The 230,686-nt window shown below is 36.3% G+C and carries 247 protein-coding genes, 2 tRNA genes, 1 other RNA gene, 2 pseudogenes and 1 riboswitch (2 of these 253 cut by a window edge); of the genes and pseudogenes, 63 read left to right on the forward strand and 189 right to left on the reverse strand.

Going from position 1 to position 230,686, the window contains the following annotated elements:
- From pepT to OZX56_RS04295, 5 genes are all read left to right on the forward strand, one after another.
- Window positions 1-410, forward strand: partial view of a peptidase T gene (pepT, locus tag OZX56_RS04275; protein WP_277140312.1) — the final stretch only. 826 nt of this gene lie to the left of the window's left edge; the window shows 410 of its 1,236 coding nt (coding positions 827-1,236); its start codon lies beyond the left edge, outside the window; the stop codon is at window positions 408-410.
- A gap of 311 nt (window positions 411-721) precedes the next feature.
- Window positions 722-1,084, forward strand: coding sequence for a GntR family transcriptional regulator (locus OZX56_RS04280; protein ID WP_277140350.1), 363 nt, complete (start codon window positions 722-724; stop codon window positions 1,082-1,084).
- A 2-nt stretch (window positions 1,085-1,086) separates the two neighbouring features.
- Window positions 1,087-1,788 (forward strand): ABC transporter ATP-binding protein, encoded by a 702-nt coding sequence (locus OZX56_RS04285; RefSeq protein WP_277140313.1) that lies wholly within the window; start codon window positions 1,087-1,089, stop codon window positions 1,786-1,788.
- A complete protein-coding gene (locus OZX56_RS04290) occupies window positions 1,785-2,606 on the forward strand; it encodes a hypothetical protein (RefSeq protein ID WP_277140314.1) in 822 nt (273 codons plus the stop codon). Before OZX56_RS04285 ends, OZX56_RS04290 begins: the two co-directional genes overlap by 4 nt.
- Window positions 2,607-2,622: 16 nt before the next feature.
- The gene (locus OZX56_RS04295) at window positions 2,623-3,447 is read left to right on the forward strand and encodes a hypothetical protein (protein ID WP_277140315.1); all 825 of its coding nucleotides are present in this window, start codon (window positions 2,623-2,625) and stop codon (window positions 3,445-3,447) included.
- Window positions 3,448-3,509: 62 nt separating this feature from the next.
- Here OZX56_RS04295 and OZX56_RS04300 read toward each other — a convergent pair whose 3' ends face one another.
- Both OZX56_RS04300 and lepB read right to left on the reverse strand, forming a co-directional pair.
- Window positions 3,510-3,701, reverse strand: a complete 192-nt coding sequence (locus OZX56_RS04300; protein ID WP_277126471.1) for an LBP_cg2779 family protein — start codon at window positions 3,699-3,701, stop codon at window positions 3,510-3,512.
- Window positions 3,702-3,765: 64 nt separating this feature from the next.
- A complete protein-coding gene (gene lepB / locus OZX56_RS04305; RefSeq protein WP_277126470.1) occupies window positions 3,766-4,344 on the reverse strand; it encodes a signal peptidase I in 579 nt (192 codons plus the stop codon).
- 83 nt (window positions 4,345-4,427) lie between these two features.
- Between lepB and OZX56_RS04310 the strand changes: the two genes are divergently transcribed.
- From OZX56_RS04310 to OZX56_RS04330, 5 genes are all read left to right on the forward strand, one after another.
- Entirely contained in the window at window positions 4,428-5,174 is a 747-nt protein-coding gene (locus OZX56_RS04310; protein ID WP_277140316.1) for an SAM-dependent methyltransferase, read from the forward strand.
- A complete protein-coding gene (locus tag OZX56_RS04315) occupies window positions 5,164-6,144 on the forward strand; it encodes a hypothetical protein (protein WP_277140317.1) in 981 nt (326 codons plus the stop codon). The genes OZX56_RS04310 and OZX56_RS04315 overlap by 11 nt, the downstream gene beginning before the upstream one ends.
- Window positions 6,125-7,525: an RsmB/NOP family class I SAM-dependent RNA methyltransferase gene (locus OZX56_RS04320; protein ID WP_277140318.1), complete on the forward strand. Its 1,401-nt coding sequence runs from the start codon at window positions 6,125-6,127 to the stop codon at window positions 7,523-7,525. Before OZX56_RS04315 ends, OZX56_RS04320 begins: the two co-directional genes overlap by 20 nt.
- A 1-nt stretch (window position 7,526) precedes the next feature.
- Complete coding sequence (locus tag OZX56_RS04325; RefSeq protein WP_277140319.1) at window positions 7,527-8,315, forward strand: Cof-type HAD-IIB family hydrolase; 789 nt, start codon at window positions 7,527-7,529, stop codon at window positions 8,313-8,315.
- 109 nt (window positions 8,316-8,424) lie between these two features.
- Window positions 8,425-9,627 (forward strand): MFS transporter, encoded by a 1,203-nt coding sequence (locus OZX56_RS04330; RefSeq protein ID WP_277140320.1) that lies wholly within the window; start codon window positions 8,425-8,427, stop codon window positions 9,625-9,627.
- Window positions 9,628-9,707: 80 nt separating this feature from the next.
- Here the strand turns inward: OZX56_RS04330 and fni are convergent, their stop codons facing one another.
- Genes fni through mvk form a run of 4 tightly spaced genes read right to left on the reverse strand, consistent with a single transcriptional unit; the run spans window position 9,708 to window position 13,725 of the window.
- The gene (gene fni, locus OZX56_RS04335; protein WP_277140321.1) at window positions 9,708-10,724 is read right to left on the reverse strand and encodes a type 2 isopentenyl-diphosphate Delta-isomerase; all 1,017 of its coding nucleotides are present in this window, start codon (window positions 10,722-10,724) and stop codon (window positions 9,708-9,710) included.
- A 10-nt stretch (window positions 10,725-10,734) separates the two neighbouring features.
- The gene (locus OZX56_RS04340) at window positions 10,735-11,817 is read right to left on the reverse strand and encodes a phosphomevalonate kinase (protein WP_277126458.1); all 1,083 of its coding nucleotides are present in this window, start codon (window positions 11,815-11,817) and stop codon (window positions 10,735-10,737) included.
- Window positions 11,818-11,854: 37 nt separating this feature from the next.
- Window positions 11,855-12,817 (reverse strand): diphosphomevalonate decarboxylase, encoded by a 963-nt coding sequence (gene mvaD, locus OZX56_RS04345; RefSeq protein WP_277140322.1) that lies wholly within the window; start codon window positions 12,815-12,817, stop codon window positions 11,855-11,857.
- Window positions 12,817-13,725, reverse strand: coding sequence for a mevalonate kinase (gene mvk / locus OZX56_RS04350; protein ID WP_277140323.1), 909 nt, complete (start codon window positions 13,723-13,725; stop codon window positions 12,817-12,819). Before mvk ends, mvaD begins: the two co-directional genes overlap by 1 nt.
- Window positions 13,726-13,798: 73 nt before the next feature.
- On the opposite strand from mvk, the gene OZX56_RS04355 reads away from it, so the two are divergent.
- From OZX56_RS04355 to nth, 7 genes are all read left to right on the forward strand, one after another.
- On the forward strand, window positions 13,799-17,269 hold the full coding sequence (locus tag OZX56_RS04355; RefSeq protein WP_277140324.1) for a PD-(D/E)XK nuclease family protein: 3,471 nt from the start codon (window positions 13,799-13,801) through the stop codon (window positions 17,267-17,269).
- Between the two features lies 1 nt (window position 17,270).
- Window positions 17,271-20,879 (forward strand): helicase-exonuclease AddAB subunit AddA, encoded by a 3,609-nt coding sequence (gene addA, locus OZX56_RS04360; protein WP_277140325.1) that lies wholly within the window; start codon window positions 17,271-17,273, stop codon window positions 20,877-20,879.
- 23 nt (window positions 20,880-20,902) lie between these two features.
- Complete coding sequence (locus OZX56_RS04365) at window positions 20,903-23,689, forward strand: helicase C-terminal domain-containing protein (RefSeq protein ID WP_277140326.1); 2,787 nt, start codon at window positions 20,903-20,905, stop codon at window positions 23,687-23,689.
- Window positions 23,682-24,164: a hypothetical protein gene (locus OZX56_RS04370; RefSeq protein WP_277140327.1), complete on the forward strand. Its 483-nt coding sequence runs from the start codon at window positions 23,682-23,684 to the stop codon at window positions 24,162-24,164. The genes OZX56_RS04365 and OZX56_RS04370 overlap by 8 nt, the downstream gene beginning before the upstream one ends.
- A 66-nt stretch (window positions 24,165-24,230) precedes the next feature.
- Window positions 24,231-25,529, forward strand: coding sequence for an asparagine--tRNA ligase (gene asnS, locus OZX56_RS04375; protein ID WP_277126451.1), 1,299 nt, complete (start codon window positions 24,231-24,233; stop codon window positions 25,527-25,529).
- A gap of 71 nt (window positions 25,530-25,600) precedes the next feature.
- Window positions 25,601-26,242 (forward strand): DnaD domain protein, encoded by a 642-nt coding sequence (locus tag OZX56_RS04380; protein WP_277140328.1) that lies wholly within the window; start codon window positions 25,601-25,603, stop codon window positions 26,240-26,242.
- The gene (gene nth / locus OZX56_RS04385) at window positions 26,242-26,874 is read left to right on the forward strand and encodes an endonuclease III (protein WP_277140329.1); all 633 of its coding nucleotides are present in this window, start codon (window positions 26,242-26,244) and stop codon (window positions 26,872-26,874) included. The genes OZX56_RS04380 and nth overlap by 1 nt, the downstream gene beginning before the upstream one ends.
- 54 nt (window positions 26,875-26,928) lie before the next feature.
- Here nth and OZX56_RS04390 read toward each other — a convergent pair whose 3' ends face one another.
- Complete coding sequence (locus tag OZX56_RS04390) at window positions 26,929-29,298, reverse strand: transglycosylase domain-containing protein (protein WP_277140330.1); 2,370 nt, start codon at window positions 29,296-29,298, stop codon at window positions 26,929-26,931.
- Window positions 29,288-29,917, reverse strand: coding sequence for a Holliday junction resolvase RecU (gene recU, locus OZX56_RS04395; protein WP_277126447.1), 630 nt, complete (start codon window positions 29,915-29,917; stop codon window positions 29,288-29,290). The genes OZX56_RS04390 and recU overlap by 11 nt, the downstream gene beginning before the upstream one ends.
- A 69-nt stretch (window positions 29,918-29,986) precedes the next feature.
- Between recU and OZX56_RS04400 the strand changes: the two genes are divergently transcribed.
- From OZX56_RS04400 to OZX56_RS04450, 11 genes are all read left to right on the forward strand, one after another.
- Window positions 29,987-30,556 carry a DUF1273 domain-containing protein gene (locus tag OZX56_RS04400; RefSeq protein ID WP_277139044.1) on the forward strand — a complete coding sequence of 190 codons (570 nt, stop codon included), beginning with the start codon at window positions 29,987-29,989 and terminating at the stop codon, window positions 30,554-30,556.
- Window positions 30,557-30,645: 89 nt separating this feature from the next.
- Complete coding sequence (locus tag OZX56_RS04405) at window positions 30,646-31,095, forward strand: DivIVA domain-containing protein (protein ID WP_277139046.1); 450 nt, start codon at window positions 30,646-30,648, stop codon at window positions 31,093-31,095.
- A 26-nt stretch (window positions 31,096-31,121) separates the two neighbouring features.
- Window positions 31,122-31,492, forward strand: an RNA gene (rnpB, locus tag OZX56_RS04410) — RNase P RNA component class B.
- Window positions 31,493-31,560: 68 nt separating this feature from the next.
- Window positions 31,561-32,685, forward strand: coding sequence for a class I SAM-dependent RNA methyltransferase (locus tag OZX56_RS04415; RefSeq protein WP_277139047.1), 1,125 nt, complete (start codon window positions 31,561-31,563; stop codon window positions 32,683-32,685).
- The gene (locus OZX56_RS04420) at window positions 32,682-33,899 is read left to right on the forward strand and encodes a metallophosphoesterase (protein ID WP_277139048.1); all 1,218 of its coding nucleotides are present in this window, start codon (window positions 32,682-32,684) and stop codon (window positions 33,897-33,899) included. The genes OZX56_RS04415 and OZX56_RS04420 overlap by 4 nt, the downstream gene beginning before the upstream one ends.
- 13 nt (window positions 33,900-33,912) lie before the next feature.
- The gene (locus OZX56_RS04425) at window positions 33,913-34,251 is read left to right on the forward strand and encodes an acyltransferase (protein ID WP_277139049.1); all 339 of its coding nucleotides are present in this window, start codon (window positions 33,913-33,915) and stop codon (window positions 34,249-34,251) included.
- 185 nt (window positions 34,252-34,436) lie between these two features.
- On the forward strand, window positions 34,437-36,113 hold the full coding sequence (locus OZX56_RS04430) for a formate--tetrahydrofolate ligase (RefSeq protein ID WP_277139050.1): 1,677 nt from the start codon (window positions 34,437-34,439) through the stop codon (window positions 36,111-36,113).
- An 8-nt stretch (window positions 36,114-36,121) separates the two neighbouring features.
- A complete protein-coding gene (gene lspA, locus OZX56_RS04435; protein WP_277139051.1) occupies window positions 36,122-36,589 on the forward strand; it encodes a signal peptidase II in 468 nt (155 codons plus the stop codon).
- The gene (locus OZX56_RS04440) at window positions 36,579-37,487 is read left to right on the forward strand and encodes an RluA family pseudouridine synthase (RefSeq protein ID WP_277139052.1); all 909 of its coding nucleotides are present in this window, start codon (window positions 36,579-36,581) and stop codon (window positions 37,485-37,487) included. The genes lspA and OZX56_RS04440 overlap by 11 nt, the downstream gene beginning before the upstream one ends.
- Before the next feature lie 4 nt (window positions 37,488-37,491).
- Entirely contained in the window at window positions 37,492-38,544 is a 1,053-nt protein-coding gene (locus tag OZX56_RS04445; RefSeq protein ID WP_277139053.1) for a carbamoyl phosphate synthase small subunit, read from the forward strand.
- 3 nt (window positions 38,545-38,547) lie between these two features.
- Entirely contained in the window at window positions 38,548-41,724 is a 3,177-nt protein-coding gene (locus OZX56_RS04450; RefSeq protein WP_277139054.1) for a carbamoyl phosphate synthase large subunit, read from the forward strand.
- Window positions 41,725-41,768: 44 nt separating this feature from the next.
- Here OZX56_RS04450 and OZX56_RS04455 read toward each other — a convergent pair whose 3' ends face one another.
- Window positions 41,769-43,457, reverse strand: coding sequence for an NFACT RNA binding domain-containing protein (locus OZX56_RS04455; RefSeq protein WP_277139055.1), 1,689 nt, complete (start codon window positions 43,455-43,457; stop codon window positions 41,769-41,771).
- Window positions 43,458-43,724: 267 nt separating this feature from the next.
- On the opposite strand from OZX56_RS04455, the gene OZX56_RS04460 reads away from it, so the two are divergent.
- The 3 genes from OZX56_RS04460 (at window position 43,725) to OZX56_RS04470 (ending at window position 45,783) form a co-directional block, all read left to right on the forward strand.
- On the forward strand, window positions 43,725-44,111 hold the full coding sequence (locus OZX56_RS04460; RefSeq protein WP_277126435.1) for a MarR family transcriptional regulator: 387 nt from the start codon (window positions 43,725-43,727) through the stop codon (window positions 44,109-44,111).
- A gap of 127 nt (window positions 44,112-44,238) precedes the next feature.
- Window positions 44,239-45,117 carry a DegV family protein gene (locus tag OZX56_RS04465; RefSeq protein WP_277139056.1) on the forward strand — a complete coding sequence of 293 codons (879 nt, stop codon included), beginning with the start codon at window positions 44,239-44,241 and terminating at the stop codon, window positions 45,115-45,117.
- A 42-nt stretch (window positions 45,118-45,159) separates the two neighbouring features.
- Complete coding sequence (locus OZX56_RS04470) at window positions 45,160-45,783, forward strand: NUDIX hydrolase N-terminal domain-containing protein (protein ID WP_277139057.1); 624 nt, start codon at window positions 45,160-45,162, stop codon at window positions 45,781-45,783.
- A gap of 29 nt (window positions 45,784-45,812) precedes the next feature.
- Here the strand turns inward: OZX56_RS04470 and xerS are convergent, their stop codons facing one another.
- Window positions 45,813-46,880 (reverse strand): tyrosine recombinase XerS, encoded by a 1,068-nt coding sequence (gene xerS, locus OZX56_RS04475; protein WP_277139058.1) that lies wholly within the window; start codon window positions 46,878-46,880, stop codon window positions 45,813-45,815.
- Window positions 46,881-47,978: 1,098 nt separating this feature from the next.
- On the opposite strand from xerS, the gene OZX56_RS04480 reads away from it, so the two are divergent.
- On the forward strand, window positions 47,979-48,338 hold the full coding sequence (locus OZX56_RS04480; protein WP_277126431.1) for a helix-turn-helix transcriptional regulator: 360 nt from the start codon (window positions 47,979-47,981) through the stop codon (window positions 48,336-48,338).
- A gap of 52 nt (window positions 48,339-48,390) precedes the next feature.
- On the opposite strand, the gene OZX56_RS04485 is transcribed toward OZX56_RS04480, so the two are convergent.
- The 4 genes from OZX56_RS04485 to parE all read right to left on the reverse strand — a co-directional run bounded on the left by OZX56_RS04485 (window position 48,391) and on the right by parE (window position 54,896).
- Window positions 48,391-49,320 carry a manganese-dependent inorganic pyrophosphatase gene (locus tag OZX56_RS04485; RefSeq protein WP_277139059.1) on the reverse strand — a complete coding sequence of 310 codons (930 nt, stop codon included), beginning with the start codon at window positions 49,318-49,320 and terminating at the stop codon, window positions 48,391-48,393.
- Between the two features lie 67 nt (window positions 49,321-49,387).
- A complete protein-coding gene (locus OZX56_RS04490) occupies window positions 49,388-50,323 on the reverse strand; it encodes a LysR family transcriptional regulator (protein WP_277139060.1) in 936 nt (311 codons plus the stop codon).
- A 151-nt stretch (window positions 50,324-50,474) separates the two neighbouring features.
- The gene (gene parC, locus OZX56_RS04495) at window positions 50,475-52,925 is read right to left on the reverse strand and encodes a DNA topoisomerase IV subunit A (RefSeq protein ID WP_277139061.1); all 2,451 of its coding nucleotides are present in this window, start codon (window positions 52,923-52,925) and stop codon (window positions 50,475-50,477) included.
- Window positions 52,926-52,940: 15 nt separating this feature from the next.
- Complete coding sequence (gene parE, locus OZX56_RS04500) at window positions 52,941-54,896, reverse strand: DNA topoisomerase IV subunit B (protein ID WP_277126428.1); 1,956 nt, start codon at window positions 54,894-54,896, stop codon at window positions 52,941-52,943.
- Window positions 54,897-54,991: 95 nt separating this feature from the next.
- On the opposite strand from parE, the gene plsY reads away from it, so the two are divergent.
- On the forward strand, window positions 54,992-55,624 hold the full coding sequence (gene plsY / locus OZX56_RS04505) for a glycerol-3-phosphate 1-O-acyltransferase PlsY (RefSeq protein ID WP_277126427.1): 633 nt from the start codon (window positions 54,992-54,994) through the stop codon (window positions 55,622-55,624).
- 115 nt (window positions 55,625-55,739) lie between these two features.
- Here plsY and OZX56_RS04510 read toward each other — a convergent pair whose 3' ends face one another.
- The 11 genes from OZX56_RS04510 to OZX56_RS04560 form a co-directional block, all read right to left on the reverse strand.
- The gene (locus OZX56_RS04510) at window positions 55,740-56,624 is read right to left on the reverse strand and encodes an aldose 1-epimerase family protein (RefSeq protein ID WP_277126425.1); all 885 of its coding nucleotides are present in this window, start codon (window positions 56,622-56,624) and stop codon (window positions 55,740-55,742) included.
- A gap of 21 nt (window positions 56,625-56,645) precedes the next feature.
- The gene (hslU, locus tag OZX56_RS04515; RefSeq protein WP_277126424.1) at window positions 56,646-58,055 is read right to left on the reverse strand and encodes an ATP-dependent protease ATPase subunit HslU; all 1,410 of its coding nucleotides are present in this window, start codon (window positions 58,053-58,055) and stop codon (window positions 56,646-56,648) included.
- A gap of 19 nt (window positions 58,056-58,074) precedes the next feature.
- On the reverse strand, window positions 58,075-58,599 hold the full coding sequence (gene hslV, locus OZX56_RS04520) for an HslU--HslV peptidase proteolytic subunit (RefSeq protein WP_277126423.1): 525 nt from the start codon (window positions 58,597-58,599) through the stop codon (window positions 58,075-58,077).
- Complete coding sequence (xerA, locus tag OZX56_RS04525; RefSeq protein WP_277139062.1) at window positions 58,599-59,525, reverse strand: site-specific tyrosine recombinase/integron integrase; 927 nt, start codon at window positions 59,523-59,525, stop codon at window positions 58,599-58,601. Before xerA ends, hslV begins: the two co-directional genes overlap by 1 nt.
- Window positions 59,518-60,843 (reverse strand): methylenetetrahydrofolate--tRNA-(uracil(54)-C(5))-methyltransferase (FADH(2)-oxidizing) TrmFO, encoded by a 1,326-nt coding sequence (trmFO, locus tag OZX56_RS04530; protein ID WP_277139063.1) that lies wholly within the window; start codon window positions 60,841-60,843, stop codon window positions 59,518-59,520. Before trmFO ends, xerA begins: the two co-directional genes overlap by 8 nt.
- 89 nt (window positions 60,844-60,932) lie before the next feature.
- Window positions 60,933-63,038: a type I DNA topoisomerase gene (topA, locus tag OZX56_RS04535; protein ID WP_277139064.1), complete on the reverse strand. Its 2,106-nt coding sequence runs from the start codon at window positions 63,036-63,038 to the stop codon at window positions 60,933-60,935.
- A gap of 79 nt (window positions 63,039-63,117) precedes the next feature.
- Window positions 63,118-63,954 (reverse strand): DNA-processing protein DprA, encoded by an 837-nt coding sequence (gene dprA, locus OZX56_RS04540; protein WP_277126419.1) that lies wholly within the window; start codon window positions 63,952-63,954, stop codon window positions 63,118-63,120.
- Between the two features lie 46 nt (window positions 63,955-64,000).
- Window positions 64,001-64,762 (reverse strand): ribonuclease HII, encoded by a 762-nt coding sequence (locus OZX56_RS04545; RefSeq protein ID WP_277139065.1) that lies wholly within the window; start codon window positions 64,760-64,762, stop codon window positions 64,001-64,003.
- Window positions 64,759-65,598: a ribosome biogenesis GTPase YlqF gene (ylqF, locus tag OZX56_RS04550; RefSeq protein ID WP_277126417.1), complete on the reverse strand. Its 840-nt coding sequence runs from the start codon at window positions 65,596-65,598 to the stop codon at window positions 64,759-64,761. Before ylqF ends, OZX56_RS04545 begins: the two co-directional genes overlap by 4 nt.
- 46 nt (window positions 65,599-65,644) lie before the next feature.
- The gene (locus OZX56_RS04555; protein WP_277126416.1) at window positions 65,645-65,875 is read right to left on the reverse strand and encodes a YozE family protein; all 231 of its coding nucleotides are present in this window, start codon (window positions 65,873-65,875) and stop codon (window positions 65,645-65,647) included.
- Between the two features lie 6 nt (window positions 65,876-65,881).
- Window positions 65,882-66,736 carry a DegV family protein gene (locus OZX56_RS04560; RefSeq protein ID WP_277126972.1) on the reverse strand — a complete coding sequence of 285 codons (855 nt, stop codon included), beginning with the start codon at window positions 66,734-66,736 and terminating at the stop codon, window positions 65,882-65,884.
- Between the two features lie 119 nt (window positions 66,737-66,855).
- Between OZX56_RS04560 and OZX56_RS04565 the strand changes: the two genes are divergently transcribed.
- Window positions 66,856-67,521, forward strand: coding sequence for a hemolysin III family protein (locus tag OZX56_RS04565; protein WP_277139066.1), 666 nt, complete (start codon window positions 66,856-66,858; stop codon window positions 67,519-67,521).
- 5 nt (window positions 67,522-67,526) lie between these two features.
- On the opposite strand, the gene OZX56_RS04570 is transcribed toward OZX56_RS04565, so the two are convergent.
- The 17 genes from OZX56_RS04570 to OZX56_RS04650 all read right to left on the reverse strand — a co-directional run bounded on the left by OZX56_RS04570 (window position 67,527) and on the right by OZX56_RS04650 (window position 85,908).
- Window positions 67,527-68,720 (reverse strand): CCA tRNA nucleotidyltransferase, encoded by a 1,194-nt coding sequence (locus OZX56_RS04570; RefSeq protein ID WP_277139067.1) that lies wholly within the window; start codon window positions 68,718-68,720, stop codon window positions 67,527-67,529.
- A gap of 148 nt (window positions 68,721-68,868) precedes the next feature.
- Complete coding sequence (locus OZX56_RS04575) at window positions 68,869-70,125, reverse strand: tetratricopeptide repeat protein (protein ID WP_277139068.1); 1,257 nt, start codon at window positions 70,123-70,125, stop codon at window positions 68,869-68,871.
- Window positions 70,126-70,211: 86 nt separating this feature from the next.
- On the reverse strand, window positions 70,212-70,487 hold the full coding sequence (locus tag OZX56_RS04580; RefSeq protein ID WP_277126412.1) for an HU family DNA-binding protein: 276 nt from the start codon (window positions 70,485-70,487) through the stop codon (window positions 70,212-70,214).
- A 186-nt stretch (window positions 70,488-70,673) separates the two neighbouring features.
- Entirely contained in the window at window positions 70,674-71,984 is a 1,311-nt protein-coding gene (der, locus tag OZX56_RS04585; protein WP_277126411.1) for a ribosome biogenesis GTPase Der, read from the reverse strand.
- 67 nt (window positions 71,985-72,051) lie between these two features.
- Window positions 72,052-73,257: a 30S ribosomal protein S1 gene (gene rpsA, locus OZX56_RS04590; protein ID WP_277126410.1), complete on the reverse strand. Its 1,206-nt coding sequence runs from the start codon at window positions 73,255-73,257 to the stop codon at window positions 72,052-72,054.
- Window positions 73,258-73,331: 74 nt separating this feature from the next.
- Window positions 73,332-74,003 carry a (d)CMP kinase gene (gene cmk, locus OZX56_RS04595; protein ID WP_277126971.1) on the reverse strand — a complete coding sequence of 224 codons (672 nt, stop codon included), beginning with the start codon at window positions 74,001-74,003 and terminating at the stop codon, window positions 73,332-73,334.
- A gap of 42 nt (window positions 74,004-74,045) precedes the next feature.
- A complete protein-coding gene (locus OZX56_RS04600; protein ID WP_277139069.1) occupies window positions 74,046-74,507 on the reverse strand; it encodes a LysM peptidoglycan-binding domain-containing protein in 462 nt (153 codons plus the stop codon).
- Window positions 74,508-74,632: 125 nt separating this feature from the next.
- A complete protein-coding gene (locus OZX56_RS04605; protein WP_277126408.1) occupies window positions 74,633-75,313 on the reverse strand; it encodes an ECF transporter S component in 681 nt (226 codons plus the stop codon).
- 88 nt (window positions 75,314-75,401) lie between these two features.
- Window positions 75,402-75,517: riboswitch (FMN riboswitch) on the reverse strand.
- Between the two features lie 28 nt (window positions 75,518-75,545).
- Entirely contained in the window at window positions 75,546-76,265 is a 720-nt protein-coding gene (locus tag OZX56_RS04610; protein ID WP_277139071.1) for a pseudouridine synthase, read from the reverse strand.
- Entirely contained in the window at window positions 76,266-76,874 is a 609-nt protein-coding gene (gene scpB / locus OZX56_RS04615; RefSeq protein ID WP_277126406.1) for an SMC-Scp complex subunit ScpB, read from the reverse strand. It abuts the gene before it with no gap.
- Entirely contained in the window at window positions 76,864-77,601 is a 738-nt protein-coding gene (locus tag OZX56_RS04620) for a segregation/condensation protein A (RefSeq protein ID WP_277139072.1), read from the reverse strand. The genes scpB and OZX56_RS04620 overlap by 11 nt, the downstream gene beginning before the upstream one ends.
- A complete protein-coding gene (locus OZX56_RS04625; RefSeq protein ID WP_277139073.1) occupies window positions 77,594-77,956 on the reverse strand; it encodes a reductase in 363 nt (120 codons plus the stop codon). Before OZX56_RS04625 ends, OZX56_RS04620 begins: the two co-directional genes overlap by 8 nt.
- Before the next feature lie 8 nt (window positions 77,957-77,964).
- Complete coding sequence (xerD, locus tag OZX56_RS04630; protein ID WP_277139074.1) at window positions 77,965-78,864, reverse strand: site-specific tyrosine recombinase XerD; 900 nt, start codon at window positions 78,862-78,864, stop codon at window positions 77,965-77,967.
- Window positions 78,857-79,744 (reverse strand): S1-like domain-containing RNA-binding protein, encoded by an 888-nt coding sequence (locus tag OZX56_RS04635; RefSeq protein WP_277139075.1) that lies wholly within the window; start codon window positions 79,742-79,744, stop codon window positions 78,857-78,859. The genes xerD and OZX56_RS04635 overlap by 8 nt, the downstream gene beginning before the upstream one ends.
- 110 nt (window positions 79,745-79,854) lie before the next feature.
- Window positions 79,855-81,624: a pyruvate kinase gene (gene pyk / locus OZX56_RS04640; protein ID WP_277139076.1), complete on the reverse strand. Its 1,770-nt coding sequence runs from the start codon at window positions 81,622-81,624 to the stop codon at window positions 79,855-79,857.
- Window positions 81,625-81,654: 30 nt separating this feature from the next.
- Window positions 81,655-82,614: a 6-phosphofructokinase gene (gene pfkA, locus OZX56_RS04645; RefSeq protein ID WP_277126400.1), complete on the reverse strand. Its 960-nt coding sequence runs from the start codon at window positions 82,612-82,614 to the stop codon at window positions 81,655-81,657.
- Between the two features lie 165 nt (window positions 82,615-82,779).
- A complete protein-coding gene (locus OZX56_RS04650) occupies window positions 82,780-85,908 on the reverse strand; it encodes a DNA polymerase III subunit alpha (protein WP_277139077.1) in 3,129 nt (1,042 codons plus the stop codon).
- A 106-nt stretch (window positions 85,909-86,014) separates the two neighbouring features.
- Here OZX56_RS04650 and OZX56_RS04655 point away from each other — a divergent pair, with 106 nt between their 5' ends.
- Window positions 86,015-86,221 carry a YjzD family protein gene (locus tag OZX56_RS04655; RefSeq protein ID WP_277126398.1) on the forward strand — a complete coding sequence of 69 codons (207 nt, stop codon included), beginning with the start codon at window positions 86,015-86,017 and terminating at the stop codon, window positions 86,219-86,221.
- Between the two features lie 37 nt (window positions 86,222-86,258).
- Here OZX56_RS04655 and OZX56_RS04660 read toward each other — a convergent pair whose 3' ends face one another.
- From OZX56_RS04660 to uvrC, 8 genes are all read right to left on the reverse strand, one after another.
- The gene (locus tag OZX56_RS04660) at window positions 86,259-87,806 is read right to left on the reverse strand and encodes a bifunctional UDP-sugar hydrolase/5'-nucleotidase (protein ID WP_277139078.1); all 1,548 of its coding nucleotides are present in this window, start codon (window positions 87,804-87,806) and stop codon (window positions 86,259-86,261) included.
- A 69-nt stretch (window positions 87,807-87,875) separates the two neighbouring features.
- Complete coding sequence (rpmF, locus tag OZX56_RS04665; RefSeq protein WP_277126396.1) at window positions 87,876-88,064, reverse strand: 50S ribosomal protein L32; 189 nt, start codon at window positions 88,062-88,064, stop codon at window positions 87,876-87,878.
- Between the two features lie 113 nt (window positions 88,065-88,177).
- Complete coding sequence (locus tag OZX56_RS04670; protein WP_277126395.1) at window positions 88,178-88,399, reverse strand: LapA family protein; 222 nt, start codon at window positions 88,397-88,399, stop codon at window positions 88,178-88,180.
- Window positions 88,400-88,409: 10 nt separating this feature from the next.
- Complete coding sequence (locus tag OZX56_RS04675; RefSeq protein WP_277139080.1) at window positions 88,410-89,204, reverse strand: SDR family oxidoreductase; 795 nt, start codon at window positions 89,202-89,204, stop codon at window positions 88,410-88,412.
- Window positions 89,204-90,139 carry a ribonuclease Z gene (rnz, locus tag OZX56_RS04680; RefSeq protein ID WP_277126393.1) on the reverse strand — a complete coding sequence of 312 codons (936 nt, stop codon included), beginning with the start codon at window positions 90,137-90,139 and terminating at the stop codon, window positions 89,204-89,206. The genes OZX56_RS04675 and rnz overlap by 1 nt, the downstream gene beginning before the upstream one ends.
- 14 nt (window positions 90,140-90,153) lie before the next feature.
- Complete coding sequence (locus OZX56_RS04685; RefSeq protein WP_277139081.1) at window positions 90,154-92,073, reverse strand: acyltransferase family protein; 1,920 nt, start codon at window positions 92,071-92,073, stop codon at window positions 90,154-90,156.
- A 30-nt stretch (window positions 92,074-92,103) separates the two neighbouring features.
- Window positions 92,104-93,408, reverse strand: a complete 1,305-nt coding sequence (gene obgE / locus OZX56_RS04690) for a GTPase ObgE (protein ID WP_277139082.1) — start codon at window positions 93,406-93,408, stop codon at window positions 92,104-92,106.
- An 85-nt stretch (window positions 93,409-93,493) separates the two neighbouring features.
- Window positions 93,494-95,296 (reverse strand): excinuclease ABC subunit UvrC, encoded by a 1,803-nt coding sequence (gene uvrC / locus OZX56_RS04695; protein ID WP_277126390.1) that lies wholly within the window; start codon window positions 95,294-95,296, stop codon window positions 93,494-93,496.
- A gap of 169 nt (window positions 95,297-95,465) precedes the next feature.
- On the opposite strand from uvrC, the gene OZX56_RS04700 reads away from it, so the two are divergent.
- Complete coding sequence (locus OZX56_RS04700; protein ID WP_277126389.1) at window positions 95,466-95,588, forward strand: SPJ_0845 family protein; 123 nt, start codon at window positions 95,466-95,468, stop codon at window positions 95,586-95,588.
- Between the two features lie 35 nt (window positions 95,589-95,623).
- Here OZX56_RS04700 and yihA read toward each other — a convergent pair whose 3' ends face one another.
- The 7 genes from yihA to rpsO all read right to left on the reverse strand — a co-directional run bounded on the left by yihA (window position 95,624) and on the right by rpsO (window position 103,483).
- Window positions 95,624-96,208, reverse strand: a complete 585-nt coding sequence (gene yihA, locus OZX56_RS04705) for a ribosome biogenesis GTP-binding protein YihA/YsxC (RefSeq protein WP_277126388.1) — start codon at window positions 96,206-96,208, stop codon at window positions 95,624-95,626.
- Window positions 96,198-97,478 (reverse strand): ATP-dependent Clp protease ATP-binding subunit ClpX, encoded by a 1,281-nt coding sequence (clpX, locus tag OZX56_RS04710; RefSeq protein ID WP_277139083.1) that lies wholly within the window; start codon window positions 97,476-97,478, stop codon window positions 96,198-96,200. Before clpX ends, yihA begins: the two co-directional genes overlap by 11 nt.
- Window positions 97,479-97,602: 124 nt before the next feature.
- A complete protein-coding gene (tig, locus tag OZX56_RS04715) occupies window positions 97,603-98,925 on the reverse strand; it encodes a trigger factor (protein WP_277126386.1) in 1,323 nt (440 codons plus the stop codon).
- A 144-nt stretch (window positions 98,926-99,069) separates the two neighbouring features.
- On the reverse strand, window positions 99,070-100,260 hold the full coding sequence (gene tuf / locus OZX56_RS04720) for an elongation factor Tu (protein WP_277126385.1): 1,191 nt from the start codon (window positions 100,258-100,260) through the stop codon (window positions 99,070-99,072).
- Window positions 100,261-100,445: 185 nt separating this feature from the next.
- Complete coding sequence (locus OZX56_RS04725) at window positions 100,446-101,279, reverse strand: tetratricopeptide repeat protein (RefSeq protein ID WP_277139084.1); 834 nt, start codon at window positions 101,277-101,279, stop codon at window positions 100,446-100,448.
- 2 nt (window positions 101,280-101,281) lie between these two features.
- A complete protein-coding gene (locus OZX56_RS04730) occupies window positions 101,282-103,063 on the reverse strand; it encodes a ribonuclease J (protein WP_277139085.1) in 1,782 nt (593 codons plus the stop codon).
- Between the two features lie 150 nt (window positions 103,064-103,213).
- Window positions 103,214-103,483 (reverse strand): 30S ribosomal protein S15, encoded by a 270-nt coding sequence (gene rpsO, locus OZX56_RS04735; protein ID WP_277126382.1) that lies wholly within the window; start codon window positions 103,481-103,483, stop codon window positions 103,214-103,216.
- Window positions 103,484-103,682: 199 nt separating this feature from the next.
- On the opposite strand from rpsO, the gene rpsT reads away from it, so the two are divergent.
- Window positions 103,683-103,934 carry a 30S ribosomal protein S20 gene (gene rpsT, locus OZX56_RS04740; protein ID WP_277126381.1) on the forward strand — a complete coding sequence of 84 codons (252 nt, stop codon included), beginning with the start codon at window positions 103,683-103,685 and terminating at the stop codon, window positions 103,932-103,934.
- 47 nt (window positions 103,935-103,981) lie between these two features.
- On the opposite strand, the gene holA is transcribed toward rpsT, so the two are convergent.
- The 9 genes from holA to typA all read right to left on the reverse strand — a co-directional run bounded on the left by holA (window position 103,982) and on the right by typA (window position 113,534).
- On the reverse strand, window positions 103,982-104,968 hold the full coding sequence (gene holA / locus OZX56_RS04745; protein WP_277139086.1) for a DNA polymerase III subunit delta: 987 nt from the start codon (window positions 104,966-104,968) through the stop codon (window positions 103,982-103,984).
- Window positions 104,965-107,253, reverse strand: coding sequence for a DNA internalization-related competence protein ComEC/Rec2 (locus OZX56_RS04750; protein WP_277140351.1), 2,289 nt, complete (start codon window positions 107,251-107,253; stop codon window positions 104,965-104,967). The genes holA and OZX56_RS04750 overlap by 4 nt, the downstream gene beginning before the upstream one ends.
- Window positions 107,222-107,947: a helix-hairpin-helix domain-containing protein gene (locus OZX56_RS04755; RefSeq protein ID WP_277139087.1), complete on the reverse strand. Its 726-nt coding sequence runs from the start codon at window positions 107,945-107,947 to the stop codon at window positions 107,222-107,224. Before OZX56_RS04755 ends, OZX56_RS04750 begins: the two co-directional genes overlap by 32 nt.
- A 58-nt stretch (window positions 107,948-108,005) precedes the next feature.
- Window positions 108,006-109,040 carry a SepM family pheromone-processing serine protease gene (locus tag OZX56_RS04760; RefSeq protein WP_277126378.1) on the reverse strand — a complete coding sequence of 345 codons (1,035 nt, stop codon included), beginning with the start codon at window positions 109,038-109,040 and terminating at the stop codon, window positions 108,006-108,008.
- On the reverse strand, window positions 109,027-109,527 hold the full coding sequence (coaD, locus tag OZX56_RS04765) for a pantetheine-phosphate adenylyltransferase (RefSeq protein WP_277126377.1): 501 nt from the start codon (window positions 109,525-109,527) through the stop codon (window positions 109,027-109,029). Before coaD ends, OZX56_RS04760 begins: the two co-directional genes overlap by 14 nt.
- Window positions 109,528-110,079: a 16S rRNA (guanine(966)-N(2))-methyltransferase RsmD gene (gene rsmD / locus OZX56_RS04770; RefSeq protein WP_277126376.1), complete on the reverse strand. Its 552-nt coding sequence runs from the start codon at window positions 110,077-110,079 to the stop codon at window positions 109,528-109,530.
- The gene (locus OZX56_RS04775) at window positions 110,076-110,420 is read right to left on the reverse strand and encodes a YlbG family protein (protein ID WP_277126375.1); all 345 of its coding nucleotides are present in this window, start codon (window positions 110,418-110,420) and stop codon (window positions 110,076-110,078) included. The genes rsmD and OZX56_RS04775 overlap by 4 nt, the downstream gene beginning before the upstream one ends.
- A complete protein-coding gene (locus tag OZX56_RS04780; protein WP_277126374.1) occupies window positions 110,410-111,597 on the reverse strand; it encodes an FtsW/RodA/SpoVE family cell cycle protein in 1,188 nt (395 codons plus the stop codon). The genes OZX56_RS04775 and OZX56_RS04780 overlap by 11 nt, the downstream gene beginning before the upstream one ends.
- A gap of 95 nt (window positions 111,598-111,692) precedes the next feature.
- Window positions 111,693-113,534: a translational GTPase TypA gene (gene typA / locus OZX56_RS04785; protein WP_277126373.1), complete on the reverse strand. Its 1,842-nt coding sequence runs from the start codon at window positions 113,532-113,534 to the stop codon at window positions 111,693-111,695.
- A 291-nt stretch (window positions 113,535-113,825) separates the two neighbouring features.
- Here typA and def point away from each other — a divergent pair, with 291 nt between their 5' ends.
- From def to OZX56_RS04805, 4 genes are all read left to right on the forward strand, one after another.
- Window positions 113,826-114,380, forward strand: coding sequence for a peptide deformylase (def, locus tag OZX56_RS04790; protein ID WP_277126372.1), 555 nt, complete (start codon window positions 113,826-113,828; stop codon window positions 114,378-114,380).
- Window positions 114,381-114,563: 183 nt separating this feature from the next.
- Window positions 114,564-114,788: a DNA-dependent RNA polymerase subunit epsilon gene (locus OZX56_RS04795; RefSeq protein ID WP_277126371.1), complete on the forward strand. Its 225-nt coding sequence runs from the start codon at window positions 114,564-114,566 to the stop codon at window positions 114,786-114,788.
- A 6-nt stretch (window positions 114,789-114,794) separates the two neighbouring features.
- The gene (locus tag OZX56_RS04800) at window positions 114,795-116,474 is read left to right on the forward strand and encodes a ribonuclease J (RefSeq protein WP_277126370.1); all 1,680 of its coding nucleotides are present in this window, start codon (window positions 114,795-114,797) and stop codon (window positions 116,472-116,474) included.
- Between the two features lie 50 nt (window positions 116,475-116,524).
- Window positions 116,525-117,460: a YegS/Rv2252/BmrU family lipid kinase gene (locus OZX56_RS04805; RefSeq protein WP_277139088.1), complete on the forward strand. Its 936-nt coding sequence runs from the start codon at window positions 116,525-116,527 to the stop codon at window positions 117,458-117,460.
- A gap of 45 nt (window positions 117,461-117,505) precedes the next feature.
- Here OZX56_RS04805 and OZX56_RS04810 read toward each other — a convergent pair whose 3' ends face one another.
- The 29 genes from OZX56_RS04810 to OZX56_RS04950 form a co-directional block, all read right to left on the reverse strand.
- Window positions 117,506-118,297, reverse strand: coding sequence for a hypothetical protein (locus OZX56_RS04810; RefSeq protein WP_277139089.1), 792 nt, complete (start codon window positions 118,295-118,297; stop codon window positions 117,506-117,508).
- 15 nt (window positions 118,298-118,312) lie between these two features.
- Window positions 118,313-119,020, reverse strand: coding sequence for an ABC transporter ATP-binding protein (locus OZX56_RS04815; RefSeq protein ID WP_277139091.1), 708 nt, complete (start codon window positions 119,018-119,020; stop codon window positions 118,313-118,315).
- A 109-nt stretch (window positions 119,021-119,129) separates the two neighbouring features.
- Window positions 119,130-119,519, reverse strand: a complete 390-nt coding sequence (locus OZX56_RS04820; RefSeq protein ID WP_277139092.1) for a DUF1828 domain-containing protein — start codon at window positions 119,517-119,519, stop codon at window positions 119,130-119,132.
- The gene (locus tag OZX56_RS04825; RefSeq protein WP_277139093.1) at window positions 119,509-121,881 is read right to left on the reverse strand and encodes an ATP-dependent RecD-like DNA helicase; all 2,373 of its coding nucleotides are present in this window, start codon (window positions 121,879-121,881) and stop codon (window positions 119,509-119,511) included. Before OZX56_RS04825 ends, OZX56_RS04820 begins: the two co-directional genes overlap by 11 nt.
- Window positions 121,874-122,524 (reverse strand): CDC27 family protein, encoded by a 651-nt coding sequence (locus OZX56_RS04830; RefSeq protein ID WP_277139094.1) that lies wholly within the window; start codon window positions 122,522-122,524, stop codon window positions 121,874-121,876. Before OZX56_RS04830 ends, OZX56_RS04825 begins: the two co-directional genes overlap by 8 nt.
- A complete protein-coding gene (locus tag OZX56_RS04835; RefSeq protein ID WP_277139095.1) occupies window positions 122,524-123,183 on the reverse strand; it encodes a histidine phosphatase family protein in 660 nt (219 codons plus the stop codon). Before OZX56_RS04835 ends, OZX56_RS04830 begins: the two co-directional genes overlap by 1 nt.
- A gap of 104 nt (window positions 123,184-123,287) precedes the next feature.
- Window positions 123,288-124,379, reverse strand: a complete 1,092-nt coding sequence (gene mnmA, locus OZX56_RS04840) for a tRNA 2-thiouridine(34) synthase MnmA (RefSeq protein ID WP_277140352.1) — start codon at window positions 124,377-124,379, stop codon at window positions 123,288-123,290.
- 36 nt (window positions 124,380-124,415) lie between these two features.
- On the reverse strand, window positions 124,416-124,757 hold the full coding sequence (locus OZX56_RS04845; protein WP_277126361.1) for a DUF1831 domain-containing protein: 342 nt from the start codon (window positions 124,755-124,757) through the stop codon (window positions 124,416-124,418).
- A 47-nt stretch (window positions 124,758-124,804) separates the two neighbouring features.
- Window positions 124,805-125,962: a cysteine desulfurase family protein gene (locus OZX56_RS04850; protein WP_277139096.1), complete on the reverse strand. Its 1,158-nt coding sequence runs from the start codon at window positions 125,960-125,962 to the stop codon at window positions 124,805-124,807.
- Window positions 125,940-126,659, reverse strand: a complete 720-nt coding sequence (locus tag OZX56_RS04855) for a 5'-methylthioadenosine/adenosylhomocysteine nucleosidase (protein WP_277139097.1) — start codon at window positions 126,657-126,659, stop codon at window positions 125,940-125,942. Before OZX56_RS04855 ends, OZX56_RS04850 begins: the two co-directional genes overlap by 23 nt.
- A gap of 18 nt (window positions 126,660-126,677) precedes the next feature.
- Window positions 126,678-126,992 (reverse strand): hypothetical protein, encoded by a 315-nt coding sequence (locus tag OZX56_RS04860; protein ID WP_277139098.1) that lies wholly within the window; start codon window positions 126,990-126,992, stop codon window positions 126,678-126,680.
- Entirely contained in the window at window positions 126,985-127,557 is a 573-nt protein-coding gene (locus tag OZX56_RS04865) for an NUDIX hydrolase (protein WP_277126357.1), read from the reverse strand. The genes OZX56_RS04860 and OZX56_RS04865 overlap by 8 nt, the downstream gene beginning before the upstream one ends.
- On the reverse strand, window positions 127,557-127,778 hold the full coding sequence (locus OZX56_RS04870; protein ID WP_277126356.1) for a cold shock domain-containing protein: 222 nt from the start codon (window positions 127,776-127,778) through the stop codon (window positions 127,557-127,559). The genes OZX56_RS04865 and OZX56_RS04870 overlap by 1 nt, the downstream gene beginning before the upstream one ends.
- The gene (gene ileS, locus OZX56_RS04875) at window positions 127,778-130,567 is read right to left on the reverse strand and encodes an isoleucine--tRNA ligase (protein WP_277139099.1); all 2,790 of its coding nucleotides are present in this window, start codon (window positions 130,565-130,567) and stop codon (window positions 127,778-127,780) included. Before ileS ends, OZX56_RS04870 begins: the two co-directional genes overlap by 1 nt.
- Before the next feature lie 223 nt (window positions 130,568-130,790).
- Window positions 130,791-131,531, reverse strand: a complete 741-nt coding sequence (locus OZX56_RS04880) for a DivIVA domain-containing protein (RefSeq protein ID WP_277140353.1) — start codon at window positions 131,529-131,531, stop codon at window positions 130,791-130,793.
- An 11-nt stretch (window positions 131,532-131,542) separates the two neighbouring features.
- Entirely contained in the window at window positions 131,543-132,343 is an 801-nt protein-coding gene (locus OZX56_RS04885; protein ID WP_277140354.1) for a YlmH/Sll1252 family protein, read from the reverse strand.
- Complete coding sequence (locus tag OZX56_RS04890; RefSeq protein ID WP_277139100.1) at window positions 132,343-132,645, reverse strand: YggT family protein; 303 nt, start codon at window positions 132,643-132,645, stop codon at window positions 132,343-132,345. Before OZX56_RS04890 ends, OZX56_RS04885 begins: the two co-directional genes overlap by 1 nt.
- On the reverse strand, window positions 132,645-133,088 hold the full coding sequence (locus OZX56_RS04895; RefSeq protein ID WP_277126353.1) for a cell division protein SepF: 444 nt from the start codon (window positions 133,086-133,088) through the stop codon (window positions 132,645-132,647). The genes OZX56_RS04890 and OZX56_RS04895 overlap by 1 nt, the downstream gene beginning before the upstream one ends.
- A 13-nt stretch (window positions 133,089-133,101) precedes the next feature.
- Window positions 133,102-134,448 (reverse strand): cell division protein FtsZ, encoded by a 1,347-nt coding sequence (ftsZ, locus tag OZX56_RS04900; RefSeq protein ID WP_277139101.1) that lies wholly within the window; start codon window positions 134,446-134,448, stop codon window positions 133,102-133,104.
- A 14-nt stretch (window positions 134,449-134,462) separates the two neighbouring features.
- Window positions 134,463-135,809: a cell division protein FtsA gene (ftsA, locus tag OZX56_RS04905; RefSeq protein WP_277126351.1), complete on the reverse strand. Its 1,347-nt coding sequence runs from the start codon at window positions 135,807-135,809 to the stop codon at window positions 134,463-134,465.
- Window positions 135,810-135,869: 60 nt separating this feature from the next.
- Window positions 135,870-136,724: an FtsQ-type POTRA domain-containing protein gene (locus OZX56_RS04910; RefSeq protein ID WP_277126350.1), complete on the reverse strand. Its 855-nt coding sequence runs from the start codon at window positions 136,722-136,724 to the stop codon at window positions 135,870-135,872.
- Between the two features lie 18 nt (window positions 136,725-136,742).
- Window positions 136,743-137,852 (reverse strand): undecaprenyldiphospho-muramoylpentapeptide beta-N-acetylglucosaminyltransferase, encoded by a 1,110-nt coding sequence (gene murG / locus OZX56_RS04915; protein ID WP_277139102.1) that lies wholly within the window; start codon window positions 137,850-137,852, stop codon window positions 136,743-136,745.
- 1 nt (window position 137,853) lies between these two features.
- Window positions 137,854-139,233, reverse strand: a complete 1,380-nt coding sequence (murD, locus tag OZX56_RS04920) for a UDP-N-acetylmuramoyl-L-alanine--D-glutamate ligase (protein ID WP_277139103.1) — start codon at window positions 139,231-139,233, stop codon at window positions 137,854-137,856.
- 10 nt (window positions 139,234-139,243) lie between these two features.
- Window positions 139,244-140,206, reverse strand: a complete 963-nt coding sequence (gene mraY / locus OZX56_RS04925; RefSeq protein WP_277139104.1) for a phospho-N-acetylmuramoyl-pentapeptide-transferase — start codon at window positions 140,204-140,206, stop codon at window positions 139,244-139,246.
- A gap of 6 nt (window positions 140,207-140,212) precedes the next feature.
- Window positions 140,213-142,369: a penicillin-binding transpeptidase domain-containing protein gene (locus OZX56_RS04930; protein WP_277139105.1), complete on the reverse strand. Its 2,157-nt coding sequence runs from the start codon at window positions 142,367-142,369 to the stop codon at window positions 140,213-140,215.
- Window positions 142,369-142,731 carry a cell division protein FtsL gene (gene ftsL, locus OZX56_RS04935; protein WP_277139106.1) on the reverse strand — a complete coding sequence of 121 codons (363 nt, stop codon included), beginning with the start codon at window positions 142,729-142,731 and terminating at the stop codon, window positions 142,369-142,371. The genes OZX56_RS04930 and ftsL overlap by 1 nt, the downstream gene beginning before the upstream one ends.
- Window positions 142,732-142,744: 13 nt before the next feature.
- Entirely contained in the window at window positions 142,745-143,692 is a 948-nt protein-coding gene (gene rsmH, locus OZX56_RS04940) for a 16S rRNA (cytosine(1402)-N(4))-methyltransferase RsmH (RefSeq protein ID WP_277139107.1), read from the reverse strand.
- A 2-nt stretch (window positions 143,693-143,694) separates the two neighbouring features.
- Window positions 143,695-144,126, reverse strand: coding sequence for a division/cell wall cluster transcriptional repressor MraZ (mraZ, locus tag OZX56_RS04945; protein ID WP_277126343.1), 432 nt, complete (start codon window positions 144,124-144,126; stop codon window positions 143,695-143,697).
- A 173-nt stretch (window positions 144,127-144,299) separates the two neighbouring features.
- Window positions 144,300-144,626, reverse strand: a complete 327-nt coding sequence (locus OZX56_RS04950) for a DUF3397 domain-containing protein (protein WP_277139108.1) — start codon at window positions 144,624-144,626, stop codon at window positions 144,300-144,302.
- A gap of 87 nt (window positions 144,627-144,713) precedes the next feature.
- Here OZX56_RS04950 and OZX56_RS04955 point away from each other — a divergent pair, with 87 nt between their 5' ends.
- The gene (locus OZX56_RS04955) at window positions 144,714-144,854 is read left to right on the forward strand and encodes a DUF4044 domain-containing protein (protein ID WP_277126341.1); all 141 of its coding nucleotides are present in this window, start codon (window positions 144,714-144,716) and stop codon (window positions 144,852-144,854) included.
- Between the two features lie 34 nt (window positions 144,855-144,888).
- On the opposite strand, the gene mreD is transcribed toward OZX56_RS04955, so the two are convergent.
- From mreD to ezrA, 10 genes are all read right to left on the reverse strand, one after another.
- On the reverse strand, window positions 144,889-145,419 hold the full coding sequence (mreD, locus tag OZX56_RS04960; RefSeq protein WP_277140355.1) for a rod shape-determining protein MreD: 531 nt from the start codon (window positions 145,417-145,419) through the stop codon (window positions 144,889-144,891).
- Window positions 145,419-146,270 carry a rod shape-determining protein MreC gene (mreC, locus tag OZX56_RS04965; protein ID WP_277139109.1) on the reverse strand — a complete coding sequence of 284 codons (852 nt, stop codon included), beginning with the start codon at window positions 146,268-146,270 and terminating at the stop codon, window positions 145,419-145,421. Before mreC ends, mreD begins: the two co-directional genes overlap by 1 nt.
- Before the next feature lie 48 nt (window positions 146,271-146,318).
- Window positions 146,319-147,323, reverse strand: coding sequence for a rod shape-determining protein (locus tag OZX56_RS04970; RefSeq protein ID WP_277126339.1), 1,005 nt, complete (start codon window positions 147,321-147,323; stop codon window positions 146,319-146,321).
- Window positions 147,324-147,484: 161 nt separating this feature from the next.
- On the reverse strand, window positions 147,485-148,108 hold the full coding sequence (gene radC, locus OZX56_RS04975) for a DNA repair protein RadC (RefSeq protein ID WP_277139110.1): 624 nt from the start codon (window positions 148,106-148,108) through the stop codon (window positions 147,485-147,487).
- A 39-nt stretch (window positions 148,109-148,147) separates the two neighbouring features.
- Complete coding sequence (locus OZX56_RS04980) at window positions 148,148-148,825, reverse strand: HAD family phosphatase (RefSeq protein ID WP_277139111.1); 678 nt, start codon at window positions 148,823-148,825, stop codon at window positions 148,148-148,150.
- Window positions 148,825-150,087, reverse strand: coding sequence for a folylpolyglutamate synthase/dihydrofolate synthase family protein (locus OZX56_RS04985; protein ID WP_277139112.1), 1,263 nt, complete (start codon window positions 150,085-150,087; stop codon window positions 148,825-148,827). The genes OZX56_RS04980 and OZX56_RS04985 overlap by 1 nt, the downstream gene beginning before the upstream one ends.
- A gap of 1 nt (window position 150,088) precedes the next feature.
- Window positions 150,089-152,728: a valine--tRNA ligase gene (locus tag OZX56_RS04990; RefSeq protein ID WP_277139114.1), complete on the reverse strand. Its 2,640-nt coding sequence runs from the start codon at window positions 152,726-152,728 to the stop codon at window positions 150,089-150,091.
- A gap of 274 nt (window positions 152,729-153,002) precedes the next feature.
- Window positions 153,003-154,220: a tRNA uracil 4-sulfurtransferase ThiI gene (gene thiI, locus OZX56_RS04995; protein ID WP_277139115.1), complete on the reverse strand. Its 1,218-nt coding sequence runs from the start codon at window positions 154,218-154,220 to the stop codon at window positions 153,003-153,005.
- A 4-nt stretch (window positions 154,221-154,224) separates the two neighbouring features.
- Window positions 154,225-155,382 carry a cysteine desulfurase family protein gene (locus OZX56_RS05000; RefSeq protein ID WP_277140356.1) on the reverse strand — a complete coding sequence of 386 codons (1,158 nt, stop codon included), beginning with the start codon at window positions 155,380-155,382 and terminating at the stop codon, window positions 154,225-154,227.
- A 140-nt stretch (window positions 155,383-155,522) separates the two neighbouring features.
- Window positions 155,523-157,238: a septation ring formation regulator EzrA gene (ezrA, locus tag OZX56_RS05005; RefSeq protein ID WP_277140357.1), complete on the reverse strand. Its 1,716-nt coding sequence runs from the start codon at window positions 157,236-157,238 to the stop codon at window positions 155,523-155,525.
- A gap of 329 nt (window positions 157,239-157,567) precedes the next feature.
- Here ezrA and rpsD point away from each other — a divergent pair, with 329 nt between their 5' ends.
- The 4 genes from rpsD to OZX56_RS05030 all read left to right on the forward strand — a co-directional run bounded on the left by rpsD (window position 157,568) and on the right by OZX56_RS05030 (window position 161,095).
- On the forward strand, window positions 157,568-158,179 hold the full coding sequence (gene rpsD / locus OZX56_RS05010) for a 30S ribosomal protein S4 (RefSeq protein ID WP_277126331.1): 612 nt from the start codon (window positions 157,568-157,570) through the stop codon (window positions 158,177-158,179).
- Window positions 158,180-158,245: 66 nt separating this feature from the next.
- A complete protein-coding gene (locus tag OZX56_RS05015) occupies window positions 158,246-158,716 on the forward strand; it encodes a YueI family protein (RefSeq protein ID WP_277126330.1) in 471 nt (156 codons plus the stop codon).
- A complete protein-coding gene (locus OZX56_RS05020; RefSeq protein WP_277139116.1) occupies window positions 158,716-160,023 on the forward strand; it encodes a replication-associated recombination protein A in 1,308 nt (435 codons plus the stop codon). The genes OZX56_RS05015 and OZX56_RS05020 overlap by 1 nt, the downstream gene beginning before the upstream one ends.
- Window positions 160,024-160,648: 625 nt before the next feature.
- Window positions 160,649-161,095 (forward strand): universal stress protein, encoded by a 447-nt coding sequence (locus OZX56_RS05030; RefSeq protein ID WP_277126966.1) that lies wholly within the window; start codon window positions 160,649-160,651, stop codon window positions 161,093-161,095.
- 44 nt (window positions 161,096-161,139) lie between these two features.
- Here the strand turns inward: OZX56_RS05030 and OZX56_RS05035 are convergent, their stop codons facing one another.
- The 18 genes from OZX56_RS05035 to OZX56_RS05120 all read right to left on the reverse strand — a co-directional run bounded on the left by OZX56_RS05035 (window position 161,140) and on the right by OZX56_RS05120 (window position 175,123).
- Window positions 161,140-162,333 carry an FtsW/RodA/SpoVE family cell cycle protein gene (locus OZX56_RS05035; protein WP_277126327.1) on the reverse strand — a complete coding sequence of 398 codons (1,194 nt, stop codon included), beginning with the start codon at window positions 162,331-162,333 and terminating at the stop codon, window positions 161,140-161,142.
- 16 nt (window positions 162,334-162,349) lie between these two features.
- The gene (locus OZX56_RS05040) at window positions 162,350-162,577 is read right to left on the reverse strand and encodes a DUF2969 domain-containing protein (protein ID WP_277126326.1); all 228 of its coding nucleotides are present in this window, start codon (window positions 162,575-162,577) and stop codon (window positions 162,350-162,352) included.
- 8 nt (window positions 162,578-162,585) lie between these two features.
- Window positions 162,586-162,879, reverse strand: a complete 294-nt coding sequence (gene yidD, locus OZX56_RS05045) for a membrane protein insertion efficiency factor YidD (protein WP_277126325.1) — start codon at window positions 162,877-162,879, stop codon at window positions 162,586-162,588.
- A 17-nt stretch (window positions 162,880-162,896) separates the two neighbouring features.
- Window positions 162,897-163,886, reverse strand: a complete 990-nt coding sequence (locus OZX56_RS05050; RefSeq protein WP_277126324.1) for a rod shape-determining protein — start codon at window positions 163,884-163,886, stop codon at window positions 162,897-162,899.
- 83 nt (window positions 163,887-163,969) lie between these two features.
- Window positions 163,970-164,200: a DUF1146 family protein gene (locus OZX56_RS05055; protein WP_277126323.1), complete on the reverse strand. Its 231-nt coding sequence runs from the start codon at window positions 164,198-164,200 to the stop codon at window positions 163,970-163,972.
- 66 nt (window positions 164,201-164,266) lie between these two features.
- Complete coding sequence (locus tag OZX56_RS05060) at window positions 164,267-164,710, reverse strand: F0F1 ATP synthase subunit epsilon (RefSeq protein ID WP_277126322.1); 444 nt, start codon at window positions 164,708-164,710, stop codon at window positions 164,267-164,269.
- A gap of 11 nt (window positions 164,711-164,721) precedes the next feature.
- On the reverse strand, window positions 164,722-166,161 hold the full coding sequence (gene atpD, locus OZX56_RS05065; protein WP_277126321.1) for a F0F1 ATP synthase subunit beta: 1,440 nt from the start codon (window positions 166,159-166,161) through the stop codon (window positions 164,722-164,724).
- Window positions 166,162-166,184: 23 nt separating this feature from the next.
- Window positions 166,185-167,147 carry a F0F1 ATP synthase subunit gamma gene (locus tag OZX56_RS05070; RefSeq protein ID WP_277126320.1) on the reverse strand — a complete coding sequence of 321 codons (963 nt, stop codon included), beginning with the start codon at window positions 167,145-167,147 and terminating at the stop codon, window positions 166,185-166,187.
- A gap of 10 nt (window positions 167,148-167,157) precedes the next feature.
- The gene (gene atpA / locus OZX56_RS05075) at window positions 167,158-168,669 is read right to left on the reverse strand and encodes a F0F1 ATP synthase subunit alpha (RefSeq protein WP_277126319.1); all 1,512 of its coding nucleotides are present in this window, start codon (window positions 168,667-168,669) and stop codon (window positions 167,158-167,160) included.
- A gap of 14 nt (window positions 168,670-168,683) precedes the next feature.
- Complete coding sequence (atpH, locus tag OZX56_RS05080) at window positions 168,684-169,232, reverse strand: ATP synthase F1 subunit delta (protein ID WP_277139119.1); 549 nt, start codon at window positions 169,230-169,232, stop codon at window positions 168,684-168,686.
- Window positions 169,232-169,741 carry a F0F1 ATP synthase subunit B gene (gene atpF, locus OZX56_RS05085; protein ID WP_277126317.1) on the reverse strand — a complete coding sequence of 170 codons (510 nt, stop codon included), beginning with the start codon at window positions 169,739-169,741 and terminating at the stop codon, window positions 169,232-169,234. Before atpF ends, atpH begins: the two co-directional genes overlap by 1 nt.
- Before the next feature lie 42 nt (window positions 169,742-169,783).
- The gene (gene atpE, locus OZX56_RS05090; protein ID WP_277126316.1) at window positions 169,784-170,005 is read right to left on the reverse strand and encodes a F0F1 ATP synthase subunit C; all 222 of its coding nucleotides are present in this window, start codon (window positions 170,003-170,005) and stop codon (window positions 169,784-169,786) included.
- An 18-nt stretch (window positions 170,006-170,023) separates the two neighbouring features.
- Window positions 170,024-170,737: a F0F1 ATP synthase subunit A gene (atpB, locus tag OZX56_RS05095; RefSeq protein WP_277139120.1), complete on the reverse strand. Its 714-nt coding sequence runs from the start codon at window positions 170,735-170,737 to the stop codon at window positions 170,024-170,026.
- A 117-nt stretch (window positions 170,738-170,854) separates the two neighbouring features.
- Complete coding sequence (gene upp / locus OZX56_RS05100; RefSeq protein ID WP_277126314.1) at window positions 170,855-171,484, reverse strand: uracil phosphoribosyltransferase; 630 nt, start codon at window positions 171,482-171,484, stop codon at window positions 170,855-170,857.
- Between the two features lie 87 nt (window positions 171,485-171,571).
- The gene (locus OZX56_RS05105) at window positions 171,572-172,576 is read right to left on the reverse strand and encodes an L-threonylcarbamoyladenylate synthase (protein WP_277139121.1); all 1,005 of its coding nucleotides are present in this window, start codon (window positions 172,574-172,576) and stop codon (window positions 171,572-171,574) included.
- Window positions 172,576-173,424: a peptide chain release factor N(5)-glutamine methyltransferase gene (gene prmC / locus OZX56_RS05110; protein WP_277139122.1), complete on the reverse strand. Its 849-nt coding sequence runs from the start codon at window positions 173,422-173,424 to the stop codon at window positions 172,576-172,578. The genes OZX56_RS05105 and prmC overlap by 1 nt, the downstream gene beginning before the upstream one ends.
- The gene (prfA, locus tag OZX56_RS05115; RefSeq protein WP_277126311.1) at window positions 173,417-174,505 is read right to left on the reverse strand and encodes a peptide chain release factor 1; all 1,089 of its coding nucleotides are present in this window, start codon (window positions 174,503-174,505) and stop codon (window positions 173,417-173,419) included. Before prfA ends, prmC begins: the two co-directional genes overlap by 8 nt.
- 6 nt (window positions 174,506-174,511) lie before the next feature.
- Window positions 174,512-175,123 (reverse strand): thymidine kinase, encoded by a 612-nt coding sequence (locus OZX56_RS05120; protein ID WP_277139123.1) that lies wholly within the window; start codon window positions 175,121-175,123, stop codon window positions 174,512-174,514.
- 154 nt (window positions 175,124-175,277) lie between these two features.
- Between OZX56_RS05120 and OZX56_RS05125 the strand changes: the two genes are divergently transcribed.
- Window positions 175,278-176,630: a Mur ligase family protein gene (locus OZX56_RS05125; RefSeq protein ID WP_277139124.1), complete on the forward strand. Its 1,353-nt coding sequence runs from the start codon at window positions 175,278-175,280 to the stop codon at window positions 176,628-176,630.
- 244 nt (window positions 176,631-176,874) lie between these two features.
- Here OZX56_RS05125 and OZX56_RS05130 read toward each other — a convergent pair whose 3' ends face one another.
- Together OZX56_RS05130 and OZX56_RS05135 are read right to left on the reverse strand one after the other, a co-directional pair.
- Window positions 176,875-177,147, reverse strand: coding sequence for a hypothetical protein (locus OZX56_RS05130; RefSeq protein WP_277139125.1), 273 nt, complete (start codon window positions 177,145-177,147; stop codon window positions 176,875-176,877).
- A gap of 234 nt (window positions 177,148-177,381) precedes the next feature.
- Window positions 177,382-178,724, reverse strand: a pseudogene (locus tag OZX56_RS05135) (transposase).
- A 1,283-nt stretch (window positions 178,725-180,007) separates the two neighbouring features.
- On the opposite strand from OZX56_RS05135, the gene OZX56_RS05140 reads away from it, so the two are divergent.
- The 3 genes from OZX56_RS05140 (at window position 180,008) to OZX56_RS05150 (ending at window position 181,924) form a co-directional block, all read left to right on the forward strand.
- Entirely contained in the window at window positions 180,008-180,505 is a 498-nt protein-coding gene (locus OZX56_RS05140; protein WP_277139127.1) for a hypothetical protein, read from the forward strand.
- Between the two features lie 127 nt (window positions 180,506-180,632).
- Window positions 180,633-181,667: a hypothetical protein gene (locus OZX56_RS05145; RefSeq protein ID WP_277139128.1), complete on the forward strand. Its 1,035-nt coding sequence runs from the start codon at window positions 180,633-180,635 to the stop codon at window positions 181,665-181,667.
- 11 nt (window positions 181,668-181,678) lie between these two features.
- Window positions 181,679-181,924 carry a hypothetical protein gene (locus OZX56_RS05150; RefSeq protein ID WP_277139129.1) on the forward strand — a complete coding sequence of 82 codons (246 nt, stop codon included), beginning with the start codon at window positions 181,679-181,681 and terminating at the stop codon, window positions 181,922-181,924.
- Between the two features lie 294 nt (window positions 181,925-182,218).
- Here OZX56_RS05150 and OZX56_RS05155 read toward each other — a convergent pair whose 3' ends face one another.
- The 44 genes and pseudogenes from OZX56_RS05155 to OZX56_RS05370 form a co-directional block, all read right to left on the reverse strand.
- Entirely contained in the window at window positions 182,219-183,226 is a 1,008-nt protein-coding gene (locus OZX56_RS05155; RefSeq protein ID WP_277139130.1) for a peptidoglycan recognition family protein, read from the reverse strand.
- The gene (locus tag OZX56_RS05160; protein ID WP_277139131.1) at window positions 183,216-183,599 is read right to left on the reverse strand and encodes a phage holin, LLH family; all 384 of its coding nucleotides are present in this window, start codon (window positions 183,597-183,599) and stop codon (window positions 183,216-183,218) included. Before OZX56_RS05160 ends, OZX56_RS05155 begins: the two co-directional genes overlap by 11 nt.
- 12 nt (window positions 183,600-183,611) lie before the next feature.
- Complete coding sequence (locus tag OZX56_RS05165; RefSeq protein WP_277139132.1) at window positions 183,612-183,974, reverse strand: hypothetical protein; 363 nt, start codon at window positions 183,972-183,974, stop codon at window positions 183,612-183,614.
- A 31-nt stretch (window positions 183,975-184,005) separates the two neighbouring features.
- A complete protein-coding gene (locus OZX56_RS05170) occupies window positions 184,006-184,272 on the reverse strand; it encodes a Txe/YoeB family addiction module toxin (RefSeq protein WP_277139133.1) in 267 nt (88 codons plus the stop codon).
- Window positions 184,265-184,528, reverse strand: a complete 264-nt coding sequence (locus OZX56_RS05175) for a type II toxin-antitoxin system prevent-host-death family antitoxin (RefSeq protein WP_277126135.1) — start codon at window positions 184,526-184,528, stop codon at window positions 184,265-184,267. Before OZX56_RS05175 ends, OZX56_RS05170 begins: the two co-directional genes overlap by 8 nt.
- Before the next feature lie 118 nt (window positions 184,529-184,646).
- On the reverse strand, window positions 184,647-184,769 hold the full coding sequence (locus tag OZX56_RS05180) for a hypothetical protein (RefSeq protein ID WP_277139134.1): 123 nt from the start codon (window positions 184,767-184,769) through the stop codon (window positions 184,647-184,649).
- 39 nt (window positions 184,770-184,808) lie between these two features.
- Window positions 184,809-187,256 (reverse strand): hypothetical protein, encoded by a 2,448-nt coding sequence (locus OZX56_RS05185; RefSeq protein ID WP_277139135.1) that lies wholly within the window; start codon window positions 187,254-187,256, stop codon window positions 184,809-184,811.
- A 12-nt stretch (window positions 187,257-187,268) separates the two neighbouring features.
- Complete coding sequence (locus OZX56_RS05190; protein ID WP_277139136.1) at window positions 187,269-187,823, reverse strand: putative phage tail protein; 555 nt, start codon at window positions 187,821-187,823, stop codon at window positions 187,269-187,271.
- Window positions 187,816-188,964 (reverse strand): baseplate J/gp47 family protein, encoded by a 1,149-nt coding sequence (locus OZX56_RS05195; RefSeq protein ID WP_277139137.1) that lies wholly within the window; start codon window positions 188,962-188,964, stop codon window positions 187,816-187,818. Before OZX56_RS05195 ends, OZX56_RS05190 begins: the two co-directional genes overlap by 8 nt.
- Entirely contained in the window at window positions 188,951-189,403 is a 453-nt protein-coding gene (locus OZX56_RS05200; protein ID WP_277139138.1) for a DUF2634 domain-containing protein, read from the reverse strand. Before OZX56_RS05200 ends, OZX56_RS05195 begins: the two co-directional genes overlap by 14 nt.
- A 14-nt stretch (window positions 189,404-189,417) precedes the next feature.
- A complete protein-coding gene (locus OZX56_RS05205) occupies window positions 189,418-189,798 on the reverse strand; it encodes a DUF2577 domain-containing protein (RefSeq protein ID WP_277139139.1) in 381 nt (126 codons plus the stop codon).
- Window positions 189,771-190,796 (reverse strand): late control protein D, encoded by a 1,026-nt coding sequence (locus OZX56_RS05210; RefSeq protein ID WP_277139140.1) that lies wholly within the window; start codon window positions 190,794-190,796, stop codon window positions 189,771-189,773. The genes OZX56_RS05205 and OZX56_RS05210 overlap by 28 nt, the downstream gene beginning before the upstream one ends.
- Window positions 190,793-191,536: a hypothetical protein gene (locus OZX56_RS05215; protein ID WP_277139141.1), complete on the reverse strand. Its 744-nt coding sequence runs from the start codon at window positions 191,534-191,536 to the stop codon at window positions 190,793-190,795. The genes OZX56_RS05210 and OZX56_RS05215 overlap by 4 nt, the downstream gene beginning before the upstream one ends.
- Window positions 191,537-191,548: 12 nt before the next feature.
- Window positions 191,549-194,785 (reverse strand): tape measure protein, encoded by a 3,237-nt coding sequence (locus OZX56_RS05220; protein ID WP_277139142.1) that lies wholly within the window; start codon window positions 194,783-194,785, stop codon window positions 191,549-191,551.
- Window positions 194,786-194,867: 82 nt separating this feature from the next.
- Window positions 194,868-195,152 (reverse strand): helix-turn-helix transcriptional regulator, encoded by a 285-nt coding sequence (locus OZX56_RS05225; protein WP_277139143.1) that lies wholly within the window; start codon window positions 195,150-195,152, stop codon window positions 194,868-194,870.
- A 1-nt stretch (window position 195,153) separates the two neighbouring features.
- On the reverse strand, window positions 195,154-195,516 hold the full coding sequence (locus OZX56_RS05230; protein WP_277139144.1) for a type II toxin-antitoxin system RelE/ParE family toxin: 363 nt from the start codon (window positions 195,514-195,516) through the stop codon (window positions 195,154-195,156).
- A gap of 236 nt (window positions 195,517-195,752) precedes the next feature.
- Window positions 195,753-196,172 carry a hypothetical protein gene (locus tag OZX56_RS05235; RefSeq protein ID WP_277139145.1) on the reverse strand — a complete coding sequence of 140 codons (420 nt, stop codon included), beginning with the start codon at window positions 196,170-196,172 and terminating at the stop codon, window positions 195,753-195,755.
- An 11-nt stretch (window positions 196,173-196,183) separates the two neighbouring features.
- Window positions 196,184-196,660: a phage tail tube protein gene (locus OZX56_RS05240; RefSeq protein ID WP_277126125.1), complete on the reverse strand. Its 477-nt coding sequence runs from the start codon at window positions 196,658-196,660 to the stop codon at window positions 196,184-196,186.
- A 13-nt stretch (window positions 196,661-196,673) separates the two neighbouring features.
- Entirely contained in the window at window positions 196,674-198,038 is a 1,365-nt protein-coding gene (locus OZX56_RS05245; protein WP_277139146.1) for a phage tail sheath family protein, read from the reverse strand.
- Window positions 198,039-198,224: a hypothetical protein gene (locus tag OZX56_RS05250; protein WP_277139147.1), complete on the reverse strand. Its 186-nt coding sequence runs from the start codon at window positions 198,222-198,224 to the stop codon at window positions 198,039-198,041.
- Complete coding sequence (locus OZX56_RS05255) at window positions 198,205-198,615, reverse strand: DUF6838 family protein (RefSeq protein ID WP_277139148.1); 411 nt, start codon at window positions 198,613-198,615, stop codon at window positions 198,205-198,207. Before OZX56_RS05255 ends, OZX56_RS05250 begins: the two co-directional genes overlap by 20 nt.
- Window positions 198,612-199,016, reverse strand: coding sequence for an HK97 gp10 family phage protein (locus OZX56_RS05260; RefSeq protein WP_277126121.1), 405 nt, complete (start codon window positions 199,014-199,016; stop codon window positions 198,612-198,614). Before OZX56_RS05260 ends, OZX56_RS05255 begins: the two co-directional genes overlap by 4 nt.
- A complete protein-coding gene (locus OZX56_RS05265; RefSeq protein WP_277139149.1) occupies window positions 199,013-199,375 on the reverse strand; it encodes a hypothetical protein in 363 nt (120 codons plus the stop codon). Before OZX56_RS05265 ends, OZX56_RS05260 begins: the two co-directional genes overlap by 4 nt.
- A complete protein-coding gene (locus OZX56_RS05270; protein WP_277139150.1) occupies window positions 199,375-199,764 on the reverse strand; it encodes a hypothetical protein in 390 nt (129 codons plus the stop codon). Before OZX56_RS05270 ends, OZX56_RS05265 begins: the two co-directional genes overlap by 1 nt.
- Before the next feature lie 2 nt (window positions 199,765-199,766).
- Entirely contained in the window at window positions 199,767-200,762 is a 996-nt protein-coding gene (locus OZX56_RS05275) for a capsid protein (RefSeq protein WP_277139151.1), read from the reverse strand.
- Window positions 200,749-201,312, reverse strand: a complete 564-nt coding sequence (locus OZX56_RS05280) for a phage scaffolding protein (RefSeq protein ID WP_277139152.1) — start codon at window positions 201,310-201,312, stop codon at window positions 200,749-200,751. Before OZX56_RS05280 ends, OZX56_RS05275 begins: the two co-directional genes overlap by 14 nt.
- 111 nt (window positions 201,313-201,423) lie before the next feature.
- A complete protein-coding gene (locus tag OZX56_RS05285; RefSeq protein ID WP_277139153.1) occupies window positions 201,424-201,753 on the reverse strand; it encodes a YjcQ family protein in 330 nt (109 codons plus the stop codon).
- Complete coding sequence (locus OZX56_RS05290; protein ID WP_277139154.1) at window positions 201,753-201,962, reverse strand: hypothetical protein; 210 nt, start codon at window positions 201,960-201,962, stop codon at window positions 201,753-201,755. Before OZX56_RS05290 ends, OZX56_RS05285 begins: the two co-directional genes overlap by 1 nt.
- A gap of 2 nt (window positions 201,963-201,964) precedes the next feature.
- On the reverse strand, window positions 201,965-203,371 hold the full coding sequence (locus OZX56_RS05295) for a minor capsid protein (RefSeq protein ID WP_277139155.1): 1,407 nt from the start codon (window positions 203,369-203,371) through the stop codon (window positions 201,965-201,967).
- Window positions 203,349-204,773 (reverse strand): phage portal protein, encoded by a 1,425-nt coding sequence (locus tag OZX56_RS05300; protein ID WP_277139156.1) that lies wholly within the window; start codon window positions 204,771-204,773, stop codon window positions 203,349-203,351. Before OZX56_RS05300 ends, OZX56_RS05295 begins: the two co-directional genes overlap by 23 nt.
- Window positions 204,764-206,014: a PBSX family phage terminase large subunit gene (locus OZX56_RS05305; protein ID WP_277139157.1), complete on the reverse strand. Its 1,251-nt coding sequence runs from the start codon at window positions 206,012-206,014 to the stop codon at window positions 204,764-204,766. The genes OZX56_RS05300 and OZX56_RS05305 overlap by 10 nt, the downstream gene beginning before the upstream one ends.
- Window positions 206,004-206,423 carry a terminase small subunit gene (locus tag OZX56_RS05310; protein WP_277139158.1) on the reverse strand — a complete coding sequence of 140 codons (420 nt, stop codon included), beginning with the start codon at window positions 206,421-206,423 and terminating at the stop codon, window positions 206,004-206,006. The genes OZX56_RS05305 and OZX56_RS05310 overlap by 11 nt, the downstream gene beginning before the upstream one ends.
- A 65-nt stretch (window positions 206,424-206,488) precedes the next feature.
- Window positions 206,489-206,866, reverse strand: coding sequence for a hypothetical protein (locus OZX56_RS05315; protein WP_277139159.1), 378 nt, complete (start codon window positions 206,864-206,866; stop codon window positions 206,489-206,491).
- A 153-nt stretch (window positions 206,867-207,019) separates the two neighbouring features.
- Window positions 207,020-208,368, reverse strand: a pseudogene (locus OZX56_RS05320) (transposase).
- A 129-nt stretch (window positions 208,369-208,497) separates the two neighbouring features.
- A complete protein-coding gene (locus tag OZX56_RS05325) occupies window positions 208,498-209,052 on the reverse strand; it encodes a DUF4145 domain-containing protein (protein ID WP_277139160.1) in 555 nt (184 codons plus the stop codon).
- Window positions 209,053-209,543: 491 nt separating this feature from the next.
- Complete coding sequence (locus tag OZX56_RS05330) at window positions 209,544-209,939, reverse strand: type II toxin-antitoxin system HicB family antitoxin (protein ID WP_277139161.1); 396 nt, start codon at window positions 209,937-209,939, stop codon at window positions 209,544-209,546.
- 40 nt (window positions 209,940-209,979) lie between these two features.
- Window positions 209,980-210,171 (reverse strand): type II toxin-antitoxin system HicA family toxin, encoded by a 192-nt coding sequence (locus OZX56_RS05335; protein WP_277139162.1) that lies wholly within the window; start codon window positions 210,169-210,171, stop codon window positions 209,980-209,982.
- 109 nt (window positions 210,172-210,280) lie between these two features.
- Window positions 210,281-210,469: a hypothetical protein gene (locus OZX56_RS05340; protein WP_277139163.1), complete on the reverse strand. Its 189-nt coding sequence runs from the start codon at window positions 210,467-210,469 to the stop codon at window positions 210,281-210,283.
- Complete coding sequence (locus tag OZX56_RS05345; RefSeq protein ID WP_277139164.1) at window positions 210,447-211,145, reverse strand: hypothetical protein; 699 nt, start codon at window positions 211,143-211,145, stop codon at window positions 210,447-210,449. Before OZX56_RS05345 ends, OZX56_RS05340 begins: the two co-directional genes overlap by 23 nt.
- Complete coding sequence (locus tag OZX56_RS05350; RefSeq protein ID WP_277139165.1) at window positions 211,114-211,416, reverse strand: hypothetical protein; 303 nt, start codon at window positions 211,414-211,416, stop codon at window positions 211,114-211,116. The genes OZX56_RS05345 and OZX56_RS05350 overlap by 32 nt, the downstream gene beginning before the upstream one ends.
- Before the next feature lie 5 nt (window positions 211,417-211,421).
- On the reverse strand, window positions 211,422-211,883 hold the full coding sequence (locus OZX56_RS05355) for a RusA family crossover junction endodeoxyribonuclease (protein WP_277139166.1): 462 nt from the start codon (window positions 211,881-211,883) through the stop codon (window positions 211,422-211,424).
- A 1-nt stretch (window position 211,884) separates the two neighbouring features.
- Window positions 211,885-212,361, reverse strand: a complete 477-nt coding sequence (locus OZX56_RS05360) for an ArpU family phage packaging/lysis transcriptional regulator (RefSeq protein ID WP_277139167.1) — start codon at window positions 212,359-212,361, stop codon at window positions 211,885-211,887.
- Between the two features lie 21 nt (window positions 212,362-212,382).
- The gene (locus OZX56_RS05365) at window positions 212,383-212,877 is read right to left on the reverse strand and encodes a hypothetical protein (RefSeq protein WP_277139168.1); all 495 of its coding nucleotides are present in this window, start codon (window positions 212,875-212,877) and stop codon (window positions 212,383-212,385) included.
- A 5-nt stretch (window positions 212,878-212,882) separates the two neighbouring features.
- Window positions 212,883-213,068: a helix-turn-helix transcriptional regulator gene (locus OZX56_RS05370; RefSeq protein ID WP_277139169.1), complete on the reverse strand. Its 186-nt coding sequence runs from the start codon at window positions 213,066-213,068 to the stop codon at window positions 212,883-212,885.
- A gap of 62 nt (window positions 213,069-213,130) precedes the next feature.
- On the opposite strand from OZX56_RS05370, the gene OZX56_RS05375 reads away from it, so the two are divergent.
- Window positions 213,131-214,036, forward strand: a complete 906-nt coding sequence (locus OZX56_RS05375) for a hypothetical protein (protein WP_277139170.1) — start codon at window positions 213,131-213,133, stop codon at window positions 214,034-214,036.
- 253 nt (window positions 214,037-214,289) lie between these two features.
- On the opposite strand, the gene OZX56_RS05380 is transcribed toward OZX56_RS05375, so the two are convergent.
- The 13 genes from OZX56_RS05380 to OZX56_RS05440 all read right to left on the reverse strand — a co-directional run bounded on the left by OZX56_RS05380 (window position 214,290) and on the right by OZX56_RS05440 (window position 219,366).
- Entirely contained in the window at window positions 214,290-214,484 is a 195-nt protein-coding gene (locus OZX56_RS05380) for a hypothetical protein (RefSeq protein ID WP_277139171.1), read from the reverse strand.
- Window positions 214,474-214,701, reverse strand: a complete 228-nt coding sequence (locus OZX56_RS05385; RefSeq protein ID WP_277139172.1) for a hypothetical protein — start codon at window positions 214,699-214,701, stop codon at window positions 214,474-214,476. Before OZX56_RS05385 ends, OZX56_RS05380 begins: the two co-directional genes overlap by 11 nt.
- A 13-nt stretch (window positions 214,702-214,714) precedes the next feature.
- Window positions 214,715-215,164 carry a single-stranded DNA-binding protein gene (gene ssb / locus OZX56_RS05390; RefSeq protein ID WP_277139173.1) on the reverse strand — a complete coding sequence of 150 codons (450 nt, stop codon included), beginning with the start codon at window positions 215,162-215,164 and terminating at the stop codon, window positions 214,715-214,717.
- A complete protein-coding gene (locus OZX56_RS05395; RefSeq protein ID WP_277139174.1) occupies window positions 215,161-215,385 on the reverse strand; it encodes a hypothetical protein in 225 nt (74 codons plus the stop codon). Before OZX56_RS05395 ends, ssb begins: the two co-directional genes overlap by 4 nt.
- A gap of 3 nt (window positions 215,386-215,388) precedes the next feature.
- Window positions 215,389-215,601 (reverse strand): hypothetical protein, encoded by a 213-nt coding sequence (locus tag OZX56_RS05400; protein ID WP_277139175.1) that lies wholly within the window; start codon window positions 215,599-215,601, stop codon window positions 215,389-215,391.
- A complete protein-coding gene (locus OZX56_RS05405) occupies window positions 215,591-216,514 on the reverse strand; it encodes a hypothetical protein (protein ID WP_277139176.1) in 924 nt (307 codons plus the stop codon). Before OZX56_RS05405 ends, OZX56_RS05400 begins: the two co-directional genes overlap by 11 nt.
- A 1-nt stretch (window position 216,515) precedes the next feature.
- Window positions 216,516-217,253: an ERF family protein gene (locus OZX56_RS05410; protein ID WP_277139177.1), complete on the reverse strand. Its 738-nt coding sequence runs from the start codon at window positions 217,251-217,253 to the stop codon at window positions 216,516-216,518.
- A gap of 11 nt (window positions 217,254-217,264) precedes the next feature.
- Entirely contained in the window at window positions 217,265-217,744 is a 480-nt protein-coding gene (locus tag OZX56_RS05415) for a siphovirus Gp157 family protein (RefSeq protein WP_277139178.1), read from the reverse strand.
- Entirely contained in the window at window positions 217,731-218,009 is a 279-nt protein-coding gene (locus OZX56_RS05420) for a hypothetical protein (protein WP_277126096.1), read from the reverse strand. Before OZX56_RS05420 ends, OZX56_RS05415 begins: the two co-directional genes overlap by 14 nt.
- Window positions 218,006-218,455 (reverse strand): hypothetical protein, encoded by a 450-nt coding sequence (locus tag OZX56_RS05425; protein ID WP_277139179.1) that lies wholly within the window; start codon window positions 218,453-218,455, stop codon window positions 218,006-218,008. Before OZX56_RS05425 ends, OZX56_RS05420 begins: the two co-directional genes overlap by 4 nt.
- Window positions 218,456-218,593: 138 nt before the next feature.
- On the reverse strand, window positions 218,594-218,821 hold the full coding sequence (locus tag OZX56_RS05430; RefSeq protein ID WP_277139180.1) for a hypothetical protein: 228 nt from the start codon (window positions 218,819-218,821) through the stop codon (window positions 218,594-218,596).
- A 13-nt stretch (window positions 218,822-218,834) separates the two neighbouring features.
- Window positions 218,835-219,134, reverse strand: coding sequence for a hypothetical protein (locus tag OZX56_RS05435; protein ID WP_348635951.1), 300 nt, complete (start codon window positions 219,132-219,134; stop codon window positions 218,835-218,837).
- Between the two features lie 34 nt (window positions 219,135-219,168).
- Window positions 219,169-219,366 (reverse strand): helix-turn-helix transcriptional regulator, encoded by a 198-nt coding sequence (locus OZX56_RS05440; protein WP_277139181.1) that lies wholly within the window; start codon window positions 219,364-219,366, stop codon window positions 219,169-219,171.
- A 75-nt stretch (window positions 219,367-219,441) separates the two neighbouring features.
- Here OZX56_RS05440 and OZX56_RS05445 point away from each other — a divergent pair, with 75 nt between their 5' ends.
- Window positions 219,442-219,666 (forward strand): DUF2188 domain-containing protein, encoded by a 225-nt coding sequence (locus OZX56_RS05445; RefSeq protein ID WP_277139182.1) that lies wholly within the window; start codon window positions 219,442-219,444, stop codon window positions 219,664-219,666.
- On the opposite strand, the gene OZX56_RS05450 is transcribed toward OZX56_RS05445, so the two are convergent.
- Window positions 219,667-219,792 (reverse strand): hypothetical protein, encoded by a 126-nt coding sequence (locus OZX56_RS05450; protein ID WP_277139183.1) that lies wholly within the window; start codon window positions 219,790-219,792, stop codon window positions 219,667-219,669. It abuts the gene before it with no gap.
- Window positions 219,793-219,866: 74 nt separating this feature from the next.
- On the opposite strand from OZX56_RS05450, the gene OZX56_RS05455 reads away from it, so the two are divergent.
- Complete coding sequence (locus OZX56_RS05455; protein WP_277139184.1) at window positions 219,867-220,562, forward strand: hypothetical protein; 696 nt, start codon at window positions 219,867-219,869, stop codon at window positions 220,560-220,562.
- Between the two features lie 218 nt (window positions 220,563-220,780).
- Here OZX56_RS05455 and OZX56_RS05460 read toward each other — a convergent pair whose 3' ends face one another.
- The 3 genes from OZX56_RS05460 to OZX56_RS05470 all read right to left on the reverse strand — a co-directional run bounded on the left by OZX56_RS05460 (window position 220,781) and on the right by OZX56_RS05470 (window position 223,476).
- A complete protein-coding gene (locus tag OZX56_RS05460) occupies window positions 220,781-221,524 on the reverse strand; it encodes a phage regulatory protein/antirepressor Ant (protein WP_277139185.1) in 744 nt (247 codons plus the stop codon).
- A 15-nt stretch (window positions 221,525-221,539) separates the two neighbouring features.
- Window positions 221,540-221,755: a helix-turn-helix transcriptional regulator gene (locus OZX56_RS05465; protein ID WP_277126088.1), complete on the reverse strand. Its 216-nt coding sequence runs from the start codon at window positions 221,753-221,755 to the stop codon at window positions 221,540-221,542.
- A 995-nt stretch (window positions 221,756-222,750) separates the two neighbouring features.
- Window positions 222,751-223,476: a phage antirepressor KilAC domain-containing protein gene (locus tag OZX56_RS05470; RefSeq protein WP_277126083.1), complete on the reverse strand. Its 726-nt coding sequence runs from the start codon at window positions 223,474-223,476 to the stop codon at window positions 222,751-222,753.
- Between the two features lie 57 nt (window positions 223,477-223,533).
- Here OZX56_RS05470 and OZX56_RS05475 point away from each other — a divergent pair, with 57 nt between their 5' ends.
- On the forward strand, window positions 223,534-223,692 hold the full coding sequence (locus OZX56_RS05475; RefSeq protein WP_277126082.1) for a hypothetical protein: 159 nt from the start codon (window positions 223,534-223,536) through the stop codon (window positions 223,690-223,692).
- Here the strand turns inward: OZX56_RS05475 and OZX56_RS05480 are convergent.
- Entirely contained in the window at window positions 223,689-223,826 is a 138-nt protein-coding gene (locus OZX56_RS05480) for a hypothetical protein (protein ID WP_277126081.1), read from the reverse strand. The genes OZX56_RS05475 and OZX56_RS05480 overlap by 4 nt on opposite strands.
- A gap of 255 nt (window positions 223,827-224,081) precedes the next feature.
- Here OZX56_RS05480 and OZX56_RS05485 point away from each other — a divergent pair, with 255 nt between their 5' ends.
- The 8 genes from OZX56_RS05485 to OZX56_RS05520 all read left to right on the forward strand — a co-directional run bounded on the left by OZX56_RS05485 (window position 224,082) and on the right by OZX56_RS05520 (window position 229,864).
- Window positions 224,082-224,432 (forward strand): helix-turn-helix transcriptional regulator, encoded by a 351-nt coding sequence (locus OZX56_RS05485; RefSeq protein WP_277139186.1) that lies wholly within the window; start codon window positions 224,082-224,084, stop codon window positions 224,430-224,432.
- A gap of 3 nt (window positions 224,433-224,435) precedes the next feature.
- Entirely contained in the window at window positions 224,436-225,065 is a 630-nt protein-coding gene (locus tag OZX56_RS05490; protein ID WP_277139187.1) for a hypothetical protein, read from the forward strand.
- Between the two features lie 19 nt (window positions 225,066-225,084).
- Window positions 225,085-225,522 (forward strand): hypothetical protein, encoded by a 438-nt coding sequence (locus tag OZX56_RS05495; RefSeq protein WP_277139188.1) that lies wholly within the window; start codon window positions 225,085-225,087, stop codon window positions 225,520-225,522.
- 12 nt (window positions 225,523-225,534) lie between these two features.
- Complete coding sequence (locus OZX56_RS05500) at window positions 225,535-226,050, forward strand: hypothetical protein (RefSeq protein ID WP_277139189.1); 516 nt, start codon at window positions 225,535-225,537, stop codon at window positions 226,048-226,050.
- Window positions 226,051-226,054: 4 nt separating this feature from the next.
- Complete coding sequence (locus tag OZX56_RS05505; RefSeq protein WP_277139190.1) at window positions 226,055-226,465, forward strand: hypothetical protein; 411 nt, start codon at window positions 226,055-226,057, stop codon at window positions 226,463-226,465.
- A gap of 85 nt (window positions 226,466-226,550) precedes the next feature.
- Window positions 226,551-227,255, forward strand: a complete 705-nt coding sequence (locus OZX56_RS05510) for a DUF3862 domain-containing protein (protein ID WP_277139191.1) — start codon at window positions 226,551-226,553, stop codon at window positions 227,253-227,255.
- A gap of 376 nt (window positions 227,256-227,631) precedes the next feature.
- On the forward strand, window positions 227,632-228,654 hold the full coding sequence (locus tag OZX56_RS05515) for an Abi family protein (RefSeq protein WP_277139192.1): 1,023 nt from the start codon (window positions 227,632-227,634) through the stop codon (window positions 228,652-228,654).
- Window positions 228,655-228,769: 115 nt separating this feature from the next.
- A complete protein-coding gene (locus tag OZX56_RS05520) occupies window positions 228,770-229,864 on the forward strand; it encodes a site-specific integrase (RefSeq protein ID WP_277139193.1) in 1,095 nt (364 codons plus the stop codon).
- 82 nt (window positions 229,865-229,946) lie between these two features.
- On the opposite strand, the gene OZX56_RS05525 is transcribed toward OZX56_RS05520, so the two are convergent.
- A tRNA-Gln gene (locus OZX56_RS05525) sits at window positions 229,947-230,018 on the reverse strand.
- A gap of 9 nt (window positions 230,019-230,027) precedes the next feature.
- Window positions 230,028-230,099 (reverse strand) — tRNA-Glu (locus tag OZX56_RS05530).
- A 98-nt stretch (window positions 230,100-230,197) separates the two neighbouring features.
- On the opposite strand from OZX56_RS05530, the gene OZX56_RS05535 reads away from it, so the two are divergent.
- On the forward strand, window positions 230,198-230,686 hold the beginning of the coding sequence (locus OZX56_RS05535) for a serine hydrolase domain-containing protein (protein ID WP_277139194.1). The gene runs 519 nt beyond the window's last position; only the first 489 of its 1,008 coding nucleotides appear in the window; the start codon lies at window positions 230,198-230,200; the stop codon falls past the right edge of the window.

The raw sequence follows: 230,686 nt of genomic DNA on the forward strand, positions 1-230,686 counted from the left end.
ATCATGCTCGTTTAGACTATATCATTCGGGATTTTGAACGTGAGGGATTAGAAGAGCGTAAAAACCTAGTTAAAGCGATTGTTGCACAAATGAACGAACAATTTGGTAGTGATCGCATCAAATTACAAATGAGCGACCAATATTATAATATGGCGGATGAATTGGCCAAACATATGGAAATTGTTGATTTAGCCCGTGAAGCCTATAAGAAACAGGGACTTGAAATTAATGAAGATCCAGTCAGAGGCGGAACTGATGGTTCGCAATTAACATATATGGGTTTGCCTTGTCCCAATTTATTTGCTGGAGAAGAAAACATGCACGGCCGATATGAATATACAGTTTTAGAATCAATGTACAAAGCGGTTGATGTGATGGTGACTATGGCTGAACTCAATGCTGCTAAATAGCCATAGTGAAACAAAATTGGTGTAAAAACTTAGCTTAATTAAAAGTTTATGTTGAATCAGATTACTGTTCTAGCAATAATAGTGATAAAATTTACAACTTACAAAAGTTATGCACACCTAGCCAAGTTAAACAAAAAGCTCATAAAATTCCTGATATTAACAGGATGTATGGGCTTTTTTAATTTGAAAAAGTTTCTAGTAGCGAAATGTGTAACATTTGAATATTTTTAAAAAATTTGCATACAGCATTCAAATAAGTTATTATTATATTGTACTAGGAAAATAATACACCAAGAATGGAAGGCGATCTAGTGAAATTTAAGGATAATATTCCAATTTATTTGCAAATCAAACAATATCTATACCGACAAATTATTATCGGTAAGTTAAAACCAGGCGCACGGATTCCGTCAGTGCGCAATCTAGCATTGCAACTGACTGTTAACGTTAATACTGTTCAAAGGGCCCTGCAACAGATGAATGATGAGGGAATTCTCTATACCAAGCGAGGTGAAGGCAACTTCGTGACTGAAGATACTGAATTACTGGCACAAACCGAGCAAAACTTACTTAACGCAGAATTAAAAAAGTTTGTCCAAAACATGAATGAGTTAGGGGTTGCTGATGAGCAGATTGGCTCAATTTTGGCTAAATATCTAGCAAAGGGAGAATAAACATGGAAGATATTTTAGAAATTAAAAATTTAACGTATAAAAAGAATCAAAAAACCATTCTCAAGGATGTTAATTTGACTTTGCAACCGGGTAAAATCGTTGCTTTATTAGGAGAAAACGGTGCTGGCAAAACAACGTTAATGCGAATTATTGCCACAATGGCTAAGAACTATCGGGGTGATGTAAGTATTATGGGGTATGAAGATGATGATGAAAAAAAGGCGCATCTCTCTTTTACCGATGGGTTAACTGGCTTTAGCGATACAACCAAGATTAAAGCAATAGTCAAATTTTATGAAGTAGTTTATCCTGACTTTGATAAAGAACAGTTTGAGCAGCTGCGTACTTTTATGAAATTGGACTTAGAAATGCATTTGAGCCAGCTGTCACGCGGTATGCGCGAAAAGCTAATTATCGCCTTAACTTTTGCCCGTAAAGCCGATTTATATTTACTTGACGAACCGTTTTCCGGAATTGATGCAATGGCTCGCAAGAAAATTATCAATTCAATTATTCTTTGGAAAGCTGACCAAGCTACGATTTTAATTTCTGATCATTTTGTAAATGAGATCGCCTCAATTCTTGATGAAATAGTTATTATCAAAGATAAAACGGTCTTCACTCATAAGTCGGCGGATGAAATTCGCTCGCAACATGAAAGTATTGAAGATTATTATGAAAAACTATATGAGGGAGAAGAATGATGTCAGCGTTCAATCGTTTATTTGCGGAATTGTTTAAGAAAAAAAGTCGTAAAGTACACTTATTAATTATCTTGCAACTAGTGTCGGCAATTGCGTTGACTGTCTTCATGTTAGTGATTGATTCTGGCTGGTTTTATGCTACTGACCCAAGTAAGTTTGGTGATGATTGGCTCACATTAACACTGTGCTTTTTTACCATTAGTTTTCTTTTTCTGCCAATTTATTTAATTATTTCTTGTTCAGAAACTGAAAAGCTTAATCGCAGTCAAACTTGGCGTTTAGCACCAGTTAGTGATGTCAGCTTTTATCTAGATAATACATTAAGTTCTTTTGTATCTTACATTTATCTTGGTATTTTGCAGCTCATTGGGACAGGCATTCTCTTCCTTGCCACCTTATTATTTAACCCTGAATTCTTAGCAGCTTTTAAGAAACTAATTCCTGAAATTCAGAATAATGCTTATCAATTTGTTCCATCAATTTATCGTTTTTTATGTATATTAGCTATGATTATTATACTAGGCTTGCTAGTTTATTTAGTAACTAACTTTTTGAATTTTGTTAGCCAAGCTGTCTTAGATTTTTTACCAGGAATATCCAGTAAGTTTTCAATTAATTTAATTCGGCTAATTTTGATTGTTGCTTTAATCTGGGCTTTGGCTAAAGCCTGGAACTTAATTTCTCCACTAACCTTTATGAATAACGTTGGTTTAGATGAATTTTTGGGTATTTTGCTATTATTCATAATTGATGTTGTTTTTTTAATGGTAAATACCTTTATCTTTAGTAAGTTTTTTGAAGCTAAACAAAATAAGTAGAGTGAGGAAGTAACTGATGTTTTTTAAATTATTTAGACAGTTCTTGCGAAAAAAGAGTCGCTCAGCTTATGGAATACTTGTAGTCGAACTAATTTCGGCAATTGTATTGGCAATGACTGGCTTTTTCAGTAAACATACTACTGTTAGTCAAAATCCCAATATTATTCATCACTTTCTACCATTGACATTGGTATCATATTTGGAATTAATTTTATTATTTGATGCAATTTACTTACTAGTGAATACTTGGCAAAATGAAAAGTATAGCTTTACACAGAGCTTGCGACTTGTTCCACTTAATGATACTAACATTTATCTTTGTAACATTTTAAGTTCTTTTACATCATTTATTTACTTTGTCATTTTACAAGGAGTAACCAGTTTGGGTTTATTTGGAATTTGCTATGGGTTTGATAGTAAGTTTAAATTTCAAGTAAGCCAACAATGGGCACATTTAAGGGTGACTGGCGCTTTAAGAGTGAATAGCGCAGATCTTACTGCGATTGCTGGCTTTGTCATTTTACTAATCTTGACTCTGGCAAGTTTTTATTTAATTACGAGTTTTATTAATTTTCTTAGTCATGCAATTACGGCTTTTCTGCCGAGAAATTCATATCGGCTAGTGCTTAATGTCACCAGGTTAGTCATATTAGTTGGGGTAATTTGGCTGTTAAGTAATATCTTTAATGCTTTTTCTAGTGTCTTTTTGCTTCAGGTTAATAAGATGACTACGATTACTTTTTGGCAGGAAGATTTGCGGATGGCAATTTGGGATTTAGCTATTGTGTTACTTAATTTGCTTTTAATTAACAGATTTGTTGAAGCTAAACAGAACAACTAAGTTTCAGCTAAACTAAAAGCCTTCAAGCTCAGACTTGAAGGCTTTTTTATGCAATAAATCAATTAATGGTTGGCCGCAAAGTAATCATAAAGTTGATTAATCTCTTCAGGAGTAAATTCTCCATCACCGGTTTTCATTGCGTGAATTTTTTCGACTGAAAGGTGGCTAGCAAAAGCTAGATCAGTATCACTAGCATGATGCTTTACCTGATAGTCAATAATTGCATCGGATAATTCTTGTAATTGCTGCTTCATGTTAATTCTCCTTTACAATTTTATTTTAGCGAAAAATTATTTAAATTCAAAGTAAAACAATTAATTAAAATGTTTGAATCTTATTGAATGGCCAGTATCTTACTACTACTTTAGCAACTAGTTCCTTGCGCTTAACTGGGCCAAAAATATGTGAATCCTTTGAGATGTCGCGATGATCACCCATTACCCAATAATAACCTTTAGGAACTTTATAGGTGAAGTTCGTTGTATAGGTGTGACCTGCATCATTGGCCGCTTTTTGATATTTGTTGTTTAAATAAGGTTCTGAGAAGCGCTTGCCATTAACATACATTTTGTCATTTTTAGAGACAATCTTATCACCAGGTAGACCAATGATTCGTTTAATATACAATGCGCCAGGAACGTCTTGGGCAGCTTTGGGGGCGAGTAAGACGACTACATCGTTACGTTTAGGTTCAAAATGTCGCACAGAAATTAAACGGTCGTTATTTTCAAAAGTCGGTTGCATTGATGGTCCTGAAACATTGTCATTTGATAACACAAAATTAAACAATAAGTAAAAGATCCCTAAGATAACAGCCATCATCACAACAACATCTAGAAGAAATTTACCTAGACTTTCTTCTTCGTCGTTGTTTTTATTTGTTACTTTTTTTGCCATAAAAAAATCTCCTTTATCATGTTATCTCTATTATAACTGAAATATTGCCAATTGAATGGTAAAATTAATGCAGGTAGATATGTATGACAAATTTTTTAAACAAAATTAACCAACTAGATGCAATGCTTGAGCAAAAAGAGGTACATGCGCAAGTTCAAGAACTTAATAAGATAGTTGCTACTGTTAAGCAACGAGCAATTTTGCCGGCAGCTCCGCGACCCTTAGGTTTTTTACCAGATGAATTAGCTGGTTTAAGCGAGCAGGGAGCACCAGCAGATCAATTAAAGATAATTAACCAACTGTTAAACAGTTTGCGCCAATTCTTATCAATCAATTATGGGCTGTGGTCACTGCCCAATAAAATAACAGCTACAGCAATTAAACAGCAATTGAATGTGCATTCGGCTTTAGAAATTATGGCAGGCAATGCGTGTTGGACCAAAGCACTAAGTGAGGCAGGTGTAACGACAGTTGCGACTGATTCTTTAGAATGGTCTAAGACATCGTCGACTGGCAGTCAGCCATTTAGTAAGGTGATACAATTAAATGCGCCAAATGCAATTAAGCAGTTTAATCGAGTCGATTTGATTCTGTGCTCTTGGGCGCCTAATTTTAATCAAGCAGATTTGGCGGCTGTTCGTGCATGGGAAAGGTATAATCCATCCGCTCATTTGCTTTTTATTGGCGAAAAAAACGGCGTCACTAATTCAAAGCAATTTTGGCAGAAGCAAAACTTTAATTCAACGCAAGAATTAAAGCTGATCAATCAAACCTTTCTAAGCTACGATTTTATTAATGAACAAATATTTGAGATAGAACATGAAATTTAAAAAAACAGGATTAATTATTATCATTTTTTTGTCTTTTTTAGGCATTGGCAGCATGCTGTCTAATATTCAATCGCGTGAAGCTGATCAATTGCTTGAAGCTTATGGTCTAAGCAATAATACAAGAACTATTAAAATCAATAATTCGCAAAGAGTTAGTGATTTAATCGATTATTTACAAAAGAAACATCCGCGAAGTGCAATCCAGGTTCATCTGGTTGAACAAGATAAGCAGTCAAATCAAACACTAGTTTGGGCTAATCATAATGTGGTTAGTTTACCAACTGAATCAGGGCGTTATTTTACACTCGATAACTTTAAAGGACAGGTTTCGTTTGCTGTTTTAGGGTTAAATTGCCCAATTGCAACTTTAAAAACACAGGGCAATCAATACGTTATCTTACACAAGCAATATTATTCAGTAATAGGCACTTTAAAGCACTATCGGCAAATGAAGCAAGATGGTTATTATTTAACAACAGGCTCAAATCAGCCAACTGGACAGTTTAAATTAAAAAACTATCAAATTATGATTGACAGTTCGCCTAAGGTTATCAAGCAAATTGCTAACCATTATCAAGTTAAGGCTAAAACACCAGTCTTTGTACGCAAACATCAAATTCACCAATTTTCAATTTTAAAAGAGTTAGTGGCGATTATGCTCTTTAGTTTGGCTGCTGCTTGTTGTAATTTATTACTAGCACTACTTGATTGGCAATTAGTTAAAAAGACAAGTCTATCAGGAAAACTCTTACGTAACTGGCTATTAAATCGTGGTATCAGAAATATGTTACTGGAATTATTGGTGACCTTGGCAGCAAACCTATTCCTTAATTGGCGAGCCTTTTATTCACGTCCGCTTGCTTTAGTTTGGCTACTTATGATTAGCTGGGTGTTTATTATTGCCATTTATGCCGTAAGTTTAGTTTATCTTTTAAGAAAGGACCAACATCGTGCGGGAATTACCAAGTAAGTTCGTTAGTAAATATCAAGCATTGCTGGGGAAAAACGACGCAGCAGCTTTATTTACTGCAATAGCAAGTCCCAGTAAAAAAGCCTTTCGGGTTAATCCTTTAAAAAGTACTGCAAAACAATTTACTGATTCGCAAGTGGTACCGGTACCAGGGATTACAGAAGCATACTATGGACAAGTTAGTGGTCAGGATCCTGAATGGATTAGCGGTCTAGTTTATTCACAAGAACCAGCGGCTATGTTTCCTGGTCAAATTGCTGATGTTAAAGCTGGAGAACGTGTGCTCGATCTGTGTGCTGCACCAGGTGGTAAGAGCTTATTCTTAGGCGAAAAATTACAAGATCAAGGATTATTGGTTGCTAATGAAATTTCAACAGCTAGAGCCAAAACCTTGCGGGAAAATATCGAGCGTTGGGGCTTAGTAAATGTATTAGTTACTAATGAGGGTCCGGCAAAATTAGCTAGCAAATTTACACACTTTTTTGATAAAATAGTGGTTGATGCCCCGTGCAGTGGGGAAGGTATGTTTCGCAAGAATTCAGCAGCAATGGACTATTGGTCACCGGAATATGTCTTAACTTGTCAAAAACGGCAACAAGAGATTTTGACTGCAGCAGTAAAAATGCTTAGGCCGGGTGGTCAACTAATATATTCTACGTGCACTTTTTCGCCGGAAGAAGACGAACAGGTTGTATCTTGGTTAGTTGAGCAATTTGATTTTAAGATTATGCCCCTTGAAATAGTTGCAGGTTCTCGGGCAGGTCGACCTGAGTGGGGTCAGCAATTACCAGACTTAGCGGGTACGTTACGGTTTTGGCCACAAGATAATTTAGGGGAAGGACAATATGTGGCCAAACTCAGGGCACCTCTGGTCGACGTTACGCCAACAACTGAAAATAAACCTAAAAAGCGCCAACACAAACATAAACCAACTGAATTGTCTAAAGGTGACAATAAGTTAGTAGCTGAGATACTTGAGCAATTCAATTTGCCAGTATGTTTGACTAATTGGCAAAATTTATGTCAGGTTAGCAATGATCACGTTTTTCTGCCAGCATACAAAGGCCAAAATTTAGGTTTAAAGATTTTAAAGAATGGTTTAGAATTAGGTGTTCTCAAGAAAAAGCGCTTCGAACCAGGCCAACAATTAGCCCAAGTGTTAAATGGGGTGCCTCAAGAGCGGGTAATTGACTTGAATCAAGATGAGTATGCCAGCTATTTACATGGAGAAACAATAGCAAGTAAGAGTAAATTACGTGGCTTTGTTTTGATTAGTTATCATGGATTAATTTTTAGTTTTGGCAAAATGACTGGTAATGGTATCTTAAAGAATTTTTATCCCAAAGGACTGCGAACGATTAAGAAAGGATATTTAAATTAACATGATTAAACTAATTGCAACAGATATGGATGGCACGTGGCTAACTGATGAGAAAACCTATGATGAAGAACTCTTTTTGCGGGAGTTCAAGATTATGCAAGAGCGTGATATTAAGTTTGTCGTTGCCAGTGGTAACCAATATGAAAATTTAGTTACTCGGTTTCCCCAAGTAGTCGATCAGCTGTATTTTATAGCTGAAAATGGCGCATTAGTTGCCAAAGGTAAGCAAGTTATTCATGTTGATAATCTTTCTACTACTGATTGGCAGACTTTACTAGGCTTAACACATGAATATGATGAAAAAGCAACGGTTTCTGGCTTATTAGGGGCTTATATATTAGCAAAAGATGGTCCAGAATATGCCAAAGAATTGGCTAAATATTATGAAAAATTAACGGTTGTTTCTGACTTTGACCATTTGGACGATAAAATCTTTAAAGTTACTTTTGATGTAGCAGCAGACAAATTGCCAGATATGCTTGTGGAACTAAAACAAAAGCATCCTGAATTAGGGTTTGTGGCTGGTTCTGCCGAGTCAATTGATATGTCGACTAAAGGAATGAATAAAGCGGTTGGGTTGGAATATTTGAGTAAAAAGCTGGGTATTAACCCTAAAGAGATGGTTGCTTTTGGTGATAGTGGCAATGATGTTGGGATGCTGAAATATGCTGGCAGGAGTTTTGCCACCAGTACGGCAATGGCTAGTGCTAAGCAGGCGGCTGATCAAATTATCGGTTCAAGCAATGATAGTGCTGTGCAAAAAGAAATTTGGAAATTATTAAAGGATTGATAGATTGTAAAGTAAAGAAGTCACTTGACTTTGTATAGAGTAAATTAGTTGAAAAGCTTCTTTTTTTGCAATCTTTGCCCAAGTCTGTAAGTAAAACTGGGTGGAGTAAATGAAGCAATATAAAAATATCTATTATTTGATAAATATTCTGTACAATGCAGGTGTAACGGTGTGGAGCGGCACCATCTATTTGTTTATGCATAAGGTTGGCTATCCATATGGCGAAATCAATTTATTTTTAGCCATCTTTTGGATAATAACTTTTGTTGCAGAAATCCCATCAGGCTACATTGCAGATCATTTTGGCTATCTGCACACCATTCAGTTTAGTGCGGTTATTAGAGCAGTAGGCTTATTGATCTTGATTATCCCGATTGCTAATATTCCTATATTAATAATAAGTGGCATTCTGACAGCCCTAGGTGATTCACTGCAGTCTGGAACTATGCAATCATGGATTGCCAATAAAGCAGCCGTAAATAATAAAAAGGCTGAACTAGGAGATATTTATTCAAATTATAATATAGTATCAACTCCAGTAAGTATGGCCGTTGGTTTTGTCGGTGCAAACGTGTTAGGAAATCTTAATTTGGCCTATCCGCTAATTGTGGGAGCTTTGCTTTTGGCAATAACTGCTATTGTACTGATCTTTTTACTGAAGTTTGATAGTCGTGATATAGGTGTAGCTAAAGCAGAGTTAAAAAAGTTTAACTTGATAAATGATGTTAAAAGTGTAATAAGTCAAGAATCGGGTACCTTTAAATTAATTTTATTGTTTTTGCCAATAGACTTTATTACCTATAGTCCATATACGCAGTGGCAATTATATTTTCAGCAGGGCAAAGAGGTCAAGACCGGTTTTATTTTAGTAGCAATCGATTTAGTTGGGATTTTAGGTTCGTTTATTTATAAAAGAATTAATCATAAAAAATTTAAGCAGCTCAATATCATTATATTTTCTGTTGTATTAGCAGCGATTACTATTTTGATTTCGGTATCATTGAAGCAGTTTTATTATTTTTCAGTGGCATTTTTCTTGCTCCATATCACATTCTATAATGTGCGATTATTAGCGCAAAATACCCTTTTGCAAACAAATATTAAGACAGAAGCAAGTCGGGCTACCATTATTTCTGTTGATAATGCTCTTGAAGCCGCAGTTTATTTAGTTATTTTAGCTATCAATAGTTACATTTCAGATCATTTTAATATCGGCGCTGCTTGGGTTGTTTTAACTCTAATCGGCATTGTTCTATTTGCGATTGCTTTGATTGTCTATAGAAATAATCGCTTAAAAGAAAGGCATAAATGATTAACTTCTGCATTAAAAATGTAATTCACATAAAAACCGCAAAGGAATAATTTCCCTTGCGGTTTTTGGATGATTAGTCTTCATAATAATTGCTCAATTAAACTTTTTAAAGGTAAGTCATAGTATTGCTTAAGTTCGGTCAAATGCTCAAGATCATGTTGGCCATAGATTGCCAGGAGATTGGCTAATTCTTCTTGCCAACCCTCAATCAGTTCTAACAAATATTGACTGCCGTGTTCCTGCATTGCTTGTAAGAATGTATTAGCAATTCCCACGTATTTTCCACCTAGGCAAAGTCCTTTAAAAATATCTAATGGGTTACGGATGCCACCGGAAACGATAAAGTCAGTCTCTTCGCGTGCTGCCATCATTGTGGCTATAACAGTCGGTAAGCCAATATCTGCTAAATAAGACACATCATGATTATTTCGAGCATTTTCAATTTGGGCAAAATTAGTACCACCACTACCAGCTAAATCAAACAAATTAAAGCCTGACTCCTTAAGTAGCCGAATGCTAGCCGCGTCTAGGCCAAAGCCAACTTCTTTAATAATAATTGGCACAGTTACCGTTTGTCTAATTTGTTTAAGATTGTCTAACCAGTAAAAATCACGGTCACCTTCAGGCATAGCAATTTCTTGAACAGTATTAAGATGAATTTGCAGTGCATCAGCAGCTAATTCGGTAACTATTTTTTGAGCATCATGTGGTTTGGTTAATGCATTAACGTTAACGATTATTACGCCATCAGGATTGGCTTCACGAGCTACGTAAAAACTAGCCAATTGATCTGGTTCTTTAACCAAGATACTCGCAGACCCAAGTGCCAAAGCGATTTTAGTTTTACCAGCGATTTGACCTAGAGTACGATTGATTGCTAGTGACTTAGGAGAACCACCCGTCATTGCGTTGATAAAAAAGGGAGCATTAACTGATTTTCCAAACATTGATGTCTTAATAGTAGCTAAGGCAGCTTTGCTTTCTGGTAAGGCAGGACGCAGAAGATGCATTTGATCAAAGCTATTTTTTTGTTTTGCATCAAAAAACTTTTGTGCTAAAGCTAAATGCTCTTCTTTGCGGTTAGATCTAATTGACATAGTTAATTCCTTAATGTACCAGTTTTACTTGATGTACATGAAAATTTAGTGGCAAGATTCCATTTTGACGCCAGGCAGCTTCTAGGGCATTCACATCAGTATCTGGATCGGCAATTACAATTCCGCAATCACCATTACCAGCACCGGAAGTTTTGGCTGCACCACCAAATTCTTCGGCAATATTAATTAATTTGGATAAACGTGGGATTTCAATGGCGATTTGCGTCATTTGTGCAAAATTTTGTAATAGTTGTCGATTAATCCGAATTTGTTGCTTGATTAAATTGATATTATTATGCTCAAAACCAGCAATCATTTGCAAAACACACTCACGTGAAGCAGTTAAGAAATGCTGATATTGGGTACTTACATCAGCTTTATTAGCGTTAGTTGCATCAACTAAACGAGAAGTAGATGCGGGTTGATGACTCCAACCGATCTTTAAATTTAGTCCTTGTGGTGGGGTCAATAATTGGATTTTTAGGCCAGGCCAAGCTTCGCTCAATACTGCGGATAACGATTTATGTGCCAGTTCTTCAGCCAACCAATCTCTATCAAAAGTTTGGTAAGCTAACCAACCCCCATAAACGCTAGCGGCAATATCTCCAGCTGAACCATTTTGCTGAACTGAATAGTGAGCAATTGCTGAAAGTTTGTAAACTAATTCATTGCTAAAGGAGACGCCATAAAATCGTAAAATTGCTTTAACTGTTGCTACTGTAACGGCTGCACTCGATCCTAGACCGTACTTTTTACCATCAGGTGAATCCAAGTCAGAATTAATGTGCAAATCATAGACTTCCATGTTAATGTTCTGCTCTAAGCAGAAGCTTTCGGTATATGAAATGGCAGCTAGAATATATTCAAATGGATTATCACGATTATCGATGACCATCTTAGCGCCACGTCTGACCCAATGGATCGAGTCTTGAGAGTATTGCTTAGAATGAATGGTTCCAGTAGTTGACTTGCTTTTAGTAATTGAAACCCGAATAAATTGATTAACCGCAACTAAAATAGCGGGACAGTCTTGTTCTAAGACGGCATATTCACCAGCGATATATAATTTTCCGGGTGCTTGTTCTGTTATCAAAAGAATTTAATCTCCTAATCCAATTTAACGATATTGATTAGTTGAGGCACGAAATACCAGTGCCAAAACTCGCATGTATTATCTTAACATTCTGGAATTCAGACATAAACCGGGATGTAATTTCTTTTACATTTCTTAATTGACAGAGCACTTTTACGTTAGGTCCAGCATCAATTGTGCAGTAACATTCAATGCCCGAATTACGCAATTGTTGAACTAGCTTAATTGCACGCAGAGTATTGGGTTCAAAATAGGTAAAACCAGGATTGGCAGATAGATTAATGGCGTGCATTTCCATTGCATTCAATTCTGCTTGTTGACCTAAGCTAGAAAAATCATTGGCTTTAATCGCGTTGATCATCGTATTTAGTTCTGCTTCATTACGAGCAAGCCACGGCTTAAAAAAAGGTGACGTCTGAGCTTGCTGCATTCCGGCAGTTGATGGCAAGTCTTTAGGCAATTGGTTGAGTTCAATTGCTAGCAACTGTAAATCCATTTTCGGTTTTTCGGTTAGGGCATAAGCGTAAGACGACTCATCGGTTGTACCTTTTTGCCAAATCGCAAAACCACCAAAAATTGAGCGACTAGCAGATCCAGAGCCAAGCCGTGCAAGCCGTGATAGTTCTGTTTGACTGACTTTAATGTGGTAATGCTCACAAAAAGCTCCGGCCAATGCCGCGAATGCGGAACTAGAAGAGGCTAAACCAGCCGCAGTAGGAACGTGATTGGTGGATTTAACTATTAAATTTCCGCTAACGCCGAATTTTGCTTGTAATTTTTTTATGTAGGTAAAGACACGCTGAGCACTGTTACCGGTTTGTTTGCTGCCGTTAAGATAGAACTCGTTGGTAGTAGAACTATTGGTAATCTGCGTATCAGTATAAAACTTATCTAAAGTCATTGATAAGCTAGACATTAATGGTAATCGTAATTGGCTATCAGCTTTACCCCAATACTTGATGAGCGCGATATTAGTATGAGCACGAATCGTTTTAGTCATTAAATTTCCTCGATCCAATAATTGGTAATTAAGCCTTGACTCTTTAAGGCGATTGTTTGGGCAATTGCGGAATTTGGGCAGAGAGCAATCACGATGCCTCCAAGTCCACTGCCAGATAGTTTAAAGCCTAATGCTTGAGAATTTAGCGCAATGGTATTTAGATTGTCGATTTTTTTGGTTGATAAATTAAAAGAATGCAAAATAGCCTGAGCCTCATTAAAGACTTGCCCTAACTTAGTTTGGTCCTGTCTAAGCCAAGCGACTTTGGCAACATCTGTTAATTGTCCTAATAGCTTTATATTATCTTGAGCTGTTTGGGACTTGTTAGTCTGCTGACGTACTTGGGTTACTGCTTGTTTAGTATTCCCCAGTTCACCTGTATCCATAATTAACAATGTAGCCTTAAGTTTAGCTGGCAGGGAATGCGCTCCAGTTTGCGGATTAAAAAAGATTGGCAAATCAGAATTAACGGTAGCAGCGTCAATACCTGAGGCTTTGCCGTGATTAATCATTTCTGCTTGGTTGGTGATAGCCATCACGTCTGACTCAGTTAAATTAAGTGTCAAATATTCTCCTAGAGCTTTCGTAGTGGCTAAGGCTACTGTTGCACTGGAACCCAATCCCCGTTCAATCGGGATCTCTCCGGTATAAGTAATCTTGACTGGTGGTTCCTTGATAGCCTTTGCTAGCAGCGTTTTAACCACAAACTTTAGGCCATTATATTCATCTGGTGCAGCAAAAAATGGCCCCTGATATTTCCCAGTTGATAACCAAACTTGTTTGCTAGGTTCAACGGTGGCTGTAATTTGTAGTGAGGTGATTGGCAGCGCTAAGGCGTTATAGCCATAGACTACGGAATGCTCACCAATCAGAATGACTTTGCCATGTGCTGAATAACTACATTTCATTTTATTTAAGATCCTTAATGTTAGAAAAAAACTACTACTCCTATGCTAAAATAATAGCTAAGGAGAAAAACAAATGATCAAGATGCTCGTTGGCCGCCAAACGGATGCCTTACAAGAAAAAATTCTGCAACTAGCAGTTGAAAACTATCAACGCCAGCCAGAACATGAAACTTTTATTATTGTTCCTAATCATATTAAGTTTACCACAGAAGTTAACGCGATAAATAAGCTAGCAGTAAGTCAAAATCAAACTGAGCAGTCAGTTAAAAATTTGCAGGTTTTATCGTTTTCCAGATTAGCTTGGTACTTTTTAAAGGATCACGCAATTCCTACTCAACTTGATGATGCCGCGGCGGCGATGCTAATCGCAAAAATTATTGAACAAAATCGCTCGCAGCTACATTTATTTAAAAACGTTAGTGTCAATTCCGGATTAGTGAAACAACTATATAATACGATCTTGCAGGTACAATCTGGTAATCTCGACTTGGATGAGATTGAGAATGATGATTTAGACTTAGAAACCAAAAATAAAATTGCGGATTTAAAAATTATTTATGACGCCTTTAACTTAGAAATTGCAGATAAATTTGCTACAAAAAATGAATTGCAATTACAGTTAAACGAATTCTTAGCTCAAAAAAAAGATCTTGCGCAAACTGATTTTTATTTTACTGATTTTTCTCACTTTTCCTTGCAAGAATGTTTAACGATTAAATTATTATTAATGCATGCTGGTAGTGTCACCTTAGCGTTTAAAACTAAGGTTGGCGAGCTTAATTCTCAAGCCGAACCTGGTAACTATGACTATGTTATCCAAAAAACGATTAGTCAATTGACTCACTTTATGCAGGAACGCCAGCTTGACTATCAAGTTGAAAAAACACCGATTGCACCTAAACAGAGTGAACGTGAACTCTTAAATGCTTATTGGACGCAAAGTATCACTAAGCCTGAAACCTTGAAACAGGTGCAATTAGTTAGAGCAGATTCACGTTATGCTGAGGCTTATTTTGTAGCACATACGATTTATCAGCAGGTGGCTTTGAGTAATTATCGTTATCGTGATTTTTTGGTCTTGGCACCTAATCTACAGGAATATGAAACGTACTTAACTCCAATATTACGGCAAAATGAAATTCCGTTTTTTAATGACTTACAACAAGAGATGAAGTATCATCCACTAGTAGTTTTGATTGAAAACATCGCGCAGTTATTGACCAAACCTTTGCAGACCCAAAATTTACTAGCTATTATGAAAACTCGCTTACTAATCCCTGAGACATACCAAACTGAAGAAGAATATGTGCATGATGTTGATGAACTGGAAAATTTTGTATTAGCTCACGGAATCAATCATGGGTTATGGAAACGTGACTTTACCGAATACGTTAAAGCAGAAGTAACTACACTTGATAAAAATCCTAGTGAAGTTGCTAAGCTTGAGCAACTTAAACAATATTTTGTTAAGCAAATTTCGACTTTGTTGGCTGATTTGCAAAAGCAAACTGACAGTCAAAAGGCCATTACCATTTTCTTTAATTTTTTAACCCAAAACGGTGTCGCAAAGAGGCTAGAAAAATGGCGGGCTGATGCTCAAGAGCAGGGTGACTTGCAACAAGCCGCGCAACCTGAGCAAGTTTGGGACTTACTAATTAAATTATTGCAAGATTATTTGTTAATCAATCCAGACAATTTTGTTACGGAAAGTTTTTTCTATGTCTTGACTAATGGCTTTAAAGAAGCAACTTTTTCACAAATACCGTCGACTTTAGACGCTGTTAATCTTTCTGAGATGGGGATGATCCAGACTAGCGGGTATAAGCAGGTATTCATTATTGGTGCTACTAGCAACAATTTACCAGCAATTCAAAATAATCCTGGCTTTTTAAATAAGGAAAATCTCGCCAAGTTAAGTGGAGCATTTAGTGAAGATGCTTATATAGAAGATCAGCAACAGCTAAACAACTTAGATCAAGATTATCAATTTGGTATTTCATTGGCATTAGCGCAAGATCGTGTTTATTTGTCATATCCAGTTATTAATGCCGCTAATGAAGAACTTACACCATCGGTTTATTATGAACGGTTGGAGAATGTAGCGCCAGCAGAGTTTAAGCAGCATAGCTTGCCACAGAGTAAACAAGATCTAGCTGCATTTATTACTAATCCGCAAGCTAGCCTAGGTTATTTAACCTATTTTAAGCAAGAACATGCTACAGATGCTGATGCAGCAGCCTTGATTGACTTAACTGCACTGTATCAACCTCAAAGAACTGAAATGGTTCTAACAGCGAGTCAATTTGACAATCAGCCTACGGATATAGGTCCAGAGTTAGCTACTAAGTTATATGGTACAGACCTGAATGCTTCAGTATCACAACTGGAAACTTTTTATGAAAATTCTTATGAATACTTTTTGAATTATGGTTTACACCTACATAAGCGTTTTGAAAATGAATTTGATGTAATTCAAGCTGGAAATTATTTTCATGAAACTTTTGATCGTTTAGTTAAGGAATTGGAACGGCAAAAACTTGATTTGGCAGATATTGGTGAGCTAGAGTTACAGCAGTTACTGGAATTAGTGCGGACAAAAATCAAAAACGAAGCCAAGTATCAACAATTAGCCCATGATCCATTTAATCAGTATTTATTTAAATGCTTGGACAGAACAACCAGTAATGTAGCAACTGGCTGGCGTAAGGCGCTTCAAAAAACGCCGCTTAGAGCCAACTATTCAGAGCTTAGCTTTGGTTTAGGAGAAAGGGTTACAGGACTTAGCTTTAATGTACCCAATGTTGTCGGTCAGCATCAAGTTAATTTGCGAGGCAAGATGGATCGCGTTGATTTAGCACCACTGGCTGATAAGAATGCTTTTTTAGCACAGGTAATTGATTATAAGTCATCGGCGAAAAAGTTTGATTTAGGATTATTTTACCAAGGAATTTCCTTGCAGATGATTTCCTATCTCGATGTTCTAGCACAAAATCAAGACTTTTTTGTGGGAGATAAGCCACTGTCTTTACTTGGAGCTTTTTACCAAACTGTAACTAGGAAAGTTGACCGCTTAAATAGTGATAATCTGATTACTCCTAGTCTTGAACTTAAGCAGGACAAACTAGTAGGCAAAGAAAATCTGAAATATACTGGGATAATTAACAATGATCCAGAACTATTGCTGCAGGCTGAACCATTATTATCTCAAACGGGTAATTCTTCAGATTTATATAAGGGTATTGCCGCCAACAAGAATGGTAGTTTTAGACTACCTAAAGATACTGCTTTCTCGCGCGAAGAAATCGAACTCCTGCTTAAATATGATGAGGAGTTAATTAAGGCTGCAGCTAGCCAAATCTTAACGGGAAAAATTAAACTCAACCCTTATCAAGTAGGTGAAAATAATAATGCATTAACATATTCGGATTATCGGGAAATTTTCTTTTTTGATAAAATGCTTGGTAATCAGTATCACCAAATTGATAGGCTAGACAAGAAAACGTTACTTGCTAAGATCCGCGAAGAATTAGGGGAGAGTGACTAAAATGCCTAAATATACTAAAAAGCAACAGCAGGCAATTGATGACCGTAATCTTGATATTCTAGTTTCAGCTTCAGCTGGTAGTGGTAAAACTTCGGTATTAACTAAGAGAGTACTAACAGAAGTGCTGGCTGGCACAGATATTGAACAACTATTAATTGTTACTTTTACTAAGGCTGCTGCCCAAGAAATGAAGAGTCGGATTAAACAAGGCTTAGAGCAAAGTCTAGCTTTTGCCACTGGCCCTGAGCAAAAACGATATTTGCATAAACAATTAAATCAAGTTGATACGGCTAATATCTCAACAATTGATGCTTTTTGCTTAGATGTGATTCACCGGTTTTATTACGTGATTGATCTTGATCCTAGTTTCAGCGTTTTGACTGACGAAACTCAGGCTGCTTTACTCAGAGAACGTGCTCTGCATGAAATTGAAGGCGAATATTTAGACGAAGCTGATCCAGACTTTATTGCTTTTTATGATAATTTTGCCGGTGACCGTGATGATCAAACTGCTCAAGATTTATTGTTAGACTTATATAATGTGGCGCTAACTAAGCCGGATTATCAGCAATGGTTAAAGCAGTTACCAAAACAATACCAGATAAGTGAAATAATACCGTCTAATTTATGGCAGCATAATATCAAGACACAAATAATTACCATGGTTGAAAATCTAGCAACTAAGATTGAACAGATATTAGGTACTAGTCAATTGACAACTAAGGAGTTAAGTAAGGTCAATGAGAGTTTCAACTTATTTGCGACTAATTTAAAAAACTTCTATCAAGCTGTAAAGCAAGATGATGATTACGATAAACAGCGTAGTCTATTGCGTAGTTGTGTATTCACAGGTAGTTATAGAAAATCAGCAAAATGGGATGAAGATTTACAAGCCAGTTATCAAGAATGTCAAGCTTTAAAAAAAGAAGCCAAAAATGTGATTTTTAAGCTATTTTCATCATTTTATGCTACAGATCAAAGTGATCAAGTAACTTTGCTAGCCAACGGTGAGCAGATTATGAGCGCAATTGTCCAAGCTGAACTTGCTTTAATTGATCGTTTCAATCAATTAAAGCGATCGGAAAATTTATTAGACTACAGCGATATGGAGCAACTAGCATATCAAATTTTGAGTAAGCAGACATCAGCATCCCAAATGGCCCGTGAATTTTATCAGCATAAATTTAAAGAAATTCTGGTCGATGAATATCAAGATATTAATCCCTTGCAGGAAAAACTATTACAGCTTATTAAACAAACTGGCCAGAATAATTTGTTTATGGTAGGGGATGTTAAACAATCAATTTACGGGTTTCGTCAAGCTGAACCAAGTTTGTTTTTGGAAAAATATCATGAGACTGCAAAAACAGAAAATCATGATCAGGAGCAGATTTTATTGGCAGATAATTTTCGGTCTACCAAACCAGTGATTAAACTAGTCAATCAAGTTTTCAGTCAGGTATTAAGTAGTGATTTTGGTGGAATCGATTATGCAAAAGAGGGCAATTTGATCTTTGGTGCACGATATTATCCTGACAATTTGCCTAGTGCCAGTGAAATTCTTTATTCTGATAATAGTGACAAGCGTAGTGACGAAGACGGCGAAGAAACTGATCCGACTGAAATTACGATGGTAATTGAACGAATTAAGCAACTAAAGCGTGAGCACTTTCAAGTTTATGATACCAATGGTGAAAAGCCTGAGCTTCGCCCATTTAAATATAGCGATATTGCCATTTTAACTAGAAGCCGTAGTAATAATTTAAAGATTATGCAGGCTTTTAATGAAAATGATATTCCGATCTTTGTGACTGATGCCAAAAATTATTTTCAGACGTTTGAGTTAACATTAATCATGAATTACCTGAAAATTATTGATAATCCAGATCAGGATATTCCATTGGTAACAGTTTTGCGTTCGCCGATCTTTAATTTTAAAGAACCAGATTTTGCTAAGATTAGAATTCATAGTAAAAATACGAGTTTTTATAATGCCTTGACAGCTTACGTTGTCGTTAGCGATGAACTGAGCCAGCGAGTTAAGTCCCTCTTAAATCAATTGGAGCAGCTGAGACAATTTGCAACTAATCACCGAATTTCAGAATTAATTTGGAGTATTTATGAGCAAACTAACCTATTAGAAATCATGACTGCTTTGCCTAATGGTGAGCAGCGTCGGGTTAATCTTGAATCATTGTATGAACGAGCAACTTCTTACGAAAGTGCTGGTTTTAAAGGGCTATATTCATTTATCAACTTTATTGAGCGGATGCGTCGCAGTCAGAAAGATTTAGCGCAGCCACTTTTAACCAAGGAAGCTGGAGATGCGGTTAGATTAATGACCGTTCATGGCTCGAAAGGGCTCGAGTTTCCGATTGTCTTTTATCTAGGATTACAACACAATTTTCAAAAAAACGATTTACAAGGAAACTATAATCTTGGACGTGATGCAGTTGGACTTACTATCCGGTGTCCGCAATATCGAGCTGATTCGCTAGTTAAAGTTGCTGTTAATTTTGAGCAGCAAAAGCAGTTGCTGGAAGAAGAAGCGCGAATTTTATACGTTGGTTTTACCAGGGCCAAACAAAAATTAATTCTAGTAGCTGATATTAAAGACTATGCTAAAAAGGTTTCTGTTTGGCAAAATCAAGAAAGTTTGTCTTTGACTGATAAGTTGGCTGCCAAAAATCCACTTGATCTAGTTGGTTCAATTTTGTGGGACAAAGCTACTATAGATAATACCCAACTATCTGAGATAACTAACGGCTTAGATCGCAGTGAGTCGCTACTATTTATCAGATATGAAAATAAACAACAAGCTAGTCCAAATTCAGCAATAATTCCGCAGCCAATACCTAAGACTAAATTACTGAATCAGACAACTAAAGCATTATATGATTTTTCCTATCCTTTTAAAGACGCGACTCAAACGACTGCCTATCAGGCTGTGTCTGAAATTAAGCGTGCTTTCAATGATCCAATTGAGACGGATCTTGCCAACGCGCACTATGTACCATCTAATAATCGTTATTTGCAGCCAATTGAAACTAAACCGAATTTTTTATATGCAACTAAATTTACGGGGGCTGAGATCGGCACGGCAACTCATCTAATTTTGCAATACTATGATTATCGTGGCGTTGGAGATGAGCAGCAACTTGCCAATGAAATTCAAACTTTAGTGGCTGAGCAGAAACTTAATCCGCAAATTGTGTCATCTTTGCAGCAAGACCAGATTAGCTGGTTTGTGCATAGCGATTTTGCTAAGCCATTTTGGCAGTTTCCTGATAAACTAAAACGAGAAGTTGACTTTGCCAGTTTACTGCCGGCTAATAGCTTATTTGCTAACTTTAGTGATCCAAGTGCCAAGATTTTAGTTCACGGAACAATTGATGGTTATTTTATCGGTGATAATGGTATTATCCTATTTGACTACAAGACCGATCACATCAATCAACAAAACCTACCACAAGTAATTGAACAACTCAAACAAAAATATGCTGGTCAATTACGGTTATACGAACGTGCACTTAATTCTTTTGCGCAAGCAAAAGTCACCCATAAATACTTGATTTTACTTGACGCCAAGAAAGTGGTAGAAGTTAAATAGAAAATATAAAGGGAGGCAGAAAGATGACCTCATTTACAAATGAAACTTTTGCTGTGGTTGATTTAGAAACTACTGGTACACAACGAGAAGCTGATAATCATATTATTCAATTTGGCTGTGCAATTGTTAAAAATCTCAAGGTAGTAAAGACTTACTCTTTTATGATTAACCCTCATCGTGAAATTCCACTAGCAATTCAAAATTTAACTCATATTCACAATGAAGATGTTGCCATACAAAAAGACTTTTCCTATTATGGACCTAAAATTCGTAAAATTTTGCAGGGAACCATTTTTGTAGCTCATAATGTTAATTTTGATTTACCCTTTTTAAATTATGAATTAGTTGAGCATGGTTTAGCGGAATTAACTAATCGGGCAATTGATACGGTTGAACTGGCCAAAATCGCTTTTCCGACTTTACCATCATACAAGTTAAGTGATCTAACTGCGCAGTTGCAGATTAAGCATCTGAATCCACATAAAGCAGACTCTGACGCATATGGCACTGCAATTTTGCTAATTAAGATTATCCATCGCTTATCAGAATTGCCTCAGGCGACTTTAAATACCCTTAGTTCGCTGTCACATGAACTGATTCGTGATACTTCTTGGATCTTTACTACCATTGCTGAAGATTCTCGTAAGCAAAAGCGCCCACTTGCTAAGCAACAGATGCAGGTACGTAATCTGGTTTTACAAAAGCAACGGTTATCTTTAGCAGCTGATAAACCAAGTGAAAATAGAACTTTTCCGGAAAGCGATCAGGATAAACGCAAACTGTTTGGCAATAAATTAAACTACCGTCAACCGCAAGTGGATTTAATTAATCGCATAAGACGTTTTGTAACAGATCCGACACAACGAGGTCTACTAGTTGAGGCACCTAATGGTACGGGTAAGACTTTTTCTTACCTGTTTGCTTATGCCTATAATTTGTATTCTAGTCGTAAGTTGGTGATTGCAACGCCAACTGAAGTTTTGCAAACACAAATTGTTACTCAAGAGATTCCCCAACTATTAGCCGTAACGGGGCTTGATTTAACAGCTGAAGTCGTTAAGTCAAGTAGTCACTATTTAGATTTAGACGGTTTTTATCAGAGTTTGTATCAAGGAAGTAGTAACAAATTAACTTTAATCTTACAAATGAGGATTTTGGTTTGGCTAACTGAAACTAAGACGGGAGATTTAGACGAGTTACAATTAACTAATTATCGAGCTCCATTATTTAGTCAAATTGCTCATCCAGGGGATGCACGTGTAGGTAGTAACTTTGCCAAGGTTGATTTTTGGAACTTAGCACGTGAGCGCCAAGAGCAAGCTGACATTTTAGTTACGAATCATGCCTACTTGGCAAATAACTACCATGATTCGATTTGGGGTCAAAATCCTTATCTGGTAATTGATGAGGCTCATCGCTTGCTGGATAATGTAATTACTTCTCGTAATGATTCATTTCAATTTGAATCGCTATGGGGTGTGCTGAGTCATTTACGCAATTTACTATATTACGCTGATGATAGTGTCCTCAATCAATATGCAAGTGATCGACAACTACAATTTTTATTAAAACAACTAGATCCTAAAATTTTAGCATTAATTGAGATAATTAATTCCTTACAAAAGATGCTGTATGCAAAAAGAGGTCAGGCAATTAACAAAAATCTTTTGGCTAATGGTCATCTGCTGTTAAGTTTTCAAGGTCCAGTTTTATTTGCTCAAAAGCAAAATTTTATAGCTAAACTTAGTGAGTTTCAACGAAAGTTAGAACAAGTTAGACAACAAACTAATCAGATTTTATTTAAATTATATCGAGAAAGTGATAATTCAAGTAATGATCGTGATGCGCTACTAAGTGAAATTACTGACCAAATTGATCGCCTAGATTTTTATGCGGAAAAAGGTTATCAATTAGCTGACTTATTAAATAACGATTCTCAGCTTGAGAGTGAGGGCTTTATTGTTTCGTTAACTAATCCGCAAGACGCTTTAAGTGTTAATTTAAATTGGCTTGCATTGGATGCTTCAACAGAGTTAACTAATATTTATGACCACTTTGACCATTTATTATTTGTAAGTGCAACCTTAACTAGCAATCATGACTTTAATTTTGAAATCAAGCAATTAGCATTAAGCGAGTTACATCCACAAAAGTATCTGGGTCACAGTACCTTTAATTTGCAGCAGCATTTAGAGGTTTTAGCAGTTAGTGATATGCCTGATTTTGCTAGCAGTGAGTATGATGAAGCTTTAGTCCAAATTTTAGAGCATGACTTAAGTAAAAAGAGTCGTGTTTTGGTTCTAATGACTAATTTATCGAAAATTAAGGATATTTTTAGCGCTATTTTGAATAGTCCGGAATTGCGTGACTTTGAAATTTTAGCTCAGGGAATTTCAGGTTCAAATAATCGAATTGCCAAAAGATTTGCAATTGCCAATAAGGCAATTATTATTGGAGCAGATAGTTTTTGGGAAGGCATTGATTTTCATCAATGTAGTATTGACTTGGTCATAGCTGCCAAATTACCGTTTGCTTCTCCTGATCAGCCTGAAGTAAAACTGCGGCAAAAACAGTTAGCAGATCGTGGATTGAACGTCTTCAAAGTAGATACGATGCCACGAGCACTAATTAGATTTAAGCAAGGAATTGGTCGGCTAATTCGCGGCGAAAAGGATCATGGCCAATTTTTGATTTTAGATTCACGAATTTGGCAACGTGATTATGGTAAGCAGTTTTTAAATGCCATTCCAGTTAGAACTCAAAAAATTAGTTTACAAAAATTAAAAGGTAAGTTAGACAATTATGATTAAAGATGATACAAGACAAACAATTAAATTCTGTGCTTGGTTGATAGTATTTTTGGTGCTAGCCTATGTGGTAGCAGTACTAATTTTTTATAAAGCTGGGCAACCTGAAGCAAATAATAATCACGCAACTTCCCAAATTGCTCTTAAAAAAACCCCTATAAAAGAAGTCCATGACTATTATCATTTAGACAGGGGAGTTAATAGCTATGCCGTTAAGGGAATAGGGAAAAAGCATCAAACTTATTATTTTGTTTATTTACCAGGTTCTAAAAAAGGCTATCTGCTTGCAGCTACTGAAGGGGTAAGTGAAACCAAAATCAAACGAGCTTATCAGGCAAAAAAGCCTGATAATCAGATTACTCAAATTAACTTAGGATGGTACAAGAACAGAGCAGTTTGGGAAGTTACCGCCAAAAGTAAAACTGGTAGCTATCGTTATCAATTATATGAATTTAAAAATGGTAGTTTAATATCTTAAGTCGCCAACTCGCTAAAATTTTGGTATCATTAACTTGATACAATAAGGAAAGTGGAATAAAAGTTTATGACAGAATTAATTTCAATTAAAGATAGTGCTAAATATGTTGATCAAGAAGTCGAAATGCATGTTTGGTTAACAGATAAACGCTCAAGTGGAAAAATTGTCTTTTTGCAATTACGTGATGGGACGGCCTTTTTCCAAGGAGTAATGCGTAAAAATGATGTTAGTGAAGAGGTTTTTGCAGCAGCTAAGTCATTGCATCAAGAGGCTAGTTTTTATATTAAGGGGACAATTCACCAAGACGAGCGATCTCATTTTGGTTATGAGATTCAAATCACCGACTTGAAGATTATTACCAATAATGAAGACTATCCGATTGGTAATAAAGAACACGGAGTTGATTTCTTATTAGATCATCGGCATTTGTGGCTACGTGGTAAGCGACCATTTGCCATTATGCGTATCCGTAATGCTATTTATAAGGCTACGGTTGATTTCTTTGAAAACGAAGGCTTTATTAAGTTTGATGCTCCAATTTTCATGCATTCGGCACCAGAAGGAACCACTGAATTATTCCATACTGAGTATTTTGGTGGTGACGCTTATTTGTCTCAATCTGGTCAATTATACGGTGAAGTTGGTGCAGAAGCATTTGGTAAAATTTTCACTTTTGGTCCAACCTTTAGAGCAGAAGAGTCTAAGACTAGACGTCATTTGACTGAATTTTGGATGATGGAGCCTGAAATGGCCTGGATGCACCAAGATGAGTCATTAGACTTACAAGAAAGATTTCTTTCATATGTTGTTAAGCAAGTTATTGAAAATTGTGAATATGAACTAGGAATTTTGGGTCGTGACATTGATAAGTTAGCTCCAGCAGCACAAGGAAATTACACCCGTTTATCCTATGATGATGCTGTTAAAATGTTGCAAGATGCTGGTCGTGACTTTAAATGGGGCGATGATTTTGGGTCGCCTGATGAAGCTTATATTTCTGAACAATTTGATCGACCATTTTTCATTGTTAATTATCCAACTGCAATTAAGCCGTTTTACATGAAGAAGAACCCTGATAAACCAGAAGAATATTTATGTGCAGATGTTTTAGCACCTGAAGGTTATGGCGAAATTATGGGTGGCTCTGAGCGCGAAAGTGATTATGACACTTTATGTGCTCAATTAGCAGAAGCTGGCTTAAATGAAAAAGATTATAGCTGGTATTTAGATTTACGTAAGTATGGTAGCGTACCACATTCAGGCTTTGGAATGGGCTTTGAACGTGTTATTGCTTGGATCTGTAAATTGGATCATGTAAGAGAAGCTATTCCATTTCCAAGAACAATTAATCGGATTGAGCCATAGATTTTAATCAAAGAATAAAACAAAAGTTGAACTAAGAGATTAGTTCAACTTTTTTAAAGGAGAAAATTAGATTGCATTATAACGACTTTCGCACTTTAGGTTTTACTACCTTACAAAATGGGTTAATTGCGTATTATTCACAACTAAATATTAGTGATGCAGAATTAATTTTAATCATCCAATTAGAAGCATTTAGTCAACGTGGAGACAATTTCCCAGCTGATGAGAAGTTAGCTGCCAATACTAATTTATCACCAGCAGAAGTGACCGGCTTGTTACAAAAATTAATTGACCAAAAATACTTAACGATTGATCAAATTACTGATAGCCAGGGTCGCATTGGAAATCGGTATAACCTGAACCCGTTGTACTTGAAACTAGACGATTATTTAGCTAAAAATGTTAATCGCCGCTCTGAACCTACTGCAGCAACAAATGAAGCTGCAGAGATTGACAATAGTCCACAAACTCAATTAGCAAGACAATTTGAAATTGAGTTTGGTCGCTATCTTAGCCCGTTAGAGCGCCAAGAGATTGCTTCTTGGTTAAATGAAGACCATTATCAACCAGAAATTATCAAGCTAGCGTTAAGAGAGGCAGTTTTAGCTCAAGCATATAGTCTAAAGTATGTTGATCGAGTTTTGCTCAACTGGCAAAGACATAATTTGAAAACCAGCGCAGAAGTCGAGAAGTTTTTACAAAGGAATCGCTAATGACTGAAGAAAAATTATTAAGCACAACTACAGCACGCAAAGTGTTGCGAACGATTAATCAGATGTATCCTGATGCGCAAAGTGAGTTAATTTGGGATAATAATTTTCATTTGCTCTGTGCGGTTCTGATGAGTGCACAGACAACCGATAAGATGGTCAATCGTGTCATGCCGAAATTTATTAAGGATTATCCTAACCCTCAAAAGTTGGCTGAAGCGTCAATAGCAGAAATTGAAAATCACATTGCGCAAATCGGACTTTATCGTTCTAAAGCCAAGCACCTAAAAGCAACGGCGCAAATATTAGTCGATCAATATGATAGCCAGGTTCCAAAAGATAAACAAATTTTGGTGACTTTACCTGGAGTTGGAGTTAAGACTGCTAATGTGGTCTTAGCAGATGGTTTTGGTATACCAGCTATTGCAGTTGATACACATGTCTCACGAATTGCTAAACGATTTAAGATTGTACCGCAGGATGCTAAACCATTTGAGATTGAACATCGATTAGAACAAATTCTGCCAGAGGACGAGTGGATTCATACCCATCACGCACTGATTTTATTTGGGAGATATTCAATGACTGCTCGAGATAAAAATGATCCTTACACTTATTTAAAAAGAGAAAATTAATTTATGGGAAAACAAAAAAACGACAACTTTGATGTTGCCGTTTTTTTGTTATGTTTAATGATGATCATGAGTATTATTTTCGTTATTGGTATTATTAGATTCGGGTCGATTATTATTCTGATTAGTTGAATTTGAATTAGGACGTGAATTGTTACCAGAATTAGAATGCTGTTGATCAGAAGATTGGTTTTGATCGCGATGATCATCATTATCATTATGTTGGTCAGAATGGCGTTGATTATGACTTGCTTGTGAGTTTGAACCATCTTGTCCAGCATTATTACGATTATTAGCATAATTGGCTTGCGTGTTAGTCGTCGAGGTAGTGTTATTAGAATTAACTTCCTCATCGTCTTCGTCATAGCCAGTATCATCTACTATACCAGCCGGTGCATGACCACGAACAAATAATTGCCATTGACCAGTGTTAGAAACTTCAGGCGGATTAGAGTTCTTAACGATACGTGCCCTAATAACTGAGTCAGGTTTCTCCCAATCAGTATTTTCTTTGTTTTGCATTAAATATGTCATCATGCTTTTATAAATTAATTGCGCAGATTGCTGACCAATACCAGAGATGGTTCCATCCTTGAGATTATCATAACCAGTCCAAACCCCCATTGAGTAGCTTTGCGTGTAACCTACAAACCAAGAATCCTTGGGTGTTGAAGCATATCCTGGATAACGAGCAAGATCTTGATCTGAATATTTAACTGAGCCAGTTTTGCCCGCTTGGTGCAGACCAGGTATTTTAGCACTAGTTCCAGAGCCAGTCTTAATAACTCCTTTAAGCATGTCGGTAATCATATAGGCAGTCGACTTTTTCATTACTCGAACACCTGCTGAATCATAATTTCGGGTTAAGCCATCAGGTGTTTCAATTTTAGACACAAATTGTGGCTTATGATAAACTCCCATTGCTGCAAAAGCACTAAATGCACCAGCCATTTGAGTACTAGAAGCATTGGCTCCAATTGCAACAGATAGACCAGAATGTTTAGGTACATCAATTCCTAGGTTACGAGCAAATTTAGATGCTTTTTTAATACCGACTTCTTGTAATGTCTTGACGGCTGGCACGTTACGGGATTGTTCTAATGCATGACGCATGGTCATTAGACCGTCATACTTGTTATCCCAGTCATAGAGTTGCACATTAGTACCAGGATAGTGGTACTTACTATCATCTAAAGTCTTGGCAGTTGACCAATTCAGATATTGAATTGCTGGACCATAATCTAGCACTGGCTTGATCGAAGATCCTGTCGAACGACTAGTTTGTACGGCACGGTTAAGCCCTAACTGAACAGACGAGGGGAGTTTGCGTCCACCTAAAATTGCAATCACATGGCCATTACTTGGATCGACAACAGTTGCCCCAATTTGCATTTTGTCACTGGTAAAAGGAACCTGTCCATTATTGGCTAAATCATGCAGTTTGTTTTGAGCAGCTTGGTTGATATTAACCGTAATTTTTAAATTGTCACGATATGGATCAAAGCCTTTTTCCTGAACTTCGGCAACCGTTTCTTTAATGTATGGATCATCAATTTTGCGTAAATCAGATTGCGCCTTTTGGCTATGATACTTTAGCCCTTTTTTAATACTTTGCTTTCTGGCTTGGTCATATTGCTTTTGAGTGATTTTTTTATTATCAAGCATGGCTTTTAAGACTATGTTACGCCGATATTTAGCGTATTTAGGATAAGTATATGGATTGTAGGCAGTGGGGCGATTCGGCATTCCTGCTAAGAGTGCTGTTTGAGCTAAGTCAAGCTGCCCGATTTTCTTACCATAATAGTAGTTTGCGGCAGTGCCAATACCGTAATTGCCATAATTCATATAGACCTTATTGATATAAAATTCTAATATTTGGTCGTGAGAATATTCTCGCTGAACGCGCATGGCTAACCATGCTTCTTGAGCTTTACGCCGCAAAGTACGTTGGGAGTCTTTAGTTGAAAAAACGGTTAACTTGACCAATTGTTGAGTAATAGTTGATCCTCCGGCAGAAATATCCTTGTTCTTAGCATTAGTCAGCATCGAACTGACGATTCTAATAGGATCAACACCTAACTTATCTTGATAAAATCGCTTATCTTCAACAGAAACAATCGCATCTTTTAATAAGCGTAATTGCGGATCATCCTTAACATAAATTCTTTTTTCAGAACCTAAAGATAATAAAAACTTGCCATCAGTCGTATAAAGTCCGGAAGAACCACCGCTTTCTAGCTGTGCCTGACTAATATTAGGCGCATCTTTAGCATAATAGGCAAAAAGACCTACTCCAGAAATTACTAATAATAAAACGGCTAGAAAAAACCATTTCAAAATTCTACGCCATAGTGGTTTAGGCTGCTTTTGACGGTATTCTTTACGTGATTGCCGTTGATTATTTGAATTATTATCATTACTTGTCATTGTTTGATTTCCTATCTGCAATAAAATGATCGACCGCAATTAGGTACGGTAGCGTAGGCTGAAATCCTGTTTTAATTTCAACTGATTGTTGCACAACTTCTGCTAAAGTTACTGAACTCTTATTTTTAGTCCACCAAGCCTTAATAATAAAATCGGCTGGTGTCACAAAATACCTCTTTAAGGAGGTAAAACCAATAATAGTAAAGCAAATTCCACGTTGTTTTAAACATTGATCCAAATGAACAACTTGGTGTTCATGAAAATTTTTCAACGGAAAATTAGTTTTGTTTTTAGTTTCTTTGGCTTCAAAGTCCAAATAATAACCTTGATAAACGCCATTATAATCTGTTGTAGACTCTTGACGAAAGTATGCTTCTTTAATTACTGCTCGTGAACGCTTAGGATAGTCGACTTTAACTATTTGGATTGGAGTCGGTTTTTTATGAACAATTGCGATTTCTTTTGTCCGATAATATTGATTGGACTCATTAATCATCTGTTCCAAAGTCATCCCGCGATCAGAAAAATTACTATTTTTGCGGTGCTGACTTCTTAAGTTAGTTTTTGCTATCTTAGAATCATGAAAAGCTGCTGAAAAGCCGCTAGGATATTTGACCATTATCTTCACTCCTGCTAGCATTATAACAATAAAGAAAAAGTTTTTGAATAAGGAGCTAGCTGTTTTATTATGCAACGACTGTGGGTCACGGGTTATCGTAATTACGAATTAAATACTTTTGGTGACAAAGATCCCAAGATAGCAGTAATTAAAGCTGTATTAAAAAAGCAGATGGTTAATTTACTTGAATGTGGACAACTTGATTGGGTAATTACCGGTGCTAATTTAGGTATCGAGCAATGGAGTTGCGAGGTTGCCTTGCAGTTGCGTAAGCAATATCCATTGAGAGTTTCAATTATTACTCCGTACGAAGACTTTGCTAAACGTTGGAATGAAAGTAATCAGGCTAAGCTCTTACAACTGCAGCAGCAAGTTGATTTTTTTGCTAGCACTTCTAGTCAGCCTTATCAAAATTCAGTTCAATTGCGGAATTATCAAAACTTTATGTTGCTTCATACTGATCGAGCCCTAATGATTTATGACCCAGAACAAGAAGGCAAGCCTAAATTTGATTATAGTTTAATCAAAAAGTACCAGGAAACCAAGCAATATCCGCTTGAATTAATCGATTTTTATGATTTACAAGATGCTGCTGAAGAATATCAAGCTGAACAATCAGAAAACAATTTTAATGAATAACTTAAAGTTTGTCTAAAGTTAACTTTTAGGTTTTAAGCAATTGCAGTTTTTGTTAAAATAGAGAGGAAAAATAAAGGAGTTGCAGCGTAATGGCGGATTTAAATGATATTAGTTTATCAACACAAGATATTCTCAAAAAGCAATTTAAAACCAAAGTAAAGGGCATTGATCCAGATGAAGTTGATGCTTTTTTGGATCAAATAATTGCTGATTATGATACTTTTGAACAGATTATTGAAGATCTTTATGGTCAAATTGGGAAACTACAAGGCGAATTGATGACTGACCAAAGAAAGACTCAAGACTTGCAGCAAAAAAATCAGGATCAATCAAGTAGACAACGACTTAACCAGTCCGAAGATGTAAGGACGTATATTCCAACCAGTAGGAACAGTTCTTCAAACTTTGCCTCTGCTAATAGTAAGCAAGAGCCACAGACTGAAAGGTCAACTAATATGGCTATTATTCAGCGAATTTCGACTCTTGAGCGCAAAGTCTATAATTTAGAACAATTAGTTTCAGGGTTACAAAAACAGTAAATTTTGCTATAATATGTATCGGTGTTAATTTTGAGTAGTCGCTGTTTGGCAAATTTGCTGAACTGAGGAAAGTCCACGCACACACAAGCTGCGATGCTTGTAGTGATCGTATTTAGCCCAACAAGCTAAAGAATGTTAAATTACGGCGGAAAAAGTGCTAAGTCTATTCAACGATATGCACGATTATCCTGAAAAGTGCCACAGTGACGGAGCAGTGATGGAAACATTACTGGTGGAACGAGGTAAACCCTGCGAGTGTGCAACCCAAATTTGGTAGGGGCGTCTCAACCTAGGGAATTGAACTAAAGGTTGGATTACTTTTTAATTAAAAGTAAAGATAGATGGCTGCTGAAAGCGGCTTGGCCAAGGCTGCTGGAACAGAACGTGGCTTATAAAAATTTACACAGGCAGCGTTGAGCTTTTCAAAGGGCTCAACGCTTTTTTAAAAATGAAAAGAGCTAAATTATGAAGCAATATCAACTTTATACCACAATGGGTGCTGGATTTGAAAGCGTAGTTGCCAAGGAACTAAATACTTTAGGTTATGAAACACGAACTGAAAACGGACGAGTGTTTTTTCAAGGCGGGCAAACAGATATCGTCAAAACTAACTTATGGCTTAGAACCGCCGATCGAGTTAAAATTTTACTCAAAGAGTTTAAAGCAACAGACTTTGATACACTATATAATGAAGTCTACGAACTCGATTGGGCTGCCTTGTTACCAGTAGATGCTAAGTTTCCAGTTCAAGGACGTTCCGTTAGATCAAAGCTTCACTCTGAACCTGGGATTCAATCAATTGTAAAAAAGGCGATTGTTAATAAGATGGCACAGCAATATCATCGTCGGGGTTTTTTGCCCGAAAGCGGTAATGAATATCCGCTTGATGTTCACTTGTACAAGGATACTGCTCGAATTTCCCTTGATACCACTGGTGCAAGTTTATTTAAGCGTGGCTATCGAATTGAACACGGTGGAGCGCCACTCAAAGAAAATTTTGCGGCTAGTTTGCTAAAATTAACCCCTTATGATGGTAGCCATCCTCTGATTGACCCAATGACAGGTTCTGGTACTTTAGCAATCGAAGCCGCGCTAATTGCTAAAAATATTGCACCTGGTACTTGGCGTAAATTTGCCTTTGATGGGTTTGACTGGTTTGATCCCAAATTACACGACGTAGCATTAGCAGAAGCCAAAAGTAAAGAAAAGGCGCTTGAATCACCAATTTTAGCTAGTGATATTGATCAGTCAATCTTAGAAATCGCCAAATTAAATGCTAATAATGCTGGTGTATTGCAGGATATTGATTTTAAACAAGTTGCTGTTAAAGACTTCACGACTGATTTGAAAAACGGTGTAATTATTGCTAATCCTCCATATGGTAAACGCTTAAAGGATAAAGAAAGTGTAGCTGAGCTTTATCACCAAATGGGAACAGTTTTTCAAAAGTATCCTGACTTTAGTCAATATTATTTAGTTGGAGATCCAGATTTTGAAAAAGAATTTGGCAAGCGTGCTACTAAAAAGCGTAAATTATTTAATGGTAATTTGCGTGTTGACTTTTATCAGTATTGGGCTAATAAAAAATGATTACAAATAATTTAAAGTCAGAATTTTGGATTCTGACTGATACTCATTTAATTGCGGATCAGCTCCATGATAATGGTGCTGCATTTAAGCGTATGCAGCAGACTAGTCAGGGCAAAGACTTAGTATATCAAGAAATTGCCTTAACTGCTTTTTGTAAAATGGCACAAGAAAAAAAGCCAGCAGCCATTATCGTAACTGGTGATTTGACATTTAACGGTGAACTCATTTCGGCTCAAAAATTTCAGGAAATCTTTAGTAAATTAACGCAGACTAAAGTTTTAGTTTTACCTGGTAATCATGATATTTTTGATGGTTGGGCTCGCGGATTTAAAGGGGAAAAGCAACTTTTTACTAAGCAGATCAGTCCTTATGATTGGCGAGAAATTTTTAAGCAATCTTACGCATGTGCTTTTAGTCAGGATCAAAATTCCTTGGCATACAGCGTTCAGCTTAATCCGCAATACTTGTTACTGATGCTTGACTCTAATATTTATGGTCAAAAAGATAGTGTTAAAGCACCAATCACAGAAGGTAGTATTAGCGAAGAGCAAATTATTTGGCTAAGAAAGCAGTTAGATTATGCACAAGAACATGATTTGCGACCATTATTATTCATGCATCACAATTTATACGTTCACAATCCTGCTGTTAATCAAGGTTTTGTGTTAAATAATGCAGCGCAACTTAGGCAGCTATGCGAAAAGTATCAAATTAAGATAGCATTTTCTGGTCATATTCATGCCCAAAATATTATTGGCCCGGTTGAAAAAACGCCGACTATTGAAGTTGTAACCTCAAGTTTTTGCTCTTACGATCAAGCATATGGTGTCGTAAAGCTCGATGATCAAGGTTTACTGTATCAACGAAAAATCTTTGATATGACTCCATATTTGACTGAAGCTGAATTGCAAAATCAAACTGTAGCAAACTTTCATGAATATTTAAAAAATATTCAATTAAAAAATCTTGCTGGTAATTCCAGTGAACAAGGTCCATTATCTCCACTAGAAAGACAAATTAAACAAACTTTTTTGGAGATAAATTATAATTATTTTACGGGTCATAACCATATTAGTTCAGCTGAGCTCAAAAAGTTGACTACTTCAACCGAATATCAAACTTTGATCCAACAAAAGCCGCAGCTGAATAAATATTTGAAATCATTATTTGATACTAGTGACCATAGTAATTTAATTGCTAAGATTATTTATTAAAAGGGATACTAAATTGAACAAAAAGCATTTTATTATTTTGGGACGAGTAGGCCTGATTTACTTTAGCTGGTTACTCGTTATGCTATTTATTAGTCTGATTTTGGTTTATGAAGCAACTAGAATGACCTTTATAATTGCTGCAATTTTAGGTCTGATTTTTATTTTGCTTTTGCTATACACCTATTTTACGTCATATTGGGATAATTCTTATTTTAAGCTTCCTTTTAAAAGCAAATCTACTATTACAAGTCAGCCAAAATTAATTCGTAGCTGGTTTGTATTAGAATTTTATCAATTTAAATTATCTGATTTAGAAAATTATTACTTATTGCGTTTTAATAAGCCGGAGTAGGCTCTGTGTATTAGACGAATGGTTTCAACCATTCGTTTTTTATTTTGATTGCGTTAATTCTTTGGCAAAGTTTGTTATAATGGAACTAATCTATGACAAAGGTGGGACCTAAATTCTAAAATGAAGCGAAATTGGACCAAAAGCACAATTTAAAATTTTTGAATTTATAGAAAGAGGCATGCGCAATGAAAACTGATATTCAAATTGCACAAGAAGCACATACTTTACCAATTAATGAAATAGCCGAAAAAGTCGGTTTAACTAAAGAAGATCTTGAGCCGTATGGCAATGACAAAGCTAAAATTAATTGGCAAGCAATCAAAAGAGTGCGCAATAATGGTCACTTGGGTAAATTGATTTTAGTAACTTCAATTTCACCAACTCCTGCTGGTGAAGGGAAATCTACTATGACAATTGGGTTAGGTGATGCAATCAATAACCAATTACACCAAAAAACTATGGTTGCCTTGCGTGAGCCTTCGATGGGTCCTGTATTTGGGCTAAAAGGTGGTGCAACTGGCGGTGGTCAGGCGCAGATTATTCCGATGGAAGATATTAATTTACATTTTACTGGTGATATGCACGCCTTAACTTCTGCCATTGATACTTTAGCTTCGCTGGTTGATAATTATATCTACCAAGATAATGAATTGGATATTGATCCAGAACGGATTATGTTAAAACGTGGTATAGATGTTAATGACCGTAGCTTGCGCCAAATTACTGTTGGACAAGGTTCCAAGTTTGACGGTGTCGAGCATCAATCAAGTTTTGCAATTACTGTTGCTAATGAACTAATGGCTATTTTATGCTTGGCAACGGATATTAATGATCTCAAACGGCGAATTGGTGATATGCTAGTTGGCTACACTCGAAATAATCAACCTGTTTATGTTAAAGAGTTAGGCTTTGAAGGTGCGATTGCTGCATTATTGTCTAATGCACTAAAGCCCAATTTAGTACAAACTATTGAACATACGCCAACTTTAGTACATGGTGGGCCATTTGCTAATATTGCTCATGGTGCTAACTCAGTTATGGCTACTAATTTGGCTTTACATTTGAGTGACTATACTTTAACTGAAGCTGGTTTTGGTAGTGATCTGGGTGGTCAAAAGTTCATGGATTTTGTTTCAGGAAAATTGGATAAGAAGCCAGATGCCAGTGTAGTAGTAGCAACTGTGCGTGCTTTGAAATATCAAGCTGAGGGCTCAACAGAACATTTAAATGAAGAAAATCTCACTGCTTTACGTAGCGGGTTTGAAAATTTAAATCGGCATATGAATAATATGCGTAATTACGGCGTACCAGTAATTGTTTTAATCAACCGATTTACGACCGATACACAAGAAGAACTTGACCTGTTACAAGATTTAATTAAAGAACAGGGAATTGATTCAAAAGTAGTTGATTATCATGAACAAGGTTCAGAGGGCGGCATTGAAGCAGCTCGAGCAGTTATTGAATTGGCCAACTCAAATAGCGCTGACTTACAAACAACCTATCAAGCTAATGATTCAGTTAAGACAAAAATTGAAAAAGTTGCTAAACAAATTTATCATGCAACTGCTGTTGAATATAGTGACCAAGCTGAAGCTGATATTAACGAATTAGAGAAGCTGGGTAAAGACCAGTTACCTGTCATTATTGCTAAGACACAATATTCTTTCACAGATAATCAAAAGTTGTTAGGAGCTCCTAAAGACTTTACTCTGCATGTTAAAGGAGCAAGCCTGAAGAATGGTGCGGGGTTTATTGTAATTACTACCGGACATGTTTTAGATATGCCAGGTTTACCCAAGCATCCTGCAGCTTTGGATATTGATGTGGATAATGATGGCAAAATTAGTGGGTTATTTTAAAGTTACTTATGCAATTTTTATATTTATTTATTTCGCTAATCATTATTATCGCTGATCAGGGACTTAAATCCCTAATTACTAGTCAATTTGCTGTAGGCGAAGTTCAGCAAATTATTCCTAATATCTTGTCATTTAATTATGTTCGGAATAACGGTGCGGCTTGGAATATTTTGACTGGACAGATGTGGTTATTTTACTTAATTAGTGCTGTAGCCATCTTGGTCTGCTTATATTATTTATTCAATAAGAACTATCGCAGCAAGCTTTTTGACTGGGGACTTGCACTTGTTTTAGGTGGAATTATTGGTAACTTGATTGATCGAATTCATTTACAATATGTGATTGATATGCTTCAGCTTGATTTTATTAATTTTAACATTTTTAACATTGCCGATTCAGCAATTACTATTGGTATTATTTTAGTATTTATTTACCTATTGTTTTTTGACGAGAGTGACAAAGTGAATGACAAATAAATATAAGCTGGTAGTGAAACAAGAACAGGGCCGGTTAGATTCCTTTATTGCAACCCAAATAACCGATCTTTCACGAACTAGGATTAAAGAATTAATTAAGGAAAAGTTGGTCTTGGTCAATGATCAGGTAGCTAAAGCTGCTTACCAAATTCAAAACCAAGATGTGATTGATGTTACTATTCCTGCATTGAAGCCACTTGAGCTAGAGCCTGAGGCAATTACACTAGACATTATTTATGAGGATAAAGATGTTATTGTAGTTAATAAGCCACAAGGAATGGTTGTTCATCCTGCAGCTGGTCATCATCATCACACTCTAGTAAATGCACTTTTATATCATACTAAAGAACTTGCGGCTAGTAATGAAGGCTTTAGACCTGGAATAGTTCATCGGATTGATAAGGACACTTCAGGATTATTGATGGTTGCCAAAAACACCCATTCACGGCAAAGTTTAGAAAAGCAGTTGGCACATAAAACGAATAAGCGTCAATATTTAGCAATCGTGCATGGTAATTTTACTGAAAAGACCGGTCTGATCGATGCACCAATTGGTCGTAATCAGTTTAATCGTAAAAAAATGGCGGTTGTTGATCAGGGTAAGGCAGCACGCACCCATTTTACTGTATTAGAGCAATTTGCCAATTATAGCTTGATAGCTTGCAGGCTAGAAACAGGCAGAACTCACCAAATTCGGGTACACCTAGCTTACATTGGGCATCCAGTAGCTGGTGATCCATTATATGGTCCTCATCATACCTTAAGTGGTCACGGACAATTTTTGCATGCGCAAGTTTTAGGATTTTACCAACCAAGTTCGGGTAAATGGTTAGAATTTAAGGCTGATCCGCCAGCAATTTTTAAGCAAAGATTGTCTGAATTAAGAAAAACAAAGTGACAAAATGAAACGATATTTAATTCTTGAAGATGGTAGTTCATATGCTGGTGAAGCAATTGGCGCATCAATTATTTCAACCGGAGAGTTAGCAATTCAAACAGGAAATTTTGGTTATCAAGAAGCTTTAACAGATCCGACTAATGCAGGTAAAATCTTGGTTTTTACTACACCGATGATTGGTGGTAATGGCATCAATGCAATTGATTATGAGAGCATCAATCCAAGTGTTAAAGGAATCATTGCTAATGATGTTGCTCTAAATATTTCTGATAGCGATAATTTTCAAGATTTAGATTCTTTTTTGCAAGAAAAAAAGATACCTGCAATTTATCATGTTGACACTCGGGCTTTAGTACACCGCTTGATTGCAAAAAACAGTCTTAAGGCTTCTATTATGGATACAGATGATGAGCATGCTTTTGATCAAATTAAGGCGCTGGTCCTTCCCAAAAATAAATCTGCTGCGGTTTCAACTAAGAATGCATATGCTGCACCAAATGTTGGTAAAACTGTAGCGGTTTTAGATTTGGGACTTAAGCATTCCTTATTACGCGAATTATCGCTAAGGCAAATTAATGTTACTGTATTACCTTGGAATGCCTCAGTAACCGATATTGAGAATCTGCGACCCGATGGAATTATTATTTCCAATGGACCTGGCAAAGTGGCTGAGGTCAAAACTGAGTTGACACCAATACTAACCTATTTTTATCGTCAACTGCCTATTTGGGGAGTTGGGTTAGGCTTTCTGGTATTAAGTGATTTTTTAAATTTTGAGTTAGCCGATTTATCCGAAGAGTATAATGGTACTAATTATCCTGTGATAGAACTGCATTCTCGAAAAATTTGGCAGGTAGCAGTAAACATCAAACAACTTATCTCACTTGATAGTAGTAAGGTGCTTGAACAACAATATTTGGAACTACATAGCAACTTGGTAGCTGGATTTAGTGATCAGCAGAATAAAGTTATTGCTACTGCGTTCAATGCAGAAGGTGCGCCTGGAAGTCGTGATGCTATTGAAATTTTTGATGATTTTATAAAGATGATGGTGTAAATTATGCCTTTAGAAAAGGATTTAGATAAAGTCCTAATCATTGGATCAGGTCCTACTTTAATTGGTAGTGTTGCTGAAACTGATATTCTAACTTTAGATGCGATAAATGCACTTTTAGAAGAGGATATTCAAGTCGTATTAGTAAATCCTAATCCAGCAACTATTTCGACAGACAAAAGAGCTGGAGTTACTGTTTACTTAGAACCAATGACATTAGCTTTCTTAAAAAGAATTATTCGAATGGAAGAACCAGACGCGATTCTTTCAGCTTATGGGTCAACTACCGCGCTCACGGCGACTAGACAGTTGCTTAATGATGGAATTTTGACGCAAATGCAGATCAGACTCTTATCATTAAATGAAGAGACTTTGCGGCTTACTTCTCATCAAAAAATGGCTGATTTTCTTGAACAACAGCAACTCCCCGTCAGTCACTATCAAGATTTAGTTAGTCTTGATACCGAAAATTTAGTAATTGAATTGTCTAATAACGTTACATTTCCTGCGCTATTGGTAAAAGAAGATCCTTATTTAGCTAGTGAAAAAATTGTATTCAAGACTGTGGAGACTCTAGTTGATTATCTAAATAGTGAACGCAAAAAAGGTGATTTTTCCTATCAAAATTATCGTTTGGTAGAAGATTTATCTGATTTTGGTGAAGTTATCGTTAATGTAATTCGTGATAAAAGCGGTAATGTTCTTTTTACCAATTTTGCTGATTCAATTGAAACTGTTGCAATTAATTCAGGTGATTCTGCATTAGTCATGCCTGCTTTAACCCTAAATAATGACCAAATTCAATTACTAAAGCAGATCGCGCAAAAGATTGCTGCTAAATTGGACATAGTTGGTATTTTAAATATTCACTTTGCCGTTAAACATGACGGCACAAAATTTACAGCAAAAGTTTTGACTATCAAACCACGATTGACCCGCAGTGCTATTTGGGCTCAAAGAACCAGCCTATATAGTGTTGGCTATGTTGTGTGTAAGGTTGCATTAGGCTATCACTTGAACGAAATCCTTGATCCTGTATCTGGACTAAATGCAGCAGTTGAACCTATTCAAGATCAGGTAGCAATCAGGTTGCCGTATTGGTCACTTACGCAAGCAGGAATCAATCACTATCATTTAGGCAAAAAAATGCAGGCTAGTGGCGAAGCACTTGGGGTTGGCCAGAATTTTGAAGCGGCATTTTTAAAGGCATTAGCATCCACTAGTAATTTAAAACTAGTGGTTACAATTTTTGAAACAGAAGTAATTAAAGATAATCAGGAAATTATTAACGATCTAGTGGAACCTGATGAATTACACCTAGTAAAACTGCTAGCCGCGATTGCAAGTGGGATAGAGTACCAAGAGTTGCAACAAGTGTTGCATCTACACCCAGTTTATTTTCAAAAATTTCAGCGAATTAGTCGCATTTGGACTGCTTTAACTAAAGGTAAACTAAGTGAGCCATTATTAGTCGCAGCGAAAAGAAGTGGCTTCAGTAATGAACTAATCGCTAAGTTAAGTGGTTTAAATCCAGCGCTAATTCAAGCAGCTTGTCAAAATGCGCAAATAACTTCTGCCTATTTACAAATTGATGGTTCAGCTGGTTTTTATTCTCCCAAAGTTCAAGCGTACTACAATGCTTTTGGTGTCCAAGACGAAGTTGACAGCCTCGCTGGGCAAAAAAAAGTATTGGTAATCGGTATGTTGCCGTCGCAAGTTTCTGTCACTAGTGAATTCGATTACATGATTAGTCATGCACTAGTAACTTTACATAATAATGGTTATGTAACCATTTTGCTTTCAAATAACGACGAATCTGTTGCCACTAGCTATCAAGCAGCAGATCGAGTTTATTTTGATCCAATTACTGTTGAACGGATTCTTGATATTTGTCATAAAGAGAATATTAAGGAAGTTTTATTACAGTTTTCAGGAAAGAAAGTCAATGCTTTAAATAAACGGTTAACCGAAAGTGGCATAACCATTCTTGGTACTAAGGGAGAAAATCCAAAAGATAAGATAGATTATGTTTTATCATCATTAAATGGACCTTTAAAGCAAACATCAGTTTTGACTACAACTGATAGTAGTCAAGTCGACCTGTTCATTCAGCAACATGAATTTCCCATTTTAATTGGCGGTTTCAACAATCAAGGAGTAAAACAAAAATCAGCTGTAGTTTACGATTCACCTGCATTGCAAAAATACTTGCAGGAGAATCATCTATCTAAAATTAGTTTATCGACTTTTATTGAAGGGCATAAATATGAAATAACTGCAATTTCAGACGGAACTGACGTGACAATACCAGGAATTATTGAACATTTAGAACAAACTGGGACTCATGCCTCTGATTCAATTGCAGTATTTAAACCGCAAAATTTATCAGCACGTAATCAAGCCAAACTAATTCAATACACCATTAAATTAGTTCAGCAAATAAATTTGCGTGGAATTTTTACCTTACACTTTTTAATAGTTAAGCAAGATATTTATTTGTTACAAATCAAACCTTATGCAGGACATAATATTGCCTTTTTATCGCAAGCGTTGGGACAGGATATTACTGACTGTGCAACTCAAGTCTTGACGGGACAAAATTTGCCATCACTAGGATATCCCAGTGGTTTGTGGAATTCTAACAATTTTATCCATGTTAAGATGCCTGTATTCTCATATGTAAATTACAATAGCGGCAACACCTTTGATTCTAAGATGAAATCCTCAGGGTCTGTGATGGGACGTGATACTAAATTAGCTAAGGCTTTATATAAGGGATATGAAGCTAGCGGGCTTACCATTCCTAGCTTTGGAACGATTTTTATCTCTGTGCGTGATAGTGATAAAAAACAAATGACCGGATTAGCACAACGCTTTTATCGGTTAGGTTTTAAAATCATTGCAACTGAGGGTACGGCTAATGCTTTTGCGGAAGCTGGAATGACAACTATGGTAGTTTCTAAAGTTCATGCGGATTCTAATAATTTATTAGAAAAAATCCGGCAACATAGAATAAAGATGGTAATTAACGTTCCTAGCTTTTCGGATATTGCCAGTGGTGACGCTATAAAGATTAGAGATGAGGCATTAAACACTCATATTCCAGTTTTTTCTAGTATTGAGACTACAGAATTAATTTTAAATGTCTTAGAATCACTAGCTTTAACTACACAACCAATTTAATTTTTTGCTTAAGCAAAAACCGAGGATATTCGTCCTCGGTTTTTTTAGTTAATTCTTCTACTTAAAACCTGTTCTTGTTCAGGAGTTACATCAATTGAATTCTGTCCAGTATAAATAACAAACCCGGGCTTAGCACCGTTAGGCTTTTTGACTCGTTTATCTTTAACATAATCAACCGTTACATGAGCTGAATCTTTTGCTTTAGAAAAATAAGCTGCAATCTCAGCTGCTTCAATAACATCTTGATCACTTATTTCATTTGCTTGTACAATTACATGTGAACCAGGAATATTTTTGACATGAAACCACCAATCTTGCTTATCAGCCTTTTTAAAAGTAAGCCAATCATTTTGATAATTGTTTTTACCAACTAAAACAGTTTTTCCAGAAGATAGTTGAAACTTATTAAGATTGCGTTCGGTCATTTTTTTGGCACGCTTTTGCTTAGGCTGTTTGCGGATGTAGCCTTGATTAGTTAGCTCATCAGTAATTTGATCGATATCTTGTGGCTCTGCATTGTCAATTGCTGTTTGAATTGACTCAAAGTAATTTAAATTAGTTTGCGCAATCTGAATCTGCTCTTTAACATGCTTAATTGAATCACGTAACTTTTTGTAACGCTTAAAATACTTTTGACCATTTCTAGCAGGGGAGAGAGCGGCATCTAACTTGATTTCAAGTAAATGACTATTATCATAATAATTCGGCAATTCGATTTTGGTCATTCCCGGTTTCACTTTCGATAAATTAGCATTTAAAATTTCGCCTCTAATGCGATAACCCTCAGAATTTTCAGCTTGATCAAGTTGCTTTTGCAGTTTAGCAATTTTCTTAGTTAACTTTTTTTGTTCATTTTTGATAATCCGCTCAATTTGGCGTGCTTTTTGCCTGACCCAATCCTGGTTAGCTTGATATTGGTAAAATTCATCAAGTGCATGATTTAGATCAGTATCATAACTCTCTTTAACTAAATCCAAATGATAGGGTAAATACGGAAAGATTTTCCGTTTATTTTGGCGTGTTTTTAGAATAAAGGCACCACTTTTATCAAATTGCTCAATAAAAGTGCGAAATGATGAATATGAATTGTTATCTTCTAAATATCCGATTAACTCATTGCGATCATCACGATCAAGTCCACTAATTTGGCCAGCAAATTCTTCAAAATTGCTATTTAAAGTCTTTTGCTTAAATTCAGTCTCTGAAAGGTCAAAACCGTTAATTCCAGGAGTAAGGGGAGGCAGCTCATATTTTGCTTTAGGTAACAACAGGCGCGCCCGATTTTCGTCCGGATTAACTCGCTTTAACAAGTCAATAATCTGCTTAGTTTGTTCATTATAGAGAATAACATTACTGTGACGTCCCATCAATTCAACAGATAAAATTAACTGGACTTGATCGCCAAGTTCGTTGTGGTTACTAAAACGAAAGTTCACAATGCGATCAACGCTTACTTGATCAATTGCTAACAGAATTGAGCCCTCTAAATACTTACGTAGCACCATTACAAAAGTTGGAGCTTTGTCTGGATTAGTAATCGTTTGGTTAGTTAAATAAAACCTTGGATTTTGTGCATTAGCAGAGAGCAATAATTGATAATTTTTACGTTCTTTTCTAAAAGTTAATACCAAATCTTGATTGAAAGGTTGGTAAATTTTTGCTAAACGACTGTTTACTAAAATTGGTCGTAAGTCTTTTAATAGGCTATGAATAAATAAGCCATCAAATGCCATAATATCACCTCAAAGTATGACTTCTATTATAGCAATTATTCATGAAGATGTATATTAGTTACAAATCTTAAAATAAGTTACTTATATAAATATATTAACATTTTTGATTTTAATGAAGAAATTATTGTAAAAAACTGGTATACTGTTGATATAGCTTAATGATCATCTATAAGTAATAACTATAAGATTAAATTAATAAGTGATTTAATGCGAAACGCTAATTCATAAATGTTTCACAAAATTGCTTTTGGGAGAAATTTTAAACATATGAATATTTTGGTTTTTAATACGATTGCAAACAATATCACAAGTGCCATTAAACAAAAGTGTGATCTGAACCTTTCACAAACTAGAATTTTGCTATATTTTGATCAACATCATAATCATGAACTAACAATTGGCAAGTTAGCTACTGAACTAGGAATTGCATTATCAACACTCAGTAGACAGCTGCATCAAAATCAAACAGAAACTTTAATAGCTATTGGTCACTCTGATAGAGATTCGAGTAAGCTGATTAGTCTAAATAAGCAAGGTTTGCAAAAAGTTAATGAATTAAAACAAGCCTTGGTTGAAATTGAAAATTCTCTATTCAGTAAATTAAGTAATCCAGAAACAGCTATGTTAGATGAAGTACTTACCAAGCTATTATAAATAAAGCAAATCTATATCTCCATTCACGCTAGCTAGCGCTTTGCTCTTGGTAACTCGAAACACTAGCCGTTGTATGCTATAATTCTTGTATCATATCAAGATTTTAAATGTGGAAGGTAAATTATAGATGAAGATTGCATTGGTTACGGATAGTACTAGTGGTATAACTGAGCAGGAAGCAGCGGAAAATCAAATTATTGTTGTTCCCATTCCAATTATTATTGGTAGTAAAGAATATTTAGAAGGCGTAGATATTACTTCTGAACAATTATTTGAACTACAACGTCAAGGAGCAGAATTTCCCAAGACTTCTCAACCTAGCATGGGTGAAATGATTTCACTGTTTAATAGACTGCATAGTGAAGGCTATGAAGCAATTATTGCGATTACATTATCAAGTGGAATTTCTGGCTTTTACCAGAATTTAACTAATATTGCGAAAAATAATCCAGAATATAATTTACACCCGTTTGATTCTAAAATGACGGTTCGTTTGCAAGGAGATTTAGTTTTAGCGGCTGCCAAGATGATTAAAAATAATGTTAAATTAGATTGCATTCTAGCTAATTTAGCTAAAATCGATGATACAATCGACGAATTATTTGTTGTCAATGATTTAAACAATCTAAGTCATGGTGGTCGGCTAAGTAATGCAGGTGCTTTTATTGGCTCAATGCTTAATATTAAACCATTGTTAACTTTTGAAGATGGAAATATTGTAGCTTTTGACAAAATCAGGTCTATTAAACGTGCTCTCACTAAAATCGAATCGTTGACTTTGAAAAAGATTAACGACTTACCATATAAAGATCAGCTAAAATTATTTGTTATTGACTCAAATGATGAAAGTCAAGCGCAAGAAGCTAAAAAGTTTCTGTTAAAGAATTTCCTAGGTAAAACAATTTCAGAAACTAAATTTAGTCCAGTAATTGCTACTCACTTGGGTGAAAAATCATTAGCAATTGGTTGGATGATTGATATTGATCAAATAGATTTAACTAAATAAAAGCAGCATATCAGAGCTGCTTTTTTCTGTGGGGGAATAACAATGATTAAAAAAGATGAGTTAATTAATTGGGCAGTTGAATTGCAAAGCATTGCTCAAAATGGCTTAGAATATGGTCATGATCGATTTGACTTAGAACGATATGAAAGAATTCGTGAGATTGCTAGTGAAATGATGACTGCTAAGTCTAATTTACCACTTGAGCAAGTAAAAAATTTATTTAGTAGTGAAGATGGCTATCAAACACCTAAATTAGGAACAAGAGCTGCAATTTTTAAAGACAAACAAATTTTATTAGTACGCGAAACTACAGATGGTAAATGGTCACTACCAGGCGGCTGGTGTGAACCCAATGTTTCTGTGGAAGCTAATTGTCTTAAAGAGGTTGAAGAAGAAGCAGGCAGAAAAGTTGTTGTAAAACGAGTCATTGCTTTACGTAATCACACACATAAAACACGTCAGGAACGAATTATTAACGTCTGCAATGTCTTTTTTCTGTGCCAGGAAGTTAAAGGAAATTTCGTTAAGAACACAGAAACAGATGACTGTCAGTATTTTGCCTTTAACGATTTACCTGAATTATCTGAAGAAAGAAATAGTAAACAAGAACTTGCCATGTGTTTTGCAGCTAATGAAGATGCAAACTGGCAAACGACATTTGAATAAATAAAAAAATGCTTGTTACAAGCATTTTTTTATTCTCCTTTATTAGAAGATATTTCATTTAGAGCAGCTCGCTGCTTTCCTTGGTCAACATGAGTGTATAAATCTGTTGCGGAAGTGCCTTTTTGCCCCAACTGCTGAGCAACTAATACCTGGTCCTTAGTGACACTGTATAATTCAGAAGCTAGCGTGTGACGTAATTTATGGGGGGTTAGAGGATGCCCAAAGCTAGCGGAGTATTTATTGACCATCTTTTCAATTGCATTAGTAGTGATGCGTTTTGTTTGATTATGCCAACGAGTTAGAAAAAAAGCATGTACATTTTTACTAGCAGAGTATCGCTTACGGCGTATTTTTTGATAACTGGTAAGATAGTCTAAAGTCCATTCAGCAATCGGTACACTGTCTCGTTGCCCTCCTTTACGAGTCACATCAAGGCTCGCTTGCTTAAAGTTCAAATCTGCTAAATTTACCCCAGCACATTCTGAAACTCTAATACCAGTTCCTAAAATTAAGGCAACAATGGCTAAATCTCGTTCCTTATTAATTTTAAAGGCGGGCAAAGCTTGTTTATTACAAACATGCTCGTATTTTTGCTCGATAAAATCTAAAAATTGATACTTTAATTCTCCAGTGTACATATGGGATTCCAAGACATGTGCCCGGTAATTCAACGTCTTAGTATTATTCAACGAGTCAATCTTTAGCATAACATTGCGTTCAAAGTATGGCTTTCCATGGTTATCGTCCGATGTAATAGTTAAATATTTGAAAAGGGAACGTAATGCATTAATCGAGCGGTTAATTGTAGTTGGAGAATTCAAGTGTCCCTGTTGGTTTTTAATATGACCTAAATATTCAATATAGAGCATAATGTCATTGCGCCTTAAGTTGGCCAATGTAGTAGTGGTTACTTGACGATTATTTTTGGCTGGGGAAATTCCCTGATTGCGCAACCAATCAAAAAAGCGACGAATTTCGGTTAAGTATTGATAAGTAGTGGTTAAAGAATGAGTAGTGCCAAAATTATATTCTTTAACAAAGTCGGGTAACCGAGTTAATTCGGCTTCAATTAAGTTTAAATATCTTTTGGTTTCCACGATAAATCTCCTTAAATATAGCGATCCGATAACATGGGTCAAGAGGGTAGGTTGACAGATTAATTTTTAAATCGATCATTAAAATTAATAACTTAGAATAGGAATAAGCGTCGTTTTGAAGTTTGATTAATAAAAAAGTATTCACTAGGAAAGAATAAGTTTTTTTATCTGCTATCATTAAAATTATAGTTTTAATGATAGCAGATAAAAAAAGCTCATGCAAGTCACTTATTTTCATAAGTTCTGTAAAAATCTATTATTGTTCATTACTATTAACTTACTAATTTTACCTTGTAATACCGTTTATTAATTTGCTAGCTTAAAACAAGCATTCATCACAGTAAGTAATGTTAACATTTCAAGATAAATTTAAATAATTATGATGCTTAAATAGTAAATATAAACGAACAATCTCTGAACTATGCGAGAGCTAACTTACTAATTTTAAATATAGCTAGCTCAACAAGCTTGGCATGATCTTAACGCTAAATTTAAAATTTAATGGTTTTAAACAACTGCGATCTCAATATGCTTTATTCTGAATATTTTTCAGAGTAACTTTACATAATATATATTATACGAAGTTGCAACGATGATAATTAAAGCACATCCTATTTCAGGTGTTGCCATTATTTTACATATATTTTACTTGCTTGCTAATTGATCAATGATGTTACATACTAGTACTAGCTAAAACTGATAGATTCTCATCAAAAAATTTATTTTTTACTAAAATAAATTTTCAGGATGCAATTTTAAGCGTTTTCTGTTAAAATTTATATAGGTACATTTAATGGGTAGAAATAATTATTGATTAAAATGTAACCTGCTTTTATAGCAAGTGATTACCCGCTTTAAATTAAAATCAATTAATTTTTGGCATTTCATTTTAAGTACACTTTTTATAAGTGCATTTTATTTGAATTATTTCGAAATTAACATAGAATATTATTTGGGGTATAAATTTAAAACATTTTATTTGATCTATTTCTTTTTGAGAATTAGTTGTTTTACTTATTATTTTTATTGTTTTATTCTACAATAATCTGTTATTATGGATATTATGGAATCATATTTTTGAAAGGGTTGATTTATTCCATGAGTATAAATTTAGGAAAAGAAATTTGCCGTCGTCGACGGGAACAAAAGTTAACACAAGAAGATCTTGCAGAACTAAGCGATTTGTCAGTTAACTTTATCTCACGTCTTGAGCGGACTAAGAATCAAAATATTAGTATTCAGAAATTGGATTCAATTGCTAGAGCTTTGAATACCACTACACCTGATATTATTATGAATGCTTACCGCTTTAAAGAAGTTAAGGCAGAAAATCATCAAGATAATACACCTGTGTTCATTAAAAAAGTTCTTAACGAACTAAGAAAAATGGAACCAGAAAAAGCTGAAAGAGTGTGCAAGGCTTTCATTATCTTAACTAAAGAAATTAATAAAGATTAATTTAAAACAAAAAAATAGCTAGTGGATTAATTCCCCTAGCTATTTTTTTGTTTTAATTAAAAGCTTCCGTTAAAGGCGGAACAACTTGCTTTTTACGTGAAACCACTCCAGGTAAACTAACTTCAGAATCAGTTATCTCACCAAAGGCACGCTCAAACAGCTGCACTGCTGCAGTTGAACCAGTTACCAAGGCTGTTGAATCAGAATCTAGCACATTAGTAATTAATAACATGAACAAATCGTAATTATTTGCTGCAGACTCTGCTTTCATGGCTTGTAAAAATTCTGCTTTACGTTCCATGGCTTCTGGTAGATCAACTACGTTAATTTGAGCAACTCGAACATTTTTACCATTAAGGGTAAAACTTTTAGCATCCAAATTGATTAAATCTTGTTCCGACTTATCAGCAATATTGGTCCCAGCTTTTAATTCTTCTAAACCATATTTTTGATAATCAACTTCAGCAATCTTAGCCAGTGCTTCAACAGCTTGATGATCATCCTTGGTCGTAGTTGGCGACTTAAGCAATAAAGTGTCAGAAATAATAGCTGATAACATTATTCCAGCAATATTTTTAGGAATTTCTATCCCATAATGTTGAAATAACTTCCAAACAATAGTACTAGTACAACCAACTGGTTGAGCCAGATAAAACAGTGGCAAGTTTGTTTTAAAATTCATGATTCGGTGATGGTCAACCACGTGTGTTACAGATACTTGGTCAATATCTGACACACTTTGTTGCGGTTCATTATGATCAACCAGCATCACTTTTTCTACTTCATTAGCTGCAGTTTGAATTACACGCGGTGCTTCAAAACCAAAATATTTTAGTGCAAAGGTAGTTTCATCATTAGGCTTTCCTAGAGCAACTGCTTCCGTATTAAATCCCCGCTGATTTTGCAAATATGAATATGCAATTGCTGTACCAATTGCGTCAGTATCAGGACTTTGATGTCCAAAAACTAATTCTTTTTCCATTCGTAAACTTCCTCATTTCTTCTAAATAACTTAATCTTACTACCTTATTATAGTTTAATTATAAAAATTATTCAGCTAAAAATTCTTTAAATGCCGTCAAGATATTATTAATTCTTGGTACATCCTTCTTACCTTTACGATATATCATTGAAACATCAAAATGCTTAATGCCTTTCAAAGGAACGGGCGTCAAATTAATTTCATCTTTATGGGCTTGATAATATGATTCACTTACAAATGTATCGTAATCAGTTTGTTCGGCTGTTGCGACTACTTGCTTAGTTGCTGAGAACACCAATGGTGCAAGCAAACTCTGATTAGAATTATTTTTATCACAAAACTTATCTAACATTACCCGTGTTAAATAGAAATCTTCAGGATACGTTACCCATTTTCTATTTTTAAATCGAGAAATTGGGTATGACTCACCTGCCTCAAGACTATCACGATGAGTTAAAATCGTTAAATCATCTTCATAAAGCTGCAGGTGCTCATACTGATGTTGCAATTCACCATGACTTTTTTTAGTACTATCAGGGAAGTACATAATTGCTAAATCAATCTGATTATTATCAAGGTTATACCACAAATCTTTACGACTATAATAAATCACACTAACCGTAATTTCAGGATTGGTTTGATTAAAGTTAACCAAAAATTGCTGCAAAAGATCAGAATTAATACCATCTAAAACACCAATGGTAATATTTCCTTTATCAGCTTGCGTAAATTCTTGAATATCACTTACGACTGAATTAATTGTTCCCAATAACTTAATTGCACCTGTCTGTAATTCTTTACCTGCTTCAGTCAGATAAAGCTTTTTTCCCATCTGACCAAACAAAGGTGTTCCAATTGAGCGTTCCAGCTTTTTAATTTGCTGTGTCAAAGCTGGCTGCGTGATGCCCAGAATTTGTGCAGCTTGCGTATAATTCATGGTATCAATTAGCTGTAAAAAATAATGTAGCGACTTCGTTGAAAGTATTGTATTTGGTTTAGGCATAAGTCTTTCCTTCTATTTTAACAATAATATTACTTTATTTATATGTTTATTATTAAACAAAAAATAGCCTATGTCAAAATATAACTCAAATAATCAGTAAACTCCTTTTACAATAGGATTACATAACACTAACATGAAACTGTACTTTTCACTATTCATTAGTAGGATTGCCTAGAAGCAAACACTTAGGAACCCCATCACTCATAGTATCAATAACAAACGATCCGTTAGAATATCGATCACTTATTGGATAAGTATTTGTATTTAATTTTATTTGTCGCTTACTACTTGTTGTTATTATTAAGGTATGATCTTGCCCATAGGAAGTGAGCGCAGCAATTCTGTGTGGTTTATTTTTAAGCTCACGCAACACCAAAACTCCCCGCTTTGCTCGCGAAACTTTATTAATCAGCTTAACTTTAAATTGTTTAAAGGAGCCACGCTGTGTAATTATACCAACTCTTAATAAATCTAGTTCTTCTGGTTTAGCTAACACATATGAAATAACATAATCATCATCTTTAAGATTTACTGATTTAACGCCTACTGCTTTAGCACCAGAAGTAGGAATTTCGCATATGTCATAGCGAACAGCGTATGCATCATGTGTGAAAAGAACGATTTCATCATTCGTATCTGGCCTGATTAAATCAACACGAAGAACCGTACTATCAGTATGCTTCATCTTCATTGCCATCATTGCTCGTGAGCGATACGTTCTAGTTGGTTGTAAATTAGCTAATTGTAGTTGCTTGATATATCCGTCACTTGTAGCCAGTAAAAAGTTGCAGTTTTGATCAAGTTGTTTAAATGAAAAGACCCTAATAATCTGTTCATCACTACTTAAACCAATTTCTTGCGATAAATGCTGACCTGTTTCCTTCCATTTTGTTTCAATTAATTCGTGTACTGGTCTGAAGATAACATTTCCACGATTGGTAAATAGGTATAAGTTCATTAAGGTTGACAAAGTTTTTTCGTAGATAATCTCATCGCCATCTGGTAGCCCATTATCACTATCATCGCTTGATTGCCAAGAGCGCAGCGATGAACGCTTCAAATAACCATCTCGACTAATTAAAACACGAACTTGCTCGTCTGAAACTAACGCTTTTTCATCTATTTGGATTTTAGCATTTTCCGATGAGATTTCTGTTTTACGCGGATTACCAAAAGCACGTTTAACTTCAGTTAATTCTTTAATTAACTGCTTTTCTAAAATTTGTGGATCGGCTAGTAGCTGTTGAAACTGGGCTACCTTTTTATCCAAATCAGCCTGTTCGGCAATTAAGGCATCTACATCAGTATTAGTTAATCGATATAATTGCAATGAAACAATTGCTTCTGCTTGTTTTGCTGTAAAACCAAATTTAACAGTTAAATTTTTCTTAGCATCAGTTTTATTTTTAGAAGCACGAATTAGGCTGATCACTTGATCCAAAATATCCATAGCATGAATTAGGCCTTGAATAATTTCTAACCGACTCTGAGCCTTATTTAAGTCAAATTTAGTGCGTTTAACCACAACATCTTTTTCATGTTCCAAATATGAACTAAGAATATGTTTTAGCCCTACTTGAACTGGAGTCATATGATCAATTGCAACCATATTGAAATTATAAGCAACTTGCAGTTCTGTATTCTTAAATAAGTAATTTAGAATGTTTTGGGCATCAGCATCCTTTTTTAGTTCAACTACAATTGATAGTCCATGTCTATCAGTTTCATCACGTACTTCAGCAATGCCGTCTATTTCTTTATTAAGACGAATCTCATCCATCTTTTTGACCATCAGAGCCTTATTGACATTAAATGGAATTTCAGTAATTACGATTTCTTGGCGATGACCGCGAATCTCTTGAATACTTGTCTTGGCCCTAACCTGAATTCTTCCACGTCCGGTTTCATATGCTTCTCGTAAGCCTTTTTGTCCCATGACAATAGCCCCAGTCGGAAAATCTGGTCCTTTAACATACTGCATAAGATCACTTAAACTGGCATCCGGATGCTTTAATAAGTAGATTGTTGCATCAATTACTTCAGATAAATTGTGAGGGGGAATTTCAGTTGCATAGCCAGCAGAAATCCCAGTTGAACCATTAACTAACAAATTAGGAAATCTTGCTGGCAATACAGTAGGCTCATACTCGGTATCATCAAAGTTAAGTACCATTTTGACGGTATCTTTATCAATATCTTGCAACAACATATTAGAAATTTTGCTTAGTCGTGACTCCGTATACCGCATTGCAGCAGGTCCATCGCCATCCATTGAGCCGTTATTACCATGCATTTCAACTAATGTCTCACGCATTTTCCAATCTTGTGACAAGTGAACTAATGCACCGTAGATTGAACTATCTCCATGAGGATGATAGTTACCCATAATATTACCGACAGCTTTAGCCGCCTTTTTAAATGCCTTATCGTAAGTATTATTATCCTGATACATTGCGTAAAGAATTCTTCTTTGCACTGGTTTTAAGCCATCACGAATATCCGGCAGCGCTCTTTCTTGAATGATATATTTAGAGTATCGTCCAAAGCGTTCCCCCATTACTTGCTCAAGGGGCATTTCACGAATACGTTCTTGTGTCGCCATTAATTAAAAACCTCTTTATTCATTTTCTTCCAAAATTGAAGCATTTTCGCCCATCGTGAACTTAACATTTTCTTCAATCCATTTTCTTCTTGCTGTGGCTTTGTCGCCCATTAAAGTAGTAACGCGTCTCTCGGCCAGTGCAGCATCATCAATTTTCACCCGAATTAACATTCTTGATTCAGGATTCATAGTTGTCTGCCATAACTGTTCAGCATTCATTTCACCTAGACCTTTGAAACGTTGCAAGGCATATCCGCGTCCCATTTCACGCTCATCCTTAGCTAGATCTTCATCAGTCCAAGAATACTTAACTTGAGCTTTTTTTCCGTGCCCTTTTTGTAAACGATAAAGTGGTGGTAAGGCAATATAAACTTTGCCCTCTTCAATCATTGGTCGCATATAACGATAAAAGAAAGTTAATAACAGAATTTGAATATGCGCTCCATCATCATCGGCATCAGTCATGATAATGACCTTGTCATAATTGGAATCTTCAGCTTTAAATTCAGTGCCAACACCTGCACCAATTGTATAAATCATGGTGTTGATTTCTTCGTTTTTAAAAATATCTTGTAATTTCGCCTTTTGAGTATTTAAGACTTTGCCACGTAACGGTAAAATTGCTTGAAATTTTCGGTCTCGTCCCTGTTTTGCAGATCCACCAGCTGAATCTCCTTCAACTAAGAATAGTTCATTCTTCTTAGGATTGCGCGATTGTGCAGGTGTTAACTTCCCAGATAAAACCTCTTTTTTACGACGCTTTTTGCCATTACGACTTTCATTGCGGGCTTTCTTAGCGGCTTCACGAGCATCGCGAGCGCGTTGAGCTTTTTTAACTAATTCCTGTGCAAGTTCACCATTTTCCATTAAGTAATAGGACATTTTTTCGTAAACTACTGCATCAACAATTGACCTTGCTTGTGGAGTTCCAAGTTTACCTTTAGTTTGACCTTCAAACTCTAGCAGTTCTTCAGGAATCTTTACCGATAAGACTGCACTTAAACCTTCGCGATAATCAGAACCATCGATATTTTTATCCTTTTTACTAAGCAAACCTTGTTTTTTAGCATAATCATTAAAAGCCTTAGTAAAACCACTGCGGGCGCCAATCTCATGAGTACCACCATCAGATGTACGCACATTGTTAACAAAAGAAACGAGGCTTTCTGAATAACTATCGCTATATTGACCACTGAATTCAATTTCTATTTCATCTTGTTTACCCGTAAAATAGAAAATATCACTCAAAGTGTCTTTGCCTTCATTTAAGTAGGCAACAAATGATTTGATTCCATCATCATACTTAAATTCATCATGATGATTAGGCTCACGTTCATCAGTTAAAACAAAGTGAACCCCCTTTAATAAAAAAGCTGATTCGCGAATACGCTCTTTAATCGTCTCATAATTAAATTTGATTGTTGAAAAGATAGTTTCATCAGGCTTAAAAGTAATTGTGGTTCCTGATTTATCTTTAGTTTTACCTAAACTCTTTAGGGTACCGATTGGCTGCCCGCCATTTGCAAATTCTTCCTCATAAGCTTTACCAGAGCGAACTACTCGTACTTTTAAATAGCTGGATAAGGCATTAACTACAGACGAGCCAACTCCATGTAAACCACCTGAGGTTTTATAATTTTGCTCAGTAAATTTACCTCCAGCATGCAGGACTGTTAAAATGACTTCAATTGTTGGTTTACCAGATTTATGCATTCCAGTTGGCATTCCGCGACCAAAGTCACGAACAGTCACACTATTATCCTGATGGATTGTTACATCAATTTCTTGCCCAAATCCAGCCATGGCCTCATCAACTGAATTATCGACAATTTCATAAACCAATTGATTTAAGCCATGAATATCTGTTGATCCGATATACATTCCAGGTCTTTTACGTACAGCTTCTAAGCCATGTAAAATTTGAATTGACGAATCGTCATAAAAATTTGTTTTTTTATTTGCTTTAACCAAATAAACTCCTCCAGTGGTAAATCATTTATTTTAATTACCCCAACTTAATCTTTTTTTGCTAAAATAGCTTTAGACACTTAGAGAGTAGGATATAAATGATAAATTTGAAATTAATACTGGTATTTATTCTAGCATACTTAATTGGGTCCTTCCCGACAGGAGTCATAATTGGGAAAATATTTTTTCACGAAGATATTCGTCAATACGGTTCTGGCAACATTGGTACCACAAACTCTTTTCGCGTTTTTGGACCACTAGCTGGTAGCGTTGTCCTAATTATTGATGTTTTAAAAGGCACACTTGCTACTAGTTTACCAAGAATATTGCACCTAAAAGCTCCTAAATATCTACTTCTAGTTTGTGGGGGCTTAGCTATTCTAGGACATACCTGCTCAGTCTTTCTTAAGTTTAAAGGAGGTAAAGCAGTGGCAACTAGTGCTGGAGTTTTCTTAGGGTACAATTTACAATTTTTCGGTGTATGTGCACTAATCTTTTTACCGTTAGTATTTATTACTTCTTACGTTAGTTTATCTAGCTTAATTGCGGTAATTTTGATCTTCATCGTAACATTTTTCTTCCATGACATTTTTCTTGAAATAGTCGTAGGAATTATTATGATTGTTTTGTTTACTCGGCATAAAGACAACATTAGTCGTTTACGAAATCATGAAGAAAATATTATTCCATTTGGCCTCTATTATTGGTATCGGAGACGCCACAATAAATAGTGCTAACAAAACATTTGTTCCCAGCTAACAAATATTATACTCTATTCGAACGATAGTTCGCAAGACTTTTTGAAAAAACAAAAGAGACACTCAAAGTGTCTCTTTTTATTTAATCTTAATCATGAAATGCCATGCTGAAACCCGCGGTAAAGTTACCGTTAGGTTCAAGGTGATTCATTCCATATTTAGTTGTTAATTCACCATCAGTATCAGCTCTATCCGCAATTCCCCACCAAGGCTCAATGCAGACAAAATCAGCTGTTTGAGGATATTGAGACCAAACTCCTACAAATGGAGCATCCCTTAACCAAACATTAACATGAAAATTACTAGTTTCTGTTCTTAATGTAAACTTGTTGTCGTGGCCTTTTAATTCAAAAATAAGAGCATCATTTTTAAATAGATGATCGCTTAAAGTAATCAAACTATCCGTTGGCGCCAGTGACCGCCTAGGCCAATCTAAATATGCTCCAGCAAGCGGTATCTGCACTCTAGAAACAGATGGTTGGCTGCTAAAATAATAATCCTGTTTGTTTAATGAATCATCGGTTGGTAAATTAAATCCAGGGTGTCCCCCAATCCCAAAAATCATTTCTTCATCAGTAGAATTATTAGTTACACTAAAATTCTCTTCTAGCAGATTATTGAGTAAATTATAATTAACTCGCAATTCAAACTTAAATGGATAAACTTTAAGAGTTGCAGCATTCTCTTTTAATAAAAAAGTGATGCTTTCAGCAGTTTGTTGCTCAACTACAAATTGAGAATCACGAGCAAAGCCATGCTGGTTGAGATGATAAGTCTTACCCTGATAAGTATACTGATTATCTTTTAGCTTACCAACAATTGGAAAAAGAATTGGAGCATGTCGACCCCAAACTTCAGGGTTAGCCTGCCAAATATATTCGTAACCGCTATGCTTACTTTTTACACTTTGTATTTCAGCCCCATGATCAGAAATAGTAACTTGTAAAATACTATTTTGAATAGTGTAATCCATGTTTAATTCATCGCCTTTACACTAAAGAATAAACTTGGCCAAGTCTTTGTTCATGATAATGTCATTGAGTTTGTCATCAACATAAGACTCGGTAATAGTAATTTCACCCATCGTCATATCAGGACCTTCATATAAGACATCTTCAAGTAACTTTTCTAAAATAGTTGCTAAACGTCTAGCACCAATATTATCAGTTCCTTGATTGACATCATATGCAATTTGAGCAATCTTATCAATTGCTTCTTGGGTAAAAATCAATTTGATTCCGTCTGCCTTTAATAGAGCAATGTATTGTTGTAAAAGTGAATTTGCTGGATCTTTAAGAATTCTTACAAAGTCATCTTTAGTCAACGCATTAAGTTCAACTCTAATTGGGAAACGACCTTGTAATTCTGGAATTAAATCACTTGGCTTAGTCTCGGCAAAAGCTCCAGCAGCAATGAAGAGAATATGATCAGTACTAACTGGACCATACTTGGTTTGTACAGTAGAGCCTTCAACAATTGGCAAAATGTCACGTTGAACACCCTCTCGTGAGACCTCACCAGAGTTCTTCTTATTACCTGAGGTAACTTTATCAATTTCATCAATAAAAATTATCCCATTGTTAGTTGTACGCTCAATCGCTTTTTGGTAAAGAGTATCATAATCAATTAGCTTACGGGACTCTTCTTGAATTAAGACTTCACGAGCATCGCGTACGCTAAGAGTTCGCTTTACTTTCTTCTTTGGTGTCAAGCTGCTTAGCATTGATCCCATGTCAATTCCCATTTGGCCCATCATATCACCCATTGGATTAACTTTAGGTGTTTGTTCGACCTCAATAGTGACTTCGCGCTCTTCTAATAAGCCTTTATCCAACTGTTCAGCTACCGTTAAACGCTCATTACGAATCTCATCAGTTACTTCTTCCTGATTATCTGTTTGCTGATGTTCATCTTCTTGATTGCCACCCATTAGTGCAGACATCATATTTTGCATTTCTTGCATTTGATTTTGATGTTTTTCGTGTTTAATTCCAGGAACTAATAACCGAACTAAAATTTTGTTAGCTTCTTTGGTTGCTTGAGTGCGTACATGGTCGAATTGATCCTTTTCCTCCATTCTTACTGCTTCATTAACCAAGTCACGTACCATTGATTCAACATCACGGCCGACATAGCCAACCTCAGTGAACTTGGTTGCTTCTACTTTTACAAATGGTGCATCCACAATCGCTGCTAAACGGCGGGCAATTTCTGTTTTACCAACACCAGTTGGCCCTGCCATTAGCATATTTTTAGGAGTTATATCCTCTTGCATCTTAGGCGATAGTTGCATTCGCCGATATCGATTATACAAAGCTACTGCCACTGCCTTTTTAGCTTCATCTTGTCCGATAATATATTCGTTTAACAAACTAACAATTTGTTTAGGCGTTTTGTTATCCATAGACTTTTTCTCCTAATACTTATAGTTCATCCGTCTTAATTTGATCATCTGTAAAGATATCAATTCCAGAAGCAATTTCAACTGCTTCATGAGCAATTTCACTCGCACTCATTTCACCTGCATGTCTAGTTAAAGCAATCGCAGCTGCTTGAGCAAAATTACCTCCGGAACCAATTGCCACTACATTTTCATCAGGTTCAAGCACTTCGCCATTTCCTGAGATCAATAATAAATCTTGCTCATTAAAAGCAATCAGCATAGCATCTAATTTTTGTAAAGTCGCATCTTTACGCCAAGCCTGTGCCATTTCAACGGCAGCTCTACGCAGATCTCCACTAAATGCTTCTAACTTATCTTCTAACATGTCTTGCAAGCTAACTGCATCAGCAACTCCGCCAGCAAACCCGATTACTACTCGGTCATGATAAATCCTTCTAATTTTTTTAGCAGTCGCCTTAGCAATTACTTTTTCGCCTAAGGTAACCTGTCCATCACCTGCTATTGCAGTATGGCCATTAAATTTTACTGAACAAATAGTTGTCATTACTTTGCCTCATCTTTCTTATTATTACGAGTAAAAAATCGCTCATAATTAGTTTGTAAATTTTGAGTAGTTACATGGGTATAGATCTGGGTAGTTGAAAGATTACTATGCCCTAGCAATTCCTGTACACTACGCAAATCAGCCCCATTATTTAGCATTGCGGTTGCAAACGAGTGCCGCAATTCATGGGGATGAACTTTTCCACTAACCCCTGCTTTATTAAACACTTTTTGCATAATATATTCAATTCCACGTGTCGTTAATTGCTTACCTCGATTATTTAAAAAAACGTAGTCACAGTCTTGAAACTGATGTAATAACTTAGAACGCGCATAGTGTAAATAATTGGTCAATGCTTGCTTAGTTGCTTCATCAAAAGCGGTATAACGATCTTTATTTCCTTTACCATGAACCAAAACTAAATTTAATTCCAAATCAATTTGAGCTAATTTTAATTCACTAACCTCACTTACCCGCATGCCAGTTGTATAAAACAATTCAAACATCGCTAGGTTACGCATAGTAAGAGGATCACTACCACTTAGTGTAGCGAATACTTGTTTAAGTTCAGGAGCATAGAAAAATTGTGGTAATTTTTTCTGCTTAGTATGAATGGTTAGTCCTTGAGTAGGATTAACCTTAATCAGTTTGCGCCTAGTTAAAAATCGATAAAACGACTTTAGACTTGATAACTTGCGTGCCTGAGTAGTTTGCGTTACCTGTTGCTCTGCGAGATTTTGTAAAAAAAGCTCAACATCCCGTTCAGTAATGGACTCCCAGGTTGTAAAACCGCCATTAGTCTGCAAAAATGACTTTGCCTCAAGCAAATCAGCTTGGTAAGACTCAATAGTCCTGGGGCTGTAATGCCGCTCATTTTGCAAGTAACTAACAAAACTGGATAATCCTTTATCTAGAGCATTATTCATTTTGGGTTAAGACTGCTTCATTGAACTGCGCTAAACTTGCTAGTGCTCGTTCACTAATCTTTTCATGGCGCTCACGTTTATTACGGATTTTTTTACCCTCAAGTCCTGGAATTAGGGCAAAACTTGCATTCATTGGCTGAAAATGCTTGCTACTAGTTGTTGTAACATAATTAGCCATTGAACCCAGAGCTGTATCTTTAGGAAAAGCAACTGTTAGTTCATTTTGTATGAGTCTAGCGGCATTAATACCAGCGACTAAACCACTTCCTGCACTTTCAACATAACCCTCTACTCCCGTCATTTGACCAGCAAAAAATAATCCTGGTCGTTTCTTTGCTTCATAACTTGCAGTTAGCACATCAGGAGAAGCCATATAAGTATTACGATGCATTTTACCATAGCGAACAAATCGAGCATGCTCTAATCCAGGAATCATCGAAAATACTCGTTTTTGTTCTGGATATCTAAGATGGGTCTGAAAACCAACAATATTGTACATTGATGCAGCTGCGTCATCTTGTCGTAGTTGCACCACCGCATATGGAATTTCACCTGTGTGAGGATTTTCCAAACCAACTGGTTTTAAAGGACCAAACAACATGGTCTTAGACCCACGTGCCGCCATAACTTCGATTGGCATACAACCTTCAAAAACATCTGCTTTTTCAAAGCCATGCATTTGTGCTGTTTCAGCATTTATTAATTCTCGTGTAAAAGCTTCATACTCAGCTTTAGTCATCGGACAATTAAGGTATGCAGCCTCTCCTCGATCATATCGCGACTTTTTGTAGACAATCTCAGTATTAATCGAGTCAGCTGCTACAATTGGGGCAGCCGCATCAAAGAAATGTAAACTGGTAGTCCCGGAAAATTGCTGAATTTGCTCTGCTAAACTATCACTAGTAAGTGGGCCAGTTGCGATAATAGTAATACCTGTTGGCGGTATTTGCGTGATTTCTTCATCATGAAAAGTTACGCTTGGTAATGAATGCAACTTTTCAGTTACATATGCACTAAACTTATCACGATCCACTGCCAAAGCACCTCCAGCTGGTACTTGAGTTGCATCAGCTGCTGTCAAAATTAGTGAATCAAGCTGGCGCATTTCTTCTTTTAGCAAGCCAACTGCATTGGAAAGTTGGTTTGAACGCATAGAGTTAGTGCAAACCAACTCTGCCAGATTTCCCGTTTTATGAGCAGGGGTCATCTTATTTGGTCGCATTTCATATAGGTCAACTTTAATTCCACGTTTGCCTAGCTGCCAAGTGGCCTCACTTCCGGCTAGTCCACCGCCAATTACTGTTACACTTTTAGGCATAAAAATTATTCCTTTACTATAAAATTATTTTTAAAGATAAGAATATCACCAAACCGTGAAGATTTGATGATATTAACATAAATTTAATTTTATTTTGCCATGGCTTCGTCCTTAGGTTCTTCTTTATAATCACCATTAGGACATTGAACGATTAAGCCTTTTTTGGTCTTTTTCTCAATTAAAAAGTGACCATCATTAGGGCACACTCTATTAATCGGCTTATCCCAAGAGACAAAGTCACATTCTGGATAACGGGAACAACCATAAAATTTCCGATTCCGTTTAGACTTCTTTTCAACGACATCCCCCTTGCCACATTTAGGACAAGTAACGCCAACCTTTTTAACAATTGCCTTAGTATTTCTACAATCGGGAAAACGTGAACAGGCATAGAATTTGCCATAACGGCCCATTTTAATCACCATTGGCGCGCCACAGATATCACAATTGAATCCTGCGGGCTCGTCTTTAATTTGGACTTTTTTAATATCAGCATCTGCCCGATCTAGTTCTTTTTTAAATGGATGATAATAATCATCAATTACTTTAACCCAATTTTTCTTACCTGCTTCCACACTATCAAGATCATTTTCTAGTTGGGCAGTAAAGTCAACACTAACAATATCTGGGAAGAACTTTTCGATTAAATCATCAACTATTTCTCCTAATTCCGTAGGAACAATTGCCTTGCCTTCGAGCTTAACATAGTATCGACGCTGGATAGTATCAATAGTTGGTGCATAAGTTGATGGTCGGCCAACCCCATTTTCTTCCAACGAGCGAACTAAGCTAGCCTCAGTATAACGGGCTGGTGGTAAAGTGAAATGTTGCTTATTATCTGACTTGTCTAACTTAACTAAATCACCTTCAGTTAAATCAGGCAGCTCAACATTTTTTTCTTGCTGATTATCATAGACCTTAGTAAATCCAGGAAACTTCATCTGTGAACCAGTTGTTCTAAAGATAACTCCATTTTGTTGAATATCTGCTCTAACAGTATCATAAACAGCTGGAGTCATTTCACTAGCTAAAAAACGTGACCAAATCAACTTATAAAGCCGGTATTGTTCAGTAGTCAATACAGATTTAAGAGACTCAGGAGTTCGATAAACACTAGTAGGTCTGATAGCTTCATGGGCATCTTGAGCGTCTTGCTTATTTTTAAAGTGTCTCTGACCCTTAGCAGCGTATTCCTGACCATATTTCTCATTTAAAAACTTGGATGCTTCCGCCTGTGCAACAGGTGAAGTCCGTTTAGAGTCAGTTCTCATATAGGTAATAAGTCCGACAGTTCCTTGTTTACCTAAACTAATTCCTTCATATAGCTGTTGAGCAATGCTCATTGTCCTACGAGTCCGATAGTTCAACCGTTTATTTGCTTCTTGTTGCAAAGTCGAGGTAGTAAAAGGTGCTGCTGGTTGCCGGCGGCGCTCACTTTTAACTACTTGGCTAACCTCAAAATATTGATCTTTAGTTATTTTGGCTAATACAGCTTGGACAGCATCATTGTTAGGTAGTTCTTGCTTCTTGCCATCAACTCCCCAAAACTGTGACTTGAATTGTTTACGACCTTTTTTAAATTCCGCTTCTATCGTCCAATATTCTTGAGGTTTAAAGTCTTTAATTTCTTTTTCGCGATCAATAACCAGCTTTAAAGCAACCGATTGTACCCGACCAGCACTTAGGCCTTTTTTAACTTTATCCCACAAAATAGGTGATAAAGAATAACCAACAATTCTATCTAAAATTCGGCGTGCTTGTTGAGCATCAACCGTATCCATATCGATTGCTCGGGGATGCTTAAAGCTATTCTTAACTGCATCTTTAGTAACTTCATTGAAAGTCACTCTATTTTTAGCAGTATCATCAAGATTCAAAGCATGAGCAACATGCCAAGCAATGGCTTCACCTTCACGATCGGGGTCAGAAGCCAAATAAACTTCTTTAGCTTTTTTTGCTTCAGCTTTTAATTCTTTGATCGTATCACCTTTACCTCGGATTGAAATATATTTCGGTTGATAATTGTTATCAAAATCTATTCCCATTTGCGATTTAGGTAAATCACGAATGTGACCCTTTGAAGCAATTACTCGATAATTACGACCTAAATATTTTTCAATTGTCTTGGCTTTAGCAGGTGACTCAACAATCACCAAAATTTTTTTATTCTTTTTTGGCTTTGATTTTGTAGGCATCAAAAGCCTCCTCATTAAATACTATTTTAAAAACACTAGATTGAGAATAGAATATTTTACAGCCACTTGTCAAATCTTTCTACAATTGTATTCCAAAATCAGTGATTGGCGTGGCGCCCACCTCGATCAACTTGTTAGGTCCAACTGACAATTCACTAGTGATAGGACCAGGAACAGCATAAACATCGCGATTTTCCTGTAAAGCTAGATTGGCAGTAATTAATGAACCTGACTTAGCTTTAGCTTCAGTAACAATTACGCCCTTAGCCAATCCCGCCAGAATCCGATTACGTTCTGGAAAACGAAATGGACGGGGTGGTGTATCAGGCAGATATTCACTTAAGATTAATCCTTCATGAGCAATTCGTTTTTGAACTCTTTGATTTTCCTGAGGATAGAAGTGATTAAGCCCATTACCAACAACCGCAATTGTCTGACCATGACTTTTAAGTGTTGCCTGATGTGCCATTACATCAACCCCTTTTGCTAGACCACTAGCAATTACAATATTTTGCTTAACTAATTGTGGAATTAAACTATCTAAAACCGATTGGCTATAGTTAGTTGCTAACCTAGCTCCGACAACAGTAAAAGTTTCAGCTTTTAACAAAGCCACATTTCCTTGTGCAAATAAGATTAAAGGCGGCTGATAAATCTGACGTAATTTTTCGGGATAGCTATCATCAAAAAAACTGATTACCTGACATTGCTGCTTAATTCGCTTAATTGTGTCATCTGCCTTTAAATCTCGATATGCGCTAATTGCTGCCGCTTTTAAACTGCTAGGCAAATCCATCTTCTCAATCATTGGAACATTGACTTCATCTTCGCCTAATTGACTGGCGATTTGTAACATCTTAACATAGCCAATGCCCTTTTGTAATTTTAAACGCAAAAGGAAATTTGTTGTTTTCATAAAAAAACCTCCTATTTACAATTACGTAAAAAGAAGGGATTCGATTTTAATCTTCAACAAAAAAATCACTTACAGGGGCAAAAGTTTTGCGGTGAATTGGAGTAGGTCCATACTTTTTAAGCGCAGCCAAATGTTTACTAGTGCCATACCCTGCATTATGGTCAAAATCATATTCAGGATAAATTTTGGCATAATCCGCCATTAACTTATCGCGGAAAACCTTCGCTACAATCGACGCTGCAGCAATCGAGTTTGACTTTGCATCACCCTTAATGAGTTCGACTTGAGGTATAGCAACTGGAACATTCATTGCATCAACTAACAAGCCATCAGGTTGACGATCAAGATTAGTAACTGCTTGTGCCATAGCTAATCTGTCTGCTTCATAAATATTAACTTCATCAATTACCTGGGCACGTTTTACTCCGATAGCAACGCTCACTGCTGTTTGTAAGATTTTAGGATAAAGCTCCAGGCGCTTGCTAGCACTTAATTTTTTGGAATCATTAACTTCAATTAAATCAAAATCAGCGTCAATTACCACTGCCGCAGTCACCACTGGGCCAGCCAAGGGACCACGACCAACTTCGTCTACACCAGCAACTACTTGGCCTTTGGCCCAAAAAGTTTTTTCATACCGAAACCTACTTAAAAAAGCGGCCTTTTTTTGTTGCAATTTTTCTTGGCGACGATAGTAACTCACTAGTAACTTTTGAACACCGCTTCTTGGATCATCAGCTAATGTTTGTAACTCAGTCTTACTAACTTGCTCAGTCATTAACAACTGCTTAATTTCATTTATAGTCATAGGCGGTCAAGGGTGATTCTACCTGCTTTGCCCTTACGCAGTCTTTGAAGTAAATATAGAGAAAAACGTTCATAATCATCGCGCATTCCATACATTTCTGTCATTGCTAAAAGCAAGTCAGTATCATTGATATTTTTAACTACTTCAGTGGATGAACGAGCAAACTTAACTAAATCGTTAAAATAGTACTTTCGCAAAAGTTGAACTAGGAACAGTGCCACATCATCTGCATGAAAAATACTATCTTTAATTGCTCCAAAAATAGCTAATTTGTACCCAACATCTTGATCGTCAAATTTTGGCCAAAGAATCCCGGGAGTATCTAAGATCTGAATATTAGTATTAGTCTTCAACCATGATTGGCCTTTAGTTACACCTGGTTTATTACCAACAGCTGCTACATTATGTCCAACCAAACGATTGATAATAGTTGATTTACCACAATTCGGTACACCAACCAAAGCAATTCTAATTACTGGATTCGACGCACCACGAGCTTCTAACTTTTGAACTTTTTTAGCAGCTAGCTTTTTTATCATGTGTACAATTGCCTGTACATTAGTATTATGCAGAGAATCCACTGCCATAACCAGTTTGTCCTTACCAGCTAATTTTTTCTGCCATTTTTTGGTCATAATCGGATCGGCCAAATCAGCTTTATTTAAAATAATCAAATGCGGCTTGTCTGCGACTAATTGTTCAATCATTGGATTTCTAGACGATTGCGGAATACGAGCATCCAGCACCTCAACTAACACATCAATTAACCCAAGTTTTTCCTCGAGCTGATTGCGCGCTTTATTCATATGTCCTGGATACCACTGAATTGTTGCCATTTTTTTGCCTTCTTTAACACTAAAAAAGCCCTAAAAAGAGCTACTCCTAATATGCCATTTTATCTTGATAATTTTGATAAGCTCGGTCAAAAATACTCATACTGGATAAGTAACCAGCATTTAACTCTAAATAATTGGACAGCTTATCATAATCTTGTTCCTGCTTAGGAAAAGTCTGATCATTTTGGGCATTATTTGCAAATTGTGCAATTTCATCATTAGAATCCGCATCCCGTTGTGTCATCAAAAACCGATAAAAACTTTCTCGATAAGCCAAATTTATTTACTCCGTATAATATAAAATTGCATAGGCACCCATTCCAGCATGTGTAGCAATAATTGGACTCGTTTCGCGCAATAAAACATCAATATTTTGATTGATTTCTCTAATCTTTTGTGCGAATTTTTTTAGTTCTTCAGGAGCACCACCATCCGCTACATAGGAAATACCTACTTCTTTGATTTTTTCTTTATTTGCGGCAATATCTGCTAAAATTCGATTATTGAAATTTAACGAAAACTTCTTGCCTCGTCCTTTTTTAGCCACTTTAAGCTGTCCATCGGGCATTTGCAATTCAATTCTAATATTTAGCATCCCAGCAACTTTACCAGCAAGTGGGCCCAACCTACCACCTTTGACTATGTTTTCTAAATTAACAATCATCATCTGTAAACGTTGGGTTTTCTGCATCTTTTGTAGATGTGTCAAAATTTGAGCTACAGATTTGCCAGCAGCAGCATCTTTTGCCGCAGCTAAAACTTGGAATCCTTCCATTCGATCCGTTAATTGTGAATCAACTAAATGGACCAATTCCTTTTTCTCACAAAGAGCTACTGCTTGCTTAGCAGCGTCAATTGTTCCACTTAAAGCTTTAGCTAAAAAGATTCCAATCACTTGACTACCGTCAGCAGTAAGTTCATTAATTGTGTCTACTAATCGACCAATCGATGGCTGACTAGTTTTCGGTAGTTCATTAGCAGTTTTCATCTTCTGAACAAATTCCTGCCTAGTAATTTCAACTCCATCTAAATAGGTCTCATTATCAATCGTTACCGATAAAGGCACCACTGTAATATTAAATTTTTTTATTTCCTCCGGTGTCAACTGCACGGAAGAATCGGTCATGATTTTTATCATCTCTGACAACGTGTTCGCCCTCAATTCTAAATTGCAATAACTTTATGCTAAAATATAAATTATATAGGTCATTATAGCAAAAAAAACTTAAAAATAAGAAATTGATTGGATCTTTTAGGATGAATTTACGGAAAATTTGGCAAGAACCACAAACTCAGTCAAAATACTACTACCTGCTAGACAATATTTTTAGTGCAATTACTCATGGCATTGGTTGTCTTTTAGCAATTGCTGGCTTAATCTTTTTAATCATTAAAGCCGCAGCAAGTGGCAGTATCCTTCGGATAGTAACTTTTACTATTTATGGAGTATGTTTGGTCTTACTGTATCTCTTCTCGACACTATTTCACAGTCTAATTTTTACTAGAGCACGCAATGTTTTCCAAATTTTTGACCATTCATCAATTTTTTTATTAATTGCTGGTACTTATACTCCGTACTCTTTAGTTGCTATCGGCGGAATTTGGGGTCAAGTATTATTCTGCTTGATCTGGTTACTTACGATTTTTGGAATTATTTATTATATCTTTAATCGCGGTAAACACACCATTTTAGATACTATTTTGTATATCGCAATGGGCTGGTTAATTATCCTTTCAGGTCCATATCTTTACGTTCGCCTTGGCTTAGTTGGCTTTTGGCTATTAGTTAGTGGCGGAATTGCCTACACTTTTGGCGCTATCTTATATACCATGAGAGGAATTCCCTACATTCACGTCATCTGGCATCTATTCGTTATGCTAGGTTCAAGCTTAATGTATTTCTCAATTTTATTCTTTGTTTAATTCAGTTAACCAGCTAAATATTCTTTTACAGCTTCTTCACTATTTTCTAGTTTTCCAGCAACTACCATTTTTTTGATCTCAGTTAATAGTTGTCCTAATCTAGGTCCCGGCTCGATTCCTGTTTTAATTAAAAAAAGGCCATCAACAGCTAGTTCAGCTGAAGTTTTGATTGGTAAAGCTAAATAGCGATCGACTAGAATCTCAGAATTAATTGGTTGTCCGAGAATACGTGCTACGTCGATAGTGCTAAATAAAATGTCCTGACCTGCTTCAAATAATTCAAAATCAGTTGGTGGCCGTTGCGAAATTATATCAAATAACGCTACAATTTGTTCGACCATAGCTGTCATGGCATTAGAATTTTTCCAAGCACGCATAAACTGCTTAATTTGGTCATCCTGCAACTTAAGCAAAATAATTATTATTGCCCAAAAACTCTGTTCATTGCTAGGATTAAATTCCAAACTTGAATAAATTTTCAATAACTCTTTGTGTCCAGCAAATCCAGGCACTTCTTCGCTTAGATTTGTATCTAAAAAAATTCGAAAGGCTTCTGCAGAAGACTTACCTGTCCCCAACTTAACAAATTCATCCCGAATACGCTCAATCGAAATTTGACTTAAAAGTTGATGATGATCAGCAATCGCCTGCTCAGTCTGTGGTTCAAGTTGAAACTTCAGTTGACTCATAAACCGCACTGCTCGCATCATCCGCAATGCATCTTCATTAAATCTTTGTTCAGGATTACCAACTGCTTTAATCAGACACTTATGCAAATCACCCAAGCCATCAAATAAATCAATAACTTCGCCATGTCTATTCATTGCTAAAGCATTAATGGTAAAATCACGTCGCTTAAGATCTTCACTTAGATTTTGCACAAAAGTAACATGATCAGGTCGTCGATAATCTTGATAACCTGATTCTGTCCTAAAAGTGGTTATTTCATAGCTTTGCCCATGATATAAAACAGTTACTGTGCCATGTTTGATACCAGTATCAATTGATCTAGAAAAAAGCTCCTTGACCTCTTCAGGATAAGCACTGGTAGCAATATCAATGTCATGGATCTGACGTTTTAAAAGTAAGTCACGCACAGATCCGCCGACAAAATAGGCTTCGAACCCAGCTTGTTCCAGTTTTTCTAGTACCGGTACTGCTACCGTAAAAATTTCTGGTAAATTATCTATTTTCATCATTTAATTAATCAACCCATTGATTATATTTATTTTTAATTAAGTAGCTTTATGGTTTTGTAGCAAAATTTTTGCTTACAACTTAACTTCACTAATGATTATATCGCTTTTAAAGACAGAACTCGACAATTTCTTAATAGGAATTTAGAACTTAAACCGTTAATCTGTTGTATAAATCCTGCATTTCTGTATCAGTAGGAGCAAGCTTCAAGTAACTTTCTAGCAATTGAATAGTGACCTCCGTTGAATTTGCTTCAGTTACAAAAAATTCAATCATTTGTCGTAAAAAAGTCGCATTTTGTTTAAATTCAGGATAAGCAAGCAAGAACTCACTTTTGGCCTGATCACTATTATCCAGCCGCTCATAAGATAAAGCCATATTCCAATGAATTTGTGGTTCTAGATCATCCTCAGCCATTTTAGCAAATAATTTGAGGTTTTCTTCATCACGTCGCTGATGTAAATATAAATTTGATAATTGCAACAGTAGGTCATCATTTTCTGGAGCGACTTTTAAGCCACGCTTCAGTAAATCTTCTGCTGTTGCCAGATCATCAATTTTAGTGGCTGCTCTGGCTCCTTGTGAATACAAAATCGGATCATATTCATTATAAGTCAAGCCAGTTTGCGCTGTTTGTAAAACTTGCTGATAGTCATTTAAGTGTTCGTAAGCTGTAGCCAACAATTGATAAGCATTCACATAATCTGGACTTTGCCCAATTACATCTTTTAAGTATGAAATTGCTTGATCATCTTTTTTAAGTACTAGCATAACTAAGGCCGCCTGATATTTGCTGTCAATATCAATAATATCGCCACTATGCTTTTCAATTACATCAGCTGCTGCTTCATAATTGCCAAGCTTAGCTAAGGTTTGAAACAATCGATTATTCAAATTTACTTCACTAAAAGTTTCTTGCCGCTCTAGTAGATCCTGATATCGACTTAGAGCTTGCTCATAATTGCCACTCAGATAGTCTAGCTCGGCTAAGCCAAATTTTATTGTATCTTCTTCAGGTGCAATCTTTAATGCCTTCATGAGCTTATTACGAGCCGTTTCGAGCAAGCCATTAGTTTGATAGTAATCAGCCTGCACTAACAAGCTCTCTAAGTATGCATCAGAATCTTCTGGTACATCATAAAGCAGAGTAAGACCGTCATCCTCTTGGCCATCATTTAATAAAATTTCAGCTAAATATACTTTAAATAAGTCTTCTCGGGGAAATTTAGCAATCAAGCTTCGATAAATCTCTTTAGATAAATCAGTCAAACCTAAACCCGTCAAGTTTTCAGCTAACGAAGCTAAAACTTCTGGTTCATCATTGTCCAATGCCTTCTTAAGTAGGACCTTTTCTTGTGAAAAATCTTGTTTCTCAATTGTTGATAGTAATTGTTCTGAATAACTCATCGTTAGTTTCTCCATTTATATTTTTAGATTAAAACTAAAAAAACGACAGCACCAGCCATCGTTTCTCTAGTAAAAAAACTATTAAATTATTTAACAGCTTCTTTCAAAGCCTTGCCCGGTTTAAATGCGGGAACGACACTAGCTGGGATTTCAATTTCATCACCAGTTTGTGGGTTACGACCTTTACGAGCTGCACGTTGCCGTACTTCAAAAGTTCCAAAACCAATTAATTGGACTTTTTCACCTTTAGCCAAATCATCTTGAATTGAACTAAAAATAGCGTCAACAGCAGTAGCAGCATCTTTCTTAGTTAATTTAGTTTTTGAAGCTACTTCAGAAACTAATTCTGCCTTATTTGCCATCTGGAAATTCACCTCCCAAAATTTAAACTCCAACTTGAAGTTTAACAGCTTTCTCCTCCAATGACGAGGAATGAAGAATAATGATTTTTATTCACCAGTCTTCCTTCACTCAAAATAGCACAAAAGCCTTGTCACAACAAGTTATTTTATCAAAAAATGTGTTTTTTAGCATTTCAATGGCCGAAGTTATTTTCGTTTACGGGCAATTATCTTAATTGGAGTACCCCTAAAGTCAAAATTTTCTCTTAATTGATTAATTAAAAATCGGCGATACGAAAAGTGCATCAATTCGGGATCATTAACGAACACCACAAAAGTTGGTGGATTAGTAGCCACTTGAGTCATATAATACACCCTTAGCCGTTTGCCCTTGACCATTGGAGTTGGGACTAGCTTACTAGCTTCTAGCAATAAATCGTTTAAAACACTAGATTGAATGCGTTGATTTTGATTATGATATACCTGCTTTACAACTTGCGGAATCTGCTCTAAATTTTGTCCAGTTTTAGCAGAAACAAAGATTATTGAAGCATAATCCAAATATTGAAACTCTTGACGAATAGTCTGTTCAAAGTCTTTACCACTATTACTGTTTTTCTTAGGTAGATCCCATTTATTAACAATGATTACCATTCCGCGACCAGCATCATGAGCATACCCTGCCACATGCTTATCTTGCTCGCGAATACCACTACTGGCGTCTAAGACTAGACAAACCACGTCTGAGTGCTCAATGGCTCCCATTGCGCGCATTACAGAATACTTCTCAGTCTTTTCATAAACTTTACCGCGGCGTCTAATTCCTGCAGTATCAACAATGCGATACTTAGTACCGTCTGCACCGACAAAAGGTGTATCGACAGCATCACGTGTTGTTCCTTCTTCATCGTTAACAATCACTCGCTTTTCACCGACCAAACGATTAACGATCGAAGATTTACCAACATTAGGGCGACCGATAATACTAAATGAAATCTGCTCGTCATTCTTTTTGGCCAAATCTTTAGGAAGTTCACTAACAACGCGATCAAGTAAATCACCAATCCCTGTCCCATGACTACTGGAAATTGGCACGGGATCTCCTAAACCTAAACTGTAAAAATCATAGATATCAGCACGTTGTTCTGGATTGTCAGCCTTGTTAACTGCCAAGATAACTGGCTTATCAGTTTGATATAACAGATGGGCAATACGTTCATCTAAATCAGTTAAATGATTAGCTACACTGGTTATCATAATAATCACATCAGCTTCATCGATTGCAATTTCTGCTTGCGCACGAATCTCATCTTCAATTCGACCGTTTTCCCAAGTAATACCACCTGTATCAATTAAATCAAACTTGTGCCCCATCCATTCTGCTTGCGCATAATTACGATCACGGGTAACTCCTGGCTTGTCTTCAACAATAGCTAAGCGTTCATTAATAATCCGGTTGAAAAGAGTTGATTTACCAACATTAGGTTGTCCAACAATCGCAACTACTGGTAAAACCATATTTTTCAGCCTCCTCTAATAAAAATAAAAAAGTCGGCTTCACAAAAGTCGACTTTTTTATCTAAGTTTAACGACGATCTTTTAGTTGATCACCAATCAGATCACCCAAAGCAAAGCCATTATCATCATTATTCATGTATTTCTTGTTAACAGAACTTCTGTTGTAAGAACCGTGTGAATGTGAGCCCTCATTATCAGAGCCTTTAGAATCAGCTGCCTTCATTGAAAGTGAGATCCGACGTTCGTTTGGATCAATGTTCAAAACCTTAACCTTAACAGTTTGGCCGATTTCTAAAACATCACTAGGCTTATCAACATGCTTATATGAAATTTCAGAAACATGAACTAAGCCTTGAATACCATCGGCAACTTCGACAAAGGCACCAAAGTTAGTTAGTGACTTAACTTCACCCTCGAAAATGTCACCTTCATGTAATTCAGCCGTTGCTTGTTCAAACGGAGAAGGTTCAGTTTGCTTAATTGAAAGGGAGATACGATGTCTGTCATCATCAATACCAATAACTTTAACTTTAACATCTTGACCAGCTTTTAAGACATCACTAGGCTTATCAACATGCTTATATGAAATTTCGGAAATGTGGACTAAACCATCTACACCACCAACGTCAACAAATGCACCGAAGTTAGTCAAACGAGAAACTTTACCTTCAACGACATCACCAACAACTAGTTGTGATGCAACATTATCAAAGGCTTCTTCACGTTCTTCTTCAATTAAATCCTTATGAGAAAGAATTAACCGATTCTTGCTTGGATCGATTTCAGTAATCTTAAGTTTCATTGTTTTACCAATGTATGGCTTAAGATCTGAAACGTAACGGTTAGAAATCAATGAAGCTGGTAAAAATCCTCTAGTACCAACATCAACTAATAAACCACCACGAACTGATGAAGTTACAGTACCTTCAATAGCATTTCCTGCTTCAAAGTCCTTTTGTAACTCATCGTAAGCTTCTCTTTCTTTCAAGCGGGTAACTGAAAAGAAGAATTCACCATTTTCCTTGTCACCACCAGCTTTTCTCAAAACTAAAGCTTTGAATTTATCTCCTGGCTTAACAAGTTCACGTAAATCGGCATTGCGATCTGAAGTGTATTCACGACGAGGAACGACACCTTCAACACCGGCGTTTTCTACCCCAACATCGATCTGACCATCTTCAACGTCTAATACTTCGACATCGACAATATCTCCGACCTCAACTCCTTGCATTTGCTTCAATGCATCTAAAAATTGATTACTGTTTTCTGACATTATTTACCTCCCAATATCATAAATCTAATTCTAAATGAAACTGAGATATTTTTCTACTGTTTTAACCCTTTTTTTTAGTTTTTTTTGAATTTTTTTATTTTGGACAAAATTTCAGTGACAACTTGGTCAATTGTCATCCTAGTTGTATCGATTTCAATTGCATCCTGGGCTTTTTTTAATGGTGAAATAGCCCGATGTGAATCCTTATAATCTCTCATTGAAATATCTTGTTCAATTTCAGCAACTGTTCGTTCGGTCTTGATGCCTCGCTGTTTAAAGTCAAGCATTCTTCTTTGAGCACGCGATTTGGCTGATGCTACTAAAAATATTTTAACTTCAGCATTAGGTAAAACAGTGGTACCAATATCGCGACCATCCATGATTACATCGGTTTTGCCAGCTAATTGTCTTTGCAAAGCTACCATTTTAGTTCGAACTCCAGCTAAAGCAGATACTTGTGAGACATTAGCCGAAATTTCAGGCGTTCTAATTTCTTGCGAGACATCTTGACCACTTACATAGACCTTCTGCACGCTATTTTCTGCTCTTAATTCAATTTTTTCATGGTCAAGAGCAGTTAAAATTGCTGCTTCATCACCATAATCAAGCTGATGCTTTCTCGCAATCAGCGTGCAGGCGCGATACATTGCTCCAGTATCAATATAAATAAAACCTAATTTTTGCGCAATAATTTTTGCGACCGTACTTTTGCCAGCTGAAGCTGGGCCATCAATTGCTATCTGCATCCCAATCAAAAAGGGACATAAAGTCCCTAACCTTTCTTTAAATTACCTTAACGTCAAATTTTGTCCCTCATCAACTTGCGCATCAATGCTTAAGTTATTGAGCTCAGCCAATTTACCAACAGTTGTATTAAACTTATCCGCAATACTAGTTAAAGTTTCACCACTCTTCACCACGTATTGTTTAGGAGTAGTCACTGTCTTAGTTTTAGGCTGTTGATTCTCAGTTTTATCAACTTTAAGCTTCTTAGTTGCTCTTTTAGCAGTAGTTGCTGTTGATTTTTTAGTCCTAGAGCTTTTATGCTTAGAAGTTCGCAGCTCAACAGCCTGTTCTGCCGGTTTAGAGTTAGTAGCCAATTGATGAACAATAGGCACAAGAGCAGCACAGATAATTAACAAAATTGCCAGCATTGCTAACCAGCCTTTTGCGCTTGAATGCTGCGCATCAACACGCTTATCAGTTGGTCGTTGATAGTATTTATATGGTTTATCTTGTGTCTGCTTCATCGAAAAATACCTCCATTTATCACTAACCCGTTTCATTTTAGCATATTTAATCTAAAAATTGGACAAAAAATCGGTCATTTTCATGACCGATTAGCAAGAATATTACCTTTTTAATTTTAAGCTATTTATTTTAGGTTAAAACGCTTTTGCACAAATGGTTTTAAATTACGTAAGACTGTTTCAAATAACAAATAAACTGCAATTCCGTTGATTGAACCTTTTAACAAATTAAATGGAACAATAATGCCAAAAATATAAGTACTCATTGATGGAAGATGAAGTAATTGACCTAAATATACTTTTTCCGTAAAACTTAGTAATCCTGAATAACTACTAATAGCTGGCGGATTAGGAATTGATGTAACTGCATACATTGGTGTTAAAACTAGCGCATTCAGAGTTGCCAGAACAATAGTCATGGCGATGATACCCAAAATAATCCCAACAAGTGGTTTCAGATGTCGTTTCCCCATATTTTGTTCTTCTTTAGAAATGTTTTTAGTGACAAAATAAAACGGTAAAGCAAATGATAATGTGGCAAATAATGAGGCTAACTGACCAACAATACTTGGCAGGGCAATTCCCTTATAAATCAAATGAATTGCCATTCTAATTATTGCAATAAAGATACCTGGGCCCGCACCAAATAAGAAGGTTCCAATGGTAATAACAACGTCAGAGAAATCAAACTTTAAAAAACTAGCAATCGGCAGCGGAAACGCCAACTGCATCACTACAAAAGCAATTGTCCCAATCAAAACATAAGCAATAATATTAGCTAAACTGCTTGAATTTTTTCTTTTCAAAAAATTACCTCCAAAAAAGTCTGCTGCTTCTAGCAACAGACTTAATAAAAGTAAATGATTCAATTCTTCATCGTAAACCTTTAGTTTAGTCTGTCTTCTTTCATCTAGACTCTAACTATCGGTATCTTAATCGATTCCACCACAATACGTGGGTCGTGGACTCACACCACCGGTCGGGACTTACACCCTGCCATGAAGACAACAAACTTATATTCAAATTCTGTATAACATACTAATCTACATGCTTTAATCTGTCAACTTCAGCATGTGATAATTCACGATATTTACCAGAAACCAATGAATCTAAAGTCAAAAAAGCGTACTTCTCGCGCGAAAGTTTATCTACTTGATGATTAACTGCCTTAAACATCCGTTTAACTTGGTGATAATGTCCCTCATGAATCGTTAATTGCACAATTTGCATATTCTTCTTTTTATCGCTGCGGATAATTTTAACCTTAGCTGGCGCGCTTTTGTGTTGATCAAATTTTACACCATGAGTCAACTGCGCAATCTCTTCTGGCAACAAATGACCAGTAATTTTAGCAACATAAACTTTAGCAACATTGTTACGCGGATGCATCAATAAGTTAGCTAATTCACCATCATTAGTCATTAACAATAATCCTGAAGTGTCGTAATCTAGTCTACCAATTGGATATAAACGATAAGGAACGTTTTTAAAATAATCTACTACCGTTTTTCTACCTTTATCATCATTAGCGGTAGACACGACACCGCGCGGTTTATAAAAAAGATATGTGTGCAAACTTTCGCGCTCAATCGGTTCCCCATCAACAGCAATATTACTAAAAGTATCAACTTTAGTTCCTAGCTTAGTAACTGGCTCACCATCAACAGTCACTCGGCCTGCGACAATCATTTTCTCCGCTTTTCGTCTTGAAGCAATTCCCGCTTCAGCAATTACCTTTTGTAAACGTTGTAAAACCATCTATTCTCCTTGTTTTTTAGTCTCAGCTAATTTCTGATCCATTTGTCCTTTAGCAGCAAATAAATCCATTTGTCCTTCAGCATCAATGCTATCATCTTCAAAATCTTCAATTAATGGTAAATCAGCTAAACTTTGGTAGCCAAAATATTGTAAAAAGTAATCACTAGTTACATACAAATTTGGATGACCAGGTGCTTCCTTTTTGCCATCAGTCTTAATTAAATCACGCCAAATTAATGTTTGCAAAGCACCTGATGAATTAACACCCCGGATTTCATCAATCTCAATCCGCGTGATTGGCTGCTTGTAAGCGACAATCGATAAAATTTCTAAAGCAGATTGACTGAGCGACTTAGTAAGATCTTTTTGAAAATAATTTGTCACAATCTTACTTACTTCGGGTCTAGTTGTTAACTTATACTGATGATTAAGCTGCAATAACTGTAGTCCTGAGTCTTGATCTTGCTGCAAATTGGCTGCTAACTTACTAGTTAATTCACGTAATGCTGGTTGTTCTATTTGCAATAATTCACCTAAATTATCACTAGCTATGCCATTATCACCTGCAAGGTATAGTAATGCTTCTAATTCTGCCAATTTACTCGTCATTCGCATCAATTCTTTCTAATTCAAGATCACCAAACGTGCGCGTCTGACTCACTTTTACTTTTTGGTTTTTACATAATTCTAGCATAGCTAAAAATAAGCCAATCACATCAGATAAGCTATGCAATTGTTTACTACACCAAAAAAAGCTAACTTTCTGATATTTGACAAGGTTACTTTCTAACAGCTCTATCATAGCAGTAATTGGCGTCTGTTCTACGTTAACTGAGGCGATATCTGGCTGCCGCAATTTTAATCTTTGCCAAACAACACTAAAGGTATTAGCAAGTTGGGATGAAGTAATCTGTCCCAAAGGCAATGGTTGCACACTTTTGGTCTGCGGTACACTCTCTTCTTTAGCAACCACAACAGGTACTGACTCATTACGCTGCTTAAAATAAACTGATATTTTTTTAAAAACTGAATATTGGACCAATTGCTGGACTAACTCGTCACGTGGATCTTCGACTGGCTCATCTTCATTAACAAAATCATTTTGAGGCAATAAAGACTGGGATTTGATTCTCAATAGAGTCGAGGACATTACAAAATATTCTCCAGCAATTTGCAAATTTAACTGCTTCATTTCTTGTAGATATGCAAGATATTGACTCGTTATTTTGGCAATGGGGATATCATAAATATCAATCTTTTGACGATTAATTAAATGAAGCAGCAAGTCAAGTGGCCCTTCAAAATTTGGTAATTCTAAAGTTAAGTTATCACTCATAGTTATTATTTGTTTTTAGATATTTAGTTAGATACGCATACTCTGGTACTGCAGTTATTTTCTTCGTTGGATTATTTGCTGCCAACTCACGAATTGCTTGTGCTTGATATTTTTCTAGACGAAAATCAGGGGCAAACGAAATATAACGAACAATAACAAAATTTTGATCAAATTGTGTACCAAGCACTCCAATAAAATTAGCACTTTCATAACGGAACAAATACAACTGAAATTCAGTACTAGTTTTGTTTAAATTTATTTCATCTTTTAAATTGGCCAAGTTTTTGAAATCAGATAAATAAGATAACAATCCCATGGCTACCTTTTCTTGATCATTCTTACATTCAATCAGCATTTAATCACCTAAACTCGTGGATGTGTCTTCGCATAAACTTGTAAAATATGCTTTTGCGATAAATTCGTATAAATTTGTGTCGTACTGATATCTGAATGTCCCAAGATTTCCTGAACAATTCGTAAATCAGCACCGTTTTCTAGCAGATGGGTGGCAAATGTGTGTCGTAATGTATGCGGAGTGACATCTTTTTTAATGCCTGCTAACTGGCAATAGCGCTTGATAATTTGCCAAACTGCCTGCCTAGACAACGATCCACCGCGATTATTAAGAAAAATAAAATCACTATTTTTACCAACTTTTAACACTAATGGATCACGAACTTTTTGCTGATAACTTTTTATCCAAGAAATTGCCACGCCGCTAATTGGGATCAAGCGCTCCTTAGAGCCTTTACCAAAAACTTTCAATAGTTTTAAATCTTCATGCAAATCATCAAACTTGAGGTTAATTAATTCACTAACCCTAATCCCAGTCGCATACAAAGTTTCCAGTAAAGCCCGATCGCGTAAGCCTAACTTTCGTGTAGTATCTGGTTGTTGCAATAATTGTGTCACTTCTGCCACACTCAACGCGACCGGCAAACGCTGTTCTTTTTTTGGCGGATCAATTTCTAACATAGGGTTGATTTTTTGAATATTTTGACGTGCTAACCATTGATAAAATTTACGTAAACTTGAAATCATGCGACTAATTGAACTAGTTGCTTTATTCAAATCACGCTGTTGCGCCAAAAAAGCGTCAATATCAACAGCTTTAGTTGGCCAAGATGACAAATTTTCTTTTTTCAAAAAAGCCAAAAACTCAGTTAGATCCTGTCTATAGGCAGATATTGTATTAGCACTAAGGCCTCGCTCAAGTTGCACGTAGCGCAAATAATCTTCAACCTGTTCCTGTAACTTATTCATGTTCATTATCTTCTGGATCATTAATTAAACTGATCGTGCCAGCCGTTTTATCTTCCGCAATATAATCTGCCTTTAATAGATGCCCTAAAGCTCTTTTAAAAGCAGATTTTGAAATGCCAAAGTAATTCTTGATTTCACTTGCAGCAGACTTATCGGAAAAAGGTAATGTCTTAGTTTGTTTACGTCGTAAACTCATTAAAATCATCTGAGCATCATCGTCAATCTCTTCAAAAGCTCGAGGTAAGCTGCTTAAATTTAATCTACCATATTGACTAGTTCCAATTACCCGACCTTTAAATTGTTGACCCACACGCAGCGGAGCTTCCATTTGAGAAGCATGTACAAAACCTAAGTAATATTGGCTCGTGATCACAAATGCGCCTACTTCACGACTAGAGTATACTGTAGCAAATACATCTTTATTTTTCATATCGGCCGGAAAATGTGCTGCTAACTGTTCAAAAATATTTTCATCAGCTAGCTCAGCCCAAATTCGATCTTTAGCATCAGTAACTAAGTGAACTAACAACTGATCATCTTTTTGCGGCCAATGAGTTTTATCAAATGGTAAATCATCACCAGATAAAACAACGTCTTTATCTGGTAAACCAATATCAATAAATACCCCTAATCCAAATTTAACATCTGTTACCTTGCCCCAACCATATTGGTCAGCTTGTACATGTGGTAAAAATTGCGTCATTTCACGATTATGCTGTTTATTATCATAAATAAAGCCACGAACTTCAGCACCAACTACAAGTTTTTCTTCTTGTGCAATCTCCTTACGTTTCAATTCATAAGTAATGCCCTCAATCTGGACAAAATAAGCATCCGTATTTTGATCAATTATTTTTCCAGTTGCAATCGTCCCTAGCATAATCATTCTCCTAATTTTACAGATTTCATCTTTACCTAAGTATAAAAGAAAACCATCCAAAATAAAATAGCCAGCATTGGGCTGACTACTTATTTTATTAACTTTTTTAATTACAGATTAGAAACTTCACCTTGGTAAATTGCACCACGACGAGCATCAACAGTAATCGTTGCAGCTTCAGCAATCTTTTCAGTTGCATCAGTTACACCAACTACAACTGGGATACCTAGTGATAAGCCCACAACAGCAGCGTGTGAAGTAAGTCCAGAAGCTTCAACTACCAAACCAGATGCCTTCTTAATTGCAGGCAAGTAATCTGGATCAGTCGTTTTGGCAACAAGAATATCGCCTTCTTTAACTTTACTGTTAGCTTCTTCGGCACTGTTAACTACTACAGTCTTACCAACAACTGAACCATTACCAACGCCTAAGCCTTGAGCCAACTTATTACCAACAATTTGTAACTTCATCAAGTTAGTGGTACCTGAATCGCCAACCGGCACACCTGCAACAACGATGACTAAATCACCATCTTTAACATAGCCATTTTCCTTAGCGACTTTTGTAGCTAATTCAAACATATCATCAGTTGATTCTGGCTTTTCAGTCAGCATTGGTTGAACACCCCAAGTAATCCCTAATGAATGCTGAATCTTTTCATCAAACGTTAAAGCTAAAATGTCAGCATTAGGACGATACTTAGAAATCATTCTTGCAGTATAACCTGAGTTAGTAGCTGTAATAATTGTCTTAACACCTAACTCTTGAGCGGTCCGAACTACTGATTCACCAATAGCTTCAGTAACGTTTGAACCTTGGTATTCTTCAAAGCGTTGCAATGCCAAAGTATTACGCTTCAACAGTTCTTGTTCAGTTCTTTCATCAATTTCAGCCATGGCACTAACAGCCTTAACTGGGTATAAGCCATTTGCTGATTCACCTGAAAGCATCGTAGCATCTGTACCATCAAGTACAGCATTAGCAACGTCAGAAACTTCGGCACGTGTTGGACGTGGATTTTCTTGCATTGAATCAAGCATTTGTGTAGCCGTGATTACTGGCTTGCCTAATGCATTGGCTTTCTTAATCAAGTCTTTTTGAACAAATGGCACATCGATAAATGGAATTTCCACACCCATGTCTCCACGAGCAACCATTAACCCATCTGAAACTTGCAAGATTTCGTCAGCGTTATCAATACCTTCTTGTGATTCGATCTTAGGATAAATCTTAACGTAATCACAACCAGCATCTTCACAAAGTTTCCGAATATCTAAAATATCCTGTGCTTTACGAGCAAATGAAGCAGTAATAAAGTTGATACCATGTTGCAAACCAAAGTTAATATCATCAGTATCTTTTTCAGTAATTCCTGGGAGACGCAGTTCAACGCCTGGCGCATTAACACCCTTCATAGAACCAATAACACCAGTATTTTGAGCTTCACAGACCAATTCTTTATTTTGATCATCTTTAGCAGTAATTAATAAGTCAACTAAACCATCATCAATTAAAACGTGACCGCCAACATGAGTATCATCATACAAACCTTCATAAGTAACATGAATCTTTTCTTTGTTACCTTTCTTGGAATCGTCCATTGAAACCCGAATCTCATCACCAGTGTTAATAGTGAATTTGCCACCTTCTTGTTCAGTAGTTCTAATTTCAGCACCCTTGGTATCAAGGTCGATGCCGAGAACTAATCCAGTCTCCTTTTCAACTTGGCGAACCATCTTCATTCTTGAAAGATGTTCTGCATGATCACCATGCGAAAAGTTAAACCGGAATACATTCGCACCAGCTTTTGCTAAAGCAGTAATAGTTTCAACATCATTGGAAGCTGGCCCTAACGTACTAACAATTTTAGTTTTCTTCATTATATAAAAATCTCCCCAAAAATCGACTAATTATTTAGTCATTTCTTCATTTATATCTAACAACGTCTCATCACTATGGTGCTTTTCATCAAATAAGTCAAGAATATCATGAGTATTCAACTTGCCATTCTCCATGCCGACAGCTAAACCGCCTTTACCATCAAGAAGTAACTTAACCGCATAATTTCCCATCTTAGTTGCATTGATCCGATCCGTTACAGTCGGCGAACCACCACGTTGCATGTGACCTAAGATACTAGCGCGCGCATCAAAATCACCGTACTTCAAAAGTTCATCCTTGAAGTCTTCGGCATTCATTACGCCTTCCGCTAATACGATAATACCATGATCCTTACCATCTGAAAAGCCGCGCTTCAAAGTCGTTGCAATTTCTTTAATATCGTATGCCCTTTCAGGAACAACAATGGCATCTGCACCACTTGCTAAGCCAACACGCATCGCGATATCACCACATCCACGACCCATAACATTAACAATAAAAACCCGGTGGTGACTACTTGCAGTATCCCGGATTTTATCAATTGCTTCCATCGCAGTTGTGCAGGCAGTATCTAGTCCAATAGTATAATCAGTACATGGAACGTCATTATCGATAGTTCCAGGCAAGCCAATTGAATTAATTCCCAGTCTAGTCAAAGCTAACGCGCCATGGTATGAACCGTCACCGCCAATTACGATTACTGTATCAATATCATGCTTCTTAAGTTGCTCTACTCCCTTTTCTTGCACCTCTTTTTGTGCAAATTCAGGATAGCGTGCACTATACAAAAAAGTGCCGCCTAAGTTAATTTTGTGGTCAACGTCTTCAGCAGTCAGTGGAACAAAGTCGCCAGCAACCAAGCCAGCAAAACCATAGCGAATACCAACAACCCCCAGTCCATGATGGATTGCGGTCTTCGTAACAGCTCTAACAGCCGCATTCATCCCTGGGGCATCGCCACCACTAGTTAAAATACCAATTCGTTTCATGAATTCACCTCATCAAGAATCTATTGTGTAATTTCTCACATCATTTAAATTTTACCATTATTTCAATTAAAAATCTCACCAAAATTAATAAATTTTATTGATTTAACGGCGTTTACAGTTGTTAGCGTTAACAAAAAATTATCGTTAACATTTGCGCAAAATTGTTTAGCTAGTAAAGTTAACCACTTTTAAATTAGTTAAGACGTACTGCTTTTTACTAGAATCATAGCGATCGCTTTGAACTTTGATCCCTAATAAATAAATTTGCCCTTCTTTAAGATTATTATGAACTTGGTCATAAACATTAGGAAAAATAACAACATCCTGTCTACTAGTCGAATCAGCAAAAATGCCAAATGCCATTGTTGCACCTTTTTTAGTGCGAATCAATTTCAATTTCATCAATTTGCCAACAGCTACGCCTGTATCAGTGACTTCAAAATCAGCTAACGACCGAGCATGAAATTTTTGCGCATATTTTTGTACTGCTATTAGCGGTGAAGTCATCGTTGAAAAGCCCAAGACTTCAATTTCCATCTCAGCTTTTTCAGTTTTAGTTGGTGCCTGAGCGGGTTTAAGCGGAATACCACCTAAACTTTCCGATAATGCCAAGTTTTGTCCAGTTAACTCAACATTTTCAATAATTTCCTGGCAATTGACTAGCAGTTCATTACGATTAGGATTTAGACTATCAAATAAACCTGACTTAATCATAATTTGTACCAATTTAGGTTTGACAAATTTAACATCGATTTGGCGCAAGAAGCTTTCAAAGGATTTAATGGTTTTATGCTTACGCAATGTAATTATTTGACTAAGTAAATCCTTGGGCAGTCCCTTAATTGCTCTTAAGCCAACCAAGATTTTGCCAGACTGCAGTTGATAGTTAAGTCCACTGCGGTTAATATCAGGTGGTAAAATTTTAACCCCTGTATTTTGCACCTGCATAATATAATCCTGACTTTTAGCGTGATTAGCCAAACTCGAGTTAAGCATCGCGGCATAAAACTCAGCTGGGTAGTGTAACTTAAGATACGCTAGCCAAAAGGCAATCTGAGTATACGCTACCGCATGTGATCGATTAAAGCCATAATTGGCAAACTGCTCAATATAACTATAAACTTGGGTAGCAACTTGCCGCGAATGCCCTTTTTGAATGGCTCCAGAAATAAACTTATCTTTTTCTTGCTCAATTACCATTTGGTTCTTTTTTGACATTGCTCGTCGCAAGAGATCAGCCTCACCTAAAGAAAAGCCAGCTAATACTTGGGCTGTTTCCATAACCTGCTCTTGGTAAACTAAAATACCATAAGTTGGAGCCAAAATTTCTTTTAAGCTTGGATCAGGATAAATAACTGGCTCCTGACCCTTTTTGCGCGCAATAAAAGTGGCGATATTCTGCATTGGACCTGGTCGATATAGCGCATTGACAGCCACTAAATCTTCAAAATTATCAGGATGTAATTCGCGTAAAACTTTCCTGATACCACTAGATTCAAATTGAAAGACTAACTCGGTATCACCATTTTGAAATGCTTTTAGCGTCTTAGGATCATCTAACGGAATCTGCTGCGGATCAATTTTTGCACCTTGCTGATTAATCATTGCTAAGGTATCCCCTAGAATAGTTAAGTTGCGTAATCCTAAAAAGTCAATCTTGAGCAAGCCAAGTGCTTCAACATATTTCTTAGTTTGTTGAGTTACCGGAATACCCAATTGTCCACTTTGTAAACCCGAAATCCCCGCAATTGAATCATCACTGAGTACCAATCCAGCCGCGTGAATAGAATAGTGGCGCGGGAGGCCCTCTAAATTAGCTGCAGTTTGATATAGCAACTTATTTTTAGGACTTGCACCGACTAATAACCGCATTTCAGCTGAATTTTGGTAAGCTGCTTTTAACGTGATTTTACCTTTAGCATATGGGACGCTTTGTGACCATTTACTTAATTCAGCTTCGCTTAAACCAAAAACACGACCCGTATCACGCAAGGCTTGTTTAGCAGCCAGTGTCCCAAAGGTCAGAATTTGGGCTGCATGATCCATCCCATACTTATTAAACATATACTTAATGACATCATCACGACGATTGTCAGGAATATCTAGGTCAATATCGGGCATTTCGTGGCGTGCAGGATTTAAAAAGCGCTCAAATAACAAATGATATTTCAGTGGATCAACCTCTGTAATCCTTAAGCTATATGAAACAAGAGATCCACAGGCTGAACCGCGACCCGGTCCTGTAGTGATGCCAACACGATGACAGTAATTGATAACATCCCAAACGATCAAAAAATAATCGTTAAATCCCATTTGGTCAATTACTTTAAGTTCATAATCAAGCTGCTTTTGATAATTAGCCGGCACTTTATGCCCACTAAAACGTCCTTTTAAGCCCTTTTGTGCCAAATAATCGAGGTATTCTTTAGAAGTGGTAAATTTATCCTGCTGATATTTTGGCAAAACAGGTGTTTGAAAAACTATCTTAGCATGACAATCTTCAGCAATCTGCCAAGTGGTGGCTAACGAATTATCGAGTTCCAAATTATGACAGCGTTCACTAAATTCCTGGGTATCTACCAAGGCATGTGAACCTGCCTGATGGGACATCTGTTCAACATCTGGTAGCTGCTGTCCATGCTTAATTGCTTGCAATGTATGTTTTAAAAACTGGTCTTGCGGCTTTAAATATTGATTATCTTCCACACAAACTGTCTGGATTTCAAACTGTTTAGCTAATGCTGCAACATAATTATAATAGGCCGTTTGACTTTTTTGCGCATAAACTCCTAAATAAAGATCGCTAGACGATGGAATTAGCCGCATTAATTTTCGAATTAAATTATTACCAAATTGTTCGTTTTGTGCTTGCAAATTGACTAATTCACTAGTTTGATTTGCTGGCACAATGAACACTAGATCGTTCAAATATTTAGTCAATTCGATTAGGGTTAAAACTTTGTCATTAGTGCCATTCTCCGTTAATAAGTTAATCGCACTCGACAAGCGTAAAAGATTGCGGTATCCCTCATCTGTTTTAGCTAACGCAATTAGGTCATATTGATGAGCGCTATCAATTAGACCATTCAAACGTAATTGCATCCCTAATAACGGCTTTATTCCAACTTCTTGTGCGACTTCATAAAAGTTAACTAAGCCATAAGTAATATTGATGTCAGTTAGCGCAATTGCTTCATAACCATACTTTTGGGCCATCACTAACAAATCTCGAATTTTAACTGGACTTTCGAGCAGTGTATAAGCACTAATATTTTGTAATGCAGCAATCTTCATCTTGCAGCCACCTTTCTACTTAAAAATAATTATAACAAAAACCAAAACTTTAGTTTGAAAACCTGCGCAAATTTTGTTAAAATTCTCCTATGAAAGAGGGATTGTTATGGGTCGTTATCTAGTTAGTATCTTCTGGAGCGAAATCTACATGTTAATTGTAGGCTTTATTGCTGCTCCATTAACTCAAAACGCTTTTAATTTAGGAGAAGCAGCCGTCTTAGGTGTAGTCTTCGGAATATTATTCGCGGCAATTATACCACCAATTACTAGCCATTCTGTTAAAGATGACAGTGAATATTCCAAGCTTAAATAAGTAAAAATCCATTAGCAGATAACTGCTAATGGATTTTTTAATAAAAACGATAATTGGTCTGATAATCAACTTTCACTTGTTGTTTAGTCAGAAATTCTTGAAACATTTGTACATAATCTTTATCCAGAACTTCTACTATTTTATCCATGCTATATACGGGATAAAAGCCACCACCCATTACCCGATAGTTATTGACAGCTAAATAATAGATTTGCTTATCAACGATTGGTTTCTTATTTAATGAAAATTCTGTTAACCTATTTCCAATTGGACGTGCAATATCAGCTTGATATTTGAGTGGATAAAACACGTCAAAGTTAAACAGTGCGTGACGCCATTTAGGAGCAAAGTCAACCTTGCCCCGCTCATCTTTAACCAAAAACGACAAGCTATACTCTACAATTTGTCGCAATTGAGAACCAGTTACAGCAATTTTGCACAATTGATTAGAAAATGGATAATTAAGTAAAATATCACGCATTGTGACCTGTTTACCAAATCCTGGTGCTGTTTCACTCATTACTGCAGTAGCTGAGATATCTGCTTCTGTAAAAGACAATTGCATTTGTTGCAGTAAATTAATGAATGGTGCGCCATGCAAACGTGCCTGATTGACATCACCAATTGGAGCAGCTTGATCTAATTGTGCAATTGGTTGATCTAGCCAATCCTGTGTTGCTGCGTCTAGTTTTGAACTTAGTGCAACAATCACAGGATCGGGTTTAAAATTTTCGGTTGAAATCAATTCAGTTTTCATGTGCTTAATAGTTTTAGTTGTATCATCAATTTCAATAATTACTTCAGCAACTGCTTCGCCCCGATAACCCGGTTGCACGATTGCTGTATTGTTGACAGTTAACGCTAATTGCTGATGCTGATGACCTGTTAATAACACATCTACTTCAGGAATTTTGGTTAAAATTTGATAACCTTCATTTTCTCCGGTATGCGGTTCCTGCTGCTTACCACTTACTGGGTCATCTTCAAATCCACCATGATAAATAACTGCTAAAACATCGACCTGCGGTCGCAAAAGTTTAGCATAACTTTTAACTTGCTCATAAGCTGAAACAAATTTTAAACCAGCAACATGATCTGCCGGTTCCCAATGAGGAACATATTGCGTAGTAATACCCAAAAGTCCAATTTTTATTCCCTGCTTTTCAATAATTTGATAAGGCTGGCCCATATGAGATATATCCTGCTGCATTGGTAGGATGTTGCTATTTAAAATCGGAGTATTAGTAGCTGTCAGATAATCTTTTAGATATCCTAATCCATAATTAAAGTCATGATTACCAAGACAGCGTGCATCATAGTCAAGAGCATTATAAGCAGCCGCATATTGCTTTAGCGCACTAGCTTGATTACTTGCATGAACGTATGCTGCCAAAGGAGAACCTTGCAAGCAATCTCCTGCATCGGTAACTATCACGTGATTAGCTCCATACTCAGCTCGCTTAGCTTTAACTACACTGCTCACCCGATCTAAGCCAAACCCAGCGTCATAATCAGTCTTATTTTGATAAGTAGAAGATAACAAATAGCCATGAATATCACTTGTATGCAAAAAAACTAGTTTCATTGTCTTACCTTTCTAAAAATTGTTTTTGGCCGCAAAAAAAGACACCAAACAAATTCGGTGTCTTATTAGTTAATTATTGCCATTTGCGTTGTCACTAACAACTTGACGACCCTTGTAATAACCTTTAGGTGAAACACGGTGACTCAAACGATATTCACCAGTAGTTGCATCATAATGCATTGCTGGAACAGTTAACTTGATATGGCCACGACGCGAACGTTTCTTTTGCTTAGAAGTATGTCTCTTAGGAACTGCCATTTACTTGATCTCCTTTATTGTAGATTTAAGTTTTAATAGCACCAGTTAAAGTGCCACTAAATTACCTCACGTGTTTTAATAATACTATTGTATCGTAAATAAATCAAGATTTATTAGTCATTCTTACGTTGATTATGTCGATTTGATCCCCAAAACCAACCAAATAAGACCCCTATTATCAACATAACTACCAATACAATAATTAAAGGTAATTTAAACTCAAACAATCCGAAGCTAATCGCTACTTTATTAGTATTGAGTACAACAAAAATTACTGCTAATAACAATAAAACTAAACTAGCGATTAACTTTATTTGTTGTTTTCTATCTTTCACTTTTAGGCCTCTACTTTCTGGATGCAAATTTTAATGATAATGCATCACCAATTTGCGGAAACAGATTATACAATTTAGCCATCACTGCTAAACTAATTGGTAAATTGAGTTCACGCTTATTGCTACCAAAGTAATGCACTACCTGCCAAGCAACGTCATCAGGATCAAGCATAAATTGTTGGACATTTTTAACATAATTACCACTCTTATCCGCGATATTAAAGAAATTAGTATAAACCGGACCCGGATTAACAGTCATTACCTTGATACCAAATGGTTTTAACTCTAATCTTAAAACATTAGAAAATTGAATAACAGCTGCTTTTGAGGCACTGTATGCAGCTGATTTTACCGTAGGAATTTTACCAGCAATTGATCCAAAGTTAATAATCTGACCTTGCTTTTGATCCATCATTACCCGACCAATTAGCCGTGTAAAGTACATTAAGCCAAGTACATTAACTTGAAACATTTCCGTAACTTCTCGACGCTCTGTTTCCATAAATTGTTCAAACTTACCAAAACCTGCACAGTTAACTAAGTAATCGACATGCTTAGTAACCTGAATGATTTTATTAAAAGTTGCATCAATTTCACTACTTTCACCAATATCAGTGGGAAAACTATAAGTTACTGCACCAGAAACTTCTTGGGCTTCTGCTGCAATTTGCTCTAGTTTAACCGCATTTCTGGCAATTAAAATTACGGTAGCGCCGCGTCCAGCTGTTTCTAAGGCAATTGAACGGCCAATACCACTTGAGGCACCAGTTACAACCACTACTTTATTTCTTAACGAATCGCTCATTATTTTTCACCTTTCATCGGAATCTCCACCCGATCAAAATCATTCGCTAATTTGGTATTAGCAAATACTTTCTTCGCTTGTTTTTCTAGATGATGAGCCTTAGCTCCTAAATATCTTGCTGAAATATGATCTAAGTATAGGCTCTTAACACCATTATCGCACGCAATTTTAGCCGCTTCAACTGCTGTGGAATGATAATAGGCATGTGCTAAATTAGCTTCATTACCTGCAAAAGTAGATTCATGAACTAACACATCAGCATTTTTAGCTAATTTAGCAATTGTTGGCGTTGCTCGAGTATCATATATAATCGTCACAATTCGCCCAGGCTTGTTAGGTCCCAAGAAATCATTGCCATCTAATATAGTTCCATCACTTAATGCTACCTGTTCACCATTTTTTAGTTTACCCAGTAAAGGACCGTTAGGAATATTATATTGTGCTAACTTTTCCATTAGCAATTCACCTTGATGCTCCTGCTCAACTACCCGAAAGCCAAAACTAGGCACTCTATGAGCTAGTTTTTCCGCATATACCTTGAAGCCTTTGCCTTCATAAATAAGACCACCCTGCTCAAGTTGTACAAATTTAATCGGATAAGATATCTTTGTTCGCGATACTCGTAATGCTGTACGCACAAATTGTTCTAATCCAGCAGGACCATAGATAGTTAAAGGGCCAACTTCTCCTTGAAATGACCTCGTTGCCAATAATCCAGGTAGGCCAAAAATATGGTCACCATGATTATGTGAAATGAAAATTTTAGTAATTTTGCGCATTCTAATATTAGTCCGTAAAATTTGATGCTGAGTAGCCTCTCCCACATCGAATAACCAAATCTCATTTATCTCATCAAGCATTTTTAAGGCAATGCTTGAGACATTGCGCTGCTTTGACGGCTGACCTGCCCCTGTACCTAGAAATTGTAATTCCATCTACTTTTCCTGTTCTAAAACTTTGCATGCTTAACTACTGTTTTAGCAATATAAGCACTATAATACTTGGATCCAATCGTTGTTGGATGTGTTCTATCTTGATAAAACCATTTTTCATGTGGCTTAGCATAAGCGTACCAATCAATTACAATTAGATTGTGATAGCGCTTAGCTGCTTTAGTTAGCAACTCATTTACTGGAGTTTGCCATGATCTAGTCGGAACATGGACATTGATCCAAAAAACTTGCTTTTTAGGTCCTAATTGTTTCATTATTTGGGCTAAATCTGTCATTGAAAATGGACCATTAGTTCCTAGTCCAATTAAAATGTTATTAGCTAAAACACCCTGCTTCTGATATTGATTAAGCAAACTACCTGCAATATTAACCTGACGTGAAACTGCCGCATCAATGATTGCCTTAGGCATCAATTGCTTTAAATCAGCACTGGATCCAGCCATGACTGAATCACCGATCGCAGTCAGCTGCACTTTTTGCAATAATTGCAAATCAACTTGCGATATCCCATATTTTCTAAAAGATCGGTTAACCGGTCTTTTTTTAGCAGTCTTTTTAGCTTTGTTGATTAATTTAGTTCTTTGACTAGGATGTTTTTTGGCTTTTTTAAGGTTAGCGATCAATGCTTGATTATCTTTGTTCTGTTTTTGACGATTAGTCTTAATTCTGCGCGCTAACTGTGATTTATTAAAGTCATCTGCTTTAACAGCTGGAGAAACACCAATCGCAATACTTCCAACTAAAAAAATAATCCCAGCAATTAAGATTTGACCTTTTATAACATAATTTTTGTTATGCAAGTCGAATGCTTTAACCAAGTATTGTTTAACCTTTGACCAGGTTATTTTGCCTAAAGGACGTTCAACTAAGCGATATGATAATTCACTTAGCACCAAAATTAGTACTACTTCGATCATCCTGTATAACAAAACATGATCGGCCATGTTCAAAACTTTATCTTCGAAAAAAATCATTACTGGAAATTGATAAAGATAGATACCATAGCTGCGTGAACCAAGCCAATTAAATATTGGATTAGTCAGCCACTTATTCCAATGGCTCCCTGGATGAGCAACAATACCAACTAGAACAACTGTAAAAATTGTAAATAACAGCATTCCACCATAATAGGGAAAGGCTGTTTCCGCATTCATACTAGAACTAAAAAACAATCCTAGCATTCCTAGCAACGCTACTAATCCAACTCCATCTAATAGAAGACTATCACTTGGCTTAACCGTATCCTTTAAATCTGCAATTGGCCAAACCACTGCTAACGCAGCACCTAAACCCAATGCAAAAAAACGCGTATCAGTACCATAATAGATCCGGTTGATATCAGTACCTGTATGATACATTATTGCCATCTCAAGTGCAGATGCAAGCGAGCCTACTAAAATAATCCAAAAGATCGGTTTTCTTTTTTTAACTAATTTGATCAGCAAGAAAATGATTATTGGCCATAAAAAATAAAATTGACCATTTATTGACATTGTCCAAAGATGAGTAAAAGGAGATTCATTGGTCGCAAATCGTTCAAAATAACTTTGACCATTTAAAATTTGCCAAAAGTTATAAACATTAAACAGATTGGTGACAACGACTTGCCCTAGTTTAGCTAATAGGTTTCGTTGAAACAGAATGATATAGGCTGCAGCAGTCCACAAAAGCGCAATTAGTGCAGGGTAAAGCTTTTTTAGTCGACCTAAATAAAAGGTCTTAATATCATAAAATCCTGTTTCTCGATAGGACTTGAGTATATGATCAGTCACTAAATAGCCGGTTAATGTAAAAAAAATCGGCACTCCCAGATAACCACCAACAAAAGTATTAGGGTCCAGGTGATATAAAATCACACCAATAACTGCCAATGCTCTAAGTCCAGAATATCCCGTAATAAACCGATTTTTTGTCATATTTTCAAACTTTTCTATTTTAACTATTTATTATTGTACAAATTCAAAGGTAAACGTACCGATAATCACATCATCACCATCGACAGCACCCTTTTGACGTAAAGCATCATCCACACCCAAATTCTTTAATTTACGTGCTAAGCGCATCACACCATCGTGGTAATCAAGATTAGTCCGCTCAACTAAACGTTCTAAACTTTCACCTTTTACTTCAAAAACATGCTCTTCTAACCTAGTAACAGTAAATTCATGTTTCTTAGGTGCTTCGTATTTATATTCTTTAACTTGGTCAACTGTTTGTTGCTGAACTACCGCTTGCTCATTTTCAACTTGATCGACAATAGTTGCAGTTGCCTGCATGAGAGTTTCAACACCTCGATGAGACACACTCGAAATTGCATAAACTGGTTCATCGATTCCAGCTTCAACCAAGTCATGCTTAAACTCAATTAATTTTTCTTGGGATCCGGCCAAATCCATTTGTGAAGCAACAATTAATTCCCTTTTATTTTGCAAACTTGCATCATAAGAAATTAATTCCTTGCGAATCGCTTGATAATCTGCAATCGCTTTGCGACCATTATTGGGATCCATTGAGACTAAATGTAAAATTACTTTAGTACGTTCAATATGACGCAAAAATTGAATTCCTAAACCAACACCTGTACTAGCACCTTCAATTAATCCAGGCAAATCGGCTAATGAGAAATCACGACCGTCAGGTAAAATGACCATCCCTAAGTTAGGAGTCAAAGTAGTAAAGGAATAGGCAGCTATTTTGGGTTTAGCCTTGGTTACTACTGACAACAATGTTGACTTACCAACAGAAGGAAAACCTACTAAACCAACATCTGCTAGCATTTTCAATTCTAGTCGCAGAACTCGATCTTCGCCTGGTTCCCCATTTTCGGCAATTTCAGGTGCAGTATTAACACTAGTAGCAAAATGGATATTACCGCGACCACCGCGACCACCGCGAGCAACTTCCAACTCTTGCTTATTTTCAGTTAAGTCTCCGATCTCTTCATTGGTATCAAAATCGTAAACAGTTGTACCTATTGGCACACGTAAATATAGATCCTTAGCACCACGCCCGTATTGAGACTTGATACGGCCATTCTCACCATTAGCTGCCTTAAATTTACGTCGATAGCGAAAGTCCATTAAGGTTCTTAAGCCGCTATCTGCAACAAAAATAATACTACCACCATGACCGCCATCGCCACCGGCTGGGCCTCCATTGGGAACATATTTTTCATGGCGGAAAGCAACCATACCGTCGCCACCTTTACCGGCTTGTACTTCAATCTTAGTTTGATCGACAAATGTGGGCATGTTATTTCTCCTCCGTCTTACCTAACTTAAATACTATACCACAAAAGAGGTCAACAATCGTGATAAAAATCATCTATCTCAAAAACTATAATGTTAATTTAATCGTCTGTGCTTGAGGTAAAGTTAAACCTGCTGAGCGTAATTCATCAATCGATGCTTCTTTGATTTTTTTAATTGAACCAAAATGACGCAACAATTTATTTCTACTTTTCGGACCAATTCCTTTAATTGAATCCAACTTGCTTGATAAAGAATTTTTGGCATGCGTCTTTCGATGAAAAGTGATCGCAAACCGGTGTACTTCATCCTGAATTCGAGTCATAAGATAGAATCCTTGAGATTTAGGATCCATAGGAATTAATTTTAAGGGAATACCATTAATTGGGTCACCAAATAACAAGTGATTAGTCCGGTGCTTATCATCTTTTACCATTCCAGCTACCGGAATATTGAGATTTAATTCATTATGAAGAACATCTTGGCAGGCTTCTACTTGAATCTGTCCTCCGTCCATCAAAATTAGGTCGGGCATCGCTTGGTGTTCACGCAATAAACGGCCATAGCGTCTACGTACTACTTCACGAGTATTTCGAACTTCATCTCCACCATTTTGGTGTTCTACTTCACCTTTTAATTTGTATTTACGATAAGCATTCTTTTCTGGTTCACCATCTTTAAAGACAACCAAAGCAGAAACGGGATCAACACCCTGAATGTGTGAATGATCGAAGCTCTCAATGATATGACCATATGGTAAGCCTAGAGCTTTAAAGATTTCTTGTTGAGCTCCTTTGGTTTTACGATTATCAAGTTCTAACAGCCGAAATTTGTCATCTAGTTTTAGCTTAGCGTTATCCTTAGCCATCTCAAGTAATGAGCGCTTTTGTCCTCGCTGTGGCGTTCTAACAGGAACATGTAAAACTTCAGACAAGGCCTCATTATCAATTCCTGTTGGCACTAATACTTCTTTGGGTAAAATGCGATTTTTTTGACCGTAGAATTGAACAATAAATGAACTAAAAGCATCTTCTGGATCATCTGTATTAGTTAAGGGATACATCCGTGTTTCTCTACGTAACAACTTTGCCTGCCTTAAGAAAAAAATCTGAATTGAAATCCAAGACTTGTCTACATAAAAATTAAAAATATCACGTTGAGTACTATCATTAGAAATGATTTTTTGTTTCTCAACTGTCTCTTCAATATACTTCAACTGGTCACGAATATCAGCTGCACGCTCAAATTCCAATTTTTCAGATGCCTTTAGCATTTTTTGGTTTAAATCATGCTTAACCCAGTCAATATCACCATTTAAAAAGCTTTTTATTTTTTTAATTTGTTTATCATATTCATCCTTAGGTACCGTCTTAAAACAAGCTCCTAAACATTGCCCCATATGATAATACAAACAAGGTCGTCCCTGCTTACCAGTGCACCGTCGCAAAGGAAATACTTTTTGAATAAATTTTAATGTTGCCTGTGCAGCGTAAACATTAGGATATGGTCCAAAATAATACCCACCATCCTTATGAACAATACTAGTAAGTTTAGTCTGCGGATCACGTTCATTAGTAATCTCAATATATGGATATCCTGTACCTTGTTTGAGCTGCACGTTATAGTATGGCTGATAGCGCTTAATAAGTGTAACTTCAAGTAAAAAAGCCTCCTTATCAGTTGAAACAGTAATGATATCGTAATCTCGAATTTCTTGAACTAATTCTGCCCTTCGACCATATTGTTTACTTTTAAAGTAAGATCGCACTCGGTTTTTAAGATTTTTTGACTTACCAACATATATAACTGTACCATTAATGTCTTTCATCAAATAACAACCAGGTTTGGCAGGTAAAAGCTTTAATTTGTTTTCTATTAATTCTGTTGCCAAAAAATCACTCCTTAAAATTGCCTTATTATTCTAGCACAAATTCGAGTTTTTACCCATTTATCAAAAATCACTTTACATAATTTTTATTATTTAAAGCAAATTAAAAAACTTACTACTAGTTATTAGCTTCTTTTTTTATTATAATGATAAAAACGAAAGGAAAATAAAAATGGGCTTAACTTTTAAAAAACAAGATGAATTAGAAAAATTATTTGATAAATTTGCAACCGTTCCTGAGGATAAAAAGAAAAAAATTAAACAGAAAAATAACCAAAATAAAAAAGACAATTAAAAACGGCTCTCACTTTTGAGAGCCATTTTTATTTTTTAAACTAAATCCTCAATCCAGTTACCCAATTCCTTAACGTGCAACTTATTAACTGCACTATAAGTAAGTACATTGACATTTTCGTATGACAGATCTAGCTTTTTATTTAAATTAGCCATAATTTTGTTAACTTGGCTTTTTTTTACCTTGTCAACTTTGGTACAGACAAGCAAAATTGGGAGGTTTAAGTATTGGACATAATTATACATAGTTACATCATCTTTAGTTGGCTCATGGCGTGAATCAACTAGTAAGATTAATCCCTTTAAATTCTCCCTGGTTTCAAGATAATCCTGAATCATCTCGCCGAACTGCTCACGCTGTGTTTGAGAGACTTTGGCATAGCCATAACCTGGTACATCAACTAAATAAAAAGCTTCATTAATGATATAAAAGTTAAGAGTTTGGGTTTTACCAGGTCTAGCAGATGTCCTAGCTAAATTTTTACGATTAAGTAACGAATTAATCAAGCTAGATTTGCCAACATTAGAGCGACCAGCAAGTGCGATTTCTGGTAAATTATCTTTTGGATACTGATCCTCGCGAACAGCACTAATCGCATAATCACTACTTTTAATGATCATTAGCACTTACCTGATCACTAGTTGCTGTTGTTCCATCAGTTGCCTTTTTCCGAATAACTCGTGGTTGTGCCTGTTCCGTGATAACCTTTTTAGTAACTTCAACCTCAGCAATATCTGATTGGCTAGGAATTTGATACATAATACTCATCATCGCATTTTCGATAATTGTTCTTAAACCTCGTGCTCCCATATCGCGTTCAATAGCTAGATCTGCAATCGCAGTGAGTGCTCCAGCAGTAAAGTTTAGCTTAACTTCATCGAAAGATAATAATTTCTGATATTGTTTAACTAGAGCATTTTTTGGTTCAGTTAGAATTCTAACTAAATCTTTACTATCAAGTTTATCTAGTGTAGCAATAATGGGAATTCGACCAATAAATTCAGGGATCATTCCAAATTTAACCAAATCACTAGTAGTTAAATGCTGTGTCCAAGAATCATCCTGTACCTTATCCAATTCATTTTCAGCACTAAAACCAATTATCTTTTTACCGAGACGTCCTTTAACAATTTGCTCAATTCCATCAAAGGCACCACCGACGATAAACAGAATATTAGTAGTATCAATTTGAATTAGTTCTTGTTGCGGATGTTTGCGACCACCTTGTGGTGGAACTGAAGCGACGGTTCCTTCTAATATCTTCAACAAAGATTGCTGAACACCTTCACCAGATACATCTCTAGTGATAGAAACATTTTCTGATTTTTTAGAAATTTTATCAATCTCATCAATATAAACTATTCCACGTTGTGCTCTTTCAATATCATAATCAGCATTTTGTAACAGTTTCAGCAAGATATTCTCAACATCTTCACCTACATAACCAGCTTCAGTTAGTGTTGTGGCATCAGCGATTGCAAATGGAACATCCAAAATACGTGCTAAAGTCTGTGCTAAATAGGTTTTTCCTGATCCAGTAGGTCCTATCAAAGCAATGTTAGATTTTTGTAATTCAATAGATGAATCAACGTCCATTTGGCTAATACGCTTGTAATGATTATACACGGCGACTGATAATACTTTCTTGGCACGCTCTTGCCCAACTACATATTGATCAAGCTGCTGCTTAATCTCCATTGGCTTTGGCAAATTTTGCATCTTTTTAAATGAATCTGACTTTAGTTCATCATCAATGATCTTTTTAGACAAACCGACACATTCATTACAAATATAAACACCATTACCAGCAATCATTTTTTTAACTTGATCTTGTGTCTTACCACAGAAAGAACATTTAATTTCTTCTTGATCAGTAAATTGTGTTGCCATACTATTCCTCCTAAAAACTCCATGTTTAAGAGTATCATAAAATCTGACAAGTAGACAAGTATCAGAATTATTTGCTTAAAAATAAAAAGGCAACTAAATAGTTGCCTCCTCACTAAAGATTTAATTAATCTTTGTCATCACTTTTTTCTTCTTTGATTTTTGATTTTGCGACTTGCTTAGCATTGTCAGCAACCAAATCAATTGCCTTACGAACGTTAATGTCATGTGAGAGCATTTCGTCTGTCAAAGTGCTACGAACAGTTTTTTCGTCCATATTGTATTCGCTAGCAAGATCCTTAATCTCTTGATCAAGTTCTTCTTGTGATGCTTGTAAATTTTCTTGCTTAACAATTGCTTCAAGAACCAGATTAGTCTTAACTCTTTGATCAGCGTCTTGACTAAATTGACTGCGTAATTGGTCTTCTGTAGTATTAGTAATCTTGTAATACATGTCAGGACTAATTCCTTGGCGTTGCATATTACCAAGATATTGGTTCATTTGAGTTGAAACATCTTCTTGAATCATTGCATCAGGAATTTCATCAATTGTAGCATTGGCAACTGCACCTTCAATGGCTGCTTGCTCAATTGCTTCTTTGGCTGCAGTTTCTTTTTGTTCTTTCAAGTTTTTCTTGATCTTATCTTTTAATGCATCAAGGGTTTCAACTGAATCATCAACATCTTTGGCAAATTCATCATCTAATTTTGGTAGTTGCTTAGATTTAACTTCATGCACCTTAGTTGCAAAGTGGGCTTCTTTACCAGCCAAGTCTTTAGCATTGTAATCTTCTGGGAAAGTTACTACTACGTCAACATCATCGTCAGCTTTATGACCAATAAGTTGATCTTCAAAACCAGGAATAAAAGTATTAGACCCAAGTTCAAGTGCATAGTCATCAGCTGCGCCACCATCAAAGGCTTCACCATCAATAGTACCCTTATAATCAATGGTTACTGTATCACCTTTAGCTGCTGCGTCTTTTTTAAGCACTAATTCAGCGTTCTTTTCACGGTCTTTTTCAAGTTCAGCATCAACGTCTTTAGCGTATACGCGTGTATTTTGCTTAGGAACTTCAATTCCCTTATAGTCACCTAATTTTACTTCTGGCTCAACAGATACAACTGCTTTCATCGTCCAGTCTTTGCCACTTTCCATTGACACAGGCAAAATTTGTGGTTGACCAACAGCAGAAATATCTGCTTCTTTAACTGCTGCAGAATATGCATCAGGTAAAACAATGTTTAAAGCATCTTCATATAGAGCTTCTTCGCCATAATATTGATTAAAAATAACTCGAGAAACGTGTCCCTTTCTAAAGCCAGGAACACGTAAGTTATTCTTTACTTTTTTGAAAGCTTGATCTAAACCACGTTCAATTTCAGCTTGAGAAATATCAAAAGTCAGTTCTCCAGCAGTCTTTCCAGTTTTATTCCATTTTACAGACATTAATTAAATACCTCCAATGTCAAGTTACTTTGCTTAGTTGCGTACTAAATTATCTTACATTAAACGCCCACAAAAAACAAATTTAGGCAAAAAAAGATGTACTTCTATGAAGAAGTACATCTCTTTAAACTGTTTTGTTAAAAACTAGTCAAGAATTTCAGTAACTTGACCAGCACCAACAGTACGACCACCTTCACGGATAGTGAACTTAGTACCTTTTTCAATGGCTGCTGGTTTAATCAAGTCAACAGTGAATTCAGTATTATCACCAGGCATAACCATTTCAGTACCTTCTGGTAATTCAATTTCACCAGTAATATCAGTAGTGTGGAAATAGAATTGTGGACGGTAATCTGAGAAGAATGGAGTGTGACGTCCGCCTTCGTCCTTCTTCAAAACGTAAACTTGACCCTTAAACTTGTTATGAGTTTGGATTGAGCCAGGTGCAGCCAATACTTGACCACGTTCGACTTGATCACGATCAATACCACGAAGCAATACACCAACATTATCGCCGGCTTCACCCAAGTCTAAAGTCTTGTGGAACATTTCCAAACCAGTAACAACTGATTTACGAACTTCTTCAACAATACCAACGATTTCTACTTCGTCACCGACTTTAACTTGACCACGATCGATACGACCAGAAGCAACAGTACCACGACCAGTGATAGTGAAGACATCTTCAACTGGCATTAAGAATGGCTTGTCAGTTTCACGTTCTGGAGTTGGAATGTATTCATCAACAGTATCCATTAACTTCATAATGACGTCTTGTTGTTCTTTATCGCCTTGTAAAGCCTTCAAAGCTGAACCGCGAAGTACTGGAATGTCATCACCAGGATAATCGTATTCAGTTAATAAGTCACGAACCTCCATTTCAACTAGATCTACTAGTTCTGGATCGTCAACTAAATCAATCTTGTTTAAGAAGACAACGATATGTTCAACACCAACTTGACGAGCAAGCAAGATGTGCTCACGAGTTTGTGGCATAGGACCATCAGTTGCAGCAACAACTAAGATGGCACCATCCATTTGAGCAGCACCAGTAATCATGTTCTTGATGTAGTCAGCGTGACCTGGAGCATCCATATGAGCGTAGTGACGCTTTTCAGTTTCGTACTCTACGTGAGCGGTATTAATAGTAATACCACGTTCTTTTTCTTCTGGAGCAGCATCAATTTCTGAATAATCTTCAGCTTTTGCCAATCCTTTTTCTGATAAAACTTTAGTAATAGCCGCAGTTAAAGTTGTCTTACCATGGTCAACGTGACCGATAGTACCAATGTTTACGTGTGGCTTCGTTCTAACGTAATGTTCTTTTTCTGCCATTAAAATGACCCTCCTGTAAATTTGCAAGAAGTCCGTTGAGTTAGTAACGGATAGTTCTCTGTTGAATATTGTACTACTTTCATCGGCAAATGCCTAGTATTTTAATGCATAGAGCCATGCCTAATGAAAACGTCCTTTGCTATTATACTAAATAGCATAAAAAAGTAAAGCCCTTTTGCCTAAATTTATTTGGGTAAATTTTGATAAATTTGGTCAAACAGTTGCTGATGTCCCCTACCGTCATGTTTTTCAAGATAAGATGCTAAATCACTTGCAAAACTATCTGGTTCGTCAATATATTTATGCAACTTTGGATAAAGGCTACCTAAAACCAAGTTTACTTCACCTAGTACAGATGGCAATTGATTGGGTCGATGATAATAACGAGAACCAATTGCCGAAACTACTTCTTGATAAATTGAGCCCTTTTCAAGTAGTTCAGTAGTTTGCGGTATAAATTCCTCTAAATTTCCCATTATTAACACTTTAATTGATTCAGTTACACCTAGGCGCACTAGATCCTCACATAGAGAAATGCGCACAGCAAACAGCAGTGACGGATCCAATAATAAACTTTGGGCAAAAGTTTTAAAATTGGTCAAATCTAATTTAAAGAGCTGTTCATAATCATACTGTGAAATTTGCTTTTTCTGTCTAAAATCTCGCATAATTTCCTGCTGAACTGTCTGATCGATAGCTGTAATTGAAATAGCTATTTTATCACTACTTAGATTTTGCAATTCGAGTGCCTCAATTACAAAATGATTCGCTTGCAAAACTTTGCGATACTCATCGAATAACGCACTATCTGTAAAAAGATCTGTCTCTTCTTTGATCAAAGCATATGCGGCATATGGTTCAGAGTCTTCAAGATACAGTTCACAAAGCTGCAATACAATTTTCTGTGTACGCTTGAGTTGCAAAGCCTGTTCCAAATAATCGATTGCTTGCTTAAATTCGCCTGCTGCTTCACTTTTTAGAGCTAATTTAAATAAATTTTCTTGACTTGGTGAAGGCATAATTAATCTTTCTTGACTATCTTCTGACCAGTACTATTCAGATCTACTGGATGATGAGAGTTACGTTGGTCACCATCAGGTTTATTATTGCGCCTTTGCATTGCACGATGACGATTTTGATTGACTTCCATTACTACAGGTAAAACCACTGGACGACGATTCGTCTTTTTGTACAAAAATCTCTCTAAATCATTACGTACATCTTGCTTAATCTCTGTCCAATCAAACTTCTTATGCTCAAAATTATTGTTAATTGTCTTTTTAATTAATTCAACACTATCATGCATCAGCTGATGATTAGCCTTAATATAGACAAAACCCCTACTAGTAACCTGTGGCTGCGCAACAATTTTCTTTTTACGCCGATCAATAGTTACCACAGCAATAAAAATTCCATCATCCGACAAGATTTCTCGGTCGCGTAAAACAATATTACCAACATCACCAATGCCTGAGCCATCAATCATTGTATCTTCGCCTGGCACAGGGTCAGTTAAGTACAGTTTTTGCTGCTTAAAGTCATAATTTAAGCAATCACCATTTTTGGTAATAAAAATATTTTCTGCTTTAATACCTGCCTTTTGCGCCAAGGTTTTATGAACTTCTAGTAATCGATATTCACCAATAACTGGAATTACGAATTTCGGCTTTAATGTGTCAATCAACAATTGCAAATCACGCCCGGTAGCATGTCCTGTCGTATGTTTTTGACGACCTAATTCAATTACTGTGCCCCCGGCACGATAAACTAAGTCACTTGTTTGAGCTACCATAGTTTCCACTGCATGTGATGGCGTAGTTGAAATAAAGACTAAGTCACCTTGATGAATAGAAATCATACTGTGACGCTTTTGGGCCATTTTCTGAAGCGAATTCAGTGGCTCTCCCATTTGGCCTGTTTCCAAGATGACTGTCTTATTTTCAGGAGTAGTTTTTAGATCTTTGACGCGCATCAATAGCCCTTTAGGGACATCCAAATACCCTAGTTCCATTGCTGTACGCACAATTTTAGCTACATCACGTCCTGTTAGCAGCACTCGCTTATTGGTTTTAGCTGCTGCATTAAGTACTTCTTGTATTCTAAGTAAATTCGAAGCCTTAGCTGCAACTATTACCCTGCCTTGTGCATTACGAAAAACATTGGTTACATAATCACCAATATCTTGCTCAGAGACATTAGGCGCGGTTGACTCAGCATTGGATGAATCACTCAGCAAGGCTAAAACGCCCTTTTGTGCTATTTCAGCCAAGCGATCTAAATCTGTGCGATACTTTGGTGCAGCAGTCGGATCAAACTTAAAATCACCAGTATATACCAACTCTCCAGCAGGAGTATGAACATCAATTCCTAAAGAATCTGGGATCGAATGCGTTGTATGGAAAAACGAAATATTCGCATGTTTAAAATCGATTTCCGTCTCTGCATCGATTATATGAAATAGACTATTTTTACAACGTTTATTTTCCCTTTTAACCGTAATTTTAGCCAGTTCGATTGTTAAGCGTGAGCCAAAAACAGGAATATCATACTTTCTCAAAATATATGGTAAAGCGCCAATTGAATCAGCATGTCCATGAGTTAAAAAGATGCCGACAACTTGATCTCCATATTGTTCAAAAAAATCTAGATCTGGTATTACCAAATCGATTCCAAACAAAGAACTATCAGGATACTTGAGTCCAGCATCAAGAACAAAAATTTCATCATTGACTTGCACAGCGAACATATCTTTTCCTTGTTCACGTACGCCGCTCAAAATCATTATCTTAACTTGATCAGCCATTTTATTTCCTTTTCTATTATTATTCAGTTTTTTATTTTATGGATCATTAGATCACAACGTAAAAAGTGTCTTTATTAATTTTAGCATAAAATGTAATATGACAAAAATAAAAAAGTCAGCTTCATGAGCTGACTCTCTTATTTTTATTAATTAACGACGTAAACCTAATTGCTTAATTAATTCACGGTAACGATTAATATCATTATCTTGTAAGTAACGAAGTAAGTTACGACGATGACCAATTTTCTTAAGTAAACCAACATAAGAGTGGTGATCATGTGAATGACTCTTCATATGATCAGTTAAGTTATTAATATCTGCGGTCAATAATGCAACTTGAACTTCTGTTGAACCAGTATCACCCTCGTGAGTAGCATACTTCTTAATGATTTCGTCTTTTTCGGTTTTTGAAATTGCCATGAAATTTTCACCTTTCACTAAAATAAATTGCCGTTAACAACGTTAAACGTCAGGTGTGAGCGTACAAACAGCGTTAACGGTTCACAACAATAGTATAATACAGATTATTTTTTAAAAAAGCAAGTATAATTACCTTGCATCTGCGTTTATTCTTCAGTATAATCATCTAAGTAGATTACGATTAATGGAGGTGAATCTTATGCCACAAATCAAATCAGCTATTAAGCGTGTTAAAACTCAAGATGCTGCTAAAAAGCGTAACGCTGCTCAAATGAACCAATTAAGAACTGCTGTCAAGAAGTTCAAGGTTGCTCAAGCAGCTGGTGCTGAAGACGCCTCCGAATTACATGTTGCTGCTGCTCGTGCTTTGGACAAGGCTGCTTCAAAAGGCCTTATTCATAAGAACAAGGCCAGCCGTGATAAGAGCCGTTTAGCTAAGTTAGCTAAATAATTTAATTATCAGCAAAAAAGACAAGAATCAAATGATTCTTGTCTTTTTTAGATATCTAAAATAAATAATTTTAAAAAGGTACTCTTCTGATACTGGCCGCTTTTATATTTGAAATCAAGCTCAATGGCTAACTTTAATAAATCTGCTACTTTCTCAACTGCTAATTGATACTGCAAAGCCAATTTCACTCGATAAGGATGAATTCCCAATTCTTTTACAATTTGGTTTTCATTTCTACCTCTTTTTTTCAAAAGTTTAACTACCAAGATAAGTTCTAATTGGTTTTCAAAAACTGCTAATACTTGAATCGGAGAGGTACCTTCACGTAATTGATTTTCTAATCGTTCAATTGCCTCTTGATAATTGTGTTCTAGCGCCGTTTCCAAAATTGCGAATACATTTTGTGCAAATGATAAATCAACATTTTGCGCAACTACTTCATCAGTGATTCTACCATCAACTGCCAGCATTTTTAGTTTATTATAATTCTCCAAAACTGTATCAAGTACCTGATCACTGCGTTCAAGCAGTAGCTGTAAGCCGGCAGACGATATTTGATAGCCTTCAGCCTTGATCAAATTCTTAATTATCGTCCCAATTTCGTAGCTTTTAACATTAGTTTCAATCACATTAAATTGTTTTAGCACCGTTTTTGTAAGTTTTTTGCGGCGATCAATTTTGCTATAAGAAGCAATTATAATAACCAAATCGTCTAATTGGTTCATTTTAGTAAAAATATCCTGTAAACGAACCAACTGCTTTTGCAGCTTTTTAGGTGACTTGGCAGTCAGAAAAAAAGGATTCTTAACGATGATCATTTTTTGCTGACTGAATAAACTAGATTCACTAAGATTTGCAATCAATTCTTCTATGCCGTCAACTGTACAGTCAATCGTTACCTTATCCAAGCCCGCAAATCTTTTTTCGTGGATAAATGAACGAGCAAGATAATCATTTAAGATACTATCTTCTCCTAACAGCAGTGTTTGAGGATTCTGATTATTAGAGTTTTTAAATAAAGAAAGTAAAGTCATTGATGATTCACCGATAGAAAGCTTTTAAATTTAGGCTTAACAAATTTGCCGTACGTCCAAGTAATCATACCACAGTCTTGTGTTGATGCCCACGGTATCTGTTGCTTTTTCAAAGTAGCAAGCGTTTCTGGATGCGGATGCCCAAACCGATTATTGCGACCTGCTGAAATAAACACCTTTTCTGGGTGTAACTTTTGCAAAAAATCTGGATTAGAAGCTGTTCTACTACCATGATGTCCTAATTTGAAATAATCAGCGTGAAGTTGATATTTAGTCATCAGTTCTGCTTCACCCGCTTGACCCAAATCACCCGTAAAAAGCCATCTTTTACCAGCTAAATTGAACGTTAAAGAAAGCGAATCTTCATTTTTTCCTGGGCCAGGTTCAAACGGATAAACTACCTGAAAATTAATTTGTGGTTCAATTACTTGCTTACCAGCTAATAGTTGTATTATTTGATTCTCATTGATTCTACCATTAATACGTTTTTGAAAAGAAGGATTATTAAGCAGTCCTTGTGCCATATACAATTTATCCACTTGGACTTGTTCGAGTATCGGACCAAGATCACCAACGTGATCACTATCTTGATGAGTTACAAAAATGCCGTTAATTCGCCCAATACCTTGAGCTTTAAGCAACGGAATAGTGATTTTATTAACCTGTGGGGTCAGTTTTTTACCAGAAAAATTCAGTTTTCCTCCGACATCAATCAGATACACACGACGTGGAAATGGGGTGGTAATCAAGATGCTATCCCCCTGACCCACATCAATTAGACTGACTTGACCAGTCAGGGGAAAATGAATCATTGCAAACAAAGTAATATAAAAGATACCTAAACTAACCGAAAGTCGCCTAATTATTTTATGTTTTTTCGTTTTATCGTTTAAATAAAGTAATAAAGCCAAACTTAAAACAAGTAAAACTAAACACTGCCACCAATTAATCTTACCAAAAGTTAGTAGTCCAACCTTAGTAGCAGAAATCTTGCCAATTATGATTTCACCATAATCCAAGATTAATGAGAACAGCTTTGAGATATCTGGCAATATCGCAAAAACAACCAAGTTAATGAAGGTTATTGGCATAACTATCCAGTTAAAATAAGGCACAATCAGTAAATTAAAAATAACAGTTAACAAGTTAAATTGAAAAAAATACAGTAGTAATAATGGCGTGAGCAACAAATTGAGGAACATTGACTGCTTAATATTAGTCATTTTATCAGTTGCAACTAAACCAAAAGTTAAAGTATAACTTAGAACTGCTCCTACTCCCATCATCAACCTGGGTTGAATTAATAAATGTAAAATACAGGTTAAACCAAGCAAATCATATTGTCTTATTTGCAACTTTTTAAACTTAAATAGTTGCCCCAATAAATAATTTAGACAAGCTCGTACAAAACCTGCCTGTCCATTACTAAGAAAAATTCCAATTAACAGAATCATTGTACAGCAAATAAAAGTTTCCTTTTCAGTTAATTTGAAATAAAAACAAATTGAGCTGATTACCAAAACATAAATGCCAACGTGTAATCCAGAAATACTGAGAATATGAATAACACCCAAGTTTCGATAGTTATCCAGAATTTGCTGGTTAGCTTGACTAGGATTTTCTCCTAAAATTAATTCATTACTAAAGAAGTCCAATATTTTAGGCATTTTACTAAAATACCGTTGTAGAGTATAGCGTAAATAATGAACATAATCTAATATGCCTCCACTATTAATTGTCAATTCGCAGCTTTTAAGTTTTACTTGTTGCCAAATATTTTTTCCAGCATAGTAACTTTTCAAGTTAAATTGTCCATAGTTAGTTGCCGGCATAATTGGCGAAACATCCCCAACTAGGTTAGTTAAGACAATTTGATGGCCTTGTTTAAGCTGTTCAGTTTGCTTATTTGTAATACTAGTAGAGACTAAAACTTGTCCTCCAGCAACTTTTCCTGTACCTGATAACCAATTATCCTCAACTTTTACTTGATCAGGATAAAGTTTAATACTAGCTTGATCGTTAATTATAAAGTCTGTCTTGTTTTGGTGCAACTTAACAAATAAGCTGCTAGTAATAAGTAAAAGTATTAACACCCAACCTAACCCACGATAATTATGCAAAATTAGGATTACCAGCCCAAATGCAAAAAGCAAACAAATTAAGACTGATAGCTTAGTTGCACATTGATAGACTAAAAAACTCAAATCAATTAATAATAATGCAGTCAATACCAAAAAGCCCGGACTAAGAATCTCAGACTTCCAGCTGATCTTTGAGTGCGGCAAAGGTTTTATCCCCAATTCCAGAAACTTCTTTTAAATCTTCTATCTTTTTAAATTGACCACTCTTTTCACGATACGCAATAATTTGTTCAGCTTTTTTTTCGCCAATTCCATTAAGCTTCTGTAAATCAGCGGCAGTTGCAGTATTAAGATTAATCTTACCGCTAGTTTTAGCTCCATCTGAAGTAGTCGTATCAGCTGAAGCAGATGTAGACGAGGTTTTAGTTCCATTAACTGATGAAATAATATCATCAGCTTTGATTTTCTCTCCACGATACGGAATATGGACTTTATCTTGATCTTGCAAAATCAGTGCGCGATTAACATGCTTAAGTTGCGCATTTTCTGCGGTACCACCAGCTGCCTCAATCAATTCTTGTAGACGTGCCCCTGTCTTTAATGTATAAACACCTTGCTTTTTTACAGCACCAGAAATATCGCAAGTTACTTCTGAATTAGTTTGAGTCTTAGTAGGTTCACTTTGCGTTTTTGCTGGTTCAGTATCGGAATCTTTGGTTGCTGCTTTATCATCAGCTGTAGTAGTTGAAGCAACTTCGTTAAAGTCACTAGTATTTTGCTGATTAGCATCACCAGCATTACCTACTTTAGTCCAAATAACGATTCCAGTAACTATCAAACCAGCAATAACATATTGTTTATGCGCTAAAATAAAATCTTTGATTTCTTCCAAGTTCACTTTACTCACCTCAATTATGACATACGAAAAAAGTCCAGAAAATTTTCTGGACTTTTACTTAATAATTAGTTTTCAAATATTTCACAGCATCATCAAACGTCGCAATAGGTACTACTTTCATCTTGGTTTTGATCTGCTTAGCTGTCTTTTTAGCTTCTAAATAATTACTAGCATTCTTTTTAACACCAGTAGTATCAGTTGGTGCAAAAAAGACTTCAGCACCTGCCTGATCGGCTGCTACCACCTTTTTATCAACTCCACCAATAATTCCAACTTTGCCAGTTGCTGTAATAGTTCCAGTTCCAGCAATTTTATGTCCCTTAGCCAAATTATGACCAGTAAATACCTGATAACTAGTAAGAGCAAACATCAAACCAGCAGAAGGTCCTCCAATCGCACCGGCATCAATATCTATCTTAGGATTAGTCTCTACTTTGACGCGTTCAACTAATTGAATACCGATTCCTGGTTGATTAGTACCTGCCACTTTAACAATTTTACCAGTAAAATTCCGCCTATGCTGATTACGTAAAACCGAAATATTTACTTGAGAACCAATTCTTTGATGTCTAAAATACTTCATCATTGCCTGCGTTGAATGAAATCGGTGACCATCAGCCCCCAAAATGGTATCCCCAATTTGCAACTTTTGCTTAAAACTAGAATTTTTTTGCACTTGCATCACATAAACTCCCTGATAATGAAGCTTAGGATTTAAATGAGCCTTTTTAGCAGCGCAATAAATGGCATTTTGTTGACTTGTTTCCATGTACCAATTCTGCAATTCCTCATATTGACTACTAGTAGAGCCACCTAACATTTCTTTAGCTGAAACACGAGTAGCAAATTTTTGCGTATAACTTAGCAGATATTGCAATACCGTAGCGGGCTTACTGGTTGAACTTACCGTAACTAAATAGTAATTATTAGGCTTGGGATCTTTACTTTTAACAAATTGGCTAGTATTGACTGCAGATCCAGGCATTTCAATGTAATAATTTGTTGGCCAACTTAAGCCAATCACTATTAATAGAAAAGTTACTATGACTAATAACCAATTTCGAATATGGTGTGAGCCTTTAGTCTTTTTCATTATTATCAGGTCCTAGCTTATCCTTTAAGGCGCTTGCCGCCATTTTAGGTAAAAAAGCGTCAATTTGACCACCAAATTGAGCCACTTCTTTGACAATACTCGAAGCAACAAAACTATTTTCTACTTTAGTAAACAACAAGGCAGTAGTAATTTCCGGAGCAATTTGTTTGTTAGTAGCAGCAATTTGCTGTTCATACAAAAAGTCTGAACTATTACGTACCCCGCGAACAATAACCGAAGCGGAAATTTCTCGAGCAACATCGACAGTTAAAGCATCGGGCTTCGATAAAACTGTTACATTGCCATAATCTTGAACTGCATCTTCAATCAGACTAACACGCTGATCAATTGAAAATAAATAATTTTTGCTCGTATTAGTCATTGCGACCACATAAACTTGAGCAAACAATTTACTAGCTTGTTTAATCACATCCACATGACCGTTAGTAATTGGGTCAAAACTGCCAGGAAATAGTGCAATTGCCATTTATGAATCCTTTCGATAAAAGTGAACTAAGGTTTTTCCTAAATGATGCTTCTTAGTTAAGGTAAAACCACTAACTTCTCCTAAACTGGTCTCATCATCTGTTTCAGCAACCACGATAGCCTGATCTGCTAACAAGTCAAGACTCAACATCTTTGCCATATCATGAACAATTTGTTGCTTAGCATAAGGCGGATCTAAAAAAATCAAATCAAATTGTTTACTAGCTTGTGCCAAATACTTAAGCGCTTGATTGCTGGACATCTTTTTAACTAAGAATCGATCTGGCTCTCTGGTTAAAGCAACATTTTTTCGAATAATTTCAATTGCAGCATAGTTAATATCAGTAATAACTGCATGGTCGCAACCTCTTGAAACAGCTTCTATCGCCAGTGCGCCACTACCACCATATAAGTCTAGTACCTCACCACCACTGAAAAATTGTCCTAAGCTATTAAACAGCGACTCTTTGACCTTGTCACTTGTAGGTCTAGTCTTTTGACTTTTTAAAGTGTATAAATTTCTTTTGGCAAACTTACCTGAAATAATTCTCATGAATATTGTTCCGTGTGTTCTGTATTTTTAGTTAACAACTTTTCTTCAGCAGCCTGAGCTAAATCAGTAATTTGCTGTTCAATATGGCTACTAGTTAAATCAACATTTTGTGTTTGGGCAAATTCTACTTTTTCTACAAAATCAAGCGAGTTAAGTGTCTGTACAGTTTGCTTAGCAAGTGCATAATCAACATACATAATGCAATAACATAATTTTTTTGAAAAATAGATTATATCGCCATAGTATCGCAATTTATACTGATTACCAGCCGAATTTAGATAAACAATTAACCCTTGCCTTTTTTGAATTGGCGTACCAGTTATGTCTTGATTAATACTCATTTGCTTTCACCTCTTCTTGTTTAACCCTTTCATTAGCTGCAATATTTAAAACTAGACCAATTGCCATAGATAAGACAATTAACGACGAACCACCATATGAAATAAATGGCAAGGTCACTCCTGTAATTGGCAATAAACCTAGAACTGCACCAATATTAAATAATGCTTGAGTGAAAATAATGGTAGCTACACCAAAACATACCAAAGCATTAAACTGTGAACTAGCGTGCAATCCCACTTCCATAATTTGCCAAATTAAATAAAATAGTAATCCGATTACGACTAATGCCCCCAAAACACCGATTTCTTCAGCAATAACTGCTAAGATAAAATCAGTATATGGCTCAGGTAAGTAACCGCGCTTTTGCATGCTATTACCAAGCCCTACACCAAACAAACCACCATTATGAATTGCATAGTATGAGTTAACTAGCTGTGCACCACCCTTTTGTTGTAATTCAAAGGGATGTAAAAATGACAAAAATCTTTGATACTGATAATGATCGTGTAAAAACTTTGGGTTCCACTGAATTACGATAAAGCTCAGTATGAAAACTCCAAGACCAATAGCAATAAGCCAAGTAAGTGCAGTTTTAGCAGGAACTCCAGATACCGAAAACATCACTATCACAATCATTGCCAAAATAGCAGCACCACCAAAATCCGGCTCTAGCACGACTAAAAAGATGACTACCATTGCCATCACTGCTGGCCTTGATAAATTTTGAATAATTTGTCCTTTGCGCAAACGCCCATCGTGACGATCTAAATAATAAGCTAGGTAAATGACTAAGGCCAATTTGGCAAGTTCAAGTGGCTGAATTTTAATAAAACCTAAATCTATCCAACCCGCAGCCCCATTGATTTCAGCCGCTTCACCCATAACCAACTTTCTAATTAGCAAAACGACTAATAAAAATACCGCCAAGCCAATACCAAGCGCAACGAATTTTTTATTTCTAAAAAGAGCTAACTTTAAAGCAAAAGTAGGCACAGCAAATAACAAAAGTGCTACTATTGCATAAATTGCTTGTCTAATACCGTATGTTGATGGTTTAAAATTATTGACTAATAAAATATCCGAACTGGCTGAATAAACCATGATGATTCCAAAAATAGTTAGTAACAGATAGGGAATTAAAATTTTATAGTCTAAATGGTGAAATTTTTCTCGCACAAGCAGATTTCTCCTTTAGCATAAACAATAAATATATTATAAAACAAAAAGAGCACCACTTCATCATGGCACTCTGATTAATTTAATAATTTTTATTATTTACGATTACGCTTCTTATCAGCCTTTTGACGCTCAGAAGTATTCAAAATCTTTTTACGCAAACGAATTGATTCAGGTGTTACTTCACAGTACTCATCATCATTCAAGAATTCGATCGCTTCTTCGAGAGTCATTGCTTTAGGAGTTCTAATGGCAGCTGCATGATCTTTACCAGCAGCACGCGTATTAGTTAAGTTCTTACCTTTAATTACGTTAACCGCAATATCACGATCACGAGAAGATTGACCAACAATCATCCCCTCATATACTTCAACACCAGCACCAATAAACAATTCACCACGCTGCTCAACCGTTTGCAATGAGTAAGTTGTCGACTTACCTTGACTAATTGCCACCAATGCACCGTTTTTACGTCCCGGTTCCCAGTTCTTAACTTCTGGTTTATAGGAATCAAAACTATGGTTCATAATTCCATAACCACCAGTTTGTGACATAAATTCATTGTTATAACCAATTAAACCACGTGAAGGTACTAAGAAATCTAGGCGAGTTTGACCATTGCCAGTTGATTCCATATTCTTCATTTCACCTTTTCTTTGTGAAAGAGAATCAATTACTGAACCAACGTATTCATCAGGAGTATCAATTTGGACAGCTTCAAATGGTTCACACATTTTACCATCTATTTCACGATAGATAACCTTAGGACGTGATAATTGTAATTCAAAGCCTTCACGCCGTAATTCTTCAACTAAAATTGACAAGTGTAGTTCACCACGGCCAGAAACTGTCCAAGCATTTAATTGATCAGTTGGTTCTACTTTTAATGAAACATCAGTCCGAGTTTGCCGAATTAAACGATCCTCTAACTTCTTAGGAGTTACCTTGTCACCTTCGCGTCCAGCAAACGGTGAATCACTAGCCACAAAGTCCATCTGCAAAGTTGGCGGATCGATCTTCAATAGCGGCAATGCTTCTGGATTTTCAGCTGAAGCAATCGTATCACCAACAAAAATATCGTCAATTCCGCTGATCGCAATAATATCACCAGCTTTAGCCTCTTTGATTTCATTTCGCTTTAATCCAAAGAACCCAAACAACTTGGTAACTCGGAAGTTCTTAGTTGAACCATCATGCTTCATCACGGTAATGTTATCGCCAACTTTAACTTGACCACGATAAATCCGGCCAACACCGATTCGGCCAACATAATCATCCCAATCAAGCATAGTGATTTGGAACTGCAAAGGTTGATCAGCATTATCAAGTGGGGCAGGAATAGATTTAATAATTGTGTCAAAAATTGGATCCATCGTCTCTTTTTGAGTGTCTAGATCGGCTTCATAAGAAGTTGTACCATTTAATGCAGAAGCATAAACAACTGGGAAGTCCAATTGCTCATCATTTGCACCTAACTCGATAAAAAGTTCTAATACTTCATCCATAACTTGCTTAGGACGTGCACCTGGGCGATCAATCTTGTTAACCACAACAATTGGCTTAACTCCAGCATCCAAAGCTTTTTTCAAAACGAAACGAGTCTGTGGCATGGTACCTTCATAAGCATCAACTAATAGCAATGCCCCATCAACCATGTGCATGATACGTTCAACTTCACCACCAAAGTCCGCATGTCCTGGGGTATCTAAAATATTGATCGTTGTATCACCATACTTAACCGCAGTATTCTTAGATAAAATAGTAATCCCGCGTTCACGTTCAATATCATTTGAATCCATTGCCCGATCTTCCAAAGCCATGTGCTCAGGAAGAGTGTCGGATTGTTTCAATAATTGGTTAACTAAAGTTGTCTTACCATGGTCAACGTGAGCAATAATTGCTATATTTCTAGTATCGTCTCTTCTTTTTTCTGACAAAAGTATTCCTCCTCCACTCCTCAATAAAAAAACTGTGACCTGGTCACAGTTTCGGCGGCACATTACTAATATGCTGATCGAAGTGTTTCTTATCTGTATATTTACGCTCATTGATTTTACCACCTATGTATATTTAGGTCAACAAATACGTAGAACTTAAAAAAATACAAGATCAATTTGGGCTAGAGCTTTTTCAAATTTAAAATTTAGTATAAAATAAAAGTTAGACGAGTAAGTTAACTTTATGGTAAAAATGTAAACTGTAAACTTTTAATGAAAGAGTGAATTTAATTGATTTTAATGAAGAATATTACCCGTGATGGTAATCCTGTGTTGCGCAAAGTTGCTGAGCCGCTAACTTTTCCGTTAAGCAGCCATTACCAAAAGCTAGCCGATGAGATGATGGAATATCTTGTTAATTCCCAAAATCCCGAGATTGCTAAAAAACACCAATTACGTGCTGGCGTGGGCCTAGCTGCTCCACAAGTTGGTGAAAGTGTTCAGATGGCTTCATTGCTTGTCCCAAATGATAAGAACGAAATTGTTTTTAAAGAGACCTTCGTTAATCCCGAAATTTTATCAGAATCTGTCCAGCAAGCCTGCTTAAGTGAAGGTGAAGGCTGTTTAAGTGTTGATCAAGAAATCGATGGCTATGTCCCACGACCTGATAGATTAAAAATCCATTATTACACCGTTGACGGTAAAGAAAAAACTATTCGCCTAAAGGACTATCCAGCCATTGTTGCCTCACATGAAATCGAACACTTACGTGGTCACCTATTTTATGATCGCATTAATCAACAAGATCCGTTTAAGTTAGCTGAAGATACAGTAGTTGTGTATTAAATTATTAAAATTAATACATTAATTGAACCGACAACTTAGTTTGGCGGTCTTTTTTAATTAAACGATTAGTCCATGTTTCTATACTTGAATTTATAAATATGGTAGAATTTTATTAGCTATTGGATATTTTAGTTAATATTCAAATTAAGAACGTTTAAATAACTGAATAAGGAGAATACAAATATGATCTACAAAGTTTTGTATCAAAAAGACAAGATTGTCAATCCTAGAAGAGAAGCCACTCAGACTCTTTATCTAGAAGCAGATAATCTAGTTACAGCAAGAACCTTGGTTGAGGACAATACCCCCTATAACATTGAACTCATTCAAGAATTGACCGGCAACTCACTAACATATGAAAAAGAGAACGCTAACTTTAAATTGACGTCCTTTGAAAGCAAGAAGTAATTATCTGTGCGTATTAAAAATAACGAAGTAGCTGTTTTTGCAATCGGGGGGTTGCATGAAATTGGCAAAAATATGTATTGTGTGCAGTACCAAGATGAGATTGTCATTATGGACTGCGGCATCAAGTTTCCTGAAGATGATCTATTAGGCATCAATTACGTTATCTCAGACTATTCATACCTAGTTAAGAATCGCAAGAAAATTAAGGCACTAGTCGTTAGCCACGGTCACGAAGACCATATCGGTGGTATTCCCTTCTTACTTGAAAAGATTCCTGAAATTCCGGTATATGCAACGCCATTTGCACTATCGCTTATTAAAGGTAAACTTGAAGAACACGGATTACTCAGAACGACCGAATTACATGAAGAACATGAAGATACCGTTTTAAAATTTAAAAAGTTATCTGTTGAATTTTTTAGAACTACTCACTCTATCCCTGATACTCTAGGTATTGCCGTCCATACTCCACTGGGTGCTGTAGTGTTTACTGGTGATTTTAAATTTGATTTAACTCCAGTAATGAATCAGCCTGCACCAGATTTTCAGAAAATGGCTAAGCTAGGTAGCGAAGGCGTTTTAGCATTATTATCTGACTCAACAAATGCTGAAGTCAGTCAGTTCACTAAATCTGAACGTTTTGTAGCTAAATCACTCCATGATATTATCACGGGAATTCATGGACGAATTATCTTTGCGACTTTCGCTTCTAATCTTTACCGAGTATCAACCGCTATTCAAGCAGCGATTGATACTGGTAGAAAAGTGGCTATTTTTGGTCGTAGCATGGAAAATGGTGTCCAAAACGGTATTGATCTGGGTTATCTAAATGTTCCCGAAGGATTAATTGTTGATGCCAACGAAATTAACCACACACCACCTGACCAAGTCATGATTCTGTGTACTGGTTCTCAAGGCGAGCCACTTGCCGCATTATCACGAATTGCCAATGGTACTCATCGGCAGATCAGTCTGCAACCAGATGATACAGTCATCTTTTCATCTAACCCAATTCCTGGGAATACGCTTAGCGTTAATCACCTCATTAATAAACTAATGGAAGGTGGCGCCAACGTAGTCCACGGTCGTGTTAATAACATTCATACTTCTGGTCACGGTGGTCAAGAAGAACTCAAAATGATGGTTCGCTTAACTCACCCGCAATATATGATTCCAGTCCATGGAGAATACAGGATGCAAGTAGTTCATACTGAATTGGCTCAAGCGGCTGGCGTTCCTGCTGATCACACTTTTGTCTTAGATAATGGTGAGGTCTTGTGTTTCGGTCCAGACGGATCCAGGATTGCTGGACGAATTCCTGCAGGTGATGTCTACGTTGACACTTCAGGAACTGCTGATGTTGGTAACGTCGTAGTCCATGATCGTCAGATTTTATCTGAGGATGGCTTAGTAGTAGCGGTAGCAACCGTTGATTACAAACATAAACGAGTATTGGCAGGACCTGATGTCCTAAGTCGTGGTTTTGTTTATATGCGCGAATCGACAGATTTGATTAGCCAAGCGCAAAAGCACATCTATCACATTATTAAAACTGAAATGGATAAAACCGATCATCCTAAAGATAGTGTTATTCGCAAGGCGATCGTAGAAAATCTCTCCGACTTTTTATATTCGCGAACCAAACGTAGACCAATGATTTTACCAATGATTGTTGAAAAGAAATAAATAAAAAGCCCAAGTGGGCTTTTTATTTTTAGTAAAGATAGATCAAAAATATGAAAATACATCTCTTAGTCAATGAGTCAGCTGGCAATGGCCATGCTAAAAAAATATTCGATCAAACCGTTTTACTCTTAATTGATCAAGATATTGCATTTAGCTTTGAAAAAAGCAACTATGCTGGCGAGTTAATTACATTAGCTGAAGCGTATGGCAACCTAACCCATTCTGATAATGAATATCTGATAGTTATTGGCGGCGATGGCTCACTTAATGAAGTCTTAAACGGCATTAAGCGATCAAGCCAACCCAATTTACCTTTTGCTTATTTACCAGCTGGTACTGGTAACGATTTTGGTCGAGCTGCAAACCTAACTAATCAGCCGAAAACTTTACTCAAGCAATTAAAAAAGCGGCCTACTCCCACCTTAATGGATTGCGGCGCTTTTAAAATAATTAATCGTTCACAGCAGACTTATTATTTTGCCAATAATTTAGGTATTGGGTTTGATGCTTATGTTAATCATTATAGCAACCATTCCAATTTAAAAAAGTTACTTAACACGCTTAAGCAAGGAAAATTAAGCTATATATCCTATATCTTGAAAGCGGTTAGTAAGCAGGATACATTTCAGGTAGATGTTCAAAGTAAGTCGCACAAACTACATTTTAATGATGCTTTTTTAGTAACTACAACTAATCATCCATACTTAGGCGGCGGTATTCCACTACTTCCTAGTGCATCTGTTACTAACCATCAGATCGCTACTGTCATTGTAGAAAAACGCAGTATCCCTAAGTTAATCAAACTGTTTATTAACCTACTCAAAGATGGTTCGCATATTAAAGATCCGCAATTTCATTATCTTGAAGCAAAAAAAATTACTATTAAAACTTATCAACCTGAATTTGGTCAAGTTGATGGTGAAGAAATTCATCCAAGAGCCTTTGAACTTGAGCTAACAGTTAATCACTTTAACTTATTAAAATGAACAAAACCGCTTTTCGCAGTTAGTGAAAAGCAGTCTTTGTTTGTCCTAAAAAGCTTCAAACGAGCCATTCTTTCGTTCTTTTTTAAAGAAGTAATTAAAAATAAAAATACCTATTATTAACCAGACTAGGTTGACGAGTAAATAGTTAACTATCTGCATCGTGAAAATTCTTTGTCCCAAAAATAACTTTCGGACTAATTCTATTCCTCCGACATACGGTACCAATTCTTGCCAAACGCTATAAACAGGAAGATAGACATTTGAAACCATTAATAAAATAGCTTGAAAAATAGTTGACCATTGTCCAAGCTGCTTGAAGCGCAGTGATCCAGCAGCAAAGATTAAACCCAAACCAAACATACCAACATTTGAAATTAACGACAAAATAAAGGTCAAAATTAAAAGCCAGATCATTTCCCCTAGAGAATATGACGTAACCAGACAAGTTCCTATACTAAGCACTATCAAGTAAAGCCAAGTAATAGCACTATCTGCCAAAGCTTGAATCAAATATAATAACCATAATGGGAAAACTGCTTGTACCTCGCTTTCTAAGATACCAGCCTTTTCATTACTTTCAATTGCCATAGCACAGCTCCCAAGCTGTGAAATTCCCAAACTCCAAAAGAGATAGCCGATTAAAATAATAAAAACCCCATTATTAGTATGATATAGCTTACCCATTTCGCTAGTATCAGAAAACAACATAATAGCAACCAGCGCACCAGCATAAATTAAAAATTGACTAAGGGTTGCTGGTAAATATCGTAAATTGCTTTTTAGTTCTAAATAAAGTTGTACCCAAAATAGTTGCCAGACTTTTTTAATTCTTCGCAAAGTTTATCTCCCTCATTAATCATACAATTCATGATACATGGCAATTAATTGCGACTCAGCTAACGGATGCGTAATTGTTTGTGCAATAGTTCCATTTTGCAAAAATATATAATAATCAGCCACTGCTGCTAACATATGTGTATCATGAGAAGAGATCACTTGCAGCTTTTTAGTCTTAGTCCTGAGTTGCTTAATAAGAGTAACTAATTCTGCTTGAGCAGAAATATCTAGACCATTTGAAGGCTCATCTAACAGTATTAGCTCCGTCTGCAGTGCGGCTGCCACCAAAATAGCTGCTTTTTTCTTTTGTCCAGTTGATAACTTTTCAAAGGTAGTAGATAAATTATTATTAAAGTTAAAAACTTCGGCTAACTGAATCAATTTTTCCCGAGTTTTATTCAAATTTTGACCTTTTAATGAAGCAAAATATAATTCATTTTCCAAAATAGTCAATTTATTGCGCAGTCCGCGTTCACCCGAAACAACAAAGGTGGTTTGTTTACTAGCCCAATTAGCATAACTTTGTCCTGTTTGATCAATACTAATCCTACCACTAGTTGCTGCCAATACTCCACTTAATAAGCGCAGCATCGTTGACTTACCAGCACCATTAGGACCAACTAGACCAATTACAGAAGACTTTTGAGATAAAGCTAAGTTTATGTCGTGCAAGATCAACTTTTTGCCATAGGTTTTGCTAACCTTATCAAAGATAATTGTCATTAAGTTAATCCTCCTAAATATTAATTATTTTTTATTAAAAATATAATTTAATTAAAGCACTTTTAGTTTATCTAAGCAATAAAAAAACAGTAGTAACTACTGCTTTGGTTTACCCTAAATATGAAATTGCCACTTGCAACTGTGCTAACTTCATAATTGAACTTGCAAGTTCAGACTTAGGTATTGTTATTGAAATCTCATTTGTTAATTCATCAAAGTCAAAGCCACTACCAAGTACTAGTTCCGTAGCAGTTTGGATTAATTCTTCATCACTAGCTCCTGGATCAAGCTTAAAAAGTAGACGTCCATCATCACTTACCTGATAAGCATTATCAAGCATTTTAATGAAACAATAAATTGTATCACCATAGGCATCAATTTCAGTAGTTGCCACTTCCAGTGTATCTTCACTAACTTGCGCAACCTTGGTATTATCAATTACCCAATCACTAATTGATTTTTGTACAGACTCACTATTAAGTATTGCTTTATTGTTCATAATTTCCTCTATCCCGTGTTGCCAGCCTAATTCCCTGCATCCCAATCATAGGATCAATTTGACCAGAATAAATCAATTGCGGTGTTAAAATCGTTTCTGCTACCTTATCTGAACTAGTTTCCTGTTCATCAGCTACTAAATCCCCAGTCACAGTTTGCTGATTCGCTTTTGCAAATTGCTTTTGCAATTTTTCAGTTAAGCCAGTTTTCCGATCGTTGCCTGAAGTATTCAGAGCCATTGTATAAGCACGTTGATCACCAATTAAAACCAAATTTTTTTCAGCTCTAGTTACCGCGGTATATAATAAATTGCGCTTAAGCATGATATAGTTTTGCATAGTCAAGTTTAAGATAACTAATGGAAATTCTGAGCCCTGTGCCTTATGAATTGTAATTGCGTAAGCTCGGGTTAAGTCAAACAAGTCTTTTTTACTAAAAGTAATTTCTCGTCCATCAAAATCAGCAATTAGACACTTCTTAGAACTTTTTTCATCAAGTGCTATCACCTTACCAATTTGGCCGTTATAGATATCCTTTTCAGGATTATTTTGTAATTGCAAAACGCGATCACCAATCCGAAATTGCTCATCGTGCACCTCTATATGTTTACTATTGGGTTTGGGCGGATTCATAATTTCTTGGATAATATTATTTAAATTAGTTACGCCACCTTCGCCATGATACATTGCTCCTAGAACCTGGATATCATCTTTTGCAAATCCTTTAGCTAGAGCTCGTTCAACAACTTGGCTAACTACATGACCAATTTCATGTGGTGGACAAGAGATAAAGGAATAATTTTGAGTTTTCTTGAATAAAGCTTCTTGGTTCTGACCTGCATTAATTTCATGTGCTAAGGTAATAATACTAGAATCATCACCCTGTCGGTGAATTTGCGTTAAAACCGTAGTCGGAAAAACTTCGGACTTAATTAAATCACTAAAGACATTTCCTGCACCAACTGAAGGCAACTGATCTTTATCACCAACAAAAACAATATGCTTAATTTGATTGATACTGTTAAGTAACTGTTTAAACAAAAACATATCAACCATCGACATTTCATCAATGATGAGAACTTCACCATTGAGTTCGTTCAAATCTACATCATTACTTGGCCCTATTCCCATTCCTAGTAACCGATGGATTGTCTTAGCGCTGATACCCGTAATTTCCTCCATTCTTTTAGCAGCCCGACCTGTTGGAGCCGCCAATAAAAACGGTGGATCACTGCTGTATAAGGCCGAATTGGGAATTTCAGCTAAATCGCGTAAACAGAGCAAAATGCCATTGACAATAGTGGTTTTTCCAGTACCAGGACCACCAGTTAAGATAGATAATGGCTCATTAACTGCATTTTTAATGGCAACCTTTTGGGTTTCATCATATTTTATGTGCAATTGTTTTTCCGCTTGAGTTATTGCTTTGTTTAAAGCCACTTCACTATATGGAGTGGTCTTTTGCTGGTGATCAGTAACCTGCTTCATCGTTAGTGCAATGTCATTCTCCGTTTCAAAAATACTTTGCAAGGCCGCATTTTCACCAGTAACTACTATCTTACCGGTCTGCTGAAGCTGATTCACACAAGTAGCAATAGAATCATATTCTGTGATATGCAATAGCTTGCTAGTGTCTGTCAGTAACTGAGCTAATTTAATATAAGTATTCCCAGCTTTGCTAACTTCATCAAGTAACACCTGATAAACTGCACCCTTAATCCGGTGTTCATCATCGGGTTTAAAACCGAGCTCCTGCCCCATTCGGTCAGCATTTTTAAACCCGTACCCAGTTACTTCAACAATTGGCCCATAAGGATCCGCTTGCAATTTTGTAAGGGTCTCACCATGATAAACTTGATATAGTTGCCCAGCAACTTTTTTATTCAGACCAAATTGCGCTAATTTTAAGACAATTTCTGAATAAGAATCCATTGCATTGACACCAGTTAGCAAACTATCCTTTTGCTTTTGAGTTAAAGATAGCGTCGCAATCTTAGCGGGCTGCTCCTTTAGAACCTTTAATGCATCAACACCCAATTCAGCAATAATCGTATTGGCAGCTTTTTTACCAATACCAGGAAACTGATCAGAACTTAAATATTTAGTTAAACTCCCCTCTTCATTAGGAAGAGCTTGCTCATAGCTTTCACAACGAAACTGCAAGCCAAACTTATTATGCACGATTAACTTACCTGTAAAATGATAAGTCGCACCTAGCTGAACCTCACCAAAATTACCAGTAACCTTGATTTCGTCTTCATCATATCCAGCTAATTTACCAACAATTAAAATATTAAGAATCTTATATAAATCTTGGTCAGCTTCAAATACAATTCCTGTTAGTTTACCAGTAAATTCAGTCATCTTGTTTGTCCTGATTATCAATGTTACTCAAAATTGCTGCATATTGCTCAAGCGCTTGCTCATAATATTTGGAATCTAATTCACGTGATTTAGCCAGATATTGCTTCGCCTGTTCCTTATCGGTAGCTAAAACCGTAATTCCTAGTAAGAAATTAACCTTAGCACTACGCTTATTATCTGAAATCTGGCAATAACTAGCTTCAGCTTGCTGCATTTCACCTAAATTCAACCAGATATCACCCAGTAATTCATTTACTCGTTCATCAATTTGCTTAATAGTTAAGGCATAAGCGAGTGCTTTTTGCGGCTGCCCTAGTTTCAAATAAACTAGCGCCTTTTGGTATAAAACCAAATCATCATTAGGAATTTGGTCAAGTAAGCCTAATGCTTTATCAAATTCACCTTGCATATAATAACACACAGCTAAATCATAATCTAAATCTTGCGGCTCTTTAACTAGTGACTTTGCTTGCTCCAACAATTGAGTAGCTTGAACAAAGCTGCCCTGTTCGAGTAAATAAGTTGCTAATTCCAAATAATTTTCCGTTTTTTGCGGGTTAACATCAATTTTAGTAATTAGTTGATGAACTTTTTGGTTAATTTTTTGCTTTTCAGCCTCAGTTTTTGCTTCTTTTTTAGTCATTATAATGAATCCGTTTCTGCTAATTTTCTTTCTAAAAAATCTGTTTCATTCCAAACTATGGTCTGAAAATTTTTACCTTGATCTTTTGTTTCCAAAATAGTCAGACTAGTATTACTTAAACTACCATTTTGCCTGACATTTTTTAAAGAAAAGCCCAGCAAGCCACCCATCATACCAGATAAAGCGGCGCCATGACTAATAGCAAGTACTTTGTCAGTTGCAGTTGGAAATTTTTGTGCGACATCATGAGCAAAACTCTTACCACGGTTAATTACTTCAGGATAATCTTCGCCGTCAATTGCTTTACCATCATAACATTCTGGATGATTCCATAAATCGTCAACTTGCTTAGGAAAGCGCTGCTTAGCCTGAGCAAAGTTAAGTCCCTCCATCTGCCCCAAATCAAATTCACGCAGTCGTTCATCAATTGTCACAGGCAGATCAATTCCTGCACTATTCGTAATTCCATTAGCAGTATCAATCGCCCGTTTTAGAGGACTAGAATAAACTCCAGCAAATTCCACTCCACGTAAATGTTGGCCTAACTTCTTAATATCTGTCAAACTTTGCTCTAATAGTGGTGAATCGCCATGCCCACCTTGAAAACGTCCCTCAAGATTCCACTCAGTTTTTCCATGCCGTACAAAATAAATCTGCATTGCTATGCCCTGCCTTTTCTTTTGGATTACTTATCTAGTTTATCATTTAATTTTGCTAAAAGAAAAAGAGAAAAGACAACAATTTATCTTTTCTCTATCATCATTTAAACTAACTGTAATTGCTGTTCATCTTGATACGCAGCATCAATATTGCCACCACCAAGACACTCTTCACCGCGATATAATACTAAAGCCTGGCCGGGCGTTACTGCACGTGCTGGCTCATCAAAGTAGACGGTTACGCTGTTACTTTGAGCATGGTACTCAGCAGTCACTGCCACATCTGGTTGGCGATAACGGAACTTAGCACTACAATGAATTTTAAAATCATGATCAGGTTGCCCAGCAAAAAATGACATTTCACTAGCTTCAAGCTTAGTTGCATATAACAATTCACTATCATAACCCTGTTCAACAATTAACTCGTTTTTGGTTAAATCTTTACCGACAACAAACCAGGGATCAGTTGATTCTTTAGTTGAGCCTAAACCTAATCCTGAACGCTGACCAATTGTATAATACATTAGTCCGGCATGTTCACCAACCACTTTTCCGGTTGGAGTAACCATTTTACCTGATTTAGCGGGCAAAAACTCTGTTAAAAACTTTCTAAAATTACGCTCACCGATAAAACAAATCCCGGTTGAATCCTTCTTCTTAGCCGTAGCTAAACCTGCCTTAATCGCAATTTCACGTACTTGCGGCTTAGTTAAATCTGCTAACGGGAAAATTACCTTATTAATCTGCTCTTGACTTAGTTGACTCAAAAAATAAGTTTGATCCTTATTGCCATCCTTAGGACGCATCATATGAGTAAGACCATTTTGATCAGTTACTGTTTTGGCGTAATGACCCATGGCAATATAATCTGCGTCTAAATTAAGTGCAAACTCTAAAAACGACTTAAATTTAATTTGGCTATTACACATAACATCAGGATTGGGAGTTCGACCTTTTTTATATTCACTTAAGAAATATTCGAAAACCCGATGCCAATATTCCTTTTCAAAATTAATTGAATAATAGGGAATGCCAATTTGATCGGCAACTTTTTTGACATCATCATAGTCTTCAGTTGCTGTACAAACACCAGCATCGTCGGTATCATCCCAGTTCTTCATAAAGACACCAATTACATCATAACCTTGCTGCTTAAGTAACAGCGCAGATACGGAAGAATCAACGCCGCCACTCATTCCAACAACAACTCTAGTCTTCTTTGCCAATTATCATCAATCCTTTACTGCCATAATAATGTTACGCTCTATTAAGTCTTTTAAAATATAATTTAAAAGATCCACAGTTTGTGCTAATTGTTGATTCTTAAAAATATTCACTTTCTTTAAGCCATTACGATCAGTAACCACCATGGTAAAGTGGGTCATTGCTTGATTAATCGTCATCTTAAGTTTAGTAGGCGCATCATAAGGTGAGTCATTATAAAGTGGATGTTCATAATTATAATTTCCCTTAGCAGTTTTTACAAAACCCGCATCAAGCAATGCATAGAGCTTTAAGTCTGGACTTAAGGTGAACTTACGTGTATCACCATTCAATATCACTGTATTTGCCATAATTTACCTCACTTACTAATAATAAGTTAACTTACTTAAGAATGCAACTATTTATTTTTCCATTGCGTTTTTTGAGCAATTTTCACTAATTCCAAAGCAAATGCTCGGATTTCTGCAACCGTATTATAGCGACCAAACGAAATTCTAATTGATTCATCAATTCTTGCCGACTTTTGACCAAAACAGGCCACTAATACATGTGACGGTTCAAGTGAACCCGCTGTACAAGCTGATCCGCCCGAAACGGCATAACCAGCTAAATCAAGATTAGCTTGTAAAATTGTGGTGGAAACACCATTAATTCGTAAGTTTAGAACATGGTGCGAAACATTCTTGCCGCGTCCACCATTGACTTGATAGCTAATTCTAGCTTCATCTAATTCATGCAAGATAATCTCCTGAAACTCGCTATATTTAGCCTGCAATTCCTGCTTATTAATCTTGCTAAGCTCATTTACTGCCTCGCCAAAACCAGCAATTCCAGGAACATTTTCCGTACCTGCACGCCGCTTAGTCTCTTGCTCACCACCATATATTAGTGATGGTAAGTTAATGCGAGCATTTTTATATAAAAAACCAAGAAATTTGGGGCCATTAATTTTATGAGCCGAAGTGGATAATAAATCAATCTGCATTTTCTGTACATCTAGATCAATATTACCTAATCCTTGCACCGCATCAACGTGAAAATAGGCATTACTATCAGCGACAATTTCGCCAATCTCTTGTAACGGGTTGATACTGCCAACTTCGTTATTAACGGCCATAATTGATACCAGAATCGTTTCTGGAGTTAAGGCAGCTTTTAAATCAGCAAGCGAAATATGCCCAGTTGCATCAACATCCAGATAAACTACATCAAAACCGTTTTTTTCTAATTGACGCAGCGGTTCTAACACAGACGGATGTTCAACTTTCGTAGTAATGATTCTGTGGCCAACTTCCCTTTGCATACGGGCGATTCCAAAAATTGCCGTATTATTGCTTTCTGACCCTCCCGAAGTAAAAATAATCTCGTTAGCTTGGGCATTGATTGCCTGACTAATTTGGCTGCGAGCTTGCTCAATGACTTTACGAGCAACGCGGCCTAATTCATAAGTACTAGATGCATTGCCAAAATTTTGCTTCATTTGCTCAGTAATTGTGTCAATTACTATGGGCGACATTGGTGTAGTTGCCGCATTATCCAAATAAACTTGCGTCATTTTTCATCATCTTCTTTAAATATTTACAAATTAATTTTGCTGCCTTGGCACCCACTTCTTGGGCAAAATGATCAAAGTCACCGTCAGCTTCTTGATCACCATTATCAGAAATCGCCCGCAAAGCAATTAACGGCGTTCTAAAATGGTCAACAACTTGTGCAAAAGCAGCCCCTTCCATCTCTACTCCTAAAGCATCAGGAAAATTGGTTTTAATTATCGCCTTTTGTTCATCCGAACCAATAAAGGAATCACCGGTCACAATTAAGCCAGTTTGTACTTTGATATTTTCTGCTTGCAAAAAGTCGGCAAAAGCTGTTTTTGCAGGAGACTCCAATCTAAATTCAGCAGGCTCACCCGGAATTTGTCCCTCAACATAATTTCCCGCAAGCGTATTATGTGCATCGTGATAGCTGAATGAGTCAGCCAGAATTAAATCTGACCGATGAACAAAAGTCTGCAATGAACCAGCAGTTCCAGTCATCAATACCAAATCAATTTTTATTTGGCTCAATAAACTAGTTAGGTTCATTGCAGCCTGGACTTTACCAATTCCACTCAGACCAATATAAATATCGTTTTTAGTACCAGAAAAGTGCTCGAACACACAAGATCCGAACACTTCCTTAGTACCTGAGTGAAAATATTTCTGATAATATGTTGCTTCAATTTCCATTGGAACAATAATCGCTATTTTCATCTTTATCCTCAAATTATTTTATAAATGAAACAATGCTAATAGTACCAAAACAATTAAAACCAAGACAATCAAAATAGCTTGATTCAATCTTCGCTTGAGTCGCAAACCTTTATCAGCTACGCCTTCTTTTTTGGAGGTAGTTGCTGGCGGCGTTTGCTTTTCTTGGCTAGTTCGCTTTTGCTGAGTGGTCTGGTCTGTTACTGGATCACGTTTAAAATCGGCATTTACATCAAGCTCTGCTTCATCATTAAAAGCTGACTTAATTTTATGCAAAACTTTTTTACTTTTTTGCTGCTTAACTTTTTTACGGTAATCTGAACGTTTCTCAGTCATTTTTTCCCTTTACATCTGTACCGGTCAACAGCATATTTTCCCAGAGACTCATCGCATACAATGTTTTTAGATCAACGATTTTCCCTTGCGCAAACAGCTGCTTTAGCTGCGCCAAATCATACCAATGACTAGTTAAAAACTCGTCGTCATCCAACGGACGTTTCTCAGCTAATTTAGTTAAAGTATCACAATAAAACAAATGCAGCTGCTCACTAGAAAAGCCAGGAGAAGAATAAAATTCAGTGATTTTTTCCCAATAATCTGCCCGGTAGCCGCCTTCCTCGTTTAATTCACGCTTCATCGCATCTAGTGGACTAGCATCCGTAGCGTCAACTAAACCAGCAGGAATTTCTAAAGTCAATTGCTTAATCGGTTCACGCCACTGCTCAACTAATAGCATTTTCTGCTGGTCATTAACAGCAAGAACAGCAGCGGCTGGTTGATGTTCAACCACTTCTCTTGTAGTAGTGACACCATTTGGCAAATTAACTGTCCTAACTGAAAGATCAACAATTCGCCCCTTAAAGATTTGTTTTGCAGAAATTTCTGTTTCTTTTAAGTCCATTATTCACTTTCCTGTGACTCAGCCAAATAAACATTGACACATTGTAAACCGTTTTTGCCTTGGGCAAGTTGGTATTTTACTTTTTGGCCAACTTGCAAACGCCGATAGCCGGCCTCTTTAATCGCAGTATAAAAGACAAAATAGGCCTTATGATTTTCTTGATCTTCAATAAATCCAAAACTACTGCCTTGGTCAAATTGCTTTACTGTACCTAGTCGCATTAATCTTCTAATCCTTCTTGAACTACTTCAGGATAATCTTCTTTAACAATTGTAGCACACCGTCCACAAAGCATTGGCAAACTTTGATCAACCCCAATATCAGATCTAACCATCCGACAACGTGGACAAACCTCACCAGTTGCTTTTTCAACCTTAATAGCTGCGTTTGGTAGTTTTTCTGCATCAGCTGGTGCATCACCATCAGCAATCGTTAATTTTGAAACAATCAGAATTTGTCTAAAGTTAGCATCTAAAGTATCAAGAACTGCCCTAGTTTCTTTAGTAGGATAAATAGTTACAGCTGCTTCAAATGATTTACCGATTAATTTTTGATCACGAGCCAGCTCCAAGGCTTTAAGAACATCATCACGCAGGTTCATAAACTGCTTCCAATTAGCCAAAACCTCATCATGATTAGCGTATTGCTCAACCTCTGGCATATCGGATAGTTGAATATAATCTTCTTTTTCTTTCAAGAATGACCAAATTTCTTCCATAGTATGTGGCAAAATTGGCGTCAGAATTTTCGCGATTTTAACTGTTGCATCATAGATAACTGTCTGCATTGAGCGTCTAGCCTGACCATCTTTACTCTCAATGTACAAAACATCTTTAGCAAAGTCCAAATAAAAGGCTGATAAGTCATTAGCAATAAAGGCAAAGACCTTCTTATAAACAGCATTAAAGTCGTATTTCTCATAATCAGCTAAACAACTCTCAACCAAGTCATTTAACCGAACTTCTAGATATTGATCAACAGGAGTGAGTTTTTCATATGCAACTCGATTCTTATTTGGATCAAAATCAGTCGTATTAGCCAGCATATAGCGGAAAGTATTTCTAATCTTACGGTAACTTTCAGATGTTTGTTGCAGAATCTCATTTGAAACAGCGACATCAGAAGTGGCATCAACTGAAGCTACCCACAAGCGAATAATTTCCGCACCCATTTTCTTAATTACATCATTAGGAGCAATTATGTTGCCTAGCGATTTCGACATCTTATGTCCTTTGTTATCTAGCACAAATCCTTGCGATAAAATTCCTTTGTAAGGTGCTTTGCCAGTAGTAGCAACTGAGGTAATCAGGCTAGAGTTAAACCAACCACGATATTGGTCACTACCTTCAAGATAAAGATCGGCTGGATAATGCAAACCAGGGCGATGATCCATAACGGACTTGTGAGAAGACCCAGAATCAAACCAGACATCTAAAATATCATTTTCCTTGGTAAACTTACCATTTGGCGAATGTTCAGAAGTAAAATCAGCCGGTAATAATTCTTCAACTGGATGAGTATACCATGCATTAGATCCCTCTTTAGCAAAAAGTTCCGCAACATGCTCAATGGTCTCTGGAGTAACAATTGCAGTGCCATCTTCAGCATAAAAAATTGGTAGTGGAACACCCCAAACTCGCTGACGAGAAATGACCCAGTCCCCGCGATCTTTAATCATATTATGTAAGCGTAATTTACCCCAAGAAGGCACAAAATCAACTTGATCAATTTGATCCAAGATTTGATCACGACACTTATCAATAGAGGCAAACCATTGAGTAGTAGCACGATAAATAACTGGTTTTTTAGTCCGCCAATCATGTGGATAAGAGTGCGTAAAGAAACTCAATTTTAGTAAATTACCAGATTTTTTTAATTTTTCACTAACCACTTTATTAGCATCATTGTAAAACATGCCAACTAGGTCTGGATCAGGAATTTCTTCAGTGAAGCAACCCTTATCATCCATTGGACTAAAGACAGGAAGACCGTACTTTTGAGCAACATTACAGTCATCCTCACCAAATCCAGACGCAGTATGAACTAATCCAGTACCGTCATCTGCGGTAACGTGCAAAGCATTCATTAGCAACGAATCTTGATCATATAACGGGTGCTTTGCTACCATTCGATCCATTTGCGTACCTTTGAGATGCTGCACAACTTGGTAGTCTGTCCAATCCAAGTCCTTTGCCACAGATTCCAAAGCGTCTGTACCAACTACATAACGCTTATCGCCAACTTTAACTACCGAGTAATCAAACTTTGGATTAACAGTAATTCCTTGATTTGATGGAATAGTCCACGGAGTTGTAGTCCAAATTAAAAAGTAAGTATCTTTTGCATCTAACAGACCTTTACCATCTTTAACTGGAAATGCAACATAAATTGAAGGTGATTTAATATCATGATATTCTACCTCTGCTTCTGCTAATGTTGATTCGCTTGATGGTGACCAATAAACTGGTCGTTTCCCCTTGTAAATATAGCCTTTTTCATACATTTTACCAAAAACACGAATTTCTTCTGCTTCATATTCTGGTTGCAAAGTAATATACGGATGATCCCAGTCGCCCATTACTCCTAAACGCTTGAAATCAGCCTTTTGCTTTTCAATTTCTTTTCTGGCATATTCTTCACAAAGTTTACGATATTCAGCACGACTCATCGTCTTACGATTAACACCTTGCTTGGCAAGCTGTTGCTCAATTGGTAGACCATGAGTATCCCAACCTGGTACATATGGTGCATAATAGCCGTTCATATTTTTGAAGCGAACAATAATATCCTTAGAAATTTTGTTCATTGCATGCCCCATATGAATATTACCATTAGCAAATGGAGGACCGTCATGCAGATCAAAACGTGGCTTACCCTCATTTAGTTTTAATCTTTGTTCATATAAGTTATTTTCTTCCCATTCTTTTTGCCATTGTACTTCGCGAACAGGTAGATTACCTCTCATTTTAAATTTTGTTTTGCCCAAGTTGAGCGTATCTTTTACTTTCATAATAAAATTCCTTTCTATACAAAAAACCTCGTCCTAAATTAGGGCGAGGTTCATTATCCGTGGTACCACCTAAATTGAGTTGCTACACTCCACTTAAATCTTGCGTATCGTGCAAAAGACGTAATAAACCTATCCTAAACAGCTGATCAACCATTAGGCTCTTATATTAGCCTCCCACCTTCGCTAATTCGCTGAATTGCCTGCAAGTTTTACTGTTAGTTTATTATTTATGATCTTTATAATCATCTGGAAAAACAATTGTTGGCTCAGAGCCATTGTTTGTAGGGGTGATTTCTGACTGACTAATTGTCTCATGATTTAGACTATCTCCAGCCAATGGCTGAGGCTCATCTAAGTCATCAAGATCATCAGCTTCATCAATATCCTCCTCACCAAAGTCTACTTCATCTTCATCTTCATTGTCAAGGTCTTCTTCATCATCGTCATCTGCTAAAGTGATTGGTTCAGAACCATCTGGTGGATAAAAACGCTCAGTATCAAAGTATTTATCTAAAGCCTTTTGCCATTTTTCATCATTTAAATTATCAATTGCAATCTGCAGTAAATCTTGAATATGACTACGATAACCGGATACTTCCTTTTTTAAACGTTCATAATCAGCCCTGATCGTTGCTTCTTGTTGACGCTGATAATTAGCATCAACTTTCGCCTGTTCAGTGGCCTCATTAATAATTTCCTGTGCTCGTTTTTGTGCTCCAACAATTGTCTGTTTAGCAGCTTGTTCATTTTGTTTAGCTGTATCCGCCTCGGCCTTTGCTTGCTCGGCTTGCTGGCGTGCATCTTTGACTTGTTGTTGTAAATTGACAACTTCATTTTTTAAATCAACCATTTGGTCCAAAGCATTACCATAATCTTCAACCACTTGATCCAAAAAACTATCAACTTCACGGCGATCATAGCCATTAAGCCCCCGCTTTTTAAAGTCTTGATTATGAATATCCATTGGCGTTATTTTTACTTGTTTTTCTTCGTTTGCCACAGTTTCAGCACCACCCTATATTTTCCTTTTTTGGTTGTAACAATATTGACAATTTCACTTCTACCAAAGTGTCTTAAACTGAAAATATCCGCTACTTTTACTATTATATTAGAATCTTGAACTACATGCCAATTTAATTTAACATTTCTCTGCGTAATTGCAGCTTTTACTTGGCCACGACTTTGATTACTGAGTCCAGCTAAAACTGCATCTAATCTCAATGATGCTACAATAATTGTAGCCTCGCGACTATCATCTTCTGGTATTAAAACATCTTTTTGATCAATTGGGAGAATTCTAACTTGATTGCGGCCAATACGTGTAATCTGTTCAGTAAAGAAATTTAGTAACGTAGTTTTTACAAAAAACTGCCACCTACCATTGCCATCAGTAATGATATCACCAAAAGTATCTACTTCAACTCCTGAATTAGCCAAACTACCTAAAATTGCACTATGATTTAACTTGGCAAACTTACTTGGATAATTAACTTCACAAGGAGTAACCAAAAAATCCTCTAAGGCTAGTTCTTGCCAATCTAAACTAATCCAAACACGCTTTTTTTCAGCATTTTGATAACCACCAAATTCTTGCACAACTAAATCCTTACCAACAACAGTTTTCAGGATATTTCTTTGACCAGGATCTAAAAAATCAGTCAGGATAGGCTGGTGACGATAGACTACCCTATTAAAAAAACCGACCATTTGATCGATAGTCGATTTTTCTTCAGGCTCAAAATATGCATAAAAACTACTTGCTTGTCTTTTCTCAATCATGAAAACAACCTAAACAAGATATTTACCAGCCAATTAATTGCATAATCTTGTACAAAATATAACAACAATAAGCCAATTAGAAAGGATAAATCTAACCCAGTTGAATAAGAAAAACGTTGAATTGGTCCTTTGCGAAAGATTCTTAAATATGGATCGATCAATTTATCAAACAATCTACCCACAGCAGAATCTCTTAGAAACGGTATCCAGCTCATAATTGCATCAAAAACCATAATAAGACTATACAGCCAAATAAGCCATTTTAGTGCATTTAAAATATAAAAGAATACCTGCCACATCAGCTTAAATTATCTTTCTTATCAACTAAATCGCTAATCTTGCCGTTGGTAACAAACTTTGGCGGTGTAGCTAAAAATATTTTATCACCAACTCGTTGAATTTCTCCACTTAGTGCATAAACAGTCCCAGTAATGAAGTCAACAATTCTTCTAGCAGAAGCATCATCCATTCGACTAAAATTAATGATCACAGCCTTATTATTTAACAAGTTTTGAGCAACATCTTTAGCATCTGAATAAACTCGCGGTTCATACAAGACTATCTTACTCTTAACCGAATCTGCACCTGACTTAATCGAAACAACTTTATCTCGATCTATCGCACCGAGTGGGACAGTATTTTCGGTTTCATTTTGTTGATCATCAATATAGTCTTCGCTATCATACATTTCTTCATCTTCATCAGAAATGCCGAAAAATTTACCTATTTTATTAAACGACATGTTTGCCTCCTAGTTAATTTTCACCGCGATGCTTAAAAAATGGAATATCATCTACATCGTCATCTTGTGCATTAGTCTCAATTTGTGAAATACTATTTTGATCATCAGTAGTAAATGAATTTATATCATCATTTTTGTCAAAATCAGTTGGTGAAACACGTCTAGGTTCACGGTTATCATCATTATCCAGACCCCAGACACTAGTAGGATCAACCATCGGCTTATGCTTAGGAGCTGGCTGAACTACAGTTGATTGATTTAATGGTTGTTCTGATTGAACATTCGGTTGTGATTCATGTGCAACTTCGTCTTGCTGAACATCATCAGCCACTTGAGCTGATACTGGCTGTGACTTAATTTGATGACTACGCCCTGGTAACTGCTTTGACGCTTCTTCTTCAGCATCAGGATTTATCCCCGTTGCAATTACAGTAACGACAACTTCATCACCTAAGTTAGGATTAATTGAAGTACCAAAAATGATATTTACATCGTCACCAGCAGCTTTAGAAACTATTTCAGAAGCATCCTGAGCCTCAAACAAAGTTAAATCAGGTCCACCAGTAATATTTAGTAACACCTGCTGAGCACCATCAATTGAAACCTCAAGTAATGGCGAAGAAATAGCTAGCTTGGTTGCCTCAACAGTTCTGTTCTCACCATTAGCGCGACCAATACCCATTAAGGCAGCTCCTTGATTAGCCATCACAGTCTTAACATCAGCAAAATCTAGGTTAACATAATCAGTTGACGTAATTAAATCCGAAATTCCTTGCACACCTTGTTTTAAAACATTATCGGCTTCTTTAAAAGCATCCATCATAGGAGTCTTTTTATCAACCATTTCAAGCAAGCGATTATTAGCAATGATTACTAGCGTATCAACATATTGTTTTAATTCCGCAATCCCTGATGCAGCATTCTTTGAACGCTTGGGTCCCTCAAAAGTAAATGGACGTGTAACAACGCCAACTGTCAAAGCACCAGTTTCTCGAGCAATTTTAGCAACAATTGGTGCAGCACCAGTCCCAGTTCCACCGCCCATACCAGCAGTAATAAAAATCATATCTGCACCTTTGAGTGCATCTTCAATTGTTTGTTCACTTTCTTCAGCAGCTTTTTGTCCAACTTCAGGATGAGACCCTGCGCCTAAACCTCTAGTTAGTTTTGGGCCTAATTGAATTTTATTTTCTGCTTTATTGCTATTAAGCGCCTGTACATCTGTATTAGCTGCAACGAAGGAAACCCCTTGAACGCCATCATCAATCATCCGATTAACTGCATTTCCTCCAGCACCACCAACACCTATCACTTTAATGACAGCATTTTTATTGTCATCTGAATCGAATGTAAAATCCATCTAATTAACCACCTTTAATCAAAGAACTTTTTAAAGAAGCTCTTTATGCCATTTTCACTTTTTTTATTGCTATTTTTGGGCCTGCTTTGCACAGCCTTCTGCCGTCTATTATATTCTTCTTTTGTATTGGTTTCACTAACATGAGTAGATCTTTTTAAATTTTTAGAATTATTTTCTGCTGGTGCAACTTGGACTTGATCTGTTATTTTCTTACCATAAATTGCATTGATTGCTAAAAAATCAATATCAGATAAATTATATGCATAATTAACAATACCGTATGCAGCCGAATATACTGGATTACGCATACCAATCTGATCTGGCTGATAGACACGAGTTTTTATGTTTAAGGAATTGGCAACTAAATCATCAATTCCTTGTAACAGGCTATTACCACCAGTAATTACAATTCCTCCAGGTAGTTTCAATGCATCATGCTTATCTAATCCCTTACCAATTCGCTCAATAATTTGCATCAGCCGGGCATTAATTATTTTACTAAGATAAACTTCGTCAATCATTTCCTGGCCATCTGCACCAACACTATTGACCGCAAACTTATCTTTAACCGAGGCCAAAGCCGGATCAGCATAGCCATAATCAAGTTTGATCTGCTCCGCATCCTTTTTAGAAGTACTTAGTACGCTAGAGATATCATTACTAATATCACTACCACCTTCTAAATCAATATTCGCATACTTAATCTGACCATCATGGATAACGGTTGCCGTCGCAACCCCACCACCTAATTCTAGAATAATCGAGCCGAATGTTCGTTCACTTTCATCAAGTGCGACACTAGCAATTGCCAACGGGATTGGCACAAAGAAGTTATTTTGATAACCAGCCCGTTCGATTGCCTTCTTAATATTATGTAGTGGGCCAGCTGGAGCGGTTAATAGTATCCCTTGAACAGCAAGCGAGTGCGCAATCATTTTTCGTGGATCGTCAACTTCAACTTTGCCATCAATTAAAAATCGTGTAGTCAAGAACGCAATTGGTTCACGTTCACTTTTACTTGCAGATTTAATTGCTGCTTGCAAAAGCCGACGAACATCACGATCACCTACTTCTTGTCCAACATCACTTACATTAATTAAATCGCTGGCTGTTTCTAACTGCAACATTCCAACTGGAATGCCAGTAACCACCCGATAAATATTTGAGTTGGTCTTCTTCGAAATTTCTTTTAAAGCTTGTCCAATTGCACTTGCTGTTTCATCAATATCAGTAATATTGCCATGTCGCATACCTTTATTAGGCACTGCCACTGCTCCAATTACCTTACCAGAATCAGCTACAACGGCTTTTACACTAGTAGTACCGATGTCTAGGCCCACTAGAAGATTCGTGTTATCCAAAATTAATCCCCCATCAACGCTCTCTAGGAAATTTTACCATAAAAAAATCATAAATTCAGCTTACGTTAAACCATAATTTTGCTTTTCTTTAACGGTAAGTGGGCGAGTAAATGCCCCTACTTCCAAATCAATCAAACTATTTTTCACGGTTTTTGTTTTAATTTTATTATAATAATGTATTTTATCTTTTAATGTTGCGATATTACCAACTACAACATTGCCATCTTTCATTAGAAAAATAACTTGTGATTTACGTCTAGTATTACCACTTAATAGTTTAACCTGAGATCTAAATTCATCAGGTAAACTATTAAATAGCTGCAAATCTTTTTTTAAAGAAAACTGCTTATTATAACCAACAAAGATTGGCTTGTCTTGATTTACCTTATTCCAAGGTAAAAGTTTGGTACCAAGTTTGCCGTGTGCTAGAATTTTACGGTATTTATTACCCGTTTTAATATAGCCGATTGGAGGATGTTCAGTTATTGCTAAGGTCAGACGATTAAGCTTATCTGCTTTAACTTCAACCCTTTGAATCTCTGTATATTTGTCCATTAAATTATTGCTTAACTGCTTTTGATTAAACAAACAATTGACCACTTTATCGCCTGCTTTAATTCCAGAAGTTTGAACAATTTCATTAGCTGGCAGATCGGCAACTCCCTGGATTTTTACTTGCTTAATTATAGCTAGCGGTGAAATATAATATCCTAATATAATTATCATCACCAAAGAAATAATAATAATCGATCCTAAACGTTTAACAATTGCTGAACGTCGCTCGTTACGCAACTTAGCAAGCGAATCTGAAGCCTTATGTTTAGTAGACTGCTTTTTGCTTTGACTAGTTTGGTGAGCTAAATAACGTGACAGTTTTTCTTTTGGATCTATTTTAGTAACCCGTCTCTTCGTCATATAGTCTCACCTTACTTTCTATTTATTTACCAACTCTTGCATTACTTTAATTACTTGATCTGATGCATCAGGTATCCCCAATGATTTTGAAGCTTTCCTCATATCATGAGCATACTTATCATCAAGCAAAATATGATCAATTGAAGAAATAAAATTGTTAGGATTCAGGTCGTCTTCAGGTATTACCAAAGCCGCCCCCGCTTTTTCTAAATCAATTGCATTTTTCATTTGATGATTATGCGTAACATTAGGACTAGGAATTAAAATTGCTGGAACTCCTAATGCCGTAAACTCTGCAATACTCGTTGCACCAGACCGCGAAACAACACAGGTCATCTCTGGCAATAAAGCAGGCATATCCTTAATATATGGAGTAACTTTTAACTGATCACCATAATCAACTCCAGCCAGCTTTTCTTTGACCTCGTCATAATAGTAAGTTCCTGTAGCCCAAATAATTTGATATGGCTTTTTACTTAGCTTGATAATTGATTGTAGCACAATTCGATTGATTGCTAGCGCGCCACGAGAACCGCCAAAAATTAACACAGTTGGTACCTTGGGATTAAGTTGCCATTGTTTATGTAAATCAATTTTAACTTCAGGTAATGCTAGAACTTGCTGGGAACGTGGATTACCTGTTTTAACTAACTTGTTTTTTTCAGAAAATTGCTTGGCAGCATCATCAAAACTATAACAAATCTTGTCTACATAATGACCTAAATATTTGTTAGCCAATCCCACTACAGAGTTAGATTCATGGATCATTGTCGGTATATGCATTTTAGCTGCTTCATAAACAACTGCAGCACTGACATATCCCCCAGTCCCAACTACAATATCTGGCTTGAAGTCATGTAAAATTTGCTTTGCCCGTTTAGTTGCTTTGATGAATAAACTAATAGTAGCAAAATTTTTAAGTAAATGCTTGCGATTAAACCCTTGAATTTCAATTGTTTCAAAATTAACCCCTGCACTAGGGACAATCTTAGCTTCGAGTCCTTTTTTAGTACCTACAAACAAGATTTCATCATTTGTGGCTAATTCACGCTGCTTTAAACGTTCGATAATCGCCATAATTGGATAAATATGGCCACCTGTGCCACCGCCAGTAAAAATAACTTTCATTTTAATTTGTCTTTAAATCCTCAATTAATTTTATAAAACAATCGCCACGTTCTTCAAAGGTTTTAAATTGATCCCATGAAGCACAGGCAGGAGAAAACAGTAATACATCACCAACACTAGAAAGTTCATATGCCTTAGGTACAGCAACTTGCAAGGTGTCTTCAATCTCAATTTGCTTAATTCCAGCCTTACGTGCCGCATCTGCCAGCAAATATCGTGTTTCTCCATAAAGTACAACAGCCTTAACGTGTTTTTTTAGTAATGGAACTAGTGCGTCGAAACTAAAACCTCGATCTAAACCTCCAGCAATCAAGATTTCAGGCTGATCAAAAGACGGAATCGCAACAGAAGCTGCTTCAATATTAGTGGACTTAGAATCATTATAAACTTTCCGACCTGCTAGCGTTGTCACATATTGCAATCGATGTTTAGCTCCAGTAAATGTCTTCAAAACACTACAAATATCTGAATTACTTGCGCCCAACAAATTCGCAATTGCAATCGCAACTAACGCATTTTGTTGGTTGTGTATACCAGGTAATCTCATTTCTGATATTGGCATAATTTTGCCAGTTTTACTTTGTAAATAACCATCAGCAATAAAATAATCAGCTTGGCTATCTTTTTCGGAAAAAGTTTGAATCTTCGCTTTAGTTATTTGTTGTTCTTGAGCAAAAATTTCTTTCTGATCATAATTGGCGATTAGATAATGCTCACTACTCTGAGTTTTAGTGACATTTAACTTGGCAGCTACATAGTTGGCAAAGGTCTTATGATAATCAAGATGGACATTATTATAAATATCGATAATTGCCGCTATTTTAGGATCAAGATCAGTTACTCCTAGTAGTTGAAAACTTGACATTTCAACTACTAAAACATCATCTTTGGTTACATGATTAACAACTTCAGAAATTGGCTTGCCAATGTTACCGACAGCGTATGCATGGTGTCCACTATCAGACAAGTGGCGCTCCAAAATCTGTTGAGTTAGCATTACTGTCGTAGTTTTACCATTTGATCCAGTAATACAGACATAGGGCGCATCGCTTACACTTAAAGCAACTTCTGGTTCTGTAATAATCGGAATTTGTAATTCCTGTGCCTTTTTTACCAACGGATTATCATAAGGAATTCCGGGGTTCTTTACCAAATAGTCAAATTGCTCCTGCGCTAACAATTCAAGTGGATGATACCCACTAATAATATGAACACCTTTTTGGGCTAGTTGCTGCGCCTGCTGATTATCATTTAGATCTGCCTGATCATTTAAAGTTAGCTTTGCACCGAGTTTCAGCAATAAATTACTTACTGCAAAACCACTTTTACCTAATCCTAACACTAAAATATTTTTATTTCGATATTTATTTAGTTGCTTCATTTGTTTCTGTTTAGCCCCAGATTACTATATATAAAAAACTACCGATTAAGCCAATTAACCAAAAGACTCCATCAACTTTCCATTCACTCCAACCAATCATTTCAAAATGATGATGAATTGGTGTCATTTTAAAAATTCTTTTCCCTGTAGTTTGAAACGAAATTACTTGTAAAATAACACTTGCGGTTTCACAAACAAATACAATGCCAATCAATAATAATGACCATGGTCGATTCAAGAGGATACTGACTACGGCCAATCCGCCTCCTAAAGCAAGTGAACCAGCATCACCCATAAAAATCTTAGCCGGTTTATGATTAAAAATAAAGAACGAAATTAATCCGCCAATCACACTCATACAAAAGAATAAAACAGCAGAATTGTGCTGCTTAATAGCTAAATAAGCATAAGTACCATATGCCAGAATCGATAGCCCAGTAGCTAGGCCATCTAGGCCATCCGAAAGATTGACCGCATTAGAAAATCCAACTAACCAAAATACAACAAAGGCAATAAATAAAATTACGCTGGTTACAGTTCCTACAAACGGAATAAATAGCTTAAACTTAAAGCCATCACTAGCGGCTAATCCTACTACTACTGCCGCAATTAAAATTTGCAGCAGCAACTTTTGCCATGCCCGCAAACCTAAATTACGCTTAAAAAAGAGCTTGATCGCATCATCAAGAAAGCCAATAACACCATAACCTAATAGACTAATTACTAAAATCCAAATACTTTTATTTAGCTCATGTTGCCACATTGCCACCCAAATAGTAGAAACAGCCGCTGCTAAAACAAAAACGACTCCTCCCATTGTTGGCGTACCTGACTTTTTTTGATGCCATTTAGGACCCTCATCGCGAATTTCCTGTCCTTCATGATGACTACGCATAAAAATAATCATCCAAGGTAAAATAAATCCTGTTAATACTAGTGAACTAACCAATGCAATAATACTATTAATGAGCATATAGTGCTACTCCTTTAATTCTATTTTTAATTTTGTTCCAGGCTTAATAGTCGCGCCAGGTTTAATACTCTGCTTTTGAACTACTCCACTGCCTTTTAAATCTAGCTTAATATCAGCCAATGTTGCAAACTGCTGCAAGTCGTTAAGTGTCCATCCATGCATCTCTGGACAAGTGATTTTTTTGGTTGTACGAACAAACAGCTTATTACCAACTTGCATTTTTTTATTTTCAGCCTGGGCAGTTATCTTATTTCCCCGTCCAAGCTTAACCAGTTTGAGCCCCAATTGACTAGCTTTTTGTTTTGCGCTTTGAAACGACATTTTAGTAAGATTAGGCACAGTAACTAATTTAGTAGTATCGTGCTCATTTTTTGACATTAAAATAGTACGATTCATTACTGGCTTAAAGATTGATGCCAAAATAGTTTCTGCTGGCTTCACCATCCGTCTTGGTTGTTTCATTGTGATATAAACACAATAACGTGGTTTTTTAGCCGGGGTAACTCCGACAACTGAGAAGATATAATTATTATCGCCCTTAAGATAACCTCCATGTGGATTCGCTATTTGTGCAGTACCTGTTTTAATAGCAATACTTTGATGATCCATTCGATAAGTTGCACCAGTCCCTATTCGCTTATTGAGAACCCGTTTCATATTTTTTAAGACAACTTGGGCAGTTTGCTTAGAATATACAGGATCTCCAACATCTTGAACTTGGTACGATTTAATTGTCTTACCACTAGCATCAGTTTCTTTTTCAACAAACTGCGGCTTCACCATTTGTCCTTCATTAGCCAAACTGCTAAAGGCCTGCATCATTTGCATAACATTAACATTAACTCCTTGACCAAAACTAGTTACTGCCTGATCAACTGGAGATTTAAAAGCTAGCAATCCTGATTGTTCACCAGGGAGAGTAACTCCAGTTTTTTGATTAATTCGAAACTTTTTCAAATATTTATGCCAGGTTTTCGCACCCATTTGTTGTTCAAGGTGTACGAACCCTGTATTACTAGATCTTGGAAAAGCTTGTGAAAAGGGAATACTACCCCAACCTGATGACTGCCAATCATGTATTACGGATCCTCCAACCGAAACCGAACCAGAATTGTAATACTGATTAGGATGGTAATTTCCACTATCAACAGCCGCAGATAAAGTTAAAACTTTAAAAACTGAACCAGGTTCAAAGGTATCCTGTACCAGAATATTACGATAGGATTTGTCCATTCCCTTTTTTGTCTGTGGATTAAAAGTAGGTCTTTGAGAAGCAGCTAAAATTTTACCAGTTTTCATGTCTTCAACTACTGCAGTCATAGAAACTGGATTATATGTTTGTTGCACATCTGAAAGACGATTTTCCAAATAGTCTTGTAATTGTGAATCAATCGTCAAATACAAGTCATTACCATTCTTAGGGGCACGATAAGATTGTGCATGATTCGGAGCTTGATAATTTGCCGCATCAACTGATGAAATTTGCGTACCATCTTTACCCGAAAGCAAGTCATTATACCATGCTTCTAATCCCATTGTACCAACTAAATTCTCAGTATTAGTCTTTTTATCATACTCTGGTTCAGCATAGCCAACTATGTGAGAAGCAAAATTACCATTGGGATACAACCTAGCTGGAGTCTCAAAAAACTTAATTCCTGGCAACTTCATCTTGACTATTTGATCACGCTGACGTTTAGTCAGTCCACTTCCAGCTGCACCAAACTGAACCTGGAAAGCTGAATGACTAGGATTCAGATATTGCAAAATTTTACTTGCAGATATAGGTAGTACAGTCGCTAATTTATCGGCTGTTTTAGATTTATTAACCACATATTCTGGTTTATTTTTATAATTTATTGAAGTTTTATCTAAGATCGCATAAACCGTATAAAGATGCGAGTCTTGTGCCACTGCTAATCCATTCCGATCATAGATCGTACCGCGAGATGCCTTTAAAACCTGATTCCGTTTATATAACTGTTCAGTTCTTTGACTCAAGTTTCTGCCATTAACGGTTTGTGAAATTCCTAAATATAAAAATCTTCCTACAAATACAAGAAAAACCAAAGCCGCAGCTACTTGGAGACATCTCCCCACTGTAAAACGGTAGCCGTGGGCTTTGGATTTTTGTGATCGCAAATTATTAATACTTTGTTTCATTAGTGAACATTCCTAATGTTTTTTTCAATTAAAGTTAGTCCTTTACTTCGAGCAATTTTGTTCATTCTTGCACTTGAAGTTAACTCACCGATTTCTTGGTGTAAATCACTAACTTTATTTTGCTCTTTAACAACTGTTTGCTGAACATTAGTCAGCTCATGTTGAGCTGACGTGGCTGAAACACTAGCTGAAACTAATGTAAACATTAGTCCTAATGTAATTAATGTTCCTAAAATTAGCAAGACTTTTTCAAAACCAGACCAAACAACGTGTTCTTGGTTAAGAGACACTCGTTGCTTAGCATTTGGTTTATCTTTTTCATTAAGGTTAAATGTAACTTTTCTTGCTAAATTATCAGCCATCGGCTTTTCCTCTTTACAACTTTTCCGCGATCCGTAACTTTGCACTGTGTGAGCGGTTATTGTTCTCTAATTCTTTAGTCGAAGCAACAATAGGTTTACGATTGATTAAACGAAGAGTAGGCTTCATGCTATCTGGTATCATTGGCATCCCACGTGGTACTTCAACTTCTGAATATTTTTTAAAAATCTTTTTTACTATTTTATCCTCATCAGACTGAAAAGTAATTACGCTAATTCTACCTTTAGGTTTTAGCAGCTTAATGGCTTCTTCAAGCGATTGCTCAAGAACCTCAAGCTCATGATTTACTGCAACGCGCAATGCCTGAAAAGTTTTCTTAGCCGGATGACCTCCGCTACGCCTAGCATATGCCGGAATTGCTTCTTTAATAACTTCCACTAACTCAAAAGTTGTTTCAATTGGTTTAGCTTGTCTTCTAATAACAATTTTACTGGCTATCTGACGAGAAAATTTTTCATCACCATATTTATACAAAATATTTGCTAACTCTTTTTGGCTTGAGTTGTTTACCAACTGGTAGGCATCAAGTGATTGCTGTTGATCCATTCTCATGTCTAATCGAGCATTGAAGCGGTATGAAAATCCCCGCGTTGCTTGATCAAACTGAGGAGAAGATACCCCAAGATCATAATATATTCCATCAATTCCATCAACATAGCCTAGCTTAACCAGGTTCATATTCAAATGGCTAAAATTGTCATGGACTAATTCTAATCTCGGTTTACTATTATTTGCCAATACATCCGCAAAGTTTAAACGAGCCGATTTTATTGCAAATTCATCTTGGTCAAAACCAATCAAAGTACCTGAATTAAGCTTGCTTAACAAATATTTTGCATGACCACCACCACCAAAGGTTGCATCAACATAAAGGCCATGGTCTTTTGGTTTTAAATTATCTATTGTTTCATGTAAAAGTACACTAGTGTGTTTGAATTCCATAGTTAAAGCTCAATATCATCCAAATCTTCTGCGATATTATCATAGTTTTCGTTAGCTTCATCGCTAAAGCTTTCCCAACGTTCACTTGACCAAATTTCTATTCGATCTGAAACGCCTACAATAACACATTCTTTTATTAAAGCCGCGTGTTTCTTCAAAGTTGTGGTCAGATTAACACGCCCCTGTTTATCGAATTCGCATTCCATCGCACCAGAATAAAACAATCGCGTAAAACTACGCGCATTTCTCTTAGTTAACGGAAGACGGGCTAGTTTAGATTCCATTTTTTGCCATTCTGCAATAGTATAACCAAAAATGCAACCCTCCATGCCACGAGTAAATACCATTTTTTCTCCAATCTCTTCACGCAAATGGGCAGGGATAATTAATCGCCCTTTGCTATCAAGATTGTGATGGTATTCACCCATGAACATGACCTAGCCCCCCTTCCAAAGAATAATTTACCACAATTCACCACTTTCTACCACATTTTTACCAAAAAACTTAAGTTATTTAATATTTTAACAAGCTTAAAAAAACAGCTTAGGATTAATATTAATCCTAAGCCATTTATAGCTAAAAATTTACTTTTAATAAGTGGGGGAAACTAAATCATTAAGAATAATAAACCGATATACCAAAAAATTGTGCACGCAGTCAAATAGTCCCACAATTGACGTAGTGTTTTTTGCAAAGAAATATTTTTGTACTTTATCGTTTCAGACACTGCAACTACAATTACTAAGATAAAGAAAAGCAAAAATCCATAGGGCAAAAATTCAGGTTTTCGCTCCTTTGTCGTAATCAAATGACAGGCAAAACAAAAAAATAATGGTAAAACATCATATCCCCGAAAAAGTGCCTTAGGAAAAGCTTTATTCAACATAAATGCTAAGGCCAAGCCAATTATTGGTGCCAAAAAAATCAAAAACATGATCATCCTCCTAAAGATCTATTTTACTACATAATTGAAAAAAACCATTAATAAGGATAAAATATTGTTCATGTAAGGAGGACAAACATGGCTAGAAGAAAAAAGAAGAAAAAATCTGGATTTCAAAAATTGACTATTTTTATGGCATGGCTAATGGCTTTTATTACACTAGCAGGTATCTTAGTTGCAGTTATCCCTGCACTAATTAACAACGGTACAATCGGCTAAAAAAGCGTGAGAACTAAATTCTCACGCTTTTTAATTAGCGATAATTATCTAAGTTAACCATGAAAGGATAACTTTGAGCTAACTTTGCCCAAATTGGATATGACAATAGCGTAAATATCAGTGACCAGCCTAAAGTTGGCAATATGCCAGCTAACATTGCTCTTATGGATACATTAATTAATCCTACAATATTCAAAACCAACCAACTATAGATATTCAAAACTGCTAAAGTTAACAAAACTACTAGTATTTTTACCCAGAAAACTTCTGGCAAAAACCGAGCCACCTTTTGTAAAAGCCAACAGCATAAAGGCAAGCCGACAGCATAAATTCCAATAAAACCCCAAAAATATAAGTCACTGATAATTCCAACTATAAGAGCTAACCAAATTTCTTTTTCATTGGTATCATCAAATAAGGCAATCAGCATTACTCCTATCGGTAATATTAAACATGCGCCGTTCCCAATAACCATAAATTGGTGTAAATAAAATGACAAGCTACCATCAAGCACTAAGGCAACATATAGTGCAAACGCTAGAACAAATCTGCGCAAAGAGTGTATCAATCTGCTACCTCCCGCTTAATTACAGTCACCACCGAAGGATCATTTAGTTCACCAGCCGGATTAATCTTAATTAGGTCAGACAAGCCAAAAGAATCACGAGTTGTGCTAGCAACTTTACCAACTAACAGTCCTTTAGGAGAATTGCCTCCCAATCCACTAGTATAAACTTTAGTACCTTTAACTAATTTCTTATTATCAAGAGCCTGGGTAAATGCTAGGTCATTATTGTTCATTACAGTAACAATTCCATGAATTTTTTTACCATCTGTAGCAGTTGCCTCGACAGCAAATCGATTAGCAGCCTTATCACTAGTGGTAATCAGTTCAACTTTAGCAGATGCAGCATCTACCTCAATTACACGCCCAATCAAACCACCTGCGCACATGACTGCCATATTTTTTCGAATACCAGCCGTTGTTCCCTTATTAATAACTAATAAATCAGTCCAACTAGTTGGTGTTCGCGAAATAACTGACGCATCAATCATTGTATAGTCAGTCAACGTTGCCTTTAATTTTAATGTTGCTTTTAATTGTTTATTTTCAGCTTCCAGACTTGAGTTTCGTGCCTTTGTTTGCTCTAGTTGTGTTACCTTACTCTTTAAATAATTATTTTCATTTTGTGTTTCTAATAAATCATGAACATTATTCAAACCATTAGATACTAAACTAACTGGCAAATCAACAATCCGAGTACCTACGCTAACTATATCGTTTCCTAAACTCTGAATAATTATTGGAGTATTACGTTTATTACGCAAATTAACACTAACACCCATAAAAGAGAGGATGATAATAATTACAATACAAACTGACAATAATTTTTTATTTTGTAGAAATTTCTTCATTTGGAATCGTTCCTAAAAAAGCTGGCAATAAATCTACCAGCTTCTATACTATTTATGACTTCTGCGGATTACATCAATGTTCTTCAAAGATTCGCCAGTTCCGACAGCAACACAATCTAGCGGATCTTGTGCAATAAAGACCGGTACCTTAGTTGCTTCAGAAATAACATCCGGTAAATTCTTAAGTAATGCACCACCACCAGTTAGTACAATTCCGTGATCAATTACATCAGCAGCAATTTCAGGAGAAGTTTGTTCCAGTGTTTCTTTGATTGCAATAATAATATCTTGGACTACATCCTGAATCGCTTCAGCAACGTCAACAGCTTTAACATCAACAGATTTTGGTAACCCAGTGACTAAGTCACGTCCACGAATGTTAACTGCTTCAATTCCCTTAGCTTTTTCAATTGAAGCAGAACCAATTTGCATTTTAATATCTTCAGCGGTTCGTTCACCAATTAACAAATTAAAATTAGAGTGAATATAATTAACAATCGCCGCATTAAATTTATCGCCAGCTTGTCGAATCGAGGTAGATGAAACTATCCCACCAAGCGAAATAGTTGCTACATCAGTAGTTCCACCACCAATATCAACTACCATTGAACCAGTAGGATCCATTACAGGTAACCCAGCACCAATTGCTGCAGCGAATGGTTCTTCAATTACATAAGCCTCGCGAGTACCAGCTACCCGTGCAGCATCAATTACAGCACGTTTTTCCACACCTGTTACTCCGGAAGGAACACAAATCATTGCAGACGGTTTTGAGGTTCCAACAGTTTTCTCGATGAAATATTTTAGCATAGCTGCTGTTGTGTCATAATCAGCAATTACCCCATCTTTCATTGGACGAATTGCAACGATGCTGGCAGGTGTTCGACCAATCATTTCTCTAGCCTCTGAACCAACCGCGATCACCTTGTTAGTCTGGGTATTTTTGGCAACGACTGATGGCTCTCTAAGAACAATCCCCTTACCTTCCATATAAACAAGGGTATTGGCAGTACCCAAATCAATACCAATATTTTTTGTTCCTAATCCAAACACGAAAATCTCTCCTTCATTATTGCAGTCTTTAATCTTCAATAATTATAGCATAAAGCACGTAGCAAAAAAATTTTCAGTTCAAGCTTAAGATGAATTTAAATTAATTCGAATCATTATGATAGTATTTTAGGTAGTTAATAATCAACAAAATTCTATCATTATTAAAAGACCTCATGCTCTCTTAAGCTTACATAATGACCCTTACCAACAATAAAATGATCAAGAAAATCGATCTGCAATAAATCAGCACCTTTTTGTAGCATCTTGGTTAATTTTAGATCGCTCTGTGAGGGAGCAACGTTGCCGCTTGGGTGATTATGGACAACGAATATTCCCGCACACGCATAAATCATCGCCCATCGAAAAATCTCACGTGGATGGACCACTGACTTATCTAAAGTACCCTTAAATAACTTCTTTTCAGCAATAATATGGTTACTGTTGTCAATATAGATTGCCCAAAGTTCCTCTTGTTTACGTCCTGCTAATTTATTAGCCAAATAAGTGCCTACCTCATTACTTGAAGTCAAAACCGATTCACGATCTGGGATCGCCAAACGCAAGCGCTCTAATACTTCCTCACTGAGAATTGCAAGCTGATCATTACATTTAGCGCTAGAAAGATATTGCAATAAATCATTAAAATCAGCAATTTGTAACTGCCGCAACTGGCTGATTAACTGACCAAAGTTACAAATCTCCACCTCTTCTAATTGTTTAACCAAATTATCTAGCAGCTCTATATCCGTATCTACCAAATAGTGCTTGGACTTGATGATATTCATCAAAATCACTCCCTTCACTATTTACATACGCAAAATCGTCTATATTTTTTGTAAAAATTCAAAAAAGTCATCGCAAATAAACACCGCATTTTTTTGATCTACTTCAGTCGCAGGCAATAAGTCGGGTACCATGACGCATTTAAGCCCCGCATTTTTAGCAGCAGCAAGGCCAGTTCCCGAATCTTCAAAAGCTAAGATATTTTCTTTAGGTACGTGCATTTTTTTAGCAGCCCATAAATAAATATCCGGAGCTGGTTTAGGTTTAAGCTGCTCACGTTTAACATCATCATAATTTAGATGAAACTTAAAGTAATTCCGAATTCCTGTTTGCCATAAGTCATATTCAATTACTGCTTCGTCATTGCTTGATACAACTGCCATAGGTAAGCCCAACTTTTGAAAAGTATCAAGTGCAGCTTGAACACCCGAACGCAGTTTTAGCTGCCCTTCTTGGCTCCATTGTTTAACTAATTCATTAGTGCGATCAATAAACTGCTGCTTCTGGTCTTGATTTTTAAAATATCGATGATAAAAATCCTGCATATCATTAGTAGTTGAACCTACTAATTTTAAATATGTATCATCTGGCATATTGAGTCCTGCTTCTTGTGCAGCTTGAATATTAGCCTGCCAGTATAAATTCTCCGAATTAATTAGCAAGCCATCCATATCAAATAGGATACCAGTAATCTCTTTGTCTATTCCTTTGACTCGCATTATTTACCTGCCTCCAATTGTAAAACATTGCCTACCAAATAAAAAGAACCCGTTACTAATAATATATCATGAGAAGTACTAACTCGTTTTAGCTTGTTATAGGCTTGTTGCCAATCTTCATGATAAGAATACTTCGCCTGGATTGACTTAGGAAAATCCTGTTTTTTTGCCGCGCGTGGATAATCAATTGTCGTTAATTCGACTTGATCAGTATCATTGAATAGTGAAAATACTGGACCAAGATCCTTATCTTTCATCATCATAATCAAAGTTCTAACTTGCCCATGACGCTTATTTTGTTCCTGATGCACAAACTCCAATAAATTGCTCATTGCTTGCAAATTATGAGCACCATCAAGGATGATTAGCGGATCATTTTGCAAAATTTGGTAACGACCGGGAATAACAGTTTGATTGATAGCTGCAACAATTTCTGCAGCAGTTAGTGGAATTTTTAATAAGTTAAAAGCTTGAACGGCAACTGCGATATCATAACTTTCTACTTCGGGCTTAATAAAAAATTCTAGCTTATGCTGTTTATCTTGATAAGATAATCTTTGATTAGAGTTAACTGTGAAGTCACGGCTCAATAGATAGCACGGAGCATGCATTTGATTAGCCTGCTGCTCAATAATTGGCAAGACACTAGTGGGAATATTGCCTAGGACAACTGGTCGATTAGCTTTAATTATTCCACTCTTTTCACGAGCAATATCTTCGATAGTTGGACCAATTAGTTTTTCATGATCTAGGCCGACAGTGGTAATTATGCTAACTTCTGGAATTATTACGTTAGTCTGATCTCGTCTGCCGCCAATTCCAACTTCAATTACAGCATAATCACACTTTACTTGAGCAAAAAAAGTAAAAGCCATGGCAACTTCATATTCAAAAGTAGACAAAGCAAAGTTACTTTCTTTACGGCTAATTTTGGATAGAGCTCTTTCAACTTGATTAGCAACTATTACAAGCTGGTCATCACTTATATTTTGGCCATTGACCTGCATTCGTTCGCCAAAGGCAAAGACATACGGTGAGACAAAAAGGCCAGTCTTTTGACCAGCCTTTTGTAACAAATTACTCAAATAGTAAGAAGTTGAGCCTTTACCATTGGTGCCCGTAACATGAATCGTCTTTATCTTATCTTGGGGATTATCTAAAACTGCTAGTACGCGCTTAATATATGATAAATCAGCTTTGTCATGCAATTTAGGTAATGTATATAAATAAGAAATTACAGCTTGAGCATTGGTAAAAATCACATTATTTACTCTCTTTCAATTCTTGAATCCGTTTTTGAACCCCAGCAAGTTGATTTTCATAATCAGCCTGTTTGGCCTTTTCTTTGTTAATTACCGCTTCCGGTGCATGAGCAACAAAACCTTCATTAGCAAGCTTTTTAGTCGCACGTGCTACTTCTTGCTGAAGACTAGCCTGTTCCTTTTCCATTCGCTTAATTTCATCATCAATATTAACTAATTCACTTAATGGAACAAAAATCTGTGCTCCAGAAACAACAGCAGTTTTAGCTAGTTTTGGTGCTGTAATTTCTGTAGCAATTTCTAAATGCTTTGGATGCAGAAAGTTTTTAACGTAGTTTTCGTTATCCGTCAAAATCCGTTCATTCTTCTGTTCTGAAAGTTGAATCTTAATATCAATTGCTGATGACATTGGCGCATTAACTTCCAAACGAATTTTTCGAACCGCTTTAATAATTTCAATTAAAAAGGCCATGTCTTCCCTAGCACTCTGATTTGCAAATTCTTTATGTGGCTCAGGATACTTAGCAACCATAATCGATTTCCCAGTATGCGGCATTGATAACCATAGTTTTTCAGTTACAAATGGCATGATTGGATGAAGCAAACGTAAAGTTTGATCAAGAATCCAAATTAGATTCTCTTGCTTTCTAGTTTTAAGTTCTGAATCATCGCTGTTTAAATCAACCTTAGCAATTTCAATATACCAATCACAGAAATCGTTCCAAATAAAGTTATATAATTCTCTGCCGGCTTCACCAAATTGATATTCATCAAATAGACGAATCACGTTAGCCACTGTTGTATTTAGACGATCAAAGATCCAACTATCTGCTAAGTCAAACTTACTTGTATCTGGCATTTTAGCTGGTTGAGCATTGTCTGGTAAGTTCATTATCACAAAACGCGCGGCATTCCAAATCTTATTGATAAAGTTCCAAGCAGCAGAAAGTTTCTTAGGATTATAACGAGTATCTTGACCAGGCGCAGTTCCGTTTAACAAAAACCATCTTAATGCATCAGCACCGTACTGATCAACTACATCCATCGGATCGACACCATTACCTAAAGATTTACTCATCTTACGGCCTTGCTCGTCACGAATTAATCCATGCAGAACTACATCTTTAAATGGTCTTTTATTGGTAAACTCTAAACTTTGGAACACCATTCTAGAAACCCAAAAGAAAATGATATCATAGCCAGTTACTAACGTATCAGTTGGGAAATACCGTTGAAAATCAGATGCTTCTTCATCTGGCCAGCCCATTGTTGAAAATGGCCACAATGCACTTGAAAACCAAGTGTCCAGCACATCTGGATCTTGATCCCAATTCTCGATATCTTTAGGTGCTTCTTCACCAACATACATTTCACCAGTTTCCTTGTGGTACCAAGCTGGAATGCGATGTCCCCACCACAATTGACGTGAAATTACCCAATCATGAACGTTTTCCATCCACTGATTAAATGTTTCTTCGAAGCGTTCCGGAACAAAATTAACCTTATCTTGAGTTTTTTGGTTAGCCAAAGCCTTTTCAGCTAATGGCTTCATTTTAACAAACCATTGCTTAGACAAACGCGGTTCAACCTGAACTCCTGAACGTTCAGAATGTCCAACTGAATGGACAATTGGATCGACCTTAATCAAATAGCCAGCTTCTTTTAAGTCAGCCACTAATTGCTCACGGCAGTCAAACCGATCCATTCCAGCATATTTGCCACATTCTTCGTTCATAGATCCGTCAGCATTCATAACATTAATCCGCTTTAGATTATGCCGATTACCAACAGCAAAATCATTGGGATCATGAGCTGGTGTAATTTTTACTAACCCAGAACCAAAGTCAGGATCAACATGCTGATCTTCAATAACTGGTAAATGACGACCAACTAATGGTAAAACTAACTCTTTACCAACTAAATCTTTGTAGCGTTCATCCCCTGGAGCAACAGCAACCGCGGTATCACCAAACATCGTTTCTGGACGAGTCGTAGCAATATCAACATATCCAGACCCATCAGCGAATGGATACTTAATATGATAAAAAGCACCTTCATCGTCCTGATGAATAACCTCTATATCACTCAAAGCAGTCTGCAGAGCTGGATCCCAGTTAATGATATATTCACCGCGATAAATTAAGCCTTCATTGTAAAGTTGCACAAATACTCTGCGGACTGCCTTAGATAAACCTTCATCAAGAGTAAAACGCTCACGAGAATAGTCAAGTGACAACCCCATCTTACCCCATTGGCCTTTGATGATATTGGCATATTCATCTTTCCAGTCCCAAACTTGCTTGACAAAGGCTTCTCGTCCCATTTCGTGACGATCCTTGCCCTGATCACGCAACTTTGCTTCAACTTTAGCTTGAGTTGCAATCCCAGCATGGTCCATTCCAGGCAAATATAAAGTATCATAACCTTGCATTCGCTTAAAACGAATTAAAGTATCTTGAATCGCAGTGTCCCAGGCATGCCCCAAATGTAATTTTCCCGTAACATTTGGTGGGGGAATAACAATCGAATATGGCTTGGCTTTTTTATCACCCGATGGTTTGAACAGCCCTTGATCAAGCCAATCTTGGTATCTTCCCTCTTCAACTTCTTTATGGTCATACTTTGCTGCTAAATCAGTCATAAGCTTTCCTCTTTTCTTTTAAACAAAAATCGTCCTAGAACATATCTGTCTAGGACGATTAAATTACCGCGGTACCACCTAAGTTAAGCAATAATTGCTTCTCTTAATAAGCGTGATAACGACATCTTGGCCGGATTAACTTACTACTAGTTCAGTCAATCAGCGTCAAAACCAAGCTACCAATTAATTTTCAGCCTTTCAGCATTCTGGCCTTTCTCTGTTAATAAAATTAATTCCTCTTGATTATTGCTTTGAGGGTATTATAGCACGACTTTTATAATAAAGCAGCATCTTCTTCAGCTTTATCTGCTAAAAACTTTTCATTTGGATGAATTGTTGTCACTTTAATTCCAGATAAAGCTCGCTCTATTAAGCCTTCAACATCAAGTCTTGCTTCAAATTCTCGTGCCTTATCAATTTTGGGCTTTGTCTTCGGTCTTGGTGGTGCAAAAATGGTGCAACAATCTTCAAATGGCTCAATTGATAGGTCAAAAGTACCAATTTCTTCAGCTAATTTAATAATTTCAGTCTTATCCATCGTTGCTACCGGTCGTACTACTGGTGTTGTGGTTACATCATTAATTGCCGCCATCGACTCTAGAGTTTGTGAAGCAACTTGACCAACAGACTCACCATTAAAAATTGCTAATTCATTTCTTTGAGCACGAATTCTATCAGCTAGCCGCAGCATAAACCGCCGCTGGACCGTCATTAAATATCCTTCTGGTAGTTTTTCTTTGATAGTCTCTTGGATTTCAGCAAACGGTACTGCAATAAAATTAATCCGTCCTGAATAATTAGCCAGGATACCCGTTAATTCTTTGGCTTTATTTAGTGCTTTTTGCGTTGTATATGGTGGACTGTAGAAATGGATCATTTCGATATCAACGCCTCGCTTTAATGCCAAATATGATGCCACCGGTGAATCAATCCCACCTGATAGCATCATCACGGCGCGACCTCCAGTTCCAACTGGCATCCCGCCTACACCATGCAATAATTGATTAGAAATATAAATAGCATCCTGGCGAACTTCAATTCTTAATGTTAAGTCGGGATGCTTCATTTCTACCTTTAAGTCTGCCATATGTTTAAATAAATAGTCACCAACCATGGTATTCAGTTCGTTAGTATCATAGGTAAAATGATGATCGCTACGCCTAGTATTTACTTTAAAAGTCATGCCTGGCTTAAAAGTTTCTTTCATCAATTCCAGAGAAGTTTCTTCAATTGCTTGCAGTGTTTTTTCTACCTTAATCGTTGGTGAATAAGTTTGGATACCAAACACCTTACGCAAACGTTGATCAACTTCACTAAAAGACGCTCCGTTAAGCACAATATGCATCCGATCATGACGAGGATGAATTTCAATTTCAGGAAAATCATGCAACACCTTGGTCACATTGCCTGCCAATCGGCCAATAAAGTCCTTACGATTCTTGCCTTTAGTTGACAGTTCACCATAACGAACCATAATTTCAGTATATTTCATTAATTCAATCTCCTAAATGATTAATTTGCGCAAAATGATTATAAATTTGTTCAAAAGTATGGATAAACTCTGTCGCTTCAGCCAAGGTATTACTCTCATCAAAACTTAGGCGAATTGCACTGGTTGCTAAATCATTATCAATATGCATAGCAGCTAAAGTACTGGCCTCATCACTTCGAGTTGAAGCACAAGCTGAAGTAGTTGAAGTGTAAATATCATAGTCTTCAAGTGTATGAACTAAAGTTTCTCCCCGAATTCCCTTTAAAGCAAAACAAAGAATATGCGGTGCAAAATCATCATTAAGCTCAGAAAAGATTTTCACTCCAGGTTTAGTTTGCAAATAATCACTAATTTTACTTTTAATTGCTAATTCTTGTTCAGCTTTAGCTTGTTCATCAGTTAACAACAAACGAATTGCCTTAGCCATTGCAGCAATAGCTGGTAAATTTTCAGTTCCAGAACGCAAGCCTTTTTCCTGACCACCACCATCTAGCAATGGACTCAACATTTTGCCAGTTTTTTTATATAAAATACCAATTCCGCGAGGAGCATGAAACTTATGTGCAGAAAAACTAGCTAGATCTACTCGCTCAGTAAATACCTGTGACCAGATATTTTTACCTAAAGCTTGAACGTTATCAACATGAAATTGAATTGTCGGATAATTAGTTAAAAGATCGCTAATGTCATCAATTGGCTGAATAGTTCCAATTTCATTATTAACTCCCATAATTGAAACCAAAGTAGTATCTGTATCAATCGCCTGACGTAAGTCGTTAACATTAACCCTACCATGGCGATCAACAGGCAATCTGGTGACCCGATAACCTAAATTTTCTAACGCATTAAAATCATTCATCACAGAAGCATGTTCAACGCTTGAAGTAATCAGGTGCTTACCAAATTCACGTTTTTGAATAGCTGTTCCCTTAATCGCAGTATTATTAGACTCAGTTCCACCAGATGTAAAGAAAACTTCTTCCTGCTTAACACCTAAGAGTTGGGCAATTTGCTGACGCGAACTAGTTAGCAATTGAGCCGCTCGGTCGCCCATTTGGTGTAAGCTTGACGGATTGCCCCAAATATCCCGTGCAACGGTGTTATACGTACTCAAAACTGTATCATCAATTTTTGTAGTAGCGCTATTATCAAAATAAATCACAGATTTACTTCCCTTCAAAAAGCCATAAATAGGCATTCGTTAACTTATAAATTGTAACTTAAATTAAACTTTCCAGCAAACAATATTTACCAATAAAAAACAGTTTTAGTATCAATTCTAAAACTGCTTAGTTTACTTGTTTAACTATTTTTACGTTCAGAATAATAAATATTTTCCAAACGTTGATATGACCCAGGCTCTACCTTTTCAATGGCCGTTGCAATTGTATCTAAAGCTTCTTTATAATTGAAGTCTTGACTATAAAGCTGCATCGCCTTTTGTTGAGCCTGTTTTACAGCATCATTACCAGAATATTTATTAGAATATTGGAGAGTTAACTCAACTAGATCAGCAGAATTAATAATGTCATCCGCTTCACGTTTTAAGCGCTCAACATCATCGGAAATTTGAATTAATTCTGTTGATATTTTTTCCATATTTATGCGAACCTGACTTAGTTCTTCAGCAACATGACCAACTTCATTAACTACTAAGGTATACATCTGAATAAAAGTATCTGGATTACCAGGTAAATTTTTACGTTCTAAGCGACGATATACTAACGAAATTTCCTGTTTAAATCGCTTAATTGAATCATTGGCAACATTCTCAGAATCATAAAGTCCCTCAACATCCTGCGCCATTTGCTTTTGCCGTTCGCTAATTGCGCGCAAACGATCAAGTAAGTCCAGCCAAGAATTTTTGATTTCAGAGTAAACGCCTTTGCCATCGGCAATATTTTGGGTATCAACCGTATATTGCCGATTCAAATCATTAACTTCTTGTTCTAGCTCACGACTTTCATCAAGTTCACCATGAGTTAATTCATAGCTTTCATCAATATGACGCAATTTTTCAACCAAATTTTTAGATTCAACTTGACCACGTGCTAGCAAACGCTGAATCTTATCCTGGTTTTCTTCGATAAATGGTTTGGCCTGATATTCCTTGGTTAAAAGATCATACAAATAATCAATTTTTTGTTTAATCTCCTGAATTTCATCAGCTAATTCAGATATCTTTAAATCAGCCAAAAATTCATTGGCCTGCGCTACCTGTTGCTGAATCTTCTTAATTTCTGCAAGCACATCAACTTTAGTGATGTAGAATTTCTCAGACATCATTAATTTATATGTATCAGATAACTCACTTAACTGTGCTTGAAACACACTATCAAGTTCGTGGCGACTTTGCTTTAGTTTCGGGAGCTTATCTTGCATATTATTTAAGGCAACTTTTATTTTAGATAAAATCCGTTTAGCTTCAACTTGATCACCCTGTGCGGTTAACCCCTTAGCTTCTGCAAAATCAGCTTCTAAAGCAGTTAATTCAGTTTCAATTTTATCTAAAGCAGCACCATAATCAAATGAGTCAGCTAAAACAGCTTTACGCATTTGCCGATAAAGTTTAAGTAGTGCCTCATATTGTAATTGATTTTCTCGATTAGATTCAAGTAGTTCAGTGAAAACTTCCTTAGTATTTTTGACGTCATCATAAGTTGGCTGCAGTATTTCTTGCGCTTGTTTGATATTTTTATGTGCTTTAAACAAATGATAATGGACATTTTGATCTGCAGCTTGCTCAAGTAACTGTTCAACTTGCGGAATTTTATTTTCAATTGCATCTTGATAACAATTTTGCCAAGTTGTTAGCGTTGTTAAACTTTCACCAGCAAGCTCCATCTTATTAAGGCGTTCAATATCCTGTTGCAAGTCCATCTTTTCAATTTTACTAATTAAATTGTCAAGCTCGATGATCTCACGCAATTGTCGCCGATTAACAATAACCATAAATGCCACAATAAGAATAATCATTAAAATTATAACTACGGTAACTATAGACTGGGTTGATGACATAATTTTTCCTCCGACATTTAGCTTAATTATACCAAATTTATGGTTAACTGTGAAAACAGTTTTAAATTTATCTTCAAGTAGGTGCCCGATAGTCACATTAAAGAAAGTTGATTCACTGAACTTGCTTTCATTGCTTAACACCGTTATAATAAAGTTCGTGTAAAATATTTGCAGCTTTAAGCGACAAGAACGTCACCATCTTAATACGTTTAGTGAACGAGTAACCTTCGGCTGCAACAGGCGAAAATGAAAATTAAGATGCACGAATGTTGAGCTTATGTGTAGTATTTTACTCCAAAAACTGTTATCAGAATTTATTGGAGGATTTTATGTCAAGATATACAGGTCCAAGTTGGAAACGTTCAAGAAGATTAGGTATCTCACTTTCAGGTACTGGCAAGGAAATTAGTCGTCGTAACTATGCTCCTGGTCAACATGGTCCAAATTCACGTGGTCGTTTATCAGAATATGGTGAACAATTACACGAAAAGCAAAAGTTGCGTTGGATGTATGGTTTGAATGAACGTCAATTTAGAACTTTGTTTGAACGCGCTGGTAAGATTCGTCAAGGTGAACACGGTGTTAACTTCATGATTTTACTTGAACGTCGTTTAGATAGCGTAGTTTATCGTCTAGGTTTAGCCACTACTAGAGAGCAAGCTAGACAATTAGTTAACCACGGTCATGTTACTGTTGATGGCAAGCGGGTTGACATTCCTTCTTATGAAGTTAAAGTTGGTCAGACTATTGGTTTAAGAGAAAGATCAAAGAACTTACAACAAGTTAAAGACGCTCTTGAAGCTGTAGTAAATCGTCCTTCATTTGTTTCATTTGATGACAATAAACTGGAAGGTACCTTTGTACGTTTACCAGAACGTGATGAATTGGAACCTGAAATTAATGAAGCTTTAGTTGTTGAATACTACAACAAGTTACTTTAATTTTTTATTTACGAAAACCTTTCCGTTGGGAGAGGTTTTTTTGTTACTAAGAAAGGAACTCTTGTAATGACCGAAGATTTAAACACCCGTGTTGAACACGCTGCTCAAGGTATTACACCGCAAACTAAACCAGATGAACGCAGAAGATTCTTAGGATCACTGCGCGAACGCGTATTAGTCAGAATGAATAATACCGAAGTAACTGACCCAAAATTGACTAGTCTTTTTTTAAATCATTTTGCCGATTACCAGGGCTACTCAATTCTAATTAACGGCAATTTAGATGATAATTTTTTAAATCAAGTCGAGGCACAGTGTGGCCGTTATGAGGTCCCTTTTACCTTAGTTAACAATGAAACTGCCCGCACTGGTAGTGAAGATACGGCAATCTTAGTAGTAGCCAAAACCGCAATCAATAAACCTAGAATTGAAGTTAATCAAGTTTATTCCCCTGAATTGCCTAAAGACCAGTTATCAAGCTCACAGCCAAAGAAAAAATCTGGCTTTTGGCATCGACTATTCCATGGAGATAATTAATGAAGCCTTTAGCTTATCGAATGCGACCGCAAAATCTCAACGAAGTAGTTGGCCAGCAACACCTAATTGGTCCAGGTAAAATTATTCGCCGAATGGTTGAAGCCAAGCTCCTTTCTTCAATGATTCTCTATGGGCCTCCAGGTATTGGCAAAACTAGTATTGCTAGCGCAATCGCAGGATCAACTAAGTATGCCTTTCGCAAATTAAATGCGGCCACTGACAGTAAAAAACAATTAGAGCAAGTAGCTGCTGAAGGCAAACTGAGTGGCACAGTAATTCTTTTACTTGATGAAATTCACCGTTTAGATAAAACTAAGCAAGATTTTCTATTACCTTTACTTGAATCTGGTCAGATCATTCTAATTGGTGCTACTACAGAAAATCCTTATATTTCAATTTCACCAGCAATTAGATCTCGATGTCAGATTTTCGAGCTTAAACCGTTAACAGAGTCAGATATCAGGCAGGCAATTCATCGCTGCCTATTAGATGAAAAAAACGGTTTAGGAGATTATCAAGTTACCTTAACCAATGATGCAGAAAAATTATTAATTCAAAAGGGCAACGGAGATTTACGCGCTACGCTCAATGGCTTGGAGCTTGCTGTCAGATCAACTAAACAGGAATTAATTGCCGCTGGTAAAACAGCTACTAATTTCAAGATTGACCAAAAGGCTATGTCAGATTCAATCCAGATGCGTAGTCAAAATTTTGACGCTACTGGAGATGGTCATTACGACTTAGTTTCAGCTTTTCAAAAGTCAATTCGCGGCTCAGATACAGATGCTGCACTCCACTATCTGGCTAGACTGATTGAATCCGGAGATTTAGTTGCAATTTGCCGTAGACTTAGCGTTATCGCCTATGAGGATATCGGTCTAGCAAACCCACCAGCTGCTCAGAGGGCTATTGTGGCAATTCAAGCTGCTCAATCATTAGGGTTACCTGAGGCTCGAATTCCTTTAGCAAATGCAGTAATTGAACTTTCTTTGTCTCCAAAGAGTAATAGTGCAATTAGTGCAATCGACGCGGCTTTAGCTGACGTTCAAAAAAATGATATTGGTGCCATTCCCAATGATCTAAAAGATGCTCATTATTCTGGTGCCAAAAAACTTGGACATGGTACAAATTATCTTTATCCTCATGACTACCCTAATGATTGGGTGTCCCAACAATATCTACCAGATAAATTACTTGGTAAAGATTATTTTAAGCCTAAGGGGAATTCTAAATTTGAAAAAGCTTTGAAACAACAGCATCATACTTTACAGAAAATGCAACAAGACGAACTTCATAAGCATGAATAACTGGACTTTCAATACCTTGACAAGTCTGACGAAATTGGATACTATATCAATTGATCTGAGTTGATCAACAGGCTTAAATGTATAAAGTTGACCGATCAAACTAAAGACGTGCGAGTTAGTAAATAACTACCGAATCGGAAGACTATCATTAGCATAGGATCCATATTCGCTGCGCTACTACTCAATTTTTGAACATTGCGGGTTCAACAAGCGTCATTATGCTATGTTTGGTCAATTCGGATTTTTTTAGAACTCAACATAGAACGGTCTAAGACCGTTCTTTTATTTTTTAAGGAGTTTTTATGATTATCAAAATTGTGATGGGAATTTTTTTATTACTGCTGCTATACCTTGCTTATTACCTTTGGCACAATCGCAATGGTCATTTTTTGATTTTTAACAGTCAAAATAATCCCTATTTTACTACAATAATGTCCTGGACTGCAGTATTGCTAGGCATCGAATGTATACTTGGCTTCATTTTGCTATTTCAAGCTAATAAGTACCTTAACTTCATCACTTTAATAATTAGTTCAATTACTGTTTTGACATTTAGTTTATTAATCAATCAAATAAATGAGTAATCTATAGAATATTTGGTAAAATAAAACTTAAGAGGTGTTTTATAATGAAACAATACCATCATGTTTTGGTTGCCATTGACGGATCTAAAGAAGCTGATTTAGCCTTTGAAAAGGCAATTGGAATAGTTAAAGATCGCAGCGATACCACTTTAGATATTTTACACGTAATCGATACTCGTTCATTTCAAAACGTTTCGAGTTTCGATTCGGAAATGGTTGAGCAGGTCTCAAGCGATGCCCAAGAAAAAATTAAGCATTACTATCACATAGCTCAAAAATACACTGCTAATGTGCATTACACAATTGAGTTTGGGTCACCCAAAACGATAATTGCGCATGACTTTTCACAAAAACATCAAATCGATTTAATTATACTTGGAGCCACCGGGCTTAATGCTGTTGAACGTTTATTAATTGGTAGTGTAACTAAATATGTTACTCAAGCAGCAGAATCCGATGTGCTAGTATGTCGCGGCAAAGAAAATTAATGTATATAAAAAGAGTTCATTTTATGATGAACTCTTTTTATATATTAAAAATCTCCAGCTTGACTAAACATGTAATCCTTATTATGGAATTTCATCGATAAAATCATGCCAATTCCCATCATATTCCCAATAAGCGCTGAACCACCTTGTGAGATAAATGGTAATGGTATACCTGTCAGTGGTAAAAGATCAATACTCATACCAATATTTTCAAAAACATGAAACAAGATCATCATAATTACACCAGTTGAAATGTAAGAATAGAAGGCATTTTTAGTTTCAAAAGTGATCTTGACCATTTGTACAATCAAATACAAATAAAGCAAAATCACAGCCACACTACCAATTAAGCCAAATGATTCACCAATAACAGAAAAAACCATATCTGAACCACGAACAGGTACATAAACATTTAAGTGACCAAAGCCATTTCCAAAGATCTGTCCTGAACCAATCGCTTGCATACTAAGCCACAGTTGATACGCTCCACTCGAAGTATCCGTTGATGGATTTAACCAGGCCATAATTCGTTTAAACTGATAAGGTTCAAAAAAATGACTCAAGATTTTTTGTCCACCAGGTGTAGTTACCATAAAAATAACTAATCCTGCCACAGCCACTACCAAAATAATCATTGGCGTAATTATTTTCCAGGAAATTCCTGAAACTAGAATCACACCACCAGCAATCGCAATAAATACCAGCAGAGTACCAAAGTCATTTTGTAATTTTAGTAAAATTGCAACTGGCAATAACCAGGCAAAGATTTTTCCTAATAACAGCCAATCATTTTTAATGGTATGCACTAATTTTTGATTATGATCATGCACAACTCGCGCTAACATTAAGATAAAAGCCGGTTTCATCACTTCTGAAGGTTGAAAAGAAATCGGTCCTAACTTAAACCAACTCTTAGCACCTGTATCGACAAATGCGCTTCGATTATAAAGAAATAATACTGCAATCAGCAATAAAATTCCTAAAGCATAAAAATATGGCGCTACACGTAGCAACTGTTCTGCATTAAACTGCATTACAAAGATAACAATTACAATTGAAATGAAATACCATAAGCCCTGCATCACTACTGCCTTAAGTGGGCTTCCCATATGGCTAGGATCATCTGCAGCAGCAAAATAGATTGAATATAATCCAATTAATGCAAAAGCAATTATCGGTAAAACAATATTCCAGGCAATACGATCAAATAAATTCGTTTTATTTTCTACTTTTACCATTAATTATCACTACTTATTATTTCTCATGCAAAACAAAGTATGAAAGCAAATCATTAATTACACTGTCCAAAGTTTTAGCATATAAAACATTACTAGTTTTACCAGTAACGGCCCGATAACGACCTTCGGTTTTTTCAATTACTCCGATCGCCTTTTTATTGGGAATAACTACTTCCCAAGTAGGTAATTGTTTGCCTTTTACTTCATTTATCTCAACATTAATATTTTCTGGTTTTTTTGACATTTTTGCTCCTATTTCACATCTGGATGAAACTTCTTTGCGATAATCTCATCTTCATATTTTTCTGGATGAGCATTACGAAAAATAGTAAATTTTTCAGGTACTGGGTCTACACCACCACGAACAAAAGGATTACATCGTAAAATACGACAGATTCCCATGATTAATCCCAAAAAGGCTCCATGCTTTTTTAGTGCAGTTATCATATAACTAGAGCATGTGGGATAATATCGACAGGTCTTAGGTAAAGCTGGCGAAATAATTTTTTGATAAATTTTAACTAGAAAAATTAGGCATTTACCCAAGTTAATCTCCTTCTTAATTAATGATGATTGTGCTTTTCAATATTTTTAAGTAACGTACCAGTACCAAGTGCAACTGCCTCTAATGGATGATCGGCCGTTAAAACTGGAACCTTCAAATAATATGAAATTAGTTTATCAATATTCTTAAGCAATGCACCACCACCTGTTAGCATGATACCACGATCAATAATATCAGCTGACAATTCTGGTGGCGTACTTTCCAAGACCTCTTTAGTTGAAGCAATAATATTCATTAAGCCGTCATGTAAAGCTTCTTGAATTTCTGGTGCTGAAACTGTTGCTTGTTTAGGTAAACCATCAACCATATCACGTCCGCGAACTGTAATCGTTTGCTCATCATCCGGATCAAATGCGCTACCAATTTCAATCTTGATTTGTTCAGCTGTTCGCGAACCAATTAATAAATTATGCTTATTCTTAATATATGAACTAATTGCCTGATTCATATGATCACCAGCATAACGCAATGACTTGCTCGTAACAATTTCACCCATTGATAACACTGCAATATCAGTTGTACCACCACCAATATCAATGACAATATTGCCTTGTGGTTTAAAAATATCAAGACCCGCTCCGACTGCAGCTACTTTAGGCTCAAAGTCAAGGTAGACCTTGCCACCACCAGATTTTTCAGCGGCCTGAATAATTGCTTTTTGCTCAATTGAAGTCACTCCGGTTGGTGCGCAAATTAGCGTGCTAGGTTTAGACATGAACCCCTTAACATTTAATTTTTCAATAAAATAAGATAACATTGCTTCAGTAATATCGAAGTCAGCAATTACACCATTCTTCAGTGGTCGGATAACACGAATATTACCGGGCGTACGACCAACCATTTTGTATGCTTCGGTCCCAACCGCTACCACTTTATTTGTACTAGTATTTACAGCAACAACGGATGGTTCATTTAATACTATTCCCTTGCCAGAAACATTTATTAATACGTTGGCTGTTCCTAAATCTATTCCTATATCTCTTGCCACAATAATCCTCCCTATACATTCAATCAATATTTTACCATAAAGCTATTATATCTGCCTTGCTAGTAACTAGTTTTTACTAACTCTTAAAAGAAGTTGCTTAATTGCAAAGAAGTATCCATTAAGGAAATAAAAAAATTACCAACTGTATATCCTAATGCAATTGCTAAAAAGATTACCAACAGCTGTGCTTCAAAGGTTTTACCTCTTTTAATTATTCTATCTATTCTAATACTTTTCATTATCTGAAAAGAAAGTGCAATCATAATCAAGTAAATTATAATGCTGATCAATGCATGTACGCCAAGTTGAAACATTTTATTTCTCACTTTTCTTTAGTAAATAAAAACGGATGCGCTTCTAGTACATCCGTTTTAAAAACTCTAATTACCAATATTTGAATTGTAAACACTAATTCTATTTACAGCTCTTCTTAATGCTACTTGAGCTCTTTCAAGTGAACGTTCATCATGCTTTTCTTTTGCTTCAGCCATTGTCTGCTCAGCTCGCTTCCTAGCAGCCTGTGCACGAGAAACATCAATATTACTTGACCTTTCAGCACTGTCAGCTATTACTGTAGCAGTATTATCAGAAAATTCACAATAGCCACCGCTAACTGCAATATGATCAACTACTTTATTCTGCTCACGACTTCTTTTTACCTTGATTTCACCAATTGATAGTGGTGTTAAAATCGGCAAGTGATTGTACATGATTGATCTTCGACCATCAATTGCATTCATCTCAATGATAGTGGAATGATGTGAATAAACTACACCATCAGGAGTTACAACATTTACCATAAAAAGTTTTTCTGGATCTGCCATTTGACATCACCCTACTTTTCTAACAATGCTTTAGCTTCAGGATCACTAGCAGTTACACCCATCTTTTGAGCATTTTTAACTACATCATCAATTGGCCCTGCACTACGGAAAGCATCTTCAGGTAAATCATCAAGATGTCCATCAAGAATCATCTTGAAACCTTTGATAGTATCCTTAATTGGAACATATGATCCTGGTAATCCAGTAAATTGTTCTGCAACAAAAAAGTTTTGTGATAAGAAAAATTGAATCTTTCTTGCACGACTAACCGTCAACTTTTCCTCATCAGACAATTCATCCATTCCTAAAACAGAAATTATATCCTGCAATTCATGGTAACGCTGTAAGATATGCTGAACATCAGTAGCCACTTGATAATGCTCTTTACCAACAATTTCAGGATCTAATGCACTAGAAGTTGATTCAAGTGGATCAACCGCTGGATAAATCCCTTGCTCAACTAGGCTTCGCTCCAAGTTAGTTGTCGCATCAAGGTGAGCAAATGTTGTAGCCGGAGCCGGATCAGTATAATCATCGGCTGGAACATAAACGGCTTGAATTGAAGTAATCGAACCCTTCTTAGTAGAAGTAATTCGTTCTTGCAATTGACCCATTTCTGTTGCTAAAGTTGGCTGATAACCAACAGCACTAGGCATCCGACCCAACAAAGCTGAAACTTCAGAACCAGCCTGAGTAAACCGAAAGATATTGTCAATAAAGAGCAAAACGTCTTGACCTTCAACATCTCTAAAGTACTCTGCTAGCGTCAAGCCAGTTAAAGCAACTCGCATTCTGGCACCAGGCGGCTCGTTCATTTGACCAAAGACCATAGCAGTCTTACTCAAAACCCCTGAAGCCTTCATTTCAAAGTAAAGATCATTACCTTCACGAGTTCTTTCGCCAACACCAGTAAACACGGAAATACCACCATGCTCTTGAGCAATATTATGAATTAACTCTTGAATAATTGTTGTTTTACCAACACCAGCACCACCGAATAATCCAACTTTTCCGCCTCGAACATAAGGCTCAAGCAAATCAATAACTTTGATCCCAGTTTCCAAAATTTCCTGACTAGTAGTTAGTTCATCAAACTTCGGAGCATCACGGTGAATACTATTACGTGGATGATCTTTTCCAAATTCCTTACCATTGTCGATGGGATTTCCTAAAACATTAAAAACACGTCCTAGGGTATCTTTACCGACTGGTATAGAAATAGGACCACCTGTATCCTCAACTTCCATTCCACGTCTGAGACCGTTAGTAGATTCCATGGCAATCGTTCTTAAGACGCCATCTCCAAGCTCTAGCGCAACTTCAAGGATAACAGACGTTTCCTTTGACACAAGCACGCGTAAAGCATTGTTTATATCAGGTAGGTTTTTATCAAGTGGAAATTTAACATCGACAACTGGGCCAATTACTTGAACAACTTTGCCTTCACTCAAAATATCTACCTCCTTTTCTCTAATTATTGCAAAGCATTAGCACCACTGACAATTTCAGTAATTTCAGTAGTAATTTCTGCTTGTCTTGCACGGTTTAGTTTAGTAGTTAAACCTGAAACCAACTCATCAACATTATCCGTCGCACTTTGCATTGCAGTCATTGAACTTGCATGCTCAGCTGTTTTAGCGTCCAAAATTGCACCGTAAATCGTAGAACGGGCATATTGGGGAACTAACGTAGACAAAACCGTATTGACGTTTGGCTTAATATCATATTCTAAATTCTTATGTTCTTCAGCTTCCTTAATACCAATATCAATATCGACAATTGGAAGCATTTTTTCAACTCTGAATGCAGAAGACAGGGTATTAATGTGGTGAGTATAACAAACATATAACTCATCATAGACCCCGTTTAAATACATTTTTATTGCAGTCGAAACAACCGGTGAAATTTCATCAAAAGTTGGTACATCGCTAATATCATCATTTTCATAAACTACATTGAGATTATTCTTTTTAAAGAAACTAGCACCAACAGAACCAACTGCTAAAATTTTAATATCTCGGTGAGCAGCCTTAGCATCCTCAGCTAAGCCCATCATATTTTTAATTACAGCACTATTATAAGAACCAACTAAGCCGCGATCACCAGTAATTACCAGGTAACCAGTTGACTTAACTTCTTTACGTTCCTGAACCATATCGGAAACAACACCTAAACCGAAAATATTTTCATAGTCGATTTTAGCAATACTGTCTTCATCAATACCGACATGCTCTTTGCGTAAATGATTGATTACTTGTGCACTCATTAGCCGTGATAAAGTTTGTCTGACATGTTCATTATAAACAGAATATCCTTCATCACGCTTTTCAGTCTGATTCAACTTTGAAGCAGAAACCATTCGCATGGCTTCCGTTATCTTACCAGTTTGCTTAACTGAAGCAATTTTTTTCTTCAACTCAAGTAAAGATGCAGGCATAATTTACCCCCTATTTGTTACTTGGTGAAAAGCTATCAGCAAATTTCTCAATTGCATCTTGCAATTTTTTCTCATCTGGTAAATCACCAGTATCACGAATTTGCTTTAATAAATCTGCATGTCCACTATCAAAGCTGTCATAAAGTTCTTTTTCAAACCTACCAATATCTTCAACAGGAACAGCATCAAGAAAGCCTTTGTTTAAAGCATATAAAATCACTACTTGTTTTTCTACAGGAATTGGATCATGTAATGGTTGCTTCAAAACCTCAACAACTCGCCGACCTCGATTTAATTTGGCCTGGGTTGTCTGATCTAAATCACTACCAAACTGTGAAAAACTCTCTAATTCATGATAAGCTGCCAAGTCTGTTCGCAATGTACCAGCGACTTTCTTCATAGCCTTGATTTGAGCATTACCACCAACACGAGAAACTGAATTACCAGCATCGATCGCTGGTCTTGTTCCGGCAAAGAATAGATCACTTTGTAAGAAAATTTGACCATCAGTAATTGAAATTACATTAGTGGGAATATACGCTGAAATATCTCCCGCTTCTGTCTGGATAAATGGTAAGGCGGTCATTGATCCACCGCCAAGATCATCGCTTAGTTTAGCACTACGTTCTAGTAAGCGTGAATGCAAATAGAAAACATCACCAGGATAAGCTTCACGACCAGGCGGACGACGAAGCAACAAGGAAAGTTCACGATAAGAAACTGCTTGCTTAGACAAATCATCAAAAACAATCAGCACATCCTTGCCATTGTACATAAATTCCTCGCCCATCGCTGTACCAGCATATGGCGCAATATACAACATTGGTGCTGGTTCACTAGGACCAGCCTCAACCACGATGGTATAATCCATCGCACCAAACCGCTTCAAAGTTTCAACTTGAGTTCTAACAGTTGATTCCTTTTGACCAATAAAAACATAAACGCAAATAACGTCTTGGCCCTTTTGATTCAAAATTGTATCAATGGCTAAACTAGTTTTACCAGTTTTACGGTCTCCGATAATTAATTCACGCTGACCACGACCAACTGGAACCAAAGCATCAATTGCTTTAATTCCTGTTTGTAATGGCTCATCAACTGATTGACGCTCCATTACACCCGGCGCTTGGGCTTCAATTGGACGAGTTTTATCTGTCTTAATCTCACCTAAGCCATCCACGGGTTGACCTAACGGATTAACGACACGACCAATCAATTCCTCACCAACTGGAACTCGCATAATTTCACCAGTTCGTTTAACCTGGTCACCTTCGCGAATATTATCAAAGTCCCCCAAAATAATGATCCCAACATCATTGGATTCAAGGTTTTGGGCAATACCATAAGAACCATTGTCAAACTTCAACAACTCATTAGCCAAAACATTGTTTAGTCCATGGGCACGGGCGATACCATCACCGATGTAGGTTACAACACCAACTTCTTCAATATCAAGTTTGTCATCATAATGTTCAAGTTGTTGCTTGATTAAAGAGCTAATTTCTTCTGCTTTAATGCTCAATGGTTTCACCTCTTTTAATCTTTATTAACTAACTGCGCATGAATCTTTTTTAGCTTATTTTTGACAGAACCGTTAATTACACGATCGCCAACTTGCAAAACTACCCCGCCAATAATGTCTTGGTTAACTTTATTTTCAAGCCGAACCTCTTTAAGACCATATTTTTGGGCATAACTTTTACTAAGAGCTTTTAATTGTGATTCATTGAGCTGCATTGCTGTTGTTACTGTACCAGATACAATCTGGCCTGCATCATCGTATAACTGTTTAAAATAAGTTATAATCTCAGGTAAATCAGCAAATCGATCATATTCTAATAAGAAATTCAAAAAGTTTTGAACTTCATCAGTTAGATCATGCTCGATAATTGCTAGTGACTTTTTCTTTTCATCACTATTAAAAATCGGGTCACTGAAAACATTTAAGATCTGCGGATTCTCATCAACAGCAACTGCTAGCTCCTGTAAATCTTCATATACAGTTTCCAACGCATTCATATCTTGTGCATATTCAAATAATGCAGTCCCATAACGCGCAGCTATCTCTTCTCTACTTAAGGCCATTATTCATTCAGCCCCTTAATAAATTGATCGACTAAATCTTTCTGGTCATCTGCAGACAAATTCTTGGCAATTACCTTTTCAGCAATTGCAACAGAAATATCCGCTACCTGAGTTTGTGCATCATTTAAAGCATCTGATTTTGCTTGTGCAGCATCAGTTTTAGCCTTTTCATGAATTGCAGCAGCATCATTATTTGCATCAGCAACAATTTTACTACTAGTCTTTTGTGCACTTGCCTTGGCATCAGAGAGAATTTGAGTTGCCTCTTGTCTTGAATTCTTCAAGGCAGCTTCACGTTCATTAGCTAAAACTTCAGCTTTTTTACGATTGCTTGCAGCAGAATCCAAATCACTAATTACCTTTTGACGTCTTTTTTCCATCATCTCAGAGACGGGTCCCCAAGCATAATGTTTAACTAACAAAAGTAAAATTGCAAAAACAATCAAATACCAAATGGTATTACCAAGATAAATATGATTAGAAGCTGCGAGTAAAGTTTGAAATTTCATTTACTGCCCTTCTCTCTTTTTTAATCTAAATTATTGTCTTAACTAAAAAAGAATCAGGAATGCAATAACAATTGCCAAAATTGGAACGGCTTCGATTAAACCAACACCGATAAACATGGTTGATCTTAAATCGCCAGAACTTTCTGGTTGACGAGCCATACATTCAATTGTCTTAGAAATAACTTTTCCGTTACCCCAAGAAGCAGCTAAAGCTGCAACACCAGCTACTAAAGCAGCAGCGATATATCTAAAAGCTTGTGACATATTTAAACCTCCAAAAAATTATTCTTTTGTAACTTTCTTACCTATATATACCATCGACAAAGTTACAAAAACATATGCCTGGATAGAGCCAATGAAGACAGAGAAACCTTGCCAGATCATTGCGAGTGGTGCCGACACAATTAAGGTTGGAATACCCATACTTGGTGCCAAACTGTTACCGATCAAAGTTAACAATACCTCTCCAGCAAAAATATTACCGAACAATCGCAATGATAAAGTTAAGAAGTTGGTAACCTCTTCGATCAGATTAATTGGAAGCATAAAGCTAACTGGTGCAGAGTAATTCTTAAAATATCCCTTAACACCAAACTTTTGCATTCCAAATGAAAATGATAAAAGCAAAGACATCATTGCAAATGCCATGGTTGTAACTGGATCTGCTGTTGGCGATTTAACTAGCGTAAAGTCGCCAACTTTGACTTCTAAGAACAAGCCTAGCATATTCATACACCAAATAAAAATAAACAAGACAAAAGCATAAAGCGATAAATGCTTTTGGGCAGCATTATCACTAACATTACCTTTAACAATATTATCGGTAAAATCTAGCAAATACTCCAAAGCGTTTTGCTTTTTATTTGGCTTCAATTCAACTTCTCGAGAAAGCCAAATACAAACAAATAATACAACTGCAGCCATCAGCGTTGAGCCAATAATCCCAGCAAGGTCAAAGTTTAAACCCATAAACTTGAAAACAAATGATTTCTCCATTACTTCGTGACCTCCCTTCTCGTGTTCGCTTTAGTGAACACTCATTTCATATTACCACCATTCAATAATTTTGTGCATATTTGTAAGCGAATTACATTATTTATTTGAATAAATAACTTATTTAGTCCCGAAAATACGGTCTCCTGCATCGCCTAATCCAGGGAAAATATAACCATTAGACAACAATTTCTCATCTTCAGCCGCGGTATAAATATCAACATCAGGATTTTCATCTTGAACAGCTTTAACGCCTTCTGGTGCAGCTACTAAAACTGCCAATCTAATATCTTTAACACCGCGTTTCTTTAAAGCACCAATCGCCATATTAGCAGAACCACCCGTTGCCAGCATCGGATCGACTACCAAACAAGCACGTTCAGCAACATCACTGGGCATCTTACAGAAATATTCATGTGGCTTCAAAGTTTCCTCATCCCGATACATGCCAATCACACCAACCTTAGCTGACGGGATCATTTCCATTACTCCATTTAACATCCCAATTCCTGCTCGCAAAATTGGTACAATGGTCATTTTTTTACCAGCGATTTCTTTTTGAGTCGTTTTGCCAATAGGCGTTTCAATTTCGACATCTTGCATTGGCAAATCTCTAGTAATCTCATAAGTCATCAAGCCACCGATTTCACCAACAATTCGCCGAAACTCGTTTGAACTTGTATCCTTGCGTCTAATAATAGTCAACTTGTGCTGAATCAAGGGATGATTCAAAACCGTAAATTTGCCCATAATTTCCTCCTGTATAAAAACAAATTACATTTAATAAGTATTCTAATCAAAAAAGCAAAGGGTTTAAAGTCCTTTGCCAAATTATTTTTATTTTGCCTGATAATGATGCCCAGCTGCTGCCTTATTTAACCGGTTCATATAAGCTAAACTAGCTTGAGTGCCATTAAAACCTTGAACATATATTTGTTTAATCTGTTCTTGATCATCAAAATAACGCAAGCCGTCAAATAGACTATGATCTGCAGAGATAAGGCTGTCTCCTAAACTAAACTTATTTGCAGCAGGTAAGTTTAGTTTATCTAAAACCGCATCCAATGCCATCACTCCAGTTTGCTCATTAAGATTAAGGTCACTAAAATCTTGAGCAGTATCAACCACGACCACAGGGGCACTGGGTGCATAATGGCGATACTTCATCCCCGGCGCTTTAGGGACAGCCTGGTCAGTCACCTTGCCAGTATTAATCAGTACCTCTTCGTCTAAAACAGAGCTTAATTGTTGCGGCGTTATTTCACCTGGACGTAAAACTACGGGATCTTTGACAGATAAATCAATAATGGTTGATTCAAGTCCTACCCGGGCAGGACCACCATCGATAATTCCAGCAATCTTACCATTAAGATCATGATAGACGTGTTCGGCAGTAGTGGGACTCGGTTTAGTTGAAGTATTAGCGGATGGCCCAACGATTGGAGCACCAAGCTTAGCAATTAAAGAAAGCGTTAACTCATCATCTGGACAACGAAACGCCACTGTCTCAAGTCCACCAGTGACTGCCTTAGGCAAGCTACCAGGTTTAACAAAGAGCAATAATGTTAGTGGTCCCGGCCAAAATTTTTTAATCAATTTGTGTGCTCGCTCAGGAATTTCTCTAGCATAATCAGCCATCATCATTTCATCTGCAACTGTCACAATTAACGGATTATCACTTGGTCGACCTTTAGCCGCATAAACGGATTTCACCGCTTGCTCATTAGTAGCTAAAGCTCCTAAGCCATAAACGGTCTCAGTTGGAAAAGCAACTAACTCACCCTTAGCTAGTAACGCCACTGCCTTATCAAGTTCTTCTTGTGAAAAAATCTTCGTTTCCATTATTTATTCCACCTTCCAGCCACCATCCGCGGCTTACCAGCTAGATCACTGTGAAATTCAATTGTAAAATCTGGTAACTTGCTAGCAAACAATTCTTGCAATTGCTGCTGTTCACTAAAACCAAATTCCAAGAAAAATTCACCATGGCTATTTAAATGTTCACGAACCTGCTGAGCAAATTTTTGATAGAATTCAAGACCATCTTTTCCGCCAAATAAAGCTTCCTTAGGTTCATTTTGCAAAACATTTTCATCCATTTGTGAAGTTTCACTTTCCTTGATGTATGGGGGATTTGAGATAATTTTATCAAATTTTTCTAAGCCAATTAAAACATTCGCCTTACGAACAGTTACGTCAAGGTCATAAGTTAGAAAGTTTTCTTCACAGGTTCTTAAAGCGGAATCAGTAACGTCAGAGGCAAATAAAGTTAACTCAGAAAGTCCACTCTTTTGTGCCTCATTAGCTAGTGCTACCGTGATACAACCTGAACCAGTTCCTAAATCCAGCACTTTATCACCAGTTTGCAATTTGGAAAGTGCTAGATTAACGAGTTCCTCAGTTTCAAACCGCGGAATTAAGACTCCACGCTGCACCATGATTTTATATCCGAAGAACCAAGCATAACCTAAAATGTATTGGGGAGAATTACCTTTAGCTAATTTTCGTAAATCTTTTTGTGCCTGCGCAATCTGGTCAGCAGTAAGTTGCATATCCTGCTTTAACTGAAATTCACTTGGAGTCAAATTTAAACGTTCTGCTAGTAGATAATCAACATCTTCTAATCGTGCTTCAGAGGCTGTTACTCTAGCCCAAGTTCGCAAATCCTTTAAGGTTTTTATGCTAGACATTTTGATCTGCCAACTCCTCTAACTGCTTAGTTTGATTATAAAGAATTAAAGCATCGACAACTTCATCCAATTCACCATTCATAATTCGGTCTAACTTGTTAAGCGTCAAACCAATCCGGTGGTCAGTCACGCGATTTTGCGGATAATTATAAGTCCTAATCCGTTCAGATCTATCACCGGTACCAACTGCCGTTTTCCGCTTAGCATCATATTGATCACGATTTTGACTTTCATAGTAGTCATACACCCGTGATTTTAAAATTTGCATCGCCTTTTCACGGTTCTGCTGCTGACTACGCTGATCTTGCATTGCTACCACAATACCAGTTGGCAAGTGCGTCAGCCGCACAGCACTGGAGGTCTTGTTAATATGCTGACCACCCGCACCGCTTGAGCGATAAACATCTACCCGAATGTCTTTAGGATCTAAGTCAATATCAACTTGTTCATATTCAGGCATCACAGCTACAGTTGAAGTCGAAGTGTGAACACGACCTTGAGACTCAGTTACAGGAACCCGCTGCACCCGGTGAGCGCCATTTTCATATTTTAATTTGGAATAAACTTTATCCCCGGTAATCATTACGGCGACCCGCTTGTAGCCACCAACTTCCGTTGGCTCACTATCAATTACAGAAACATTCCAATTTTGTCGTTCTGCGTACTTTTCATACATTCTAAGCAAATCAGCTGCAAATAACGAAGCTTCATCACCACCTGCAGCTCCCCGAATCTCCATAATGATATCTTTGTCATCATTAGGGTCCTTGGGTAACATCAAAATCTTGATTTGATCTTCTAATTCAGCAATTTCTTTTTCTAAATCACTGTTTTCTTCTTTGGCCATTGCTACTAAGTCAGCATCATTTTCCTTAGCGATAAATTCTTTATTATCAGAAATTGCCGCTTGATCTGCTTGATATTTTTTAAATCTTTCGACTACTTCGCGCAATTCTGCGGCTTCTTTGGAAACCTTCATATACCGCTTAGTGTCATTAATTACCTCTGGATCAGCCATTAGCTCTTCTAGCTCTTCATAATGAGCTACTAAGCCTTCAAGCTGTGCCATAACTTTATCCATACTCGTTTATACCTCTCTTGTCCTCGGCTGTTCTGGGTGAAAATAATGAAAACGACAAACTGGATAATAGCTTTCATCGCCACCAATTTGTACCTGCTCTCCTTCATAAACCGGTTTTCCGTTATGAATTCGTAAATTCATTGTAGCCTTACGACCACAATAATGGCAAATCGTCTTGATTTCATTAATTTTATCTGCAAAAATTAATAAATTCTTGCTACCTTCAAATAAATTATTCTGAAAATCATTCTTCAAGCCAAAGGTCATTACCGGAATCTTAAGTTCATCGACAATTTTAGCGCATTCCAAAACATGATGTCGCTGTAAAAATTGAGCTTCATCAATTAAGACACACGCAATTGCACCATCACCTTTGGCAATATCTTCGTTACTTAACTGCTTAATATAATCAAATAAGTTCATATGCTCAGTAATAGGAATAGCATCACGTCTGATTCCGACCCTTGAAGCAATTGTGCCAACACCACTACGATCATCTACATTACTAGTCATCAGGGCAATTTTTCGACCCTGAGCTTCATAATTATGTGCATCTTTGAGAATCTCAATTGTTTTGCCACTACTCATTGCGCCGTAGTGAAAAAATAATTGTGCCATAGTTTGCTCCTTTGTTTAAATTAAATTCACCTAACCTATCTAGTATAGATGAAAATTAAAATCTGTGCAGTTAAATCGTCGTTAAAAACTCGTTTTAAGTTATGCGCTATGCTATAGTTTATTATGATTTTAAAGTGAGGGATAAAGGATAAATATGAATTTAAAAGCAAACATTGCTAAAATCGCTGGCAAATCAAGTTACTGGTTCCTTCATAACGTACTTAAAGGTGGTACTAGTTTTCCAGGAAAGTTAGCAATGAAAATTGACCCAAATGTGTTAAATGCTCTAGCCAAGGACTATGAAATAATCATTGTTACAGGTACTAACGGTAAAACAATGACAACAGCCTTGATTGTAGCCGCGTTAAAACAGAAATATGGTGACGTTTTAACTAATTCGTCTGGTTCAAACATGCAGCAAGGAATTGTAACTGCCTTTTTAGCACACCAAAATAGCCAAGCTAAACGTAAAATTGCCGTTTTAGAAGTTGACGAAGCAAACGTAAAAATGGTTACTGAGCTAGTTCATCCTAGTTATTATGTTTTAACTAATATCTTTCGTGATCAAATGGATCGTTACGGCGAAATTTATACCACATATGACAAAATCACTGCTGGAATTAGACTAGCTCCTCAGGCAACAATTATTGCTAACGGTGATGCCAGTATCTTTTCCTCAGTTGACCTGCCTAATCCAAAAGTTTTTTATGGTTTTAACTTAGATAAAAGTCAGCAATCTCAAGATTTTAAAGCTCCGGTTAACACCGATGGCGTTTTATGCCCGCAATGCAATCAAGTAATCCATTTCCACGAGCGTATCTATGCTAATCTAGGTAATTTTTTCTGTCCTAATTGTGGCTATCAACGACCAAAGTTAAAATACAGTGTTACACAAATTCTTAACCAGACACCTGATAAGTTAGAATTTTTAATGGGACAAAAAGATTATACGATAAATATTGGTGGTACCTATAATATTTATAATGCATTAGCTGCCTATGCAGTAGCACGGGAATTTGATTTAAGTGATGAAGAAATCGCCCAATCTTTTGCTGCTAATAAGCGAGTTTTTGGTCGTCAAGAATTAATTAATTATGCAGACAAAAAGATTAATCTAATTTTAGTTAAAAATCCTGTCGGTCTAGACGAAGTCCTGCATATGCTTAATACTGAATCAGAAGCATATTCACTAGTGACATTGCTCAACGCTAATCATGCTGACGGAATTGACACATCTTGGATCTGGGATGGTCAATTTGAAGACTTGCAGCAAGATCAAATAAAAAAAGTGATTGTTGGTGGTGAACGGTATCAAGATATGCATTTTAGACTTGAGGTCGCCGGTTTTGATCCTAATAATATGGTTACCACGGCAAACAACGACGAAGTAATGACAGAGGTTGCCAAAGTTCCGACCAAAAAAGTCTATATTCTATCAACTTATACAGCCTTGCTGTCATTACGCAAAACAATGGCAGAAAAGAAAATTATTAAGGGCGGAATGTAAAAGTATCTGGGGAAATTAACTCTTCAAGCTTAAAAAGCTCAGTTTATTAGCTATAACTGGGCTTTTTGCTTGCGTTATTTTTTAACATTTAAGCAATCATAATTTAGTAATTGACTGCAAGAACTATAATTTAATATCTTGATATATTTGACTTTGAGTAGAAAAAAACACTCAGATAATTCTGAATGCTACATTCCAGGAATAATTCCTTTAATATCTTTTAGTGTTCGTTTAACTCGTTCCATCATTCTATCTTAGTTATCTTTGACCATGAGTCAGCCAATCGTTGACCGTCAATCTGATATTTCAATACTTCATCAGTATTGTTAAACTTTTTAACATTATCATCACTTGCTAATTCTCTTTTTGGTGAAAAATCCGTCTCATCTTGATCTGGCTCTAATAACCAATGCTTATTATTCAAGATAAACTCAATCTCATAACCTGTATCAATTAGATCCTTAAATTGCTCTAAACTCTTAATATCATTCATTTTCAATGCATCATCTTCAGCCATTAAACTGCCTCAGCGCTTATTATATCTTAAATACCAATTTCATTTTCAATGCTAGTACTAATAAAAATAAGTTCTGGTTCATAATCTTCTTTTTGCCATTCTTTAAAATAAATCTCCTCGTTATGTATTAGATCCGTGATAATTCAAGTTAATAGTTAACATCTGAAACTTGAAAGCAGTAAAACTAGCCAGATTCCTTATTGAGTCTGGCTTTTTTGGTTCTTAATTATATTTTCATGCGCTTCTCTGCAGCTGCTTTTGAATAAATCCTGGCAGTAATTTAATAAAATTATTTATTATCCGCTCGACTTCTGTGGTTATTTCTTCTTTAACTGCTTTTAGGGCACTTAGCAGGTAGACCAATGCTTCTTCAAACGCCAAATCCGGCAACGCATCATTCATTAAATAGAATAAATCTCCAATCGTTCGCTCATCAACTGCTTGTCTCTCTTGCCAAGCCAGCAAGTCATAAGTTAAGGCAGTAATTGCAAAATATCCGCACTGACCATCGTAACTTTGAATTTGTGATTTATCTAAAGCTAGGTATTGCTTAGCTGCTTTAAAGTAGGTTTCTATCTGCCATCTACGACCATAAAGCTGAATGACTTCTTTAGGTTGCAGCTGATATCTGGTGGTAGCCAAGACCAAGTACTTTCCCTTATTACCACGTTTAGTAACATATACTAGTCTGATAGGAAAACTATATCCTTGATACTCTGCCTCGACTACACAACTATAAAGATAGTCATCTTTGTCTTTCAGCTTTGAGCCAGCTAAGCGTTCATACAAACTTTTTACATCATAAAGGCGACCACGATAGCGGTAGTATACCTTCTTGCTCAACTTAAGCATCGAGACACTGTCTAATCCTAACTGCTTTAACTGCCAGAACATTTTTGGCGAGGCAAACCAGCTGTCAAACAGTACATAGTCTGCTGGTACACCTTCATTGATAGCTTGCTTAAGCAATTCAACCGTGACATCATTCATTTGCCTTTGGGCTTGGGTTCTTCTTCTGCCTGCAATAGAACGATTATCGGTTGTTTACTGCCAAGCAGATTTTGTTTTTTCTTGGTGGACATCAAAGCAAAATTAACTGGCAAAAAAGTATTGCCGTCACTCCAACCAACGGTCAAGCCACGAAAACCATTAATATATTTATGCTCATTATGATCGTAAACTTTGGCAAGTAATTCCGCTTTCTTAGAATAGGAACGTGCTAGCAAAGTATCATCTACAATCAAAGCTAGTCTTCTACGCTTGTCAATTACCGGTTTAAGTACCTTAATTAGTTTGGCAGCAGCTAAGCAAAGCAGTTTTTGCCAATTGATGCGGCCATCATTGAGGATATTTCTGCCAGTCTTAGAGGTAAATTCAGCTGGTTGGTCAAAACGATACAGTGATTTACGGGCAAAACGTGATTGGATTAGCCATTTAACTACCATCAGCAGGCTAACTAAAGAATGACGTCTAAAATTAACCTGTTTACTTAAGTCAGCTAGACCAATTAATTTTGTAAAAGATGAAATTAAGGAAGAAGTGTCCTTTTCTTGATTGAATTGCGGTATACTGTTCATAACGTAAGAACTCCTGTAACTTTAGTTTTGGTTATTTAAAGTATAACGCAGAGAGGGCTTGCGTTTTTATTTTTTAGGCAAAAAAGCTAGAAATCACGCTCTTTTGAGGTGATTTCTAGCTTTCAAGTTTCAGTTAACATCTCTAACGCACTATTTTAGTACCTCAGCTAATAAACACCTGCTATAATAAAAAGAGAGCAGTGGTATTGCCAACACGCTACCTTTGAATAACTATTTCATGAAATGATCCTCTGTTAGTAAAAATACTTTCAGAGGATTTTTTAATACCGTTGCGAATCGTTACGGTATTATTCGGTAAGGTTAACTTGAAGGGGTCGCAAATCGCGCCCCTGCAAAAAACTTAACACCCTAACAGTAGTAATTCCGAGAAATCCGAGTCCCTAAAAATGAAAAATACGACAAATCCGACCCCCTAAAAAAGAAAATCACTTTAAGACAATTCCAGAAGTTAAGATTTTTCTACCTTGTAAAATGCAAAAGATTGTATCGTAAATATCCGATGGCGGAATTAATTACTTTTAAATTGACACTTACAACCGAAAATTTTGCACCGATTTATATAATTTTGTACCTGTACAAACAAAAAAAGAAGCCCTTTTAAGCTCCTTAAGGTATCTAAGCTAATAGATAATTAAGTCTCTGAACACTTGATATTATAGCATTTTTCGGGTCACTTTTTTACGTTTAGACCAATTTTAGAATATTTTGATTAATCTACCTTTGCCAAAATGTTGTAACCGAATGTTGTAACCTAAGTACGTAATTTAGTGTAATTTCAAAAAATCGCAAAAACAAAAATGTCTTAAGTATCAACGCTTAAAGCTAGTTGAAACTAAGACAAATCATAATTATTGGGATATCCGGGCTCGAACCGAAGAAAACTAAGCATTTTTAAGAACTTTTAAGAACATAAAACGTTGATTTAACGGGAAATGCGTTTTTAAGAAACTATAAGAATTTTGTCTCTGATGGGCAAATTGATGGGCAAAAAGATAAGCTATGATCCCTTATATATCAGTATGGATGAAGGACAATAAAATTGATTAATTATATTTTTTAATCCACAAAAACGCCGCTCAGTTTAATGAACGGCGTTTGTAGTTCGACACCTAACTCCTAGGGCCCTTCGAACTTTATCAAAAAATATTAATTATATACCTTATGCAATCTTTTTTAATAATTATTAGGGCATATAATTATTAAATAAAAACTACTAGTTATATACTTAAGTTGTAAAGTTGTTTATTTTGGGGGGAATTATCATGGAAAAATTTGAAGAAATAAATAAAAATTTTGAAAAGAAAATTGTTAAAGCTAATGAAGATATTATAAATATACATTTTAAACCAGATAAATTCAACAAGGATAATAAATATTGTGTTGACAACCTCTGGAAGATTAGCGCAATTAACAATACAACTCATTCAAATTTGTTTGTTTTAAATAAAGCAGAAGTTTTAAATAATGATGATGAATTATTAGATATTAAATTTTCTAAAGTAAACACAATAAGTGGAAACGAGATTAAAAGATCAATTCTCGAAAACGACAATATTAATCAAGATTATTATGAAACATATATTATAAAAATATATGTATTAGATATAGAAACAAACAAAATCTATTGGAAATATTTTCCATTAAATTTTAAAATGACAAGTTCATATAATAATGAAGAAGCAAGCGATGAAACCCCTTTTAGTCATCTGGGTAATATAACACCAAATGGATACGAATCTAACAATGCTTTTTTTGGATAAATCTTATTTACATTTAAATTATTAACTTAGAAAGCCTACTACCGAGTGGGCTTTTTGATATTGAATTTTTATATAAATAAGTTCAATATATTTTATATAATTATTATTTTTTCGAGAGGTTAATTTTATGACTGATACAAATGATTCAAAAACTATGGAATTTAAAGGTGATATTTTGAATATTCCAGATGATACAAATTATTGGTTCGTTAGAGCTGGAAGTGGAGCTATTTATTATGATGATTTTTATATCAATAACTATATAGGTGAAGATTCAAACGGCTTAAATTTATATAATTTGTATTCTATTCCTACTTCATTAAAGTCTGCTAATAGTGCAATTTTGGAAAGATATAAAACACTTTTTCGTGAACATGATCTGAAATTATTTGATGAAAGAAATAAGGATCAAGAAAAAAACGTTGAGGTTTTACATCAAGAAAAAGTCACAGAAACTAGGAGAAGTACTAAACGGGCAAATAGGGTATTCTTATTTGTTGAACAAATGAAAATAGGCGACTTTATATTTGTCCCGTCTAATCATTCAAGTGAATTTTTGGTAGGAATTATAGTTTCAGATTGTTTTGATGGATATATAAAACATACAAAGCTGTTAGATATAGATGAAGATACAGATGATGAATATGGATATAAAATTTCTCCATATGAATTCAAAAGAAAAATATATTGGATCAAAGAATTATCTGAAAATGAATTTCCTAATGAGTTAGCTGGATATAGAAATGTACACCAAAGTATTACAAATATTACAGATAGTTCAGATTTATTAAACCCATGTATTAGTTCCCAATATTTTTATAAAAATAACTATTATATAAGAATAGGAGTAAATACAACAGAAAAAATTAGTAGTCTTGATTGGCTGACATTTCAAAATTTAATAAAAGACATTGTTGGAGAAAAAAAGCTTAATAACATTTTTCAAAAACAAAAAGTACAATCCCCAGGATTAATTATACTTTTTGGTGGAGGAGTCGCACTACTTTTTGTAATTATAGGAATATTATTTGGTACAACAGAAGTTGATATAAAAACAAAGCACGTATCAGTTAAAACAACTACTAAAGATCTCTTAAGTTATTTCACAAATAAAGATATAGAAAAAGAAATGAAAGAACAAGAACTTGAACAAAAAAAATAAAAACAGCAAAGATGTATGGGGAGCTTTCCTCAGACGAACAAAGATTCTTTAAAACAGAATTAGAAAGCAGAAAAAATGAAACAAAACAAAAAAGAGAAAAATTAATTGGTTCAAATTCTAAAACATTTAATGAAGATGTCGATTTTAGTAAAGTTGATAATGAAAAAATAAATTCGGTAACTAGAAGTTTAAAAGCAACTAATGAAGATATTGGTTCCTCAGTTCCAAACGAAACCCAAGAGGATATGTGGAATTAGTCATTGGTCGGATTTTGAAAAACAGCAAAAAAAGGCCTATAAAAAACAACAGAGTAAATACAAAATCTATATTAAAAATGGTGGAGAGCAATAACACAATAAGATAAATAATGGAAATATTAAATAAATATCCCCAAAAAACTTGAATTTTTTTCATGTCTATCTCTCCTTTCTGCTTTGTTATTAGATATATTAATTTTACATCAAAAAGATAGAATTCAATCAAAAAAAGGAAAATTTTATACCAAACGCAAAAAGCCCGCCCCAGAGATAATTCTCCAGAGCGGGCTTTATTTATAAAATTATATACGCATTATTACCAGTTACACAAACTTGCTTACCTTTATAACTATTTTCTAAAAATAAAAATCTACCATTTCGTCCTTTGAAACGGTAGATTTTGCCATATTCAAGTGAATAAGCTTTCTTGCTATTTGCTTTAGGCTCATATAAAGCATGAGTTCCCTTCTTAATAATTTTTACGCGACCACCAAGCTTACTATTAAATGCAATCGGATTACTCTTGGTGAAACCAGCTCGTCCATCGACGAATTGATCCTTACCCAATTTGAGCGCACCATTATTTTCAGTAATTACTTTCCAAGTTGAACTATTTGCTAGTGTTCGAATCGGCTTAGTTAGCGATTCATCACTATACAGATTACATCCTTTTTTATTAGTTACAACAAAGACACGAGCAACATCCCATTTCACTACTGGATGGACATCAACTGTAACTGACTTCTTAACTTCTTTTTTCTTTTCCTTTGGCTTTGAAGTTTTACTAAACCCATACTTTACATAATGAGCAAATTGACTCTTACTAATTCCGATTTTCGGTAAGTATTGGTAAGGATCAACATGGTTAGTATTCGAGTAACCATTTTTAACTACCCAATTATGCGTCTTAACACCTTTTTTAGAACTGGTATCAAGCTCTTTAGTAATTCCATACTTATCAGCCATTTGCCGAATTAATTCAATATAATTTTGGTAAGCTTTTATTGCCCGTTTTTTATCATCGAATTCACATAGCTCAATTTGTACTGGTGACATCGAGTTCGCTGGACTACCTGCTCCCCAAGCATCATAACCTGGCTCGCCTACTTGATAAATACTTTTGTCATCAACTATAAATTGTACATAAGTTTCTGCAGAATTAATCGTTGATTTCATATTATGTGCGACTGCCCATGCTTCACCATTAGGCGTAGCAGTGGAGTGAGCAATAATAAAATTTCTTGAGGCAATATGGCTAGAGCCTTCATTATTTGCTAAAGCATATTTTTTATTAATTTTCATCAAGAACTACCTCTTCATTCTCGTTTAAGATTCCTAACGTATCTGGTTCAGCGGCTGACTTATCTGCGTTCATCTTGGCCACTTCTTGTTCTGCGTAAGCTCGAATGGCAGCTTCAATAGTTGGATCTACCTTGATATTATGTGCAGCAAGCACACGGCTAACTTCATTGATAACTGCATCCATTTTCTTGGTGCCCTCGCCATCAGTCGTTTCAGCTTCATGTACAAATGCAGCCGCTAAATCGGGAATTTGGGCAACCCACTTATTCTTGATGGTGTGGTTTTGGCTATATAGCTTTACGCCTATATAAGCTATGATTGCCACCATTACTAATACCGCATAAATTAAATCAAAAATTTCTTTTGTACTCATAAAATTTCTCCTTTATTTTGTTGGAAGCTCCTTAGCTTCTTCATATAATTTCGTACCAAGTCCATTGCCGCCAAGACTGTGATAGACACCATATATCTGGTTCAATCTGATGAATTGCTCATCAGTTGAATAACCTTGCTTGATTATAGTATGAGCAAGACCGTCCAACTCAACGTGCAAGTCTTCAACTTCTCCAGCCTTTAATTGATTGACGGTTTCAACTATCTCAGGAATCTGTGCAAGCAATTGCTCATTAATTTTGACTTTGCGCTTATGACCTGACCACAGCCCGATAATAAACTGTACAATACCAGACTGCATGATGAAGTCCCAAAATTCTTGCAAAAATATAACACCTGCTTTCTTTCCAATCAAAAAAGCAATCTAGCTATTTTGCTAAATTGCTTTATTCGTAATGTGACCAACAGGATAAAATTTCAACCGTTTTATCCTCTTTATTAATTTTATAAACTACACGATGCTTGCCATTTAATCTTCTTGAATAATAATCTCGTCCTGACGGTTCCAATTTTTCAAAAGATTGAATTGGTGAATATGGATTAGTCTTTAAAGTCCGCTCAATCTCGATAAATCGTTCATGTAAGTTACTTTTAAGCAGCTTTTTTAAATCCTTTTTAGCAGCCGGTGTGATCTTAATCTGCCAACTATCCATCAATTTCAGCTATCATTTCATCTAAATCTACTGCTTCATCATCTTCATCATCACGTTTTATCGCATCCTGCAATTGTCCATTAGCCACCAAAGCCAAGGTTTCCTGCAATTCATCATATTCACGTTTACTGATTAAAACCGCACTCTTCTCATCAGTTGCTCCTGCAATAATTACTGGTTTAGCATCTCTATTTGCTTCATTAATTAAACCATATAAATTCGACCGTGCTTTAGTTGGTGTAACTATATCTGCCATGACAATACCTCAATTCATAATAATCAAGATAATTATAGCGTGCGCTTTTATGTACGTCAATTAAAAGCAATCTAGCTATTTTGCTAAATTGCTTTATTTAAATAAGTCTGCATATAAACTAATCATTCAACCACTTAAATCCTTCTTCTGGATCATCAAAATGGATATAATCACGACTATCAATTGAATGCTGTAATTCTACCGTTGGTTTAGCAGTTCTAGAATGTTCTTGACTTACCATTTAATCACCTCAATTCTTAATTAATTAAGCTAAATTACTTTATGGGTTTAGCCTAGACATTTGGGAGTTCAAGCTGTCTATTGAATATTGCATATTCTGAATTTTTGACGACATGTCATTAATCTTATTTGCAGCATTCGTAATTCTCTCATCAAGGTCAAAAGTCGCTTTATTAGCATAATTAGCAATTGACTTCACTGAGTCAAGATCTTTTTGCTCCGCTTTAGTTTTAACTGCAGCAGCAATTTTATTGTCAACTTCACTCCAAGTGTAATAATTATTCATATTAGGGATAGATATTCCAGATATTCTATTATCAGTATAACTTTTGGCACTACTTTCTGCTGAAACAGCACGATTTTTAGCTGCAGTGATATCACTACTTAAACTATTGTATTGACTAGAAGCTGCAGACTTAGTTTGATAAGTATTAGATAAATTATTGATTTTACTATCAGTATAATTATTAGCTTCCTTAACAATATCCTTAGAGTTAAGTAAATGTAGCATATCAGGTGGCGTATCTTTATCACGCCACTTAGCCAATTTTACATTTTTAACTTGTACATCGTATGCAGGAGAAAAGTTTTCGCTTAATACCTGCATCTTAACCGTACCTTCCGGTACTATTTTTGTATTTGTTACCGTACCAAATTTTTGATCTGGCTTAACAGCTCCTGTTGAAAGATAAGACCCACCACCTTCCAAATTTTTATTGTCTTTGTCATAAAACCAAAAATAAATATTTATATCGCCTTCACCTGTTGCATCATCAGGCCATTTAACATCAGCACTAATAGTATATTTAGATCCCACTTCAAAATTTTGGTAATAGCCCCATCCTTTTACTGTTTTATTTTTTGCGATTGTCGTGAACGAAGCAGATGTTCCTTCCAGTAAATTAGGTGCAAACATAGGCACAGTCATTGCTAAACTTCCTTGGTCATTTGGTAATACTTGTTTGCCACCATTTACTGAAGCAGACTTAGGCAACTTATCAACTCGAGATTTAAGATTATCAAAGTCAACGTTATTAGTCTTTTTAGCCAATTCCGTATCAGTCTGTGCTTTAGAATATGCCCCTGTATCACTAGCAGTAATATCTATATTTCCAGTAGTATCAGATGCTTTCTTATTGAATGTTTTAGGTAATTTGTCTACTTTATCATCCGTATACTGTTTTATATCTGCAGTATGTGGCAGCCAAGTCATATCTGGTGGCGTGTTAATATCTTGCCACTTAGCTAGCTTTGCTTCCTTGACCGGTACTGCACTTCCACTGATATGAGCTGTAATTTTGGTAACATTGGGGCTAGTAAAAATTACTGTAACACTAGAATACCCAGCTCGACCATCACTTATAGCATTACCTGAACTCATAGTGATAGCTTTGCTAGTGTTATCCAAATACCAAATTGAGACCTTGTCATCACCAGAGTTTCCTTTGGTGTTATCAATCCAAGCATTAAGCGTATACTTTTCACCAGTTTTTATTGACACACTTGTATCGGAAAGCAAGCCATTACCACCTATGGTTTGTAATTGATCACTAGTCCCAGTTAGTAAGTTAGGAGCAAAAACAGGGATCTGTACATCACCAGTTTGCCCATTAGCACTAGTTACTGGTATATCGACTTTTAAGTCTAAATTACCAGTTGCATCTGGTGAAATTTTTTCACTACCATTAATTGAGGCAGACTTTACTTTACCAACTTGTTTGATGTCATTTTCATAAGTAGCTTTATCTAGCTTTGTATCTAAGACCTTTTGATTATCAGTTTTGAACTTAGTAAATTCAGTCTTATCAAGCTTACCAGCTAAATCACTATTTACTTCATCTTTATTCGCTTTAGCCTTTAAAGCTATATTAAAGGTGTCTACATCAACTTTTGTTTTAGCCTGATCATCAGTGTATTTTTTGGCTTCTGTTACTGCATCACTGACTTGAGTTTTAACATCTGATTTATCAGCCTTTTTGTCTACTTCATTTTTTAAGCCACCTAAATCTTTTTTGGTTGCAACCCCATCTTCAGTAACGTTGACCGTAACATTACTGGTTTGGCCAACTACCACGTATACAGTCACATTAAACTGAAACATTGCCTTGTCGGTAAAGTCCGGCATACGTTCTGGGTCAATAGCCGTAGCAACAACATAAAGAAACTCCTTATCGGATCCCTCTTCTTTAGCATATAAACCAATCGTATTAATATTATAGCCATTTCTTAAGCCCTTGTTATTAAATTTCAGCAATGCACCAATCACAGTATCTTTATCTTGAGCTGAATCTGTAATATCAGCTATTTCACCGTACTGCATAATACTTGGCAATTCAGTTAATTCCTGCAGCTCAGTAATACTCTTATCAGATAAGTTTTCACTGCTAGTTGCACACTTAGTAATGCTGAACTTGGCTTTACCAGCATTGACTCGTCTTACTAGTTCAATTCCTGCATTAGTTAACACAGTCTTATTATATTTTGACATTAAATCACTTCCTTAATTAAGAAACTGAGATATATTTGCTTGTACCTCAGTTTCTACTTTTGCCGTTGTTCCCAATCCAACAAATAAATCATTGCCAATGATCGCTTGCTTTAGTGCGATTCTAATCTCATAAATCATATTAGCCGGTAAATAAACGTTCAAGATATATCTGATACTGTCAATTTGCTCATTGCCAATATCCGTACTATTGCCCTCTATAATTGCGTTTCGTTTAGCGTGGTCAATTGTAATATTAACAGGTAATTTTAATGTTCCAAATAATTCCTTTAAATATTTAATCGTAATTGGTCTTGGTGGCAATAGCCGCATCAGGACGTTATTCTGCCTAGTTTTTAAATCTTCACCTAAGGTCGGTTGAATGCCAACTTGATCTTCAAAAACAGCAATCCCCTTACTATCTGTTTGTGTTACAAATTGATTTAACAAGGCTCTAATTTGCCTATCTTCAAAATCGTTTAAGACCTGTCCATGTGCGTGCATAATTGCCTGCATTTCGTAGACATCTTGATAATATTCGGGTAAATATTCCATCAGGTTGTTACTCATTCAAAGTCACCTTCCCTAAAATTGGTAACTGCGATTCATCATTGTTAAAAACAAGTTGCACATCTTGGGCAGCTCCATTCAATGTCGGAATTGTAGCGTTAACCACACCTTCAATCTGCATGATCTGCGCTAAAATTTTTGAACGGTAAATTGTCATCGCATAGCCTCGTCCAGTTTTTGGATCAATCACATGCCAATCTGCTCGTAAGTTTTTAAAGTACTCTGATAATTTATCATTAATCTGTTGCTTAACTACATCTGCACCATGTTGTCCATCAATCTGAATATTAGTTGCAATATCAACTGGTAAGGCTGTTGGAGCAACTACTGTAACTTGATGGTCAATCGGTGCTATACCATATCCTTGAGCTTCAACATCAGATGGATCAACTAAGTTTTTCACCTTTTTGACCAGTTCTTTATTAGCTGGCATCAAATTGTTGTTCAAAATTACTAGTTTAACTGTTCCAGCTCCATTCCAAACTGGATAAACTTGTGTTGCACCGACTTCAGAGATTTTGTTAGTCATTGCTAGGTAATCTGATACATTACCACCATAAGCAATCCAATCATCTGAGCCAAGTAATCTTGCTCGTAAATGATCGTCAGTTTCTTCATCCCTAGCCGGCGCAATTATTTCTGTAATTTCTGCCCAAGATAATTCATCATTCGGCGTCACTGGTAAAATCTGCCCTAAATAGCCATTCGGCGTTGTGCCTGGATCATCAGCAGTCATAGCAACCGTTAAATCATCATAAATCTGTGTCACGGTATAAAAAATAGGCGTTTCACCAATCGAAGCGAATTGGTCGCCTATCTGTACGTTATTAATTGAGTTCCCGTCACTATCTGTTATTTTAGCCTTAACTTCTGTCTGTGTTGCTGCGTATCTTTCAGTTCCACGCTCTTGCGCTCGATAATCTAAGAATTCACCATCAGCTGTTTTTACATAAGTTTCCTTAATAATCGTAGCCATACGCAAATTTTCTTGTGCCATTACGAGCGCTGCTGGTGCGATTGCATCGTAAATTACTGAACCCTCACGCTTATCTATATCATCCGGCACTGCATCTAACATTTCATCAAGGTAGTAGTCTACATCATGTTCTTCAAATTCTTGTGCTAAGTCATCTGGTGTCACCTAGCTTCACCTCACTTTCTATTGGCACTTTGCCATATATTGTTGTGCAAGTACCTTTTACAAACAGTGTCGTACTATCTTGCTGCTGAATAGAATCAATAACCAAATCAGTGACTCGGTCATCGTCAAGTAGTGCTTCTTCTAGCATGCGCTGTATTTCAACGCGAGCATAAGAAAACGACTTGCCAAATAAATCTGGTAAGTCGTTGCCGTATTGGTCACTATAAATTGGATAAACAAAGCGCTCAGTGCGCAATATCTTATCGACTGCCTGCACCATAGCTGGTAGTTCATCAAACTTGCTACGAATTCTTCCATTTTTAACTTGAAAAGTTAGTGTTGGTTCATCTTCTTCAAGTTCTTCATCGTCATCATCAACTGTATCCAAATCAGGATCGAAAGCTAAATCTTCATCAATGATTAAGTCATCATCGTCCATTGACAGTACTCCCCTCATTCCAGTTCTAGTGGCTTCTTTGGTTCTCTTTCAAACAGATAGAACTGCTGACCGCCATCCATCCGAATCATCGTCACCTTATCATCTTTTTTAAGACTATTGTCTAGCTCGTACTTTACTTTTTCAGTAATAGTCGGTCGATTGCCCGATTCTTTACCGATTTGGTCATCATGAGCATATACCTTAGTCTTACCATTTAGTACGATTTTGCCGATATTTTTACCTAACACGATAAAATCGTCAGTTAAAATCATGTCATTAGCCAGTTGTACTTCTAATGGATCAACTGAGCTAACAGTACCATAGACAATATCGCTATATTCGCTGTCGCTGCCGCCACGCTCATGCATCATTCTCCAGAGTTGTTCGCCAGCCATGAGGCCACCTTCAGTTCTAATTGACAAGTATAGTCTGTGCCGAAATTATGCGTTGCTTTTAAAATGGCACAGTTCTTTATTGTTTTATATCCCTTAATCTTCACTTCAACACTATTACCAGCTACCAAATCCAAATTACCAATGCAATCAATCGTTAGCGACTTATTAGCTTTATTTTTTTGTTTAAGTGTGTTTTTGGCCTGCTTGACCATTTGAGCATGATTAGCCTTATTCTTCTTATTTTCGGTAATTTGCAGCTTACCCCAGCGACTAACCGTACTACCCTTTTTAGTCACAGACTTAAAGCTAGTCTTCTTAGGATCGTCGCTTTTAGCAGTAGCCGACTTTGATTTCGATTTTTTCTCATTCTTTTGGATTATCTTAACTACGTTTGCTGTATTATCAATATCTTTGGAATAAGTAAAACCAGTCATACCTGATTTATCACCAATAATAATTTTGAGTTTTTTCCTTGGCGCACGGTGTAATTCCAATTTAGAATAGTTAGCATAGATAAAATACATGTGATCTGTGGACTTAAGTGTCTTCTTAATTGCTGACTTGAGCATATCAAAATAGCTTTTGCCATCACATACTTCAGCAGCAACTTTATGCTTAGGCTTATCAACCACCTTATGACTGATACCTGCTCGTTTGCAGACATTATTGAAACGATCTGCTATTGTACCTGATTTCCACACAATGCTGTCTTGGGTCTTCAGATACCGACTTTTATCATAAGCAGTAATACTGACAGCCTTTTCATGTGTAAGTTTTGCTTTAAAAACATAGCCGTAAAACACCTTTTTGTGATCCCAATAAAACTTTACGATACTGCCAAGTGCTGGTAAATAAGTCTTGTCTTGGTAAACCAAATCAAAATCTAATTGGCCAGCTGAAAAATTGAGGTCAGTAATCCATTTTAAATTAGCTACGATATTCTTAACGTCATAGCCTTTCTTTTTATCTCGTGACCAAATTTGAAAAAATGTAATCATGCCTTCTTCACTTCACTTTTCTTAACCCAGCCGCGTGCACCACCAGAAGTCAGTGACACATGGATTGGGTATTTATGCCCGTTGGCAATATTGGTTACCTTACGCTTAGCATTTTTCTCGTATAAGCCTTTACCATGACCGTCAGAATCAGCATGCAATCGCCCATTGACAATTACTGTTGAGCCTATACCAATCTTTTTAGCAGGACTAGTACGCTTCTTTTTATGCGAAGACTTTTTGCTTTTTTTCTTCTTTTTCTTTTTGACTTTGGTATAGCTGGCTTTACGATATTCTTTTAGCTCAAGCGTATAAGCATATTCGCCGTCATACCCATCTTTAAAGCCTACTTCAAAACTGCCAATGGTCATTGTCTTACTAAGAGTAGTTGATGACACAACTAGCTGCAGATGACCCCGATCTTTTTCAATTTTCTTGAGCCACTTTATGTAATAGTCTGGCTCGTGAAAGTCGTCTGTTGTGACATAATGCTCCTCCTCTTTAGGAAAGGTACTTTCAATTTGTAAAGTGCTAAGTTTCAAAAAGCCTTGTTGATTAATTTCGCCTAGATTGACTACTGTCTGCGACTTATCATCAGATTCATACTTGACCATTAAATCAGCCGGATTAACCGGTAATTCAATGGTTTTATTGTCTTTATAATTCGTTAAATAAATCGTAAATTGGTCTTCTTCTAATTCATCTTTAGCTTTCTTTTTCACTTTACTGCTAATACTAGTCATTAATACACCTCCTTAAAGTTTCCGATTATCAATCTCAACCATTTTATTTTCAATTGCAGCAAGTACATCTTCGGCTGTTTGTTCAGGGTTATGTGAGCCCGTAATTTGAATTGCACCTTTTTCAATCGTAAGCACACGGCTATTGTCACTGCTACTATTCTGGGTTGAAATATTCTGACTACGCGCAAGGCTATCAGCTGTAATGGCACCTAAGCCTTTATAGTCGAGCCCAACTGAACCACTTGCACCACTATTAGCAGCGTTAATTAAGTTACCACCAGCAGTGGATACTAGACCTACCGTGTCCATCATACCCATTGCCATACCTTGACCGATAAAACCACCAACCTCAGCAAAAAGCTTAGATGGCGAGTGAATTTTAGCTTTGGCTCGAGCAGCCCGGTTAGCTTGAGCAACTAATGCATCAGCTGCAGCTGCAACAGCACCAATTTGCGATCGCATACCTGCCGCTAGTCCCGCACCAATCATAGAACCTGCGCTACGCATTGGACCTACACCAGTTCGAGCAATTGCTGCGGCACGACTTACTGCTTGCTGAACAGCAGCGCCCATTTTAGTACCACCAGCTCTTACTGCTGCAACAGCCTGATTCATTCCCGATCTAATTGCAGACACTACGCCTGCCATCGATGGCTTACCAACTTTAGGTGCGGCTATCTTGGCCAATTTAGGCATTTTAGGTGTAGGAATTGTTGGACGTGCTACTTTGACATGTAATGTCATAAGTTTTGGTCGCTTAGGTTGCGGTATGGTTGGTCTAGCTACTTTAACGTGTAATGGCTTGATTTTAGGTCGTTTTGGCTGTGGTATTTTAGGACGTGCTACTTTAACCTTTAGTGGCTTCACTTTAGAACTTTTTGGAGTTGGTACTTTAGGCGTTGCAACTTTCATTTTCATTGGCTTGGTACCAAATTTAGCCTGAGCTTTTTGCTGGGTTTCTGTTAGTGATGACGTATCTGCTTTAAATTTAGTTTTAACTGGTTTAGCACCAAATTTAGCCGCCATTCTTTGTTGCGTCTGATCAACTGATGAAGTGTCTGCTTTGACTTTCATCTTTGCTGGAACTTTCATTTTAGCAAGTGGGTTAGCGTCGAATTCATAACCAACTTTAACTTTTGCTTTACCTAGAGCCTGCTTATTACCAGCAATATTGTTCATGCTCATAACATTAGCATTGCTTTGAGCAATATTTGGCGCTTTTATATTATCAATATTAGCTTTAGCATTTTTAGCCTTACTACTTATTTGGTCAAAAACACTATTAATGGTAGCAGTTGCACCGTTATTAAATACGTCTCCGATACCAGCAAAGGATCTCTTCATGTTGTCAACGTCAGATTGCACATCTTTCATGGCATTCTTGGCATTGCTAAAACTCCAATTCCGAGTAACTAAGTCTCTAATTGCTTGTAGTGCAACATTACAGCCATCAGCAAACATTCTTAACATCGAAATTATTCCAGCTATAGCATCTATAGCCATTGTAATAGCGTCAACCAATAATCCAAAAAGCTGAACAGCCTTCATAATAGCTCCAGCTACGCCACTTGCGATTATTTTACCGAGTCCAGATAACATGTTACCGATTGGCGACAGCGCATTGCCTAGATTGCCTAATGCCTGCATAAATGGTGCAAAAATATTTCCAATATTATTAAAAATACCAGAAATGAAATTTCTAAAACCTAATAGATTATTTTGCCACGCATAAACCGCAGATATTATCACAACAGTGACGGCAGCAAGTGCTATTGCGATTGTACCAGCTATCGGTGCCATTGCTGCTGTTAGTGCTGTTCCCATAGTCTGCATACCTTCCAGCATCGCTTTTAAACCATTAAGAGCGCCGCTTATTGACATAATTGTATTAGCAATTCCTCCAAGTACTTTAAATCCAATTAAAGCTGCAACAAGTGCCTTGATTGCACTAGCAACATTATTTATTTGACCCGAATCCATTTGACCAATTTTACTTAGTCCAGCAACTACACCAGCAAGTACTAAGCCTTTGACGCCGCCTTTTAAGACAATAAAAGCTGCTCCTAATGCTTTTAGAGTACTTGGATCCATCTGTCCTATCGCTTGTGCAATTGCACTAATCGCATTAGCTGCACCTCTGACTGCACCACCAGCAAAACTGCCAAGCTGGGTAAAGAAATTGTTACCACCGCCTGCTGAAGCTTTGTTCATGACATTACCGATTGAATCTCCAAGTTCATGCAACATATCATTAACAGCCGATAAAGCTCCAGTTGACTTGAAGCCACTAAAAACGTCAGTTGAAATTGATTTAACCTTAACGATGATTTGTGAAAATGCATCAGCGATTTTAGGACCAGATGCCTTTATTTTGTTTGTTAGTTGATTCAGAGTATCGGTTAAACCAGCATCTACCAACGGCTTAAGTATGCCAGTTGCCAGCGCATTCTTTATACCGGTTTGTAAATTAGCAAAGCTTGTTTTTATTCCCTTTGTGGAATCAGCTGCAATTTGGGTAAGAGATTTTAATCCACCCCCTCCATGTTTATCTAAATCAATCAACTGATCTTCAAAACTTTTAACGGATATTTTTCCTTGAGATAGACCTTCTTTTAATGCTCCAGTAGTTATACTCATTTTTTTAGCTACGGCTTCAAGAGCTGGTCCCATATTGCTATTTATCATACTGTTCCAGGTTGTTCCATCAATTTTGCCATTAGCTAAAGATTGAGAGAGTTGTAACACAGCATTATTAACCATGGCTGAAGTTCCACCAAATCCTAGAATTCCGTCATTCATTGCCTTAAATATTTGCGTCGATTTATCTAAATTACCAGTCGATGCTGCCAATAGCTGTGTATTGCGCAGTGCAGAATCAATAGGAGTAGGTAACCCATTAACAGCTTGATCTAAACTTGAAATAGCTGATTGGGTACTCTTAGCAGAAAAACCCATGTTCTGAAATGACCTGCTGGCATTGTCAATAGTATCTAATCTATCAATTGCTCCAGCTAACGAACCGGTTATTGTTTGAATACCCTTATTAAGAGCGCCCCCTATAACAGTTCCACCAACCATTGACTTAAAAAAGCCATTTGATTGCTTAGTTGCATTGCCAAAGGTATTGCCGCCTAGTGAACTTTTCAGCTTTTCAAAACCACCCATACTTTTCTGCAATCCACCAGACAATCGATTCAGAGGACCACTAAAAGCGTCAACTATCTTTATCGTTGCCTCAATTGTACTCATTTCTTACCTCCTTCCTTTTTTAACAACAAAAAAACGATCTTAATAGATCGTCTTTCTCACACAATATTTTTTATAATAGGGATTAGGCAAAACTAATTTTAACCATTTTACCAAAGGCACTACCAATTTTTGACATGGTATCAATACTGGTATTAGCACCATTTTCAATTCTAGCAATAGTTGATTGCGGTACCCCTGCTTTGTCAGCTAATTCTTGCTGCGTCCAACCAAATTTATCACGTTCTTGACGAACAATAATCGCACTTTCTAACTTATTAGATTCAGCTTCATAAGCCTTTTTAAATTCAGGATTTTTTTCATACTTAGCAAAAATGTCATCTACATCTATAACAGCGTCTTTTCTCATACTACTTACCCTCCTTTTCATGCCAATACTCAGCTCTGATAACCTTGGCATGTTCAATCTCACGTTTAGGTGTCTTTTGCGTTTTTTTAGTAAACCCATGAGTTATCATATATTGATTATCCTCAACATGAAAATATACAGCCCTTTGAATATTAGAACTGACTTTAGAACGAATTTCATACAAATTCTTGTCTAACTTTTTAACCCATTCTAACCGAATAGCAATTTCTAAGCCGTGACTTTGAATTTTATCAATTTGCGCAGCTAGCTTTCCCTTATCCTTTTCAGACAGGCTAATAAAAAATTCTAAAAATTCATCATGTCCATTAGGACGAGTATAACTCTTAAATCTTGGCTTTTTCATGAGTTAATTATAGCACATATTGATATTTTAGAGATATAAGTAATACTTGAAGCTTTATGCCTTGCTCTCCCGTTTCATGTTCTCAACATCTTCTTTTTCATGTTCTTGTCTAATCTCGATTGATGCTTGAATTAGGATTTTTTCTCGATCACTCAATGAATCCCATTGCTTTGGTGTCCAGTGATACTCATTAAGCACATAATGGAATACCGCAAAATCACCAATCGAGTTTTCAATTAGTTTTTTGCTGTTTTCTTAACTTCCTCGGCATCTTCTTGTCCAATACCAGAAATCTTAATAACACGCTCGGACAATTCGTTGTATTCGCCAATCGTCAGCATTCTTTGCAGCAGTTTGGCTGCATCTCCATCAACCACACCATAGCTCTTCATCAAATCGGCATTGTGTAAGTCAGGTGACGTAACACTTGCTTCAACGATTAGGTCAGTAAACTTGTTTTGATCAGTTTGTGCCTCATACTGGTGTGTTTTAGAATTTAAAACTTGTCTGGTTGCTTGATTACGCAGCTTAGTGACATCATCTGCTAATAGCGACTTGATTTTGAACGGTGATTTAAACCGTTTAAATTTAACATTTTCCTTTTTAATCGGGTTTTCAACATTTTCCATTAAAAAATCTTTTACTGTTTCAGTCATTTCTATTCTCCTTAAGCTAAACTGCCATTAAACTCGTCGATTAAGTTAAATCCTTCAAACGAGAAATCGGACTTAACTTCCATAACACCATCGTCTGCCTTGAAATCGGCGATTGGAATTTCATCAAGATTTACATTGGTTAGTTGGATTACTTGCTTACCCCAATCGGTCGTCTTATCCTCAATCGCTAAAGTGATATCGAAATATAGATCACGACCATTCTCAATGTAAGGCATCGCTTGTTTAATCCAGTTTGAATTAATCAAGTACCCACTTAAACTACCGGTTCCTTCGATTGAAGTAGTCTTTTTGCGCTTCCAGTGTGTGCCGAGTGTTTGGATGTCTTCCTTTTTCTTTTCGAGTTTGGCGGTAAACTCCTTACACTCAATCATCTTATAAACTTGACCGTTGATAGTTAAAGTTACTGTTGCTTCTTTAGTCGAAATGGCATTTCTACCATTTAAAAAATCACTTGCTTCTAAAGCCATTTATTTTCCTCCTTTATCCTACGTTAATCGTGACGTATAGTTTTTCCATTGAGTCAACTGGCTTAACAGCTAAATCAACTACTACAGAATCACTATCAATTCCGGCTTCAACAGCTACATCAGTTGCACTGAAGTCTTGAATGATATTACTATCATTTAACCCTTGTAAATAGGTTACTCGATTAGCCTTGAATAGATCACGACCATTAGCATTGTTGCCCACTTTACCCAAGTATGACTTCTCAAAAGTCTCTTCGGTATCAGTTGCAATCTCGTCAAGCGTTCGCATTACTCTATTCTTACTAAAACTCTTATGCTTATCCTGAGTGAACTTAGTGAGTGAATTGACATCTTGCTCAATCACTACCCGTTGACCAGGACGTGTCGTAAAGACAATTTGACCTGCATCCAGTGCCTTGATCGTCTTGTCATTGTTTAATTTCGGATTAGCACTGATTGCATCTTCAACTTCGTAGTAAGTCAGTGAAGTAGCCGCATCAGCTGAACTGGACAGACCAGCAAAGTACGCTGACGCATCAGTTACTGACAAAGTTGTACCGTCGTTTAGCGTCAACCCGTTGGCAACCATCGAAATACCTTCATAGTTAACGTTATTGATACTTGAACTCGACGGAATTACGCCACGAATCTTCATGCCTTCACTATCACGTAGTCGTTTAACAGCACTAACTAATAATGAATGGATATTACTGTCTTCTGGATAACCAGCTGTAGTTACTACCGAATAATTTTCAGTTTCCATTACGTCAGACATCAAATCTTCAGTAGCTGCCGGTGAAGTCGTCCCGCCAGTTAGTTGATAACTAGCAGCTGCATTGATTGCATCTAGCTTAGCCTGTCCACCGTCTTCAGCGGTTAGAGTTACGCTGACGTAGTCATTGCTTAACAAATTACCAGCCGTTGTTGTAGTGACTGTTTGTTCATCAACAATTTCTGTGCCAAACAATGTTGTAATATTAACAATTGTCGTATTATTTGGATCCTTTTCTAAGCTAATAGAAATATCATTGCCCTTAGTTCCAGGATAACGTGCCACAAACTTCCAAGGTAGGGCTGGATCATTAAGACTAGCTCTTACTCCATCATTAGTATTTAAAAAGAGGACTGTTTCAGCCCCCTTTAGTACCTGTTTTAATGCTAATAATTTTGGATCATCAATTGTTGTGCCCAGTAATTCCTTAAAATTGCTGTCATTGTGCAACTCAATCACGCCTTTAGCACCCCAACCTAGTTGAGCATTGCTAAGTAACAGTGTTCTACCAAGACTTGATTCTGAAGCTGCCTGCGCTGTACTTTTTACATTAACGTAAGCACCTGGACGCCGTTTATTTTGCGTTTTCCATGTTCCACCTGCCATTTAAATACCTCCTTTGAATTTCTTAATAGCTGCTTGCAGTTCATCAACTGTATATGTTCTTTTATGGTCTAAAACCGTTGCTAGGATATCCTTATCAACTGTCCCAAAAAGATTGCTATTAAGAATTGCTTTTTTAGTAAATCTATTTTCTTTTCTAATTGGCTTTTTAGTCTTTAATTCCGCCATTTACTTCTACCTTTCTTTGTTTAATCGTGTCATCCTGTCCAATTGTCCAAGTCCAAACCTCAAATTTAACCTCTAAAACGGTATTTGCCGTATCAATTTCAAATTCACGGTTATGAATACTGGCAAAACCTGATAGTTGTGTAAAATTATCCAATAACTTATCTTCCACACGCTCCATATCAGCATTTGAGTGCTCTTTCTCTGGAAAATACACCACTTGATAGTGATATTTCCGATCTTGATTCTCAAATAATAGCGGAGCTGTCGCAGTCAATATTTTTTGAATAAAAAAAGACGGTTGCTCAAAGCTACTGTCTTGATTCTCTGTATAAATTACTGCATCTGGAAAAATACTGGCTATTTCATTTGCAATTCTCTCTGTTATGGTCATGGTCTTAATATTCTTTCAAACTCTTTTAGTGCAGGACTAACTAATTGTGGAAGTTGATGATTGATGCTTTCCGTTGCCTTCTTCATGAAAAATAATCCAGGCACCCAGCTACCGCCTCCTTGAGTTCTATGCCCATTTTCAACAAATGAAGCATATTCAGCATCATTTTTTAAATTAACTACGAAGCCACTACCATCATAGTGCATTCCGGTGTAAAACCAGGATCGCCTTAAGTGTCCAGTTTTGACAGGCGTAGTAGCTTTTAGCCTCTTCAAAGCTTCAAAAGCAATGTGAGTACCGCTATGTTCAACAGCTTTCTTTAGTTGCCCCATATCTACAGCACCTTTAATCTTTTCAGTGAAAGCTTTAAATTCAGCATCGTCAACTGTCCCTAGACTCATGCTTTTTCATCCCTCACCATCGCTAATTCTTGATGACTAGCATAACCAGTATAGCCTTTGCTGGCATATTTATACTGCACAACTTTGCCATTCACATCAGTAACGGCAATTCTGGCTCCTGCTGGAATATCAATGCCCGTTCTAATTAGTAATTCAGCATCATACTCATCAGTACCAAAAAACGATTGTGTACTGGCTTTTTGCGTTTTTAAGATAACTTTGCATGGCTCATCAGAAACAATCGTCACGGTCTCGCTATCGGTGATAGCGCCATGTTTAATCGTTCGCTTACCAGTTATTGTTGCCTTATCATGCCAAAGCAGTGGTGCTGCTCTGGTTAAATTGTCAAACACTGTCATTACTCTGGTAACCTCCTGTAGTGATTAAGAATTGCATGGTAGTCATCACTGATTGTATTAACAGTCAGCAAATCCTTGTAGATTTCGCTCGGCTGCTTAAACGTCACTGACACATCGCCTTCAGAAATGGATTCTACATTACTGTTGTCTCGCTGACTATTAAGCCAGCCGTGAGTTTCAAGTAACTGCACAGTCAAACTAACTATCGTACTACTCAATTCTTCCGGTAATTCGTCAATCGGCGTATTACAGTAATTTGCTACATCATTAATTGCTTTCTCAAGCGTAAACTTAACAATTACTTCGTAGTTTGGATTACTATCACTATTCGGTAGCAGTAGCCATACCTTAGCAAGTGTGTCCTCATAAGCAGGATAATCCATATTCATCCCTACTTACTTGACTTCTTCTTTGACGCTTTACCTGCCGGGGTATTTTGTTCCGGCTCAACATCTTGTACCTCTGGTGCAGGTGCAACAGTCGGTTTATCTGATACTACAAATTCAATTCCCGCAGTCTTTGTTTGTAATAACAGCACATCATTGTATGACTCTTCGTAATACAGGTAGTTGCCTGAATTAGCAGCACTCGGTTGGTCAAATCCAGAAAATGAATACTTCTCAGGTGCCAGTTGAATGCCGTTATAAATTAAGAACATGTCAATTTGCTTAGACGAATCGATTACCTTTGAGCCATCGCTAAAGTCAAATGCTGTTTGCATTAAATCAGCCGGAACAATTACAAGCTTGACAGAATCAATACTGTAAACTGTTCTTTGTGGATTATTAGCATCAATCGACATGCTTCGGTTCTTGGCCACTGCTCGTTTTAAAATGGCATTAATCTTTGGTGTGATATAAAGCACTCGATTTTGTGCTGGTACCCGAGCTTCATCAAAGTCCAACATCATAGTATCAAAGGCTTCAAGAATGTTATTTTCGTCTAGCGTCTCAGTATGAATGCCTTGACCACCATCTAATTCTTGCTTCTGACTAAATAACCGGCTAAACATGAATCTGTCTTGCTCAGGCATCTTTTGAGTCAAATTGAATTGCTTAGTAATGTTAGCAATTGATACTACATAATTTGTTTCATCAACATCAAGTGGATCAACTAGTGTTTGCCAATAACGCTCATTAGTTAGTTCATAGCTTTCCCAGTCGTTAGAATAATTGGTACTAAAGCCAGTAATCGTTCGCCGTTGTCTATCCTTTCGTCCACTTAAAATTGTAAGCTTCGGTAGTTTAATATGCTTTGCCCCATCAAATTTAATCATTGAGTTTGCTGGAGAATTCCACAAATCTCTTGAATATAAAACTCCATCTAAATTATAGAATGAGTCCTGAATTGCTTGCTGATACTGTTCAGCAAAATTAATTGTTGTCATTATTTACCAATCCTTTCGTAAAAATATTTGTCATAGTTTGAGCCTCGTTATCGCCAGTTGGATCACCATTCTTAGGCTCATAAGTTTGCTTACTACCTTCGTCAAATAGATAGGCATCGGACTTTTTGAGACTTTTAACCTGTTCATCTAAGCCAATTAGATTGCCTTGCTCATCAAATTTGATATCGTCCATATTGAGTAATGCTTTGGCTGCCTTAGCGTTACGTACTTTGCTTTGCGCTAACGACTGATTAATCGCATTAGATAATTTAGTCTGACTTAACTGCTCATTCAGTTTAGTTGTATCTTGCTTGTATTGAGCTTGTAAATCCTTTAACTGATCACTTAAGCCATCGTTATCTTTGACTTGCTTCTGTAGCTTTTTCAAATCTTTATCACGATTAGTAATTTGCTCAGTCAATGATTTGTTAGTTTCTTCAAGTTCAGTTGCCTTTGTCTTAGCAGCATTAATGTCTTCACCATTCATAGTCATGACTTTGTCAATAACGTCTTCGCTCAAACCTAAATCTTTTAAATTTTCTCTTTTCATTTCTGCTCCTTTAACATCTTTTTACGAGTTGACTTCTCAAAAGGGTATAAAAAATAAGCCTTTTTACGCCATGCTCAGGGCAAACAAAAAGCACTCAGATAATTCTGAATGCTACATTCCAGGAATAATTCCTTTAATATCTTTTAGTGTTCGTTTAACTCGTTCCATCATTGAATTGCTAAATAAGTATTCAATCCCTGTTGGAGTAATTTGCACATTGTTATACTTAATAGTTGTTCCTCCCAAAGCCTTTACTGGTGTAATGCCAGTAATATAATCTTGTTCAGACATATTAAGCAAAATATAGGTCCAATATTGTTGATTATATTGACTACCTATTTCATCTAATTCTTCATTAGAGATAATTTTACCTTGCTTTAGGTAATCATACAGCCGTTTAAGCAGCATGTACATAATTACAAAATAGTCATCTTTAGCCATTAAACTGCCTCTGCACTAACTACGTCAGATATCCAAATATCATCTGATTCACTTCCGCCCATAAACACAGTTTCAGGTTGATCGTCATCTTCATTTTCAATCTCACTAACAAATGTTTTCTTTTGAGTGCCATCTTTAAGAGTAAACAAAACTTCTCTGGCTCTAAATTTAGCTAAAATATCTGTAAAATTCATTTTATTTGGATCCATGATTAACCTCTGTTGCCTTCATCAGGAATAATTGGTGTAATATGCGCACCTTTTTTGCTATAGCTAATACGTCCCTTTTTAGTAGGGCGATGGACGCCTTTACTATCAACCCAGTAGCCAATATAATCATCAGCTTTAAAATATACTTGATGTTTATTAAATCTATTAATCCCATATTTCTCAAGCAACTCATTAGCTTCTTCAAACGAAACTGTTAATTCACTAACTGGTCGCTTACTGTTAGCACTATAGTTATCAAACTCTGGTGTTCCCTTTACATGCTTATTATACGCCTCGGCATTAAGTTCATTCCACTCATATTTACCATTTTTCTTTGGTTCCATACGAACAGCACGATTTTCAATCTTGATATCAGTATGATCAACATATTGCTTCTTCCAATCGTGAAAGCTCATGCTGCCGACCAACCTACCTTTACCTGTTTCAGGATCACGCATCCACCGTGTCTCTATGTCAGGTAAGTTCTCATCATAAGGCACTGTTGTGCAGCGACAATACGGATGGATCAGCGGATAATTCTCACCGTCAATTCTATCTTTAACATTAAAAATCTTGCCATCTAAATAGCCACACTCTTCGCAAGTATGCGACTCAAGCGTGGCCATGTATTCGTACTGTTCAATTTTGGAATCTTTGTAAAAAGTTGCAGTTGCCTCTTCGGCAACGTGTCCCATTTCTGTGATAACTAACCGGTGAATTTGCTTTCTTTGGATATCCACAAATCTGTCTTGTAGCATCTTAGTAACACGCTCAGGCGAATAGCCAAGCAATGTACCACGCAATAATACATCAGTCAGCTGGTTAGGCAAAACATCATGATAGTTCTTCCAAATCCTCTTAGAAAAATTGCTGCCTTGCCAAGGTTGATTAGCTATCTGCTTTAGTTGTGTTTCATTAAAATGTGTAAAATCAATACTAAAGCCGTTGTGTGAATCTTGCCAATTGTAATTTTGGTGGAGGTAAATATCTTGGAATTGATTAGCTAACGCATCTCCCATATTGTTAGACTCTTTGTTGGCAAACTTACCACATAATTCTTGTAGTTGCTCATTGATATTCTGCAAACGAGCAATTCTACTTTTAAAATACTCGTTATCTAATTCCTTATCAAAGCCACCTGCTTTAGCCTTTGTTTCGAATTCCTTAAGGGTCATCTGCCAATTAGTGGTGTTGATATGTGCAAGCAACTTTCTTGCAGCACCAACAGATATATCATTATTTGCCGCATAACGCTTCATAAATTTATCTGTTTCTTGCCGAATTTCGACAAACAAGCTTTTCATGCGACTACGCAATGCTGCTTCGTAATCGATAGCGTTGTCTAACTGACGTTGCTTTTCATCTAATTGACGTTGTTGCCAATATCTAAGCGTCTGTTTCTTCGTCATTATCGGCACCGTCTACTCGCTTATAGTCATCACCAGCATATTGATCATCATTGGCAATATCCTGCTTCTGGTCTTCCAACTCTTGTTGCCAATCTTCAACCAGCGGATTATTTCTAGCAATAGCTTCCTTACTTGTATAGTTAGCTAGCTGGGCAACAGTTTGTGCCTGCGTTAGATCATCTTCAACTTGTGTACGTGTCCATGTCTGTGTAATTTTACGTCCATCTGGATTAGATAAACCAAGATAGTTCATAACCGCTCGTACTAACTCAGTAATTGCATCTCTAAATTGCGTTTCAGTGTTAGCTGCCTTCATTTCTAGGTGTGAATACAGCATCTTAATGGCCACTCCACTTGCATTAGTTGATTCAAACTTGGCTGGATCAACACCTTGGCCATAAAGAAAGATATCTTCACGTGTGATTTTTAGCGCATCGTCTCTTGCTTCTGTCGGTATGTCAATTGTTAGCTTATCAACACCGGACTTATCGCCAGTCCCAATATTATCTAATTTAATGGCTTTATGCTGTTTCAGTTCATTTTCAAACTTGTCTACATCTTCACCACCATAGTTGGTCAACACCAGAATAACTTCTTGCACGTCGTCTAGGTCATTGATAAACCCGTTGTAAATATCATCATAGGCATCTATCAAACCCTTATATTTCATCAAATCAGGTTGCTGATACTTGTTTTTAGGAAACGCAATAAACGGTACTCGACCCATATCATGTTCATATACATTACTTTGCCCAGTCTCATAGCCTGCCGTCATATCAAAGCTAGTGAAGCAATTATATGGCTCAAGCTCATACTTATTAGCATTATCCTTTTCTCGATAAACTTGGCAAACCTTATCAGTCCAATATTCATGAACATTGAAGTATTCGCCTTTTTCTTCGTCAAACTGTCGATAGCTACGCAACACTGCAAGTAGCTTGCGATTAAGTTCAGTCGACCATATCGGAGTTATCTGACTTGGTTCAATTACGCCATATCTAAAATTACCGTCTTCATCAAGCCAATAGTGTAGCCATGCAATGCCCGCATTAGCAGCATCAATAACCAGCTGGTTGAGTGTGAGATTAAAGTTATCACCCAACACATCAGCTACTTTATTACTATCTGCCTGACTGCCCACATCAATCTGCGGAGCAACCGTAGCCACATAACCTGCTTCTTGATTAACCAGCAACTGATGGAAGTTTGAACTAACACGATTATCAGCATGCCTTAGTGGCTCGTCTTTACCATCCTTATTCGTTTGTGACTTACCACTGTTTTTATTAGTAATATCGTTTTGCGTCTTATAATAGCGTAGTGACTTTTCATATTCATTTTTAAATGACTCACGACTTTTTGAAGTACTTTTTATTAATTCTTGTATTGCTGTTATTTCCAAGGAACAAAACCTCCTTTCACCATTGCTCTTCTCATACCGTATCTAACTGCATCAATTGTATGATCGTCACCATCAGGATAATTCTCGATGAAGTTACCCATGCCATCTCTTTCATATTCATAGTCTTTAAATTCTCTTGCGGCATTTGGACATGTAACGGGGTCAATTACAATCTCTGCTAGTCCTTGCAGCCATTTATAAGTAAACTCACGGCTACCTTTACCTTTGGGCGCACCAACAACGTTAAGACCTAATCTGCGTAATTCAGCAATCGTATTCGGCTCTGCCGCATCCGCTGATATTAGTTCGTGTTCTACACCAGCATTCTTAATCTTTTCAGCTGCTTCATTGTTCATTAAACGGCGTTGATATATTTCATTAAAAATAAGTATTCGTCGCTTATTGGGTTCGTAGGCAATATCAACGTAAGCAGTTGGATCGTTGGTAAAACCAAAGTCCATACCGTGATAAATACTCTCAAAGTTGTCACGCTCTTGTTGAGTAATCTGACGGATAGTCAGGTTATCAAAGACCTCTGCACCTGTACCTGTGACTTCACCCAAATACTCATGCTGATAAGCTTTTTCGTTATCATGCTTCAACTGTTCAGCATCAGCAATAAACTCCTTACCAAGCCACTCTTGCGGCACTGAACGATAATCAGAAGAATGCACCAATGTATCAGAACGTAAACTTTGCTGCTCAGTTGCTTCATTAACCCAATTACGTTGACTAGCTGGCGGATTATAAGAACTGAACGTAACAATGCCTGAACCACCACGATTGAGTGATTGATTGATGTTACGGATTTCTTCCATGCCTTTGAAGTCTGAAATCTCTTCAAAATGTTTGAACTTCGTATAACCGCGCCTAAATTTCTGTGACTTAATCTTTTGCGGTTTGTCAGCACCCTTGAAACGAATTTGCTGTCCCGTTGGTAAGTAAGTCAGCTGCATCGGACTTGTACTGGAAGCCCAGTAATCAGCCACTCCTAGCTTATCTATTGCCCACAGGTATTGGTCAAATACCGAATCACGCAATGTTACGGCGACCTTTCTGATCACTACAGCATTAGCTTCGGGGTCTTGCATCATGCCCAAGATAATTACGAGTGAAACAAAAGAGGACTTGGTTGAACCACGTCCTCCTTTTAGCCAGTAGTTGGCATATTTATGATGTTTAACGTCTTGATAGACCGAATAAAAAGACGGTGCAATTAGCTTTGTCAGTCTAACCACCATCGTCTTCACCTGGTACATCATCAATAATCTGCACTGGGCTCACCAGCTTAGCATTCACGTCATGTTTCTCCGTCCACATCGCTGACCGTTTACCTAGCAATTCAGCAGCCTTAATCCTATCTTTTGCGCCAACTGCAACGCCTTTTGCAGTTGCCACATCTTCCTTTTGCTCGCCTCGCATCACAGATGATAAATACTCAAGTATTTCTTGTTGATCTGCAACTTTGCTATTAGATATTTCTTTCATACGCTTCTCCAAGTAATTTGCGATTTCAACTTTCTTCAGGTTTTCTTGTCCAATTGAGTAAGCTGTTCGTTTAGAATAACCTGCTTTAATCGCTGCCTCTGTAGCATTACCAGATTTAATGTACTCATCTGCAAATTTTCGTTGTTTTACTGTTAAGCTCAAGCATTACCACCTTCTTTCTGCATCAAAAAAGACGGATGGTTGGTCCGTCTTTGAGATTATATATTTTAATAATTTTCAGTTTCAGTATCTACAATGGTTCCACAAGCTGCACATCTATGACTGTATTTATGTACCCCCAATCTATCAATACCTTTTCTAGGCATTAAAGATAATTTTCTTTCCTTATTCCAACAACCAGGACAATATTTACGATCATCGCCTTTTTTGACTATAAAGCCATCATTGTCTATATCAATATCTTCCGGAATTTCTACTTTGCTTTTTAATTCATTAATTTGATTTTGCAATTCCAAATTTTCTTCACTAAGGGATATTAAATACTCTTGTAAATTTATAATTTGTTCATTTAAATTTTTATCATGATGATCCTTTGCAATCTTTTTAGTTTCATCTATTATTTTTATACCGTCAGATATTGACATAAAACTACCTCTCAATTCAAAAAAATACATTAATTTATATTTTTTACCGTTTATAATCACTATTAAATTTAAAATTAATTAACTGAAACTTGAAAGCAGTAAAACTAGCCAGATTCCTTATTGAGTCTGGCTTTTTTGGTTCTTAATTATATTTTAAACGCTTCTCTGCAGCTGCTTTTGAATAAATCCTGGCAGTAATTTAATAAAATTATTTATTATCCGCTCGACTTCTGTAGTTATTTCTTCTTTAACTGCTTTTAGGGCACTTAGCAGGTAGACCAATGCTTCTTCAAACGCCAAATCCGGCAACGCATCATTCATCAAATAGAATAAATCCCCAATTGTTCGCTCATCAACTGCTTGTCTCTCTTGCCAAGCCAGCAAGTCATAAGTTAAGGCGGTAATTGCAAAATATCCGCACTGACCATCGTAACTTTGAATTTGTGATTTATCTAAAGCTAGGTATTGCTTAGCTGCTTTAAAGTAGGTTTCTATCTGCCATCTACGACCATAAAGCTGAATGACTTCTTTAGGTTGCAGCTGATATCTGGTGGTAGCCAAGACCAAGTACTTTCCCTTATTACCACGTTTAGTAACATATACTAATCTGATAGGAAAACTATGTCCTTGATACTCTGCCTCGACTACACAACTATAAAGATAGTCATCTTTGGCTTTCAGCTTTGAGCCAGCTAAGCGTTCATACAAACTTTTACATCATAAAGGCGACCACGATAGCAGTAGTATACCTTCTTGCTCAACTTAAGCATCGAGACACTGTCTAATCCTAACTGCTTTAACTGCCAGAACATTTTGGGCGAGGCAAACCAGCTGTCAAACAGTACATAGTCTGCTGGTACACCTTCATTGATAGCTTGCTTAAGCAATTCAACCGTGACATCATTCATTTGCCTTTGGGCTTGGGTTCTTCTTCTGCCTGCAATAGAACGATTATCGGTTGTAGTGGCTTTACTGCCAAGCAGATTTTGTTTTCTCTTGGTGGACATCAAAGCAAAATTAACTGGCAAAAAAGTATTGCCGTCACTCCAACCAACGGTCAAGCCACGATAACCATTAACATATTTATGCTCATTATGATCGTAAACTTTGGCAAGTAATTCCGCTTTCTTAGAATAGGAACGTGCTAGCAAAGTATCATCTACAATCAAAGCTAGTCTTCTACGCTTGTCGATTACCGGTTTAAGTACCTTAATTAGTTTGGCAGCAGCTAAGCAAAGCAGTTTTTGCCAATTGATGCGGCCATCATTAAGGATATTTCTGCCAGTCTTAGAGGTAAATTCAGCTGGTTGGTCAAAACGATACAGTGATTTACGGGCAAAACGTGATTGGATTAGCCATTTAACTACCATCAGCAGGCTAACTAAAGAATGACGTCTAAAATTAACCTGTTTACTTAAGTCAGCTAGACCAATTAATTTTGTAAAAGATGAAATTAAGGAAGAAGTGTCCTTTTCTTGATTGAATTGCGGTATACTGTTCATAACGTAAGAACTCCTGTAACTTTAGTTTTGGTTATTTAAAGTATAACGCAGAGAGGGCTTGCGTTTTTATTTTTTAGGCAAAAAAGCTAGAAATCACGCTCTTTTGAGGTGATTTCTAGCTTTCAAGTTTCAGTTAATTAATAATAGCATTTGTACAAAATCTAAAATTTTTTGAGCATCATCTTTATTTTTTGATGTTTGATTATGAGTTGCAGAATTACCTTCTAACCTTATTTCATCAATCCATTCCTTACTCTTTTCAGGTACATATCCATTTTCAATTAAATAATCTATATATTTTACAAAAGATTGTCCATCTTTTGCTCCATAATAAACTGCTACATTGGCTAATATCTTTCTACAAATCAAGATTACACCAGTATATGCACCAACTCGATAAGAATTACGAGCTTCATCATAAATACTAGATACACTATCTGGTAAATTGATTATTTCTTCTCCATACGTAGTTCCTGGTACCAAAACTTCATCTTCTTTATAAGTTGGGCATCCGCAGATAGGACAAATATAAATTGCTACATCATTAGTTACCCCCACGCTATTTATTCTATATCCTTTATTAGTACCTGTATCGCTTCCACAATAACCACATGTATAACTGAAAGACGGTAACTCAACCAGGTCTGCCCAATCTTTTTGTTCAATATTATTATTCATACCCATTTTCATTCACCTCACTGCAATAATACAAAGTGTCTGGGAAATAACTCTGATTTTTAAAAATTAGGGTTAAAAGTGGCCGTTAAAATCGAATATTATTGCAAATGTTTTTAAGCTTTGTAACTTTTTCAGAGCATAATATGAACAAAAGATTGCATCAAAAAAGGAATGCTAGCTTTTTATTCTAACATTCCCTTTTGTGCTGAGTTTTTTCCCAGACACTTTTTGAGATGAATATATTTAGTTTACCGTCATCACGGACTACAGCAGCCATAGGAATCGAACCTATGTAAGAGACCATCGCTGCTGACCATTAATTATGTTAAGGAAATTGATGCATCGTATGATCAGGTATTTTCGTTTCCTAATCTTTCGACATTACCATAATATAACTTAATAACTCCACCTGTTCTCTACTAAATCTCCAGCTTTTCTCCATCAAACCTCTACCCAAATCAAAAAGTCACTATCCTTTTAAATAGTGGCTTATTCTTTTATTTTGCTAATAACTGCTTTTCTAACGCTTCTGTCAAAGTCTTTGAAAAGTTAATCTGTTGTTCTTTACCTAGTTCAACCAGATACTCTGGTACCGAAACAGTTTTACGAATAGTCTTTTCATTTAGCTTGCGATACTTATTCATATCAACTGAAGCAATTGTTTTAACTTCATTATCCGATACCTCAATTTCTTCAATAGGCGTTGGAGTAGGATACTTAGCTTCACTGACTAACATGGCACCAATCGCATCACTTGCCATATAAATCGCATCAGCCATATCTTCACCCTGTGTCCAAGTTCCTCCGGCAATGTCTGGAATCTCTACACTATAACCGCCTTGTTCTTCTGGATGCAAAATAATTGGATATGCTAAAATATTTTTATCTTTCATCGTAATCCACCTTTAATCAATATAGATACAACAAAGAGGGTCACTTTAACCCCGCTTGCTTCAATATGCCTTGTTCCATACCTTTTTTAAGTTCTTTAGCATGCATTGGTATGGGAACCGTCTTTTTGGTCTCTGGATTGTACATAATTATATGTGACGTTCCACGCTGACGTTTTTTAACAAAGCCATTAGCTTTTAAGAGTTTAAGCATTTCCTTTGGTGACATCGGCATATTGGTTGTACCTCCTTTCTTAGCTATGCATAATTATACGTATAGTTGTGCATGATGTCAATCCAAAAATATAGGGCACCTTAGTTTCTTTACTAAAGCGCCCATATCTCTATACCAATTTTGCTGGCACATACATCTGTAATAACCGTCGTGGCATGTATGTCACTATCACGGTCTTTTCATCTGCTATTTCCTCTACCTTTTTGATAAACAAATATTCGTCTGATAACAAAAAGTCATGCACATCTTGCTTTACTGCGTCAAAGCTATTGTCGTCATGAACCACTAACGTTTGCATGTTCTCCCTCCTTTACTACATCTAAATTAAATACTACTTTTTTAATATTATTCATCTTGGCCTCTATCTCATGGATCACCGAATTAATTTGCTCAATCTTAGTCTGCTTATCATCAAATACATCATGATGGGTACTGCCTGACTGCATCTTATATAATGCTGCTAGCTCAATATGTAAATCACATAATTCTTTGGCATACTTGCGACCGTCTTGATAATAACGATCAACGAATACTGATTGCACATAATTACTGTCAAAATCATCCAGTTTCAGTAACTTTTTCTTGATCGTTGCTGCTAAAGAATCATATACCTTAGTATCTTTGTTATATGACATAGGATAGCAAGTAAGACACTTTTTTCCATGAATTGAATAGACAATAATAATTTGTTTGCACTTTACCAGCAATGCATCATCACCCGACTGCTCAATCTCATCATAGTCTTTAAGCAGCTCTAACGCCCAACTCGTTACGTAATCATGATTCTTAGCACTATCATGTAAGTCTCTAACTCCAAATCGTTCATGTGCTCGCTCAATGAAGTGATCAGTTACACTCAAGCCATTAGTAAAATCATGTTCAACAATTTTAAACTTTTGCCTAGGCTTGGGTTTCTGAGTTATTAGCTCTGCTTTAAGTTGTTTAATCGTCCGATGTTTGCTCATGTTCATCATCGACCAATCCTAAGTTAGCTGATTCATTCAGGTCACTAGTATCATCAAATAACTCACCTTGCCCATCTGGAACTTCTCCAGTAGCCTCATCGTCAATTAATTCTTGCTGACTAGCTTCTAAGCCAAAGCTCAAACTACCGGCTTGTGATACCTCATTCAGCTCATCTAGCGATACATCTTCTGTATCAGCGGTAACTGTGATTGTTACTTCACCAGCTTGCGCTTTAAAATTCTTAATCTTACCGTTAAAATCTAAAGTTTTTCCTGCCATATTATTTACCTCTTCAACTCTGTTACTGTAACTTCCACTCTAGCGGGTTCACCATATAACTTAGTTGTCTTACCAGCTACCACCTGTTTGTCATCCAAATACAAGCCCTCAGCCTTAATTATTCGCTTACGTGTCGCCTTATCAGTTTCTGACACAGGATTCATACCATCAAGGACAACTTTTTCAATATTGTCCTTATCGGGCTTCTTAGTTGGTCGCTCTAATCCCGCTAAACAGCGTTCTTTTTGCTTCTTAGAAGTCGATTTAGGAATTGGAAAGAAAGCTTTTATGTCCACGATTACTGGGCAACTAATCATTTGTGCCTGCTCAATGGCTGCTCTGCGCACTTTTGCTTCATAATCTTTAGTGTCTTGAGGCGTATACATATGAACATGACCGCCAAGAATGGTTGCTCGTGGGCGTTGCTTGCCAAAGGGTTTTCCCATTACTGTAAATTTATACTGCACCCTACTGCTCCTTTTGATATATATGTAAATCTGGAATATGAGTACCAAAGCGAACTGCCCAAACTTCAATCCTATCGGCAAATTCGCATAAGGCTGCTTGCTTCTTGGCATAATAGGCTGCTTCAGACAATCCTAGCCTCTCTTGAACTTGCCAATTCTCTAATTCTTTGAGATAGACATCCTGTAAAATAGTCCGATTACGAACTCCACGTCCAACGTTCTCACGACAGTTCTTAATCGCTGTGATGATTGCCTTACATTTATTCTCGTAATCGATAATTTGGACCATCTTATACTCGGCACTATTGCCACCATGACTACTCACTCCAGTGGGGTCTAGTTGCGGACTGCTTAGATCAGCTTTATGCAGGCCAGCCTTATCTAAATAGTGGATAAAGTCTTTATTCAAGAAGTCACGAACCTTTTCAGCCGTCTTGTTTCTGTTGATATCAACTTGTTCTAAGCTATCAAACTCCACTACTAAAACCCCTTTATCTTGTTACTTAACAAAAATCATGTCGTCATTACCTTTAACCATGTAGCTATCACCTCGATCTAAGTCAAACCAATGATTATCAAAGCGATATAGCTTAAAACCTCGTTTAGCTAATGATTTCTCAGTAATTGCAAAATTACTCCTCACAGGTCCAAATGGCTTTACATTTGCTAATTCAGCCAAAAAGTAAGACTCACCATATGGATCAATCAACAAGTATTTAAACTTAGGTCTAATCAATAAACCTTGCTCTGCAATCACAGTATTAACCCTTTTAGAGGTAACTCCTAGTTCAAATTCAATTTCCCTTGAACTATAACCCAAGTCAACATAACGTGCGATATTCTTATCTGTTTTCACATGTGGATTTAAAGTAATTATTATCTGGTTCAGCTTTTGAACATCTGCTTTATCTGAATTTTTATTAATTCTGGTTACATGTTTGTACTTATCCTCTAATTCATGAAGTTCTATCCACGGAATTGCAGTTCTAGTCATTGCTTTCACCTCAATTCGTCTAAGCTGATACCCAAGGCATCAGCGATTTTACATGCTTTACTAAAACTGGGTTCTTGCCCAGCAAATTTATATTTTTTCAACGTTTCATAATTTACATTGGATTCCTTAGCTAGTCTTACTAAAGACCAATGTTTTTTATTTAAAATTATTTGTATTTTATCCCACAACATTATGTGTCTCTTTCGTGTATAATAATACATAAATCAATATATTGTATTTATGGAAGGGAAATATGAATAAAGAAAATAATCATAATCAAAATTTAGTTAATGCTTTTAACTACACTAAGCTCAATAATCATTTCTTAACTGCTAAGAGTATTTCACCATACAACTCTTGGAACAAGGAACTTACTAATTCTTTTAAAAGAACTCAAACAAGTTTATCTAAATCAAACCCATACTTAGAAGAATTACAATCACTTAAAAATCTTAATCCAAAACAATATATCCCAAATTATCCACTTAAAAATACTCTAAATAGCCTTAATAAGTTGTTACCATCATCAAATTATTCTTTTGCAACAGAATACGTTAGGCCAATGCAATTTTCTAAAAGCTCTTTAAGTTTATATAAAGCTAACGAAATAACTTCTTCAATCACCAAATGGGAATCAATATATAAAAATTCATTTAAAAGAACCAACTTAGCCTCTACTATCCCTAAAGATATATTTCAAACTACTTCAGTAGAAGAAATACAGTCTTTAGCAAATAATTTTCGTAATCAAGACTTTAGATTTCCTAACATGATTTCAGAAATACTTGATAAAACTGAGTCTTTATCCCAAGCTACCGACACCAATATTGATCAAGAAATAGAAAATTTTTATACAAAAGAAACAGATCATAATGATCAGACTGACATAGAAGAAGACATATTTCCGAGCTATTATTCTTTGGGTTTTGTAAAAGCTTTATTTTCTTTTTATAAATCTAATAAGGATACTCAATTTACGGCTAAAATATCTATAAAAGGGGAAATATTTACTTTTGCTGATTTTATACACTCTTACCCAAACATAATTCAAAATATTATGTACATTTGTTTATTAATGAACGATTTCATATTGGAACCCATGGAAAATGTTATGACCCTCATTAGTTTTATTAACTGGCTGTTAAGCATTTTCAATTAAGTCTTCTTGTCATCCTTTTTATAAAGATACAGCAGTAAAAGCCAGCATATTAGCATTGTTAGCAATATCAATACAGCAATAAATATTACAAAAATACTCATAAAAATATAATACTCACTAATTGCTATTTTTGAAGAAATGACTACTAGTCCACCACTTATCATATATATTATTGGCAGGATTATTTTTAGCTGTTGCTTAAATACAAGTTTCATAATTGTTATCCAATCAACTAAAAAGTTATTATTTTTCATTAGCCATGCATTACCTTCAACTCTCTGCCACACCATGGACAATATTTAACTTTGAATTCTAATTTCTGTTTAGCTTCATAATCCCAAACATTAAGAATGCCTAGCTCTTCATCTAGATAAAAATCACCTTTTCTACCTGAGATATCTTCTAAATCAAGTGCAGCCTGACAAAATGCACATCTATTATCTGTCATGCGGCACCTCCATTAGTGTCACACTCAAATTGACTGGTTGCATACCTTGGCAAACATAGTTAGCCGTTGTTTTATCAATTCGGCTACAAATTACCAATCCTTTGCTTAAATTGATTACATCAACAGCATAAGGCAAATTATGCTTGTTTTTATAGTTATATATAACGAAATAATCACCGCTATCATCTTTGAATGCTTCAAATTTTCTATTTTGCATTTAAGCACCTCCATTAAAATGGCAGATCATCATCCGAAATGTCAATTGTGTCACCCTTGCCGACAAATGGATCTGTCTCATTTTGATTGCTGTTATAGCCGTTATTGTTTTGTTGATAGCCACCTTGTTGTCTTTGATTGCTATCCTTTGGATCAAGTAGTGCAATCTGGTCTGCTACGATTTCAGTAACGTAAACTCGCTGGCCATTCTTATCGTCATAATTTCTAGTTTGAATGCGACCATCTACACCAATCATTGAACCTTTGTGGCAATATTGATTAATTATCTCCGCCGTTTTTTTCCAAGCAACACACTGGATAAAGTCAGCGTCACGTGAGCCATCTTTATTTTTAAAAGTTCGTTCAACCGCTAAAGTAAACGACAATACCGACAAACCTCTTTGTGTCGTTCTTAGTTCTGGGTCACGTGTTAGCCGTCCTACTAATACAGTTCTATTAATCAATAGAAGCCTCCCCTTTCTTTGGCATCTTTTGCTGTCTCAAATTGATATTCAAAGCCGCCTTCTTTAACAGCTTCTTCTAACGCTGCCAAGCGACATTTTCGTTTAACTTGCTTTGCTGACAATGTGGCAGGCAACTTAATTACCTTAGATTGATAGTCAAAACAGGTATCAGTTGCCCACCAAATAACATATTCTTTCATTCGCTTTTTATTCTTTACCATTTACTACATCTCCATCAAAGTGTCACTTACCTTAACTGGTACAGCACCCGCATCAAGCAAATCTTGTCTTGCTGTGTCAACACCAATGTACATGCCCGCTATTGCATGTTTGCTAAGATTGAAAGTGACGGCATCATAGTACTCGCCTTCGTTTTCAACTATCTCGTAGTAATCGCCGTCCTTACCCTTATAAGCTTCAATTTTCTTATTCTGCATTTTTATTCATTCCACTTTTTTCTTCTAAATTCTTGAAAAAGTCCTTTAACTTATCCGAATTAACCTCAGTTGTGGGCTTAGCCTTTTTATTACTCCAGTCAGTGCCATGTTCAATACGCTTAACTGGCCCCCAGCTCTTTCCGCTTGGCTTATCAGTATCTAATTCATCATCAAATCTGCCATTAAACCAAGTACTGCCATTCATTGGGTGATACCAATCAGAATTAAGTTTGACGTACTTTAAGTAATCAACTAGTTTATTTGCCAGATATTTGTAGGTATTAGCCTTCGATTTCTTTCGCCAAGACTTGTAGTGATTAAAAGCTTGCTGTTTTCCTTTTTTATTTGGATAGTGATCCCATAATTTTTCAAATTCACCTTTAACCTGCTGATTAAACTCTTGAGTTTTATTTTTTATGGATTCATCTTTCACATTGTGCATAACCTGCTTGTCAGGTTTGCACTGTATGTTTTTATTAGTTACTTCTTGATAATAGTTATTATTAATATTAGTTAGTGACCCATTTACCGTCCGACGGGTTTCTCCGTCGACGGTTGTTTGGCACTTTTTTGCTTGATTTTGTTCCATTTGACCGTCAACGGTTAAATGGGGTTGACGGTTGGGCTCATCTGTTAAAATCCACTCTTTTCCGCCAAACACTCCTTTATCAGTATGCTTATTATTTCTTTCAAGATAGCCAAATCTTTCTAGTTCAAGTAAACCACCTTGCAATGATTTTTTACCATCAGTAGCATGCCTTACTAGTTCGCTGACATAAAACTGCCAGTTATCAGCTTGACCCCAAAGATAAGCGAAAATTCCACGTGCTTTCCAACTCAACCTATCATCTGATATCAATCGTTGACTGATATTCACATAGTTATCTTTTTTACGTTTTAACAATTTAACCATGCTATGCACCACCCTTACTGTTTTCCAACCACTTCTTATAAAGTTGCTGCTTATAAATTTGGGCATAAGCTTGTTTACTTTCGCCACCTAAGCCATGTAAGGTAGCCTTACTTTCTTGATTGCCGGCTACCGCTTCTGAGACAACTTGTACTAGCTTTACTTCTCCGTGCTTATCAGTAATTGTGTAATCTAGCAATTCTTTATCAGTAAAGGTTTTAGTCGGTGGAGCTTGTTTCTTGGTTGCTGGTTGCTGGCGTTTAGTAGTTCGCTGTTGTTTTTGATAGCCACCACCTGGATTACTATCTTGTGCATCTGGATCTTCGTCTTTATCCGTAATATTAAATAGTTGCTTATAAAAATATTTTTGTGCACTTGTACAAGCCTTCTGTACGGCTTTCTCACCCGTATCTGCACCTGCACCTGGCATTGACCCTGTTAAAGTTTCAACTCCGTCAGTAATAGTAAATGTACCCAAAACATAAACGAAATTATTTACCCCTCGGTTCTTAGTTGGTTGTTGTTCCCGCTCAATAATTTCAAACTTAGGAATAATTGAAAATTGATTCTCAGAAACTACTCGTTGCACAGCTGCTTTAATCGCTGCTTCTGATTGAAAAGAATATCGTTGAAAGTTATTGTTACCGTCTTTGGCAATTGCTCCGATATCATGATTAGCCTTAGCAATCTTTTCAGCTAGTGGTACATAATCTTTAGGTTGCTCTTTAATTGATTCTGTCATGTGCTTGCCTCCTAGCTAATCGTTGTCTTTCGGTTAGGTTTCAAGTGTGCACCTGCTACTTCTTTGCCGTCTTTCAAGTCCTGATAAATCTTTTGGCGATCAATCTTGACGACTTCTTCTTTGATCTTGTACTCGGCTGGTAGCTTGTCACTATCCGAAACAATCGTTTTATCACGATAATTACGAGGTTTCAGAATATGATTCTTAGTCTGCAATTTCTTAATGTTTGCTTCGTCCAAAATACCAGTCATGTACTCTTGCAGATTATTTATTCTGTTTTCAGCAAAGTGTTTTTGATCAGTTAACTTTCTGATTTTATCTTTTAGAAAAGTAACTTCAGAGTTTGTTTTCTCAATAACAGCTGCTAGACTGTCTAGCTTTTCGTCACGTGTTAATTCCAGTGCATCAAGCGTGTCTTTCATCGCAACTGGATCAAGGTCATCCTTATCCATAATTTGTTTAATGGCATCGTTAATTTCAAAAAGCTTCATAGTTATCTCCTGCTTCCTTAATCATGTCTGGTATCTTACCAAGTTGGCTTAGTAGATTATTAGTTAGTGCTCTGTTGTGAAATTCAATAAAGCTCTGCTTAAATTGTTTGAATTCTATTGTGTTTTGGAGCGCTTGATAAGCCATTCTTACCTTTTGGTATGATTCCCCTTGTCCTTGTGGCAAAAGCTCTGTGAGCCTATTTTCAACATCTTCAGTAGCCTGCTGTTCAATCATTTCTGTTAAATCATCTTTAGTAATATTCATGACCTGTCCTCCTCAATTGGTTCGCTAAACTTAAGCCAGACTTTATGCCAATCATCATCCGAAATATTTGTGTGCTTTGAGTCAACTAAGTCAAAATAGGCGTCTCTAAATTCCGCAGCAATCAATGGTTCGGGACTATAGCCTGATCTGGAATAGTTACCAAAGAACCACTCTCCATCGAGTTTGAATAAAAAGCTTTCTCCAATTTTAAAAATGCGTTTTTCTTCAGCTAACTCACATTGTTCCCATAGCCAAGCTGCACCGCCCATTGCTTTTACAAGGTCAGCTTCACCCGGATTTACTAATTCTTGATTAACTATCTCCTTTAGCTGATCAAAAGTGAATGGCGTAGATGGTATATCCTCTCTAAATCCCCAAACATTACCTAACCGGTAATTCGCTAGATTCACACCATTTTTACTAAAAACTCGTCTCTCTTCGCTCATTGTGCTATACTCTCCTTGTATATATTTATATTGCATAGTCCACAATCTGTACCAGAGATTGCGGACTTTTTGTTTTCACCATAGCAGTTACTCGCAATAACTAAATTTTCTTCCAAATGCTTTTTATGTAGTTTTTCTTTAAAGCTCATCTTTCGTCGCTCCTTTCTTATCACGCTTCAGAAAATACAAAGCACTGATAAACAGCACTGCTGCAATCACCAATAGGATTGCTCCAACATCTTCGAACAATTGCGTTACACCGTTATTCCAGATGCAGTTCGCGTCATAAGCTGCAAACTCCACAACTGCCATGGCTAGTAGTCCAATCAGCGTTGTTGCCGCATAATCTTTATCTCGTTCAATCATTTAGATCACCTCCCTATTTAGCATTCCAATTAATTTCACTTCGGTGTTCCTCCATCCATTTGGCAGCTGGTTTTTCAAAAATTGTAAAGCCACGCCCAGGTCCAGGATGGATATCTTGGCACCAATCAGGTTCAAATTTATATAAAATATTCGCCTTAACCCAATCTTTGCCATGTGGCTTGCAATATTTCTTGGCAAACTCATCAATTCCAATTGTTTTTCCCATCAAACTATCTTCCGGAACCAAATGTAACTCTTTAGCGAATTCCATAAATTCAGCTTTGCGTTCCTCCTTAGTCACTGGAATCTGCATGTTTACTCACCTCCTTATCTTCAAAGCAATCAAATTATTCTCTTTTACCTCGTAATTCATCCAAACTGATGCCTAGTGCATCAGATATTTGACATGCTTTGCTAAATCCTGGATCTCTTTTACCAGATTTATATCTTACTAAGCTGTCATATTTAACACCGGATACGTCAGACAATGTTTTCAATGTCCAATGCCTTCTATTTAATTCTTTTTGTATTACTCTCCACAGCATCTTGTATGTTCCTTCTGTATTAAAATACAATATATATGGTATAATTAACCTTAATTTAGAAGAGAGGTGAATTATATGGGTAAAAATCAACATGTCGTTCCTAACCATAAGGGTGGTTGGAATGTTAAAGGCGAAGGCAATTCTAAGGCAACTGTTCATACACATACCAAAGCAGAAGCCAAAAATATTGCTCGCAAGATTTCAAATAATCAGAATTCCGAATTATTTATTCATGGTAAAGACGGTAAAATTCAGAGTCGTGATAGCCATGGACATGACCCATTTCCACCTAAAGGTTAATTAATTTTTGAAGCCGATTGTTTCAGATTCTTCATCTACATTCTCGTCAAAGTGTTCTTTGCTACTCGTAACAGCTTGGAGCACTTTTTTTATTTCTTCCAGATCCCCTTCAATCGTTAATTTCATTAAATTTCACTTCCTGTGTAAAAATATAAGTGCTAAAATTTACTAAAATATTTTTTTATAAAGGAGTAATACAATTGTCAACAATAATTGCCATAATGTCAGCTATATTCACTGGTGGTGGATTCTTAATTGCATTTTTAAGCTATATACTCAAAAAGCCAAAAATTGATTGTAAGTTAGATGACCAATTTGATTCATACTGGATTCATGGAAAAGATTTGAAGCTTCTCAATTCAGATAAAAGCCAAAAATCAGTGATTTGTGATTACGATGTAGCTGTATTATCACTACTAATAATTAATAAAAGATCTACACCAATATCTATAATTGGAATATACAAATTTGGCGAAGAAGATGATTTCTTGGATGAAAACATACATTTTAATAATCCAGTTCATACATTTCGACTCTTACACTCACAAATCTTAAATAGATCAGTAAAAAGTCATAAAGTAAAATTTCCACATAGACTCAACAGCTACGATGTTGTCAGAACCTCAGTATCATTTCTTGTTGGCGATTCAAATATTTATTACTCAGATCGAAAGTCTAATAATAAAAACTTAAAGATAAAATTTGCAATAAAAACTCCATATCGAACATTTTATTTTTTTAAAACAATCAATTATTTTGATGAATACATGAAAAATAAAAAATTAGGATCAATCGATAATCCAGCATTATATACGGAAGTTAAAAACATTAAGAAAGAAATTGATCATGATTATTCCAAAAAGAATAAAGCCAATAATGGTAGTGAAAAGAATTAATATTTTAAAAACATAGTTTTGTACTTTTCTTTGCTTTCTTAATTTATCCTGAATAAATACGTGCTTAAACCTATGGTGCCCAAAAACTTCATCAAGTGTTAAATTAGGGTTCATTTCTTTTAAAATTTCAGTCCCTCCTTCAACAATTTTATATGTCCTATCCCTTACAGGAGGGGATATTTTTTTGTTTTCTTTTTTAATCATTTTCCTTCTCCTCTCTACACCAATTCCATTTGCTCTAGCACTGGATGAATACCATCTTTAGCAAGCAAGTCATAAATGAACTTCTTGCCTTTTTGCGTCCACTTCAAGTTATTGTGAACGCCTTGCGCTTTTTTACCGTCCTTGGAATAAGAGTACGGCTCGTATTGCGTGTAACCTTTAGCATCATATTTGCGATACAACACCCACACTTTGCCTTGACGATAAATGACATGCCGCTTGTGCAGCTCAACATTCAGCTTCTTAGCCGTCATACCAAAATCCTTAGCAATCTCAGTTGTGGTCATTAATCCTGGATTTCGCATTTGGCTGTCGTAATAATCTGCTTTAGGCTTAGCTTTTAGATATGCCTTCTGCTCCTCAAGCCATTTCTCAGCTCGCTTTACGGGATCTTCAATCATGTAACTGTCAAGGTGACCAGCTTGAATTGCCTTAATCTCGCTCTCCATTTGATTAAAGGCATTAATGTACTTTAACTTGAATTCCATTGCTTTAGCACCTGTGTAGCCCATAGCTAACAATGTAAAGCCATCACGATTCATAAAATACATTTCTTTTAGACGACCGTAGCTGTCGCTATATGTTGACCTTTCGAACATGGGTCCAATTTTGGCCCCATCTTTTTTAATTATGTCTCTGACATCTCTTAACACTTTCTTGTGTTGCTTTCCAAATACTTCTGCAACTTGCAAGCTGCTTGTAATAGCTTGTTGATTTTGCATGATCACTAATTCTTGCATCTTGTTTCCTTCTTTCTAATATCTGTAATACAAGCCTAATTTTTCAGCAGCCTGTTTGCGAATCTCTTTAGAACGCGGACTCATATCACCATGAAGCGCACGATTAAGCTGCTGCGGTCCAGTTCCAATTGCTTTTGCTAACTCATATTGCTTCATATGATGCTTTTTTAAAGCAACAGTAAATTTAATCTCCATATCTTCAACGATATTTGATAATTCTTCTTCAACCATGATTTCACTTCCTTTCGGTTATTTCTTGACTACCAATCATATTTTTAGTTATAATAAAAGCGCTTCAACATATGACACATAAAGATGTTGGCATATTCCGTAAGGAGGTGATAACATCTTGTCACAATTTTTGGAGTAGTGTGTATTTCTGTAGGTTGAAAAATATGAGCTAATAAAAAAACTGTTACTGATATGATCAATGGTGACTGGTTATTGCCTGACTGATTTGATTTAGCATTTCTAGTAATTAGTGAAAGTAAATTAAGAGTAACTTTGCCTATATCTATCAGCTGCAAATACCTAATTGAAGTTTAGCGACTGATTTTGAGTACTTGTAACTGTTGATACAGGAAAACCCTTAGGAACTTTTAAAGTTAATTTCCATATAAGTAAATCGATGCTGATGCACCGCTGGAACAATAAGCAGTCAAATGATGCGGGCTTTGCAACCTAGAAATTTTTAAAAATATTGAAAATTTGTCCCTTAGCAAGGGGATATTTTTTTGCACTTTTTATCCTCCTTTCAGTATTTTTTTAATCAAGTTCTTGATGAAACACACTAAAATTGATAATATAAAAACAGGTTTTGAAAGGAGTTGTTCACTTTGAAAGACTTTTTGAGAGACCTGTTTTCTCGCGGATAACTGTTTAACCGTTAAGCTGGTGAGGACTTTAGCGTTAGTGTCTACGTTAAGACGCACAACCTTGTGGGAGATAAATTTATCTGTCGTGTAAATTTAACTCGATAGGATTTATTATTCGACGTAAAGGTAAATCCTTTAAAGCAAGACTACACATTAAAGTTAAGCAGCTGAACTAGGTACAGGCTTGGGCGACGATACCATCAAGTCCTAGTTGGTGTTTCAGGACGCACTTGAGAATAAAACAATTTCGCAGTCATAGCTTTCCTGAGAGCTATGATTTTTTTAATGCATTATATTTCCTTCTTTCTCAATGCAATAAACGGTATTTTTTTAATCAAGTTCTTGACTTATTTAGACCAGTTCCATTTGCTCACTACCCAATAGTTTGTTAATGAAATACTTCTGACCCTCACCAGTTACCATCGTTGTGTAAGTTACATAAGTGCTGCCGTCAGGATTGCTTGAAGCCTTTTCTCTGACTTTGAACCAACCATGATCAATTGCCCATTGAGTTGGCGTATTCCATAATCTGCCACGCTTTTTGATTAGATAACCATGCTCTCTCAACCAAGCAAACAATCTGTTCTGACCAATATTCACGCCATTACCACGTAAAATTTTTGCTAACTGTCCAATTAAAATAGTTGCTTTACTGGTAGATACTGCGTCTGCAAAAATTGCCTTTGGCTTCATCTTTTCGTTTTCAATTTTGAGATGATTGTTTTCGTCTTGCAGAATGGCGTAGCCTCGTTTGACAATTTCGGCTGGATCGTTCCATTTCTTTTCAACCTCAATTAGATATTTGCGATATTGCTTACCTTTCTCAGTTCGACTTAATAGGCAAAGTTGTTTTGCCATGTCGATTGTTAAAGCGTAGTCTAAAAGTGGCTTAGTACCACCGTTTGGCATGTCCGTAACTGTAGTTACAGTCGTAAAATCTACGTCTTCTTCGAAGTCTTTAAAATTCTGTTCAACCCATTTACTAAATCTTGTAGTTAAACCTAATCCTTTGTGCAAGTCCCTGGCACTAACCAATTGTTGGTCACCTTTGACCTGTACTTTTATTAATTCCTGCATTTAAATTCCTTCTTTCTTGTTATACTTAAATCATCTCAGTTAAAGGAGGTGACAATCATGGCTAAGGATAGAGATTTGTTAAAGCAAGCTATTAAGTTAACTTGCTCTCAAATAGAAGCAAATTCACGTACTACAAATGATGTAGTTTATAAAAAAGACATGATTAATTTGGTCAAAATGTATTACGATGAATTAGTCAACTTAGAAAGCAGTTAATATTCTTCTGTTCTTTCGGAAATCTTTTTTCCATCAACACCAGAATACAAATATTTTTTTCGCTCTCTTGTAATTTTTAAATTATGGAGAGCTTTTTCTATCTCTTCAGATGTCCCTGTAATTCTTATTTCCATTTGTCTCACCTCCTTAATGCAATAAACGGTATTTTTTTAATCAAGTTCTTGACTTATTTAGACAATCGGCTATACTAAGGCCATGACAAATAAGCAAATAAACGTTGCTATATCAATCTTCACTCGCCAAAGTAACTGAATTGATAGGCTGGTTTTTTCTTGCTCAATTACTTGATGAATTAAATATAAGATAATTATCTAAATAAGTCAAGCTAATTGTCTAAATTGTTTTTATAAATTTGGAGAAATGCTTTTATGACACTGTTTGATAACTTGAAAATTATGGCAAAAAATCATGGAATGAGTTTGCTACAAATTAACGAAAAAGCTGGTTTAGGTAAAAATGCAATTTACAAATGGAAAACTCAGCAGCCCTCTACAGAAAATCTGCAGAAGGTTGCCAGAGTGCTTCATACTTCCACCGACTACCTGCTTGGTAATACAGATGATCCCTCACCTGTGTCGAATAAGGACGAAAAGCCATTCCTTGATATCGGGGATGATGAAAGAATTTATTCTTATCGTGGAAAGCCGGTACCCAAAGAATACTTAGATGTTATCCGTGGTTTGATGGATTCTGACATCAGAAAAGGTAAAGGTAGATAAATTATGTTAAACAGAACCTATTCTTTACCATCAAAGACTTCTGTACAATTGCTTGATTTAGCTGAAAATGCAAAAGATTTAAAAATTGACAATACTCCTTTTAGAAAGTTAGCTCGTTCTATGCCATCTATGGAAGCCAAAGCAATTTTAAAGGGAGCAATAAAAACTATAGATCGTATGGAACCATCTATTTTAAGTGGGAAAGATTATGAGTTGACGACAAAGTTTTTGATTCCTATAAATGATAATATTTATAGGGCTACACTTACTATGAGTAAAAAAATCAGACTTTTACATAGAAATCCGATATTTGAAATAAGAAACACCATCAGTAACCTTGTATTGCTTCAAAACGGTGTACCTAAAAAAATCCCACCAGAATATTTAAGTGCAGAACGATTGCTAGCTTTCATTGATACAAGAGAAAATAAGTTAGAAAAAGAATACTTTATAGTTTCTGCTTTCAGTAAAGATGATAAGCTTAACTCTGATGCAAAATCACTCACTAATGAAGAAACTAAAAAAACAAGCAATATACATGATGATTATAATAAAAACAAGCACCTATGGTGGAATGACCCAAAACTAAAAGTTTTTCTTGAGCAGCATATTGATGAAAGCATACTACAATAAATATATTAGGAGAATTATTATGATAGAGCTACACGAAAAATATGGTAATTATTCAGAATTTCAGATATGCAGAAGATTATCCCTAGTGGGAACAAACTCAATCGATTCATACTCTTACGAAAACATAGAGCATGATACTGGACTAACTAAATATGAGATTATGCTGACATATTCTGGATATGAAGCTTCCGAAGATGCAACTATGAAAATTTATAATTGGCTATTAGAACACGATAAGGAATTTAAATTGTTTTTATATAAAAACAATGATCCTGCTTCATACAAAGAACTGCCTAGAACATTAATAAATGTAAAGAGCGACTGGAATATATACAAAACGATTCAAATTAACAATGGTAGTGAATCTCAGTTAGATTTTGACACATCAAATAAATATACAGAACCGTCAAAGAGAGACAATCAAGTTCAAACAGATATTCAAGTTCAATATGTATAAGGAGTTAAAAAAATGGAAAGCAAACTTTCTTTCAATTTGATCGATACAACTTTAAATGAAATATATTGTGGTGAGCTCAATGAAGCTAAAAAAGTAATCAAGAATATCAAAAAATTCGAAAACTTCAGTCTAACTTTGGATAAATTTTTTATTACTATCAATATAAGCAAACCCAAAAAAATAAAAGATTTGACTGAAGTTATAAGTTCTTACAATTCAGAAAATTACTCTGTTATTTGTAGCATTTCAGCTGCCTATACAGATTCTATGTCTAACTTCAGCATGGCAGCCACATTATCCTCACGAGTTGAATTAGTAAATAGTAGTTCTATGTCTATAAAAGATATCGAGGAGCTTATTAACAATCAGCGTGTTCCCTTTCTTCGACCTACTATAAGTAAACTAGTAAATATTTTTTCATTTTTATTAACTGAAAACACACGTATTAATTCTATTCCTGGAGCAAATGACCTGCTAAATTATATTGCCAAAGACAAGTCGGGAATAAAGTTTAAAGAAGAAAGTTAAAATTATGAACGAATTAATACATTATCTTTTAAACCTTGCATTCGATTGTGGTATTTCTTATTCCCTTGTTACTAAAGACAAATCGTATCAATCAATTTCATTGCCCGATCAAAGTTTTATGGTTATCAATTTGAATTGTTTCAATCACTACGAACTACCCTTTATTATAGGGCATGAGATTGGCCATATAATGAACGAAAATGATGGCAAGTTCAAATACACATATGGCAAAGTAATAACCTCTGAAGAACACGCTGCTGACCTGTATTCACTAAATACCATCTTCGATTATGCAACAAAACAGTATTCTTCCTATGAAGAACCCATACAATTCATGCAGCAATATGGAATACCCAACAGAATGTTTGATGACACTGTTGATTTATTTAGAAATAACAATGATTTATTATTTTGATTTTAAAGTAAGCGGATTATTTAATAGTTTATTTCGATTAATTTATAAAATAGTTCATTAATATTACTTAAAGGAGAATTATGTAATGAAAGAGAAAACCTCTAGCAAGCGCCCTTTTTACAAGCAAATTTGGTTTTGGATAATCATCGTTGTAGCCTTTACAGGATTATTGGGAGCTGTATTTATGGCTGGTAAAAATAGTAATGAGTCTACTAGTCACACTAAAACAGATCAAAAAAGTTATGACTCTTCCACTGAATCTAGTAATTTGGTTACTGATGATTATGGAGATCAAACTTCAAAGGATAACATAACGCTTCAAAAAATATATTATAAAATCAATGTAGGGGATCTCATGAAGGATGGCAAAGGTGGTTCAACATACACGTATGTTAAAAAATCGCTTCAATCTGGTCCATCAGAAACATCCTCTAATGAAATTTCTGGTGTTGAAACCAAAGTTGCCAAATGGGAATATGATGACATGACACTTAACTTCACTTTTGTTAATAATCGAGTAGTAAAAAGCTCTATAACTGATTTTCGTTGGGAAAGACCAGAAAATAGAATTACCCTCAAAGCTTATAAAAAGTTATCAGATAAAACATCCCCTGATTCCGTAACCAAAAAGTTTGGTTTACCTGATGAAGTGGAACAGTCTCAGACTCTTGGAATATATAAAACAATTTATAGTTGGTACACTGGCATACAAGGCAGTGAAGGCTCTAGTTTAGATTTAGAATTTACAGGTACCTTGCTTACAAATAAATCTGAAACAGGACTAAGTTAAATAATCACAACGCAAAAAATTTCCCGTGCGTAAGCACGGAGGAAAATAAAAATCGATTAATAGCTCGTCTGGAAAACTTAACTACTAATCGATTAAAAGTAATATTCTTTGATTTTTTTGAGCATATTATTTTTTATACTATCTTTAATATTAATACAAGATATTGTATTTTTAAAAATAAATTTGTTGATTTATCAACCTGCTAAGTTATAGTAGGCTGCTACATATTGTGATTGAAATTTAAAATCAATCTGTTATAATACAGACATAGATCAAGTTCAGAGGGCCCTAGGAGTTAGGTGCTGGACTAACAGAACCTCACATCTGTATTATTTTTACAGAATGTGGGGTTTTTGTTTTTTTGGAGGCTTTTTTAATGACTGACAATCCTAAACCGTTTACTACTCATAATCAACAACTAAAAATTCTCCGCAGCAGAGGTTTGATTGTCAAGCCTAGTGCGAATAGAGCTTTAGAAGAACATGGCTATTACTCTATTATCAATGGCTATAAGAAATTGTTTTTAGAAAAAGATTCAAATGGACGTCCTATCGATCCTGAAAGATATATCACCGGTTCAACTTTTGAAGAAATTAAAAGTTTATATGATTTTGATAGAGAGCTTCGCCAGATCTTATATGGTCCACTAATGGAATACGAAAGTAATCTTGGCGCAGAGTTGTCTTACAAATTTTCCAAACGTTATACTGAACCACATTCATATCTTGCTATGAACAACTTTTCAAGAAATGACGCCGATGCTTTTAATGTTGTTAAAACAATCAATTCTCTATCTTATGAGATACAAAAAAATACTAAGGGTGATAATGCAATTAGACATTACATAAACAAGTACGGTTATGTTCCATTATGGGTACTAGTAAATTTTATGACATTTGGAGAATTAAATTACTTTTATCAAAATTGTAGTGATAAACCTGATAGAGAGCATCATTTAATTGGATTAAAAACAGAAATTGCTAAAGACTTTGCATTAAAATATAAAAGAAATTATAAGCAAAACATACAAGTGCATCCATTATCAATAGAATCAATTAATACTTTAGTAAATCATTTTAGAAATTCAGTTGCACATAGTGAAATAACTTATAGGAAAATTGTTAAGAAAGGAGTTAATTTTTCTAGTATTTTAAGTGATTTACAAATACCACGTACTCTCAGACAGACAATTAGTCAGTCTAATCGTAATAGTAGCCAATGTGGAGTATTCGAATTAATAGTTTCACTCAAATTGGTTTTAAATAAAAGGCAGTATACCGTGTTAAAGAAAAATATTCAAAACTTAATTTCTAAATATCAAAATGAATTTCATTCGGTTAGCTTTACTGCTATTTTAAATGATATGCATTTCCCTAGAAACTATGACGAATTTTTATAAAATAAAAAAATCCCACAAGAGCCACATCGCCAAACATTACTCTTGTAGGATTAATCATCATCTGCGCTATTAGTGCGCTTAAAATTATTATAGCACAATTGGAGGTGCGTTTAAAATGCCAGTAAGAAAACGTGGCAAATCATGGTCAGCTAGAATAAACTGGCGTGATGCTAATGGTAAGCTTCATCAAATGGAAAAAGGCGGCTTTAAAACTAAAGTTGAAGCTGAACAATATGTAGTTAAACAGCAATACATGCATACACAAGGTGTAGACATTGAAGAAAATCCAGTCTTTGCTGATTACTTTCATGAATGGTGGATTACCTTTAAAAAACCGCATATCCGACATGAAACGCAAAAACGTTATATCACTAATGACAAAATTATTCACGACTACTTTAAAGATACTAGAATTAAAAAAATCAAACGAATTCATTGGCAGCAATTTATCAATGATGTTTGTAAGACACATTCAACCACAACAGTAAGGCTACTCAATCGCCAATTTAGAGCCTGTGTGAAGAATGCAATTGCAGATGGCATAATTACCCTAGACTTCACTCAAGGCGTCAATATCAATGGAAATGATGCAAATACGCGCAAACCTATCTTCTTATCCTATGCCGAGGCGCAAAAGCTATTAAAAACTGCGCTAGATGACAGAGAACCTGCTGTCCCCTCCACTTACATTATCATTGCAATTATTCTAACTGGTGCCCGTATTGGCGAAATTAGCGGACTAAAGTGGCACAACCTTAATATCAAAAAACATACTATTGCGATTCATCATTCTTACAACAGTGATATTAAAGAACTAGGGCCAACTAAAAACACCTCTTCTTATCGCACAATTCGAATTAACGCCAAACTGATTGAATTGCTAAAAGAAATCAAAACTGACGATCAGGACGGTTATATCTTTAAAGAAAAAGATACTGACCTGCCACCTGCTAATCGAACGGTTAATAGTAAATTGCAAGTAATTATGAAACACGCCAATTTAACTAAGAAAGATTTTACAATTCATAGTTTACGTCATGTGCATGTGGCTATACTTCATCACAAAAATGTTGATTGGATGGCTATCTCAAAAAGACTAGGTCACAAAAATTTATCAATGACATTAAATGTGTATGCTTATTACATTGATGAGGATAAAAGAAAAAGTGACAAAGAAATAGAAAAAAAGCTAGACGATTTATTCATCTAACTTTTTTTAATAACCCTGATGGGCATTTGTTGGGCAAATCAGTTTTTCAAAGCTCTCAAGCCTTGCTGTTAAGCCACCTATATTGGGATATCCGGGCTCGAACCGAAACATGCAGGAACCAGAAACCTGTGCCTTACCATTTGGCTATATCCCATTGATAAAATCACCCGTACGAGAATTGAACTCGTAACTCCACCTTGAGAGGGTGGCGTCTTAACCATTTGACCAACGGGCAAAATCAACATAAATTATTATGCTTGTAAAAAGTGTTCTTGTCAAGAGAAAATTCGCTATAATAAATAATAAAAACAATTTTGCAAAGGAAAACCTATTATGAGTAATTATTCAGCTACACAAACCTTAATTGAATCAATGGTTTCAGAGCGAATTGTCCCTGGAGTAAATTATGCTTTTATTGAAAATGAACAAAGCTTTACTTCTACAATTGGCTTTGCCAGTATTTATCCAACCGTAACACAACTCAGTCCTTTTGCTAAATACGATCTTGCTAGTTTAACTAAAGTACTAGCAACTGAAAATATTTTATTAAAATTATACGATCAAGGCAAAATTAACTTTTCAGAGCCGCTACATGATTTTATTCCTGAATTTAGTGATAAGCGAGTACGTCTATATCACTTATTAACTCACACCAGTGGTATCGCCGGTTGGATTCCTAATCGCGATCAACTTACTCATGATGACTTACTCGATTCAATTATTCACTTACCAGTAACTAGTGAATTTGAGCATAAAATGCGTTATTCGGATACTAACTTTATCTTACTTGGAATGGTTATTACCAAAATCTACGGTCAATCA

It is taken from the genome of Lactobacillus sp. ESL0684 (assembly GCF_029392675.1).
GTDB lineage: Bacteria > Bacillota > Bacilli > Lactobacillales > Lactobacillaceae > Lactobacillus.

What these genes read in the sequence shown, in the direction of transcription:
- OZX56_RS04285 (WP_277140313.1), top strand. Translation starts at nt 1,087, where the DNA reads ATGGAAGATATTTTAGAAATTAAAAATTTAACGTATAAAAAGAATCAA.
- OZX56_RS04290 (WP_277140314.1), top strand. Translation starts at nt 1,785, where the DNA reads ATGATGTCAGCGTTCAATCGTTTATTTGCGGAATTGTTTAAGAAAAAA.
- OZX56_RS04295 (WP_277140315.1), top strand. Translation starts at nt 2,623, where the DNA reads ATGTTTTTTAAATTATTTAGACAGTTCTTGCGAAAAAAGAGTCGCTCA.
- OZX56_RS04300 (WP_277126471.1), bottom strand. Translation starts at nt 3,701, where the DNA reads ATGAAGCAGCAATTACAAGAATTATCCGATGCAATTATTGACTATCAG.
- lepB (WP_277126470.1), bottom strand. Translation starts at nt 4,344, where the DNA reads ATGGCAAAAAAAGTAACAAATAAAAACAACGACGAAGAAGAAAGTCTA.
- OZX56_RS04310 (WP_277140316.1), top strand. Translation starts at nt 4,428, where the DNA reads ATGACAAATTTTTTAAACAAAATTAACCAACTAGATGCAATGCTTGAG.
- OZX56_RS04315 (WP_277140317.1), top strand. Translation starts at nt 5,164, where the DNA reads ATGAAATTTAAAAAAACAGGATTAATTATTATCATTTTTTTGTCTTTT.
- OZX56_RS04325 (WP_277140319.1), top strand. Translation starts at nt 7,527, where the DNA reads ATGATTAAACTAATTGCAACAGATATGGATGGCACGTGGCTAACTGAT.
- OZX56_RS04330 (WP_277140320.1), top strand. Translation starts at nt 8,425, where the DNA reads ATGAAGCAATATAAAAATATCTATTATTTGATAAATATTCTGTACAAT.
- fni (WP_277140321.1), bottom strand. Translation starts at nt 10,724, where the DNA reads ATGTCAATTAGATCTAACCGCAAAGAAGAGCATTTAGCTTTAGCACAA.
- mvaD (WP_277140322.1), bottom strand. Translation starts at nt 12,817, where the DNA reads ATGACTAAAACGATTCGTGCTCATACTAATATCGCGCTCATCAAGTAT.
- mvk (WP_277140323.1), bottom strand. Translation starts at nt 13,725, where the DNA reads ATGAAATGTAGTTATTCAGCACATGGCAAAGTCATTCTGATTGGTGAG.
- OZX56_RS04355 (WP_277140324.1), top strand. Translation starts at nt 13,799, where the DNA reads ATGATCAAGATGCTCGTTGGCCGCCAAACGGATGCCTTACAAGAAAAA.
- addA (WP_277140325.1), top strand. Translation starts at nt 17,271, where the DNA reads ATGCCTAAATATACTAAAAAGCAACAGCAGGCAATTGATGACCGTAAT.
- OZX56_RS04365 (WP_277140326.1), top strand. Translation starts at nt 20,903, where the DNA reads ATGACCTCATTTACAAATGAAACTTTTGCTGTGGTTGATTTAGAAACT.
- OZX56_RS04370 (WP_277140327.1), top strand. Translation starts at nt 23,682, where the DNA reads ATGATTAAAGATGATACAAGACAAACAATTAAATTCTGTGCTTGGTTG.
- asnS (WP_277126451.1), top strand. Translation starts at nt 24,231, where the DNA reads ATGACAGAATTAATTTCAATTAAAGATAGTGCTAAATATGTTGATCAA.
- nth (WP_277140329.1), top strand. Translation starts at nt 26,242, where the DNA reads ATGACTGAAGAAAAATTATTAAGCACAACTACAGCACGCAAAGTGTTG.
- OZX56_RS04390 (WP_277140330.1), bottom strand. Translation starts at nt 29,298, where the DNA reads ATGACAAGTAATGATAATAATTCAAATAATCAACGGCAATCACGTAAA.
- recU (WP_277126447.1), bottom strand. Translation starts at nt 29,917, where the DNA reads ATGGTCAAATATCCTAGCGGCTTTTCAGCAGCTTTTCATGATTCTAAG.
- OZX56_RS04400 (WP_277139044.1), top strand. Translation starts at nt 29,987, where the DNA reads ATGCAACGACTGTGGGTCACGGGTTATCGTAATTACGAATTAAATACT.
- OZX56_RS04405 (WP_277139046.1), top strand. Translation starts at nt 30,646, where the DNA reads ATGGCGGATTTAAATGATATTAGTTTATCAACACAAGATATTCTCAAA.
- OZX56_RS04415 (WP_277139047.1), top strand. Translation starts at nt 31,561, where the DNA reads ATGAAGCAATATCAACTTTATACCACAATGGGTGCTGGATTTGAAAGC.
- OZX56_RS04420 (WP_277139048.1), top strand. Translation starts at nt 32,682, where the DNA reads ATGATTACAAATAATTTAAAGTCAGAATTTTGGATTCTGACTGATACT.
- OZX56_RS04430 (WP_277139050.1), top strand. Translation starts at nt 34,437, where the DNA reads ATGAAAACTGATATTCAAATTGCACAAGAAGCACATACTTTACCAATT.
- lspA (WP_277139051.1), top strand. Translation starts at nt 36,122, where the DNA reads ATGCAATTTTTATATTTATTTATTTCGCTAATCATTATTATCGCTGAT.
- OZX56_RS04440 (WP_277139052.1), top strand. Translation starts at nt 36,579, where the DNA reads ATGACAAATAAATATAAGCTGGTAGTGAAACAAGAACAGGGCCGGTTA.
- OZX56_RS04445 (WP_277139053.1), top strand. Translation starts at nt 37,492, where the DNA reads ATGAAACGATATTTAATTCTTGAAGATGGTAGTTCATATGCTGGTGAA.
- OZX56_RS04450 (WP_277139054.1), top strand. Translation starts at nt 38,548, where the DNA reads ATGCCTTTAGAAAAGGATTTAGATAAAGTCCTAATCATTGGATCAGGT.
- OZX56_RS04455 (WP_277139055.1), bottom strand. Translation starts at nt 43,457, where the DNA reads ATGGCATTTGATGGCTTATTTATTCATAGCCTATTAAAAGACTTACGA.
- OZX56_RS04460 (WP_277126435.1), top strand. Translation starts at nt 43,725, where the DNA reads ATGAATATTTTGGTTTTTAATACGATTGCAAACAATATCACAAGTGCC.
- OZX56_RS04465 (WP_277139056.1), top strand. Translation starts at nt 44,239, where the DNA reads ATGAAGATTGCATTGGTTACGGATAGTACTAGTGGTATAACTGAGCAG.
- OZX56_RS04470 (WP_277139057.1), top strand. Translation starts at nt 45,160, where the DNA reads ATGATTAAAAAAGATGAGTTAATTAATTGGGCAGTTGAATTGCAAAGC.
- OZX56_RS04480 (WP_277126431.1), top strand. Translation starts at nt 47,979, where the DNA reads ATGAGTATAAATTTAGGAAAAGAAATTTGCCGTCGTCGACGGGAACAA.
- OZX56_RS04485 (WP_277139059.1), bottom strand. Translation starts at nt 49,320, where the DNA reads ATGGAAAAAGAATTAGTTTTTGGACATCAAAGTCCTGATACTGACGCA.
- OZX56_RS04490 (WP_277139060.1), bottom strand. Translation starts at nt 50,323, where the DNA reads ATGCCTAAACCAAATACAATACTTTCAACGAAGTCGCTACATTATTTT.
- parC (WP_277139061.1), bottom strand. Translation starts at nt 52,925, where the DNA reads ATGGCGACACAAGAACGTATTCGTGAAATGCCCCTTGAGCAAGTAATG.
- plsY (WP_277126427.1), top strand. Translation starts at nt 54,992, where the DNA reads ATGATAAATTTGAAATTAATACTGGTATTTATTCTAGCATACTTAATT.
- OZX56_RS04510 (WP_277126425.1), bottom strand. Translation starts at nt 56,624, where the DNA reads ATGGATTACACTATTCAAAATAGTATTTTACAAGTTACTATTTCTGAT.
- hslU (WP_277126424.1), bottom strand. Translation starts at nt 58,055, where the DNA reads ATGGATAACAAAACGCCTAAACAAATTGTTAGTTTGTTAAACGAATAT.
- hslV (WP_277126423.1), bottom strand. Translation starts at nt 58,599, where the DNA reads ATGACAACTATTTGTTCAGTAAAATTTAATGGCCATACTGCAATAGCA.
- xerA (WP_277139062.1), bottom strand. Translation starts at nt 59,525, where the DNA reads ATGAATAATGCTCTAGATAAAGGATTATCCAGTTTTGTTAGTTACTTG.
- trmFO (WP_277139063.1), bottom strand. Translation starts at nt 60,843, where the DNA reads ATGCCTAAAAGTGTAACAGTAATTGGCGGTGGACTAGCCGGAAGTGAG.
- topA (WP_277139064.1), bottom strand. Translation starts at nt 63,038, where the DNA reads ATGCCTACAAAATCAAAGCCAAAAAAGAATAAAAAAATTTTGGTGATT.
- dprA (WP_277126419.1), bottom strand. Translation starts at nt 63,954, where the DNA reads ATGAAAACAACAAATTTCCTTTTGCGTTTAAAATTACAAAAGGGCATT.
- OZX56_RS04545 (WP_277139065.1), bottom strand. Translation starts at nt 64,762, where the DNA reads ATGACTATAAATGAAATTAAGCAGTTGTTAATGACTGAGCAAGTTAGT.
- ylqF (WP_277126417.1), bottom strand. Translation starts at nt 65,598, where the DNA reads ATGGCAACAATTCAGTGGTATCCAGGACATATGAATAAAGCGCGCAAT.
- OZX56_RS04560 (WP_277126972.1), bottom strand. Translation starts at nt 66,736, where the DNA reads ATGATAAAAATCATGACCGATTCTTCCGTGCAGTTGACACCGGAGGAA.
- OZX56_RS04565 (WP_277139066.1), top strand. Translation starts at nt 66,856, where the DNA reads ATGAATTTACGGAAAATTTGGCAAGAACCACAAACTCAGTCAAAATAC.
- OZX56_RS04570 (WP_277139067.1), bottom strand. Translation starts at nt 68,720, where the DNA reads ATGATGAAAATAGATAATTTACCAGAAATTTTTACGGTAGCAGTACCG.
- OZX56_RS04575 (WP_277139068.1), bottom strand. Translation starts at nt 70,125, where the DNA reads ATGAGTTATTCAGAACAATTACTATCAACAATTGAGAAACAAGATTTT.
- OZX56_RS04580 (WP_277126412.1), bottom strand. Translation starts at nt 70,487, where the DNA reads ATGGCAAATAAGGCAGAATTAGTTTCTGAAGTAGCTTCAAAAACTAAA.
- der (WP_277126411.1), bottom strand. Translation starts at nt 71,984, where the DNA reads ATGGTTTTACCAGTAGTTGCGATTGTTGGACAACCTAATGTTGGTAAA.
- rpsA (WP_277126410.1), bottom strand. Translation starts at nt 73,257, where the DNA reads ATGTCAGAAAACAGTAATCAATTTTTAGATGCATTGAAGCAAATGCAA.
- cmk (WP_277126971.1), bottom strand. Translation starts at nt 74,003, where the DNA reads ATGCAGATAGCAATTGATGGCCCAGCTTCAGCTGGCAAAAGTACGGTC.
- OZX56_RS04600 (WP_277139069.1), bottom strand. Translation starts at nt 74,507, where the DNA reads ATGAAGCAGACACAAGATAAACCATATAAATACTATCAACGACCAACT.
- OZX56_RS04610 (WP_277139071.1), bottom strand. Translation starts at nt 76,265, where the DNA reads ATGGTTTTACAACGTTTACAAAAGGTAATTGCTGAAGCGGGAATTGCT.
- scpB (WP_277126406.1), bottom strand. Translation starts at nt 76,874, where the DNA reads ATGACGAGTAAATTGGCAGAATTAGAAGCATTACTATACCTTGCAGGT.
- OZX56_RS04620 (WP_277139072.1), bottom strand. Translation starts at nt 77,601, where the DNA reads ATGAGTGATAACTTAACTTTAGAATTACCAAATTTTGAAGGGCCACTT.
- OZX56_RS04625 (WP_277139073.1), bottom strand. Translation starts at nt 77,956, where the DNA reads ATGCTGATTGAATGTAAGAATGATCAAGAAAAGGTAGCCATGGGATTG.
- xerD (WP_277139074.1), bottom strand. Translation starts at nt 78,864, where the DNA reads ATGAATAAGTTACAGGAACAGGTTGAAGATTATTTGCGCTACGTGCAA.
- OZX56_RS04635 (WP_277139075.1), bottom strand. Translation starts at nt 79,744, where the DNA reads ATGCTAGGGACGATTGCAACTGGAAAAATAATTGATCAAAATACGGAT.
- pyk (WP_277139076.1), bottom strand. Translation starts at nt 81,624, where the DNA reads ATGAAGAAAACTAAAATTGTTAGTACGTTAGGGCCAGCTTCCAATGAT.
- pfkA (WP_277126400.1), bottom strand. Translation starts at nt 82,614, where the DNA reads ATGAAACGAATTGGTATTTTAACTAGTGGTGGCGATGCCCCAGGGATG.
- OZX56_RS04650 (WP_277139077.1), bottom strand. Translation starts at nt 85,908, where the DNA reads ATGAAGATTGCTGCATTACAAAATATTAGTGCTTATACACTGCTCGAA.
- OZX56_RS04655 (WP_277126398.1), top strand. Translation starts at nt 86,015, where the DNA reads ATGGGTCGTTATCTAGTTAGTATCTTCTGGAGCGAAATCTACATGTTA.
- OZX56_RS04660 (WP_277139078.1), bottom strand. Translation starts at nt 87,806, where the DNA reads ATGAAACTAGTTTTTTTGCATACAAGTGATATTCATGGCTATTTGTTA.
- rpmF (WP_277126396.1), bottom strand. Translation starts at nt 88,064, where the DNA reads ATGGCAGTTCCTAAGAGACATACTTCTAAGCAAAAGAAACGTTCGCGT.
- OZX56_RS04675 (WP_277139080.1), bottom strand. Translation starts at nt 89,204, where the DNA reads ATGAGCGATTCGTTAAGAAATAAAGTAGTGGTTGTAACTGGTGCCTCA.
- rnz (WP_277126393.1), bottom strand. Translation starts at nt 90,139, where the DNA reads ATGGAATTACAATTTCTAGGTACAGGGGCAGGTCAGCCGTCAAAGCAG.
- OZX56_RS04685 (WP_277139081.1), bottom strand. Translation starts at nt 92,073, where the DNA reads ATGACAAAAAATCGGTTTATTACGGGATATTCTGGACTTAGAGCATTG.
- obgE (WP_277139082.1), bottom strand. Translation starts at nt 93,408, where the DNA reads ATGCCCACATTTGTCGATCAAACTAAGATTGAAGTACAAGCCGGTAAA.
- OZX56_RS04700 (WP_277126389.1), top strand. Translation starts at nt 95,466, where the DNA reads ATGGGCTTAACTTTTAAAAAACAAGATGAATTAGAAAAATTATTTGAT.
- yihA (WP_277126388.1), bottom strand. Translation starts at nt 96,208, where the DNA reads ATGATCATTAAAAGTAGTGATTATGCGATTAGTGCTGTTCGCGAGGAT.
- clpX (WP_277139083.1), bottom strand. Translation starts at nt 97,478, where the DNA reads ATGGCAACACAATTTACTGATCAAGAAGAAATTAAATGTTCTTTCTGT.
- tig (WP_277126386.1), bottom strand. Translation starts at nt 98,925, where the DNA reads ATGTCTGTAAAATGGAATAAAACTGGAAAGACTGCTGGAGAACTGACT.
- tuf (WP_277126385.1), bottom strand. Translation starts at nt 100,260, where the DNA reads ATGGCAGAAAAAGAACATTACGTTAGAACGAAGCCACACGTAAACATT.
- OZX56_RS04725 (WP_277139084.1), bottom strand. Translation starts at nt 101,279, where the DNA reads ATGCCTTCACCAAGTCAAGAAAATTTATTTAAATTAGCTCTAAAAAGT.
- OZX56_RS04730 (WP_277139085.1), bottom strand. Translation starts at nt 103,063, where the DNA reads ATGGCTGATCAAGTTAAGATAATGATTTTGAGCGGCGTACGTGAACAA.
- rpsO (WP_277126382.1), bottom strand. Translation starts at nt 103,483, where the DNA reads ATGGCAATTTCAAAAACCGAAAAAGACGAAATCATTAAGAAGTATGCT.
- rpsT (WP_277126381.1), top strand. Translation starts at nt 103,683, where the DNA reads ATGCCACAAATCAAATCAGCTATTAAGCGTGTTAAAACTCAAGATGCT.
- holA (WP_277139086.1), bottom strand. Translation starts at nt 104,968, where the DNA reads ATGACTTTACTTTCTTTATTTAAAAACTCTAATAATCAGAATCCTCAA.
- OZX56_RS04760 (WP_277126378.1), bottom strand. Translation starts at nt 109,040, where the DNA reads ATGAAAAAGACTAAAGGCTCACACCATATTCGAAATTGGTTATTAGTC.
- coaD (WP_277126377.1), bottom strand. Translation starts at nt 109,527, where the DNA reads ATGGCAATTGCACTATTTCCTGGCAGTTTTGACCCAATTACTAACGGT.
- rsmD (WP_277126376.1), bottom strand. Translation starts at nt 110,079, where the DNA reads ATGAGAATTATTTCAGGTAAGTTTGCCAAAAGAAATTTATACACTTTA.
- OZX56_RS04775 (WP_277126375.1), bottom strand. Translation starts at nt 110,420, where the DNA reads ATGAGTATTAATCAAGACATAACTGGTACGCCAATTCAAAAAAGGCAA.
- OZX56_RS04795 (WP_277126371.1), top strand. Translation starts at nt 114,564, where the DNA reads ATGATCTACAAAGTTTTGTATCAAAAAGACAAGATTGTCAATCCTAGA.
- OZX56_RS04805 (WP_277139088.1), top strand. Translation starts at nt 116,525, where the DNA reads ATGAAAATACATCTCTTAGTCAATGAGTCAGCTGGCAATGGCCATGCT.
- OZX56_RS04815 (WP_277139091.1), bottom strand. Translation starts at nt 119,020, where the DNA reads ATGACAATTATCTTTGATAAGGTTAGCAAAACCTATGGCAAAAAGTTG.
- OZX56_RS04820 (WP_277139092.1), bottom strand. Translation starts at nt 119,519, where the DNA reads ATGAACAATAAAGCAATACTTAATAGTGAGTCTGTACAAAAATCAATT.
- OZX56_RS04825 (WP_277139093.1), bottom strand. Translation starts at nt 121,881, where the DNA reads ATGACTGAATTTACTGGTAAACTAACAGGAATTGTATTTGAAGCTGAC.
- OZX56_RS04830 (WP_277139094.1), bottom strand. Translation starts at nt 122,524, where the DNA reads ATGACTAAAAAAGAAGCAAAAACTGAGGCTGAAAAGCAAAAAATTAAC.
- OZX56_RS04835 (WP_277139095.1), bottom strand. Translation starts at nt 123,183, where the DNA reads ATGCAGATTTATTTTGTACGGCATGGAAAAACTGAGTGGAATCTTGAG.
- mnmA (WP_277140352.1), bottom strand. Translation starts at nt 124,379, where the DNA reads ATGAGTGGCGGCGTTGATTCTTCCGTATCTGCGCTGTTACTTAAGCAG.
- OZX56_RS04845 (WP_277126361.1), bottom strand. Translation starts at nt 124,757, where the DNA reads ATGGCAAATACAGTGATATTGAATGGTGATACACGTAAGTTCACCTTA.
- OZX56_RS04850 (WP_277139096.1), bottom strand. Translation starts at nt 125,962, where the DNA reads ATGACGCAAGTTTATTTGGATAATGCGGCAACTACACCAATGTCGCCC.
- OZX56_RS04855 (WP_277139097.1), bottom strand. Translation starts at nt 126,659, where the DNA reads ATGAAAATAGCGATTATTGTTCCAATGGAAATTGAAGCAACATATTAT.
- OZX56_RS04860 (WP_277139098.1), bottom strand. Translation starts at nt 126,992, where the DNA reads ATGACTGAGAAACGTTCAGATTACCGTAAAAAAGTTAAGCAGCAAAAA.
- OZX56_RS04865 (WP_277126357.1), bottom strand. Translation starts at nt 127,557, where the DNA reads ATGGACTTAAAAGAAACAGAAATTTCTGCAAAACAAATCTTTAAGGGG.
- OZX56_RS04870 (WP_277126356.1), bottom strand. Translation starts at nt 127,778, where the DNA reads ATGCGACTAGGTACAGTAAAGCAATTTGACCAAGGCAGTAGTTTTGGA.
- ileS (WP_277139099.1), bottom strand. Translation starts at nt 130,567, where the DNA reads ATGAAAGTAAAAGATACGCTCAACTTGGGCAAAACAAAATTTAAAATG.
- OZX56_RS04880 (WP_277140353.1), bottom strand. Translation starts at nt 131,531, where the DNA reads ATGGATATTCATAATCAAGACTTTAAAAAGCGGGGGCTTAATGGCTAT.
- OZX56_RS04890 (WP_277139100.1), bottom strand. Translation starts at nt 132,645, where the DNA reads ATGTGGCAGGTATTCTTTTATATTTTAAATGCACTAAAATGGCTTATT.
- OZX56_RS04895 (WP_277126353.1), bottom strand. Translation starts at nt 133,088, where the DNA reads ATGTCGTTTAATAAAATAGGTAAATTTTTCGGCATTTCTGATGAAGAT.
- ftsZ (WP_277139101.1), bottom strand. Translation starts at nt 134,448, where the DNA reads ATGGATTTTACATTCGATTCAGATGACAATAAAAATGCTGTCATTAAA.
- OZX56_RS04910 (WP_277126350.1), bottom strand. Translation starts at nt 136,724, where the DNA reads ATGACGAAGAGACGGGTTACTAAAATAGATCCAAAAGAAAAACTGTCA.
- murG (WP_277139102.1), bottom strand. Translation starts at nt 137,852, where the DNA reads ATGAAAGTTATTTTTACTGGCGGTGGCACAGGTGGCCATATTTATCCA.
- murD (WP_277139103.1), bottom strand. Translation starts at nt 139,233, where the DNA reads ATGAAGCAACTAAATAAATATCGAAATAAAAATATTTTAGTGTTAGGA.
- mraY (WP_277139104.1), bottom strand. Translation starts at nt 140,206, where the DNA reads ATGCTCATTAATAGTATTATTGCATTGGTTAGTTCACTAGTATTAACA.
- OZX56_RS04930 (WP_277139105.1), bottom strand. Translation starts at nt 142,369, where the DNA reads ATGAAACAAAGTATTAATAATTTGCGATCACAAAAATCCAAAGCCCAC.
- ftsL (WP_277139106.1), bottom strand. Translation starts at nt 142,731, where the DNA reads ATGGCTGATAATTTAGCAAGAAAAGTTACATTTAACCTTAATGAAAAA.
- rsmH (WP_277139107.1), bottom strand. Translation starts at nt 143,692, where the DNA reads ATGGAATTCAAACACACTAGTGTACTTTTACATGAAACAATAGATAAT.
- mraZ (WP_277126343.1), bottom strand. Translation starts at nt 144,126, where the DNA reads ATGTTCATGGGTGAATACCATCACAATCTTGATAGCAAAGGGCGATTA.
- OZX56_RS04950 (WP_277139108.1), bottom strand. Translation starts at nt 144,626, where the DNA reads ATGTTTTTGATTTTTTTGGCACCAATAATTGGCTTGGCCTTAGCATTT.
- OZX56_RS04955 (WP_277126341.1), top strand. Translation starts at nt 144,714, where the DNA reads ATGGCTAGAAGAAAAAAGAAGAAAAAATCTGGATTTCAAAAATTGACT.
- mreC (WP_277139109.1), bottom strand. Translation starts at nt 146,270, where the DNA reads ATGAAGAAATTTCTACAAAATAAAAAATTATTGTCAGTTTGTATTGTA.
- radC (WP_277139110.1), bottom strand. Translation starts at nt 148,108, where the DNA reads ATGAATATCATCAAGTCCAAGCACTATTTGGTAGATACGGATATAGAG.
- OZX56_RS04980 (WP_277139111.1), bottom strand. Translation starts at nt 148,825, where the DNA reads ATGCGAGTCAAAGGAATAGACAAAGAGATTACTGGTATCCTATTTGAT.
- OZX56_RS04990 (WP_277139114.1), bottom strand. Translation starts at nt 152,728, where the DNA reads ATGACTGATTTAGCAGCAAAGTATGACCATAAAGAAGTTGAAGAGGGA.
- thiI (WP_277139115.1), bottom strand. Translation starts at nt 154,220, where the DNA reads ATGAAATATACTGAAATTATGGTTCGTTATGGTGAACTGTCAACTAAA.
- ezrA (WP_277140357.1), bottom strand. Translation starts at nt 157,238, where the DNA reads ATGTCATCAACCCAGTCTATAGTTACCGTAGTTATAATTTTAATGATT.
- rpsD (WP_277126331.1), top strand. Translation starts at nt 157,568, where the DNA reads ATGTCAAGATATACAGGTCCAAGTTGGAAACGTTCAAGAAGATTAGGT.
- OZX56_RS05015 (WP_277126330.1), top strand. Translation starts at nt 158,246, where the DNA reads ATGACCGAAGATTTAAACACCCGTGTTGAACACGCTGCTCAAGGTATT.
- OZX56_RS05020 (WP_277139116.1), top strand. Translation starts at nt 158,716, where the DNA reads ATGAAGCCTTTAGCTTATCGAATGCGACCGCAAAATCTCAACGAAGTA.
- OZX56_RS05035 (WP_277126327.1), bottom strand. Translation starts at nt 162,333, where the DNA reads ATGGTAAAAGTAGAAAATAAAACGAATTTATTTGATCGTATTGCCTGG.
- OZX56_RS05040 (WP_277126326.1), bottom strand. Translation starts at nt 162,577, where the DNA reads ATGTCAAAAAAACCAGAAAATATTAATGTTGAGATAAATGAAGTAAAA.
- OZX56_RS05055 (WP_277126323.1), bottom strand. Translation starts at nt 164,200, where the DNA reads ATGTTTCAACTTGGCGTACATGCATTGATCAGCATTATAATTTACTTG.
- OZX56_RS05060 (WP_277126322.1), bottom strand. Translation starts at nt 164,710, where the DNA reads ATGGCAGATCCAGAAAAACTTTTTATGGTAAATGTTGTAACTCCTGAT.
- OZX56_RS05070 (WP_277126320.1), bottom strand. Translation starts at nt 167,147, where the DNA reads ATGCCTGCATCTTTACTTGAGTTGAAGAAAAAAATTGCTTCAGTTAAG.
- atpH (WP_277139119.1), bottom strand. Translation starts at nt 169,232, where the DNA reads ATGGCCTTAAGTAGAGAAGAGATAGCTGCGCGTTATGGGACTGCATTA.
- atpF (WP_277126317.1), bottom strand. Translation starts at nt 169,741, where the DNA reads ATGAAATTTCAAACTTTACTCGCAGCTTCTAATCATATTTATCTTGGT.
- atpE (WP_277126316.1), bottom strand. Translation starts at nt 170,005, where the DNA reads ATGTCACAAGCTTTTAGATATATCGCTGCTGCTTTAGTAGCTGGTGTT.
- atpB (WP_277139120.1), bottom strand. Translation starts at nt 170,737, where the DNA reads ATGGAGAAATCATTTGTTTTCAAGTTTATGGGTTTAAACTTTGACCTT.
- upp (WP_277126314.1), bottom strand. Translation starts at nt 171,484, where the DNA reads ATGGGCAAATTTACGGTTTTGAATCATCCCTTGATTCAGCACAAGTTG.
- OZX56_RS05105 (WP_277139121.1), bottom strand. Translation starts at nt 172,576, where the DNA reads ATGGAAACGAAGATTTTTTCACAAGAAGAACTTGATAAGGCAGTGGCG.
- prmC (WP_277139122.1), bottom strand. Translation starts at nt 173,424, where the DNA reads ATGTCTAGCATAAAAACCTTAAAGGATTTGCGAACTTGGGCTAGAGTA.
- prfA (WP_277126311.1), bottom strand. Translation starts at nt 174,505, where the DNA reads ATGGATAAAGTTATGGCACAGCTTGAAGGCTTAGTAGCTCATTATGAA.
- OZX56_RS05120 (WP_277139123.1), bottom strand. Translation starts at nt 175,123, where the DNA reads ATGGCACAATTATTTTTTCACTACGGCGCAATGAGTAGTGGCAAAACA.
- OZX56_RS05125 (WP_277139124.1), top strand. Translation starts at nt 175,278, where the DNA reads ATGAATTTAAAAGCAAACATTGCTAAAATCGCTGGCAAATCAAGTTAC.
- OZX56_RS05130 (WP_277139125.1), bottom strand. Translation starts at nt 177,147, where the DNA reads ATGGCTGAAGATGATGCATTGAAAATGAATGATATTAAGAGTTTAGAG.
- OZX56_RS05140 (WP_277139127.1), top strand. Translation starts at nt 180,008, where the DNA reads ATGGAAAAATTTGAAGAAATAAATAAAAATTTTGAAAAGAAAATTGTT.
- OZX56_RS05145 (WP_277139128.1), top strand. Translation starts at nt 180,633, where the DNA reads ATGACTGATACAAATGATTCAAAAACTATGGAATTTAAAGGTGATATT.
- OZX56_RS05150 (WP_277139129.1), top strand. Translation starts at nt 181,679, where the DNA reads ATGTATGGGGAGCTTTCCTCAGACGAACAAAGATTCTTTAAAACAGAA.
- OZX56_RS05155 (WP_277139130.1), bottom strand. Translation starts at nt 183,226, where the DNA reads ATGAAAATTAATAAAAAATATGCTTTAGCAAATAATGAAGGCTCTAGC.
- OZX56_RS05160 (WP_277139131.1), bottom strand. Translation starts at nt 183,599, where the DNA reads ATGAGTACAAAAGAAATTTTTGATTTAATTTATGCGGTATTAGTAATG.
- OZX56_RS05170 (WP_277139133.1), bottom strand. Translation starts at nt 184,272, where the DNA reads ATGGATAGTTGGCAGATTAAGATCACACCGGCTGCTAAAAAGGATTTA.
- OZX56_RS05175 (WP_277126135.1), bottom strand. Translation starts at nt 184,528, where the DNA reads ATGGCAGATATAGTTACACCAACTAAAGCACGGTCGAATTTATATGGT.
- OZX56_RS05180 (WP_277139134.1), bottom strand. Translation starts at nt 184,769, where the DNA reads ATGGTAAGTCAAGAACATTCTAGAACTGCTAAACCAACGGTAGAATTA.
- OZX56_RS05185 (WP_277139135.1), bottom strand. Translation starts at nt 187,256, where the DNA reads ATGTCAAAATATAATAAGACTGTGTTAACTAATGCAGGAATTGAACTA.
- OZX56_RS05190 (WP_277139136.1), bottom strand. Translation starts at nt 187,823, where the DNA reads ATGAGTAACAACCTGATGGAATATTTACCCGAATATTATCAAGATGTC.
- OZX56_RS05200 (WP_277139138.1), bottom strand. Translation starts at nt 189,403, where the DNA reads ATGGACGATGATGACTTAATCATTGATGAAGATTTAGCTTTCGATCCT.
- OZX56_RS05205 (WP_277139139.1), bottom strand. Translation starts at nt 189,798, where the DNA reads ATGGCTGGCGAACAACTCTGGAGAATGATGCATGAGCGTGGCGGCAGC.
- OZX56_RS05210 (WP_277139140.1), bottom strand. Translation starts at nt 190,796, where the DNA reads ATGATTACATTTTTTCAAATTTGGTCACGAGATAAAAAGAAAGGCTAT.
- OZX56_RS05215 (WP_277139141.1), bottom strand. Translation starts at nt 191,536, where the DNA reads ATGACTAGTATTAGCAGTAAAGTGAAAAAGAAAGCTAAAGATGAATTA.
- OZX56_RS05220 (WP_277139142.1), bottom strand. Translation starts at nt 194,785, where the DNA reads ATGAGTACAATTGAGGCAACGATAAAGATAGTTGACGCTTTTAGTGGT.
- OZX56_RS05225 (WP_277139143.1), bottom strand. Translation starts at nt 195,152, where the DNA reads ATGAGAAAAGACGCTGTTATAGATGTAGATGACATTTTTGCTAAGTAT.
- OZX56_RS05230 (WP_277139144.1), bottom strand. Translation starts at nt 195,516, where the DNA reads ATGAAAAAGCCAAGATTTAAGAGTTATACTCGTCCTAATGGACATGAT.
- OZX56_RS05235 (WP_277139145.1), bottom strand. Translation starts at nt 196,172, where the DNA reads ATGACTGAAACAGTAAAAGATTTTTTAATGGAAAATGTTGAAAACCCG.
- OZX56_RS05240 (WP_277126125.1), bottom strand. Translation starts at nt 196,660, where the DNA reads ATGGCTTTAGAAGCAAGTGATTTTTTAAATGGTAGAAATGCCATTTCG.
- OZX56_RS05245 (WP_277139146.1), bottom strand. Translation starts at nt 198,038, where the DNA reads ATGGCAGGTGGAACATGGAAAACGCAAAATAAACGGCGTCCAGGTGCT.
- OZX56_RS05250 (WP_277139147.1), bottom strand. Translation starts at nt 198,224, where the DNA reads ATGGCGGAATTAAAGACTAAAAAGCCAATTAGAAAAGAAAATAGATTT.
- OZX56_RS05255 (WP_277139148.1), bottom strand. Translation starts at nt 198,615, where the DNA reads ATGACCATAACAGAGAGAATTGCAAATGAAATAGCCAGTATTTTTCCA.
- OZX56_RS05260 (WP_277126121.1), bottom strand. Translation starts at nt 199,016, where the DNA reads ATGAGTCTAGGGACAGTTGACGATGCTGAATTTAAAGCTTTCACTGAA.
- OZX56_RS05265 (WP_277139149.1), bottom strand. Translation starts at nt 199,375, where the DNA reads ATGACAGTGTTTGACAATTTAACCAGAGCAGCACCACTGCTTTGGCAT.
- OZX56_RS05270 (WP_277139150.1), bottom strand. Translation starts at nt 199,764, where the DNA reads ATGAATATGGATTATCCTGCTTATGAGGACACACTTGCTAAGGTATGG.
- OZX56_RS05275 (WP_277139151.1), bottom strand. Translation starts at nt 200,762, where the DNA reads ATGACAACAATTAATTTTGCTGAACAGTATCAGCAAGCAATTCAGGAC.
- OZX56_RS05280 (WP_277139152.1), bottom strand. Translation starts at nt 201,312, where the DNA reads ATGAAAAGAGAAAATTTAAAAGATTTAGGTTTGAGCGAAGACGTTATT.
- OZX56_RS05285 (WP_277139153.1), bottom strand. Translation starts at nt 201,753, where the DNA reads ATGGCTAAAGATGACTATTTTGTAATTATGTACATGCTGCTTAAACGG.
- OZX56_RS05290 (WP_277139154.1), bottom strand. Translation starts at nt 201,962, where the DNA reads ATGGATCCAAATAAAATGAATTTTACAGATATTTTAGCTAAATTTAGA.
- OZX56_RS05295 (WP_277139155.1), bottom strand. Translation starts at nt 203,371, where the DNA reads ATGACGAAGAAACAGACGCTTAGATATTGGCAACAACGTCAATTAGAT.
- OZX56_RS05305 (WP_277139157.1), bottom strand. Translation starts at nt 206,014, where the DNA reads ATGGTGGTTAGACTGACAAAGCTAATTGCACCGTCTTTTTATTCGGTC.
- OZX56_RS05315 (WP_277139159.1), bottom strand. Translation starts at nt 206,866, where the DNA reads ATGTCAATATCTGACGGTATAAAAATAATAGATGAAACTAAAAAGATT.
- OZX56_RS05325 (WP_277139160.1), bottom strand. Translation starts at nt 209,052, where the DNA reads ATGGGTATGAATAATAATATTGAACAAAAAGATTGGGCAGACCTGGTT.
- OZX56_RS05330 (WP_277139161.1), bottom strand. Translation starts at nt 209,939, where the DNA reads ATGAAAGATAAAAATATTTTAGCATATCCAATTATTTTGCATCCAGAA.
- OZX56_RS05335 (WP_277139162.1), bottom strand. Translation starts at nt 210,171, where the DNA reads ATGCCGATGTCACCAAAGGAAATGCTTAAACTCTTAAAAGCTAATGGC.
- OZX56_RS05340 (WP_277139163.1), bottom strand. Translation starts at nt 210,469, where the DNA reads ATGCAAACGTTAGTGGTTCATGACGACAATAGCTTTGACGCAGTAAAG.
- OZX56_RS05345 (WP_277139164.1), bottom strand. Translation starts at nt 211,145, where the DNA reads ATGATGAACATGAGCAAACATCGGACGATTAAACAACTTAAAGCAGAG.
- OZX56_RS05350 (WP_277139165.1), bottom strand. Translation starts at nt 211,416, where the DNA reads ATGGCAGGAAAAACTTTAGATTTTAACGGTAAGATTAAGAATTTTAAA.
- OZX56_RS05365 (WP_277139168.1), bottom strand. Translation starts at nt 212,877, where the DNA reads ATGACTAGAACTGCAATTCCGTGGATAGAACTTCATGAATTAGAGGAT.
- OZX56_RS05370 (WP_277139169.1), bottom strand. Translation starts at nt 213,068, where the DNA reads ATGTTGTGGGATAAAATACAAATAATTTTAAATAAAAAACATTGGTCT.
- OZX56_RS05375 (WP_277139170.1), top strand. Translation starts at nt 213,131, where the DNA reads ATGAATAAAGAAAATAATCATAATCAAAATTTAGTTAATGCTTTTAAC.
- OZX56_RS05380 (WP_277139171.1), bottom strand. Translation starts at nt 214,484, where the DNA reads ATGACAGATAATAGATGTGCATTTTGTCAGGCTGCACTTGATTTAGAA.
- OZX56_RS05385 (WP_277139172.1), bottom strand. Translation starts at nt 214,701, where the DNA reads ATGCAAAATAGAAAATTTGAAGCATTCAAAGATGATAGCGGTGATTAT.
- OZX56_RS05395 (WP_277139174.1), bottom strand. Translation starts at nt 215,385, where the DNA reads ATGGTAAAGAATAAAAAGCGAATGAAAGAATATGTTATTTGGTGGGCA.
- OZX56_RS05400 (WP_277139175.1), bottom strand. Translation starts at nt 215,601, where the DNA reads ATGCAGAATAAGAAAATTGAAGCTTATAAGGGTAAGGACGGCGATTAC.
- OZX56_RS05405 (WP_277139176.1), bottom strand. Translation starts at nt 216,514, where the DNA reads ATGGTTAAATTGTTAAAACGTAAAAAAGATAACTATGTGAATATCAGT.
- OZX56_RS05410 (WP_277139177.1), bottom strand. Translation starts at nt 217,253, where the DNA reads ATGACAGAATCAATTAAAGAGCAACCTAAAGATTATGTACCACTAGCT.
- OZX56_RS05415 (WP_277139178.1), bottom strand. Translation starts at nt 217,744, where the DNA reads ATGAAGCTTTTTGAAATTAACGATGCCATTAAACAAATTATGGATAAG.
- OZX56_RS05420 (WP_277126096.1), bottom strand. Translation starts at nt 218,009, where the DNA reads ATGAATATTACTAAAGATGATTTAACAGAAATGATTGAACAGCAGGCT.
- OZX56_RS05425 (WP_277139179.1), bottom strand. Translation starts at nt 218,455, where the DNA reads ATGAGCGAAGAGAGACGAGTTTTTAGTAAAAATGGTGTGAATCTAGCG.
- OZX56_RS05430 (WP_277139180.1), bottom strand. Translation starts at nt 218,821, where the DNA reads ATGATTGAACGAGATAAAGATTATGCGGCAACAACGCTGATTGGACTA.
- OZX56_RS05435 (WP_348635951.1), bottom strand. Translation starts at nt 219,134, where the DNA reads ATGCAGATTCCAGTGACTAAGGAGGAACGCAAAGCTGAATTTATGGAA.
- OZX56_RS05440 (WP_277139181.1), bottom strand. Translation starts at nt 219,366, where the DNA reads ATGCTGTGGAGAGTAATACAAAAAGAATTAAATAGAAGGCATTGGACA.
- OZX56_RS05445 (WP_277139182.1), top strand. Translation starts at nt 219,442, where the DNA reads ATGGGTAAAAATCAACATGTCGTTCCTAACCATAAGGGTGGTTGGAAT.
- OZX56_RS05450 (WP_277139183.1), bottom strand. Translation starts at nt 219,792, where the DNA reads ATGAAATTAACGATTGAAGGGGATCTGGAAGAAATAAAAAAAGTGCTC.
- OZX56_RS05460 (WP_277139185.1), bottom strand. Translation starts at nt 221,524, where the DNA reads ATGCAAGAATTAGTGATCATGCAAAATCAACAAGCTATTACAAGCAGC.
- OZX56_RS05465 (WP_277126088.1), bottom strand. Translation starts at nt 221,755, where the DNA reads ATGGTTGAAGAAGAATTATCAAATATCGTTGAAGATATGGAGATTAAA.
- OZX56_RS05470 (WP_277126083.1), bottom strand. Translation starts at nt 223,476, where the DNA reads ATGCAGGAATTAATAAAAGTACAGGTCAAAGGTGACCAACAATTGGTT.
- OZX56_RS05475 (WP_277126082.1), top strand. Translation starts at nt 223,534, where the DNA reads ATGGCTAAGGATAGAGATTTGTTAAAGCAAGCTATTAAGTTAACTTGC.
- OZX56_RS05480 (WP_277126081.1), bottom strand. Translation starts at nt 223,826, where the DNA reads ATGGAAATAAGAATTACAGGGACATCTGAAGAGATAGAAAAAGCTCTC.
- OZX56_RS05485 (WP_277139186.1), top strand. Translation starts at nt 224,082, where the DNA reads ATGACACTGTTTGATAACTTGAAAATTATGGCAAAAAATCATGGAATG.
- OZX56_RS05490 (WP_277139187.1), top strand. Translation starts at nt 224,436, where the DNA reads ATGTTAAACAGAACCTATTCTTTACCATCAAAGACTTCTGTACAATTG.
- OZX56_RS05495 (WP_277139188.1), top strand. Translation starts at nt 225,085, where the DNA reads ATGATAGAGCTACACGAAAAATATGGTAATTATTCAGAATTTCAGATA.
- OZX56_RS05500 (WP_277139189.1), top strand. Translation starts at nt 225,535, where the DNA reads ATGGAAAGCAAACTTTCTTTCAATTTGATCGATACAACTTTAAATGAA.
- OZX56_RS05505 (WP_277139190.1), top strand. Translation starts at nt 226,055, where the DNA reads ATGAACGAATTAATACATTATCTTTTAAACCTTGCATTCGATTGTGGT.
- OZX56_RS05510 (WP_277139191.1), top strand. Translation starts at nt 226,551, where the DNA reads ATGAAAGAGAAAACCTCTAGCAAGCGCCCTTTTTACAAGCAAATTTGG.
- OZX56_RS05515 (WP_277139192.1), top strand. Translation starts at nt 227,632, where the DNA reads ATGACTGACAATCCTAAACCGTTTACTACTCATAATCAACAACTAAAA.
- OZX56_RS05520 (WP_277139193.1), top strand. Translation starts at nt 228,770, where the DNA reads ATGCCAGTAAGAAAACGTGGCAAATCATGGTCAGCTAGAATAAACTGG.